Source organism: Stenotrophomonas sp. YJH_SMC_53 (assembly GCF_059369995.1).
The window spans coordinates 280393-498650 of the sequence record NZ_JCAFTF010000002.1; the positions used below are offsets into that span (position 1 = coordinate 280393).

Here is a 218258-nt window from a genome sequence, read left to right on the forward strand (position 1 = left end):
GCCGCGAGCATATTGAAGGGTCGGGCCTGGTGTATGCCCTGTACGCGCCGGCCAACCTGGCCTCGCCACGGCGCGCGGAAATGCGCATGCGCGAATTCCTGATGAGCTCGGGCTACACCTTCACGATGGGCACGCTGGGCGGCTGAGCTGCGCGCGGGCCGCGATTGCTCAACGCTGCGCGGCCTTCAACGCCTCGATGATCTGCGCGCCGGAGAAGCCACAATGGCCTTCGCCAACGCGCGGCAGCACCTGTGGCAGCGGACGGGCGCCGGCCCGTGCGGCCGTCTGCGGATACACCGTCTGCATGCGCGGCACGATCGTCGGGTCGTTGTTGTTGAACTGGATCACCAGCGGTCGCCTCAACGCACCGCTCAATGCCAGCTCCCTGCCGACAGCGGCCTGCGCGGCAGGCACGGCATCGACACGTTGTACGCCGGCATTGAACGCCATGTCGTCACCGAAGCCGCTGTAAGCCACCCCTCTGTTGCCCACCGGCATGCCGCCACTGCGCGTGGCCAGTTCGTGCAGGACCAGTGCATGCAGGCTGATCGTGCCGGCCAGTGCATCAGCGGACACCTGCAGCCGCTGTGCCAGCAACGCGGCATGCGACGGGCTGCGTTGCAGCGCATTGGAGATGCCTTGGTACAGTTCGCCCTGTGGCAGCGCAGCCGCTTCGCGTGAGACCAGTCCCGCAGCCGGCAGGCCTTCGGCCTTGGCAAAGAAGTAATCGAAAGCGACCAGCGTGGTCAGCAGATTACTCGCGATCTGTTCGCCACTGAGATTGGCGCCGCATAGCGACACACCACCGGCGTAGTGTTGCGGGAACCGCTCGAGGCTGGCGAGGGTCACGGCGCCGCCCATCGAAAATCCCAGCATCCAGACATGGCGCACATGCTTGAGTTCAGCCACTACATGCCGGCGCAGGCGTTCCATGTCGGTAATCGCATCGGCCACCGCCCAGCCCTGGCTGGCATAGGCGCTCTGCGCGACGGCGTAGCCTGCAGCCAGCAGTGGCGCGGTGCCGTCATTGGCAGCCATTGGCGTAGCACGTGGCATGCCTACCGGCTCGTATCCATGCGCCAGCATCACCAGGTCACCGTTCCAGTCAGCCGGCACATCCAGTCGCCACGGGGCGCCCTGCAGTTCGCCACTGAACGTGCGCGGTGATGCAGCGGGTGCGGCCATCACCTGTGTCGCGGGGAATAGCAGGGCGAGGGTGACGTTGAGGGCACATCGTAGCCATCGACACATCACGGGCATTCCATCCGGGAATCGCGTCAGCTTAGACGCCGCCAGCAGCCTGCGCGCGCTGCACTGCCGCAGGAAGGGCGGGCTGGGGGCGCCCGCTCCCCGAGTCGATCACGTCCGCTACGGGAGGATTCCGATACGATGTGTCGCCTTGATCTCTTTCTACTTTACCCAGGGTCCCGTTATGGTCGACCGGCTCGCCATTCTGCTTGACCGCTTTGCGGTCACTGCCTCGGTGTTCCATGCCGGCGCGCTGTGCGGCATCAACTCGCTGGCGGGCGAGGATGACGCCGGGCAGCTGCACCTGGTGCGACGTGGCCCGCTTCAGGTCAGCCATGGCCAGCAGACCGTCCAGGTCGAGGTGCCGAGCCTGCTGCTGTACCCACGGCCGATGCCGCATCGGTTCAGCACCGATCCGCAGCACGGCGCCGACATGGCCTGCGCCAATCTGCATTTCGAGGGCGGGCGGCTCAACCCGATCAGCGCGGCGTTGCCCGATTTCATCTGCCTGCCGCTGGCCGATCTGTACGGCGGCAACACAGCGCTGGAGCTGCTGTTCGAAGAAGCCTTCGAGCAGCGCTGCGGGCGTGCGGCGATGGTCAACCGGCTGTTCGAGGTGGTGATGATCCAGGTGCTGCGGCAGCTGATGGAAGGGGGGGAGATGCGTGGTGGCCTGTTTGCCGGGCTGGGGCATCCGCGGCTGCGGCTGGCGCTGGTGGCGATGCATGAAGCGCCCGCACAGTCCTGGACCCTGGAAGACCTGGCCGAGGTGGCCGGCATGTCACGCAGCGTATTTGCTGCCAGTTTCCGTGAGGCGATGGGCACCACCCCGGGCCAGTACCTGCAGGGCTGGCGGGTGGGCCTGGCGCAGCAGGCACTGCGTCAGGGGCGCCCGTTGAAGCGGATCGCTGATGACGTTGGCTATGGTAGCGAAGCCGCGCTGTCGCGCGCATTCAAGGCACATACCGGGCAGTCGCCGCGGGAGTGGCGCGGACAGGCCCGCGCCGGCGCGGGCTGAGCCTCAGCCCAGCACCAGCCGGGCCAGTTTCATGCCACCGAACAGGCCAACCAGGCCCAGTGCCACCGAACCGCCGGCGTACAACGCTGCCAGGCCATGCTGGCCGCGCTGCAGCAGCAGACCGATTTCCAGCGCGTAGGTGGAGAACGTGGTGTAGCCGCCGAGGACGCCGGTGGCCAGCAGAAGGCGCAGCTGCGGCGACGCGCCATTGCGCAGGGCGAAGGCTTCGACCAGCGCGCCCATCAGCATTGCACCGCTGATGTTGATCAGGAAGGTCGACCACGGCCACGGGCTGCCGACCGCTACCCGCGTACCGATCAGGTTGCAGGCATGGCGAAGGCAGGCGCCGAGCCCGCCGCCGACGAAGACCAGCAGATAATTGTTCAATGCGTGCATCACATGCCTCGGTTGCGGGTTCGCTGATTCGATGGCGAACGCCGACGACAGGCACGGCCCGCCATCGACGAACGCCGGTTCGTCCTGGCAGGAGCCATCAGCCCTTTCAGGCGGTTATCGGGGGAGCCCCATCCCCATCCGCGACCATGCTACCAGTGGTAGTGCATTCACGTCATCGAGGTCGTCAGCACCCGGATGACCTTGCTGCGGCTGAAGCCGTCCATCAGCAGTTCGAAGGCCAGCAGGTCCAGGGCCGCGTGGCGGCGGTGGTCGATCTCCAGCCCTTTCTCCTCCACCAGGTGGCTGACCAGTTCATAGGCGTCCTGCCAGACATCCAGGTGGGCCTGGCTGGGGATATAGGTATTGCCCCGCTCACCGACGCCAAGCCCGCTCACGCCGTACAGCAGTTCACGCGCGTCCAGTTTGGCCGCATCGGCGATGCGGAACAGCTGTTCGGCCTTCACATGGGCGGGGCTGACATGGTCGTTGAGCCAGTTGCTGATGGTTGCCGTCGTCGAATCGGCGGCGCGGGCCAGATCGGCCGGGCGAGGGTGCCCGGCTTTCTTCATGGCAATGGCGAGTCGTTGGCCGAGAGTATTCATCTATGCAAGCCAGCTTAACGCGTGGATCGCAAAGTTCCCTTGTTCCAAGAATAAGTCTGGTTAACAGAAGGACCGACCGTGACCGAATTCTGGAGCAAGGGGCAGGTACGCGCCCGGCTGGGTTTCCGGACCGATGCCGAACTGGCGCGCTTTTTTGGCATAAGCCGATCTGCCGTGTCGCAATGGCCCAAGAACTTCCCGATTCCTGCGCTACGCCAATACATCCTGCATCAGCGCTATCCCAACCTGTTCCCCGCGACTGAGGATGCGCAGGGCGAGTAAGCCTCAACTGCGCCGCCTTTTGTCGCATATAGCACCCTAAGCGGCATTTGCTAAGTATGCTTAGCAACATTGGAAACTTCGATGAAACGGGGCTGGCCCATCAATGGCGCCTACCAGGGCGGAACCGGGGGAATCGGGGCAGTGTGTCGGGTCCGACCCATCCGGGCACCCCGTCTCCCCGTATGTGGTTTCGTGAACGATTAATAATTTCGATCACGAAAGTCGCGGTATGTAATTGACCTGTCGTGAAATCTATGACTAATTGGATCAACCGGACGTGAAGCCCGGGAGTCTTTCAGTAGCTCGCAAGTGAGTCGGTAGACCGTCAACGATGCAGAACAAGTCCAACGGAGGTCGTATGGAATACGGCATGCATGGCTTGGCTGAACGGGTACGCCGCGAACTGGAAGCCAGTTATCACAAACACGGATGCGGTCCGGCGTTCTGGGATACCTACCAGCAGGTGCTGGACCGCCTGGTCCCGCAGGGGACCGAGCGTACCGAAGTCACCAATGAAATGGCGCTGATCATCGAGCAGCTGGGCATCGTGCGACGTGCGCAGCTGGTGCCGCCGCACGCCAACGGGCCGCGTTGATCCGTTGATTCAAAGCAGGCGCCAGGCGCCGCAGGCCAACAGCGCCAGCAGTATCGACAGCAGTGCCAGGGTCCGCGGTCGCCACCATTGCCGCGGTTGCCCGGCCATGGCCTGCGGACTGCAGTAGCGCACCAGCCCCGGGCCGAAACCGGCCTGGTGCTGCTGCCGCGAGCAGGCCTCCAGGCAGGCGCCGCAGGCCAGGCAATCGGCCTGAGGTCCCTGGCGGATATCCAGTTGCATCGGGCAGGCGCTGACACAGGCAGCGCAATCGGTGCAGTCGCCCAGGCGGTCGGCGCTGAAGGTGGGCATCGGTCCGGCCAGCAGCGGATGTGCAGCGCGGAACACGTAGTCCTGTGCGGTGGTCGGGTCGAGCAGGCCACGGCCGCGTCCGAGCACGCCCCCCAGCCCCGACGGACGCATGCCGCGCGGTTCGCCGCGGCGCGCGTCGTACAACATGCGGGGTGTATGCGGATCGGTCAGCAGCGGCTGCAGGCGCGCGAAAGGGCACAGCGAACGGCACACCTGCTCGCGCAGGAAGCCGGCATTGCCCCAGGTGGCGGCGGCATAGAACAGCACCCAGAACGTTTCCCAGCCGCTCCAACCGGCATGCGGCGCGGCGACCACCAGTTCTTCGATCGGGCTGAACAGACCGACGAACGTGATGCCGGTCCACAGCGACAGCAGCCCCCATGCCACCTGGGTGGCAGGGCGCACGGCGGGCGCTGGCAAGGCCCGGGCCATGGCGCGCGCAATCCAGTCGAAGGCGCGGCGCCATAGCGTCTGTGGGCAGGCGTGGCCGCACCAGATGCGGCCGGCGAGGTGGGTGAGCAGCGCGAGGCCCACCGCCAGCACCGCCAGCAACCCTATCAGCACGCCAACATCGCCGGGCCACAATGTCCAGCCAAACAGGTCAAAGCGCCGTGCGTTGATGTCCAGCAGCAGGGCCTGCCGCCCATTCCAGCGCAGCCATGGCAGGGCATAGAACATGGCCAGCAAGAGCATGCTGAGCGCGGCGCGCCAATGCCAGCGGCGTGGGATTCCGGTGCAGGCCGTACTCATCCCAGCGGCAGCTCGTCGTCGTCGTCGCTTGGCATCGGTCGCTGCAGGTACCAGGTGACCGCGCTGGACAGTGCGGTCACCGACCAGAACATGAAGAATCCTGCCGTATAGCCCAGTTCGCGGCTGATCGCCGTACCCGGAAAGCTGATCGCCTGCAGACGCAGCGGGTCGACAAAGGCGAAGAACACCACGCTGGCCAGGCCTGCAGCGATGAAGCTGGGCCAGAGGATGGCGCCCCAGTGCTGGATCAGCTGCTGGCGGCGGCTGGGAGAGGGTCTGTTCATGCTGTCCCGGGTCGGAATGAGGGCGGCGCGTATACTCCGCCGAGGCTGGCGCAGCATCCGCAGGGCATGCTTCCTGCAGGAATGCCAGACTAGGTGCAGCGGACTGCGCCGACATTGATCTGGATCAACGGCGGTGCCGGCCGGCTACGGCACACTGCCGGCAAGCTTTGGGTGCCCCGATGAACGCAATACCGCCGCCTGTCCTGCCCGTCTCCTCGCCCGGGTTGTGCACTGAGCAGGAAGTGACCCGCCTGGTCCACGACTTCTATGCACGCGTGCGCGAGGAAGAGCGGTTGGGGCCTGTGTTCGAAGCACACGTCCACGACTGGCCGGAACATCTGGCGCAGCTGGTCGATTTCTGGTCGGCAATGCTGCGCGGCACGCGCCGCTTCAAGGGCTCGCCGATGTCCAAGCACATGGCCATCGAGCTGGACAAGGACCTGTTCGACCGCTGGCTGGTGCTGTTCCGGATCACCAGCGCCGAGTGCGGCAACCCGCCCATGCAGGCGCTGGCCAACGACGTGGCCGCGCGCATCGGTGACACCTTCTGGAAGCGCTACCAGATGCTGCGCTGGCCGCAGGTCGGCCTGCCGGTGCTGGAAATCCCCACCCGCGATTGATCTGGGTCAAGGCGGTGGCGTCCGCCCGGCGCGATGCTGGCGGCATGGACACGTTCTCACCCGCCGCCGGCGGTCTTGCCTGGACCTTCGACCCCGACCTGCTGCGCCGGCATGACCGGCCGGGGCCGCGCTACACCTCGTATCCGACCGCGCCTCACTTCCACGATGGCTTCGATGCGCCGGCACTGCGCCAGGCAATCGCCGACAGCAACCAGCTGGCCCGCGCGCTGTCGCTGTACGTGCATGTACCGTTCTGCTCCAGTCCCTGCTTCTACTGCGGCTGCAACCGGGTGATCACCCGCGACCGCGGCCGTGGCCACAGCTACGTCGCGCGCGTGCTGGCCGAGGCCGACCTGCTGGCGCCGCAGTTCGAGGACGGCCGTGAGGTCATCCAGCTGCACCTGGGCGGGGGCACGCCGAATTTCCTCGAGGCCGAGGCGATGACCACGCTGGTGGAAGGGCTGCGCCGGCGCTTCGATTTCAGCGATTCACCGCAGCGCGATTTCTCGATCGAACTCGATCCGCGCTTCATCGATACCCGCGATGTCGCCATGCTGGCGCGGCTGGGCTTCAACCGCGCCAGCCTGGGCGTGCAGGATTTCGACCCACAGGTACAGGAAGCGATCAACCGCGTGCAGGGCGTGCAGCAGACGCTGGACATCCTGCAGGCCTGCCGCGACAGCGGCATGCGTTCGGTCAACGTCGACCTGATCTATGGGCTGCCGGGACAGAGCCTGGAAGGATTTGGCCGCACCCTGGAACGGGTGCTGGCATTGCGCCCGGATCGCCTGGCGGTGTACGGCTACGCACACCTGCCGCATCTGTTCCGCGCACAGAAGCAGATCGACGAACGCCGCTTGCCTTCGCCGGAAGACAAGCTGGCGCTGCTGGGCCTGGCGGTGGAGAGGCTCTCCACTGCGGGCTACCAGTACATCGGCATGGATCACTTCGCACTGCCGGAAGAAGATCTGTCACGCGCGCAGCGCGCCGGCCAGCTGCATCGCAATTTCATGGGCTATACCACCCACGCCGATACCGATCTGCTCGGCCTGGGCGTGAGTGCGATCAGCCACATCGGTGCCACCTACAGCCAGAATCCGCGCGACCTGCCGTCATGGGAGGATGCCGTGGACCAGGGGCAGTTGCCGGTGTGGCGCGGCGTGGCGCTCAGTGCCGACGACCAGCTGCGCGCAGAACTGATCCAGCAGCTGATGTGCCAGGGCGAAGTGGACGGTGCGGTGCTGGGCCAGCGCCATGGCGTGGATTTCGAGCAGTACTTCGCCGAAGACCTGCGTTCGGTGCAGCGGCTGCAGGAGGACGGTCTGGCCGAGTACCGTGACGGTGTAGTGCGCGCCAGCGAGCCTGGACGGCCGTTGCTGCGACTGCTGGCGATGTGCTTCGACCCGTACCTGCGTGCGGCCTGCGAGCAGCCGCGCTACTCGCGTGCAATCTGACGTTCGTCGTGAAAAGTGCGATGGTGCCCGGAGCCGGAATCGAACCGGCATGGGGTTGCCCCCGGCGGATTTTAAGTCCGATGCGTCTACCAGTTTCGCCATCCGGGCCTGCAGCGCGGCGCCGATTGTAGCCCAGCTGCGGGATCCCGACCCGATTGCAGTGGAGCGGCGGTGTGCTTAACTGTCGCTCCCATTCATGTCATAGTCCAAAGCATCGTTCCCAGGGGGGAGCCACCCGATGTCGCTGCACGCGATTGCCTATGCCAGCGAGGCCCGCGCCGACCTGCAGACAACCGATCTTGACCGCCTGCTGGCCGATGCCACCGCATTCAACCGAGTAGCCGGTGTCACGGGTGTGCTGATGTTCGATGGCAGCCGTTTCCTGCAGTACCTGGAAGGCCCGGAGGATGGCATCGATTCGGTGTACCAGCGCATCGCCAATGCGCGCAGCCATGGACAACTGAAGGTGCTGTGCCGCGCGCCGGTGGCGCAGCGGGCATTCCCGCGCTGGTCGATGGGGACCCGGCGCATTGAGGCAGAACTGCTGGTACAGATCGTCGACGCCTCATGGCCGGGCTTCGTGCTTGGCTGCGGTGGCTTCGAGCGCCTGCTGCAGGCCTGGACCGGCGCCGATGGTGAACTGGAGCCGGCCGCGGTCGCACTGGGCTCCTGACCCCACCTTGGCGGCCGGGCACCCGGGCCGTTAGGCTGTAGCCTTTCTGGCATGGATCTTCCCGGAGTGGCAAAGCGAATGAGTAGGTCGGCCATGCCCATGGCAGTACGCATGCGATTTCAGCCGTTGCATGGGATGCGGCGTTGAGCGCGCCGCTTGCGGCAGCAGCGTCGCCGCGCTTCGCGGTGATCGGGCTGGGCTACGTGGGCCTGCCGCTGGCGGTGGCCTTCGGCCGGCACTGGCCCACGCTGGGCTTCGACATCGATGCTGATCGCATCGCCGAGCTCCGCGACGGCCAGGACCATACGCTGGAAATGGAGGCCGATGAGCTGGCCAGTGCACAGCAGTTGCAGTACGGCAGCGATCCGGCATTGCTCGATGCCTGCAATGTCTACATCGTTACCGTGCCGACCCCGATCGACGCCTATGAGCAGCCCGATCTGGAGCCGCTGCGTTCGGCAACGCGGCTGATCGCCAGCCACCTGCGTGCGGGTGACCTGGTGATCTACGAATCCACGGTGTACCCCGGCACCACCGAAGAGGTCTGCGTGCCGTTGCTGGAGCAGCTTTCCGGGCTGCGCTTCAACGAAGACTTCTACTGTGGTTACAGCCCGGAGCGGGTCAGCCCCGGCGACCGCCAGCGGCGCCTGGCCGATATCCGCAAGATCACCTCGGGGTCGACACCGGAAGTGGCTGCGGTGATTGATGGCCTGTACCAGCGCATCATCGCCGCCGGCACCTTCCCGGCGCCGTCGATGCGTGTGGCCGAAGCGGCCAAGGTGGTGGAGAACATCCAGCGTGACGTCAACATCGCGCTGGTCAATGAGCTGGCGCTGATCTTCGACCGGCTCGGCATCGACACCCAGGATGTGCTCGACGCCGCCGGCAGCAAGTGGAACTTCCTGCCATTCCGCCCGGGCCTGGTCGGCGGCCACTGCATCGGCGTGGACCCGTACTACCTGCTGCACAAGTCCGAGAGCGTGGGCTACCACCCGGACCTGATCCACACCGCGCGGCAGGTCAACAACCGCGTCGGTGAGCATGTGGCGTCGCGTGTGCTGGCAATGCTGGCCGAACGTGGCCGCGTACCTGCGCAGTCGCGTATCCTGGTGCTGGGCGTGACCTTCAAGGAGGATTGCCCGGACCTGCGCAACAGCCGCGCGCTGGAACTGGCGCAGCGCCTGCGTGATGCCGGCGCACAGGTGGAGGTCAGCGACCCGTGGGTCGGCCCGGCGGCATTGGCCGACGCGGGCGTGCACTGGCTGGCCGAGCCGGTGGCGGGGAGTTACGACGCCGTCGTCCTGGCAGTGGCCCATGCCAGATTCAAAGCCATGGATGACGCCGCAATCCAGGCGCTGCTGGCACCGGGCGGCATCGTCTACGACGTGAAATCGGCCTGGCCGCGCAATGTGGTTGACGGTCGCCTGTAAACGCCGGTGACGGCCGGCGCGGTAGACTCGCAGGCAGTTGCAACCAAGGAACGCCATGCACCGGTATATCGTCTACCTGCTCGCCATCCTGATGTTTCCCATCTGCCTGTGGTTGGCCACGATCTGGCCGGCCTGGTACTGGGGCGTCGGCCTGACTGCCGCGATGGTGGCGCTGGGGACCTGGGATCTGCTGCAGAAGCGCAGCACGCTGCGCCGCAACTATCCGGTGATGGCGCATTTCCGCTATGGCCTGGAATCAATCGGCCCGGAAATCCGCCAGTACTTCGTGCAGAGCGACCTGGAGGACGTGCCGTTCTCGCGCCAGCAGCGTGCGCTGATCTACCAGCGCGCAAAGAACGAAATGGACACGGTGCCCTTCGGTACCCTGCGCAGTACCTATGCGGTGGATTACGAGTGGATCAACCATTCGCTGGCTCCCACCTCCATTGCCAAGCATGATTTCCGCGTGCTGATTGGGCCGAACTGCGCCAAGCCTTATTCGGCCAGCGTGTTCAACATCTCGGCGATGAGCTTCGGTTCGCTCTCGGCCAACGCGATCCGCGCATTGAACGAAGGTGCGCGGCGCGGCGGCTTCTACCACGACACCGGCGAAGGTTCGATTTCGCCCTACCACCGCGAGATGGGCGGCGATCTGGTCTGGGAAATCGGCTCGGGCTACTTCGGCTGCCGTGACGAGAAGGGTGGTTTCAGCGAAGAGCGCTTCGTCGCCAACGCTACCCATGACCAGGTCAAGATGATCGAGATCAAGCTGTCGCAGGGTGCCAAGCCGGGCCACGGCGGCGTGCTGCCGGCACCAAAGGTGACCGCCGAAATATCGGTGACCCGTGGTGTTCCGATGGGGGTGGACTGTGTATCGCCGTCGCGTCACTCGGCATTCTCGACGCCGGTCGAACTGTTGCAGTTCGTGGCCCGGCTGCGCGAGTTGTCCGGTGGCAAGCCGGTCGGTTTCAAGCTGGCCATCGGCCACCCCTGGGAATGGTTCGGCATCGCCAAGGCGATGCAGGAAACCGGGCTGCTGCCGGACTTCATCGTGGTCGATGGCGCCGAGGGAGGCACCGGCGCGGCACCGGCTGAATTCGTCGACCATGTCGGCGTGCCGATGCATGAAGCACTGCTGCTGGTGCACAACACCCTGGTCGGCCTGGACCTGCGCGAGCGCATCCGCATCGGTGCCGCTGGCAAGATCACCAGTGCGTTCGACATCGCGCGCACCGTCGCGCTGGGTGCCGACTGGTGCAATGCCGGCCGAGGCTTCATGTTCGCGCTGGGCTGCATCCAGTCGTTGAGCTGCCACACCGACAAGTGCCCGACCGGCATCGCGACCCAGGACCCCGCGCGCTGGAAGCATCTGGATGCACCGGACAAGGCCACCCGTGTGTACAGCTATCACGAGCACACGCTGCATGCCTTGAAGGAACTGTTGTGCGCGGCGGGCCTGAACGATCCGGCCGAGCTGGGGCCGGAGCACATCCTGCGTCGCGTGTCGCCGGTGGAAATCCGTTCGCTGGCGTCGCTTTACCGTTACCTGGAACCGGGCGAGCTGCTGCACACGGTGCCCGACCATGCGGTGTTCCATGCATTCTGGGCCGATGCGCGCAGCGACTCGTTCCAGCCGCCGCCGAAGATCCAGGCTCTGCGCGCCAGCAAGTCGCGGTAGCGTGATGTTGTAGAGCCGAGCCCATGCTCGGCTGTTCTTCGTTCCGACCTCGCGATGACTGATTGAAAAGCAGTCAAGTATGGCTTGACTCTACAGAAAGGCAGCCGAGCATGGGCTCGGCGCTACAAGGAGGCGCCATGCAGTTCAGGACCGGTAGCATCGACGATGTCGCCACGCTGTGGGCGCTGCGCACGCGCTGTGTGCGCGAAACCTGCAGCAGCCATTACCCTCCCGAGGTCATTGCACCGTGGTCGGCCTCGCCGCCACCGTCGCAGTACGCGCGGCTGTTGTCGCAGGGCGGATGCGTGGTGGCCGAGGACGGGCAGGGTGGCCTGCTCGGCTTCGGCGTCTTTGATGTCGATGCCAATGAAGTCGACGCGTTGTTTGTCAATCCCGATCGTGGCGGCGAGGGGATCGGCCAGGCGCTGATGCAGCGCCTGTTGGCAATGGCCGATCGTGAGCGCGAGGTGGTGCTGTCGGCGTCGCTCAATGCCGTGCCGTTCTATCAACGGCAGGGCTTTGTCAGCGTGCGTGAGGAAGCCTATGCGCATCCCAGCGGTGTGGCGTTGGCCTCGGTGAGCATGCGCAGGCCGTGGTGATGTGGCTTCGAGCATGGGCTCGACGCTACCCCGCAGGCGTCACCGCTCCGCCAACCAACCGATCACGCCCTCGGCGGCACGCCGGCCACTGGCGTAGCACGCGGTCAGCAGGTAGCCGCCGGTGGGGGCTTCCCAGTCCAGCATTTCACCGGCGCAGAACACGCCGGGAACGGCCCGCAGCATCAGGCCGTCATCCAGCGCATCCAGGCGCACGCCACCGGCGGTGCTGATCACCTCGGCCATCGGCCTTGGGCGCAGCAGGCGCAGCGGCAGGCGCTTGAGCGTGGCAGCCACAGCCGCCAGGTCGTTGCCGGCCTCCCTGCCAAGAATCTCGAACACGAGTGCGGCCTTCACCGCATCCAGACCTGCCTGGCGGCGCAGGTGCTCGCCGAAGCTTCGGCCCTTGCGGGGGCGTGACAGGTCGGCCAGCAGGCGCGCCTCGTCGCGACCGGGCACCAGGTCCAGCCACAGCATTGCGTGGCCATCGCGGTTGATGGTCTCGCGCAGGTCGGCGGCCAACGCGTAGACCAGACTGCCTTCAATGCCATATTCGCTGGCCACGCACTCGCCCTGCAGCGACCGCGGTTGTCCAGCCAGGTCGATCCAGTGCGCGATCACCGGCTTCAATGGTGCGCCGGCATTGCGCTGGGCAAAGAACGGCGTCCAGTCCACGTCGAAGCCACAGTTGGCTGACTGCAGCGGCGCGATGTCCACGCCACGCGCCTGCAGTGGCACGACCCAGGCGCCATCACTGCCCAGCTGCGGCCAGCTGCCCCCACCCATCGCCAGCACGGTGGCATTGGCGCGGACATCGACTTCGCCCGCATCGGTGGCAAAGCGCAGGGCGCCGTCGTCGCTCCAGCCGATCCAACGGTGGTTGGCGTGCAGGCGCACGCCCTGCTCCTTCAACCGGCGCACCCAGCCGCGCAGCAGCGGCGCCGCCTTGCGGTCGACAGGGAACACGCGGCCGGAGCTGCCCACATAGGTTTCCACGCCCAGGCCGTTGGCCCAGTCACGCAGTGCCTGTGCGTCGAAGCCGTCCAGCCAGCTGCCGACCACAGCGGCCTGCTCGCGGTAGCGGCTGTCGAACAACGGCCGCGGATCGGAATGGGTGAGGTTGAGGCCGCCCTTGCCGGCGATCAGGAACTTGCGGCCAGGCGACCCCTTGGCCTCGTACAGGTCGACCTCCAGCCCAGCGGCACGCAGGCGTTCGGCGGCGAACAGGCCCGCCGGGCCGCCGCCAATGACGACCACCCGATGGGGCATGGCGGCATTACGGTTTGACATCGAGCAGCTCGACGTCGAACACCAGCGACGAGCCCGCCGGAATCGGGCCGACCTTGCGGTCCCCGTAACCGTAGTCCGGCGGAATCATCAGCGTACGCTTGCCACCGACCTTCATGCCGGCCACGCCCTCATCCCAGCCGCGGATGACCTGGCCGGCGCCGAGCGCGAAGGTGAACGGCTCGCCGTGCTTGAAGGAGCTGTCAAAGGTCTTGCCGTGCTTGGTTTCGGTACGGTTGTCGTAGATCCAGCCGGTGTAGTGCACCGTGACCTTGTTGCCGGCGATGGCTTCGGCGCCGGTGCCGGGTACGGTATCGATCCGCTGGAAGGTGGTCAGCGTGCCGCCGGGCGGCGGGCCGGAGGGTTCGGTCGAGCAGCCAGCGGCGGCGAGGGACAGCAGCAGGGGAAGCAGCAGGCGGCGCATCGGGCGTCTCCAGAAGGGCGCGGGGCGAGGGCGGCAAGGGTAGCGCATCGGCGCCGGGTATCATGGGGTCATGGCAAAACTCCTGCTCAATCTGCGCAATGTCGGTGACGACGAATATGCCGATGTCTGCACGCTGCTCGACCAGCACGGCATCGCCTGGTATCGCACTGAACCCAGTCCGTGGGGCATTTCCAACGGTGGCCTGTGGCTGCGCGACGACGATGATCATCCGCGTGCGAAGGTGTTGATGGCGGAGTACCAGGCGGCGCGCGGCGTGCGCGTGCGGGCTGAACGCGAGCAGGCATTGCGCGAGGGGACGGCGGAGACATTCGGCAGCCTGTTCCGGCGCCGGCCGGCCTATGTGGTGCTGGTGCTGCTGGCGATGGCCGGTGCGGCGGCACTGGTGTTGCTGCCGTTCGTGCTGTTGCGGGGGTAAGGGGGTGCGGCCGGGTTGCACCCGGCACCCGCAGAGGCAACGGCAATGTCAAAAGCTGGTTTCCGTGGGATGGCGCGGCGGTGTGGGCAGGCGGGACACGCCGTAGACCCCGCTTCGCGGTCCGGCCCAGCCGCTGGCGGCTGGGCGTTCGGGCGCCTGCGAAGCAGTGCTTCGCAAGCAAAGCGCCTCACCCCTGGGGGCTCGATGGCGCCTTGCTCGTGTGCGCTGTCCTGCGCACACGGCAAGACCGGGGTTGGGCGTCCTGCCCAACCCGCCCGAGGCATGCCTCGGGCCCATGGCGCCAACGGTCCCGCCTGCCCACACCGCCCCGCCTCTGACAGGTTCTGGGTACCTGCCGGGGTCGGATCCCTCTGCCGCGCAGAGGGCTCTGACCCCTGAATCTGTCTGTGCGGGCGGGAGGCGCTAAAATGGCGGGATGATCGCCAATACCGCTGCCTATCATTTCGCCGTCATCGACGCCCCCCAGGCCCTGTGCGACCAGCTGCTGGCCCGTGCCGAGACGGCGGAGCTGCGCGGCACGATCCTGGTGGCGGGCGAGGGACTGAACCTGTTCCTGGCGGGGGCGCCGGAGGCGGTTGAGGGCTTCTATGCAGCATTGCATGCCGATGCGCGTTTCGCCGACATGCGGGTCAAGACCAGCCTGAGCAAGCATCAGCCGTTCGCGCGGCTGAAGGCCAAGGTGAAGGACGAGATCATCAGCTTCCGCCGCGATGACGGCCAGCCGCTGGACTATCCGCGCGCACCGTCGGTCGATCCTGCCACCGTGCAGCGCTGGCTGCGGCAGGGCCATGACGATGCCGGCAAGCCGGTGGTGATGCTCGATACGCGAAATCTGCAGGAAGTGGAGTACGGCACCTTCAAGGATGCGCTGGTGTTGCCCATCCGCAAGTTCACCGACCTGCCCGAGGCGCTGGCGCCGCATCGCGATGCGCTGCGGGACAGCACCGTGGTCAGTTTCTGCACTGGCGGCATCCGCTGCGAGAAGGCCGCGCTGTGGATGGTCAATGACGGCATGGACAATGTGCTGCAGCTCGATGGCGGCATCCTCGGCTACTTCGAGGAGGTGGGCGGCGAAGGCTACGAAGGCCGCTGCTTCGTGTTCGATGAGCGCGTGGCGCTGGATGCCGAGCTGAAGCCGATGGTCGACCAGCCGCTGCCCGAGCCGCGCCCCAGCGCGTTCTGACCGCGCTTGTGTAGAGCCGGGCCCATGCTCGGCTGCTGTTGGTCGACGAAAGGCAGCCGAGCATGGGCTCGGCTCTACACGATCCGGTGGGCGCTGAACCTGCCCTGCGGGAATCAGCATCCCGCCACCGTCACTGGCCGCTGCGCCCGGCCGCCCCCATGCAAAGGTGATCCTGTGACGGAAAAACGCCTGATGATCCCGTTGTCGATCCTTGACCTGGCCCCGGTCTGCGAGGGTAGTGACACCACTGCCGCCTTCGCCAACATGCTGGAACTGGCCCAGCACGCCGATGCGCTGGGCTACCGCCGCTACTGGCTGGCCGAACACCACAACATGCCCGGCATCGCCAGTGCCGCCACCGCCGTGCTGATCGGCCATGTTGCCGGTGGCACCCAACGCATCCGGGTCGGCGCGGGCGGCATCATGCTGCCCAATCATGCCCCGCTGCAGGTGGCCGAGCAGTTCGGAACGCTGGCCTCGCTGTATCCGGACCGCATCGACCTTGGCCTGGGCCGTGCGCCGGGCACCGATCAGCCGACCGCACGTGCACTGCGCCGCTATTTCGACAGCGCCGACCAGTTCCCGCAGGACGTGCGCGAGCTGCTGCATTATTTCGAGCCGGTGCAGCCCGGCCAGGCCGTGCAGGCCGTTCCCGGTGGTGGGCTGAGGGTGCCGACCTGGATCCTGGGATCCAGCCTGTTCGGTGCGCGCATGGCGGCCTCGATGGGCCTGCCGTATGCATTCGCCTCGCACTTCGCGCCCGACGCGATGGACGAAGCGCTGGCGGTGTACCGCCGCGAATTCCGTGCCTCGGCCACATTGAAGCAGCCGCACGCGATGCTGGCGCTGAACGTTGTCGCCAGCGACAGCGAAGCCGAGTCGCGTCGCCTGTTCACCAGCCAGCAGCAGAGTTTCGTCAACCTGCGCCGCGGCCGGCCGGGCAAGATCCCGCCGCCGATCGACGATATTGAAGCCTTCTGGGAGCCGCACGAAAAGCTGGGCGTGGAACGGGCCCTGGCCTGCACCGTGCTGGGCGATCCGCAGCAGGTGGCCGAGGGTATCGCCGCTTTCGTTGAGCGGCACAAGCCTGACGAGCTGATGCTTACTGCCAACCTGCATGACCATCGTGCGCGCCTGCGTTCCTTCGAGCTGGCGATGAATGCCTGGCATGGCCGCCACGCGGGCTGAACAACCGCGTCACGGCCCGTTGCGGCCGATCCGCGTCTGATGGGGGCTCCCCACTTCTGGAGTCCCCACCATGGCCGAGACCCGCGCCGAACACATTGCCCAGCTGGCTGAACTGATCAAGGACGTGGAGGTGGCGATGTTCACCACCACCGGCGTCGACGGGCGACTCTACAGCCGGCCGTTGGCCACCCAGCAGGTCGCCTTCGACGGTGACCTGTGGTTCGTGATCACCGCCGACAGCCCGAAGGTGGCCGAGATCGCGCTCGACCCGCGCGTCAATGTGGCCTATGCCTCGCCATCGAAGAACACCTATGTGTCTGTGGCGGGGCGGGCGCGGGTTGTCGATGATCGCGCGAAGATCGAAGAGCTGTGGTCGCCGGCGATGAAGCTGTTCTTCCCCGCCGGCAAGGAAGACCCCAACCTTCGCCTGATCCACGTGCGCGCCGATAGCGCCGAATACTGGGATGGCCCGGGCACCTTGCTGGGCAAGGCGTTGAGCTTCGTGCTGTCGGCGGTGCAGGACGATCCGGCACCGCTGGCGGACAACGGATTCGTCGACCTTCGGTGATTGCTGCATCCATGCGTGGCGTGGATCTACCGGATGCGGGGAGTGCCAGCCGCTGGCCGGCAACCCTGGAAACGTGGCAGCCGGCCCGCGGCCGGCTCTACCGGATGCCACTTCAGAACCAGCGCTGGAACAGCTCCACTGTATAGCCCACCAGCTGCCCGGAACTGAAGCCGAAGAACGCGATCGCCACCAGCGCTGCGATCCAGTTGAACAGCATCAATGCACCATCGCGCTCCAGCAGTGCCAGCGAGAACAGCAGCAGCTGGAAGCCGAACAGGAAGTTGGTGAACGGAATCGGCAACGACAGCAGGATGCCCAGCAGTACCAGCAGCAGGCCGCTGAAGGCGTGCGCGGGCAGCGGTGTCAGCAACTGCGGCAGGCGAGGCTTCAGCATCCTGTCCAGCCGCCGCAACGGGCGATCGATACGGTCCAGGAAGCGGTGCATGGTGCCGCGCTTCGGCCCGCGTCGGGCAATGAAACCGGGCAGCCAGGGCCGGTGCAGGCAACACAGCATCTGCAGGCCGATCAGGACCACCAGTGGGCCGCTGACCGCCCCCCCCATGCCCGGGATCGGGATGAACGAGGGCAGGATCGCCACGAACAGGAACACGCCGAACGCGCTCTGCTGCAGGTTGCTGAGGATCTGGCCGAGCGGCATGTGCTCGGCGGGATCGCCGGAGGCGAACATCTCCAGCAGGGTGCGGATGCCCTCGTTGCGGTAGGCCGCGCGCTGAGCGCCCTGGCCCTGGCCAGCCTCAGGCGGTGAGCTCATCGGCCTGCTCGTCGGACAACGTGCGCAGCAGCAGCTTGTCCACCCGCGCACCGTCCAGGTCGACCACCTCGAAGCGCCAGCCGGCCCAGTCGAAGTACTCGCCTGCGTGCGGGATGCGGCCGAAATAATGGATGCACATGCCGGCCAGGGTGTAGTAATCGCCGTCCTCGGCATCGGGCAGCTCGTTGCTGCCGATCAGCTCGCGCAGGTCTTCGATCGGCAGTGAGCCATCCACGAGCAGCGAACCGTCCTCGCGGGTCACCACCAGCGCATCCTCGTCGGCATTTTCTACGGCCTGCAGGCGGCCGACCACGGCGCCCATCAGGTCGCTGATGGTCACCAGGCCCTGGATCTCGCCGTACTCGTCCACCACCAGCGCCATCGACTGCTGTTCCTCGCGGAAGATCTCCAGCAGCTTCATCGCGTGGGTCGATTCGGAGACGTACAGCGGTTCGCGCAGGGTCTGGAACAGCGCGTTGTCGCCGCGCGCCATGCGCGTGGCCAGCGATTTCAGCTCCAGCACGCCGACCACGTCCATGTCGTTGTCGCGGTACACCGGGTAACGGGAGAACTCGTGCTCGGCCATGATGTCCAGATTGCGCTCCAGCCCGGCCTGGGTGTCGAGCCAGGCGATGCGGTTGCGCGGCGTCATCAGGCTGTCGGCGGTGCGGTCGCCCAGGCGCATGACCCGGTTCATCATGTCGCGCTCGTGGGCGTCGATCACGCCGGCCTCGTGGCTCTCGGCCACCAGCATCCGGATCTCCTCTTCAGTCACCTGCGCGGCCTCGTCCTTGCCCAGGCCCAGCACCTTCAGCACCAGCTGGGTGGTCTTGGACAGGAGCCAGACGAAGGGCAGGGCGAGCCTGGCCAGCCAGCTCATCGGCATCGCGACCAGGCCGGCAATGGCCTCGGAACGTGTCAGGGCCAGGCGCTTGGGCACCAGTTCGCCGAAGATCAGCGTGATGAAGGTGATCAGCGAGACCGCCAGAGCGGTGCCTACTTCGCGCGCGTACGCAAAGCCGGGCATCAGGCCCTGCAGCCAGCCGGCGATCGCGTCGCCGATCGCATCGCCACCGAGGTAGCCGGTCAGTACGCCGATCACGGTGATGCCGATCTGCACGGTGGACAGGAAACTCTCCGGCTTCTCCGAAAGCTCCAGCGCCTTGGCGGCGCGCTTGGAGGTGGCGGCCATCTGCTTCAGGCGGCTCTTGCGCGAGGTCATGACCGACATCTCGGACATGGCGAAGAAGCCGTTCAGCAGAACCAGCGCGAAGACAATCAGGATCATTTCAAACACGGGCGTCGTCCCCGGTTGGTGGCAGGGAGGGCGGGTGCTTGCGATGGCGGCAGGCGCTCAGGAACGGGGTCCGGCGCGGCGCAGGGGGATAAGGGTCGTCGTCCATAAGGTGCGCCCGAAGGCGCGCTGGCATCTTAGCAAAGGGGCGTGGCAGGGTGGCAACCGCCTGTTCAGGTTGGGGGTCCCAGAGCCAGGAAAGGGCGCGGGGATACCCGTGATGGTCATCTAGCCGTCATAATTCGCTCTGGTGCCGTCCTTCCCGCGACGGCTGACAGGTTTCTCAATGTTCTCTCTGCAGACCATTTTCGGTTCCGGCAAACAGTTCTACACCCTGCTCGATGAGGCTGCTGTCGCGGCTTCCGATGCCGCCAAGGCGCTGCATTCCATGCTGCGCGAGGCCGACCGCCAGCCCGCGCTGGACGCCTTCAAGCTGGCCCGCCTGCGCGAACGCGCGGCCTCGGACAAGATCAGCCAGGCGCTGGTCGACAGCTTCATGACCCCGATCGAGCGCGAAGACATCGAAGCGCTGGGTTCGGCCCTGTACAAGATTCCGAAGCAGATCGAGAAGTTCGCCGATCGCTATTCGCTGGCCACGACCCACCTGGAGCACATCGACTTCGCGCCGCGCGCGGCGATGCTGGAACAGGCCGCCGGCGTGGTGGTGGAGATGGTGGCCGACCTGCGCCACATGAACCTGGACCGGATGACCGCGCTGAACGAGAAGCTGCGCTCGCTGGAGAACGAGGCCGACCGCCTGATGCTCGAGCTGTACCGCGACATCTACTCCGGTCGCCTGGACAACCTGCAGATGTTCCTGCTGAAGGAATTCTTCGAGATCCTGGAAAAGGCCATCGACCGTTGCCGCGAGGCCGGCGTGGTGGCGTACCAGATCGTGTTGAAGAACAGCTGACGGACGCCGCCGCATGTTGACCCTTGTCCTGGTGGTGATCCTGGCCGCGCTCGTCTTCGAGTTCATCAACGGCTTCCACGATACTGCCAACTCCATTGCCACCGTAGTGGCGACCAAGGTGCTCTCGCCCGGCTGGGCGGTGATGCTGGCCGCCTTCATGAACCTCATCGGTGCGCTGACCGGTACGGCGGTGGCGCTGACCATCGCCTCGGGCCTGCTCAACACCAACGTGGTCGAGGTCACTCCGCAGGTGATCCTGTGCGCCCTGCTGGGCGGCATCATCTGGAACCTGATCACCTGGTGGAAGGGCCTGCCGTCCTCGTCCTCGCACGCCCTGATCGGTGGCCTCTGCGGTGCCGGTCTGGCCGCGGCCCACAACAACTGGGACGCGCTGATCTGGTCGGAGCGCCTGGGCAGCTGGGCGCAGAACAAGGGCCTGCTGTGGAAGGTGTTCGTGCCGATGATCACCTCGCCGATCGCCGGATTCCTGCTCGGCATCGTGGTGATGGTGCTGCTGTGGGCGCTGATCGCCGGCCTGGCCAAGGTCGGTGGCGCCATCGGCCGCCTGGCCCGTCCGCGCATCGTCAATGCCTTCTTCGGCAAGGCGCAGATCGCCTCGGCGGCCTACATGGGCTTCGCCCACGGCCACAACGACGCGCAGAAGACCATGGGCATCATCGCGATGACCCTGATTGGTGCCGAAGCCACCGGCGCACTGAACGATCTGCCGTCCTGGCTGGCGTTCATGCACCCGGACGCGCACGCCGGTGACGGCATCGCCATGTGGATCGTACTGACCTGTGCAGTGGTGATGGCTGCCGGTACCGCCTCGGGTGGCTGGAAGATCATCAAGACCCTGGGCCACAAGATGGTCAAGCTGCACCCGATCCACGGCTTCGCCGCGGAGACCAGCTCGGCCACCATCCTGACCCTGGCGGCCCACTTCGGCATGCCGGTCTCGACCACGCACAGCATCTCCACCGCGATCATGGGCGTGGGCTTCGCCAAGAACCCGCGTTCGCTGAAGTTCGGCGTGATCGAGCGCATTGTCTGGGCCTGGATCCTGACCATCCCGGCCGCCGGCGGCTGTGCGTACCTGATCCTGAAGCTGTTCGAGCTGTTTGGCTGGACCTGATCGCCACGCCAAGGTGCACACGAAAAAGCCCGCCGATATCCGGTGGGCTTTTTCATGGGCAAAGAATTTTTCCGCACACAACGTGTCGACCAAGGTCGACACCTACCAGAGCAGAAACAGGGATCCGATCCCGTGCCGACCAACGGTCGGCACCCACCAGCAGCAGCGGGAAACTGTCGAAGGCGGGGTGGGTCCGGTTGCGGGGGTGTGAGCGGCATGGATGCCGCGACCAAGCCCCATGGACGGGTTTACGGCGTCCCCCGCAACCGGACCCGCTCCGCCAACCCACGGAATGCCCGCTTTTGCAGTTGCAGTGGCCGTGGCAGTCAGCGGGTGCCGGGCCGCAGGCCCGGCCGAACCCCTCAATTGCGTTGGAACAGCGCCTGCACATCCCTGCGGAACGCCGCCTGGCTGTCGGCCCGGCTGTAGAACATGTGCCCGCCCGGATAACTGCGCACCTGCACCCGGTCCGGATTGCTGCCCATCGTCGGCATCTGGTCCACGGTCAGGATCGAACCCATGAACGGACACGACAGGTCGTTCCAGCCATGCACGATCAGCACCTGCAGGTGCGGGTCGATCGCCACGGCCTGGCGCAGCTGGGTCACCGCGCCATCGCGCAGCTCGCCATTGCGGTCCCACAGCCGGTTCACGTCGTAGTTCAGCGCCTGGTACCGCGCATCCACCTTCCAGCCGACCACGCGCGTCACGAAGTCGACCATCGCCGTGGTGGTCGGCGCGATGATGCTGTCCAGCAGCGGATCGTTGGCGCGCTGCTCCGGATCGTTCGGGAATGGATCGAACGCGGTTACGTTGGAATCGTAGCGGCTGCCCAGCGTGCCCTTGTCGCGGAACACTTCACGCAGGTAGGCCTGGGTTTCCAGCCGACCACCGGCACGGCGCACGAACTGCGGGTCCAGCCCGGTCAGTTCGGTCACCCGGCGCAGCATTGCCTCGGTCGCCTGCGGATCGCTGCGGCCCTTCATCAACGCGGTGGCGTAGTCGCCACGGGTGTATTCCACTACTTCGCGCATCGCTGCATCGGTCAGCTTGCCCTGGCGCTCCAGGTGCGCGGCGGCGATCGACGGCAGGGTCTGCATCCACGCCATCGGCGAGACATCGGCGTTGTCTTCCAGGGTCGGGCTCAGGTATGGCGAGACCAGTACCAGGCCGTTCATCGCAACACCCAGCCGGGTCTGCAGGTAGTGGGTGATGCGTGGGCCGCGGTAGCCGCCGTAGCTCTCGCCGGTCAGGTACTTGCGCGACGACATGCGCTGGTTGCGCAGCAGCCAGTCGTAGATCGAGCGTGACAGGTATTCGATGTCGGCGCTGGGGTTGTACAGCGCCTTCTTGGCTTCGTCGTCGCCGATGCGCGCGCGGCTGAAGCCGGTGCCGACCGGATCGATGAACACCAGATCGGTGAAGTCCAGCCAGGTACCGGGGTTGTCGTGCAGCGTCGCCGGCGCCGACGCGCTGTCACCCTCGGAGCCGAAGGTCACCACCTTGGGCCCGATCGCGCCCATGTTGAGGTAGACCGACGATGCCCCGGGGCCGCCATTGAGCGCGAAGGTCACCGGCCGGTCCTTGCCCGGCATCGTGTAGGCGGTGAACACCACGTCGGCGATCACCTTGCCCTTGGCATCGCGTACCGGCAGGGTGCCGACGGTGGCGGTGTAGTCCAGGGTGCGGCCGGCCAGGCGCATGCTCTGGCGGGCCGAGGCGTCTGCGGGCAACGCAGGTGCCTCGGTCTTGTCGTCCTTCGGATCGGGCTTGGCGTCGGCATCAGGCGCGGCCAGCACGCTGGCTGGGGCGATGAGCAGGCCGACGCAGAGCGCGGCAGTGTGCAACAGGGACTTCATGGCACTGGGTGGGCAGCGGAAGGGGATTGCGATGCTAGGCCGGTGGCGGCCCATGTCGTATGTGTCCAAAGGCATGGCCGTGCGTTGAGCCCGCTACTGGCCAGATTGGGTCAAGCGGGCAGGGTGGCTGCCGCGTCGTCATCGGCCAGCAGGCCGTAGACGGCCGAGTCGGCCAGTTCCCCCTGGATGCGCCAGCGCTGGCGCAGCACTCCCTCGCGGCGGAAGCCCAGGCGTTCGAGCACGTGCGCGGAGGGTGCGTTGCGCGGGTCGATCTCGGCTTCCACGCGATGCAGGTGGAGGGTGCCGAACAGGTAGGCCAGTACCTGCTGCAGGGCCTCGTGCATGTAGCCCTGGCCCTGGCGATCCGGTGCCAGCAGGTAGCCGATCTCGGCGCGGGCTGCAGTGCGGTCCACTGCAAACACCACGCAGATGCCCAGCAGTGGACCTTCCAGCGATTCGCGCACGGCCAGCTTCAGCTGGGTACCGATGGCATGGGCGGCGAGATCATCGTCGATCTGTTCGCGCGCCTCGGCCTGTCGCGTCCAGGCCGGATGATTCCACCAGCGCATCACGTCGGGATTGGACTGCAGCGCGAACAGCGCGGCGGCGTCGTCACGGCGGATCGGGCTCAGGACCAGCCGTGCGCTGTGCAGCGGCAGGTCGGGGAACAGCAGCGAGTGGCTGGCCAATACGGTGGTCCGCACGGATGGACGCGCATTATGGCGCCGCCGGGTTTGCCGATGGGGGCGGAATCTCTGTAGAGCCGAGCCGATGCTCGGCTCTACAGGAGGGCTGCGGGAGTCAGACTTCCAGGGAGGCGAGATCGCCCTTCGACTCCAGCCAGCCCTTGCGGTCGGACGCGCGCTTCTTGGCCAGCAACATGTCCATCAGCGAGCGGGTCTGCTCGCCATCGTCCACGGTCAGCTGTACCAGGCGGCGCGTATCCGGGTGGATGGTCGACTCGCGCAGCTGCGGCGGGTTCATCTCGCCCAGGCCCTTGAAGCGGGTGACGTTGATGGCGCCCTTGATCTTCTCGCGCTCGATCTTGTCCAGCATCGAGCGCTTTTCTTCCTCATCGAGGGCATAGAACACCTGCTTGCCCACATCGATGCGGAACAGCGGCGGCATCGCCACGAACACATGGCCGGCATCGACCAGTGCCGGGAAGTGCTTCAGGAACAGCGCGGTCAGCAGCGTTGCGATGTGCAGGCCGTCGGAGTCCGCGTCGGCCAGGATGATCACCTTGCCGTAGCGCAGGCCGCTGATGTCGTCCTTGCCGGGGTCGCAGCCGATGGCGATGGCCAGGTTGTGTACTTCCTCCGAGGCCAGCACGCTGTTGGACGAGACTTCCCAGGTGTTCAGGATCTTGCCACGCAGCGGCATGATCGCCTGGAAATCCTTGTCGCGGGCCTGCTTGGCGCTGCCGCCTGCCGAGTCACCTTCCACCAGGAACAGCTCGGTGCGCGACAGGTCCTGGCTGATGCAGTCTGCCAACTTGCCGGGCAGGGCCGGGCCCTGGGTGATCTTCTTGCGGACGACCAGCTTCTCGGTCTTCAGGCGCGCGCTGGCACGCTCGATGGCGATCTGCGCGATCTTCTCGCCCAGTTCCACGTTCTGGTTCAGCAGCAGGCTGAACGCATCATGGGCGGCACCTTCGACGAAACCGGCGGCCTGGCGCGAGGACAGGCGCTCCTTCGTCTGGCCGCTGAACTGTGGGTCGGTCATCTTCAGCGACAGCACGAACGACACGCGATCCCACACGTCTTCCGGGGCCAGCTTGACGCCACGCGGCAGCAGGTTGCGGAAGTCGCAGAACTCGCGCAGCGCTTCGGTCAGGCCGGTGCGCAGGCCGTTGACATGGGTGCCGTGCTGCGCGGTGGGAATCAGGTTGACGTAGCTTTCCTGCACCAGCTCGCCTTCCGGCAGCCAGGCCACGGCCCAGTCAACTACCTCGGTGTCCTTCTTCAGGTTGCCGACGAACAGGTCGGCCGGCAGCGATTCGCGCTCGCCCAGCTCCAGCTTCAGGTAATCGCGCAGGCCGTCTTCGTAGTACCAGGTATCGACTTCACCGGTGGCTTCATCGGTCAGCTTCACGGTCAGGCCCGGGCACAGCACGGCCTTGGCGCGCAGCAGGTGCTTGAGCGCGCGCACCGCGAACTTCGGCGTATCGAAGTACTTCGGGTCCGGCCAGAAGCGCACGCGGGTACCGGTGTTCTTCTTGCCGACGCTGCCGACCACTTCCAGCGGCGTGGCACGGTCGCCGTTGCGGAAGGTGATGCGGTGTTCGGCGCCGTCGCGCTTGATGTGCACTTCCACCAGGGTCGACAGCGCATTGACGACGCTGACGCCGACGCCGTGCAGGCCGCCGGAGAAGGTGTAGTTGTTGTTGCTGAACTTGCCGCCCGCGTGCAGGCGCGTGAGGATCAGCTCGACACCCGGGATCTTCTCCTCCGGATGAATGTCCACTGGCATGCCGCGGCCGTCATCGCTGACCTCCACGCTGCCATCCTTGTACAGGGTGATCTCGATCGAACGGGCGTGACCGGCGAGGGCTTCGTCCACCGAGTTGTCGATCACTTCCTGCGCCAGGTGGTTCGGGCGCGCGGTGTCGGTATACATGCCGGGACGGCGCTTGACCGGGTCAAGGCCGGACAGGACTTCAATATCGGCGGCGTTATAGCGGGCGTTCATCTGTCTTCGAAAGCTTGGAGCGACGGGCAAGTGTGGGGTCTGGCACGGGAATTTGCACGCCTGCGGTTCAGTCTCGGCGGCGCAGAGGAGGTAAAATAGCCCTCGCTGGAATCTGAACGCCGGCGGCCCCGTTGGGTCTGAACGTCCAAGCCATACCGCGAGGAGGACCTCATGAAGAAGTTGCTGACCATTGCGATCCTGGCCGCTGCCGCCGTTGCAGTGCCGCTGGTGGTGGCGCAGAACGCCGGCCAGCCGGCCCCGCAGCAGGGTGACCAGGCCGACAAGGCGCAGGCCGAGGCCGATGCCAAGGCCAAGCGTCGGGCCCAGGCCAATGCCGAAATGAAGGCGCAGGGCCAGCCGGCCCCGCAGCAGGAAGAGGAAGAGGAAGCGCGCAAGAAGCGCTGATCCCGCAACCTGCCAGGCGCCCTTGCGACAAGGGTTGCGCACCGAAACGCCCCGCCCAGCGGGGCGTTTTTTGTTGGATCGGCCGCACAAGCCCCTTGGGTTGGCGGCCATCAATCTGTAAACTATGGCTTTCCGGGAGTAAGTGCGTGTCCACCCTTTGCGAATGGGCTGGAGCGGCCAAGCGTGGCTTCCAGCATGGCGGGTCGCAGGTGACGGTCGATTTGACCGGCACGGCCGCCCCGACCTCGCACGATGGTTCCCGTCCGGCGCCTGCCGCCGCACGGATCCGCACCTCCCTCGCTGCCACAGCGAACCGGAAAACCCCCTCTGAGCACCATGCCCGCCCTCCGGGTGCGCGTGGTGCTGCCGTTTTCCATTTCCAGACAGGATGCTTGCAGCCATGACTCCCTTGATTTTCGTAACCGGCGGCGTGGTGTCCTCGCTCGGCAAAGGCATTGCCGCCGCGTCGCTGGCCGCCATTCTCGAAGCCCGTGGCCTGAAGGTCACGATGATGAAGCTCGACCCGTACATCAACGTCGACCCGGGCACCATGAGTCCGTTCCAGCACGGTGAGGTCTATGTCACCGACGACGGCGCGGAGACCGACCTCGACCTGGGCCACTACGAGCGCTTCGTGCGCACCCGCCTCAGCCGCAAGAACTCGGTCACCACCGGCCGCATCTACGAGAACGTGATCCGCAAGGAGCGCCGCGGCGACTACCTGGGCGCGACCGTGCAGGTCATTCCGCACATCACCGACGAGATCCGTCGCTGCATCGACGAAGCCACCGAAGGCTATGACGTGGCACTGGTCGAGATCGGCGGCACCGTTGGCGACATCGAGTCGCTGCCGTTCCTGGAGGCGATCCGCCAGGTGCGCACCGAACGTGGCCCGGAGAAGGCGCTGTTCATGCACCTCACCCTGGTGCCGTACATCGGCGCCGCCGGCGAGCTGAAGACCAAGCCGACCCAGCACTCGGTGAAGGAACTGCGCTCGATCGGCATCCAGCCGGACGTCCTGCTGTGCCGCTCCGAGCAGGCGGTGCCGGATTCGGAGCGCCGCAAGATCGCCCAGTTCACCAACGTTTCCGAGCGTGCGGTGATCAGCGTGCCGGACGTGGACGTGCTGTACCGCATCCCGTCTGGCCTGCATGCACAGGGCCTGGACGAAATCGTGGTGAACCAGCTGAAGCTGGCCGACAAGGCCGGTCCGGTCGACCTGTCGATGTGGGAAGACGCGGTCGATGCGACCCTGCACCCGCTGGACGAAGTGACCATCGCCGTGGTCGGCAAGTACGTCGATCACCAGGATGCCTACAAGTCGGTCGGCGAAGCACTGAAGCACGGTGGCCTGCGCCAGCGCACCAAGGTCAACCTGAAGTGGCTGGAAGCACAGGACCTGGAAGGCACCGACATGGCTGCACTGGCCGATGTCGACGGCATCCTGGTGCCGGGTGGCTTCGGTGACCGTGGTTTCGAAGGCAAGGTGCTGACCTCGAAGTTCGCCCGCGAGCAGCAGGTGCCGTACTTCGGCATCTGCTACGGCATGCAGGCGGCCGTGGTCGACTACGCGCGCAACGTGGTCGGCCTGGAAGGTGCCAACAGCACCGAGAACGACCGCCAGTCGCCGAACCCGGTGATCGGCCTGATCACCGAATGGCGCACCGCCAGCGGCGATGTCGAGAAGCGTGACGACAAGAGCGACCTCGGCGGCACCATGCGCCTGGGCCTGCAGGAACAACGCCTGAAGCCGGGCACGCTGGCCCGCGAGCTGTACGGCAAGGACGTGGTCGCCGAGCGCCACCGCCACCGCTACGAGTTCAACAACCGTTACCGCACCCAGCTGGAAGATGCGGGCCTGGTGATCGCCGGCAAGTCGATGGACGACACCCTGGTGGAAGTGGTCGAGCTGCCACGCGATGCCCACCCGTGGTTCCTGGCCTGCCAGGCGCACCCGGAATTCCTGTCCACGCCGCGTGACGGACACCCGCTGTTCATTGGTTTCATCCGTGCCGCGCGCGAGCGCAAGGCCGGCGGCAAGCTGCTTTCCGAAGCGCGCGCCTGACTTGTGAATGGGGGCTTCGGCCCCCATCCTGCATGCTTCAACCCCCAGCGCACCGCCCCGTCCGGTGCTGCGGACAACAAGGAAACGCCATGAAACTGTGTGGATTCGAGGTCGGGCTGGACCAGCCCCTGTTCCTGATCGCCGGCCCCTGCGTGATCGAGTCGATGCAGCTGCAGCTCGATACCGCCGGCAAGCTGAAGGAGATCACCGACAAGCTCGGCGTCAACTTCATCTTCAAGTCCAGCTTCGACAAGGCCAACCGCACTTCGGGTACCGCATTCCGCGGCCCGGGCATGGAAGAGGGCCTGAAGGTGCTGGCCGAAGTGAAGAAGCAGATCGGCGTGCCGGTGCTGACCGACGTCCACGAATACACCCCGATGGACGAAGTGGCCTCGGTGGTGGACGTGCTGCAGACCCCGGCGTTCCTGGTCCGCCAGACCGACTTCATCCGCAAGGTGTGCTCGGCCGGCAAGCCGGTCAACATCAAGAAGGGCCAGTTCCTGGCGCCGTGGGACATGAAGCCGGTCGTGGAGAAGGCCAAGGCCACCGGCAACGAGCAGATCATGGTCTGCGAGCGCGGTGCCAGCTTCGGCTACAACAACCTGGTCAGCGACATGCGTTCGCTGGCGGTGATGCGCGAGACCGGTTGCCCGGTGGTGTTCGACGCCACCCACTCGGTGCAGTTGCCGGGCGGGCAGGGCACCAGCTCAGGCGGCCAGCGCGAGCACGTGCCGGTGCTGGCCCGTGCCGCGGTGGCGGTGGGCATCTCCGGCCTGTTCGCCGAAACCCATCCGGATCCGTCAAAGGCGCTGTCCGATGGTCCCAACGCGTGGCCGCTGGACCAGATGGAGGCCCTGCTCGAGACCCTGATGGAACTCGACGCGGTGACCAAGAAGCACGGCTTTTCGCGCTTCGCGTGAGTCGTGACCCGTGGGTGGCGCTGGAAACCCAGCGCCGCCGCCGGCACTGGAGACAGTGGCCGTGGGGCCTGATCGCGCTGGGGCTGTCCGCGGTGTTCACCGTGGGCTTGTTCTGCCTGGTGCTGATCGGCGCCGCGTCAGTGCGCCCACCGGGTGATGGCGGCAGCGCGCTCGATCTTCGGGCGTATTTCATTGCGCTTGTGGTCGGAGAGCTGCTGGCCAGCGCAGGGTGCGTCGCTTCGGCTGTGCTGGCCTGGCGATTGAACCGTGGCAAGGTACCGGCAGGGCTGGCGATCATCCTGCTTTCTCTGTGGATCGGCACCCTGTCCTACGGATGGCTTTGATGAATACGACCCCATCGGCGCGCGGCTGGCCCTGGGGCCTGATCGCGCTGGCGCTGTCCGTGTTGACCTGGATGGCCCTGGTGGTGGGCGTGCTGGCCTTCACCGCCGGCTTCCGGCCGCCCGGGGACGGAAACAATGGCGTGCAGGCCACGCAGTGGTGGATGCTGGGCGCGCTGGTCACGATGGTGCTGTGCTTTCTCGGCAGCCCGGTGGCGATGGTGTTGGCCTGGCGACGGCGGCGTGGCCCCATCCTTGCGGCGATTGCCGGTGCATTGCTGGTGATGCTGGTCTCGCTGGTCCTTATCGTGATCGGGTCGAGCTGGGGCTGATGCAGGCCACGCCATTTGGCAAGTGGCGGGCAGCCGGGGATAATCACGCGGCATTCGTTTTGTCGCCCCCTCTCCAGACAGGTAACCGGCCCGACCATGAGTACGATCCGCAGCATCCACGCCCGTGAAATCCTCGACAGCCGTGGCAATCCCACGCTGGAAGCCGAAGTCATCCTGGAGGACGGTTCGTTCGGTCGCGCCGCGGTTCCCTCAGGCGCCTCGACCGGCACCAAGGAAGCGGTCGAGCTGCGTGACGGCGACAAGACCCGTTACCTGGGCAAGGGCGTGCGCAAGGCCGTTGACAACGTCAACACCACGATTGCCGCCGCGCTGAAGGGGTTTGAAGCCACCGACCAGGCCGGCCTCGACCGTCGCCTGATCGATCTGGACGGCACCGAGAACAAGGGTCGGCTGGGCGCCAACGCACTGCTGGGTGTTTCGATGGCCGCCGCGCACGCCGCCGCCGCATCCAGCAAGCAGGCGCTGTGGCAGTACCTGGCTGCCCGGACCGGCGTGACCCCGTCGCTGCCGGTGCCGATGATGAACATCATCAACGGCGGCGCGCATGCCGACAACAACGTCGACTTCCAGGAGTTCATGGTGCTGCCGGTCGGCTTCACCTCGTTCTCCGAAGCATTGCGCGCCGGTACCGAAATCTTCCATTCGCTGAAGTCGGTGCTGAAGGGCCACGGCCTGAGCACGGCGGTGGGCGACGAAGGCGGCTTCGCGCCGGACTTCCGCAGCAACGTCGAAGCGCTGGACACCATCCTCGAAGCGATCGGCAAGGCCGGCTACACCGCCGGTGAAGACGTGCTGCTGGGCCTGGACGTGGCTTCCAGCGAATTCTTCGAGAACGGCAAGTACAATCTGGTCGGCGAGAACAAGCGCCTGACTTCCGAGCAGTTCGTCGACTTCCTCGCCGACTGGGCCGCGCAGTACCCGATCATCACGATCGAAGACGGCCTGGCCGAGAACGACTGGGCGGGTTGGAAGCTGCTGACCGACCGCATCGGCAAGAAGGTGCAGCTGGTCGGTGACGACCTGTTCGTGACCAACCCGAAGATCTTCCAGGAAGGCATCGACTCGGGCACCGCCAACGCGATCCTGATCAAGGTCAACCAGATCGGCACGCTCAGCGAAACCCTGGAAGCGATCGCCATGGCCGACCGCGCCGGCTATGCGGCCGTGGTCTCGCACCGGTCGGGCGAAACCGAAGACACCACCATCGCCGACATCGCCGTGGCCACCACCGCCACCCAGATCAAGACCGGCTCGCTGTGCCGCAGCGATCGCGTGGCCAAGTACAACCAGCTGCTGCGCATCGAGGAAGCCCTCGGCGCCGGCGCGCGTTACGCCGGTCGTGACGCGTTCGTTTCGCTGAAGCGCTGAGCCGATGCGCGACTGGCGCTGGATGCTGCTGGTGCTGGCCCTGTTGCTGGGCTGGCTGCAGTACCGCTTCTGGTTCGGTCCGGGCAATTCGGGTGAAGTGATGATGCTCGAAGCCCAGGTCGCCAACCAGGAACGGGACAATGAGGGTCTGCAGCAGCGCAACGACGCGCTGGCCGCCGAAGTGAAGGACCTCAAGGAAGGCCAGTCCGCCATCGAGGAACGCGCGCGCAGCGAGCTGGGCATGATCAAGCCCGGTGAGAAGTTCTACCGCGTGGTCGAGGATGCGCCGGTCCGTCCGGCGCAGCCCGCTGCAGGCGTCACTGTCCAGGCCGGCGATCACCCGGCGGACGTGCCATGAGCGCGGCGATCTGGGTGGTGGTTCCGGCTGCCGGCCGTGGCGCCCGCTTTGGTGCGCCGCTGCCCAAGCAGTACCTGCAGGCGGGCGGGCAGATCCTGCTCGCTCATACCCTGGACGCGCTGCTGGCGCATCCGGCCGTGGCCGGCGCAATGGTGGTGATCGGCCAGGACGACGGCGACTGGCCGGGCTGGAGCGAATGGGCCGGCAAACCGGTGCTGACCTGCATCGGCGGCGCGACCCGTGCCGCCTCGGTGCTGGCTGGGCTGCAGGCGTTGCCGGACTCGGTGCGCGCTGATGAATTCGTGCTGGTCCACGACGCCGCGCGCCCCAACCTGTCGCTGGCCGATCTTGGCCGCCTGCTTGAAGTCGGGCGTGCCGATCCGGTCGGGGCGATCCTGGCCGCACCGGTGCGCGACACCCTCAAGCGTGCGGGCGACGACGGTGGCATCGATGGCACTGAACCGCGCGAGCGGCTGTGGCGTGCACTGACACCACAGCTGTTCCGCCGCCACCAGCTCAGCCGCGCGCTGTCCGACGCCGCCGCTGCCGGTGTTGAAGTCACCGACGAGGCCATGGCCATGGAGCGCCAGGGCCAGCGCCCGCTGCTGGTGGAAGGCAGCGAGGACAACTTCAAGGTCACCACCCCGGCCGATCTGGACCGGTTCGAATTCGTACTTTCCCGCCGCGCCGGCTGACTGCCCGCGCGGCCCTGCTGCAAGGGCTGCATCCATGAGCACCGCACCGTTCCCGCCCGTCCGCATCGGCCAGGGCTACGACGTCCATGCCTTCGGTGAAGGCGATCACATCATGCTCGGCGGAGTGAACGTACCGCACAGCTGCGGCGTGCTGGCGCACAGCGACGGCGACGTGATCCTGCACGCCCTGTGCGATGCCATGCTCGGTGCGCTGGCGCTGGGCGATATCGGCCAGCATTTCCCGCCGAGCGATGATCGCTGGAAGGGCGCCGACAGCAGCGATTTCGTGCGCCATTGCGACAGCCTGCTGCGCGAGCGTGGCTGGCGCGTTGGCAACACCGACATCACCGTGATCTGCGAGCGGCCGAAGGTTGGCCCGCATGCGCTGGCCATGCGTGAGCGCATTGGTGGGTTGCTGCAGCTGCCGCTGGACGCGGTCAGCGTCAAGGCGACCACCTCGGAGAAGCTGGGCTTCACCGGCCGCGGCGAAGGCATCGCCGCGCAGGCGGTCGTGTTGCTGGTGGCGGCATGATCCCGCTGCCGTTGGCGTTTGGTGCGCCGCTGTTGACGGCGCGCATCCGCACCACGCCGGACGATTTCCAGGTGGATGAACTGCCGGCCTTCGAGGCCACCGGTGAAGGCGAGCACCTGTTGCTGCACATCCGCAAGCGCGGCGCCAACACCGTGCATGTGGCCAAGCGGCTGGCCAAGTGGGCGGGCCTGCCGGAAATGGCGGTGAGCTACGCCGGCATGAAGGATCGGCATGCGGTCACCACCCAGCGTTTCAGCGTGCACCTGCCCAAGCGCGTCGCGCCGGATCTGGCCGAGCTGGCCAGTGATGAGATCGAAGTGCTCGAAGCGACCTGGCACAACCGCAAGCTGCAGCGTGGTGCACTGGCCGGCAACCGCTTCAGGCTGGTGCTGCGCGAGGTGCAGGGCGATGCTGCGGCGATCAGCGAGCGCCTGCAGCAGATCGCCGGGCGCGGCCTGCCGAACTGGTTTGGCGAGCAGCGCTTCGGCCGCGACGGCGGCAACGTGCCTGCCGCATTGGCGATGTTCGGTGGCCGCCGCATGCGCAAGGACCAGCGTTCGCTGTTGCTGTCGGCTGCCCGCTCGGCGCTGTTCAATCGTGTGCTCGCCGCGCGCGTGGAGCTGGGCAACTGGGATCAACCGCTGGACGGTGAAGTGTGGATGCTCGATGGCAGCCGCAGCGTGTTCGGCCCCGAACCCTACACCGACGTGCTGGCCGAGCGCCTGGCCCGTTTCGACATCCATCCCAGCGCGCCGCTGTGGGGCGAAGGCGAGCTGCGCAGCGCCGACGCTGCACGTGAGCTGGAGCTGGCCGCGCTGGACGACGAGGAATCGAAGGCGCTGCGCGCTGGCCTGGAAGACGCACGGCTGAAGCAGGAGCGCCGCGCGCTGCGCCTGCGCCCGGCGTTGCTGCAGCATCAGTGGTTGGCCAGTGATGTACTGGAACTCTCGTTCGCGTTGCCGCCGGGCTGCTACGCCACCGCCGTGCTGCACGAACTCGGCCCCGTCGAAGACGCCGCGCAGGCCTGACAGAAAAAGGGGACGGAGGGAATTAAGTCGTTTGTGGCACAAACGACTTAATTCCCTCCGTCCCCTTTTTGTCAACGCCGCGCCAGCAACACCAGCACCGCGCCGGTGCCGCCTTGCCCGGTCGGCGCCGAATGAAACGCCAGCACGTCGTTGCGCAGCCGCAGCAGGCGATCAACCAGGTTCTTCAGCACCGGTGCACCGCCATCGGACTGCAGGCCCTTGCCGTGGATGATGCGCACGCAGCCATACTCGTGTGCATGCGCTTCCAGCAGGAACTGGCGCAGCAGGGTTTCCGCCTGCGCGGCGGTGGCGCCGTGCAGGTCGAGCTCATCCTGTACCGAATACTGGCCGCGCTTGAGACGCTGGAACAGGCGCGGTGGCAGGTTGTCGCGGCGGTAGCTGGCCACGTCGCCCGCTTCCAGCGGCGTACTGTCGCGCAGCAGCCGCGCAAACTCGCCCGCAGCTTCGGCCTCGTCGCGTTCGGCCATGCGTGCGCGCGGCTTGGGCCGGGGCGCAGCAGGCGCCGGTTCGGCATCCTTGCGCAGCGGCGTCACTTCACCGATGGCCGCACGGAACAGCGCGGCCGGATCTTCGTCTTCAGGGTGCGACATGCGCACAGGGTAAACCGCCGGCGCGGGTCTGCCTATGACGGTTCGATGTCGGCCGTGACCGCCGGCAGGGTAGGACCGGCGGCTCGCATGCGGCACAATAGACGATGCCCTTGCAGGGTCGACGGCTTCCGCAGGGGAGTACGACGGTCCCGCCCACACTGCACGGTGACGGAATCGAATTCTTGGAAAATCAAGCGGTTAAATCGAAGATGCGAATCCTGGTCAGTAATGACGATGGTGTCGACGCCGCAGGCATCCGGATGCTTGCTTCGGTCCTGCGCGAGGCCGGACACGAAGTCACGGTGGTCGCGCCCGACCGCGATCGCTCCGGTGCCAGCAACTCGCTGACCCTGGACCTGCCGATCCGGCTCAAGCGCATCGACCATTACACCGTCTCGGTGGCTGGCACGCCGACCGACTGCGTGCACCTGGCGCTGACCGGCCTGCTTGAATTCGAGCCGGACATCGTCGTGTCAGGCATCAACAACGCCGCCAACCTCGGCGACGACGTGATCTATTCCGGCACCGTCTCGGCGGCGATGGAAGGCCGCTTCCTCGGCCTGCCGGCGGTGGCGGTCTCGCTGGTTACCCGCAACCACGATCCGAAGCACTTCGACACCGCCGCGCGCGCCGCAGTGGAGATCGTGGCCCGGCTCAAGGCCGATCCGCTGCCGGCCGACACCATCCTCAACGTCAACGTGCCGGATCTGCCCTGGAGCGAGGTCAAGGGCTTCGAGGTCACCCGCCTCGGCAACCGCCATCGTGCCGAAGGCTGCATCGCGCAGAAGGATCCGCGCGGCAACGAGGTGTACTGGATCGGCCCGGCCGGGCGCGAGCAGGACTCCGGCCCGGGCACCGACTTCCACGCGGTGCGCACCGGCCACATCTCGATCACCCCGATCCAGGTGGACCTGACCCGCTACCAGGCGCTGGAGAAAGTGGCCAGCTGGGTGGGTGGCCTCAGCGCCGCGCTGGACCGGCCGGCATGAGTCCACGCCTGCGACTGCAGCCGGAAGCTGTCGGCATCGGCATGACCTCGCAGCGCGTGCGTGACCGTCTGGTCGATCGCCTGCGCGAAGCTGGCATCGTCGACGAGTCCACCTTGAACGCAATCCGGGTTGTGCCGCGCCATCTGTTCATCGATGAAGCACTGGCCTCGCGTGCCTATGAGGACACCGCGCTGCCGATCGGCCATGGCCAGACCATCTCGCAGCCCTGGGTGGTCGCCCGGATGACCGAGGCGGTGCTCCAGGTCGCGCCGAAGCGCGTGCTGGAAGTCGGCACCGGCTCGGGCTACCAGGCCGCCATCCTGGGCGCGCTGGGCCTGGAGGTCTACACCGTGGAGCGTATCGGTGACCTGTTGCGGCAGGCACGCAAGCGCTTCCGCGCACTGGGCATGAACATCCGCACCAAGCATGACGACGGTCGCGCCGGATGGGCCGAGCACGGTCCGTTCGATGCCATCGTGGTCACCGCCGCCGCGCCTGCACTGGTCGATGAACTGGTCGGGCAGCTGGCTGAAGGGGGGCGCCTGGTGGCGCCGGTGGGTGGCCCGGGCGGACAGTCGCTGGTGCAGCTGGACCGCAAGCCCGATGGCAGCATCGAACAACGCGTGCTGGCGCCGGTCACGTTCGTGCCGCTGCTGTCTGGCATGCTCGACTAATCCACGGAGCAGGGTTGCATGAAGATTTTCGGGCCGCTGTACGAGCGGGCGATGAAGTGGGCGGCGCACGAACGCGCGCCGACCTACCTGACGGTACTGAGTTTCTTTGAAGCGATCATCTTCCCGGTGATGCCGGAAGTGATGCTGGCACCGATGTGCGTGGCCCAGCCCAGGCGTGGCTGGTGGTTCGCCACCCTCAGCCTGGCGGGCTCGATGGTCGGCGCGCTGGTTGGTTACGCGCTGGGTCATTACGCTTTCGAGGCGATCAAGCCGGTGTTCGAGGCGATGGGCATGCTTCCGGCGATCGAGCAGGGCATCACCACCGTGCAGGCGAAGATGGCCGAATCGCCGTGGGCGGTGTTCACCTTCCTGGTGCTGGGCGGCTTCATGCCGATCCCGATGAAGGTCTTCACGTGGGCATCGGGTATCGTCGGCGTACCGATGCCGCAGTACCTGTTGAGCATGTTGATCGGTCGTGGCAAGCGCGTGTTCGTGCTGGCCGCGGTCATCCGTATCGGTGGTGCGCGTGCCGAAGCGGCGCTGCGTCGCTGGATTGAACCGCTGGGCTGGATCGCCACCGTGCTGGTGGTGGTGCTGATCGCCTGGCTTGTATGGAGGTCGAAGTTCGCATGAATCCTGATCGTCTGAGCAAGGGAGTGCGCATCGGCGCGCTGGCGTTGCTGGTTTCCACACTGGCCGCCTGCGGTACCGCCACCGTGGTCCGCCCGGGCGGCGGCAACGCTGGCGGCGTGACCACGCCGAAGACCTCGGTACCCAAGCCCGGGCAGACCGTGGTGGTGCGCAAGGGCGACACCATCTATGCGCTGGCCCGCATCCATGACATCACCCCGGCCGACCTGATTGCCTGGAATCGTCTGGACAACCCGTCGACCATCTACCCCGGCCAGGTGATCCGCCTGTATCCGCAGGGGGCCACCAGCGGCCGTGCGCCGACCACGGTGGTCACCCCGCCGCGTTCGGCTGGCAGCAGTGGCGGCAGCACCGCGCCGGCCCCGGCGCCGGTCGGGCCGGTGAAGAGCAACATCGCCTGGCGCTGGCCAGCCGATGGCGCGATCGTCGGCCGCTACGTGGCCGGTGACGCGACCAAGCAGGGCGTCGACATCGCCGGTACCAGCGGCCAGCCGGTCAAGGCAACCGCCAACGGCGTGGTGGTGTACTCCGGTGCCGGCCTGGTCGGCTACGGCGAACTGATCATCATCAAGCACAGCGACCAGTGGCTGTCCGCCTATGGTCACAACCGCAAGCGCCTGGTCAATGAAGGGCAGAGCGTGAAGGCTGGCGAGCAGATCGCCGAAATGGGCCGCACCGGTGCGAACCGCGACATGGTCCACTTCGAGATTCGCTACAACGGCAAGCCGGTCGATCCGCAGCAGTACCTGCCGGCACGTTGACGCGGTTGGAACAGGGAGTGCCGGGCCATGCCTGGCGTTCCTGACCTGTAGAGCCGTGCTCGACTCAGCGACTGCGGAGCGGTCGTTTGCGATCCTGTGTGCCGCAGGCTCACCTTCACGGCGGACCGGATACCCGGCATTCTTGAGCGGTCCCAGTCGACCCGGTACCCCATGCTGCGTCCTGCTTCCGTTCTCGCCTTGCTGATCGTCGCACCGCTGGTCACCGCGGCCAGCGATCCGCGCGACGTGGTCACCCGTCTTTACGCCGTAGTCCAGGCGCCGGCTTCAGATGAAGCAGCCATCCCGCCGTTGCTGGGCGATGCCCTGCGCTCGGCGGTCGATGCGCAGCATGCTTACGAGCGGGCCTGTACCGCGCTGGCCGCGCACGACGAGAAGCCGCACATGCTCGACCAGAGCCTGTATCTGCTGGCGCCGGACCGACCGGACACGGTCGCGGTGGGAATGCCCGAATCGAGGGGTGACGCGACCTGGATCCGCGTCGACATGGCAGTGGGCGACTATCGATGGACCGACCGGGTCCTGCTGCAGCGGCAGGACCGGGACTGGAAGGTCATGGATATCCGCTGGGGGCAGGGCGGCCACCTGATCGGACGGCTCCAGGAGTTCTCGGCATTCCGCTGCGCGCCTTCAGGCCGCTAGGGGCCGGAGGCACCGGTGACTCGAGAACTCAGCCTTCCAGAATGAAAGCAGCCGCGACCTTGCGGCCTTCGCCTGCCAGGATGTTGAAGGTGCGTGCGGCGGCTGGATTGTTCATCACTTCCAGGCCGATGCCGCGTGACAGGCAGGCGGCCATCACCACCGCCGATGGGAACACCTGGCGGTCACCGGTACCCAGCACGATCAGCGCCGGGTTCAGCGCCAGGATCGGCTCCAGGTCCGCCAGCTGCAACGCAGCGGCGCTCGCCACCGGCCAATGCGCGACCAGCTGGTCCGGGGTCAGGAAGAAGCTCCCGTCCAGCACCTGGTCATTGACCTTGGCCGAGCGGCCATTGGCGGCGCGCAGGCTGTAGGCGTAGTCGGGCGGTTCGTGGTTCAGCTGCATGACGGTAGGGCGATCAGCCGCGCGGCAGCACGATCTGGCGCTGTTCCCTGCTCGGGCGGTACAGCACGGCGACGTGGCCGATGCGCTGCACCAGAGCGCTCTCGGTGGCTTCGACGATCTCGCCGATCATCACGTCACGGGCGTCGCGATCCTCGGCAGCGACCTTCACCTTGACCAGTTCGTGGCGCTCCAGCACTTCGTTCAGCTCAGCGATGAAGGCCGGGGTCACACCCTTGCCGCCGGTCTGCAGCAGGGCCTTCAGGTCGTGGGCTTGGCCGCGCAGGAAACGGGTCTGGGAAGCGGTCAGGGCGATGGACATGCAGGAAAACACGGTTGAATGGGGCGATCAGGGTATCATGAGGACCCCATCAGCCCCTATTTTCAATGGCTACCCGCAGCAAAAGCAGCCAGCGCTGGCTCAAGGAACACTTCTCCGACCCCTTCGTGAAGAAGGCGCAGGCCGAAGGCATGCGCTCGCGCGCCGCCTACAAGCTCGAAGAGCTGCTTGAACGTGACCGGCTGCTGAAGCCGCACATGGTGGTGGTCGACCTCGGCGCGGCGCCGGGTGGCTGGTCTCAGCAGGTTAGGAGACAGATCGGCGACACCGGCCGCGTGCTGGCCCTGGACATCCTGGACATGCCGCCGCTGGCCGGCGTGGAGTTCCTTCATGGTGACTTCAGGGAAGAAGCCGTCCTATCGCAGTTTGAAGCCATGCTCGGGGATCAGCCGGTAGACCTTGTGCTGTCGGACATGGCCCCCAATAAGAGTGGTGTGGGCGCGGTCGACCAGCCGCGGATGATGCACCTGGCGGAGCTGGCCCTGGATTTTGCCGACAACCACCTGAAGACCGGTGGGGCATTCCTGATCAAGCTGTTCCAGGGCGAGGGCTTTGACGACTACGTGCGCGACATGCGCCGCCGGTACGACAAGGTCTCCATCCGCAAGCCGGAAGCCTCGCGCAAGCGCTCTCCCGAGGTGTACGCCTTGGGTCAGGGAAAACGCGCCCACATGAAGTAAGCTCGCAATGTACGCAAGTTCGACCCCCACGCAACGCCAGCACTGAGAGGAACACCGGAGCCAATGAGGATGAACGACTTGACCAAGAACCTCCTGCTATGGGTGGTCGTCGCCGTCGTGCTGATGGTGGTCTTCCAGAGCTTCTCGCCGAAGTCCTCCGGAGCCGGCGCGCAGGGGGCGTCGTACTCGCAGTTCCTGGACCAGGTGGACAGCGGCAACGTGCAGAAGGTCGCCTTTGGCGGCGACATGCGCGGCGGCACCAGCCAGCTGACCTACACCACCCGCGGCGGGCAGACATCCACCATCACCGCACCGTTCGATCGCGACCTGATCAACGTGCTGCGCACCAAGAACGTGGAGATCGTGCAGGAGGAGCCGTCCAGCGGCATCTCCCTCGGTGCGATCCTGATGAATTTCCTCCCGGTCATCCTGATCATCGGCTTCTGGTTGTTCATCATGCGCCAGATGCAGGGCGGTGGCGGCGGTGCCAAGGGCGCGATGTCCTTCGGCAAGTCGCGCGCCAAGCTGCAGGGCGAGGACCAGATCAAGGTCACCTTCGCCGACGTCGCCGGCTGCGACGAGGCCAAGGAAGAAGTGGGTGAGCTGGTCGACTTCCTGCGCGACCCGTCCAAGTTCACCAAGCTGGGTGGCAAGATTCCGCGCGGCGTGCTGATGGTGGGCCCGCCGGGTACCGGCAAGACGCTGCTGGCCAAGGCCATCGCCGGCGAAGCCAAGGTGCCGTTCTTCTCGATCTCCGGTTCGGACTTCGTGGAAATGTTCGTCGGCGTCGGCGCCAGTCGCGTGCGCGACATGTTCGAGCAGGCCAAGAAGCATGCCCCGTGCATCATCTTCATCGACGAAATCGACGCCGTCGGTCGTCACCGTGGCGCCGGCCTGGGCGGTGGCCATGACGAGCGCGAGCAGACCCTGAACCAGCTGCTGGTCGAAATGGACGGTTTCGAGGGCGGTGAAGGCGTGATCGTGATCGCCGCCACCAACCGTCCGGACGTGCTGGACCCGGCGCTGCTGCGCCCGGGTCGCTTCGACCGCCAGGTCGTGGTTGGCCTGCCGGACGTGAAGGGTCGCGAGCACATCCTGAAGGTCCACATGCGCAAGCTGCCACTCGCCGACGATGTCGAGCCGATGGTGATCGCGCGGGGTACCCCGGGCTTCTCCGGTGCTGATCTGGCCAACCTGTGCAACGAGGCGGCCCTGTTCGCCGCGCGTGGCAACGAGAAGGAAGTCCGCATGGACCACTTCGACCGTGCCCGCGACAAGATCCTGATGGGTGCCGAGCGCCGCTCGATGGCCATGAGCGAAGAAGAGAAGACCCTGACCGCCTACCACGAAGCCGGCCACGCCATTGTCGGCCGCCTGGTGCCCGAGCACGACCCGGTCTACAAGGTCACGATCATCCCGCGCGGCCGTGCGCTGGGCGTGACCATGTACCTGCCGGAGGGCGACAAGTATTCGATGAACCGCGTGGCGATCAAGTCGCAGCTGTGCTCGCTGTACGGTGGTCGTGTGGCCGAGGAGCTGATCTTCGGTGCCGACAAGGTCACCACGGGCGCTTCCAACGACATCGAACGCGCCACCAAGATGGCCCGCAACATGGTCACCAAGTGGGGCCTGTCCGACCAGCTCGGCCCGATCGCCTATGGCGAAGAGGATGACGAGGTGTTCCTGGGCCGTTCGGTCACCCAGCACAAGAGCGTGTCCAACGACACCGCGCGTCGCATCGATGAGGAGGTGCGCAAGATCCTCGACGAAGCCTACGCGCGCACTACCGAGCTGATGACGGCCAACCTGGACAAGTTGCACGCGATGTCCCAGCTGCTGCTGCAGTACGAGACGATCGACGCGCCGCAGATCGACGCCATCATGGAAGGCCGCGATCCGCCGCCGCCGGCCGGCTGGAACAAGTCGAACAAGGATGGTGGCAACGACAAGGGCGGCGACGCCCGCCCGCTGCCGCCGATCGCGGGCCCGGCCGAATCGCACTGACGGCCCGCTGCGCGTGACACCAGACGAGGCCGGGGCAACCCGGCTTCGTCGTTTCTGGGCTACCGGCCCATTCCGAAGAACCGAACTGACGCTGGAGCCCGCATGTCTGCCCCGAAGCCCGAACCGATTTCCCACACCGCCGAAATGGTCATCGCCACCGTGGTCGGCGTGGGTGTGGGCCTCGGAGCCGACAATCTGCTGTTGGGCTGCGTGGTGGGTATCGCGGTCGGCATCGTGCTGAGCATCGCCAGGACCCTGTACGTGGACCGCAAGCGTCGCCGCCGTTGAGGGTGTCGGCAGGGCTGCGCCCTGCACCCGTGGTAGTGCCGGCCGCTGGCCGGCAACCTCAAAAGCAAAAGCAAAAGCGGGCTTTCCGTGGGATGGCGGGGCGGTGTCGGAGTGCGGGGACGCTGCAAGTACGTCCCTGTAAGCTTGGCAGCCGCATCCATGCGGCTGACACCCCGCCCTCCGACACCGCCCCACCTCTGACAGATTTCTGCTGCTGTTGGTAGGTGTCGACCTTGGTCGACACGGTAGATCCACGCCATGCGTGGATGCATTTCGACTCCAATTCGAAATATTCGATTCCGACGGAGATTCATCTACGCATGGCGTGGATCTACCGGGCCCCATCCAACCGTCACCGGGAATCTGTCGGAGGTGGGGCGGTGTGGGGCTGCAGGACCGTTGGCGCCATGGATGGCGCCATCGAGCCCCCAAGGATGGGTTTACGGCGTGTCCTGCAGCCCCCCACCGTCCCGCCAGACCATCAGCAATCCAGAGCCGCATTGGCTTTGGCCGTTGCCTCTGCGGGTGCAGGGCGCCGCCCTGCCGAACTAAACTACCCGCCGTTGTTCCAGCAGGATTACCGATGTTCGATACCTCGCCCCAGCTCGATTGCGCCGGCCGCATCCTGCGCCTCGACCGTGCCCAGGTCATGGGCATCGTCAACGTCACCCCGGACTCGTTTTCCGATGGCGGCGCGCACGACACCACCGAGGCCGCAATCGCTCATGGCCTGAAGCTGGTCGAGGAGGGCGCGGACCTTCTCGATATCGGCGGCGAATCGACCCGCCCGGGCGCCACGCCGGTATCGGTCGAGGAGGAGCTGGGCCGGGTGATTCCGGTGATCGAGCAGCTGGCGGCCCGGACCCATGTGCCGATCAGCATCGACACCTTCAAGCCGGAAGTGATGCGCGCGGCCGTGGCCGCTGGCGCCGGCATGATCAACGACATCTTCGGCCTGCGTCAGGAGGGTGCGCTCGAGGCCGCTGCGGAAACCGGCGTGCCGGTGGTGCTGATGCACATGCAGGGCGAACCGGGCCACATGCAGGCCGATCCGCACTACGACGATGTGGTCGGCGAGGTGCACGGCTTCCTGGTGCAGCGCCTGTTCGCTGCCGAGATGGCAGGCATCGCGAGGAAGAACCTGCTGATCGACCTCGGTTTCGGCTTCGGCAAGACCACCGGCCACAACATGACCCTGCTGGCGCGTTCGGAGCGCTTTCTGGAACTGGGCGTGCCGATGCTGGCCGGCCTGTCGCGCAAGCGCAGTCTCGGTGAACTGACAGGTCGCGATACGCCGTCCGAGCGGGTAGCGGCCTCGGTGGCCGCGCACCTGATCGCGGTCCAGCGTGGCGCGCGCATCGTACGCGTGCATGACGTGGCGGCCACAGTTGATGCGCTGAAGATCTGGCAGGCGGTGCAAGCCGTACCGACGCCGCGCGCCGACGCTGCGCCGACGATCCGCTGGCCGGAAGAAGACTGATGGGTATCGATCGGCGGCCACTGGCGATCGCCGTGATGGGGCCGACCGCCAGTGGCAAGACCGCCACTGCGATCGCCCTGGCACGGCAGCTGGATGGCGAAATCGTCAGCGTCGACTCGGCACTGGTGTACCGCCACCTGGACATCGGTTCGGCCAAGCCCGATGCGACGGAGCGCGCGCAGGCGCCGCACCATCTGCTGGACCTGCGTGACCCCTGGCAGACCTACTCGGCGGCCGAGTTCGCCGCCGATGCCGGGCGGGTCGTGGCCGACATCGTGGCGCGTGGCAGGACGCCGATCCTGGCCGGTGGCACTGGCCTGTACTTCCGGGCGCTGCTGCAGGGCCTGTCGCCGATGCCGGAGGCCGACCCGGCAATGCGCGAAGCGCTCAGCGCCGAGGCGGCCGAGCGTGGCTGGGTGGCACTGCACGCCGAGCTGGCCAAGGTCGACGCGGCCGCCGCCGCACGCATCCATGCGACCGATCCGCAACGCATCCAGCGGGCGCTGGAGGTCTATCGCCTGACCGGTATCCCCATTACTGAATGGCAGCGCCGGCCGGGCGTAGCGCCATTGCCGGTGCGCACCCTCAAGCTGATTCTCGCTCCACGCGACCGTGCGGTTCTGCACCAGCGCATCGAGGCGCGCTTCGACGCCATGCTGGGGCAGGGGTTTCTCGACGAGGTGCGGGCATTGCGCGCGATGCCGGAAATGGCAGCCGTGGAGGCGCCGTTGGACCTGCCGGCAGTGCGTGCGGTCGGCTATCGGCAGGCCTGGGAGTACCTGGACGGGGAGGGTGATGCCGTCCGTTTCCGTGACAAGGCGATCTTCGCCACCCGGCAACTGGCCAAGCGCCAGCTGACCTGGCTGCGCGGCGAGCTTGATGCGCGCTGGTTCGACCCCCATGTTGATGGGGAGCGCCTGGCCAGCGCGGTGTCGACCTTCGTCGCACGCTGAATCCCCGCCAGCCGTGTAACATCATCGGTCGGCGGGCGGCTCGGGGGCCGCGGCAACCGTCGGCAACCCAATAAGAACAATAATCAGGAGTGTGCAATGTCCAAGGGGCAATCGCTGCAGGATCCTTTCTTGAACGCACTGCGGCGCGAACGCGTGCCGGTTTCGGTGTACCTGGTGAACGGCATCAAGCTGCAGGGCACGATCGAGTCGTTCGACCAGTTCGTGGTCCTGCTGCGCAACACGGTCAGTCAGATGGTCTACAAGCACGCCATTTCCACCGTCGTTCCGGCACGCAACGTGAAGGTCGGTCCGGGCGGTGGTTACGTGCAGTCGGGTGAAGGCGGTCAGGCAGGTGATGAAGCAGACGAGTAATACCGGAGCGGTGAATGTTTGACCGCTCGAAAAAGGGTGAACACGCCCTGTTGATCCAGCCCCATTTCGGCAAGCTGGAAGACGATGTGCTCGAAGAATTCGGTGATCTGGCCCGCTCGGCCGGGGCCAGCATCGCCGCGACGATCACTGCGCGCCTGGACCGTCCGAATCCGTCGACCCTGATCGGCAGCGGCAAGCTGGACGAGATCAAGGCTGCGGCCGACGCCAGCGGGGCCGACCTGATCCTGGTCAATCATGCATTGAGCCCGGGCCAGGAACGCAACCTGGAACGTTTCCTCGAGCGCCGGGTGATCGACCGCACCGGCCTGATCCTGGACATCTTCGCCCAGCGTGCGCACAGCCACGAAGGCAAGCTGCAGGTCGAACTGGCACAGCTGCGCCACCTGGCTACGCGGCTGGTGCGCGGCTGGACCCATCTGGAGCGCCAGCGCGGCGGTTCGATCGGCCTGCGCGGACCGGGTGAAACCCAGCTGGAAACTGACCGCCGTCTGCTGCAGAAGCGGGTGGAGCAGCTGCAGAAGCGCCTGGAAAAGGTCGAAGTGCAGCGCACCCAGATGCGCCGTGCGCGTGTGCGCAGCGAGCTGCCGCGCGTGGCCCTGGTGGGCTACACCAACGCCGGCAAGTCGACCCTGTTCAACGCCATGACCGGCGCTGAGGCCTATGCTGCCGACCAGCTGTTCGCAACGCTGGATCCGACCGTGCGCCGCATCGCGGTGCCGGGCGGCAACGTGGTGCTGGCCGACACCGTTGGCTTCGTCCGCGACCTGCCGCATGACCTGGTCGCTGCGTTCCGCTCGACCCTGTCCGAGGCGCGCGAGGCCGATTTCCTGCTGCACGTGGTCGATGCTGCCGACCCGCACCGCGAGGAGCGCATCGCCCAGGTGGACGAAGTGCTGACCGCAGTCGGTGCCGGCGATCTGCCGCAGCTGCTGGTGTTCAACAAGATCGACCGCATTGACGGCGCCGACGTGCGCCACGACGGCCAGGACGGTATCCCGGACGAATCGCGTCGCGAGCGGGTGTGGATTTCTGCGCGTGACGGTCAGGGCTTGGAGCTGCTGCAGGCGGTGCTGGGCAAGCGCCTGGGCCTGCAGCATGTCACCGGCGAACTGCGCCTGCCGCCGGATGCCGGCCGCCTGCGCGCGCGCCTGCACCAGCTGGAAGTGATCCGCAGCGAGCAGGCTGATGAGGAAGGCTGGCTGCTGCATGTCGACTTGCCGATTGCCGAAGCCGAGAAGCTGGCCGCCAGTGCCGACGGCGCACCGATCCGGGCGCTGCTGCCGGAGAAACTGCCGGAGTGGTGAGGTAGCACCTGGCAGGGCCGGCGAGTGCCGGCCGCCGGCCGGCAGCGCAACCGTCCCGGATGGGCGCGACATCTGCCTGTCATCTGCGGTACAACGTGCAGGTTCTTCACCCCACCGTCATGCCGATGTCCATCCCCACCGACGCTGAACTCAATATCCAGTCCGCCGCGCTTGGGCAGCGCCTCGAGCAGGCCTCGCTGCAGCTGGTGACCGCTGAAAGCTGCAGTGGTGGCTGGATTGCAAAGTGCATGACCGACATCGCAGGGTCGTCGGCATTCTTCGACTGCGGCATGGTGGTCTACAGCTACGAAGCCAAGCAGCGCCTGCTCGGCGTGCGCGCACAGACGCTGGAGCAGTTTGGCGCAGTCAGCCGCGAAACCGTGCTGGAAATGGTTTCCGGTGCGCTGGTCAACTCGGGGGCCGGCATCGCGGTGGCAGTGACCGGCATCGCCGGTCCCGGCGGCGGCAGCCCTGGCAAGCCGGTCGGCAGCGTCTGGATCGGCTGGAAGCGGCGCGGCGGCTACGCCCGCGCCGAGCTGTTCCAGTTCGAGGGCGACCGCGAAGCCATCCGCCGGCAAACCGTGGCGGCGGCATTGCGCGGCATCGACGCCCAGCTGTGACATGCTGCTCCGGTAATCGTCCGGAGCACGCATGATGTGGGAAACGTTGGGCACGGTCCGTGACCTGGGCCGACTGCAGGAAATTGCGGTTGTCCTGATCCGCTATGGTTTCGGTGACGTGGTGCGGCGCATCGGCCTGGCCACCACGCTGGAGCGCGCTGGGCGCCTGCTGCACTGGAACGAGGATCGCCAGGAACTGCTGCGGATGACCGCGCCGGTGCGCGTACGCAGCGCGATGCAGGATCTCGGCCCGACCTTCGTCAAGCTCGGTCAGGTGCTGGCGACGCGCGTCGACCTGCTGCCGCCGGAATGGATCGCTGAACTGTCCGAGCTGCAGAACGCGGTACCCGCGCTGCCGTATGCCGATATCCGCGAGCAGCTGGAGGCCGACCTGGGCGGCTCGCCTGCAGACGTGTTCGCCTTCCTCGATGAAATCCCGATGGCCGCCGCCTCGCTGGCGCAGGCCCATCGCGCGCGCCTGCATGACGGCCGCGAGGTGGTGCTGAAGGTACGACGCCCGGGTATCCGCGACGTGGTCGAGGCCGACCTGCGGTTGCTGGCGCGTCTGGCCGAGATCGTCGAGGCGCGGCTGCCGGACCTGCGCCGCTATCGTCCGGCCGAGGTCGTGCAGCAGTTCACCGTGTCGCTGCGACGCGAGCTGGATTTCGCCGCCGAATGCCGCAACGCCGAACGCATCGCACGCAACTTCAACGGCCGTGACGACATCCTGATCCCCAGCGTGCACTGGCAGTGGACCTGTGAAAGCCTGAATGTGCAGGACTTCGTCGACGGCATTCCCGGGCGTGACCTGGCCGGCGTCGATGCGGCGGGCCTGGACCGGCGCGAACTGGCTCGGCGCGGTGCCGGCATCGTGCTCAAGATGGTGCTGGAGGACGGCTGCTTCCACGCCGACCCGCACCCCGGCAACATCTTCTACCTGCGTGACGGCCGCATCGGCGTGATTGACTTCGGCATGGTCGGCGCGTTGTCCGAAGTGCGCCGCTTCCAGGTCGCGCAGCTGCTGCACGGGCTGGTCGAGCAGGACCCGCAGAGCGTGGCCGATGTGCTGCTGGACTGGGCCGGCGGCGTGGAAGTGGACGAGAACCGCCTGCAGCACGACATCAGCCAGTTCGTCGACCAGTATCGCGGCGTGCCGCTGAAGGACCTGCGCATCGGCCTGATGCTGGGCGATATCACCCAGCTGCTGCGCAGCTACAGCCTGACCCTGCCGGCCGATCTGGCGCTGATGATCAAGGCCTTCCTGACCCTGGAAGGCATGGGGCGCCAGCTGGACCCGGATTTCGACATGGCCAGTGCCGCGCGCCCGTTCCTGGAACGGGTGGTGCTGCAGCGCTATGCGCCCAAGGCGCTGCTCAAGCGTGGCCGACGCAGCCTGCTGGGCCTGGTCGACTTCGCCGGGGAACTGCCGCGCGACCTGCGCAAGCTGGTCCAGGCGGCACGCCGCGGCCGCCTCCAGCTGAAGGTGGAAACCACTGCGCTGCAGGGCTTTGGCGAACAGGTGAATCGGGCAGCGAACCGGCTGGTGATGGGTATCGTCACCGCCGCGCTGATCATCGGGTCCTCGATCGTGATGCACAGCGTTGGCGGGGTCTCCAGTCGCTGGCTGCTGGCACTGGGCGTGTGCGGTTTCATCGGCGCCGGCTTCTGCGGCGTGTGGATCCTGTTCTCCATATGGAGGAGCGGCAAGCACACATAGTGTGCTTGCCGCAGCGGTTCCCCATCGGAACCGTGGAATCGCTGCGCGATTCCTGTAGGGCCGACCGCTGGTCGGCTGCCCTTGCTTTTGCCTTTGCCGCCCGGCCATTGGCCCAACTGCCGAGCATGGCTCGGCACTACAGATCCCCATCACCTGTTTGTCGTACCCGGCACTTGCAGTTGTGTGCGTTAGTAGTAATACTACTAACCATGGACCTGACCGACACCCAGCAGGCGATCCTGCAGTTGATCGCCGAGCGTATCGAGAGCGAAGGCGCACCGCCGTCGCAGACTGAAATCGCACGCGCGTTCGGCTTCAAGGGCGTGCGTGCGGCCCAGTACCACCTGGAAGCTCTGGAGCAGGCCGGTGCGATCCGTCGCATCCCGGGCCAGGCTCGCGGCATCCGCCTGGTGCAGGCACCGCCGGTCGAAAAGCTGGCCGAGCCGGGCCTTCCGGACAGCGTGCTGCGCTTGCCGGTGCTGGGCCGGGTCGCTGCCGGCCTGCCGATCGGTGCCGACATCGGCTCCGACGATTTCGTGGTGCTGGACCGGGTGTTCTTCTCGCCGGCGCCGGACTACCTGCTGAAAGTGCAGGGCGACTCGATGATCGATGAGGGCATCTTCGACGGTGACCTGATCGGCGTGCACCGCACCCGCGACGCCCGTTCCGGGCAGATCGTGGTGGCCCGCATCGATGACGAGATCACCGTCAAGCTGCTGAAGATCGCCAAGGACCGCATCCGCCTGCTGCCGCGCAATCCCGATTACAAGCCGATCGAGGTGCTGCCGGACCAGGATTTTGCGATCGAAGGCCTCTATTGCGGCCTGCTTCGGCCCAATCGTTGACCCGCTCCATGGTGCATTACCCCGCGGTCTTTTGTGGCGATTCTCTGGTTCCACTGAGGTTGGTACGGATGTCCGATAATTCTTTTCAGAGCGCCGGGCAGAATCTCAGCCTGTGCGATACGTCCGACTTAAAGTGAACCCATGGCAAAGAAGACCCCCAAAGACAGCACCCCCAACGACATGACCTCTGCAAGGACCAATACGATGGACGAGAACAAGAAGCGCGCCTTGGCTGCTGCTCTGGGCCAGATCGAGAAGCAGTTCGGCAAGGGCTCGGTGATGCGCATGGGCGACCGCGTGGTCGAGCCCGTCGAAGCCATCCCGACCGGTTCGCTGATGCTCGACATCGCACTGGGCATTGGCGGTCTGCCGAAGGGCCGTGTCGTTGAGATCTACGGGCCGGAATCCTCGGGCAAGACCACCCTGACTCTGCAGGCCATCGCCGAATGCCAGAAGATGGGCGGTACCGCGGCCTTCATCGATGCCGAGCACGCGCTTGACCCGATCTACGCCGCGAAGCTGGGCGTGAACGTGGACGACCTGCTGTTGTCGCAGCCGGACACCGGTGAGCAGGCGCTGGAAATCGCCGACATGCTGGTCCGTTCGGGCTCGGTTGACATCCTGGTGGTCGACTCGGTCGCCGCGCTGACCCCGAAGGCCGAAATCGAAGGCGAAATGGGTGACCAGCTGCCGGGTCTGCAGGCCCGCCTGATGAGCCAGGCGCTGCGCAAGCTGACCGGCAACATCAAGCGTTCGAACACCCTGGTGATCTTCATCAACCAGCTGCGCATGAAGATCGGCGTGATGATGCCGGGCCAGAGCCCGGAAACCACCACCGGCGGCAACGCGCTGAAGTTCTACGCCTCGGTCCGCCTGGACATCCGCCGTATCGGTGCGATCAAGAAGGGCGATGAGATCATCGGCAACCAGACCAAGATCAAGGTCGTCAAGAACAAGCTGGCGCCTCCGTTCAAGCAGGTCATCACCGAGATCCTGTACGGCGAAGGCATCAGCCGCGAGGGCGAACTGATCGACATGGGCGTGGATGCCAAGCTGGTCGAGAAGGCCGGCGCCTGGTACAGCTACGGTGAAGAGCGCATTGGCCAGGGCAAGGACAATGCCCGCGGCTACCTGCGCGACAACCCGACCGTCGCCGCCAAGCTCGAGGCCGAACTGCGTGAGAAATTCCAGCCGGCCGAAGCGGCCCGCGAGGAAGGCGACGACGAAGGCGACGACGAGTAAGGCTTGCTGTGGGGCAGGGCGGCGCCGTCAGTGACGTCGCCCTGTCCCACAGGTTCGAATCGCCCAGGGATGGGCAGGGCGCCAAGGACGGCGCCACCCTTGGAGCATCGATGTCCGACGCCGAAGACATTCCTACCGGCCGCAAGCGCCGGCAGCGTGAGCAGACTCCCGTACAACGGGCGCTGGGCCTGCTGGTCCGCCGCGAGCACTCGCGCAAGGAACTCACCCGCAAGCTGACCGCCCGTGGCGTCGAAGACGAAGCCGCGCAGGCCGCTGTCGCCAAGCTGACCGAAGCGGGCTGGCAGGACGACACCCGTTTTGCTGAGAACCTGGTGCGGATGCGCGCCAATACGGGTTATGGCCCGATCCATGTCCGCGCCGAGCTGGGCACCCATGGCCTGGACAGTGCCGCGATTGCCGCGGCGATGGACAGTTACGATGGCGACTGGCAGGAAAATGCCCGTGATCTGGTCCGCCGGCGCTTTGGCGAGGCCGGTCCGCAGGACCTGACGCAGCGGCGCAAGGCCGCCGATCTGCTGGCCCGACGGGGTTTCGACGGCGACAGCATCCGCCGTGCGACCCGCTACGACCCGGATGACTGAGACTGGCGGCGCCGGGCCTGATACCCTTTAGGTTTTCGGCGCTCCCTCGCGACCCTGGCCAACACGGCCGGTGGTCCGGGTCCGCCGGCCCGCAGACTGCCAGCCCCCAATGAACGCATCCGCCAAATTCACGACATCCCAGATCCGCAGCGACTTCCTTGAATTCTTCAAGGCCAAAGGCCACACCATCGTGCCCTCGGCGCCGCTGGTGCCGGGCAATGATCCGACCCTGCTGTTCACCAACTCCGGCATGGTGCAGTTCAAGGACGTGTTCCTTGGTGCGGAGAAGCGTAGCTACGTGCGCGCGGCCGACGTGCAGCGCTGCCTGCGCGCGGGCGGCAAGCACAACGATCTCGACCAGGTCGGCTACACCGCACGCCACCACACCTTCTTCGAAATGCTGGGCAACTGGTCGTTCGGCGACTACTTCAAGAAGGACGCGATCGCCTGGGCCTGGGAACTGCTGACCCAGGTCTGGAAGCTGCCGGCCGAACGCCTGTTGGTCACCGTCTACCAGACCGATGACGAAGCCTACGAGCTGTGGCGCGACATGGTCGGCGTACCGGAAGAGCGCATCGTGCGCATCGGCGACAACAAGGGCGCACCGTTTGCCTCGGACAACTTCTGGCAGATGGCCGACACCGGCCCGTGCGGCCCGTGCACCGAGATCTTCTACGACCACGGTGACCATATCGCCGGTGGCCCCCCGGGTTCCCCGGATGAAGACGGCGACCGCTTCATCGAAATCTGGAACCTGGTGTTCATGCAGTTCGACCGCCAGCCCGACGGCACCCTGGTGCCACTGCCGGCGCCGTGCGTGGATACCGGCATGGGCCTGGAGCGCCTGGCGGCGATCCTGCAGCACGTGCACACCAACTATGAGATCGACCTGTTCCAGGCACTGATCCGCAAGGCCTCCGAGCTGACCGGCACCGCCGACCTGGAGAACAAGTCGCTGCGCGTGATTGCCGACCACATCCGCGCCTGCTCGTTCCTGATCGTCGACGGCGTGCTGCCGTCCAACGAAGGCCGGGGTTACGTGCTGCGCCGTATCATCCGCCGCGCCCTGCGCCACGGCTGGATGCTGGGCGTGCGCCAGCCGTTCTTCAGCAAGCTCGTGCCGACACTGGTCGAGCAGATGGGCGAGGCCTATCCGGAACTGCCGGCTGCGGTGGACACTGTCACCCGTGCGCTGCAGGCCGAGGAAGAGCGTTTCGCCGAAACCCTCGATGCCGGCATGAAGATCTTCGAAGACGTGGCCGGCAAGGCCAGCAATGGCGTGATCCCGGGCGTTGACGCCTTCCGCCTGTATGACACCTATGGCTTCCCGCTCGACCTGACCCAGGACATCGCCCGCGAGCGCGACCTGACCGTCGACATCGCCGGCTTCGATGCCGCGATGGAGCAGCAGCGCGAGACCGCGCGCGCGGCCGGCAAGTTCGGTGGCGGCGTGACCCTGCCAGCCGAGCTGGTGGCGACCCTCAGCCCGACCCAGTTCCTGGGCTATGACCGCCTGCAGGCCGACGGCCTGAGCGTGCTGGCCCTGCTCAAGGACGGTCGTCCGGTGCAGTCGGCCGATGCGGGTGACGCAGTCATCGTCATCACCAACCAGACCCCGTTCTACGCCGAGTCCGGCGGCCAGGTCGGCGACACCGGCGTGCTGACCGGCAACGGCGTGCGCCTGGTGGTGGAAGACACCCAGAAGTTCGCCGGCCAGTTCCATGGCCATGTCGGCACCCTGTCCGAAGGCGGCCTGAAGGTCGGCGACGTGCTGTCCGGCCAGGTCGATGGCGAGCGCCGTGGCGCCACCATCCTCAACCACTCGGCCACCCACCTGCTGCACGCCGCGCTGCGCGAAGTGCTGGGCACTCACGTGCAGCAGAAGGGCTCGCTGGTCGCGCCGGACCGCCTGCGCTTCGACTTCTCGCACTTCCAGCCGATCAGTGCCGACGAACTGGCGGTGATCGAGCGCAAGGTCAACCAGCAGGTGCGCGCCAACAACGCCGCCGAAGTGCACACCATGGGCATGCAGGAAGCGCTGGACTTCGGCGCGATGGCCTTGTTCGGCGAGAAGTACGGCGAGCACGTGCGCGTGCTGAAGATGGGTGACTACTCCACCGAGCTGTGTGGTGGTACCCACGTCAACCGTACCGGCGACATCGGCCTGTTCAAGATCACCTCCGAGGGTGGCGTCTCCGCGGGCGTGCGCCGCATCGAGGCCGTCACCGGCCAGGGCGCGCTGGACTACGTGGACGCCGAAGAGGCCCGCCTGGCCGAGGCCGCTGAGCTGCTCGGTGGCAGTGCTGCCGACGTGGTCGAGAAGATCCGTGCCCTCGGCCAGCGCCAGAAGCAGCTGGAGCGCGAACTGGAAGGCGTGAAGGCCAAGGTTGCTGCGGGTGCCACGGCCGACCTGTCCGGCCAGGCCGTCGAGGTTGCTGGCGTGAAGGTGCTGGCCGCCCGCCTGGAGGGCTTCGACGCCAAGGCCTTGCGTGACGCCATGGACCGCCTCAAGCAGCAGCTGGGCGACGCGGTGATCGTGCTGGCCGGCGCCCAGGACGGCAAGGCCGCCCTGGTCGCAGGCGTGAACGGCAGCGCAATGGGCAAGGTCAAGGCCGGGGAACTGTTGTCCCATATCGCCGGTCAGATCGGGGGCAAGGGCGGCGGACGCCCGGACCTCGCCCAGGGTGGTGGCGAGGACGGGCCCGCCCTTGCCACTGCGCTGGCTGCAGTCGTCGAATGGGTCAGCCCCCGCCTGTGATGAACCTGGCCGTCCCCCTCCTTGTAGGAGCGGGACGGCTGACGGTACCATTGCGAATCTTTTCCCTTTGTCGTGGTAGCGCTTCTTGACGGAGCGTCAAGCCGGTGGGGGATACCCTTCCACACGGTTCCATGGAGACTTACAAAAATGTTGATCCTGACTCGCCGCGTCGGCGAAACCCTGATGATCGGAGACTCGGTGAGCGTCACCGTGCTTGGCGTCAAGGGTAACCAGGTGCGTATCGGCATCACCGCGCCGAAGGACGTCGCTGTCCATCGCGAAGAGATCTATCAGCGCATCCAGCGTGGTGATGAAGCCGGTGGCACCGGTAGCGAAAATTCTGCCGAATAACGCTTTACCTTCGCACTCGATTAACGTTATGATTCACGCCCCGCTGAGGTGCAACGCACCAGACGCGGAGAAAACCCCGGAGTGATGCCCGAGTGGCCGAAGGGGCTCCCCTGCTAAGGGAGTATAGGGTCAAAAGCTCTATCGAGGGTTCGAATCCCTCTCACTCCGCCAGATACAAAGAAGCGCCTGCAGATCATCGATCTGCAGGCGTTTTTCTTTGCACGGATGCAGGGTCCCGGCGTGCCATCCAGCGATCATTGATCGCTGGATGGTGGCCGAATCAGGCTCTCCTCAGAGCTTTAGCGTCACACCCACCTGGAAGCCCCGCCCCGGCAGTGGCGCGATGTATTTCAGTGGCGAGTTGTGTGGACGCGCTTCCTCATTGAGCAGGTTGCTGCCGTTGACGAACACTTCCATGCCGGCGATGTAGCTGCTGCGCACCGGCAGTTCGCGGCTGACCTGCAGGTCAACCAGGTTGAACGCATCCAGCGGGATCTCCTCGCTGACGTTGCGGCCGAGGTACTCCTGCGTGTCGTAGTAGGTGCTCGACAGCTGCGCCTTCCAGCCTTCGCGCTGCCATTGCAGGTTGGCGCCGTAGCGGTTGGTCGGCATGTTCGGCAGGTACTCGCCATCGTTGTGGGCGCGCAGCGGATCGGGGTGGTCGGCCTTGTTCTTCACCAGATCGGCGAAGGCAGAGATGTTCAACGTGCCATAGCGGCCCAGGTCAAGTGCCTGCGATGCGTCGATCTCGAAACCCTTCACCGTGGTGTCGGTCTGCTTCCAGTACTTGAGCGGCAGACGGTTGGCGGTCTGCAGGCCGGAATGGCCGAGGTAGAGATAGTTCTCGTACTTCATCCGGTAAGCAGTGGCCGACAGTTCGAAGCCGCCGATGTGGAACAGGCCGGTCAGCTCCAGGTTCTTCGCGCGCTCCGGCTTGAGGTTCTGGTTGCCTTCTTCCTGGGTCATCACCGAGTAGTGTGCGTTGCTGGCATACAGCTCGTTGATCTCCGGTGCGCGCTGCGAAGATGCGTAGCGCACCTTGGCGGCGAACAGAGGACCGAGCTCGACACGGGAGCCCACGCTGTAGCTGTTGAGCCGGTAGGAACGGTCCTGCAGCTTGGTATTGGCGGCGTTGCGTGCGGTCCTGAAGCGGCTGGGCTGCAGCTCGTGGTCGACGCGCTCGTGGCGCACACCTGCATCGAAGGTGGCCCAGCCGACGTCCAGTGCCTCTTTCAGGAACACCGCGTTGCTGCGGGTGTCGACGTCGGGCAGGTAGCGCAGTGAACCGCCGCCGGTGACCTGCCGCGACTGGTGGCTGAAGCCGAGCAGGCCGCTGAGCGGCCCGAGCCGCAGGTGACTGAGCAGCAGTTCGACCTGGCTGCTTTTGAAGTCGTAGTCATTGGCCCGGGTGCTGCCCAGGTGCTCGCCCGAAGTGTTGTCCAGCCTGGAAACTCGCAGCTCCGCGCGTTCGAACCACGGCAGCGGATCGCGCAGCAGGGCTTCCAGCGCGTAGCGTTCCTGCTTGATCACCACGCCCACCGGCAGGCCATCGGCATCGTTGGAGCCGAACGACAGATTCTGCATCGAGAAGCCCGGCACGCCGTACTCGCTGTCTTTGGCATCGATGCTGACACCCACGTAGCCACGGTCGAAAAACAGCGTCGACCCGAAGGCCACCTGCGAGTTGCGTGCGTAGCTGTTGCCCAGCCGGTGATGGTAGTCGGGCGTGACATCGTTGTTGATCTGCTTCTGCACGTACGACGGTGTGCCGGGCACGTAGGCCGGGTTGACCGGATTGATGTAGGTGCGGCGCTGCCAGACCGAGGTCGGGTTGTTGGTGTAGAACGAAAAGTCACCATCGGCCCAGTCCGGGTTCTCGGTCATGAACTGGTCGATGTACGGCTGCGAGGCCTTGTTGTAGATCTGCTGGACGCGCGCCTCTTTCTGGCAGCTGTCGGCCAGCGCCGAGTTGACGCCGCCGGTAGGCGGGAACAGGCGGGTGTTGCAGACGTCGGATTTGCTGTTGCCCGGGATGTCGTAGTGCGAGATGCGCTGGCGCGAGACCTGCAGGTTGGTCGAGAGGCTGCGCTGGTTGTTGAAGTTCATGCGGAAGCCCTGAGCGTCGGCGGCATTGAAGCCCTTGCGCAGGATCAGTTCCATCGACTGCTCCTTGTCTCCCATGCGGCGCGGGACCAGGCCCGAATCGATCTCCACGCTGCCGCCGATCGCATTGCCGCCATAGCGCACGGCGTCCGAGGACTTGTTGACGGTGACGCTGCGCACGAACAGTGGATCGAACGGAATGTTGATGTCGCCGCTGATCGCGTTCATGCCGAGGATGGACTGGCCATCCTGCAGGATCTGCACGCGGTTGCCGCTGAGGCTGCGGATGACGGGGGCGCCCGCGTTCGGCCCGAAGGCGCTGCTCTGCACGCCGGAGACATGTTCGAGCACGCTTCCGAGGGTACGGTTCTGCGCCTGTGGATTATCGACGGTGACCCGGCTGTCGATGCGCGAGAGCGGGGAGGCCTGTACCTGGAGGGTGGGAAGGGTAGGCGCGTCCGCAGCGTGGGCGGTGTGGACGGCGAACAGGGTGGCGGCAGCAAGCAGGTGGCGACGCATGGCAGGACTCGTAAAATAGAAGTGAAATGTTATAACGTAAGTATTTGTATCGACAAGGACGTGATGAGGCCTTGCCGCCAGACCTGAATCGCGGGAGGCGCGAACGAGGTTGCCGCGCGTTCAGCGCCCTGCCTTGTGCGGGGCCCCGATGCTGTGCACGATCCGAAGCGCTGCGCCCCACGACGCGTCACGCAGCACCTTCTTCACTGGAACGGAGCAACGTATGAAGCTGTTGTCCGCTGTGTTGTTGTGTGCGTGTTCGCTGCCGGCCGGGTCGGCGCTGGCCGTGGAAGCGTCCCCGTCGCCGCTGCTGGGGCGCTGGTCGCTGGACACCGCGACCTCGGCACTACCCGAGGCGCAGCGTCCGAAGCAGGTGGTGCTGGAGTTCAAGGACGCCGGCGGTGGCCGCTGGAGCTCACACGTGGATATCGTCCTGCACGACGGCAAGACCATGAAGTCCGACGGCACGTTGGCGCTGGATGGCACGCCGGGTGCCCTGTCCGGCACCTACGGCGCGGACAAGGCAAACCTGAAACTGCCGGCCCCGAATACGCTGGTGATGCAGTTGGTGGATCACGGGACGCCCGCCTCCACCCGCATCTACACCGTGGCGGATGACCGGGCGACGATGACCGAGACCAAGGCGTTCTACGGCCACGACGGCACGCCGATCCTGCAGACCAATCTGTTCAAGCGCATGCCGTAGCGATGCTGCGTTCACCAGGCTCGCACAACGGGCGTGGTGAACGCAGCCGCCTTACACCGCGGACGGATCGTGCTTGCCAGTGTCGATGCCGTACTTGTCGATCGCGTCCTGTATCCAGCACGCAGCACCATCACCATCGCGTTCCAGCGGATCATTGCGTTCAGGCGGCGCTCGATGGCCAGGTCACCGGGATAGGGCGGCTGGCGTTCGGGCGGGATGGTATTGACGTAGGCCGTCCATGCGCGGGTATGCAGGTCGCCGTGCTGTTGCGCGTCCAGATCGCTCAGCTGGTTGATCAGGTAGTGCGCGCGTGGCCGGCCACCGGCCTGCATCACCGCCTCCAGCGATTCACACCACTCCCGCGCTTCCAGCGGGTCGGTATCGAAGGGGATCAGGGCTTGGTTCATGACTGTCTCCAGAGGGCGCCGTTTGGACGTCTGCCTGAGCGACAACACCATCAGGGCGCACAGCACTGGAGCGGGGTCGCAACGGCAATGCCGTGACGCGAAGGGCGACCGTGGCGGCCACCGAGAAGACAAGCGTAGGCCTGGCCCCGCGGCTTCGATAGGCGGGCCCGGCTTGGGTCTCTGGCAAGCAAGGGTTGGTGCCGGGCGCCGCATCATGCGCGGATGCACTGCGTACCGCCGCTGATCAGGCCGGGTACAGTCCAGGCAGGAACATCGGGATGACCGCCACGCCGGCGCACAGCAGGCACCAGGCGACGATGGGCAGCCAGCGCGCCAGACGCTGGGCCGGTTCTGGTACGCGACCGCCGCCGATCCACAGCAGCAGCGTGAGCACGCCCAGTGCATAGGCGAGGGCGACGATCACCGGATGCACATGGATGACCCGGCTGGGCGGCCACATCTGCTGCTGGTAGGCGGTGGTGTGGGCGACCAGCAGCAGGAACAGCAGGCTGCTGAAGGTGTGGATGGCGGTGCGTGCGTTCATTGCTGGGCACTCCTTGTGCCGGCTGCCGGGACATTGCAGGGGCGGCATTCTAGCGGCTGCCTGCCGGTCGTTGAAACGCCACTGTCATCGATGGCGGTCACCCTGCTGGGCTTTCCAGCCTCGGGGTGGTTGGCCGGCCGTGAACAGCGTGAGGATCTGGGAGAAGAGCTACGAACTGCGGCGCCGGCTGCTGCGTGGCTTCTTCCTGCGTCGCGGTTCGGCCAGCGAAGATGCCGAAGACCTGGCGCAGGAGGTCTATCTGCGGCTGCTGCGCAGCACCGGCGAGGATGCCGACGCGGTCCAGAACCCGGAAGCCTACCTGTTCACCGTGGCGGCCAACCTGGCGCGCGAGCACGCCCGCGTGCGGTCGTCGCTGCCGCCGCTGGAAGACATCGATCTGCTGGCCGAAGTGCTGAAAAGCGAAGAAGACATCGAGCGCGAATTCGAGCGTGCGCAGCGCTGGAACGATATCCGCAGCACCATCGCGCGGTTGCCGGCGACCACGCGCCGGGTGATGGAGCTGCACTACCGCGACGGGCTGGACTGCCCGGGAATCAGCCAGCAGCTGCAGGTGTCGGTGCACATGGTGCGCAAGCATATCGGCAAGGGGCTGGAGGCCTGCAGGAAGGCGCTGGGCGCCAGGGAGCTCACATGAATCGGTATCCATCACGCAGGCCTGACGACGAGGTCGCACGTGAGGCGGCGCACTGGTTCCTGTGCAATCGCGAGGGGGTGCTGGACAAGGCCGGGCGTGTCGCGTTCCTGGACTGGATGAAGCGCTCGCCCGAGCATGTTCGCGCCTACATGCGCGCGCTCGCGTTGCACCGGCAGGTGGGCGAGGCGCTGCAATCGCCGTTGGCTGATGAGGCGCTGGTGCCACCGCGGCAGGTCGCCGCCAAGGTGGTGCCGCTGTTCGGTCGTGCGCACGCGCCGCCCCGCGCCGCGCTGCGTCGCGGTCGCGTGCGCTGGTGGACGGTCTCTGCCGCGGCCTGTGTTGCCCTGATCGGCGTGGGCCTGGTTTCGCAGGTGATGCCCACCGAGCAGCTTTACAGTGCCGGACAGGGTGAGCTTCGCGACCTGGTGCTGCCCGACCAGACCCAGGTGCGGCTCAACGCGGACAGCCGACTGCGGGTACGCATGGGCTGGTTCAGCCGAAAGGTGGAGCTGCTGCAGGGGGAGGCCACGTTCGACATCGCCCGCGACCGTCGTCCGTTCGAGGTGGAAGTGAACGGCCTGGAGATCCGGGATATCGGCACGGTGTTCGATGTATCGCGACGGCTGCAGAGCACACGCATCGGCGTCGTCTCCGGCGAGGTCGAGGTCTGGAGCCAGGGCGCGGGTGCCCACCGCCTGGCCCAGCTGGAGCAGGGCCGGGTGGTGCAGGTCGATGCGCGAAGCCATGCCGTCGAGTCAGTGGACATGCCGCTGTCGATGCTGCTGGACTGGCAACAGCGCAAAGTGTCCTTCCTCGATGAGCGGCTCGATGAGGTGGCAGCTGCCTTCAACCGGCACAACCAGGTGCAGGTGCGCGTGCTGGACGAAGGCGCGGCATCGGCACGGTTGTCCGGCAGCCTCGATGCGCATCGCATCGGTGCGCTGCAGGCCTTCCTCGAACGCGACCCACGCTTCGTGGTGAGGCGCGAAGGCGACACAGTGCGGGTCGGCAGTCGCTGAGGCCCGCGCGGTGGTGGGCTGTCAGAAAAAATTCATCGAATCCGCGTTCTCCACTTCGGTGGATGCGGGCTCTTACTTGGAAGAAGCCGCTGCCGAGCCACGCAGCGGCGCCTGCTGCCTTCTCTCTTCCAAGGACCCGTGATGCGCAACACGCTCTACCTGTCGATCATCCTCGCCCTGTCTCCCTGCAGCGTGCCAATGGCGGCCGCGGCCGCGGCCGCTGCCGATGGCCTTGAAGCCCGCGTGTCGGCGCCGATCGCGGCGCAACCGCTGGCCCGTGCACTTGAGCAGTTGTCGCGCAGTTCCGGCGTGCAGTTCCTGTACTCGGGTAGCGGTGAAGCGCACATGGCCGGGGCTGTGCCACGTGGCGCCACCGTCAAGCAGGCGTTGGACGCACTGCTGGCGGGTACCGGCCTGGGCTACACCGTGGTGGATGGCAATGTCATCGCCATCGATCCGGCACCCGCACGCAACGCGCCGAAGCCAGCCGCGCCGATGCCGCGCGAGGCCGGAGCGGTGGTGGCGCCGACCCTGGACACGGTGAAGGTGATTGCCGCGCACGAGGTGATCGACCAGAAGAAGTCGTCGCCGGTGATCAAGGATTCGGTGGTCTACGACGAGATGGACAGCTACGGCGACGAGACCCTGGCCGAGAGCCTGATGGCCGCTCCAGGCCTGAGTGCGGTGGAGGATGCTGGTGAGCCACGTTACGTGACGGTACGCGGCGTGCAGGCCAACCTCAACTACACCACCATCGATGGCATCGCGATTGCCAGCGTGGGTGGCAGTGGCTCCGGGGAGCGCATGAACAACCTGCAGCTGATTCCCAGCGACATCGGCACCCGTACCGACATCTACAAGAGCTTCAGCGCGGAGCAGGCACCGGATGCGATCGGCGGTGTGATCGACATCATCAGCCGCAGTGCTTTCGACCGGTCGGGCAGGTACGTGTTTGCCGACGTGGCAGGCATCTATTCCACAGCCGAGACCAACGTCGAGCGCAGCGCTGGCGGCAACCACGAGACCCTGGGCCATTTCGGCAAGAGCGCCAAGATGGTGTTCTCCGACCAGTTCGGCGCCGACCAGGAGTTCGGCATCGTTGCGGTGGCACGCTATGAGCAGCGTTCACGCAACAGCGTCAAGCGCTGGGTGGAGTCGAACTACTACTACAACGACGCTGGAAAATACCTCACCGACGGCACCACCGGTCCGGACGAGGCCAAGGGCTGGAACGGCCTGCGTGCGCCTGGCAACTTCAGCACCGGCACCTATACCAACTTCATCACCAACTTCGGTGGCTCCGCCAAGCTTGAGTGGAAGCCCTCGGATGATCCGTTCTACGCATCGCTGTTGCTGTACTCGTACCGGTTCTACGAGAACTCGACGATGAACAAGACGGATCTGTATGGAAACGCCAAGTTTCCGATCCGCAACCAGACCGAGGACAGCGGCACCACGCAGATCAACAGCATTTACATCAAGAACCGACACGACCGCTGGGACCGCAGCAACCGTGGCGCCATCGCCAGCTTCAACTGGGACATCGGCGACCGTTCGCGCCTGACCCTGCGCGGTGGCCACACCGAAGAGACCTTCCATAACAGCCAGGTCTACTGGGGAGTGCGCGCCTACCCGAGCAATCTGTTCGTTGACTACGAAAACGACAGCCACGGTTTCCCCAATGCGGTGGCGGTTTCCGATTCCAGCCTGCTGACCAGCTCCGCGTTCAAGCTCAATCCGGCGCAGGCCTATGTCTCTCCGCGCGATGCCAAGGAGAGCATCGACAACCTGCGCGCGGACTTCAGCTACAACATCGACGCCGATGCGCGTGGCTTCGGCCTGGCCACCGGTGCCGAGTACCGCCACCTGAAGATCTGGCAGGACATCGACTTCGACTACTTCAAGAGCAGCGCCACGCTCAACGACTACCTGTATCCGGGTTCGACACTGCTGGGCAGCGTGCCCGGCTTCCCGCTGATCGACAACCGCAAGTGGACCGAGGAACTGCTGCCGAAACTGGGCAGCAACAATGCGGCGTATCCGAATGCCAACTTCACCAGCGACTACAAGTACGTGGAGGACATCACCAATGCCTATGTATCCGCGCACTACGCCTGGGACCGGCTGCTGCTGATCGGCGGCCTGCGCTACGACCACACCCGCTTCGATGCCTACAGCCCGTTCAGCGATGATGGCGGCGCTACCTATACCTCTGCGTTCCGCAACACGAGCGGTGGCTACAACAACCTGCTGCCCTCGTTGAACGCAACCTTCAAGCTCACCGAGGACCAGCGCCTGCGCTTCTCCGCCAGCCGCACGCTGGGCCGGCCGACGCCGAGCAACATCGCCCAGGCCACCAGCACCAGCTGTGGCGACGACGAGGAGGGCAGGGGCTTCTGCACCATCAAGCAGGGCAATGCCGATCTGCAGCCGCGCCGTTCCACCAACATCGACCTTGCATGGGACCTGTACTTCAACGGCAACAACGGCCTGGTCTCGGTGGCGTTGTTCGACAAGGTGATCAAGGACGACATCTACACCCTGACCACCTTCGAGAACGTGGGTGATACCCGCTACCGGGTCACCCAGCCGATGAACACCGACGAGTCGAAGCTTCGTGGCGTCGAGTTCGCGGTGGCCAATCGCAATCTGCAGTGGGGCCGCCAGCGCTTCGACATGTACTTCAATGCAACCCGGCTGGAAGGCCAGACCAACTACCGCATCAGCGACGGCACCGAGCGTCGCCTGGATCGCCTGCTGTACCAGCCGGACTGGTCGCTCAATGGTTCGGTGATCTGGCGCATGCCATGGAGGAGCGCCCAACTGCGCCTGTCCGGAACCTACCGCAGCCGGATGCTGGTCGACTTCGGCGACACCGAATGGCTGGATTCGTACTACGACCCATACCTGACGTTCAACATGGCTTTCAGCCACAAGGTCGGCAAGCACGTGACGCTGAAGTACGAGGCCAAGAACCTGTTCAACACCCAGCCAACCTACAGCACCGGTCCGAACGGGCGTTTCCGAACCGAGATCGACGACTACGGCCGCTTCTTCTACTTCCACATCATCTACAACTGAGGGCACAGCCGTGGATACGATCAATCGCAGGCGATTCCTGGCGCTGGCCGGCCTGTCCGCTGCCGGTGCCTGGATGGGCACGGCACATGCGCTGGCCGCGCGGGCCGATGCCACCGCGCTGAACCCGCGCAACCTGCTGGCCAAGCCGCGCTTTGCCAGCACACCTTTCACCCTGGGCGTGGCCTCGGGGGATCCCTCGGCCGATGGCATGGTGCTGTGGACGCGCCTGGCGACCGAGCCGCTGGTGTTCGGCAGTGGCATGCCGGCCCGGCCGATGCTGGTCGATTGGCAGCTGGCCGCGGACGAAGGCATGCGCAAGGTAGTGCGCCAGGGTTCGGCGATGGCGCATCCCGAACTCGGTCACGCCGTGCACGTGGAGCTGGACGGGTTGGCGCCCGGAAGGCCCTACTGGTACCGCTTCACCGTGGGTGGCCATGCCAGTGCGGTCGGTTGCACCCGCACGCTGCCGGCAGCCACGGCAGCGGTGGATCGCGTGCGCTTTGCGGTGGCAGGTTGCCAGCACTACGAAGAAGGCCACTACACCGCGTGGCGGCGCATCGCCGAGGAACCGCTCGACTTCGTCTTCCACTACGGCGATTACATCTACGAAGGCGAAAGCCAGCCGGGCCTGCGGAAGATGAACGGCCAGCCGTTCACCAACCTGCGCAACCACGTCGGCCCGCAGATCTATACGCTGGATGATTACCGCCGCCGCTACGCCCAGTACAAGAGCGATGCCGACCTGCAGGCCGCTCATGCATCGGCTCCCTGGTTCGTCACCTTTGACGACCATGAAGTGGACAACAACTGGGCCGGCGCCGAAGACCAGGACGATACGCCCAGCGAAGTGTTCCTGCTGCGGCGCGCGCAGGCGTTCCAGGCCTACTACGAGAACATGCCGCTGCGCCGTTCGGCGTTCCCGCGCGACGGCCACATGCAGATGTACCGGCGCGCACGCTACGGCACGCTGATGGACCTGCACCTGCTCGACACCCGCCAGTACCGCAGCAAGCAGGTGAACATGACGCTGCGCGAGGAGGTGGAATCGCCGGAGCGCAGCATTGTGGGGGCGAAGCAGGAGCGCTGGCTGTTCGATGGCCTGTCCGATGCCGCGCCGCGCTGGCATACCATCGCCCACCAAGTGGCGCTGGGCAACTACATGCGCGAGAAGGACGGGGTAGTGCAGTCGTCCGATGACCAGTGGTCGGGCTACCTGGACAGCCGCCGGCGCCTGCTCGAGCACATCCAGAAGGTGGGCTTCGGCAACGTGGTGACCGCCTGTGGCGACGCGCATCGCCACTATGCCAGCGATCTGGTGCAGGACCACCGTGACTCGGGCGTGATCTCCAGCGAGTTCCTCGCCACGTCGATCACCTCCGGGGCCGATGGCCAGGGCGTGGACGCGTATGCCAGGAACCAGCTTGCACACAGCCCCTATCTGAAGGCGACCATCGACAAGCGTGGCTATGTGCTGTGTGATGTCACCCGTGATGCGTGGATCGGCGACATGAAGACGCTGGATACTGTGATGCAGCCGAATGGCGTGCTGCAGAGCTGGAAACGCTATGCGGTGGAGCACGGCCGGCCGGGGCTGCAGGAGGCCTGAATCTGCCGATCTGCCGCGTAGAGCCGAGCCCATGCTCGGCTGCTTTGTCGGGGCAATGCGACCAGGGCGAGAAGCAGCCGAGCGTGGGCTCGGCTCTACAGAGGGCTCCTCAATCGTGCTCGAACCGCAAGGGCTCGCTGCCCATTGCCGGATCACTGGTGCCGGGGCGCCCATCCTCGGCGCGGCCGGCCAGTCGCAGTGCACTGTCGCCCGCACCGATGCGCAGGTCGTACCACCCTGCGGTGGGCGCCGCGTCCCATGCCACCGTGGCCTCAGCATGCGCCGGCAGCGCCAGCGCCTGCTCAGGCATGTGCCCGGCATAGGCACCGGCCTGCACCCGCACATTCTGCGCGCTGTTGTGCAGATTGCGCAGGTGCAGCCGCAGCTGGCCGTCCGCGCGATCGATTGAAGCCTGCACGGCAGGAGCCTTGAACGCACCCTGGAAGTGGCGGTGGAAGCCGTTCGGACCAAGCAGCCAAAGGTCATAGCGGCCCTGGGCGTCCAACGGCCAGCGCTCGCGCAGCGGCGTACCTGGCAGCAGCGTGTAGCGGCGTGGTACCGCATCCAGCCGCAGCCGATCGTAGACATGCAGCACTGCCGCCGCGCCTTCGCAGGACAACGTCAGGTCCACGCCCGCAGCGTCGACCGCAGCGATCGATGCCTGCGGTCGATAGGGTAGGGCGCGCGCGGGACGTACACCGCTTTCCTGTTTCGCTGGCTTCAGCCCCTCCGGCAGCGTGGGCACGGTGCGCCCCGGCAAGGCAGCGGCGCGTGCGGCAACCGCACTCACGTCGGGCAGGCCGCGGACGAACGGGCGGGTATCGCGCTGGGCAAAGTCGAACGCATTGCTGAGGTCGCCGCAGACCGCGCGGCGCCACGGCGAGATGTCCGGTGCGGCCACGCCAAAGCGGCGCTCGATCAGCCGTATGACCGAGGTGTGGTCGTACACCTGCGAATCGACCCAGCCACCGCGACTCCACGGTGAGATCACGTACAGCGGCACGCGCGGTCCCAGACCGTACGGGCGCCCGCGCAGTTCGGCGAGATCGTACTTCTCGTCACCCGGTGCCGGGTGGCGGTGGTACTCGCCTTCGGTGCTGACCGAGGACACACCCGCCCAGCCACCGTCCACCGGCGAAGGCGGGGCAGGTGGCGGCATGTGGTCGAAGAAGCCATCGTTCTCGTCGAACATCAGCAGCAGGGCAGTGCGGCTCCATACCTGCGGATCGGCGGTCAGCGCATCCAGTACGCGCGCGGTATAGCCCGCGCCCTGGGCGGGACTGGAAGGACCAGGATGCTCGCTGCCTGCCGCGTCGGCGATGATGAAGCTGACCTGCGGCAGGCGCCCGTCAATGACGTCCTGGCGCAGCTGCGCCAGGCCGCGCGTGCTGACCCCGCGCGCGCGAAGCTGCGGGTCATGCCCCGGCGCCGCGCGGTGGGCCTGGCGGAAGGCCTCGAAGCCCGCCAGCGGGTTGTCGGTGAAGTTGTCGGCCATGTCCTGGTAGATCTGCCAGGACACGCCGGCCCTCTGCAGGCGCTCGACATAGCTGGTCCAGCGGTACGACGCCGGGTACCCGCCCTGTTCGGGAAAGTTGTCGTGCGAATTGGCGATCACCGGGCCGCCGGCACGCGCATGCCCATCGTTGTGGCCGGTCCACAGGAACACCCGGTTCGGGTTGGTGCCGGCCTGCATTGCGCAGTGGTAGGCATCGCAGATCGTGAAGGCATCGGCCAGGGCGAACTGGAACGGCAGGTCGCTGCGCTGGAAGTAGCCCATCGAGTGGTTCTGCTTGGCCTTCGGCCATTGCCCCATGCGACCTTGGTCCCAGGCGCGCTGCGCATCGGGCCAGGTATGCGGCGTGCCTTCCACGCGCATGTAGCCGAAGTGCGCGGCGGTATCCAGCGGGAACGGCGCGATCGCGCGCTCGCCGCTGGCATCGGGCTGCAGCCACAGGCTGCGGACGCGGCCACCTGCTTGCAGCGCGGCGGCCGGGGCGACGAACCGATCACCGAAGCCACGTACGCCCGGCAGCGTGCCGAAGTAGTGGTCGAACGAGCGGTTCTCCTGCATGAACACCACGATGTGCTGCAGGTCTTCCAGGCTGCGCGTCTGCGCGGCGGGGGCGATCGCGGCGGCCCGGGCGATGCTGGGCAGCAGTGGAGAGAGGCCGGCGGCAACGCCGGCCTGCAACAACCGGCGTCGGCCGATATCGGTCACAGGCTCACTCACAGGTCTACGCGGAAAGAGATGCCGACGGTGCGCGGAGCGCCGATGAAGGCGTTGTCGCGCCCGTCCACCCCTGCAAGATACCGTTTATTGGTGAGGTTGCTCACCACCAGGTTGGCGCCCATGCCCTTCAGGCGCGGCGACAGGCCCTGCAGGTCGAAGCCGATGTTGGCGTTGAGCACGGTCGCCGACGGCAGCTTGTTGACGTTGGCGGCGTCGAGATAGCGCGTGCCCAGGTAACGGCCGGACAGGCCGAAGTTCCAGTTCTCACCCTGCCAGTCCGCCGACAGGACGAGGGTCTGTTCGGGCTGGCCGATCACCTTGGCGCCATCGACGATGCCCAGCTGGGTATCGCGCGCGGCATCGCCGCTGCCGAGGTACTTGGAGCGGTTGTAGGTATAGGCGGCGTTGAGGCGCCAGCCGTTGTCCCAGCCGTAGCCGAACGCGGCTTCCAGCCCGTTGCTCTCCACGCCGCCGAAGTTCTCGTAGACGCCGTCGGTCTCGCCGAGATAGTCGATGCCGCTGACGAAACCTGCCGGCAGGTAGACGATGCGATTGTCGAACTTGATGTTGTACAGGGTCACCGAGGCGGTCAGCGGCCAGCGGCTGATGCGCATGCCCACTTCAATGTTGTCGGCGGTCTCCGGCTCGACGTTGCGGAAGCGCTGCGGGTCGGTCTCGCCGAGCACGCCGGAAGGAATCGCGGCGAAGTTCTGCGAGAAGCCGGCGAACAGCTCCATGCCTTCCACGCCCGGTGCCCAGGTCAAGCCGGTGGACAGCAGCGGGTCGGACCTGGAATCGGATTTGACGTGTTCGCTGGCACCGATCACGCGGCGGCGCGACTGGTCGACGAAGAACTGCTTCACGCCCAGGCGTGCGCTGAACGGCCCGAATCGCGCCACGTCCTCGACGTAGTACATCTGCTCGTCAACCTTGTACTTGTCCTCGAACTGTACCCAGTACGGCTGGTGGTCGAAGGCGATGTCCTGGCCGACGTTGAGCAGGCGATGCCAGTCGCGGCGCGCCGAACGGTCCAGCTTCTCCACCCACAGACCGCCACGGATCGTGTTGTCGACCGTGCCGAAGGTCTGCCGCCACTCGACGTCGGCGGTCACGCCCATGCGGTCGTTGTCGTAGTGCGTGTGGCGATACGACTGCGCGCCCAGCACGTTGCCGGCGTAGCAGTTCGGATCGTATTCGGCGGTGAAGCCCAGCCGCGGCGTGCAGTTGGCCAGGCGCTGCGCGGCGCTGCCGTCGGGATTGACGAAGAAGATCTGGCCACGGTTGCTGCCGCCGTACACGGTTTTTCCACCGATGTACTCCGACTCGGGGCGGCCCGCACCGTCATCGCTGACCTGCGCCAGATAGGGAGGCAGCCAGTCGCCACGACCTTGCATGCGGTGCCCGTAGGCGGCCACCGAGGCCTTGAAGCCGTTGCCACCGTCGAAGGCCGCGCGCAGGTAGCCGAAGGTGTTCTCGCGCAACGCACGCGAGCCGGAACGGTAGTTCTGGTCCAGGTAGGGAATGCCGGTGAGGGTACCGACCAGGTTGTCGCGATCCGGATTGGTCGCGAAGCCCTTCGGTGAGACGCTGGTGTATTCCGGCTCGTCGGCATCGTTGTAGGACAGGTAGCCGGTCAGGGTCCAGCGATCCAGTTCGGTGATGAACTTGCCGGCGATGTGGTCGTTGCTGGTCTTGCCGCTGCCATCGATCCAGTCATGCACGCGCGCCGACGAGGCACTGACCCAGGCGCGGGTGTGGCCGCCGAGCAGGCCGGTGTCGTAGCGCACGTAGTACTTGCGCGCATCGTTGTCACCGGCGCCGACCACGAAGCGCAGGCGGCTGTCCTGCAGCGGGTCGCTGGTAAGGAAGTTGAGCGTGCCGCCCAGGGCCTCGTTCGAGCGCGAGGAGATATCGGCAGTGCCCTGGCTGACTTCCACCGTTTCCAGGTCGAGGGTGTCGATGTAGCGGTTGGCCAGCGAGCCGCCGCCGTAACCCGAACCGCCGTTGGGGAGGCCGTCGATGGTAGTGCCGATCTGCTGTGTGTCGCGGTTGGTGACAAAGCCACGCATGCTGATCTGCGTGCCCCACACCGATGAGCCGGTGGCATCGGCTTCGCTGACCACCACGCCGGGCACCTCGTTGAGTGCATCGTTGACGCTGCTCATCACGGTCTGCCGGTTCAGCGTTTCCGCGCGCACCGATGTCTTGGCGTAGCTGGTGGCCTGCCCGATCACCTGCACCTGATCGAGGGTGCGGGCATCGCTGCTGCGCGCTTCGGCCGCCTCGCCCTGCGGTGCTTCGGCCAGGGCGTCCAGTGCGGGGGCGATCAGCAGGGCCAGCAGCGAGACACGGGGAAAACGCGCAATCGTTCGCATCGAAACCGGACCTTCAGAGGGAGGAAACCCCGGAGTGTCGGCAGCGCCAATGACATCGGCATGACGTGGCAGCGCAGGAACGATGGCACTGTGGGGGCGGTCACGGCCTTCGGGTATGCTCGGCGCTTCAATGGACCTGAGGTGGTGGCGATGCAGAAGCGATCGAAGATCTGGCTGGGCGGGGCAGCCCTGGTGTTGCTGGCAGGATGCAACCGGGCGCCCTCGAATGGAGAGGTGGCACCGCCCGCGCCAGCCACGGCGGATGAGACCGCAGCAGCGGCCGCCGCCCCGGCCGGTTCAACAGCCGCCGCCGATGGCGCCGCGCTCACCGACCGTGAGGGCAAGGCTGTGCCGCTGGTGCCCTTCGACCCAGCCAGCGTGCCGCTGAGCGACGCCGCGCTGGGCGAACTACCGTTCTTCAGCCTGCCGCAGGGCTATGCGCCGCAGAACGCACCACACCCGCGGGCATGGGCCCGCTTCCCGTTCCGCATGGGCGAGGGGGTGCATTGGGTGGAAGGCCCGAGCTGGTCGGCGCGCATCGTGGCCGACAGCAACAACGCTCCGGACAAGACATTCTCCGCAATGGAAGTGCAGCGCAACTTCGATGGCGTGATCACCGCTGCCGGTGGCCGCAAGGTGTTCGAAGGCGAGCTGCTGCGCGACATCTACTACGGCCCGCAGCTGGAAGGCGAGATTGGTGGGGGCTTCATCGACGCAGTGAACGGTGAACAGGACGCGCCCACCACGGTCTATGTGCTGCGCCAGGCCGACCGCACCGTGTGGGTGCAACTGGCGGTGGACAGCAATGGCGCCGGCCTGGTGGTCGTGGATGAAGTGCCGTTCAAGGCCACCGCGCAGTGGTCGGACAGCTTCCCGCATCTGTCCTTGCCCGCCGGTTATCGTGACCGCAACAAGGCCGAGCAACGTGATTTCGATGCCTTCCCGTTCTGGACCGGTGATCGGTTCGAACAGGTTGAGGGCCGCACCTTCGCGGCTGATTTCGACAAGGGTGAGCGCGAGTACTCGATGCACGAAGTGCGCCGCAACCTTGAGGCGATGATGGCCCAGGCCAACGGCACCAGGGTATTCGAGGGACGCATCCCGCATGAGGCGGCCGAGAGCGTGCCGAAGCAGGTGCAGTCGTCCTACGGCAACGCGGCCAGCTACAGCTGGGACAACCATGACACCGTGGTCTACCGCGTCGATCTGGCAGACGGCCGCCAGGTCTGGGTACACGCCCGCCTGGAATACCTCAGTGCCGGCTGGGTGGTGGCCGAACGCACGGGCTTCACCCAGACCGCGGCGCTGTTGCCGGCCGATGCGCTGAAGAAGAAGCTGGACAGCGACGGCCGCGTGGCGATCCAGGTCAACTTCGCCACGGACAAGGCGCAGATCCTGCCGGCCTCCGAACCGCAGCTGGCGCAGGTGCTCGAGCTGCTGCGGGCTGATCCGGCGTTGAAGCTGTCGATCGAAGGCCACACCGACAACAGTGGTGCCGCAGCACGTAACCGCAGCCTGTCGGAGGATCGCGCGGCCTCGGTGGTGGCCGCGCTTACCGCAAAGGGCATCGCCGCCGACCGCCTGCAGGCGGCCGGATTCGGCGCCGACAGGCCGGTGACTGACAACGGCAGCGAAGAAGGCAAGGCACGCAACCGGCGGGTCGAGCTGCTCAAGCGCTGACCCACGGGGTGCTCAGTACCGCGCGTCCTTGGGTTTCGGGTCGCGCGGCCAGTCCTTGCTCTTGTTGGCGAAGTCCGGCCGCGGCTGGTTGATGAAGTAGCTGGCGATGTCCACCGCATCCTGGTCGGGCATCACCTGCTGCCCCAGTGGGGGCTCGCGGGTCACCGCCGGCGGCATGTTGTGCTTGACGAAGCCGGCGGCCTTGTACAGGCGCGCCATGCCGGCGCCGATGTTGAAACTGTGGTCGCCCCACAGCGGCGGGAAGGCGATGTCACCGCTGGCGTCGCGCCGTCCTTCGCCGTTGTCGCCATGGCACGCGGCGCACTGCACGGCGTACAGTGCCTGGCCACGGATCGGGTCCGGGGCCAGCGTGCTGTCGATGGGCCCCTCACTGGGGGCGGACACCTTTGCACCCTCTGGCACAGGACTGCTCAACCACGCCATGTAATCGAGCATCGCGCGCATCTGCGGCGAGTCCTTCGGCAGAGGCTTGCCGTTCATCGAACGCTGCAGGCATCCGTTGATGCGCTCGGTCAGCCCGATCACCTTGCCCGGGCGCGGCATGTAACGCGGATAGGCGCCGCCGCCTGTGTTGAAGTAGTGATTGCCGAAAGGCCGCTTGCCTTCGGCCATGTGGCACGAATTGCAGTTCAGATCGTTGCCGACATTGTCCGGCAGCAGCCGTGCAGTCTCGTTGAGGAGGCGGCGGCCGAGCATCACCGATTCGGCATTGCCGAGACCGGCGATCTCCTCGGCACTCGGCGCATGGTAGTGGCCGACCACTTTGCCCTGCGCATCGAGGATATCGATCGTGCTGGCCACGGCGGCATCCAGGTCCGGGTACAGATGACGGTAGGCCAGGGTACCGGCGCCGGTCAGCACCATTAGGGTGATCGCACTGCCGATCAGCAGGCGCAGACGCGTGCGCGAACGCTTCATTGTGCGGCCTCCTGCGGAACGTAGTGCACCGGCTTGTCGCGCACCACCCGACGCATGCGCGCCACGTCGACCTCGCTCACTGCGCTGGCCTGATTGCCCCAGCTGCTGCGGATGAAGGTCAGGATCTGTGCCAGCTGCGCGTTCGGCAGCTGCTCGAAGCCTGGCATGCTGAAGGCCATGCGGTCGTGCCGGGTATGTGGTGTGCGGCCGCCGATCAGGGTCACCTGCACCAGCGAGCTGGGGTCATCGGCGAACACGATCGAGTTGCCCGCCAGCGCCGGATAGACGCGGGCCATGCCGCGGCCGTCGGCGCGGTGGCAGGCCTGGCAGTGCTCGGCATAGGCCAGCGAACCGGCCACACGATAGTCGCCGCTGCGCAGTGCGGCGGTGGTGGTGTCGGTACCGGGGGACCACTGCGAACTGCGGCCCTCACGCGCCGGCAGCTGTTTCAGGTAGCGGGCCATGGCCAGCAGGTCGGCGTCGGACAGGTACTGCGTGCTGTGCTCGACCACGTCGGCCATGCCACCGAAGGCCGCCGATCGATCAGTGCGCCCGGTGCGCAGGAAGTCCACGATCTCACCCTCGCGCCAGCTGGCCAGACCGGTCGATTCGCTGCGCAGGTTCTTCGCGTACCAGCCTTCCAGCACCGAACCGGACAGGAACTGGCGGCTGCCATCATCGGCCATCGCCTTTTCCTGGAACGCCAGCCCGCGTGGCGTGTGGCAGGCACCGCAATGCGCCAGGCCTTCCACCAGTTCGGCACCACGCTGCTGGCCGGCGTCCAGCGACGGATCCGGGCTGAAGCTGCGTGGGCGTGCGAACAGCAGTTGCCACCATGCCAGAGGCCAGCGCATGTTGGCGGGCCATGGAATCGTGCTGTCGGCGTTGTCCTGCTTCACCGGCTGCACCGAGCCCATGAAATAGGCGTACAGCGCCTTGATCTCGGCGTCGCGGGCAATCACGTACGAGGCGTACGGCATTGCCGGATACAACGGCTGGCCATCGTGACGGATGCCGCGACGTACCGCGCGTTCAAAGTCGGCGTAGTCGTAGGCGCCGATGCCGGTTTCCGGATCGGGGGTGATGTTGGTCGAGTAGATCGTCCCCATCGGCGTCTGCATGCCGAGGCCACCGGCGAACGGCTTGCCGCCCGGCGCGGTGTGGCAGGCCGCACAGTCGGCGGCGCGCGACAGGTACTGCCCCTGTGCGATCAGCGCCGGGTCGTGGATGTCGACCTGCGCGGCCTGCCGAGGTGCGAACCAGTAGGGCGTGCTGCGGGCGATGCCATAGGCGGCGGCCAGCGTGGCGGCCAGGGCAATGGCGAGCTTGAACGAGGTGCGCATGGGGGCACTGTGGGCAAGCATGCCGGCGTATTCATTGATCCGGATCAATGCCGAGGTCGATCGCGCCATTGTGACAACCTGAATCGATCCCGCATTGTCATCAAGCCGTCATCCACGCGCGATAGATGGCCTACGCCCGCGTCGTTAACCTGCCACGCTGTCGCATCCTTTCCCGATTGCCCATGAAGCGCCTGCTGCTGTTGCTGCTGGCGTGCGCCGGCCTGTGGCTGGCTGCATGCTCATCCTCGATCAACGCCTCGTCTACCTCGCTTGCCGACCGGCTGATCGCGCCAGGCGGCGTGTCGACCCTGCTCGATCGCCCGCGCATCGCCGCGGCCATTGCCGGGCTGCCCAACCGCCATGGCTTCGCAGCGGGTCGCGATGGCGTGCCGATCTTCTGGCGCGTGTTCGACCCCGGCGACTACGGCGCGCGGTACCACTACCTTCCGCAGCGTCATGAGAACGGCCAGCCTCTTGATACCGGCCTGAGTCTGGCCGTGCCACAGCCGTTCCGCGCGCAGGCGCCACGCGGCACCGTGGTGCTGCTGCATGGGTGGATGATGAATGGTGATTCGATGCTGCCATGGTCGCTGCAGCTGGCCGAGTCCGGCTACCGCGTGGTCACGCTCGATCTGCGCAACCATGGCCAGTCCGGTGCAGGTCCGTCCGGCTATGGCACCTATGAATCGGATGACGTCGTCGATGTCATCGGCGAGCTGCGCGCGCGCGGCGAAGTGACCGGCCCGCTGTACCTGTTCGGTGTGTCCTATGGTGCGGCCACGGCGGTGTTCACCGCCGACAAGCTGGGTGACCAGGTGGCCGGCGTGGTGGCGATGGAATCGTTCGCCAATGCCGGTGCGGCGATCCGCACGATGATCCCGCACCTGATGGGACTGCAGCCGGAGGGCCTGAAGGCGCAGGCGGTGGCGTCGTACGCACGCTGGCGCTATGGGGGCCAGGACATCAACCAGGTGATCGCCGCCGCCAGCCGCCGTATCGATGTCGATCTCGACCGTGTCGACGTCGCGCGTGCGCTGGCCGATACCCGCGCCTGCGTGCTGCTGCTGCACGGTCAGGGTGACCAGCACATTCCGGTCAGCCAGGGCCGGCAGCTTGCGCAGGCCAACCCGCGCGCGCACTACATCGAAATGCGTGGAGAGGACCACATCACCCTGCCGCTGCGGCTGGACCTGCTGGCCGGCGTGGTGGATGACTGGATGGCGCGCGACGAGCACCACCCGCAGAGCGCGTGCCCAGCCCCACAGCTGCCGGCCCAGGCCGAATGGCTGGCACACGGCTGAAAAAAGGGGACGGAGGGGATTAAGTCGTTTGCAGCACACTCGGGGCAGATGCGACTTAATCCCCTCCGTCCCCTTTTTCTGTCAGGTCACGCGCCGTGCCAGTGAGCGGGCGGAGGCGGCTACGCCCAGCAGCAGTAGGGCGACGCACAGGAAGGCAAAGCCGAGGCTGGTGGCATGTGCCACTGCGCCGATCGCCGCCGGACCAGCGAGGATGCCGGCGTAACCCAATGTGGTCACGGCAGTGATGGCGATGCTCTCCGGCATCACCCGCTGCTGGCCTGCCATCGAGAACAGCGCCGGCACGATGTTGGCGCAGCCCAGCCCGACCAGCACGTAGCCGGCCAGCGCCACCGGAAACGAGGGCACAAGCGTGGCCAGGGTGAAGCCTGCCGCGGCCGTGATACCGCCGAAGACCAGGGTGCGGGTGCGGCCGAGGTGCTCGACGATGCCGTCACCGAACAGGCGCATTGCCGTCATCGCCAGGGTGAACAACGCAAAGCCGGCCCCGGCCTGGTCACGCGGCACCTGCCGCACTTCGGCCAGGAACACGGCGCTCCAGTCCAGCATCGAGCCCTCGGCGAGGAACACCACGAAGGCCAGGACGCCGATGAACAGCACCACGCCATGCGGCAGTGCCAGCAAGGGGCCTTCGTGCAGGATCCGTTGCGGACGCCAATGCGGCGCCGACAGCATCGCAATCAGCAGCAGTGCCACCACCGAAACCAGCGCGGCCAGCCACAGCGGCGTGCCGAGGATCAGCAGCCCGGTCATGCAGCCAGCACCGACGAATCCACCGATGCTGTAGAAGGCGTGGAAGCCGGACATCATCGCGCGCCCGGCATCGCGCTCGACCGCCACCGCCTGCATGTTCATCGCACAATCCAGTGCACCGACGCCGGCACCGAACACAAACAGTGCCGCGCCCAGCGACACCGGCGAGGGTGCCAGCACCAGCAAGGGCAGGGCGCACAGCATCATCGCGCAGGTGATCACCATCACCCGGCGGCAACCCAATCGCCCGGTCAGTGCACCTGCCAGTGGCATCGCCAGCAACGAACCCAGCCCAAGACACAGCAGCACGGCGCCGAGGCTGGCGTCGGACAGCCCGGCCTTGGCCTTGGCGTAAGGCACCATCGGCGCCCACGCGGCGGTGGCGAATCCAGGAATGAAGAAGGCGGCACGGGTGGCGTGCTGCTGGGCACGCGGAGATGAAGGCGTCATGCGAGGGCGGGTCCGGATAAACGCTGCCATGAAAGCGTTTCCAGTCGCATCGAGCAAGAGGCATTCGGGTCACCGAAGGCCGAATACGATTGCGGGCCGTCCATCAGGCGCCGCGGGCCCGGCGATGCCTTTCCGCACCGCCGGGCCACGTCTTCAGGACAGGGCGTGTTTACAGCGGCAGATCGAACACCAGCACTTCGGCATCGTTGCCGTTTTCCAGGGTCAGCTGGGCTTCGTCGCTGACCTGCAGCGCGTCACCGGCTTCGAGGGTGATGCCGTTGACCTGCAGCTGCCCACGTGCCACCTGCACATAGGCGCCACGGCCGTTGCCGAGCGCATGGTGCAGCTTCTGGCCGCCATCGAGGATGGTGGCGAAGATGCGGGCATCCTGATGGATGCGCAGCGAACCGTCGGCACCGTCGGGGGAGGCAATCAGGCGCAGCTGGCCGCGCTTGGTCTCCGGTGCGAAGTGGGTTTCCTCGTAGGACGGAGTGATGTTCTCGGTATCCGGGAAGATCCAGATCTGCAGGAAATGCACGGTCTCGTCGGCCGAATGGTTGAACTCGCTGTGGGTGACGCCGCTGCCGGCGCTCATGCGCTGCACGTCGCCGTAGCGCAGCACCGAACCGGTGCCCATCGAGTCCTTGTGTTCCAGCGCACCGCCCAGCACGTAGGAGATGATCTCCATGTTGCTGTGGCCGTGGGTGCCGAAGCCCTGGCCGCCGATCACCTTGTCTTCGTTGATCACCCGCAGCGGGCCGAAGCTGACGTAACGGGGGTCGTAGTAGTTGGCGAAGGAGAAGGTATGGCGCGAGGACAGCCAGCCATGCTCGGCCAGGCCACGGGTAGCGCTTTTGCGGATCTGCAGCATGATGGAATCTCCTTGTTCGATGGTTTCGATGGGGCGGGGTGGTCGGTGACCGCTGTGTTTTCCCGTTGGAGAGAAGTATCCGCTTGCGTCCGGGGTTTGAAAAACGGATAGTTTTGAAAGCCATCATCGAAAAATTCGAATGCTCAAGCTCAGCCTCGATGCCCTGCAGATCCTGGATGCCATCGACCGCCGTGGCTCCTTTGCCGGCGCCGGCAAGGCCCTGCACAAGGTGCCCTCGACGATTTCCTATACCGTGGCCAAGCTGGAGGAGGATCTGGGTGTGCAGCTGTTCGACCGGGTCGGCCCACGTGCAGAGCTGACCGAGGCCGGGCGCGCGCTGCTGGACGAAGGCCGGCATCTGCTGCGCGCGGCCCGCGAGCTGGAGCTGCGGGTGCGCCGGGTGGCGTCGGGTTGGGAGACCGAACTGACCCTGGCGGTGGATTCGGTGTTCCCGACCTGGCTGCTTGGGCCGGATATCGCCGCATTCCGTGAGGCCGAGGCACCGACCCGGTTGCGGTTGATCGGCGAGGCCCTGTCCGGCACCTGGGAGGCCCTGCTCGACCGCCGTGCGGACCTGTTGGTCGGCGCGCCGGGCGAAGGGCCCAGTGGTGGCGGCTATGTGGTCGAGCCGCTGGGCACGGTGGAGTTCGTGTTCGCGGTGGCACCTGATCATCCGTTGGCCGCGGTGCCCGGCGTACTCGGTCGCGAACAGCTGGCCGAGCACTGTGCGATCGCCGTTTCCGATTCGGCGCGCAGGCTGCTGCCGCGCACGGTGGGCCTGTTGATGGGGCAGGAGATGCTGACGGTGCCGGACATGGCCAGCAAATTGAAGCTGCAGAGCGAAGGCGTGGGCTTCGGCTTCCTGCCCGAGCCATGCGCGCGTGCTGCGGTGGCGCGTGGCCAGCTGATGATCCGCGAGGTGGAGGAACACAAGCCGGAAGAGACCTTCTGGCTGGCCTGGCGCACCGGCGAGGATGGCGCGGCACTGCGCTGGTGGCGCGAGCGCCTGCGCAGGCCGGAGCTGCTGTCGCAGTGGTGGCAGGCAATGGCAAGGGGGTAGGCGTACGGCAGGGCTGCGCCCTGCACCCGCTACGATCCAGAGCAACAGCAACAGCAACAGCAGAAGCTGGTTTGCTGAGGGATGGCGGGGTGGGTCCGGTTGCGGGGGGCGCTGCAAGTACGTCCATGTAAGCTCGGTCGCCGCATCCATGCGGCTCACGCCCCCGCAACCGGACCCACCCCGCCTTCGACAGATTTCCGCGATCTGTCGGAACGGCATGGACCGCTGTTGGTAGGTGTCGATCTTGGTCGACACAGTAGATCCACGCCATGCGTGGATGCTTTTCGAGCTCGATTCGAAATATTCGATTCCGATGAAGATTCATCCACGCATGACGTCGATCCATCAGATCGCGAGAATCTGTCAGGGGTGGGGCGGTGTCGGAGTGCGGGGTGTCAGCCGCATGGATGCGGCTGCCAAGCCTACATGGACGTACTTGCGGCGTCCCCGCACTCCGACACCGCCCCGCCAACCCACAGAATGCCAGCTTTTGCTGTTGCCGTTGCCTTGGCTTGAAGCTTCTGCAGGTGCAGGGCGCAGCCCTGCCGAAAAACACGCATAAAAAAACAGCAGGCCGAGGCCTGCTGTTTCGGTGTAATGGTGCGCCCGGAGAGATTCGAACTCCCGACCGCCTGGTTCGTAGCCAGGTACTCTATCCAACTGAGCTACGGGCGCCAATTACATAAACTTGTTGTGTCGACTGTGTATGGTGCGCCCGGAGAGATTCGAACTCCCGACCGCCTGGTTCGTAGCCAGGTACTCTATCCAACTGAGCTACGGGCGCGCGGTACACAATCAACTTACTGCCTAATTTTACTGCATTTTCAGCGGCGGATGCTGAAAACCTGTCGAGTGGTGCGCCCGGAGAGATTCGAACTCCCGACCGCCTGGTTCGTAGCCAGGTACTCTATCCAACTGAGCTACGGGCGCCCTGCGACAGGAGCGGAATTATGCGGATGTCGGCGCACACCGTCAACAGTTTTGTGAAAATTTTCATCCAACTGAATGAAAAAGCTGTCCGCCACGGCATCCGGTGCCTTCAGCCAGGCGAAGTGATCGGCGCGCGTGCCCAGTTCCTGCGCGGACAGCACGCGCAGCTTCGCGTCCACATTCGGCAGCTTTGCCAGCAACGCCTGCATCGACCCGGTCGGGGCCAACCAGTCGTGTTCCATCAGCACGGCCTGGGCGCTGCCGTGCACGCGCGCCATCTGTGCGTCGAGGTCTTCACCCATGCCGGCGGCGGCGTAGTGGTTGTTCAGGCCGACGCGCGCCCAGTCGGCGATCAGTCCGCGTGCTTCGGTGCCACCGAAGCCGAGACGACGGCCATGCAGCACGCCCTGGCGCTGCGCGATCCACGGCAGGAAACGGTAAACCAGTGGCAGCAGCCAGCCGCGCGGTGGCGGGAATCCACGCCAGAACGGTGAGCCGCTGGCCGCCAACCACAAGTGGTGGAAATGCAGAGGGTTGCGGCCGGCATGCACGCAGGCCAGCTGCCCGCCCAGGCTGTGGCCACCGATGATCCAGGGCAGGGGGCCTGCTTCCTCGTCGGCGGCCGCCATGACCGCTTGGCTGGCCGGCAGATCCTGCTCGAGTACCTCCCGATAGCCCCAGTCGTGCGCGCGCGACGGGCGTAGTGAGCTGCTGCCGTTGCCGCGCCACTCATGCAGGTAGACCGCAACGCCCTTCGCTGCCAGCGCCTGTGCCAGCGGCAGGTAGTGGCGCGCGGCCACACCCAGCGCTGGCAGCCACAACAAGCGGGCGATGGCCTGTGCGGGCATGCAGGCCATCACTTCGTAGCGATGCCCGTCGTTGCACTGCACTGGAAGGAGGGCCGGCGTCAGGTTCATGCGTGCGGTGCAGCGCCGAAGTGGTCGAGCACCAGCACCTCGCTGCGGCCGGGGGCATAGCCCTGCTGCAGGCCGCGCGCAACGTAGTCGATGCCGGCTTCGCAGGCGTTGGCCAGGCTCAGGCCGTTGCACAGCTGCGCGGCGATGGCCGAGGCCAGCGTGCAGCCAGTGCCGTGCGCATCCAGCGGCAGGCGGGCGTGGATGAATTCTTCGCTGCTCACGCCGTCGAAGTAGCGGTCGATCACGCGGTTGCCTTCCTGCAGGTGGCCACCTTTCAGCAGCACCGCACCGGCGCCCAGGTCGAGCAGGGCGGAGGCTACCTGTTCGGCGTCATCGCCGTTCCCGATCTTCCATCCGGCCAGCAGCTCCGCTTCCGGCGTGTTCGGGGTGATCAGCGTGGCCAGCGGGATCAGCCGCTCACGCATTGCCTGCAGAGCGTTGTCTTCCAGCAGGCGCGCGCCGCTGGTGGCGACCATCACGGGGTCCAGCACTACGTGTGGCGGGCGATGGCGCTCCAACGCATCGGCGACGGCATTGATCACCTCGGTGTTGGCCAGCATGCCCAGCTTCACCGCATGGATGTCGAAGTCATCGAAGCAGGCATCCAGTTGTGCACGCAGGAAATCGATCGGCGGCACGTGCACGGCGATGACGCCACGGGTGTTCTGTGCGGTCAGTGCGGCGATCGCGGAGAGTCCGTGCACGCGATGTGCTGCAAAGGCCTTCAGGTCGGCCTGGATGCCTGCGCCACCGCCGGAGTCGGAGCCGGCGATGGTGAGGGCAGATACGGGAGTGGTCGGGCTCATCCAGCGATTGTGCCGTGGTCCGGCAGGGGAAGGTAGATCCACGCCATGCGTGGATGCCTTTGATCCGTCAGGCGGGGTCAGATCCCTTTTCCGCAGGAAAAGGGATCTGACCCCCAGAGTGCGGCCCTCAATGCCGCCAGCGCGCCCACTGCTGGTACACCACATAACCCAGGCCGGTCAGGCCGGTGAGCAGGGCGGGAGCAAGCAGGGCGTCGTACTGCCAGCGCGCGAACAGCCAGGCGCCGATCACGCCGCCGGCAAGGAAGCCACTGATGATCAGGCCGCTGAGGGTCAGTCGTCGCACCTGCAACGGCAGCCCGCGCAGCAGGTGGCCCAGGCCGATGCCGAGATCGGTGAACATCCCGCTGAGATGGGTGGTGCGCACCACCGCGCCGCTGAAGGTGGTAGCCATTGCATTCTGCAGGCCGCAGGCCATGGCGGCGGCCAGTGCACCCCAGATCTGGTGCTCTTCAAACAGCGGAATGGCCACCAGCAAAAGAGCCGATTCCAGCGCCAGTGCCACGCCGTAGCGCCGGCCCAGCTGCAGCGTGCTGTCCTGGATCAGCAGGCCGCTGAGCATCGCGCCCAGCGAGAACGCGATCAGCAGGCCCCACAGGTGGCCGACCGCGCGCCAGTCACCCTGGGCCAGTGCCATGCCGAGCTGGCTGGTACTGCCGGTCATGTGGCTGACCGCCTGGTGCTCGAAACCGAGGAAGCCGACCACGTTGACCATGCCGGCCACGCACGAGAGTGCGACCGCGCCGATCCAGACCCAGGTGGGCAGGCGTATTCCCATCGGCGAGGCCCCTCAGGGCCCGCCGAAGCCGCCGTTGAACTGCAGCTCGCTGAAGGTGTTGCTGGCCGGGTCGAACACGGCGCCCCAGAACTGTGCGCCGCCATCGCAGACGCGGATCGCTTCACGGGCCGGATTGACGCCGCTGTCGTCGGGCAGGTGGAAGGCGTTGATGTAGATCAGCCGCTTGCCGGCGCTTTCGATGCCGACGTACTGGCGGTCGAAGTCCAGCACCTTCGGGACCTGCGCTTCCAGCGACGACAGCTTCGCCTCCAGCTGGTCGACCTGCTGCCGGCTGGGCGCCCAGTAACCCGACACCCGCCCGGCCTCGCGGCCGGGGCTGGGGCGCGAGCAGGTGTCGAGCACCTGCGCGGCGATGATCGGGCGGGTGACCACCCAGGACTGGCCGGTGCGCTCGGCGGTGGGCACGCTGGCCGGGCCGCGCGTGGTCGTACAGGCACCGAGCACGGCGGCGAGGGTGATCGCAGCCGTGGGCAGCAACAGGCGCGTGCAGCGGTTCACAACACCTCCGAAGCGTAATCGGCCAGGCGCGAACGCTCGCCACGGCGCAGGGTGATGTGCGCACTATGCGGCCAGTTCTTGAAGCGGTCCACCGCGTAGGTCAGGCCCGAAGTGGTCTCGGTCAGGTACGGGGTGTCGATCTGCTCGACGTTGCCCAGGCAGACGATCTTGGTGCCGGGGCCAGCGCGGGTGATCAGCGTCTTCATCTGCTTGGGGGTGAGGTTCTGCGCCTCGTCCAGGATCAGGTAGCGTGACAGGAAGGTGCGGCCGCGCATGAAGTTCATCGAGCGGATCTTGATGCGGCTGGCCAGCAGGTCGTTGGTGGCCTGGCGGCCCCAGGTGCCGCCTTCCTGGTTGTGCGTGAGCACTTCCAGGTTGTCGGTCAATGCGCCCATCCACGGCGTCATCTTCTCTTCCTCGGTACCGGGCAGGAAGCCGATGTCCTCGCCCACGCTGACCGTGGCGCGGGTCATGATGATCTCGCGGTAGCGCTGCTGGTCCATCGTCTGCGCCAGGCCGGCGGCCAGTGCCAGCAGGGTCTTGCCGGTGCCGGCGGTGCCCAGCAGCGTGACAAAGTCGATCTCCGGGTCCATCAGTGCGTTGAGGGCGAAGTTCTGCTCGCGGTTGCGTGCGCTGATGCCCCACACGGCGTGGCTGCCGTGGCGGAAATCATCGACCAGCGACAGCACCACCTTGCCATCGCCGACGACGCGGCTGACGCGCAGCTCGACTTCATCCTCGCCTGGCAGGTAGACGTACTGGTTCGGATACCACTCCTCGCCGTCCTGTGCCTGGATTTCGTAATGCGAGCGGCCCTTGTCGCTCCAGCTGCGCAGGTCGTCGCCGTGGCGTTTCCAGAAGTCTTCCGGCAGCTCGGTAGCGCCGGTGTAGAGCAGGCTGAAATCGTCCAGCGCGCGGTCGTTCTCGTAGTCCTCGGACACGATACCGGCGATGGCGGCCTTGATCCGCAGGTTGATGTCCTTGGAGACGAACACCACCGGCAGGTCGGGGGTTTCTTCCTTCAGGGCCAGGATCGCGCCGAGGATGGCGTTGTCCGGGATCACCTTGCCGAAGCTCTTGCCAGCATCGAAATGACTGGTCTGGAAGCGCAGCTTGCCGGCGCTCTGCTTGCCGCGCAGCTGCAGGCCATTGGGCCGCTGCAGCGGAATGCCGTCGGCCAGGTTGTCCAGCCCGGAGGCCTGCACCAGCTCGTTGAGGAAGCGGCTCACCTGGCGGGCGTTGCGGCTCGCCTCGGAGGTGCCCTTCTTGCCGTTGTCCAGCTCTTCGATCACCTGCATGGGCAGGTAGACGTCGTGCTCCTCGAATTTGAACAGCGCGGTGGGATCGTGCATCAGCACGTTGGTATCCAGCACGTAGATGCGCTTGCCTCGGGTCATCGTCGATTCCTGGTTACGGACAGGGAAAAACCACCACGGCCTGCTGCAGGGCAGGGTGATGGCAGACACAGTAGGCAGTGGGACTCACTTGGACTGGGAGGCCTTCAGTTCGGCGAGAACGGCATCGGCATGGCCGGCGACCTTGACCTTGCGCCAGGACTGCACGATGCGGCTGTCGGGGGAAATCAGGAAAGTGCTGCGTTCGATGCCGCGTACCTGCTTGCCGTACATGTTCTTCATCCTGATCACGTCGAAGGCGGTGCACAGCGCTTCGTCGCCGTCGCTGACCAGCGGGAAATTGAAGCCCTGCCTGGCACAGAAGTTGTCGTGCGACTTCACCGAGTCGCGCGAGACGCCCAGCACGACGGCGCCGGCTTTCCTGAACTCCGGCAGCAGCGCGTTGAAGTCGATGCCTTCGGTGGTGCAACCCGGGGTGCTGTCCTTGGGATAGAAATACAGCACCAGCCATTGGCCTGCGTAGTCGCCGAGGGTGGCCTGGTCGCCGCCGGACAGTGCCAGTGGCAGGGAGAGGGTGGTGCTGTCCAGGGTGTCGCCGTTGTTCATGAGGTCCTTCTGTCGAGCCTGGGTTCTTTCTACGACAATTGCATGAAACGCCACGCGCCCGTGAGAGGCGCGCGAAGAATCCGCACTTCCGATCAGAATTTCATCGGGTCCATGATCGCGTCCAGGTTCAGGTGGTCGCAGAACTCGAGGAAATCGTCGCGCAGCGCGGCGATGTGCATGTTGGCCGGCACGCCGATGGTGACCTGTGCGCTGAACATCTCCGCACCGGTCTGCATGGCGCGGTAGCGCGTGCTCTGCAGGTTCTCGATGGTGATGCCCTGGCGGTCGAAGAAATCGGCCAGCTGGAACAGGATGCCCGGCTTGTCGGCGGCGATCACTTCGACAATGTACGGCAGCAGGTTGGACTGCGCCTGCTTGGCGGCGGTGCGGTACCAGACCAGCTTCAGGCCTTCCTCGCGCTCCAGCCGGGTCAGCATCGCCTCGAGCTTGGCCACCGAGTCCCAGGAGCCGGTGGCCAGGGCGGTAACCGAGACATCGCGGCCGACCGTGGCCAGGCGTGCATCCACCAGATTGCAGCCGCTGTCGGCGATGCGGCGGGTGACGGACAGCAGGGGGGACTCCGGATGCGTCGTATAGGCGTTGATCAGGAGGTGGTTTTCGCTCGGCGCGGGGCGCGGGGTGGTGTCGGTCAAGGCGATTCCGGGTAATGCATGCGTTAGTCTGAATGCCCGCCAGAGGCGGGGATCCACCGGTGTCCAGCATACTTGCCCGTGCTTTCGCGCCGCAAGTAACATTCAAGTCGCCCCCGGCCTTTCGTGGCGGGCGTTTTCCCTTCCCAGCCAAGAGCAGCACGTCCTTGTCCCTTTCCGGCCTCATCACCGCGCTGGCGACCCCGTTCCGGGCCGACGGCGCCCTCGATCCCGACGGTTGGCAGCGCCTGCTGCACCTGCAACTGGAAGGTGGCGTCCATGGCGTTGTCGTAGCCGGCTCTACCGGCGAAGCGGCAACGCTCACCGACGCCGAGTACGACCTGCTGCTGGCCAGCGCGGTCGAGCGCATCGGCGGCCGCATTCCGGTCCTGGCCGGTACCGGCCTTTCGGGCACTGCCAAGACCATCGAACAGACCCGTCGTGCCGCCGCCCTCGGCGCCAGCCACGCGCTGGTGGTCACGCCGCCGTACGTGCGCCCCACCCAGGCCGGTCTGATCGCGCACTACCGTGCGGTGGCCGACCAGGGCGGGCTGCCGGTCGTGCTGTACAACGTGCCCGGCCGTACCGGTTGCGACATGCAGCCTGAGACCGTGGCCGAGCTGGCCAGCCACCCCAACATCGTCGGCATCAAGGAGGCGGTGGGTGACACCGGCCGGGTGCAGGCGCTGCTCGCCCTGCGCAGCCCACAGTTCGCCGTGCTCAGCGGTGACGACGGTACGGCCGCGCGTTCGATCCAGGCCGGTATCGACGGCCTCATCTCAGTGGGTTCCAACGTGCTTCCCGGTGCCTACCGCCGGATGTGCGAGCTGGCCGCCGCACACGACCACGAAGCCACCGCGTCGTGGGATGCGCGCCTGCATCCCTTCCATGATTTCTGCGGCGTCGAACCGAACCCGATCCCGGTCAAGGCGCTGCTGCGCCGCATCGGCATCGGTCACGACCTGCGCCTGCCACTGCTGCCGTTGTCGGCAGCGCATCATCCGGCTGCCGACCATCTTGCCGGCGACATCGCCGCCCTCGAAGCCCTTTCCAGCCACTGACCTTCCGTCTTGGTCTGACCCAGGAGATTCACATGCGTCAATCCGTTTCCACCGTCCGCGTGCTGTCCTATGCCCTGCTTGCCGTGGCGGTCGCTGCCGGCACCACCGGCTGCTTCAAGCGCGGCGCCAAGGGCGACTACGCCCTGGCCCCGGAAATGCGTCCGCTGGAAGTGCCGCCGGACCTGAACCTGCCCAATGCCACCACCGACAACAAGGTGCCGACGTTGGCCTCGGCCACCAAGCCGGCGGCGCCGGTTGCTGCGGCTCCAGCAGCCGGCAGCACCGGTTTCACCATTGCCGGTGGCAAGGATGAAGCCTTCGCCAAGGTCGGTACCGCACTGGAAGGCGTGGAGGGCGTGACCATTGCCAGCCGCGCGCAGTTGCTGGGTTCGTACGACGTGGCCTACGAGGGCAGCAACTTCCTGGTCCGCGTAGTGGCCGTCGATGCCGGCGCCTACATCTCCGCGGTTGACCCGCGTGGCCTGCCGGCCACCGCCGAAGCGCCGGTGAAGCTGATCGCCGCGCTGAAGGCGAAGCTCGCCCAGTAAGGGCTGGTCGGATGGCTGCGGGCCTTGGTCCGCACCCGCTCTGGTAGCGGCCGACCTTGGTCGGCGCTTTTGTGCCAACCAAGGTTGGCACCTACCAGGTTGCGCGGTTGGCACCTGCCGGAGCGCACGGTTGGGGTCTGCCGAAGAACAGAAAAGGGCGCCCATGGGCGCCCTTTTCGTTACCGCCGTGGGCGCTTCTCAGCGCTCCAGCAGCTTCAGCTTGTCCGGCTTGCCATCCCATTCGCCGGCGTCGGCGGGCGGGTCCTTGCGCACGGTCAGCACCGGCCATTCCTTCGCCAGCTCGGCGTTGAGGGCAACGAAGCCTTCCTGTCCGGCAGGAACATCGTCCTCCGGGAAGATCGCATTGACCGGGCACTCCGGCTCGCAAAGGGTGCAGTCGATGCACTCATCCGGGTCGATCACCAGGAAGTTCGGGCCTTCGTGGAAGCAATCCACGGGGCACACTTCCACGCAATCGGTGTGTTTGCACTTGATGCAGTTTTCGGTGACGACAAAGGGCATGGGCTTGGGGGTGGATCGATTCCTGAACCTGCCAATTCTAGAACAGGTTGGCCCCCGGTGTCGGCGCGGGGCGGAGAACGGGCGTCTGGCAGGCGCGACCGTGGGAGTCATTGGCGGCACGGCGGGGGCTGTGCGACGCTGCGGGGCACTCGGTCGCCCACCGTGGCCGGACTCCCTTCCCAGCAGGATCGTCCATGTCCCAAACCCAGCCCAGCACCGCGCCCCATGGCGGTGAGAACACTGCATTCATCGTCCTGATCAGCTGCGTGGCCACCCTTGGTGGATTCCTGTTCGGTTTCGACAGTGGTGTCATCAATGGCACGGTCGATGGCCTCCGCCAGGCCTTCAACTCCAGTGAGGCGGCGCTCGGTTTCGAAGTCGCCTCGATGCTGCTGGGCTGCGCGATCGGCGCCTTCCTGGCCGGGTGGCTGGGTGATCGCCTGGGGCGCCGCGGTGTCCTGATCGTGTCAGCGCTGATGTTCCTTGTCTCGGCGCTCGGTGCCGGCGCGGCCCACGCGTCCTGGCTGTTCATCGCCGCCCGCGTGCTGGGCGGTTTCGCGGTGGGCGCGGCCAGCGTGATGTCACCGGCCTACATCGCCGAAGTCGCCTCGGCGCGTTACCGCGGCCGGCTGGCCACGGTGCAGCAGATGGCGATCATCTGCGGCTTGTTTGCGGCCTTCCTCAGCAATTACCTGCTGGCGCGTGCCGCCGGCGCCTCGACCGAGCCCCTGTGGCTGGGCCATGAGGCCTGGCGCTGGATGTTCTGGATGCAGGTGCTGCCCTCGGGGCTGTTCCTCCTGTTGTTGCTGGTGATCCCGGAAAGCCCCCGTTTCCTGGTCTTGAAGGGGCGCCAGGGGCAGGCGAGGGCGGTGCTGGCGCGGCTGTACGGCGAGGCCGCGGCCACGGCCAAGCAGGCCGAGATCGAGGCGAGCCTGGCCCAGGACCAGCACAAGCCGCGCTTCGGCGACCTGCGCAACAAGGCCACCGGCAAGCTGCGCCCGATCCTCTGGGTGGGTATCGGCCTGGCCATGTTCCAGCAGCTGGTCGGCATCAACGTGGTGTTCTACTACGGCGCGGTGCTGTGGCAGGCGGTGGGTTTCTCGGAAAGCGACGCGCTGCTGATCAACGTGTTGTCCGGCGCGCTGAGCATCGGTGCCTGCCTGCTGACGGTACTGCTGATCGACCGCATCGGGCGCAGGCCGCTGCTGTGGATCGGTTCGGTCGGCATGTCGGTGGCGCTGGTGCTGATGGTGGTGGCGTTTGCCAGCGGCAGCCTCGTCGATGGGCGCCTGCAGCTGTCCGATGGCATGGGGCGGCTGGCGCTGGTGGCAGCCAACGTCTACGTGGTGTTCTTCAACATGTCCTGGGGCCCGGTGATGTGGGTGATGCTGGGCGAGATGTTCCCCAACCAGATCCGCGGCCCGGCGCTGGCGGTGGCGGGTGCGGCGCAATGGACCTCGAACTTCGCGATCACCGTGACGTTCCCGATGCTGCTGGCCGGCATCGGCCTGGCCGGCGCCTATGGCATCTACGCCGTCGCGGCGATCCTCTCGATCTACTTCGTGGTCCGCTACGTGCGCGAGACCAAGGGCAAGGAGCTGGAGCAGATGGAAGGCTGACGGCGACTGGCTTCGGTTGCATTCCGTTGGCGCCTGCCTGTCCAGAGTGTGAGGGGGCAGGCCGCCCTCTCCAGGACACGCAAAAGCCCATCCATGGTGCTCGATGGCGCCATCCATGGCGCCAACGGTCCTGGAGAGGGCGGCCCGCCCCCTCCTGACAGTTTCATGGTGCGTGCGGATGCGGCGAAGTGCTGGTCGGTTGTTGCCGCAGCTCGCGGGAAACCGTCCAGAGTCGGTGGGGTCACCCAGGGCAGGACCGTTGGCGCCAAGGATGGCGCCATCGAGCCCCCATGGATGGGTTCACGGCGTGTCCTGCCCTGGGTGACCCCACCGGCTCAAGCCGATTGCAGGCAGGCGCCAAAGCGACCAAGCCGATCGATGCCATTGCAAACCCCGGAAAACAGAAAAGCCCGCACAAGGCGGGCTTTTTCGGTTCCTGCTGCGGCGACTGGCGCTCCCTAGGGGACTCGAACCCCTGTTTTAGCCTTGAGAGGGCCACGTCCTAACCACTAGACGAAGGGAGCGTAACTGTGTCGCTGCCGAGGCAGGAGCGCTAGTATATGCACCTCGATGCCATTGGGCAATCCCGAAACTTCAACCGGAAGCGCCAACATCATTTCCCCTGCTACATCACCGTTCAGCCTGCGCGTCATCCCGCGCGACCAGCACACGATCTCCCGCAAGGACATCAGCCCGAACGCCCTGCGCGTGCTTTATCGCCTGCGCGATGCCGGCTTCGGCGCCTACCTTGTCGGCGGCGCGGTGCGCGACCTGCTGGTCAATGGCCAACCCAAGGATTTCGACGTGGCCACCGATGCCACGCCCGAACAGGTCAAGCAGCTGTTCCGCAACTGCCGCCTGATCGGTCGTCGGTTCCGCCTCGCCCACGTTGTGTTCGGCCGCGAAATCATCGAAGTCGCCACCTTCCGTGCCAACAGCGATGACGGCAGCGGCGACCGCGAGATGGAAAACGGCATGCTCGTGCGCGACAACGTGTACGGCACCATCGAAGACGACGCGGTCCGCCGAGACTTCACCTGCAACGCCCTGTACTACGCCATCGAGGACTTCTCGGTGCGCGACTACACCGGCGGCTTCGAAGACGTCCAGGCGCGCCTGATGAAACTGATCGGCGATCCCGAGCAGCGTTATCGGGAAGACCCGGTGCGCATGCTGCGTGCGGTGCGCCTGGCGGCCAAGCTCGGCTTCCAGATCGAAGAGGGTACCGCCGCGCCCATCCCGCACCTGGCCGGCCTGCTCAACGAAGCCGCGCCGGCGCGCCTGTTCGAGGAAGTGCTCAAGCTGTTCCTGTCCGGGCACGGCGTGGCCAGCTTCGAAGGCCTTGAGCGTTACGGCCTGCTCGACGTGCTGTTCCCGGAGAGCGCCAGGGCGCTGAAATCCAACCGCACCGGCGCGCTGCGCCGCATGCTGGTCGAGGGCCTGGCCAACACCGATGCTCGCGTGGCCAACGACGAGCCGGTCTCGCCGGCGTTCCTGTTCGCATTGCTGCTGTGGCCGGCGTTCTGCCGCGCACAGGCGACCCTGCTCAAGCAGGGAGTGGCACCGGAAGAGGCGCAGCGCCGCGCCGCCGACCGGGTCACCGTGCAGCAGCTCAGCACCATCGCGCTGCCGCGCCGCTTCTCGCTGCCGATGCAGGAGATCTGGCTGCTGCAGTCGCGCTTCAGCTCGCGCCAGCGCAAGCGCGTATTCCGTACCCTGACCCACCCGCGCTTCCGCGCCGCGTTCGATTTCCTCAGCCTGCGCCAGGTCGCTTCGTCCGAGCATGCAGTGGATGTCGAGTTCTGGCGCGAAGCACAGGCGCAGTCCGGTCGCGAGCTGGAGTCGTCGCTGGATGCGATGCACAGTGAAGACGGCGATGACGAGAGCGGGGCACCGCGCAAGCGCCGCCGTCGCCGTCGACGTCCCGGTGCTGCTGCGGCGGGCGAGTAAGCGATGACCCTCGCCTGGATCGGCCTCGGCGCCAACCTTGGCGACGCGGCCGCGACCGTGGGCGCGGCGATTGCCGCGCTGGACGGCCTGCCGGGAACGCGCCTGCGACAGGCCTCGCGGCTCTATGCAACCCCGGCCTGGGGCAATGAAGACCAGCCGCCGTTCGTCAATGCCGTGGCTGCGGTCGAAACCACCTTGGCGGCCGATGAGTTGCTGCAGGCCATGCTGGCGCTGGAGCGGGGATTTGGCCGCGTGCGCGATCCGGCGGTGCACTGGGGGCCGCGCGCGCTGGACCTCGACCTTCTTCTTTACGGCACGCAGGTGATCGACCTGCCCGGCCTGCAGGTACCTCATCCCTACCTGCACGAGCGTGCCTTCGTGTTGGTGCCACTGGCCGAAATCGCGCCTGATCTGGCCATTCCCGGTCATGGCAGCGTGCGGGATGCAGTGGTGCGGGTGGATGCCTGCGGGATTGCGCCGATAGGGTGATAATGACCGGGTTATCTCCCCCGGTTATCAGCACATGAGCACCCACGCAGACAGCAAGCCCTGGACCGTTCCCGCCCTGGCCGAGGCCAAGCGCAATGGCCAGAAGCTGGTCATGTTGACCGCCTACGACGCCGGCTTCGCCCGCACCTTCGATGCCAACGGCGTCGATCTGATCCTGATCGGCGATTCGCTGGGCATGGTCGTGCAGGGTCATGATTCGACCCTGCCGGTGACCGTGGCCGACATGGTCTACCACACCCGCGCCGTGGCCCGCGTGCTGCAGCGTGCGCTGCTGGTGGCCGACCTGCCGTTCGGTGCCGATGCCACCCCGGAACGCGCGCTGGATGCCTCGCTGCAGCTGCTGCAGGCCGGTGCCGAGATGGTCAAGATCGAAGGTGCCGGCTTCAAGGTCGACATCATCCGCTACCTGGTCGAGCGCGAGATTCCGGTCTGCGCGCACCTGGGCCTGACCCCGCAATCGGTGCTGCGCCTGGGCGGCTTCAAGATCCAGGGCCGCGGCGATGCTGCGCGCCAGCTGGTGGAGGATGCCAGGGCCGTGGCCGCCGCAGGCGCCAGCATCATGGTGCTTGAATGCGTGCCGACCCCCGTCGCCGCCGAAGTGACCGCTGCGGTGGATGTGCCGACCATCGGTATCGGTGCTGGCCCGCAGTGCGATGGCCAGGTGCTGGTGCTGCACGATTTCCTCGGCCTGGACAGTGGCCATCGCCGTCCCAAGTTCGTCAAGGATTTCCTTGCCGAAGGCGGCTCGGTGGCCGGTGCCACCCGCGCGTTTGCCGACGCCGTGCGCGACGGCAGCTTCCCCGACGAACAGCACGCCTACGCCCAATGATCCAGACCTTCAACGAGCTCGGCGCGCTGCGCGGGCAGATCGCCCAGTGGAAGCGCGAGGGCCTGCGCGTGGCGCTGGTGCCGACCATGGGCAACCTGCATGGGGGCCACCATTCGCTGGTGGCCCTGGCCCGCCAGTATGCCGACAAGGTGGTGGCGAGCATCTTCGTCAACCCGACCCAGTTCGGGCCGAACGAGGACTTCAGCCGCTACCCGCGCACGCCCGAGGCCGACGTTGCCGGGCTGGAGCAGGCTGGCTGCGATGCGGTGTGGCTGCCCAGCGTCGAGGCGATGTACCCGCTGGGCGTGGACAAGACCACGCGCGTGCACGCGCCGGGCGTGAGTGAAGTGCTGGAAGGTGCCAGCCGCCCGGGGCACTTCGATGGCGTCTGCACGGTGGTGGCGCGCCTGTTCCTGCAGGTGCAGCCGGAGGTGGCCGTGTTCGGTCGCAAGGACTACCAGCAGCTTGCCGTGATCAGGCAGATGGTGGCCGAGCTGTCGTTCCCGATCCAGATTGTTGGTGCGGAGATCGTGCGCGACGAGGATGGCCTGGCCAAGAGCTCGCGCAACCAGTACCTGAGCGCCGAACAGCGTCCGGTCGCGACCACCATCCACCGGACCCTGCTGGGCATGCGCGAAGGCTACGTGGCCGGGCAGGCACGTGATCGCATCGAGGCCGAGGCCACTGCCGCATTGCAGGCGGCCGGTTTCCAGGTTGACTACGCGGTGCTGCGCACTCCGGAGCTGGCCGAGCCGACCTTCGACGGCGGCGGCCGGGTGGCGCTGATCGCCGCACGGCTGGGTACCACCCGGCTGATCGACAACCTGGAGTTCTGAGTTCCGGCGGCGCCGCGCGATGCATGGGGTCAGATCCCTTTCCCAGGGGAAAAGGGATCCGCCCCTGGTTTCACCGCCTACCTGAACAGGTTGCCGGCCGTAATGCCCGGCGCTGTGCGGGTGCTAGAATCCGCTCTTTCCTTTGCTGTTGCAGCGCCCCCATGCACCTGTCCCTGCTCAAGACCAAGATCCACCGCGCCACCGTCACCCATTCCGAGCTGAACTACGAAGGCTCGATCGCCATCGATGACAACCTGCTGGCTGCCACTGGCATCCGCGAGTTCGAACAGGTGCACATCTGGGACGTGACCAACGGTGCGCGCTTCTCGACCTATGCCATCCGCGCCGAAGCCGGCAGCGGCGTTGTCTCGCTCAACGGTGGCGCCGCGCGCCACGTGCAGGTCGGTGACATCATCATCATCGCCGCGTTCGCCAGCATGACCGAGCAGGAAGCTGACAGCTTCAAGCCGAAGCTGGTGTACGTTGATGGCAACAACCAGATCACCCACACCAACGACACGATCCCGACCCAGGCCGCATGACAACGAACAACGGATTCGACTCGCTGCACTCCCACGCCCAGCGCCTGAAGGGCGCAAGCATTCCCGGTCTGCTCGCCGCCGAACCCGGCCGCGTGCAGGACCTGGCGCTGCGGGTCGGTCCGTTGTACGTCAACTTCGCCCGTCAGAAATACGATGCCGCGGCGCTGCAGGCGTTGCTGGCGCTGGCTGCTGACCGTGATGTCGGTGGCGCCATCACCCGCCTGTTCCGCGGCGAGCAGGTCAATCTGACCGAAGGCCGCGCCGCGCTGCATACCGCGCTGCGTGGCGACGTGGTCGATGCGCCGGTGGCGGCCGAGGCCTATGCCACCGCGCGTGGCATCCGCCAGCGCATGGGCGTGCTGGTGCGCGCGCTGGAAGACAGCGGCGTGACCGATGTGGTCAGTGTCGGCATCGGGGGTTCCGACCTTGGCCCGCGCCTGGTCGCCGATGCGCTGCGCCCGGTCAGCGGTGCGCGTCTGCGCGTGCATTTCGTGTCGAACGTGGACGGCGCCGCCATGCAGCGCACGCTGGCCACGCTGGATCCGGCGAAGACCGCCGGCATCCTCATCTCCAAGACCTTCGGCACGCAGGAAACCCTGCTCAACGGCCAGATCCTGCACGACTGGCTGGGTGGCAGCGAGCGCCTGTATGCGGTCAGCGCCAATCCGGAGCGCGCCGCCAAGGCCTTCGCGATCGCCGCCGATCGCGTGCTGCCGATGTGGGACTGGGTCGGTGGCCGTTATTCGCTGTGGTCGGCGGTCGGTTTCCCGATTGCGCTGGCAATCGGCTTCGAACGTTTTGAACAGTTGCTGGAAGGCGCGGCGCAGATGGATGCGCATGCGCTGGATGCACCGCTGGAGCGCAACCTGCCGGTGCTGCATGGCCTCACCGACATCTGGAACCGCAACCTGCTGGGCCATGCCACGCACGCGGTGATGACCTACGACCAGCGCCTGGCGCTGCTGCCGGCTTACCTTCAGCAGCTGGTGATGGAAAGCCTGGGCAAGCGCGTGCAGCGCGACGGCCAGCCGGTCACCGTCGACACCGTGCCGGTGTGGTGGGGTGGGGCGGGCACCGATGTGCAGCACAGCTTCTTCCAGGCGTTGCACCAGGGCACCAGCGTCGTTCCGGCCGACTTCATCGGCTGTGTGCACAACGATGATCCCTATACGATCAATCACCAGGCCTTGCTGGCCAACCTGCTGGCGCAGACCGAAGCACTGGCCAATGGCCAGGGCAGCGAAGATCCGCACCGCGACTACCCGGGGGGCCGGCCGAGCACGCTGATCCTGCTCGACGCGCTGACCCCGCAGGCGCTGGGTGCACTGATTGCCATGTACGAGCACGCTGTGTACGTGCAGTCGGTGATCTGGAACATCAACGCCTTCGACCAGTTCGGTGTCGAACTGGGCAAGCAGCTGGCCAGTGGCCTGCTGCCGGCGCTGCAGGGCGAGGATGTGGCGGTTGCCGACCCGATGACCCGCGAGATCCTGGCGCAGCTGAAGGGCTGATGCCCTGGTAGTGCCGGCCGCTGGCCGGCATTCCGGTGACGTGCCCAGCGTTCATGAGGTTGCCGGCCAGCGGCCGGCACTACCGGCGCATGGCGTGGCGTCTCACCGGCTCGGATCGCGCTCCGGGCTGGGCCGCTTGGCCAGCTTGCGCTGCAGTGAGCGCCGGTGCATGCCGAGCAGGCGTGCGGCCGCTGACACGTTGCCGCCGGTCTCGTGCATCGCCTGCTGGATGTGTTCCCATTGCAGGCGGCTGATCGGCGTCATCGCATCGGGCACTTCCATTTCGCCATCGTCGGCCGGGCCGTCGTCCTCCTCACCGAGGGCGCGCAGGATCATCGGCACCGTGGCCGGCTTCGGCAGGTAATCATCCGCGCCCAGCTTGATCGCCTCCACTGCGGTGGCGATGCTGGCATAGCCGGTCACCAGCAGGATGCGCATGTCCGCGCGCAGTGCGCGCAGCGGCTGGATCAGCGCCAGGCCGGAATCGCTGCCCAGCTTCAGGTCGATCAGCGCGAACGCCGGCGGATGCTGGCGGGCCAGTGCCAGGGCACTGGCGGCATCCTGTGCGGTCTGTGTTTCCAGGCCCTTGCGGGCCAGGCTGCGCTGCAGGGTGCGCAGGTACAGCTCGTCGTCGTCGACCAGCAGACCAAGGGTTGAGGCGCTCATGGGGTTTCCTCGCGTGGGGCCAGCGGCAGGCGGAAGCCGACGCGGCTGCCGGCCCCCTGGGCCGGGCGCATCCACATCTCGCCGTCGAGGCGTTCGATGGTGGCATGGGACAGGGCCAGGCCGACGCCCATGCCCTCGCTCTTGCTGCTGCCGAACAGCTTGCCCGGCAGCACGGCGGCACGGGCGTCGAAACCATGGCCGTAGTCGCGTACTTCGCCGATCAGGTCGTCGCCCTCGATGCGCAGGTCCAGGTCCACGCGCGGCCGGCCGGCCTTCTCGCCGGCATCGGCGGCATTGTTGAGCAGGACCATCAGCAGGTGGCCTACGCCCGGGTCGAGTGGCAGCCGCAGCGGCGCATCGTCGTTGCGATGCAGGTCGATGGTCGGTCGCACCAGGCGCCATTGCTCCAGCACCTGCTGGGCGCTGGAGTGGCTGCGACCCGGTGCATCGGCCGAAGCCGGGGCGGCCAGTGCCAGCACGCGCTCACGGCACTGCACCAGCAGCTCGCGCAGGGTTTCCATGTCCTCGCGCACTTCCGGCTCTTCGCTGCGCTCGGCGACGTCATCGGCGAGCAGGGTCATGGTCGCCAGCGGTGTGTTCAGCTCATGTGCCACCGAGGCGGCATGGGTGGCCAGGGCGACGATGCCCTCGTTGCGGGCGAAGCGCTCACGCAGCGCCGACAGTTCCAGTTCGCGCTCCCGCAGGGCCAGTGCCAGGCGGGTGGAGAAGGCCAGCACCACTGTGGCGGAAATCAGGAAGTTGGCGACCACGCCCCAGCGATTGAGGTCCTGAGCGCGGAAGTAGCCGTCCGGCAGCGCCTGCCCGAAGATGCCGCTGGCGGCGTAGCCGAGCAGGCAGGCCAGCGCGACCGCCAGTGCCCAGCGCAGGGGCAGGGCGAACGCGGCCAGCGCGATCAGGATCAGGAACAGTGAACTGAACGGGTTGGCCATGCCGCCGCTCCAGCCCACCATCCAGGTCAGGATGATCACGTCCACCAGGATATGGCCGAATGCGGTCAGCGGCGCAGTGTCGGCCGCTTCCGGGCGCAGCTGGGTGTAGACGTTGAACAGGGCCAGCACCGCCACGCCGGCCCACAACGGCAGCTGCGGCAACGGCAGGCCCAGCACCCAGGTCGCGACCAGGATGGTGGCGGCCTGGCCGCCTACGGCAAGCCAGCGCAGGCTGCACAGGGTACGGAGAAACGGGGCGTCGGGACCGGTCATTCACGCTCATCGTATGCGTTCATGCGTGTACATGCCTGCGACAATCGGCCGCAGCCGTGCCGCAGGCTGAATGCGAGTCACCCCGAATGCGGGAGTGGGCGGTAGAATGCGCCCATGCACGACGCCGTCACCCGCCCGACTCCCCCCTCCGATGCCACCGCCTGGCCCCGTCGCCAGACCCATGCCGTCCAGATCGGCGGGGTCACCGTAGGCGGCGGCAAGCCGGTGGTGGTGCAGTCGATGACCAACACCGATACGTCCGACGTGGCCTCCAGCGTGAAGCAGGTGGCCGAGTTGTGGCGTGCCGGCTCGGAGATGGTGCGGTTGACCGTCAACACCGTGGAAGCCGCTGCGGCCATTCCGCGCATCGTCGACAAGCTGGCGATGATGGGTATCGATGTACCGCTGATCGGTGACTTCCACTACAACGGCCACCAGCTGCTCACCGCCGAACCGGCATGTGCGGAAGCGTTGGCCAAGTACCGCATCAACCCGGGCAATGTCGGCTTCGGCAAGAAGAAGGACCTGCAGTTCGCCCAGTTGATCGAGTTCGCGATCCGCTACAACAAGCCGGTGCGCATCGGTGCCAACTGGGGCTCGCTGGACCAGGCCCTGGCGGCCAGGCTGATGGACGAGAACAACCTGCGCGAGCAGCCCTGGGACGCCGGCCGCGTGCTGCGTGAGGCGCTGATCCGTTCGGCGCTGGATTCGGCCGAGCAGGCCGTGGAACTGGGCCTGCCGCGCGATCGGATCGTGCTGTCGGCCAAGGTCAGTGGCGTGCAGGAACTGATCGCGGTGTACCGCGACCTGGCGCAGCGCTCGGACTTCGCCCTGCACCTGGGCCTGACCGAAGCCGGTATCGGCAGCAAGGGCATCGTCGCCTCGTCGGCAGCGCTGAGCGTGCTGCTGCAGGAAGGCATCGGTGACACCATCCGCATCTCGCTGACCCCGGAACCGGGCCAGTCGCGCACGCAGGAAGTGATCGTCGCCCAGGAACTGCTGCAGACCACCGGCCAGCGCGCCTTCACGCCGCTGGTCACGGCCTGCCCGGGCTGCGGCCGCACCACCTCCGAGTTCTTCCAGGAACTGGCCAAAGTGGTGCAGAACCACGTGCGCGAGAAGATGCCGCTGTGGAAGATCCACCACCCGGGTGCGGAGAACATGACCCTGGCGGTGATGGGCTGCATCGTCAACGGGCCGGGTGAGTCGCGCCATGCCAACATCGGCATCTCCTTGCCGGGCACGGGCGAGACGCCGGCAGCACCGGTATTCGTCGATGGCGAGAAGAAGGTGACCCTGCGTGGCGACAACATCGCCCAGGAGTTCGTCGCCCTGATCGACGATTACGTCGAACACAAATATGTCCGAAGCGCCGGATAAGCCTGCGATCCTCGCCGCTCCGGAGTCGGCCTCCGGTTTCCGCCACTGGATGGCGCGCAACGCCTGGCGCCTGGTCCTGCTGTTCGGTGGCGTACTGCTGCCGTTGGCGGGCTTCGTCGCCCTGGCTGACGAAGTGCACGAATTTGAATCGTTCCATTTCGATGCGCCGCTGCTGTGGCAGATGCATGGCCTGCATTCGCCATGGCTGGACCGCTTCTTCGTGCTCATCTCGAAACTGGGCTACGAGTGGTTCCTGATCCCTGCTGACGTGCTGATCATCGGTGCGCTGCTGGGCTACCGGCGCTGGCGCGAGGCGACCTTCGTCGCGGTCAGTTTCGTGGGATCGGCGTTGCTGAACACGGGCAGCAAGCACTTCTTCCAGCGCCAGCGCCCCAGCCTGTGGGAGTCGATTGCGCCGGAATCGACGTTCAGCTTCCCCAGCGGGCACGCCATGGGCTCGATGACCCTTGCCGCGACCCTGGTGCTGCTGGCCTGGAATACCCGTTGGCGCTGGCCGGTACTGCTGCTGGCGCCCCCGTTCAGCCTGCTGGTGAGCGTCTCACGGGTCTATCTGGGCGTGCATTATCCCTCGGACATCCTGGCCGGATGGTGTGCCGCGCTGGTTTGGGTGGTAGGGTGCTATCTGGTCATGTTCAGTCGCCGGCATCCTTGGCGACGTCGGGATTCGCCGCCAGCGACGGCCAGCGAAGCATCATCACAGGGGGGTGACGTGGATGACCCTTCCGAGGCGTCTACGTAATAGATCAGTTGTTTCGTTGCAGCAGGTTCTGCAAGACAGGGGGCAAGCACAACGCGCGTTACTGTGATGCGCAAGGCAGAACGCCTGGATCGCGTCCCGAACGCGCTTGCAGGGGTATCGGCGCCCTGCCTAGCTTGACCTGCAATGGCCGCATTCGAAGAGGTACGTGAATGACGATTCGAGTCTACCTGGTGGATGACCATGCGCTGGTCCGCACCGGGATGAAGATGATCCTGTCGGGGGAGACCGACATCGAGGTGGTGGGCGAAGCCGAGACGGGGGAAGACGCACTGCGCGACGTCCGCCAACTGTTGCCGGACGTGGTGCTGTGCGACCTGCACCTGCCCGGTGTGAGTGGCATGGAAGTGACCGAGCGCATCGTCCGCAGCCACCGCAACACCCGCGTGGTGATCGTATCGGTGCTGGAAGACGGGCCGCTGCCGAAGCGCTTGCTGGAGGCGGGGGCCGCGGGCTACATCGGCAAGGGCTGCGATGCACAGGAGCTGCTGCGCGCGGTGCGCGATGTGGCCATGGGCCGTCGCTACCTGGGCACCAGCATCGCGCAGAACCTGGCACTGTCGACGGTGGAGGGCAATGGATCGCCGTTCGACAGCCTGTCGCCGCGCGAACTGGAAGTAGCCTTGCTGCTGACCCAGGGCCTGCGCCAGGAAGACATCGCGCGGCGCCTGAGCCTGAGTGCGAAGACGGTGAACACGCACAAGGCGCGGTTGTTCGAGAAGATGGGGATCCACGACAACATCGCGCTGGCGCGCATGGCCAGCCAGTATGGGCTGGTGGATCCGGCGCGGCCGTTGTAAGGGTTTCGGCCAACGGCTGAGCCCCTCGCGGTGGTGGTGCGGTTGGATTTCTGGGGTTGGCCCTGCGGAGGGACCGCGCAGGGGACGCCGTGAATCCATCCTTGGGACTCGGGCGCGCCGTCCATGGCGCGTACGCCCCTGCGCAATCCCTCCGCAGGGCCACCGACAGTTTCCGTGCGCCGCCACCGCGGAATGAAGATTGAAGAGCAGGAGCGGGTCGCGCGCTGTGCGCGCTCGCAGCCTGGCGTCGGATCCCTTTCCCGGCGGGAAAGGGATCTGACCCCGATCTACATGTCAGTGGCCGCGCACGCGCTTGATGATCTTCGCGGCGTCGGCGGCGCTGGCGCGCACCTTGTCCCATTCGCCGTCGACAATCCAGTTGCCCGGCACCATCCACGAACCACCGATGCAGACCACGTTCTTCTGCTCGAGGTACTCGGCGGCGGTGTTCTCGGTGATGCCGCCGGTCGGGCACAGCTTGAGGTCGGCAACCGGGCCGGCCAGTCCCTTGATCATCGCCAGCCCGCCCACGGCTGTGGCCGGGAACAGCTTGCACACGCGGAAACCGCGGGCGTAGAGCGACAGCAGCTCGGTCGGCGTCGCCGCACCCGGCACCACCGGCAGCGGCGCAGCGGCAAGTGCATCAGCCAGCGCCGGCGGCGTCCCCGGGGTCACCAGGAAGTCAGCACCCGCATCGATCGACTGCTGCATCTGCTCCACGGTCAGCACCGTACCGGCACCCACCACCACGTCCGGCAGCTCGCGCTTGAGCATTGCCAGCGCTTCCATCGCCACCGGCGTGCGCAGCGTCAGCTCGATCGCCGGCAGACCACCTTCCAGCAGCGCCGCACTGACCGCTCGCGCCTGGTCCAGCGTATGAATCGTCACCACCGGCAGGATGCCCGCCGCGTGCAACAGCTCCGCCGCCTTCACCTGATGTTGTTCGATACCCATAGCTCTGCTTCTGCCTTTGCTTTCGAATTTGATTTTCAATGATCACTTCGCGGCATTGATGCGCCGGAGAGTGGGATGCGGCGGAGGGCAGGCCGTCGCCAGGACCGTCCGCGCCATGGATGGCGCGACCGAGCCTACAGGGACGTATTTACGGCGTGTCCTGGCGACGGCCTGCCCTCCGCCGCCACCCGCAAACTGACCGCCGCGGCAAACCCACAACGCTCTTCAACCTTCAGGCGTCCTTCGCCTCATGCGGCGCCGCCGCCGCTGCGGCATCGTGCCCCAGCTCATACTCCGCGTCGTACTCCCACGGCCCGCCATCGGCCGCCGCCGGCCCGCACGAAATCGAAATCGCGCCCTGGTCGGCCGGGCCCACCACGCGACGGTTGATCGCGAACAGGTTGCGGCCCAGGTCATGCGCGGCCGGCGCGGTGTTCGGCGCCAGCGGACGTGCTGCCCATTCCGCCGCGTCCACCAGCACTTCCAGCGTGCCGGCCTCGCCGTCGAGGCGGATCATGTCGCCCTCGCGGACCTTGGCCAGCGGGCCACCACGCGCCGCTTCCGGCGTCACATGGATGGCCGCCGGGATCTTGCCCGACGCACCGGACAGGCGGCCGTCGGTGACCAGCGCCACGCGCCGGCCCTGGTTCTGCAGCAGGCCCAGCAGCGGTGCCAGCGAATGCAGTTCGGGCATGCCGTTGGCACGCGGGCCCTGGTAGCGCACCACCGCCACGAAGTCCTGCGGCAGCAGGCCACCGGCGTGCAGCTTGGTCAATACCTGCGGTGCATCGACCACCACCGCAGGTGCTTCGATCGTCCGGTACTGCGGTTTCACCGCCGACAGCTTGATCAGCGACTTGCCGAGGTTGCCACGCAGCAGGCGCAGGCCGCCCTGGTGCTCGAACGGATTGTCGACGCCACGAACCACTTCGTCATCGGCGCTGTGTTCCAGGCCCGGCAGGTAGACCAGCCGGCCGTCACGCAGTTGCGGCTCGCGCGCATAGTCGGACATGCCGCCACGCGCGACGCTGACCAGATCGCCGTGCATCAGGCCCGCCTTGATCAGCTCGCCGAACACGAAGGCCGGGCCGCCAGCGGCCGCGAAACGGTTCACGTCGGCCTCGCCGTTCGGGTAGACACGGGCCAGCAGCGGAATCAGCTGCGACAGTTCGTCGAAGTCGTCCCAGGTCAGCACGATGCCGGCCGCACGCGCCACCGCGATCCAGTGGATGGTGTGGTTGGTCGAACCGCCAGTGGCCATCAGCGCGATGACCGCGTTGATGATCGCGCGCTCGTCGATGATCCGGCCCAGCGGGCGGAAGTCGTCGCCCAGTGCGGTGATGTCCAGCGCGCGTTCGGTTGCCTCGCGGGTCAGGGCGTCGCGCAGCGGCGTGCCCGGATTGACGAACGATGCGCCCGGCAACTGCACGCCCATGGCTTCCAGCAGCACCTGGTTGGAGTTGGCCGTGCCGTAGAAGGTGCAGGTGCCCGCACCGTGGTACGACGCGGACTCGGCTTCCAGCAGCTCTTCGCGGGTGGCCTCACCGGCGGCGTAGCGCTCGCGCACTTCGGCCTTCTGCTTGTTCGGGATGCCCGGGGTCATCGGGCCGGCCGGTACGAACACCGCCGGCAGATGGCCGAAGGCCAGCGCACCGATCAGCAGGCCCGGCACGATCTTGTCGCACACGCCGAGGTAGACGGTGGTATCGAACATGTCATGGCTGAGGCCGATGGCCGTGGCCTGGGCAATGACATCGCGCGAGAACAGCGACAGCTCCATGCCACCACGGCCCTGGGTGACACCGTCGCACATCGCAGGGACGCCGCCGGCGACCTGTGCGGTGGCGCCCAGCTCGCGGGCGATGTCGCGGATCTGTTCGGGATAGGTCTCGAACGGCTGGTGGGCCGACAGCATGTCGTTGTAGGCGGTGATGATGCCCAGGTTCGGCGTCACGCCGCCGCGCAGGCGGCTCTTGTCGGTGCCGCCGCAGGCGGCGAACCCGTGGGCGAGGTTGCCGCAACTCAGGCGGCTGCGGAACGGGCCCTCACGCAGGGAGGCATCGATCGCGGCCAGATAGGCGGCGCGCGAGGCGGCGCTGCGGCGGATGACGCGCTCAGTGATGGCTTGCAGTTGAGGATGGAGGCTCATTGGCTACCGGCGTTCATGGTGGCGAGAGGCAAGCGGCGGCACGGCGCCGCCGCCGACATCAATCAGCCCAGTGGACGCGCAGGCGCGCGCCTTCCAGGTTGATCGCATTGAGGATCGGGTACTGCTGGGCGTCGTTGCTGTCCAGCGCCTGGCGCAGTACCTGCAGCTTCTGCTTGCCACGCAGCAGCAGCAGGCGCTGGCGGCACTGGCGCAGGCCGTGCGGGGTCAGCGTGATGCGCAGCGGCCACTGGTTCGCGCCTGGGCAGCCGGTGGCATCCAGCGCGGCATAGGGCAGGGTGCTTTCCAGTGCGCGTGCGAGGTCTTTCGAGCCCGGGAACAGCGAGGCGGTGTGCCCGTCGTTGCCCATGCCCAGCGCTACCAGGCTCGGCGGCTGGCTGTGCTGCGCCTGCAGGTTGGCGGTGTACACGCATTCGGGCAGTGGCTTGCCGATCCGTACCAGCGGATCGAAGTGGGCGCCCTCGGTGCGCTTGAGCAGGTGCTCGCGCACCAGCCAGGCGTTGCTGTCGCGATCCTGCGGCGACAGCCAGCGCTCGTCGGCCAGGCTCACTTCAACACGGTCCCAGTGCACGTCCAGCTCGGCCAGTGCCTGGTAGACCGGGGCCGGCGTGGTGCCGCCGGACAACAGGATGCGGGCGCGGCCCACTTCATTGATGTCGTGGTTGAGGGTGCGTGCCATCTCAGCGGCCACCGCTTCGATCCAGCCGTCGGCGTCGCCGTGCTGGATGAACTCGATGCGGTCGTCGTGGAAGCTGGGGTTCATGCGGCAACTCCTGGTGCGTCACGTTCGGCGTCGGTGGCATAGGCAGCGGCGCCCAGCAGTCCGGCGTGGGGATGCATCACCGCCAACGAGGGCACGCGCGCCATGATCGAGGAGAAGCGGCCCTTGTGTTCGAAGCGCTGGCGGAAACCGGAGTGCTGCAGCGAATCGAGCATCTTCGGGGTCAGGCCTCCGGTCAGGAACACGCCATCCCAGGCGCCCTGGGTGAGCACCAGGTCACCGGCGATGGCGCCGAACACGGCGCAGAACACGTCCACGGTGCGCATTGCCTGCGGATCACCGTGAAGGGCACGGGCGGTCACGTCCACCGGCTGCAGCTGGCCCGGGTCGATACCGGCCATCTCGCACACGGCGCGGTGGATGTTGACCAGGCCGGGGCCACAGATCAGGCGCTCGTTGGAGACGCGGCCGAACTGTTCGGACAGGATCTCGAGGATGCGGATCTCTTCCGGAGTTCCCGGCGGGAAACTGACATGGCCGCCTTCGGTTTCCAGCGGATAGCAGCGGCCGTGGCGCATGATCAGGCCGCCCACGCCGAGGCCGGTACCCGGCCCGATCACTGCGTAGTTGCGCGGCTGGCCCGGCTTGCCCGGAACCCAGGCGGCACCGCCGACCTGGACCACGTCCTCGGGTTGCAGCAGTGAGATCGCCATCGCCTGTGCGGCAAAGTCGTTGATCAGGTGCAGTTCGTCGAAACCGAGCATCGCTGCGGTGCGGTTGCGCGAGATCACCCACGGATGGTTGGTGATGCGCGCTTCATCGCCATCAACGCGACCGGCCACTGCGAACACGCCGCGGCTTGCGCTGGCGCCGATCTGTTCCAGATGGTGGCGCGCGGCATCACCCAGCGAAGGGAACTCCGCCACCGCGTATTCGCGGATGCTGTCCTTCCGCAGCGGCGCGTCCTGCGAGGTGTCGGCCAGGGCGAATCGGGCGTTGGTGCCGCCGATGTCGGCCACCAGCACCGGCTGCGAGCTGGCGCTCATGCCGACGCTCCGCTGTCCGGTGCGTCCACGCCCTGCGGCAGGAACTCGCCGGCATTGCTTGGGCCCCATTGGCCGGCGGGGTAGGGCTCCAGCGGCAGCTTGGCGTCCTTCCACGCGTCGGCGACGCTGTCGATCCAGGCCCACGCTGCACGCACTTCGTCGTCGCGCACGAACAGCGTGTGATTGCCATTGAAGGCATCCAGGAACAGGCGCTCGTAAGCGATGCGGCGATGCAGGCCGGTTGGCACTGACAGTTCCAGTTCCAGCGGATGCAGTTCCAGCGCGCCCCATTCCGGGCCGGCCAGGCTGCTCATCAGGCCCAGTTCGATGTTTTCCTGCGGCTGCAGCTGGAACACCAGGCGGTTCGGTGCGGCCTGCGCGCGCTGCGGGCGCTCGAACAGCCAATGGGTGACCGGCTTCAGCGTGACCACCACGCGGGTGGTGCGCTCGGGCAGGCGCTTGCCGGTGACCAGATGGAACGGCACGCCGCTCCAGCGCCAGTTGTCGATATGCGCGGTGACACCGGCGAAGGTTTCCACGTCGCTGCCTTCCGGCGGCTGGTAAGCCTGCGCCGGCTGGCCGTTGATGGTGCCGGCGGTGTAGCGGCCGCGGATGCTGTCACGCGCGGCGTGCTTCGCGTCGAGCGGGCGAAGGGCGCGCAGCACCTTGACCTTCTCGTCGCGGATGCGGTCGGCTTCCAGCGACGCCGGCGGCTCCATCGCCACCATGCACAGCAGCTGCAGGATGTGGCTCTGCACCATGTCGCGCAGCGCGCCGGAGCGGGCGTAGTAGGCGTCACGGCCGTCCACGCCTTCGCTCTCGGCCACCAGGATGTGCACCGATTCGATGTAGTTGCGGTTCCACACCGCTTCCAGCAGCGTATTGCCGAAGCGCAGCGCGATCAGGTTCTGCACTGCCGCCTTGCCCAGGTAGTGGTCGAGGCGGAACACGCGGTCCTCGTCGATCCACTGGCCGATGGTGCTGATGATTTCCTCGGCGCTCTCGCTGTCGCTGCCGATCGGCTTCTCCAGCATCAGGCGTGCCGGCGCGGCGAGGGCGCCGCCCTTGGCCAGGCCTTCGCAGGTGGAAATGTACAGGCCCGGCGGAATGGCGAGGTAGCTGACGCACTTGCGGTGCACCAGGTCGGAGACCGCAGCGGCAACCGAGTCGACGTCGCGCAGGTCCACCGAACGGTAGTCGATGCGGCGCAGCAGGGCAGCGATGTCGTCCTGCGTGGCCATCGGCATGGCCTGCTGCAGGCGCGGCCGCAGGATGTCATGGAAGGCTTCGGTGTCATGCCCGGACAGGGCCAGTGCGCGGATGCGGAAGTCCTCCGGCAGCAGGCCGTCGCCAAGCAGGCGAAGCAGCGAAGGGAACAGGTAGCGCTGGGCCAGATCACCTGTGGCACCGAACAGGAAGAGGGTGTCGTGCATCGCTCGAGTTTCAGATCCGGGTGACATCGTTGTCAATCGCTTCATGGCTGGGTTCGGGGGACATCCGCGCAACTGCCTGTCCGAGGTTCGTCAGGGGCGATCTCCGGGGTTGCGGAAGACCGTTCCATTCGAAACCACTACCTCGGCGGAACCTTCGTTCAACCGCCGACGCAGATCGGTGCGCACCGATCATCGGATAGTGCCACGTGAAAACGTTTACATGGCAGAATGGGCAACTGTATTCGATTGCAGTGCTCGCCGTCATGCGGCAGGCGCGCAATCATCACTGCCATCGGGAGGGCCGAGGCAGTCCCAAAAGACAGCCCGGCTTCGGGCGGACCGGATAGGTGATATGGCAAAAGTGCAGTTGCAGGGTGTGCGCAAGGTCTATGACAACGGCCAGGTCGCGGTGAAGGACGCCACCTTCGAGGTCGCCGATGGCGAGCTGATGGTGCTGGTCGGTCCGTCCGGCTGTGGCAAGTCGACCCTGTTGCGGATGGTGGCGGGCCTGGAAGAGATCAGCGGTGGCACGCTGACCATTGGTGATCGCGTGGTCAACGACGTGGCGCCGAAGGATCGCGACATCGCCATGGTGTTCCAGAGCTACGCGTTGTATCCGCACATGACCGTGGCCGAGAACCTGGCCTTCGGCCTGAAGCTGCGCGGGCATGACAAGGCAACCATCGACAAGCGCATCGCCGAAGCCGCGCAGACGCTGGGCCTGACCGAGATGATGGACAAGCTGCCCAAGGCGATGTCCGGTGGCCAGCGTCAGCGCGTGGCACTGGGCCGGGCGCTGGTGCGCGAGCCGGCGGTGTTCCTGCTCGACGAGCCGCTGTCCAACCTCGACGCCAAGCTGCGCCACAGCGTGCGCACCGAGATCGCGCAGTTGCACCGCAAGCTGGGCACCACCATGATCTACGTGACGCACGACCAGGTTGAAGCGATGACCCTGGGCCAGCGCATCGTGGTGCTGAAGGACGGCATCATCCAGCAGATCGATACGCCGATGGCGCTCTACGACCGCCCGGCCAACCTGTTCGTGGCCGGTTTCCTCGGCAGCCCGGCGATGAACGTGCTGCGCGGCACGCTGCAGGGCGATGCCGGCGGCGTGAGCGTGGTCGACGGCGAATGGCGTGCCCCCCTGGGCCAGGCGACGATCGATCCGGCATGGCTGCAGAAGCCGATCGCGGTGGGCGTGCGCCCGGAGCACCTGCAGCCGGCGGCTGCCGATGATGCGCATGCATTCACCGCGCGCATCGAAGGCATCGAACCGGTCGGCAACGAGATCTTCGTCAACATGAGCAGTGGCCAGCACGCGCTGACCATGCGCGTGGCACCACAGTCGCTGCCAGCAGTGGGCGAGCAGATCCGCGTGGCGATTCACCCGCAGGGCCTGCATTTCTTCAACCCGGAAACCGGCGAGCGGCTCTGATTCTGTAGAGCCGAGCCCATGCTCGGCTACTTCGTTGCAGTGCGGACCAACGGTCCGCACCCACCGGGTCGGTCAGTAGATCCACGCCATGCGTGGATGAGGGCGCGTCAGATTCAGCGGGCCAGGCCATCCAGCAGCGGTACGCGCTGCGCAATGGCATCACCCACCTGCAGCTCGGCGTCGCCAGCCTCCAGCGGCAGCACCGCCAGCGCCAGGTCACCGGCTACGCTGGCGATCGTGCCCAGCGTCGCGCCGTCCTGCAGCACGCCATCGCCGGCCTGTGCCGGTGCCGCAGTATGCAGCAGCTGCACCGCGCGCTTGGCCTTGCCGAGGAAGTGGGTGCGGGCGACGATTTCCTGGCCCGGGTAGCAGCCTTTCTTCACGCTGTAGCCATTCAGGCGGTCCAGGCCCAGCTGCTGCGGGGTCCACACTTCGCGCTGGCTTTCGTCCAAGCGCGGCAATCCGTAGCGCAGGTCGGCCTGGCGCCAGGCGAGGGCGAAGGCGGCCTCATCGGTTTCGCTGCCGGATGCAACGGCAGCCGCCGCCCCGATGCGCAGGGTGCGCGGCAGGGCGTCGCTGCCCAGGTCCAGCTCCCAGCCGTCACCTGCAGCGAGCGCGATCGCGGCGCCGCTGGCAGCCTCGGGCGCAGTGAACGCACCGGCCACGGCCAGATCGCTGCGCACCTGTACCTGCACCTTGCGACGGAACACGAAGCGCTGCAGTTGCGACGCAATCGCATCGGCATCGCCGTCGGCCAGCACCAGCATCACGTGATCGTCGGCCAGCCGGAGCAGCTGGAACACTGCCAGGGTGCGGCCCTTGGCAGTCAGCCAGGCGCTCCACTGCCAGTGCAGCAGGGGCAGGGCGGTGACATCGCTGCTGAACTGGGCGTGGGCGAAGGCGGCCGCATCCGGGCCCTGCAGGCTCAGCAGCTGGTGGCCGGGCAGGCGCGGATATCCGACGAAAGCAGGGGGCAGGTTGTCAGGCACGTGAACGAGGTCTAAAATTTGTGCGTTGCGAGACCGAACATGATAGGCCAAACAACCCCCACTCCCGACGACGAATCTGAAGCCCCGCTGGTCCCCGCGGCACCCGTGCCAGTGGAACAGGAAAAAGCAGAGGAATTCGGCGGCCGCGGCGGACTTGATCCGGTGCGGTATGGCGATTGGGAGAAAAACGGACGCTGCATCGATTTCTGATCAGCATTGAGCCAACGCGGCCGCGTGCCGCCCAGCCGAGACAACGAGCCCAGCGAATGGCGACCAGACAACGCCCACTTTCCCCGCACCTTCAGGTGTATCGCTGGCAGATTCAGATGGCCACCTCGATCCTGCATCGAGCCACTGGCATCTTTCTGTCTGTTGGTGCCCTCATCATCGCTGCCGGCCTGCTGGCCCTGATGATGGGGCCCGAGTCCTGGAACTGCTTCACCGGCCATGCCGGGGCCTGGTATGGCCGCGTGTTCCTGTTCGCGTGGACATGGTCGTTCGCCTATCACCTGTGCAATGGCATCCGCCATGTAGTGCAGGACTTCGCCATCGGCTTCAGCATCCCTGCCTTCATCCGCAGCAGCTGGCTGTCGGTCATCGGCAGCCTGGTGATCACCCTGCTGGTGTGGGCCTATGTGATGTTCGGAGGTGCCGCGTGAGCAAGTTCCGTACCCCGCTGAAGAACGTGCGCGGCCTGGGCTCGGCCAAGACCGGCACCGAGCATTTCGTGCACCAGCGCCTGACCGCCGCCGCGCTGGTGGTGCTGGGCATCTGGTTCCTGGTCTTCGTACTGGGCCTGCTGGGCTCGGATTACGCGACCGCCGCCGCCGCCGTGGCCAAGCCGTGGAATGCAGTGCCGCTGATCGGCCTGCTGATCGCCATGTTCTGGCACGCGCAGCTCGGCATGCAGGTCGTGCTGGAAGACTACATCCACGAATCGCTGCTGGCCCTGGTGCTGCAGACCGCGGTGAAGTTCGTCGCCGTGCTCGGCATGATCGTCAGTGTGTTTGCGGTGGGCCGCATCGCCCTCGGCGTTGCCTGAGCCCAGGCACCTACACAGGAATCCAGATTAGATGTCCGCTTACAAGATCACCGAACACAAGTACGACATGGTCGTGGTCGGCGCCGGCGGTGCCGGCCTGCGCGCCACGTTCGGCCTGGCCGCCAAGGGCCTGCAGACCGTGTGCCTGACCAAGGTCTTCCCGACCCGTTCGCACACCGTCGCCGCCCAGGGCGGTATTTCGGCCGCACTCGGCAACATGGGCGAGGACGACTGGCGCTACCACTTCTTCGACACCATCAAGGGTTCGGACTGGCTGGGTGACCAGGACGCCATCGAGTACATGTGCCGTGAGGCCATCCCGGCCATCATCGAACTCGAACACTACGGCGTGCCGTTCTCGCGCACCGCCGAAGGCAAGATCTACCAGCGTCCGTTCGGTGGCATGACCACCAAGTACGGCGAAGGCCCGGCGGCGCAGCGTACCTGCGCGGCGGCCGACCGTACCGGCCACGCGATGCTGCACACCCTGTACCAGCAGTCGCTGAAGCACGATGCGCGCTTCATGATCGAGTACTTCGCGCTCGACCTGATCTTCGACGACGAAGGCGCCTGCCGCGGCGTGCTGGCCCTGGACATGTCCGATGGCACGCTGCACCTGTTCCGCGCCCAGGGCGTGGTGCTGGCCACCGGCGGCTACGGCCGTGCCTACTTCAGCGCTACCTCGGCGCACACCTGCACCGGCGACGGTGGCGGCCTGGCCATGCGTGCCGGCATCGCCATGCAGGACATGGAGTTCGTGCAGTTCCACCCGACCGGCATCTACGGCGCCGGCTGCCTGATCACCGAGGGTGTCCGCGGTGAAGGCGGCATCCTGCGCAACAGCAGCGGCGAGCGCTTCATGGAGCGCTATGCACCGCACTACAAGGACCTTGCCTCGCGCGACGTGGTCAGCCGTTCGATGACCATCGAGATCCGCGAAGGCCGCGGCGTCGGCGAGCACAAGGATCACATCCTGCTCGACCTGACCCACCTCGGCCCGGGCGTGATCGACGAGAAGCTGCCGGGCATCGCCGAGAGCGCCCGCATCTTCGCAGGCGTCGACGTGCACAAGCAGCCGATCCCGGTCATTCCGACCGTGCACTACAACATGGGCGGCATCCCGACCAACTACCACGGTGAAGTGGTGCAGAAGGTCGGCGGCAACGACAACGCCGTGGTGCCGGGGCTGTACGCCATCGGCGAAGCGGCCTGCGTGTCCGTGCACGGCGCCAACCGCCTGGGCTCGAACTCGCTGCTCGACCTGGTGGTGTTCGGCCGTGCGGTGGCCAACCGCTGCGCCGAGACCATCAAGCCGGGCGCCGCGCACAAGCCGCTGCCGGCCGATGCCTGCGACAAGGCGCTGGGCCTGCTGGACAAGCTGCGCCACGCCAACGGCGATACCCCGACCTCGGTCATCCGCGACCGCATGCAGCGCACCATGCAGGCCGACGCGGCCGTCTTCCGCACCAGCCAGACGCTGAAGGAAGGCTGCGAGAAGATGGACAAGATCTTCGACTCGTTCCAGGACGTGAAGGTCTCCGACCGTTCGCTGGTCTGGAACTCGGACCTGATCGAGACCTACGAGCTGAACAACCTGCTGCTCAACGCGGTGGCGACGATCAACTCGGCTGAACAGCGCAAGGAAAGCCGTGGTGCGCATGCGCACGAGGACTATCCGGACCGCGACGACGTCAACTGGCAGAAGCACACCCTGGTCAGCGTCGACGAGAAGGGCAAGTGCAGCTTCGACTACCGTCCGGTGCACATGTACACGTTGACCGACGACGTGTCCGTGGTGCCGCCGAAGCCGCGCGTGTACTGATCCGACCCCGCCTACCATGCAATCCGCGCCCACGGGCGCGGGCCGCCTGAGCCAACGAGAGCAGCCATGGCCGAGTTTTCACTCCCCAAGAATTCCAAGATCACGAAGGGCAAGCACTTCCCCGTCAAGAACGGCGGCAAGAATGTGCGCACCTTCAAGATCTACCGCTGGAGTCCGGACGACGACAGCAACCCGCGCACCGATACCTATGAAGTCGATCTGGACGCCTGTGGCCCGATGGTCCTGGACGCCCTGATCAAGATCAAGAACGAGATCGACCCGACCCTGACCTTCCGCCGCTCCTGCCGCGAAGGCATCTGTGGTTCGTGCGCGATGAACATCGACGGCACCAACACCCTGGCCTGCACCCGAGCCATCTCGGACTGCGGCAAGAAGGAAGTGCCGATCTACCCGCTGCCGCACATGAACGTGGTCAAGGATCTGGTTCCGGACCTGACCCACTTCTACGCGCAGTACGCCTCGATCAAGCCGTGGATCCGCACCCAGACCCCGGCACCGCCGGACCGTGAGCGCCTGCAGTCGCCGGAAGACCGCAAGAAGCTCGACGGCCTGTATGAGTGCATCCTGTGCGCCTGCTGCTCGACCAGCTGCCCGAGCTACTGGTGGAACGGCGAGCGTTACCTGGGCCCGGCGATCCTGCTGCAGGCCTATCGCTGGATCATCGACTCGCGCGATGAGGACACCGGCGCGCGCCTGGACGATCTGGAAGATCCGTTCAAGCTGTACCGCTGCCACACCATCATGAACTGTGCCCGGACCTGCCCAAAGGGCCTGAACCCGGCGCTGGCGATCGCCGAGATCAAGAAGCTGATGATGGAGCGCCGCGCCTGATACACGGCGCAGGGTAGATGCATGACCCCAGTAGAGCCACGCCATGCGTGGCTTTGCTGTATCTGGAGAAGCACGATGGAAGACGATGTCCTGCTGAAGAAGCTGCGCTGGCGCTGCCGCCGAGGCATGCGAGAACTGGACCAGCTGTTTGGCCGCTACCTGGACCACGAATGGCGCACTGCGCCGACCGAAGAGCGCGAGGTTTTCCTGTTCCTGCTCGACTGCGAGGACGATAAGTTGTGGCGCTGGTTCATGGGCTATGAGGCCTGCCCGCATGCGCACGCGATCCCCCTCATGCAGAAGATCCTCGCCCTCAAGCCTTGAGTGGCGCCCCTCGCGGCTGCAGGCCGCCGCCCAGGTCGCGGTGCTGCTGGCCGCCCCCTGGTTGCTGCGTGCCTCCGATCTGCCTGCGCGGCTGCTGATGCCCGCGCTGCTGCTGGCCTGGGGCGTCGGGTTGGCCGAACTGGCCTGGCGCCAGCGCCGGCCGCGCGTGCAGGTGCTTCTGCCTCCGCTTCCCGGGCCACTGCAGGTGGCCGGGCGGGACATCGATACGCCAAGGCTGGTGGTGCGTGGCCCATGGCTGTTGTTGCTGTGGCGTGAGGATCGGCGCCGCCGGCGCCTGCTGTTCTGGCCGGATGTGCTCGATTCCGGGCAGCGACGTGAACTGCGACTGGCCGTGGCCGCACGCAGCGTTTCCCGTCAGCCCCGGTCGATGGCACCATAAGCTGAATTGACCGGCGTGCCTGCATGTTCAAACCCATTCCCGTGGCCATTGGCCTGCGCTACCTGCGCGCCAAGCGCCGCAACGGCTTCATCTCCTTCATCTCGATGGCATCGATCCTGGGCATCGCGCTCGGCGTTACAGTGCTGATCACCACTCTGGCGGTGATGAGCGGTTTCCAGAAGGAGATCCGCAGTCGCCTGCTGCAGATGACCGCACACACCACCATCAGCCGCGACGGTGAACCGATGCCGGACTGGATGCGCGTGGTCGATGTCGCCCGCAAGGATCCGCGCGTGGCGGGTGCCGCGCCGTACATCGAGATCCAGTCGATGATCAGCGGCCCGCGCGTGCAGGGTGCGATCATCCAGGGCATCGATCCGGCCCTGGAGCCGAAAGTCTCGGTGATCGACAGGAAGGTCACCAAGGGCAGCTATGACAGCCTCAAGCCGGGCAGCTTCAACCTGCTGCTGGGCAAGGAGCTGGCGATCTGGCTGGGCGTGGACGTTGGCGACCAGGTGCTGGTGACTTTTGCCGAAGTGCAGGGTACGCCTGCCGGTGCAGTGCCACGGATGAAGCGCTTCACCGTCAGCGGCATCTTCGAGGCCGGGTACAACGAGGTCGATCGCGGCGTCGGCTTCGCCAACATGCAGGACCTTGAGCGCGTGCTGCGTAGCGACGGCGCCACCGGCGTGCGGCTGAAGCTGCGCGACATGGACCGTTCGCTGGAAGTGGGCGTGGACCTGGCGCAGAGCCTCGGTGGCGCCTATCGCGTGAGTGACTGGACGCAGCAGAACGCCAATCTCTACCACTCGCTGCGCATGGAGAAGGTGGTGATGGGCATCCTGCTGTCGCTGATCATCGCCATGGGGGCCTTCAACCTGGTGTCCTCGCAGGTGATGCTGGTGACCGACAAGCAGGCCGACATTGCCATCCTGCGCACCCTGGGCCTGACCCCGGGCGGGGTGATGCAGGTGTTCATGGTGCAGGGCTCGTTGATCGGCATCTTCGGCACGCTGGCCGGCCTGATCGGTGGCATCACCCTGACCCTCAACCTGGAACGCATCCTCGGCGCCATCGAGAGCGTGTTCAACGTCAAGCTGCTGCCGGAGGATGTGTACTACATCACCGGCCTGCCGACCGACATGCAGACCGGCGACGTGGTGGCGATCACCGTGGTCGCGCTGCTGATGAGCTTCCTGGCCACCCTGTATCCCGCCTGGCGGGCAGCACGCACCCAGCCGGCGGAGGCCCTGCGTTATGAATAAGGTCGTCAACCGCGGCGATGAAGTGATCCGCGCCGAAGCGCTGGGCAAGACCTATGCCGAAGGGCGCATGCAGACGCCGGTGTTCGATGGGCTGGACCTGACCGTGACTGCTGGCGAGACGGTGGCGATCATCGGTGCCTCCGGTGCCGGCAAGAGCACGCTGCTGCACCTGCTGGGCGGCCTGGACATTCCGACTGCCGGCGAAGTGTATGTGACCGGCCAGCGCATGTCGGCGCTGTCGGATACCGCGCGCGGTCTGCTGCGCAACCAGGCGCTGGGCTTCGTCTACCAGTTTCATCACCTGCTGCCGGAATTCACCGCGCTGGAAAACGTGATGATGCCGGTGCTGCTGGCCGGCACCGCCGTGGCCGAGGCGAGCAGCCGGGCGACCACGCTGCTGGAAGCGGTCGGCCTCGGCCATCGCCTGGACCACAAGCCGGGCGAGCTGTCCGGCGGCGAACGCCAACGTGCCGCAGTGGCGCGTGCGCTGGTCAACCATCCGGCCTGCGTGCTCGGCGACGAGCCGACCGGCAACCTGGATGACCGCACCGCCGGCACCGTGTTCGAGCTGATGCTGGAACTCAACCGCGCGCGCCATACCAGCCTGGTGCTGGTGACCCACGACCGCAGCCTGGCGCGGCGCCTGGACCGGGTGCTGGAGCTGCGCGAAGGGCGCCTGCACGCGCTGGCCCACGCCGACGTCTGAGCGCTGGGACCGCTTTGGTAAAGGCCGGCCTTGGTCGGCTGCTCCTGCAGGGCAAGCGCCAACCAGGGTTGGCGTCTACCGTGGTCCGGCCAATAGCCGCCGACCGGCGGCTGAATGGGGCGCGAGCCGTCGCGCCGGCGTTGCCAGTCCAGGCGCATGATGGCGACAGTTCCCCGAGGAGATCGCCATGAAGACCCCGATCCTGATGGCCGGACTCTGCCTGGCACTGGCCGCCTGTGCGACGACCGGCCGGCTCAGCAGTACCGAAAAACTGGATCTGTACCGTGCCCACGCCGGCGCGCCGCAGAACGACATGCAGTTCTTTGGCAGCCTCAATGGCTGGACCGAGCTGGGCGACAGTGCGCTGGCGGTGTGGACCCGTCCCAGCGAAGCCTATCTGCTGGAGCTGAATGGTCCCTGCCAGGACCTGCCGTATGCGACCGCCATCGGTCTGACCAGCAGCATGGGCCGTGTGTCGTCGCGCTTTGACAAAGTGCTGGTGCGCGACCCCACCGGCGGCCCGCGCCTGCCGTGCTTCATCAACAGCATCCGCAAGCTGGATGTGAAGGCGCTGCGCGCGTCCGAGCAGGAGCTGCGCCAGGCGCAGGTGCAGGAGCGCGAGGAAAACACCGCACCGGTGAAATGATCGAAAAAGGGGACGGAGGGGATTAAGTCGTTTGTGCCACAAACGACTTAATCTCCTCCGTCCCCTTTGGGGTTGTCAGGTTTCCGGGGTGAAGCCGGCCGGCTTTTCCGCGTCCTTCTCGAACAGGAACTTGACCAGTTCGCCTTCAAGGAACGCACGATGTTCCGGCGTGCGCGGCGACAGCCGGTTCTCGTTGATCAGCATGGTCTGGTGCGCCAGCCACGCGGCCCAGGCCTGCTTGCCGATGTTGTTGAAGATGCGCTGGCCCAGCTCACCGGGGTAGGGCACGAAGTCCAGGCCCTCGGCATCGCGTTGTTCGTACTGGCAGAAGACGGTTCGGGGCATGGCACTCACTCGTGGTTGCGGGATTTCTTGGGAGTTCGTTTCGGCGTCTTGATCGTGGCGCCGTCGAGCAGTTTGCGGATCGGTGCCGGCAGGCCCAATGCGGGTAGCTCGTCGTTGGCGACCCAGCGCAGCGTGGGTTCTTCCACACGCAGGCCGCGCACCTTCCGTGACAATACCTGCAGGTGCAGCCTGTAGTGGCTGAAGGTGTGCTGCAGCACCGGCAGTTCCTCTGCATCTTCCAGCGAGCCGTCGACATGTGCGTCGAACCAGTCCTGCAGGTCGCTGCCGGCCTCGGCCTGCGGCAGCGTCCACAGCTGCGCCCAGATGCCGGTGTCCGGCCGCTTCTGCAGCAGCACGCGTTGCTGGGCGTCGCGCAGCAGCAGGGCGACCGCTTCGCGTTCGGGCAGGGTCTTGCTGGGCTTGGGCGTGGGCAGTTCAGCGGTGCGGCCTTCGCGCCGCGCCACGCACGCGTCCTGCAGCGGGCAGATGACGCAGGCCGGCTTGGCCCGGCTGCATACCGTCGCGCCCAGATCCATCTGCGCCTGGGTGTAATCGGCCATGCGCCCGGCCGGCACCTGCGCGACGTGCGCCTGGGCAATCGCCCACAGTTGTTTCTCGATGGCCGGCAGGCCGGGAAAGCCGTCGATGCCGTGGTAGCGGCTGAGCACGCGCTTGACGTTGCCGTCGAGAATCGCGAACCGATCGTTCCATGCCTGGCTGAGGATCGCACCGGCGGTGCTGCGGCCGATGCCGGGCAGGGCATGCAATGCATCGAAATCGCGTGGCAGGTCGCGCTCGTGCAGTTCCACGCAGCGCTTTGCGGCGGCATGCAGGTTGCGTGCGCGGGCGTAGTAGCCGAGCCCGGCCCACTGCGCCATCACCGCATCATTGCTGGCGGCGGCGAGCTCGGGCAGGGTTGGGAAGTGCTGCAGGAACCGCTGGAAGTACGGGATGACCGTGGCCACCTGGGTCTGCTGCAGCATGATCTCCGACAACCAGACCCGATAGGGGCTGCGCGGGTGCTGCCAGGGCAGGTCATGGCGACCGTGGTCGTCGAACCAGTGCAGCAGGCGGGCGACGAAGTCGTCTTTCTTGGCAGTGTCGGCGCTGGCGTGCGGCTGGCGGGGCATCAGTGTTCCGGAAGGAGGCAGCCACCCATGGGGTGGCTCTACCAGATCGCAGTAGAGCCACGCCATGCGTGGCTGCACGGTGTATCAGGCGCCCAATGCTTCGGGCAGCAGGGCGTCGACGAAGGCTTCCGGGTCGAATACACGCAGGTCTTCCGGGCGCTCGCCAATGCCGGCGAAGCGGATCGGAATGCCGAACTCGCGGGCCAGTGCGAACACCACGCCGCCCTTGGCGGTGCCGTCCAGCTTGGTCACCACCAGGCCGGTCACTTTCACTGCGGCATTGAACTGGCGCAGCTGCGACAGCGCGTTCTGGCCGGTGGTGCCGTCGATCACCATCAGCACTTCGTGCGGGGCGGTGGGGTCGATCTTGCCGAGCACGCGGCGGATCTTGCCCAGCTCGTTCATCAGCCCGGACTGGGTGTGCAGGCGGCCGGCGGTATCGGCGATCAGCACCGAGGTGCCGCGGGCCTTGCCGGCCTGCAGCGCGTCGAATGCCACCGAAGCGGCATCGGCGTTCTGCCCCTGCGCAACCACGGCCACGCCGTTGCGCTCGCCCCAGGCCTGCAGCTGGGCCACGGCGGCGGCGCGGAAGGTATCGCCGGCAGCCAGCATCAGGCTGTGGCCGTCATCCTTGAAGCGCTTGGCCAGCTTGCCGATGGTGGTGGTCTTGCCGACGCCGTTGACGCCGACGGTGAGCACTACGAAGGGCTTGGCATTGCGGTCGATCACCAGCGGCTTGGCCACCGGCTGCAGGATCGCGATCAGCTCGGCGCGCAGCGCGGCCAGCAGCGCATTGGCGTCGGCGAACTCGCGCGACTTCATGCGCTTGCGCAGGCCCTCGACCAGATCGGTGGTGGCGCCCACGCCGACGTCGGCGGTGATCAGGGCGGTTTCCAGCTCGTCCAGCAGATCGTCGTCGAGCTTGGGGTTGCGCGAGAACAGGCCGCCGAAGCTGCGCGCGATGACGCTGTTGCGCAGGCGCTCGCGCCAGCCGGGCTTGCCGGCGGGCGCCGGAGGGGCATCCACCAGCGCAGGCAGGTCGGTGGCCGGGGCGGTGGGTTCCTCGACCGGAATGACCGGAGCCAGAGGAGCCAGCACAGCAGCCGCAGCGAGCGCTTCAGCCTGGACGTCCTCGGGCGCGGTGGCCGGCTGCGCAGCTGGCACTTGGGCGACCGGGGCCGATTCCGGTGCAGGCGCGGGTGCATTGGCTTCGACCACCGCGGCGGTGGGTGCGTCTTCGGCCGGGGCGGCCGACGGGAACGCCGCCGCCAGCTCTTCAGCCGAGTAGTGCTGGGTCTTGGACGCCTCCGTGGTGGGGGCATCCTGGGGCTTCTTGCGGCGGAAAAAACTGAGCATTGGCAAAAGGCGCTGAAATCAGAGGGATATGCTACCACTCGGGCCTGTCGGGCCGATGTGGACTCAAGGTCGCGGCCGGCCGGCCGTTAACCGGTCCGGAGGGTTGCGCGGAGCGGCCCGGAGACCGCCATGGACAACGTGATGGGAATCGCCCTCAGCGGGATGCGCGCGGCCCAGCAGGGCGTGCAGGTGGCCGCGCACAACGTGGCCAATCTGGCGACCCCCGATGCGCAGCGCCTGCAGTTGCAGCGTGGCGCCGCTGAGCAGGGTGGGGTGCAGGCCTCGGTGATTCCCGCCGGTGCCGATGCCACCGCGCCGCTGGGAGATCTGCTGGCGGCGAAAGCCGAGGTGGTGGCCTTCGCTGCCAATGCCACGGTGATCCGCCGCCAGGACCAGGTGCTGGGCGCGCTGCTGGATCGCGACGCCTGAGCAGCCCGCCTCGGTAGCTGCCAACCGCCGCCCCTGGCAGGTGCCAACCTTGGTTGGCACGCTTTTGGGGCGCCAACCAAGGTTGGCCTCTACCAAGGCACCGCTGGGCCATGCCCGGCGACCACCGCCTCGATCAGGCCGACAGCTCCAGCAGCAGCTTGTTCAGGCGCGCCACATAGGCACCCGGATCCTTCAGGCTGTCACCGGCGGCCAGCGCGGCCTGGTCGAACAGCACCCGGCCGAGGTCGTCGAAGCGCGCGCCATCGGCTTCGGCGTCGAGCTTGGCGATCAGCGGATGGCCCGGGTTGATCTCCAGCACCGGCTTGCTGTCCGGCACCTTCTGCCCGCTGGCTTCCAGGATCTGGCGCATCTGCAGGCCCAGGTCCTGCTCGCCGATGGCCAGCACCGCCGGCGAATCGGTCAGGCGGTGCGACACGCGCACCTCGGCCACTTCGTCACCCAGGACCGTCTTGAGCCGCTCGACCAGGCCCTGCTTGTCCTTTGCTGCCGCTTCCTGTGCCTGCTTGTCCGCATCGGTTTCCAGCGCGCCCAGGTCGAGATCGCCACGGGCGATGTCGACGAAGCCCTTGCCGTCGAAATCGGTCAGGTAGCCCATCAGCCACTCGTCGATGCGGTCGGTCAGCAGCAGCACTTCCACGCCCTTCTTGCGGAACACTTCCAGGTGCGGACTGTTGCGTACCTGGCTGTAGCTCTCGCCGGTGAGGTAGTAGATCTTGTCCTGGCCTTCGGTCATGCGGCCGATGTAATCGGCCAGCGACACGCTCTGCGCATCGCCGTCGCCGCGGGTGGAGGCGAAGCGCAGCAGGCCGGCCACCTTCTCGCGGTTGTTGTAGTCCTCGGCCGGGCCTTCCTTCAGCACTTGGCCGAATTCCTTCCAGAACGTGGCGTACTGCTCGGGCTTGTCGGTGGCCAGCTTCTCCAGCATGTCCAGCGAACGCTTGGTCAGCGCCGATTTCATCGAATCGATGACCGGGCCGGACTGCAGGATCTCGCGCGAGACGTTCAGCGACAGGTCGTTGGAATCGACCACACCCTTGATGAAGCGCAGGTACAGCGGCAGGAACTGCTCGGCCTGGTCCATCACGAACACGCGCTGCACGTACAGTTTCAGGCCCTTGGGCGCATCGCGGTGGTACAGGTCGAACGGCGCGCGGCCGGGCACGTACAGCAGCGAGGTGTACTCCAGCTTGCCCTCGACCTTGTTGTGGCTCCACGCCAGCGGGTCGCTATGGTCGTGCGCTACGTGCTTGTAGAACTCGGTGTACTCGGCGTCGCTGATCTCGGTGCGCGGGCGGGTCCACAGCGCGCTGGCGCGGTTGACGGTCTCCCACTCGACGGTGGCGCCTTCTTCGCCACCTTCCTTCGGCATCTGGATCGGCAGACCGATGTGGTCCGAGTACTTCTTGAGGATGCTGCGCAGGCGCCAGCCCTCGGCGAAGTCGTGCTCGCCGTCCTTCAGGTGCAGCACGATGCGGGTACCGCGCTCGGCCTTGTCGACCGTGGCCACTTCGAAATCGCCTTCGCCACGCGAGGTCCAGCGCACGCCTTCGGCCGCAGCCAGGCCGGCGCGGCGCGAGGTCACTTCCACTTCGTCGGCGACGATGAAAGCGCTGTAGAAGCCGACGCCGAACTGGCCGATCAGCTGCGAATCCTTCTTCTGGTCGCCGGACAGCTGCCGCAGGAAGTCGCCGGTGCCGGACTTGGCGATGGTGCCGAGGTGGGCGATGGCTTCGGCGCGGCTCATGCCAATGCCGTTGTCTTCGATGGTGATGGTGTGGGCGGCGGCGTCGAAGCTGACGCGCACGCGCAGCTCGCTGTCGCCTTCCAGCAGCGCCGGCTGGGTCAGGGCCTCGAAGCGTAGCTTGTCGGCGGCGTCGGCAGCGTTGGAGACCAGCTCGCGCAGGAAGATTTCCTTGTTGGAGTACAGCGAGTGGATCATCAGCTGCAGCAGTTGCTTGACTTCGGTCTGGAAGCCAAGGGTTTCGGTCTGGGTGGTCTCGGTCATCGATAGGGCTCCATGTGCAATGCCGCGCCAGCGCGTGCGGCCTCGCCAAGGGGTAGGGGTGATTGTCCCGAAATCAAGGGGTTGGTCGGCCGGGCTTGCAGCCCTGCACCTGCAGAGGCCGATGCAACAGCAACATCAACAGCAACAGCGGGCTATCCGTGGGATGGCGGGGCGGTGTGGGTTGGCAGGACACGCCGTGAACCCATCCATGGGGGCTCGATGGCGCCATCCATGGCGCCAACGGTCCTGCCAACCCACACCGCCCCGCCTCTGACAGGTTCACGCGGCTGTTGGTAGGTGTCGACCTTGGTCGACACATCTGTCAGATATCGATACATCCAATGGGGTCAGATCCGTTTTCCTGCGGAAAACGGATCTGACCCCGCCTGTATGTCGAGCATCGGATCGCGTCTGGGGTAGAGCCCCCTGAGTCAGGGGGCGGCCGCGAAGCGGCGGGGGTATGGAAGCTGGTAAGTGGGGCCCGCGTTTCGCGCAGCGAAGCGTGGGAGCGACAGCGCGCATGCGTTGGCGCGTCCCCGGGCGCCGCCCGGCCGAACTACAATCCCGCTCATGCTGAAATTCTCGAATACCTCCCGCCGGGGGCGCCGGTGAGCGGCCGTGGGGGCAACGACGGCCAGGTCCGCATCATCGGCGGTCGCTGGCGCAATACCCGCTTGCCGGTGCCGACCCTGCCGGGGCTTCGGCCCAGCAGCGACCGTGTGCGCGAGACCCTGTTCAACTGGCTGATGCCCAAGCTGGGCGGGGCCCGCGTCCTGGACCTGTTCGCAGGCAGCGGCGCATTGGGGCTGGAAGCCGTCTCGCGCGGTGCCGCCCACGCCACCCTGGTCGAGCGCGATGCGCAGCTGGGACGCAACCTGACCGCCGCCGTGGCCAAGCTGCAGGCCAGCGACCAGATCAGCGTCGTGCAGGCCGATGCCGTGCGCTGGCTGCAGGGTGCGCAGGCGCAGCAGGCCGATCTGGTGTTCATCGACCCGCCATTCGCCGATGGCCTGTGGCAGGACGTGCTGGCCCAGCTGCCGCGGCACCTGGCAGCCGATGCCTGGCTGTACCTGGAATCGCCGGCCGGCCACGTGCCGGTGCTGCCGCAGGGCTGGCTGCTGCACCGCGAGGGCGGCACCCGTGAGGTGCGCTTTGCCCTGTACCGCCGTGCCACTGCTACACTTTGACCTCATCTGAACATCTGCTACCGCCCATGACCGTGGCCAACCGCCGCATTGCCGTCTATCCCGGCACGTTCGACCCGATCACCAACGGTCACATCGACCTTGTGAGCCGGGCCGCGCCGCTGTTCGAAAAGGTCGTGGTCGGCGTGGCGCAGAGCCCGTCGAAGGGCCCGGCGCTGCCGCTGGAACAGCGCGTGCAGCTGGCGCGTGGCGCCCTGGCCCACCATGGCAATGTCGAAGTCATCGGCTTCGATACCCTGCTGGCCCATTTCGTACGTTCGGTCCAGGGCGGGGTGCTGCTGCGCGGCCTGCGCGCGGTGTCCGACTTCGAGTACGAGTTCCAGATGGCCAGCATGAACCGCCACCTGATCCCCGAGGTCGAGACCCTGTTCCTGACCCCGGCCGAGCAGCACAGCTTCATTTCGTCCTCGCTGGTCCGCGAGATCGCGCGCCTGGGCGGCGACGTGTCCGGTTTCGTGCCGGCCGCGGTGCTCGAAGCCCTGCGCAAGGTCCGCGAAGCGAAGGCGGCACAGTCGTAAGCCCGCCGTACCTGCACCCCATTACGTACAACACCACGCACCATTCCGGGAGGAAATCCATGAACACCACCATGCGCGCGATGCTGATCGCTTCGTTGGCCCTGGCCTTCACCGCCTGCAAGAAGGAAGAGGCCGCTCCGGTCGACGAGGCCAAGCAGGCCCTGGTCGCTCCGTCCAAGGACGACGATGCCGGCTGGAAGAAGTACCTGCAGGAAGTGGCGATCCAGAACATGGGCAACATCACCAACAGCCCGTTCCTGTATTACCTCTCCCCGGAATCGGACCCGGACTTCCAGGCCAAGTACGAGCGCCAGACCGAGAGCGCGACCCAGGCCGTGGCCCGTGGCGTGCAGCCGGGCAACATGCTGGCCTTTGGTTCGTCGGCCTCGGGCAAGATGGCTGACATGATCCAGGCCGTGTTCAAGGACGTGTCGCCGGATTCGATGAAGGGCGTGCGCGTCGTCTTCATCGGCCAGTCGGCCGACAACGCCCGCGTGCAGGCTGCGATCCAGCCGACCGGTGCCGAGTACATTTTCGTCGAAGCCAAGTAATACCGAGCCATGGCGGCCATGCTCCGGCATGGCCCGGGCGGCGTCCTGCAAGGGCGCCGCTGATGACCTGACCGGCCCGCGCGCCCGCGCTGGCCGGTCCTTTGTCCCAAGGCGCGGGCGAGGAGTATCGCCATGTCGCTGAAAATCAACGAGCTCTGCGTCAACTGCGACGTCTGCGAGCCGGCCTGCCCGAACCAGGCCATTGCGATGGGTGAAACCATCTACGTGATCGACCCTGCGCGCTGCACCGAATGCGTGGGTCATTTCGACGAGCCACAGTGCGTGGTCGTCTGCCCGGTCGAGTGCATCGACCCGGATCCGGAGATCGTGGAAACGGAAGACCAACTGCTGGCCAAGCTGCGCCAACTGCAGCACGATCACCCCGAACTCTATGCGGAGCCCCCATCCGAATGAAGACGCTGATCGTCCGCCCCCTGTTGCTGCTCGGCCTGCTGCTGAGTCCGATCGCCTGGGCCGACAGCCCGGCCCGTGCCGAGCGCCCCGACGGCGCAGCCATTGCCAGCGGCCACGCGCTGGCCACCCAGGCCGGCATCGACATTCTGGCGCAGGGCGGCAACGCCTTCGATGCTGCGGTGGCGGTGTCGTCCACGCTGGCGGTGGTCGAGCCGATCAGTTCCGGGCTGGGCGGTGGTGGCTTCTTCCTGCTGCACGACGCGGCCACCGGCAAGGACGTGATGCTGGACGCGCGCGAGACCGCACCGGCCGCCGCGACCCCGCAGGCCTTCCTCGACAAGCAGGGGAACCTGGACCGTGACCGCTCGGTCAACGGTGCGTGGTCGGCCGGTATTCCGGGCCTGCCTGCGGCGCTGGTCGAACTGTCGGCCAGGCACGGCAAGCTGCCGCTGTCTGCATCGCTGCAACCGGCCATCCGGATCGCACGCGAAGGCTTCCCGGTGTACGACCGCATGGCCAAGGGCTATGCGTCGCGCCGTGAAGTGATGGAGCGCTATCCCGGCACGCGTGAAGTCTATCTGCGCAACGGCAAGCCGATCGCCAGCGGTGACCTGTTCAAGCAGCCGGAGCTGGCGCAGACGCTGGAGCGCCTGGCCGCTGGAGGTTTCGACGGCTTCTACAAGGGCCAGACCGGAAAGCTGTTGCTGGCAGGCGTCAAGCAGGCCGGCGGCAGGTGGACCGCCGAAGAGCTGGCCGGCTATCGCGTGAAGCAGCGCGAGCCGATCGTGTTCAACTACAACGGCTGGAAGATCACCACCGCGCCGCCGCCGTCGTCCGGTGGCATCGCGCTGGCCAGCATGCTGCAGATCCTGGAAGGCTGGGACATCAGGAAGATGGATCCGGCGCACCGTACCCACCTGGTGGTGGAGTCGATGCGCCGCGCCTACCGCGACCGTACGTTCTTCCTCGGCGATCCGGACTTCGTGCAGATCCCGCAGAAGGTGCTGACCAGCAAGGACTACGCACAGGGCCTGCGCGCCACCATCCATCCGGAGAAGGCCACGCCCAGCGACCTGCTGTCGGGCAATCCGACGCCGCTGGAAGACGACGAGACCACGCACTTCTCGATCATCGACCGCGACGGCAACCGCGTCGGCGCCACCCAGACCGTCAACCTGCTGTACGGCTCGGGGCTCATTCCCAAGGGCACCGGCGTGCTGCTGAACAACGAGATGGACGATTTCGCGCTGAAGCCGGGTACGCCCAATGCCTTCGGCGTGATGGGCTACGAGGCCAATGCGCCGAAGCCGGGCAAGCGCATGCTCAGCTCGATGACGCCGACCTTCATGGAAAACAGCGACAAGGTGATCGTGCTGGGCACGCCTGGTGGCAGCCGCATCATCACCATGGTGCTGCTGGGCATCCTCGGCTACGACGCCGGCCTGGACGCGCAGCAGGTTGCCGCGCTGCCGCGCTACCACCACCAGTGGCTGCCGGATCTGATCGAAGCCGAGGACGATGCGTTCGACGCGGCGACGGTGAAGCAGCTGCAGGCGATGGGCCACAGGATCGACCTGCCGGGCAATGTCGCCGCCGGCGGTCGCGGTTCCAGCCACGTGTGGGGCAACCTGCAGACCGTGGAATGGGACCGCAAGGCGAACAAGCTGTTCGGCGGCAGCGACCCGCGCAATCCGGTGGGCAGTGCCCAGGTCGTGCCGGCCCACTGATGTGGCGGTGCCGGCCACTGGCCGGCGATCTGGCAGATCACCAGGACCCCGCCAACCGGCGGGGTTTCCTGTTTCCTTTCTAGCGATTATTTAACAGTCCGGCGCCGATAATCGACGCATGAAACTCTGGTCTATTCGTGGAAACTCGCAGCGCCTGGACGGCGGCGCGATGTTCGGCAACGCGCCGCGTGCGTTGTGGGAAAAATGGGCGGCTCCGGACGAGCTCAATCGCATCGAGCTGGCCTGCCGTGCGCTGCTTGCCAGTCCGCTGGAAGGCAAGACAGTACTGTTTGAAACCGGTATCGGTGCGTTCTTCGACCCGCGCATGCGCGAGCGTTATGGCGTGCAGGAAAGCCAGCACGTGCTGATCGATTCACTGCGCGAAGCGGGTTTCGAGCACGAGGACATCGACGTGGTGGTGCTCAGCCACCTGCACTTCGATCATGCCGGTGGCCTGCTTGCTGCATGGAGCGAAGGGCGTGAGCCCGAACTGCTGTTCCCCAACGCAACCTATGTGGTTGGTGCGCAGCATTGGCAGCGCGCCGTGCGGCCACACCCGCGCGATCGGGCCAGTTTCATTCCTGAGCTGCCCGGCCTGCTGCAGGCCAGTGGCCGCCTGGAAGTAGTGGAGGGGGAGTACTCGAAGGCGCTCGGCCGCAGCGTGCGCTTCAGCTACAGCGATGGGCATACGCCGGGGCTGATGCTGGCCGAGATCGTTGGCCACGCGCATGCCGGTGAAGATGCGCACGGTGGCGTGGTGTTCTGTGCCGACCTCATCCCAGGTCGTTCATGGGTGCACGTGCCGATCACCATGGGCTATGACCGCAATGCCGAATTGCTGATCGACGAGAAACGGCAGTTCCTTGAAGACAAGCTGGCGCGCAACGTGCGGCTGTTCTTCACCCATGACCCGCAGGTGGCGCTGGCGCAGCTGGGCCGTGATGACAAGGGACGTTTCGTGACCCTGCACGAACAGGGCGAGCTGAAGGCGCGCGCCCTGGGTTAATGGCAGAGCCGAGCGTGGGCTCGGCTCTACATCACGCGTCGTTACGACGCCTTCAGGCAGCTGCTCATGAAGGTCTTGCGCGCATCGCCGGCCAGCTTCTTCGCGCCTGCGTCAGCGTTGCATTTGCGCATGCGTTCCTGCTGCGTATTGACCGGCTTGGTTTCGGCGGCATGACCGCTGAGGCAGGAGCTCTGCGCGCTCTTGTAGGCATCCCCCTTCAAGCCCTTGTTCTTGGCCGAGCATTCGGCCATGCGCTGCTGCTGCGGGGTGGTGGCATTGGCAGTCAGGGGCAGGCCGACCAGCAGGACGGCGGCCAGCAGGAAAGAGGCTTTCATCGGGAGCTCCAAGCGGTGGCGGGTGCGCGGAGCATTCGCTTCCGACCGGTAAGGCCACGTGAAGAATCACGCGTCGGCCACATCCGCGTCCACGGGCGTTCACGTGACGCGGCGAAGCGGGCTGGCGAACGGTTGTCGGGTCAGAGCCCTCTCCTGCGGAGAGGGATCCGACCACGGTTCGCCGGATCAGCCGACGCGGGTGCCGAAGATGCGGTCACCCGCGTCGCCCAGTCCGGGCAGGATGTAGCCCTTGTCGTTGAGCTGGGCATCGATGGCCGCAGTGTAGATTTCCACGTCCGGATGCACGGCCTTCACTGCTTCGATGCCTTCGGGCGCGGCCACCAGGAAGATGCCCTTGATGCGACGGGCGCCGGCGCGCTTGAGCATGTCGATGGTGGCGATCAGCGTGCCGCCGGTGGCCAGCATCGGGTCGAGGATCAGTGCGTCGCGCTCTTCCAGGCGGCCGGTCAGGCGCTCGAAGTAGGGTACCGGCTGCAGGGTTTCTTCATCGCGCTGCAGGCCGACCACGCTGACACGGGCGGCCGGAATCAGCGACAGCACGCCGCTGAGCATGCCCAGGCCGGCACGCAGGATCGGCACCACGGTGATCTTGGCGCCGGCAATGCGCTGCACCGTCACCGGGCCGGCCCAGCCGGCCAGGGTGTGCGGCTCGGTATCCAGGTCGGCGGTGGCCTCGTAGGCCAGCAGCGTACCCAGCTCGTTGGCCAGTTCGCGGAAATCCTTGGTGCTGAGCGCAGCGTTGCGCATCAGGCCGATCTTGTGCTGCACCAGCGGGTGGCGCACTTCGACGATCTTCATGGTCGGGAAGGGGAATAGGGAGAGAGGCCGCCATTTTGCCGGATTGGCGGGGCGAAGCCCAAACCGGGCCCGGGGCCGCTGTACATGAAATGTGCAGAGGCATGTCACGGCCATGCAACCTTGCGGACATACCGTGCAGACCCATTCTTAACAGGAATGGGGATTCCCAGTGCATATCAAGACTCCGTTGGCCGTTGCCATCACCCTGACCCTGGCGATGGGGGCTGCCGCCCCGCTGCAGGCCGCCGGGCAGCAGGCGGTAGCCGCCACCGGCGCCGTGGCGGCCGACGCGGTCGACCTGGACCGTATCGAGGTGCGCGCCCAGCTCGAATCGCAGATCCGCGCGGTCGACCTCAAGCGCGGCAGCGACGCCATCGAAGACGCGGTGTCCTCCGATGCCCTGGGCCAGTACCCGGACAAGAACGTGGCCGAGTCGCTGCAGCGCCTGCCGGGCATCAGCGTGACCCGTGACCAGGGCGAGGGCCGTTTCGTGGTCATCCGTGGCCTGGACGCCAATCTCAACAGCGTCAGCGTGGATGGCATCGCCGTGGGCACGCCGGAGGACTCCAGCCGTGCCGCGCCGCTGGACGTGATCCCGTCCGATTCCACCGAACGCCTGCGCGTGGTGAAGTCGCCGACCCCGGACATGCCCGGTGATGCCATCGGCGGTGCCGTGCTGGTGGAATCGGCCTCGGCCTTCGACCGCGACGGTCGCAGCCTGCGTGGCAAGATCGAGGGCAGCCACCAGCAGCTGTCCGGGGAGACCAGCCCGAAGGCGGCCTTCAACTACAGCGAAGTGTTCAACGACACCTTCGGCGTGGCGCTGGGCGTGAACTACCAGAAGCGCCGGTTCGAGTCGGACAACACCGAAGTGGAGTACGACGGCGAGGACGATGCCGCCCCCGGTGACGTGACCGCGATCAACCTGCAGCACCGCAAGTACGAGATCGAGCGCAAGCGCATCGGCGCCAACCTCAACCTCGACTGGCGGCCGGACGAAGACAGCAGGTACTACCTGCGCACGCTGTACAGCCAGTTCGACGATGCGGAGACCCGCCAGCGCGTGATCTTCAACTTCGACGACGCGAAGATGGTCAAGACCGGCACCGACCAGTACCGCCTGGATGGCATGCCGAAGGACTCGATCGACAAGCGCATGCGCTACCGCACCAAGAAGGAAAACACCTTCGCGGCCAGCCTGGGCGGCGAGAACACGTTGACCAACGCCGTGGTTGATTACCGGATCGGCTACACCCGTACCGAAGAGCGCGTGAACGACGAGATGGAGGCGCGTTTCAAGCTCAACGGCAAGGCGTTCAACGGCAGCCTGGACCAGAGCAGCCGGCTGCCCAGCTACAGCTTCGACAACCCGCAGTGGCTGGACAACAGCAACTACGCGTTCGACCGCTTCGTGCTATCGCCCAAGCAGGTGAACGACAAGGAGCACAGCGCGCAGGTCAACGTGCGCTTCGACGGCGACAGCAGCAGCATCAAGTTCGGTCTGCTGGGCCGCTGGCGCGACCGCGACGTGAATGTGGATGAGCGCGAACTGCGCGTCGGCCCGAAGGTGGCGCTGGCGGGCTGGACCACCTCCTCGCCCGAACATCGCCACGGCAACTTCGGCGACGGCATGGATTCGGCGGCGATGCGTGCCTTCTGGGCGGCCAATGGCAGCCAGTACAGCGCCCGCCCGCAGGACGTCGGCGGCAATGCGATGACGTCGCTGGAAGAGGATTACGTGGCCAGCGAAGACATCTTCGCCAGCTACGCCATGGGTACCTGGGACGTGGGCGCGCTGCGCCTCATCGGCGGCGTGCGCGTGGAGAACACCCGCTTCAAGGCGACCGGCAACCAGGTGGACGTGGCCGCCAACGGCCGCAGCTTCACCGTCACCCCGCGCGTGGCCAACAGCAGCTACACCAACGTGCTGCCGGGCCTGCACCTGCGCTATGACGCGGCTGATGACTGGGTGCTGCGCGCCTCGGCCAACAAGACCGTATCGCGCCCGTCCTTCGGCGACGTCTCGCCGCGCGTGGGTTACAGCCGTGGTGACGAGGAAGTGCGCCTGGGTAACCCGGAACTGGATCCGTACGAGTCGAAGAACATCGACCTGTCGGTGGAGAAGTACATCGGCAGCAGCGGCATCGTTTCGCTGGGCCTGTTCCACAAGTCGATCGATGGCTACATCGTCGAAACCGTGCGCACCAATGATCCGGCCTACGGTGGATTCGATGTGACGCAGCCGATCAATGGTCGCAAGGCCACCGTGCGTGGTGCGGAGTTCAACTGGCAGCAGCAGCTGGCCTTCCTGCCGGACGGCCTGGATGGCCTGCTGGTCGGCGCCAGTGGCACCTGGCTGGATACGAAGTTCGATGCCGGCATCAAGGACCGTGCGGGCGAGGACTTCACGCTGCCGCGCGCTTCCAAGCATGTCTACAGCGCACACATCGGCTATGAAAAGTACGGTGTAAGCACGCGCCTGGCGGCCGTGTACCGCAGCGAGTACCTGGACAGCATCGGCAAGGGGCGCGCATTCGACATCTACGTGGCACCCAACACCCAGCTCGATTTCTCGCTTGACTACAAGTTCACCCCGCGCGTGAGCGTGTACTTCGAGGCGCAGAACCTGCTGGACAAGCCGTTGGAGCTGTACCAGGGCACCCGTTCGCGCACCCTGCAGCTGGAAGAGTACGGCCGCACCTATGCGCTGGGCCTGAAGGTGGCGCTGTGATGGGGCGTGGCGTCACTGTCCTGGCCGCCGCGCTGGCGGCTACGCTGGTCGCCGGCTGCACGCCGGCCACCGACAACGATCCGGTTGCGGGAGCGGCCTCGCCGGCCGCCAGTGGCGAGCGCAAGGTAGCCACCATCGCCGAAGCGTTCCTGTCACCGATGACCCCGGCCGACAACATCGACTCGCCGGCGGCCTGGCGCGCGCCGGACGGTGTACTGTGGCTGATCGCCACTGCCAAGGCCACCGACAAGCTGGTGGTCTACGACGGCAGCACCGGCCAGCACCTGCGTGACGTCGGCAGCAGCGGCACCGCACCGGGGCAGTTCGACCGCCCAAACGGCATCGCGGTGACCGACGACCTGCTGTGGATCGTGGAGCGCGACAATCACCGCGTGCAGGTACTGCGCCTGCCGGACTTCGCGCCGCTGGCGACGTTCGCGGCGGACGACCTGCGCAAGCCTTACGGGCTGTGGGTCGACCGCCGTGCCGATGGCTACAGCGTCTACGTCACCGACTCCTGGGACAACGGCGAGGATGCACAGGGGCGCGACATCCTGCCGCCGCTGGCCGAGCTGGACAAGCGCGTGCGCCAGTATCACGTGACCCGCAATGGTGAGAAGGTCGACGCGAAGCTGGTGGCCAGCATCGGCGATACCACCGAGACTGGTGCGCTGCGCGTGGTCGAGTCGATCTGGGGCGATCCCGAGAACGACCGCCTGCTGATCGCCGAAGAGGACGAGAGCTACGCCAGCGAGTTCAAGGTCTACACCCTCGCGGGCCGCTTCACCGGCACCACCTTCGGCCGCGACGTGTTCAAGGCACAGGCCGAAGGCGTGGCCCTGCGCACCTGCGGCAAGGATGGCTGGTGGATCACCACCGAACAGGGCAAGCAGCGCAGCGTGTTCCATCTGTTCGACCGGCACACGCTGAAGCCGGTCGGCGCGTTCCAGGGCAATACCGTGGCCAACACCGATGGCATCTGGATGATGCAGCAAGCCAGCACGCGCTTCCCGCACGGTGCGCTGTATGCCGTGCATGACGACCAGGGCGTGGTGGCGTTCGACTGGGAGAGCATCGCCAAGCAACTGGCGTTGCCGCTGGAGTGTGGCGCATGAGCCGGCAGCGCGTGATGCGCACGCTGGCCCTGGGTCTGCTGCTGGCGCTGCCGTCGCTGTCGTTCGCGGCGGCTGAACCGAATACCCAGGTGCAGGCAGGTAGCCGCCACTACGCAGCGACGACGGTGCCGGACCGCATCGTCGCCTCGCCGGCGGTCGATCCCAGCCATGGGTTCGCAGTGGCCTGGCGCACCGATGGCAGCGTGCAGGCGCCGCTGCTGGAGATCGCAATGGCCGCAGATTCGCCGGCCATCGAAGGCATCCGCCAGGTTCGTGCGACGACCCGCGCGCTGCAGACCGAGAACGGCCTGTCGCACCACCATCGTGCAGATATCGATGGCCTGCAGCCGGATACCCAGTACGTCTACCGTGTGCAGGGAAACGGCAGTTGGAGTGCATGGAACCAGCTGCGCACGCTGGCTGCCGCCGACCAGCCGCTGACCCTGCTTTACTTCGGCGATACCCAGAACAAGAACGTCAGCCATGTCAGTCGCGTGGTGCGTGCCGCGCAGAAGGCCGCACCGCAGGCACGCATGAGCCTGTTTGCCGGCGACCTGGTCAGCGGCGGCGACAACATGGATGACAGCGAGTGGGGCGAATGGTTTGCCGCCGTCGGCTGGTTGGCGCAGGAAACGATGGTGGCGCCGGCCATAGGCAATCACGAGTACTTCGAGGAATTCGAGGACACCCCGCAGGAGCGCCGCGTGCTGGGCCGCCACTGGCCGGTCACGTTCGCGTTGCCGGGCAATGGTGCCGGCGCTGCGCAGCAGAGCAGCTACTGGTTCGATGCGCAGGGCGTGCGCGTGGCCGTGGTAGACGGCACATCGGCACTCGACCTCGGCACCGCAACGGCACAGGCACAATGGCTGGACAAGGTGCTGACCGGCAATCCGCAGCCGTGGACCATCGTGTTGCTGCACCAGCCGTTCTACTCGCCGCGCGAAGGGCGCGAGAACGCCGCGTTGCGTGACGAGCTGTTGCCGGTGGTACGCCGCCACAACGTCGATCTGGTGCTGCAGGGCCACGACCACACCTATGGCCGCCGTGGCGAAGGGCAGGCCGCAACGCCGCAGTACGTGGTGACTGTAGCCGGACCGAAACAGTACCGCGTGTCCGATGAAGCGCGCAGGACGATGAACCCAGTGGCCGAAGACACCCAGTTGTTCCAGGTGTTGAACATCGACCCGCAGCGCCTGCGTTATGAAGCGCGCACCGTGACCGGCCGTCTCTACGATGCCTTCGAACTGCGCCGCGATGCCAAGGGGGGGAAACAGCGCATGGAGCTGACCGAAGGCCGCATCACGCAGCGTAACTGCCCGCGTGCGCAGACTGCCAAGGGCCGCGCCGATCGCTGCTGGGAATGAGGAGATCCAGATGAAAACCGTACGCCGTCTTGTCCCCATGGCTGCCATCGGCGGGGCCCTGCTCCTGCTCGCGACAGCGGTGACCGCTGCCGATACCGTGCTGCATCCCTTCCTGGTGGCCCAACCAAGGGAAGCCCCGCAGGAAGTGAATCTGGCGGTGGAGATTCCGGCCGGCAGCTTCACCAAGTACGAGATCAAGGAAGACGGCCTGGTGCATGTGGACCGCTTCCAGTCGATGCCGGTCGCCTATCCGGCCAACTACGGTTCGATGCCGCGCACGTTGGCTGGCGACAACGATCCGCTGGACGCGCTGGTGCTGACCCGTGAACCCCTGCATCCGGGCGTGATCGTGCGCTTCCGGCCGATTGGCTACCTGAAGATGATCGACGGCGGCGAGCACGACGAGAAGATCATCGGCGTGCCGACCGACAAGGTTGACCCGACCTACGCCAACATCCGCGACCTGGCCGATCTGCCGGAGATCGAAAGACAGCGCATCGAAGCGTTCTTCCGGGTCTACAAGGACCTGCCGGCCGGGCGCAACCCGGTGCAGCTCGACGGCTGGGGCAACGCCGCCGAGGCGCGGGCGCTGATCAGCGAAGCGATGCAGCGCTTCGAAAGGTAGATCCGCGCCATGCGTGGATTCAGTCCAGCAACGTCTCGATGAACGATTCGGCCTGCAGGCGGTCGCCCAGTACCCGGGCCACCGCCTGTACGGCTGCGTCCTGGTGTTCAGGGCGGATGCCGCCATCGTCATCGTCGTTGTAAAGGTCATCGCCGGCATCGAGGTACACCGTGCCTGCTGCAGCCAGAGCTGCCATCAGGGTCGGCACGTCGGCAGCCATTTCGTCGGCATCCAGCAGGCCGGCACCGTGATGGCTGAACAGCACACGGCCGTCGTCCAGATCGAGGATGAACGGATCAGCGCTGCGATCGGCAATCACCAGCCAGTTCGAGGGCCAGTCGTTGATCCGTTCGCCGCTGATGCCATGCCATCGATAGCCGGCCTGATGGCTCCACAGGCGTTGCAGCGGCGGTATCCAGACATCAAGGCCGGGAACGGTGATGCCGGCGGTGCCTACCCGGGCATTGATCACTTCGCCCAGCGGCCCGACCTGCGCGTAGAAGCGTGCCAGTACCGGGGGCAGCGGGAACGGGCCCTGCCAGTCGCTCTCGTGCTGGGCATGCAGCAGCCCGAAGCGGGCGAATGAGGCGTGAAGATCATCCATGTCAGAGTCCATCGGGTAGCGGCCGTGCAGCCTAGCAGACGGCGTCTGCGCGCATCGCCTTCACCACCGCTGGCTATCATGTGCGCCTTCCACAACGAAGGCATTACCTGTGTCGGTAGCGTTGGTATGGTTCCGCCGTGATCTGCGGCTGCAGGACAATCCGGCCCTGCAGGCCGCGCTGGATGCCGGTCACCATGTGGTGCCGGTCTACATCCACGCGCCGCATGAAGAGGGGGAGTGGACGCCGGGTGCCGCCTCCGATGCGTGGCGCCACCGTTCACTGGGTGCCTTGGATGCCGACCTGCGCACGCGCGGCTCGTCGCTGGTGTTGCGCAGTGGTGACAGCCTCCCGGCCCTGCAGTTGCTGATCGAGCAGACCGGCGCCGAGGCGGTGTACTGGAACCGCAAGTACGAGCCGGCCACCCAGCCTCGCGACGCTACCATCAAGCGCACGCTGCGCGAGCAGGGCGTCGACGCGCAGAGCTGCAATGGCAGCCTGTTGTTCGAGCCCTGGGACATCGCCACCCAGCAGGGACAGCCGTACAAGGTGTTCACACCGTACTGGCGCAATGTGCTCAGTCATTGGCGCCTGCCGGCACTGCAGGCCACACCGGAGGCACTGACGCCGCACGCGGTCGACAGCCTCGCACTTGATGATCTCCAGCTTGCACCGACGCTGGATTGGGATACCGGCTTCTGGGAGTACTGGCAGCCGGGTGAAGCCGGTGCGCTGGAGGCGCTGTCGGTGTTCGAGGACGGCGCCTTGCGCGGTTACCGCGAGCAGCGAGACCTGCCCGACCGCGTGGGCACCTCGCGGATGTCGCCGCACCTGCATTTCGGTGAGATCGCACCGTGGCGCATCGCGCATGCGCTGGAAAGACTGCGCAGTGCCGGCACCGATGCCGACATCGACGGCTATCTGCGGCAACTGGGCTGGCGTGATTTCGCCTACCACCTGTTGCATCACTTTCCGAAGACGCCCACGGACAACCTCAATCCGCGTTTCGACCGCTTCCCCTGGGCGGCACCGACTGCAGCGCAACTGCACGACTGGCAGCGCGGCAACACCGGCGTGCCGATCGTTGATGCCGGACTGCGCGAGCTGTGGCGCACCGGCTACATGCATAACCGGGTGCGGATGATCGTGGCCAGCTACCTGTGCAAGCACCTTCGCGCGCACTGGCTGCATGGCGCGCGCTGGTTCTGGGACACCCTCGTCGATGCCGACCTGGCCAACAACACGATGGGCTGGCAATGGGTGGCCGGGACCGGCGCCGATGCAGCGCCGTACTTCCGGGTGTTCAACCCGGTCACCCAGGCCGAGAAGTTCGATCCGCAGGCCCGCTACATCAGCCGCTGGGTGCCTGAGCTGGCGGCACTGCCGGTGAAGGCGCGGTTCGCGCCGTGGCAGCATCCCCTGCTCCTGGCAGCACACGCGCCTGACTATCCACGCACGCCGATGGTGGACCTGGCTGAGGGCCGCGACGCTGCGCTGGCGGCATACCGCCAGTCGGGGGCGGGGTAAAGGGTGACCCGAGCGATCCGGTCAGTTAGCTGAACGCGGCCCTGTCGGCGCACCGGATCATCATCCCGACATCGCATTCGGCTGTTTATCCTCTCTGCGCCCGCAAGCCGCCGGCCGACCGGAAACCAAGGAGAACCTCATGATCCGCAACACCACCCGCAACGTCGCACTGGCCCTGATGAGTGCGGCCGTCCTGTCGGCCTGCGCCACCGGCGGCTCCTATGTGCAGAGTGACCAGTACGGCAACCCGACCGAACAGCAGAACCGGACCGGCCGCAACGCGCTGATCGGTACGGCCATCGGCGTGGCGGCCGGCCTGCTGACCGGCGACAGTGCTACCGAGCGGCGCCAGCACGCGCTGATCGGTGCCGGTATCGGCGCACTCAGCGGTGCCGCCGTCGGCCAGTACCAGGATCGCCAGGAACGTGCACTGCGCGAGCGCACCGCCAACACCGGCATCGATGTGCAGCGCCAGGGCGACAACATCATGCTGAACCTGCCGGACGGCATCACCTTCGACTTCGGCAAGGCGACCCTGAAGCCGCAGTTCTATGGCTCGCTCAACGGCGTGGCCGGTACGCTGCGTGAGTACAACCAGACCATGATCGAGGTGGTTGGCCACACCGACAGCATCGGCAGCGACGCGGTCAACAATCGCCTGTCGAAGGAACGCGCCGACTCCGTCGCGCAGTACCTGATCGGCCAGGGCGTGCAGAGCGTGCGTATCGAAACGCTGGGCGCCGGCAAGGCGTACCCGATTGCCGACAACAGCACCGATGCCGGCCGCGCCAAGAACCGCCGCGTCGAGATTCGCGTGATTCCGCTCAAGCAGTAACGCGCAGCGTTACTGCTTGAGCCGGTCCGGCCATCGGCCGGAACGAAAATGCCGCCCTTGCAGGCGGCATTTTTGTGGGTGCCGAGCGTTGCTCGGCACACCGATTGCGTATGTAGAGCCGGTCATGCCGCCGAAGCCGCCACCTTCTCCAGTATCCGCTTGCCACTGCTTTCCAGCGCGGCATCTTCCTGTGCCTTCTGCTGCTGTGCCAGCTTCGCGCCGGGGCACTGCGCCAGCATGTAGTTGGCATCGAAGTTGAGCTTCTCGACCAGGAAGTCGACAAACGCACGCACCTTCGGCGAGACCAGGCGGCCGCCGGCGAACACGGCATTGAAGTCCACTTCCGGGCCGGTCCAGCCGGCCAGCACGCGGCGCACCATGCCCGATTCGACGAACGGCTTGGCCATCACATCACCGGTCAGCAGCAGGCCTTCGCCACAGACCAATGCACCATTCAACGCAGACATGTCGTTGGCGGTCATCAGCGGGGTGACCGGGAAATCGCGCAGCTCGCCGCCGTTCTCGCCCAGCTGCCAGGTGAAGCGCGGCGAATTGCCGGTGTGGTACGGCTTGCGCATTGCCAGGATGCGATGGAACTGCAGCTCTTCCGGATGCAGCGGTTCGCCATAGCGCTCAATGTAGGCCGGACTGGCGAACACCTGCGTGCGCAGGCTGCCCAGCTTGCGCGCGACCAGATTGGAATCGGGCAGGGCACCCACGCGCAGCGCCAGGTCCGCTTCACCGGCGATCAGGTCCAGCTTCTCGTTACCCATGTGCATGTCCAGGCGGATCTCTGGATACTGCGCATGGAACTGGCCCAGCAGCGGCGCAATCCAGGTGATGCCGATCGAGTAGGGCACAGTGAAGCGCAGCCAGCCGCGCGGGCCGGACTGCAGCTGGCTCACCGCGCTTTCGGCCTCTTCAAGCTCGCGTGCGATGCGCTGGCAATGCTCGTGGTAGATCGAGCCGGCTTCGGTCAGGCCGAGGCGGCGGGTGGTCCGGTGCAGCAGCCGCGCGCCCAGGCGCGTTTCCAGCTCCTGCACTTTGCGGCTGACCGTGGTCTTGGGCAGGCCGAGCGATTTGGCAGCGGCAATGAAGCTGCCTTGCTCGACCACTTTGACGAAGATCAGCGTCTCGTTGAGATCGTGGGACATGGTCGGGGATCCTGGACGTCGGGGATGGGACAATCGTGACAGAACGATTGGACCGGGAGCGGGATGATTATTCCCCTTAATCAGGACTAATCAAGTAAAGGTTTGAGGTCTATCGTGGCGCCATTCGTTAATTGGAGCCCGTCCGCCATGAGCCTGCGCAACATTCTTGCCCGACTCCGGAACGCCGGCCAGAACACCCTGGACCTGGCGATGACCGTCGAAGCCCGTCCGAGTTCCTTGGTACACAAGGATTTTCGTGAGTTTACCGCGCCCATGCGTCAGCAGCGTGGCGGTGCCCTCCGCCTGGTCCCGCACAAGGGCGACCGCCTGCGTCGAATTGGGACTATCCCGGATTTGGGAGGAAATGTCCCGTGAATGGGATACTGACGCCCGAAGTCCTGGTCCTTGGCGGTACCGGTGCCGTCGGCCAGGGCGTGGTCGGCGCGTTGCTGGAAGCCGGCAGCCCGGTGCTGGTGGTTGGCCGCGATCCGGGCCGGCTGGCCGCGCTGCATGAGCAGTTCGCTGATGAGCCCGGATTGGAGACGCTGCTGGGCTCGCTCAGCGACGACGGCTCGGCACGCGCGTTGGCCGAGCGCATCGCGCAGCGCCCGCGTCCGCTGGCGGCGGTGATCGCGGCAATGGGTGGCCCCTACCGTCGCGGCCGGGTGATCGACCGCAACGGCGATGAGCTGCTGGGCGCGATGCAGGCCGACCTGATGCCGCACGTGCACGCCGTGCGCCACCTGCTGCCGCTGTTGCAGGACAACGTGCATGCGCGCCGCTACGTGATGATCGGCAGCCCGGCCAACGCCAAGCCCTGGGCGGGCTACGGCGAGACCTCGATCACCACCGCCGCACTGCGCATGTACGCGCAGGTGGTGCACCAGGAAGCGCAGGCGCTGGGCGTGCGCGCGCAGATGCTGGAAGTCTGCAGCCCGGTGTGTACCCCGGCCAACGCGGCCAATGCCTGCATCGAGTGGCCCAGCTCGCTGCTGGTCGGTCGTCGTGTGGTCTCCCTGCTTGATGGGTGCCGCGACAACCGCGCCATCGTCCGCTGCGACAGCAGCGATGCCGAATTGCCGCGTGGCCTGCTGCACCTGGAAGTTCCTCCGCTTTGGCGCGACACCGCAGGCATCGCTTGACCTCGACCATGGTTGAGGTCGCAGTATTCGCCGCCGATTTTTGCAACACGTTCCCATATAGCTGTACCACCCCTCCGTACGGATGCATGCCATGACTTCCCCCAATACCACCCCACATCGTTTCGGACATCGCATTGCGATGGCCGGCGTGTCGATCCTCGCCGCGGCCGTGCTTGCAGCCTGCAGCGGCGGCCATGCCGAAGAAGCCGGTGCACCGCCGCCGCCGCAGGTCAGCGCCGCGCCGGTACTGGTCAAGCAGGTCAGCCAGTGGGACGAGTTCAGTGGCCGCGTCGAAGCGGTGCAGAGCGTTGAACTGCGTCCGCGCGTGTCCGGTTACATCGACAAGGTCAACTACGTCGAAGGCCAGGAAGTGAAGAAGGGCGAAGTGCTCTTCACCATCGACGCGCGCAGTTACCAGGCCGAGTACGATCGGGCGGCCGCCGAACTGGCCCGCGCCCGTACCCAGGCCACGCTGGCCCGCAGCGAGTCCGAGCGTGCCAAGCGGCTGTCCGAGCAGCAGGCGATCTCCACCGAGACCGCCGAGCAGCGCCGTGCGGCTGCCGACCAGTCCGGCGCCGCCGTGCAGGCCGCGCAGGCAGCATTGGATGCAGCCCGCCTCAATCTTGAGTTCACCAAGGTACGGGCACCGATCGACGGCCGTGCCGGCCGCGCGATGGTCACCGCCGGCAACCTGGTCACCGCCGGCGACAGCGCCAGCGTGCTGACCACGCTGGTCTCGCTGGACACGGTGTTCGTCTACTTCGATGCTGACGAAAGCACCTTCCTGCGCTACGCCCAGATGGCACGCAAGGGCGAGCGCCCGAGCGAGCGTGACAGCGCGCTGCCGGTGAAGGTCGGCCTGTCCGGTGAAGAAGGCTACCCGCACACGGGCAAGGTCGACTTCCTCGACAACCAGGTGGCCCGCAGTACCGGGACCATCCGCGTCCGTGCGCTGCTGGACAACGCCGATCGCCAGTTCACGCCGGGCCTGTTCGCCCGCGTGCAGCTGCTTGGCAGCGGCCAGTTCCAGGCGCTGCTGATCGACGACAAGGCCGTGCTGACCGACCAGGACCGCAAGTACGTCTACGTGGTCGACAAGGATGGCAAGGCCCAGCGCCGCGACATCCAGCTTGGCCGCACCGCTGAAGGCCTGCGTATCGTCGAGCACGGCCTGGCGGCAGGAGACAAGGTGATCATCGACGGCGTGCAGAAGGTCTTCATGCCGGGCATGCCGGTGCAGGCCAAGGCCGTGGCAATGCAGCCGCAGGCCGTGCCGGCACCCGGCCGCGATGCCACCGCCGCACTGAACCACTGATCCGCCGTCTCCTGATCCGCGTCCCCGCTTAGCTGCCGGCGCCAGCGGCAGCCTTCCCTGCCTTCGTCGTATCGGCGAGGGGCAGGGTGGCTGTTGCCCGCCGAATGCCTTTCCCAGGAATTCCTCCATGGACTTTTCCCGTTTCTTCATCGACAGGCCGATCTTCGCGGCGGTGCTGTCGATCGTGATCTTCGCCGCAGGCCTGATCACGATTCCAATCCTGCCGATCAGCGAGTACCCCGAAGTGGTGCCGCCGTCGGTGGTCGTGCGCACGGTCTATCCGGGCGCCAACCCCAAGGTCATTGCCGAGACCGTCGCCACGCCGCTTGAAGAGGCGATCAACGGCGTCGAAGGCATGATGTACCTGAAGTCGGTGGCTGGCTCGGACGGCGTGCTGCAGATGACCGTCACCTTCCGCCCGGGCACCGACCCGGACGCGGCGGCGGTGAAGGTGCAGAACCGCGTGGCGCAGGCGCAGGCGCGCCTGCCCGAGGACGTGCGCCGGCAGGGCGTGACCACGCAGAAGCAGTCGCCAACCTTCCTGATGGTGGTGCACCTGACCTCGCCGCAAGGCAAGTACGACAGCCTGTACCTGCGCAACTACGCGCGCCTGCACGTCAAGGATGCGCTGGCGCGTATTCCGGGCGTGGGTGACGCGCAGATCTTCGGTGGCGGCGACTACGCCATGCGTGCCTGGCTGGATCCGGACAAGGTGGCCTCGCGCGGCCTGACCGCCAGCGACGTGGTGCGTGCCATGCGCGAGCAGAACGTGCAGGTTTCGGCCGGCCAGCTCGGCGCCGAACCGCTGCCGGATAGCAAGTTCCTGACCCTGATCAATGCCCAGGGCCGGCTGAAGACCGAAAAGGAATTCGGCGACATCGTGCTCAAGAGCGGCACCGATGGCGAGATCGTGCGCCTGTCCGACGTGGCCCGCCTGGAACTGGGTGCGGGCGACTACACCCTGCGCTCGCAGCTGGACGGCAAGAACGCGGTGGGTATCGGTATCTTCCAGTCGCCGGGTGCCAACGCGCTGGAAATCCGCGATCAGGTCATCTCGACGATGGACGAGATGCAGAAGACCATGCCGGCCGATGTGAAGTACGAAGCGGTGTATGACACCACCATCTTCGTGCGCGACTCGATCAAGGCCGTGGTCTCCACGCTGCTGGAAGCGATCGCCCTGGTGGTGCTGGTCGTGATCCTGTTCCTGCAGACCTGGCGTGCGTCGATCATTCCGTTGATCGCGGTGCCGGTGTCGGTGGTGGGTACGTTCGCCGCGCTGTACCTGCTGGGCTTCTCGATCAATACGCTGAGCCTGTTCGGCCTGGTGCTGGCGATCGGCATCGTGGTCGACGACGCGATCGTGGTGGTGGAGAACGTCGAGCGCAACATCGAGGAAGGCCTGTCGCCCACTGCGGCGGCACACCAGGCCATGCGCGAGGTGTCCGGCCCGATCGTGGCGATCGCGCTGGTGCTGTGTGCCGTGTTCGTGCCGATGGCCTTCCTGTCCGGTGTCACCGGCCAGTTCTACAAGCAGTTCGCGGTCACCATCGCCATTTCCACGGTGATCTCGGCAATCAACTCGCTGACCCTGTCGCCGGCCCTGGCCGCGCGCCTGCTGAAGGCTCATGGCGCTCCGAAGGACGGCCCGAGCCGCCTGATCGACCGCCTGTTCGGCTGGGTGTTCCGTCCGTTCAACCGCTTCTTCAAGTCCAGCTCGGAGAAATACGAGCGTGGCGTGGCCCGCATCCTCGGCCGCCGCGGTGCGGTGTTCGTGGTCTACGCGATCCTGCTGGTCGGTACCGGCGTGATCTTCAAGCTGGTGCCGCCGGGCTTCATTCCGACCCAGGACAAGCTGTATCTGATCGCCGGTGTGAAGCTGCCGGAAGGTTCGTCGATCGCCCGCACCGATGAAATGCTGCGCAAGGTCGCCAAGATCGCCCAGGAAACCGATGGCGTCGCTCACACCATCTCGTTCCCCGGTCTGAACGCGCTGCAGTTCACCAATACGCCGAACACCGGTGTGGCGTTCATCCCGCTCAAGCCGTTCGCCGAGCGCCATGGCCGCACCGCGGCGCAGATCAATGCCGAGATCAACCAGAAGATTGCCGGCCTGCAGGAAGGCTTCGCGTTCGCGATGATGCCGCCGCCGATCCTCGGCCTGGGCAATGGCAACGGCTACCAGATGTTCATCGAGGACCGTGGCAACCTGGGTTACGGCGCGCTGCAGAATGCGGTGCAGGCCATGCAGGGCACCGTCGCGCAGACCCCGGGCATGGCCTTCCCGATTTCCAGCTACCAGGCCAACGTGCCGCAGCTCGATGCCGAGGTGGACCGCGTCAAGGCCAAGGCACAGGGCGTGCAGCTCACCGAGCTGTTCGACACCTTGCAGACCTACCTGGGTTCGGCCTACGTCAACGACTTCAACCAGTTCGGCCGCACCTGGCAGGTGATCGCCCAGGCCGATGGTCCGTACCGCGAGACGGTCGAGGACATCGGCAAGCTGCGTACCCGCAACGACCGCGGCGAGATGGTGCCGATCGGTTCGATGGTCACCATCAAGCAGACCTTCGGCCCGGACCCGGTGCTGCGCTTCAATGGCTATCCGGCAGCGGACCTGGCCGGTGAAGCCGACCCGCGCCTGTTGTCCTCGGCCGAGGCGATGACCAAGCTGACCGAGATCGCCGCCAAGGTACTGCCGGTGGGCATGACCACCGAATGGACCGACCTGAGCTACCAGCAGGCAACCCAGGGCAAGGCCGCCTTCATCGTGTTCCCGGTGGCGATCATGCTGGCCTTCCTGGTGCTGGCCGCGCTGTACGAGAGCTGGTCGCTGCCGCTGGCGGTGATCCTGATCGTGCCGATGACCCTGCTGTCCGCGCTGTTCGGCGTGTGGCTGACCGGTGGTGACAACAACGTGTTCGTGCAGGTCGGCCTGGTGGTGCTGATGGGCCTGGCGTGCAAGAACGCGATCCTGATCGTCGAGTTCGCCAGAGAGCTGGAGATGGGCGGCAAGGGTATCGTTGAAGCCGCGCTGGAAGCCTGCCGCCTGCGCCTGCGCCCGATCGTGATGACCTCCATCGCCTTCATCGCCGGCACGGTGCCGCTGGTGCTGTCTCACGGTGCAGGCGCCGAAGTGCGCTCGGTGACCGGCATCACCGTGTTTGCTGGCATGCTGGGTGTGACGCTGTTCGGCCTGTTCCTCACCCCCGTGTTCTACGTGGCCCTGCGCAAGTTCGTCACCCGCAACGGTGGTGGCCAGCTGGTGCAGCACGGCGAACCAACCATCCATCACTGACAGGGAATGTTGCCGACACTGGCCGCCCGGTCGGTGTCGGCTTTCCCCCTCATCAAGGCATGACTCCATGAATTCCCATCAGAACAAGATCGCACTGGTTACCGGCGCCACCCGCGGCATCGGCGCCGAAACCGTACGCCAGCTGGCCAGCAACGGCGTGCATACGCTGCTGGCCGGGCGCAAGCGTGAGGCCGCCGTGGAGCAGGCGCTGAAGCTGCAGGCCGAGGGCCTGCCGGTGGAAGCACTGCAGCTGGACGTCACCGACAGCGCCAGCATTGCCGAGGCCGTGCAGCAGGTGCGCGAGCGCCACGGCCGCCTCGACATCCTGGTCAACAATGCGGGCGTGTTGCTGGAAAATCCGGCGCAGCGGCCGTCTGAGCAGTCGTTGGACACCTGGCGCCGCACCTTCGAGACCAACGTCTACGCACTGGTCGCGGTGACCCAGGCCTTCCTGCCCCTGCTGCAGCAGGCCAAGGCTGGCCGCATCGTCAATGTCTCGAGCATCCTCGGTTCGCAGACCCTGCATGCCGATCCGGCGTCGGGCATCTACGACATGAAGGTTCCGGCCTACAACGCCTCCAAGGCCGCTGTGAACAGCTGGACCCTGGCTCTGGCGCACGAACTGCGCAGCACGCCGATCAAGGTCAACACCGTGCATCCGGGCTACGTGAAGACCGACATGAACGGTGGCCACGGCGAAATCGAAATCGCCGAAGGCGCGCGCTCCAGCGTGCAGATGGCGCTGATCGGCCATGAAGGCCCGAACGGCAGCTTCACCTACCTGGGCGAGGTGCTGCCATGGTGATCCGCACGTTGGCGATGGCCGTCTCCAGCCTGGTGCTGGCGGGCTGTGTCAGCGTCGGCCCGAATTACAAGGCCCCGGTGCAGGAACCGATGGTCCTGCAGGGTGCACAGCAGCCGGTGTTCAGTACCGCTTCGCCGGTCGCCAGCTGGTGGGCGCAGTTCGATGATCCGGTGCTGGAACAGCTGGTGCACGGCGCACTGTCGGACAACCTGGACCTTCGTGTGGCCGTGGCCCGCGTCAGCCAGGCCCGCGCGGTGTTCGTGGAAAGCCGCCTCGACCAGGCTCCGCACGTCACCGCTGGCGGCAGCTACGACCGCCGCAAGCAACCCGATCCGCAGCTGGGTGGGCAGCGGGTGTTCAGTGAAAGCTACCAGCTCGGCTTCGACGCCGGCTGGGAGCTGGATCTGTTCGGCCGCAAGCGCCGTGCTGCTGAAGCCGCACGCGCCGACCTCGGTGCCGAGCAGGCCAACCTGGCCGATGCGCAGGTCCTGATCGCCGCTGAAGTGGCACGCAACTACTTCGAGCTGCGTGGTACGCAGAAGCGCATCGCGGTGGCCCAGCACACGCTGGAAAACCTGCGCGATACGCAGAAGCTGACCGAGGCGCGCTGGCAGCTGGGCGCAGGCAGCGAGCTGGATGTGCAGAGCAGCCGTGCCCGCCTGAAGGCGATCGAGGCGGACATCCCGTTGCTGGAAGTGGCCGAGGCGCAGTCGCGCAACCGGCTGGCCGTGCTGCTCGGCCAGCGCCCGGAAGTGCTGACTGACATGCTCGCGCCGCACGACGTACCGGCCTTCGCCAAGGCACTGCCGCTGGGCGATACCCGCGAACTGCTGCGCCAGCGTGCCGACGTGCGCGTGGCCGAGCGGCGCCTGGCGGCTGCGACCGCACGCGTGGGCGTGGCCACGGCGGACCTGTTCCCGCGGTTGTCGCTGTCCGGCTTCGTCGGGTTCCTCGGTGGCGATGCCAGCGGCCTGGTCAATGGCAACAACAAGGCCTGGTCGCTGACCCCATCGCTGAGCTGGGCGGCATTCGACTTCGGCACCGTGCGTGCACGCCTGCGTGCCAGCAAGGCTGAAGCCGAAGGCGTGGCCGCGCAGTATGAGCAGGCGGTACTGCTGGCCCTGGAAGACACCGAGAACGCACTGACCCGCTATTCCAAGCAGCAGGCACGGTTGGCGATCGTGGTCGAGCAGGCGCAGGCGGCACGGCGTGCCGAATCGCTGGCGCAGATCCGCTATCGCGAGGGCTCGGAGGACTTCCTGACACTGCTGGATGCGCAGCGCACGCAGCTGGCAGCCGATGATGCATTGGCGGCGGCCGAGTCCGAGGTCAATGTCAGCGTGGTGGGCGTGTACAAGGCGCTCGGAGGCTGGGGGCAATCACCGCAGCAACCGAGCGTGGCGCAGGTGCAGTGATTCCGGGGGGACGGAGGCCGTGGCGTCCGTCCCCTTGCTCTTTCAGGGCCACTGATTGGCCGGCACCTCGCGCTCGCGCATGCGCACGATGCAGAAGCGATGGCCGGTCGGTGCTTCCATTACCCACCAGCGCTTGACGAAGCCTATCCGTCGCGCGCCGAGCTTCTCCAGGCGGTCGGCCTCGGCATCGATGTCGTCGCTCTCGATGTCCAGATGCACCCGTGACGGGTGGTTGACCCGCTGGACTTCAACGTCCAGGCCCGCCGGTGCGCCCAGCAGGTCAGCATACTCGGCGCCCCCTTCGGCACGCGCCGCCTGTGCCTGCAGACCGAGCGCGGCGGCCCAGAAACGGGCGCCTTCGTCGGCGGGAAGGTCCTGGCAGTCGATGATGAATCCTGCCAGCCGGCTCTGGTGTGCCATGTGCTGCTCCGCAGTTCGAGGGGTACGCGGCAGGGTAGCGCGGTGCATTCCGCGTACGTCTTCACCTTCGTGACGTTTCTGACTCTGCCGGATTGCGGGCTCGCCGTGTAACTAGTGGGTCAGGCACTCGGGAGGACAGGCAATGGCGGACGGAAGGCGGGATACCCAACGGATGTTGTTCGGCGATCCGGGTCCACCGGGTGCGGGGCTGTCGGTGGCGGTCGTGGTGCTGCTGGTGCTGGCGACGATGGCCGCCGCGGTCGGTTTCCTGCGCCTGCAGGATTCGATGCTGGGGCTGGGCCTGATCGGCGTCGCCGTGTTCCTGGCGATAGGGGCCCGCATCTGCCAGGCGCGCGATCAGCATCAGGCCCTGTATCGCCTGCTGTCGCGGCAGCCGCCGCTGTAGCTGCGGCTGCCGTGCGGGGTCAGTGCTTCGGCCAGTCCAGTTCGACCACCAGCGGGAAATGATCCGATGGCAGCACGCCATCGATGCGGCGGTCATCGGTCAGGAAGCTGCGCGCGTGGAAACCGCGCACCAGCACCCAGTCCAGCTGCGCGGTGGCCTTGCCAGTGAAATCGTGGAAGGTCAGTCGCGGGCCCTGCGGTGTCTTCACCTGGGTACGGGTGTCGTGCAGTACGCGGGTGAATGCCTTGTAGGTGTCGCCGCCGGGTTCGCTGTTGAAGTCACCGGTCAGCACCACCGGCAGGTCGGCCGCCAGGCCGGCCACGCGCCTGCCGATCAGCTCGGCACCCTTCACCCGGCGTGGTTCGTCCTCGTCGCGGTAGGGCAGGTGGGTATCCATGAAATAGAAGCGGCGGCCGTCATCGATGCGGCGGAACAGCGCCCAGGTGACCATGCGTGGATACAGGTTGCCCCAGGTGATGCTGCCGGGCACATCGGGCGTATCAGACAGCCAGAAGTTGCCTGATTCCTCGATCGCCAGCACCTTGCTGTCGTAGAACACGCCCATGTGCTCGTCGCCGCTGCCGCCGCGGCGGCCCTCGCCGAACCAGCGGTATCCGGGCAGGTGCTGGGCAAGGTAATCGGCCTGCTCCTGCACCAGCTCCTGGGTACCGATCACCGCTGGGTGCGCGTCGAGGATGACCTTCACCATCGCATCGCGACGGTCGGGCCAGCGCTTGCCGGGTTCGGTATCGGCCGGGGTGCGCACATTGAACGACATCACCTTCAACGGCGCAGGGGCTGCGGCCCAGGCGCTGGTCAGAGGCAGGGCAAGCGCCAGCAGCGCAGACAGCGCGGGGCGACGGAAACGCGACAACATCGTGGAATCCCTCCATTCCATGAAAACGGTTTCACAGAGCATGCCACGAATGCGAGGGCAGCGTTATGCAGGGATGGGTGGCTCGCGGATGCCGGGCGGGCGATGAACGCCCCGCCCGGTGGACCGCGCACCGGCGATCACGGGTCGTAGCTCATCCCGTCGCCTGCCTTCTGCAATCGCGCAGATGCACAGGGCGTATGCCGCACGCTGATCAGGCAGCAGGAAGTGCGTCCATCCTGATCAGTCTTCAATCTCGCCACGGCGGCCTGCCGCGCGCACTGCCTGCGCGGTGGTGGCCACGCCAAGCCGTTGCCGCGCTCGCCGCAGGTGGTTCTCAACGGTGCGCGCAGACAGCCCCAGCGTGGCCGCTATCTCTGCCTGGCGCCGTCCAGCGGCGACCCAGCGCAGCACCTCGCGTTCGCGTGCGCTCAGCGCGCCCGCGCGGATGTCGGCCGGCGCTTCGGCAAGCCGCCGCGCCGCGCGGAAGACTGACGTGCCGACCATTTCAAGCAGCAGGCGCGCGCCGGCGGACGCATCAATCGAGGTGCCGGCGAAACTGACCGCACCCTCCAGACCGGTCGGGCCGAACACCGGCACCTGCAACCCATGCAGGCCATCGCCGCGAGGCTGCTTCACCACCTGGTAGCGCTCGCCACGCACGCCGTGGCGCTTGCTCCAGAAGAACGGCGCATTGCTGTCCAGCACATGGCGGTTGACCGGACAGGCGTGCAGGTAGCGGGCGAGTCCGCTATCGCTGCCGTCGCCGAACCAGTCACCTTCAATCCAGTACACACGCTGTGCGTCGCGCTCCAGCCCGGTTCCGGTGGCAAACACCAACAGGCGGTCGTAGCCCAATGGTGAGGCGGCGGCGCGCAGCACGCCGCCCACCGCCGGCAATGACCGCGCCTGTTCCAGTTCCAGCAGCGCGGGCACCAGCGCAGGCATTGGCTCAGCGCCCCGCCAGCGCATCGAGCAGCGTACGCGCGGCCAGCTTGCCCAACGCGTTGCCGGCCAGCGGACTGTCGCCGGTCAGCAGCAGGCGATCCTGCAGCACGCTGCCATCGATGCCCTCATTGACGATCTGCACCCCCTGCTGGGCCAGCCGTTCACCGAAGAACCAACGCAGCTGCCCGGGCATGTAGCCGATCCCCGGTGTCTGCCGGTCCATTGCGTCGGGGAAGGCACAGATGCGGTAGCCACGGAACAGCGAGGCACCGTCGGCTTCGTCGACGCCCGCCGCCAGCAGCGCCGCCGGGCCATGGCAGAGGGTGATGATGTGGCGCTGCTCGGCCATGGCCCATTGCAGCGCGGCCTTCACCGCCGCGCTCTCCGGCAGGCCGATCAACGCGCCGTGCCCACCGGGAATGAAGACGGCGGCGTAGTCCGAATCGGCGCCCAGGCCGGCCACCACCTGGTCCAGCTGCAACGGCTGGCGGAAGCGTTCCTGGTAGCGTTCGTACAGGGCGCCGATCTCGCTGTCCTCGTGTGGGAAGGCCCACCACTCGAACTTGACGGCGTTGCCGGACAGCGTCGCCACGTCGATGTCGAAGCCGGCCTTGTCCAGGTGGTACATCGGCAGCAGGGTTTCCACCGGATGATTACCGGTGGAGAACAGGTGGCCATTGGCGGTCGGCAGATAGCGCTCGTCGGCGGCGATCATCAGCACCTTCCAGCGGCCATCGCGGCGCGCATCCGGATAGTCGGCGCCGGACAGGTCGCTCTTGGGCGAGGTGAACTGCGACAGCGAATACGGCGACGGGAAGAAGGCATCGCGCTCGGCCGGATCGGGGCTGGGCTGGCGGCTGGGCTCTTGCGTGTTCATGCAGACCTCCGTTGGGGGAAAGTGAGCCCAGCATAGGAGGCTGCGTGCGCAGGCGCGATGAGGGATTCCCCTCAATCGGCCGCAACCCGGATGCTGCAGCGCGCCACCCGGCCGGTTGGACAGTGGGATTATGTCGTGTTATCTAGCCAGTGCCGGGATAATCCCGGCATAACCACACAGCAAGCAAAGGAATGAAAATGAAAAGATTCGCCCGAGCATTGCGCGTCACTCTGAATATTCATCCGAACGAAAAGAGCAGCGTGTGGAATACCTGGCCGCTGTGGGTCGAATTCTGATCCTGCCAGCCAAACCCGCGATTGAGCGGTAGCAAGACGAAGGGACTCGTCTTTCGAGTCCCTTCCTGCCGGAGACGCACTGCATGCAAGGGATGTCGAATGAAGGCAGCGCCATTGCTGCCGAGCGCCTGGCTGCGCGCGTGGAGCGCGAAGGGCCCGTGCTGAAGCTGGAAACCGGCGGTGTTGGGGTGTTCTGCCCGGAACTGGCTGGCAAGGTCGACAAGGAAAATTCCGAGCAGCTGTACGTGGTCGAGTCGCTGGCCGACCTGTTCCGCCGTCACGAGCGCGTGCGCTGGACCGAAGTGCGCAGCCTGATCGCCACCCGTAGTGCTGAGCTCACCGGAGCACAGACCCTGGAGGCGCTGCAGTCGCGCATGAGGCAAGCTCTGGATGGGGTGTGCGGGCATGCGCTGGATGCCACGCCGGCGGTGTGGAAAGTGATGGCCCATCCCTTGATCCCGCTGGTGATCGACGGGCTCGATGCCCGCGGCACCGCAGCCATCGAACGCGCCCTGCATCTGCGCTACACCACCCAGGTCGAGCAGGTCATCCATCGGCGCCACCTGCTGCGCAACTTCCTCATCGGCCGTGCCGAATCACGGGCGATTGCCGCCGAACTCAAGCACCGTGTCCGCAGCGGAAGTTCGGCGCTGGATTACGCGCAGTCATTGCTGAGCCTGCGAGAGCGCATCGGCCTGGACAAGGTCACCTACCTGGTCACCGTGCAGCTGATCGCCATTTCCGGCGTGCCCGGCATGATGGCCGCCTGCCTGCTGCTGGCGATGCAGATGCATCCACACTGGCGCCAGCGCATCGAGGAGGAATTCGCGCCGCTCTCGGAGGCGGAGATCCACGCGCTGCCGATGGCCAGGATTCCCTGCACGATGCGCTTCCTGAAGGAAGTGATGCGGCTGTACTCCACGCCCTTCAACAACCGTCGGGTGGCTGCCTGCGATCTGCAGGTGGAAGGGCAGGCCATCGCCGAAGGTACGGTCTTCGAGCTGAGCTCGTTCATCCAGCACCGCTCGGCGAAGTACTGGGATGACCCGCTGCAGTTCGATCCCGATCGCTGGTTGCCCGAACGGCGCAAGCGTACCGCCGGCATCTATGTGCCTTATGGCTTCCCCACGCGTTCCTGCGTGGGATCGGCGGTCGGCAATGCACAGCTGGTATTGCTGTGCGCGCTGCTGGCACGCGAGTTCCGCTTCACCCCCAGCGCCGACTATCGGCCCGAGGTGCGCATGGAGGGCTTTGCGATTCCGGCGGCGCTGCATGGCACGTTCTCGCGGCGTACGGCCGGTGCCTGATCTGTCGGGACGGCGGCTTACTTTCCCGTTCGCCCGTGTGCCTGCATGTCCTCATGCAGGATCCGCCGCAGCTCGACGATGGCCGGCGTAGCTTCCTGCACGCTGTGTCCGGACACGATCACCTTCTCCGAATCCGCGTGCGGCAGGTGCGAACTCCAGTAGGGCACCAGCCCGTCATCGGTCTTCTCAAGTGGGCCATCGGCCTTGGCGCGGGCGATGATCGAGTGGTAGTGCACCTTCGGTGACATCGGCAGGTCAGCCACGGCGCGGACGAACGGGTCGTCCTTGTCCAGGTTCTGGATGCTGTTCATCTGGTAACCGTGCTTGCCGTCAATGCGGTCGATCTGGCCGTCGTTGGCGATGGTGGCGACGTCTTCCAGCACGGTCAGTGGCAACCGCACCAGCCGGCCGATCCACCGGCCGAGGCGGGTGCCCGCCACGTCGGTACCGCGATGCGGCGTGGCGATGAACACCACGCGGGACACTTCCGGTTCTGGCAGGAAGGTCAGCACCGGTGCGCCTTCGGTGCGCAGCAGTTCGCGCTGGGCGGGCGTCATCTGCGCGGTGGCCAGCAGGGTGTCGACCAGGTGGTCGCCGGAGGAGGAGATCATCAACCGTGCGATCACTCCCCCCATGCTGTGCCCCACCAGCACCATGTCATGCGAGGCCTGCGCCTTGCCGCTGGGGTCAAAGTGCTTGAACACTTCAGCCAGCGTGTGGCGCATCGCATCGTGGCTCATCGCGATGGGCATGTTGGTCGGGTAATAGAACTGCCAGACCTGGAACTCCCGGCGGATCTCGTCGTCGCGCAACAGTTCATTGGCCACGTTGACCCAGGCTTCCGGACTGCTGGCCAGGCCATGGATCATCAGCAGCACGCGGCGGTTCGGGTCGTAGGGCTGCATCATGTACAGATGCGGCGTGTCGATGCCGCCCTTGCCACCGAACAGCGTGCGCAACGACTGTCGGCTGAAGTTGGAGCGGGCCAGCCACAGCGCATAGCCGGCAGTGAAGTTGGCCGCCAGTGGCACCTGCTGGCCGTGCAGGGTCACTTCCGAAACCTGGTAGGGATCGTGGATCTCCAGCTCCGGCTCGTCATCGTGCAGCACCTCCCACAGGTTTTTCCCCGAGAAGCGCAGCAGCACCGTCATCGATGGCGAGGGCATCTCGCTCCAGCTCTGCGTGGCCGAAGTGCTGGCCTGCGTTGCCTGCGCCGCTGCCCGAGGCGTGGTGGCCGTGCTGCCGGCCGGGTCGTCCATCACCGCCACCAGCTCGGCACCGAAGCCATCGCGGCGATGCACGCTGCGCAGCGTACCGGTGAACGACAGCGAGGCGGCGGGTACCAGCTCGCTGGGGGTACGCTGGTCCAGCGCCGATGCTCCGTCTGAAGGGGCCAGCACGAAGGTCCAGCGGCCCAGCTGGAAATGGCTGGCCTGGCCGTGCACGCGGCCGGTGGCATACGCGTTGTACAGCTGCACCGAGGCTTCCTGCACCGCCAGGTTGTAGTAGTCGCGCACCTGGGTCTGGCGGTCTTCGAAACCACGCTGGTTGGCGGTGCGCTCGGTGAAGAACAGATAGGCATAGGCCTGGCGCGCGACCTGCATCCACGCATCGAGGCGTGGCTGGAAGTCGGCATCCAGCTCGGTGACTGCGGTCTTGGCGCGGCCGGATGCCGAGTACTCGCGCTTTGGCGCCGGCAGGGTCATCGCATACTGCAGCCACAACTCGGCCAGGCTGGAGCGCTTGTCTTCCTCGCGCACCACGATGCTGCTTTCCATGGCCTCGATGCAGGGCAGGCCGGGCTTGGCACAGACGCCCTCATCGAGCCCGGCCACGCGCAGGGTCTCAATGGTCGCCGCGCTGAGCTTGCCGGAGGTCAGGATGTCACCGCGCTTGAGCGCGATGTACTGGCCGGGCGTGACCGAGGCAACCTGCACCGACGGCCCGAACTGGCGCAGCGTCGCGCAGCCGCCCAGGGTGAGCAGCACGGTGAAGATGAGGGTCGTGCGGCCGATGAAGCCCAAGCCCGTGGTAGCCATGCGATCCTCCTGCGCGGTGGCGCCACTCTAGCGGCCGGCCTGTCAAAGCGGAATCTACCGGCTGGGTCGGGCTTGGCGGCGAGTGCGGTTGGTAGATTCGGGCAGTTCCGTGCGCCGGCTGCAGGTTCCTAGCCCATCAGTGGCTGATCTGGCACTTCACCGCCGCCGAATAGCCCTCGTAGTCGTCGCCTGCGATCACGTGCAGGGTGTGGTGCTTGTCGATGCGCTTCACGTACGAAGGTTCCTCGGTATTGGCATGCTCGTTGACCTCGGTCACCGACCAAGCCCTGGCCAGGCGCTTGGGATCGACGCCGTTCAAGTACACGAACAGGCTCTTCTCGCCCTCGGCCACGTTTACATCGGCACTGTTGACCGTGCCGCCAAACAGCGCGACCGGCTTGTCCTCCGGCTCGAAGGTGCCGCCCGGCTTCTTGGCCAGGCCGGCCGCCTGCAGGGCATCGATGGCGTCGGCCGCACTGAAATCCGAGCCCGCCTTGCAGGCCAGCAGCGCTTCCAGCGTGGCGGTGCCGGGCGGCGCGATGGCCGGGGCTGCGGCGTGCGTGGCTGGGGCGGCGGCGAGCGCGGTGAGGAACAGGGCGAGCGTGGTTGTGGCGATTTTCATTGCAGATCCTTCTGGCGGTCGCGGATGGAGGGACTGTTGTGTTGGCGGTGTCATCCCGATTATGCGCCACACGTCCTGCGCGACGTGCAGGCACAAAAAAGCCGGAACCCCAGTTGACGGGAGATCCGGCTTCTTGCGGCCTCGACAGGCCATACAGATGGTGGAGGTGGGCGGAATTGAACCGCCGTCCGAAGGCACTCCATCCCCAGCACTACATGCTTAGCTCACCGTTGGATCTCGTCCCCGAACAGCACGGTGCGCAAAGCGCATCCGGGAACCAGCCTGTTGTGTTCTAGTGCCGGACTGACAGGCAGCCGTCCAGCGCGATTCCATGATAGTGACTCTACACCGCGAGCATGGACACAAGCGGTTTCGAGGCTTAGGCCTTAAGCGGCCAGAGCGTAGTTGTCGTCGTTGGCAACTAGAGTTTTGCAGCTGGATTTACGAGGAAAGCTACCCCCTCGGCATGCGCCAGGCGACTTCACAACCCCCGTCGAAACCAATGCACCCCCGGTTTCTTCAAGTATTGCAAGGCTTTCAGGCCCTTGGTTGACCAAATGTTGACCAAGAACCCGCCTAACGATGCGAATGTTACGGCAATCTTCCTGAACAGTCACGCGATCAGCCGCCACTGGTCGGCGGACCGTCGCCTAGCTCAGGATGGTGGTTCAGATAGGCGACCACGTTGTCATCAAAGAACTGGCCGCGGTAGTAGCTATGCGGATCATTCAGGGCGACCAGTTCGGCTAGGTGCCTCCGGGTGGAGACGCGATTGATGATGAATTGCCGATCAATCATGAGCATCTTGTCGTGGGGCTCGGCTGACACATCGATCACCCGACCTGGGGGAGCTTCGGGCAGAGGGGTGTCACAAGGCGTCTTGTCGCTGTTGATCTCCATCAAACGATCAAAATGCGCAGCGGTCGCGTCGGTGCTGAGGATGTACTCCCCCCCTTCCATCACCCCCATGAATTCAAAAGTGCCCAGTGGCTCAGCGTGCTGAATCATGGAGATATGGCCTTCCTCGTGGAGCCGTCCACGGACCAAGCCCCCACTGCGAGCGTCCACGATCCAACCGGCCAAAAAGGCGGTGGTGAACTCTTCAGGAGTGCGGATGAACAGCAAATCGTCGGCCGCCACCGGCGGGCGCGCGGCAGGTTCGGTCCCGGTGCCTGTCTGATCGTCGTCCATTCCCACGCTCCAGTCGTTCAGGCACTTCAGCATAGCCCACTAGATGGCAGACTTCGGCACCCACACTGCAGCGGCCTGGGCGCCGGCACCAGGGACCGTCGATGGGGGCCAGCGGCCGTACTTTGGGGCGCCCGTCGTCCCATCCCGATGCCCCTCCCGCGTCACCCGCATAGCGTTCTCGCCCTCGCTAAGCGCCTGGGGGGCGAAGGTGTGGCGCATCTAATACAGATGCCGCAGCGGTCGATCAGTGCACTTCGCTGGAGGGTCATCGAAGCGCTAGCACACACACACTTTGCACCAAACTCCAAATGTGTGACGAGCGTCACTAGTTAATTCAAGGTGAATACGCGGCTTCCGTTCAGGCATGCGCGTCCGAATGGGGTTTTCGTTCATAAATATGCATTTGAAAAATAAGTGGTTTTTGAACTTACCAACAGATTTCAGCCTTTCTGAATGTTTTCCACAGAGTTGTCCGTTGAAGCGCTTGTGCACTTGTGCTAGCGGCATCCGGGAGACTAAGATTTCCCTAGATCCAGAGGCTGTGGTGGCCGAACTGATCTGGCGGCCGGTCAAAGTGATCGGCCCTTTTTTGTCTCGAAGACTAAGGATAGTGAGACGAGGTTACGCATATGAAGAGAGACAATTTGCCCGTGCTACGTCATCGAAAGTCTGAGGATGGCCGACATGCAGTCGACGCCTCGCTACGCGTGCTCATCCTCCCGTCTGAGGACGGTGGGTACGTTGCTCAGGGCTTGGAGATCGACTACTTGAGTACAGGCCGCACTGTTGACGAAGTTCGTCAGAACTTTGCCGATGGCCTTCTTCGAACCATCGAAGCCTACTTGAGGCGTAATAGGCCGCTGACGGCTCTCTTTGCGAAGGGCAAAACGCCGCCAGAGGCGTGGAACCTTTGGCTTCAAAGTGACAACCACGATGTGCTGACCTGCGGGACTGTTGTTGAGCTCGACATCCCTCAGGACACTGGATTCTTTACATCACTCGCTTTCCGCGAGGCTGAGGTGGCTCACGCTGCATGAGGATTCGTAAAGGGCCATGGGACGGCGCTCAACCCAGGACACATGTGTTAGATGTGTTGAGAACGCATGGGGTTGAGGTGATTGCGCAAGGAAACGACTGGTACGAACTGGTCGATGCTGATGGCGATCCTGAGGTGCTGCTGATCACGAACCCGGTATTTCCAGACATGGTGGTGAAGATCTGGGAGCGCTACGGTTCCATTCACGAGTTTGAGATCACGGACCTAGTGCGAAGGCATTGAGGAAGCCCCGCGTTTCAGCGGGGCACTCTGCGCCGTTTTCTCAACGTATGGACTATGCGGGCTACCTGATGCCCGTATGCATAAGCTCGGGCTTCCAGACAGCCGCGGCCTTCGCGCCCGCATCGGGGACCATCGACGGGATCCAACGCCCGTACTTCTTCGCCGTGATTGTCCAGTCCCGGTGGCCCATCTGACGGGCCACCCACATCACGTTCTCGCCAGCACTCAGCGCTTGTGAGGCGAAGGTGTGGCGCATCTGATACGGGTACCGGTACCGGATGCCAGCCTTGCGCAGCGCGCGCTGCCATTCGCCCGCGCGGATGCTCTGATCTGATCCCCACCGTGCGTTCGTCCTGGGATCGTGGAAGACGAACTCGCCGGCGGTGGCGGTATGGGCGCGCTGGGCCTTCAGGGCATCGATCGCCGGCTGCAGCAGCTGCACTTCGCGCACGCCGGACTCGGTCTTAGGGGCCTTCATCTTGCCCATGACCCATGCCCGCCGAATCTTGACCGTGCCCTTGCGCCAGTCGATGTCCGACCAGCAGAGTCCGATCATTTCTGAGGTGCGCAGGCCCGTGGCGAAGTTGAACTGGCAGTAGTTGCGGACCTGGTCCTCGCGGCAGGCGGCCAAGATCGCCTGGACTTCCTCCGGTGTGAAGGGATCGACCTCTTCCCGCGCGTTGGCCTTGGCACGCCGCTTCACCCTGAAGCCGTCCAGGGGGTTGCTCGGGATCAAGTCATCGGCAACGGCCTCATCGAGGGCACCGCGGAGCGGGCCCAAGACGTTGTTGATGCGCTTGGCAGAGGTCGACTGGTCGAATGTGGCCACCAGTTCCTTTAGCGCGATACGGTCGAAGTCACGCAGCGCGATCGTCCCGCATCGCGGCACCAGGATGTTGTCGACGATGCGGCGGTACCCAATCAGGCTGCTGTGCTCGAGCTCAGGCTCCTTCTGTGCCAGCCACCGTGTCAGCACCTGCTCCAAGGTTTCCAGGGTCGCCGGCTTCGCCGCCACCTGCACCGCGCGCTTGCTGCCGGGGAAGTGGGTGGCATAGTCGAACGTGCCCTTCTCGATCTCGACCTTGATCTGCCCCAGCAGGTTCTCGCAGTACCGAAGGTTCCGTGCGGTCGGAGGAAGTTTGATCCGCTCACGGCACCGCTTGCCCCGGTAGTAGAAGTCTATTGCGATGCTGCTCTGTGTAGCTGGCCTGACGCCGCCTTGCCGTGCATTACCCACTCTTCGTACCCCTCCAGGTCGATCAGGTTTCTTCCATCTGGCGCCTTGAAGAACACGGCGCCCTCCAGCCAATCGCCTCGCTTGATCTTCGAGTTGATGGCATCGACCGTGTAGCCGGTCAGTGCCTCGAACTGCTTGAGCGTGACGAATCGTACCGGCCGCAGGTTCGCGGGGGATCCGGTCCTCGACAATCCTCGTGACGAGGGTCCGTGGTTACTCATGGGGCACCACCACCTGCAGGCTCCAGAGGACCGATGGGCGCTCGTCAGGGCCATAGAAGGGCGCGCGCTGCACACGGCCGGTCTTGGCCAGATGGTGCAGGTAGCTACTGACCCGGTTTGAAGGCAGGTGCAGCTCGGCGGCCAGCTCGCCCGCCAGGCAGGGCCCCTCCTGCAGAAGCTCCAGGATCCGGATGGACGTGCCGTTGGCGGCGCCTGCGCGGGCTGTGGTGTCATGCACGGCTAGCACCTTCTGCCAGCAGCGAAGTGCCAGAATGGCCTTCAGGTGAAAGGGAGGGGGCGCAATGGGTATGGTCGATGGGTTGAGCCAGTGCTGGTGGCTTAGCAGCACGTGCGAAGTCAACTGGGACGCATGGGCGGCCGTTGGAACGTTTCTGGCTGCCTTCATTGCATTGCGTATCGCTCTTGCGGAGCAGGCGCGGCGTAGGGAGGAGGCGCTGGATCGTGCGCTCGGACTGTCTACTCTCTTGGTTCCTGAAATCGAGAGCTGGCACGTCAGCATTCGTGGCCTTGTGAACCATGTGAGGCTTGGTCATGCGCAGGCAGTACTGGAGAGTTTCGAGCCGGAAGGAGGGGATGTACTTAGGGTCCCTCCTATGCTGCGCAAACACTTGCATCGCATTCATGAGCTGAATGCACCCGCTCGAAATCTGAGCAAGGCAGTGGCGTGCGCAATGTCCGCAAGGCAAATGGAGTCGAAGGTTCGAGCGGCTCTGCGGGCAGACGCAACCGACAGAGGAGAGGTTCTGAATTCTTTCCTGCATCACCTGGAAACTGCGGAAGTTGCGCTCCTGGAAGCCTCGAACGAGATGAACAAACGCATCTTTGCGCCGCCGGCTACGCATTCTTGGTGGTGGAGACTGATGCTCGGCTAGTCGTATTTCGTCTCTCAAGGCCGATCGGGTCATGACGGGGTGAAAGAGACTTGCGCATTCAAGCATGGGCGGCCTCCGCCAGCGGTGCTGGCGCTGCAATGCCTGTCGGTGCAGCCGCGCAGGCAGCATCGTCGTAGGCACGGACCGCGTGGGCGATCGCATACAGGCGCCAGATGAAGTGGAACGTGTACTGCTGCAGGGACGATGCGTATTCCCAGGCATCAGTGATCCGGAAGTCGCTGTAGTCGGGGTCATGGGGCTCGAAGTCCGACATGGCGCTGATCGCGTTGCTCAGGGCGTCGTGGTCTTCCGAGTCGTTCAGAACTTCGCGCTCGAGCTCCTGCCACAGCCTGGCCACCCATTCCGGCATCGACGAGTCTGGATCCGCCAGGTCGTCTGGGTCCACGCGTTCCTCGACGTATTCATTGAACAGGCGCGTCACCAGGTCACGAAACAGGCGCGCACTGAATTCCTGCTTCGCGCCGTCGTTGGCCACGCACTTCTCGGCCCAGTAGCCATCGTTCACGAACAGGCCGCCGGCCTTTTCGTGCTCCGCCGGATTGGCGCGGAAGAACTCGAACATGTCATGCAGGCGGCTGAAGACTGCGGTGCCCATGTCGCCGGAGATCGTCAGGTGCCCGGGCCAGGTGACGATGTCAAAGCCGTAGCAATAGGTTCCCGGGCGACGGAACTGCAGGTGCCGGTGCACGCCATCGTCGACCACGATCCGGAGCTCGTGGCTGGCCGTATCGGCGAGGAAGCGGGGGAGGACGTCACTGCGGTTCATAGGTATCTCCGGACTGTGCGGACGAGGCCTGGGCGGCCTTCAAGGCGGTTTGCCAAGCGGGTACCGGGTTGTCGTCGGCGCCGAGCAGCTGCAACAGGCCGGGCCGGTGGCCCGCGGCGATGCGGCCGCCGGCCTGCAGCACCTGGAGCACCTCCGATTTTTTTGTGAGCGGGTCTTGGCGAGGCAGATGGCGGACGTTGATGACCTTGCCGTCCACGATCTCTGCGACGGAGGTGAGGTCAGGGCCCGTGGCCATGTCACAGCCGATTGTCGGTATGGGTCGCTTGGCGGTCATCGTCACCGCCTCTGGCTCGCCGGCAGCGTGGGCAGCTGCTGGGGCTCGGCAACCGCCGCCGTCAGGTTCCCGGTTTCGTGCGCCAACCGGATTGCGTCGAGCTCGACCTTCACCGCGCCGATGTAGGTGGTGGCCACAATGGTCGAGGCCTTGGCGCGCTCGATGACCTGGCCCATCTGTTCGGCACTCAAATCGTCGTCGCCCAGGCGTTCGAGCATGGCGACCAGGTGATCGCGGACGTCACTGACCTTGTTCTTCATCTTCTTGCTCCTTGGTTCGCCTCCTGACCCGGCGGGTGATTCGCGCCTTCAGTTGGACAAGTTCTTTCAGTTCCGGCGGGTACCGGTTGTGGTAGCTGTTGCGCCGCATGTTCTCGGCGAGGGTCACGGTCTCGAGGCGATCAGCAGTGATCTCGGCGGCGTCCAGCGTCTTCAGGCCTGGCCGGAACACCACGATGTGTCCCTCGGGAACCGGGCCATTTGCTGCCTCCCAGACCATCACGTGCACCGGGCGCCAGCGTCGGGTCGGGAAGATGGCCGGATCGTCGGTGACCTTCCGCATCAGCACCTTCCGTTTCGGATCGACCTTCTCGGTCCCGATCGGCACGTAATTGCTCGCCTCGCTGGCCGGCCGCCCCTTCTTGAACTGGGTTTCTCGCATTCGGCCTGCGTACCAGCCAGGTCGGCGCAGTCCCTTGTTGGGCGGCACGTAGCCAGGCTTGAAGCGCGCTGCGATCGACCCGGGTTCCTGCGTCCCGTTCCAGAGCGACGCCAGTGGCTGGGTGTGGAAATCGTCTGCCTTCTGCAGGCCAAGCGCCGATGCCCGTCGATACACCGCGGTCGTTGGCCTTTTCAGCACATGGGCGATCAGGAAGGCGGGGAACCGCGGCCAGTTCAGCCGCAGCGTTTCGTCCTCGTCGGCACTCCAGGGCCGACGCGCGTTGGGGTGTGACTTCCGCGTCATGGCTCATGGATTCCATTCCGAGCGCTTCGGTGCGTGGATCTGCTGCCGCGCGCGCTGGCGGACCGCTTCCTTCCGGAAATACTCGCGGTGCTCGACCTTCTGACCGCGGATGCGGAAGCCCCAGCTGTAGGCGCGCGGCGGCAGCGTCAGCACCAGCGTCCAGGTGCCTTCAGCCTGCAGGTCCTCGGCCAGGGCAATGCGATGCCAGCCCTCGGCACGACGGAACAGCAGCTGGCCAGCGCCGTACCAGGTCGACGAGTACGGTTCCTCAGCGATCGCCGACGGCACCGCGTCCGGCACCGCCGGCAGCGGCCCGTCGAAGGGTCGGTGCTCGAAGTACCCGCCGCGCAGAATCAGGCTGAAGAATGACCAGGGGTGATCATGGAAGATGCCGCCGTGATCGCTGCTGCGGATGTGGTGCAGGCGCAGGGCCAACCAAGGCCGCGGCTGGCCACGGTCATCGACGCCGGCGCGGCCGAGGCGCAGCAGCCAGAAGCGATCCATGTACGGCGTGCCGTCGGCGTTGGTCAGGTGGAAGTAGGGTGTGCGGGCGCCGCGCTGGATCAGAGCGGTCGCAACGCGATCCAGTACGCGGCGGCCCATGGTGCGCGGCGCCGCGTGCAGATCCACGTAGCTGCCGCAGCGGCCGCAGGACTCCATATCCGGCCAGTCGCGCGCGCAGCCGAACAGGGCGCAGAGGAAGGCGCGCACGCGGCTCACAGCTGCTCGTCCCTATACGTCGCGACCAAGCCGTCGGCAGCGGTCAAGGTGCCGGCCTCGATCTGGCGCAGGCGGCGAGCACGTTCGGCCCGGCCACCGCCGGCCGGTGCCCAGGTGGTGCGATGGCGGGCCGGCATGCGACGGACAGGGACGGCGCGCGCGGCGCGCGTCGGCTGCGCCAGTAGGCCAATCATCAGGGCTGCGAGGGAAGAGCGGCCAGTGCTGAGACGTTGCGGATTCATGGGGACCTCATGCGTAGGTGGTGAGGCGGAAGTGCTCGCGGACCAGGTCGTAGAGCCGGCCGACTTCGCCGATCTGCAGGGCGAAGCGGGCATCGAACTCGGCGCGCCGGCCGTCTTCATCCCCGTGCTGCAGCTGCTCCACGGCGCCGTCCAGGAAGCGGAGCTTTCGGACGATCAGGTCGTCACCGAGGACGAAGGAGAGGTGGTCGTCCAGCACCAGGGCGAGCTTGGTGACCTGCTTGCCTGTCTCCAGGTGCAGGTCGACCTCGTCGCAGCGCAGTTCGTGGTGCTGGCAGCGAACGATTGCACCGCCCTCGACCGGATCGCGGAGCTCGCATTCCTCGCCCAGGCTGAGGCCGTCGGGCAGGGGCTCACCGGCAGCCCAACCGGTCAGGATCGCCCGCGGCGAGACCTCGGCGTTCAGGGGCAGGGCGGGGAAGCTGCCGACCACGTCACGCAGCTGGCTCATGGCGGCCTCGCCGGTCTTGCGGCTGCTGGTGTCGACGAAGACCACGCCGCGCTGGTGGTCCAGGTAGAGATCCGTGCGGGTGGGGCGGATGAAGGCCCGCGGCAGCAGCTCGTGCAGCAGGTCGTCCTTGATGCGCTTCCGCTCACGGCCGCCGGGGCGGCGCCCGTCGCGTTCCTCGATCTCCAGCAGCTTGAGCTCGAGCAGGTTGCTAACCACCGCTGGCGGCAGGATCTTTTCTTCGGCGCCGATGGCCATCCACATGCAGCGGCCGATCTCGTGCGAGAGCAGTTCCTTCTCTTCGCGGCCGAACGGCGAAATGAAACCGGCGGAGCTCATTTCCAGCGGGCCCACGGGCTTCAGGGCGCGCGCCTTCAGGCCGTCCTGCCAGTCGAACATCTGCAGCTGCGGGTAGGTGAACATCGTGAGGTTGCGGAAGAACATCAGGTGTCTCCGGTCTGTTCAGAAGTGACGCTGCTGCCTTCGGGCAGCTCGGAAAGGCCCAGGGTGTAGAGCGCGTCGTCGATCGCGGCTTGCTCGGCTTCTGCGATGACGCTGTGCGGTCCAGCCACGCCCGGGATGTGGACGTGGAAGAGCCTCATGGTCGGCAGGCCTCGGCGATGCGCTGGAACTTGCGGGCCCAGGTGGCCAGATCTGGCTTCATCCCCGCGCTCCAGGCGATCTGGAAGATCGTTCCGAAGCGGATCCGCAGCGCGCGCCACTGGTCCGGCGGAGCAACCGCGATCGCGCGCTGGTAACGCTGGACGCGAGCTGCGGGGGTGATCGCCGGCGGCATGCGGTCCAGGTCGTGCTGCACGATGGCGTCGAGGCCGTGGCCGAGCAGGTGCAGGTCAGCCGTCATGACATGGCCCTCCCGTGCACCACCCAGAACAGGTCGGCCAGCGCCGGCGGCACCGGGGACATGGCGCGCACTTCGTTAAAGGCGGCTTCGATGATCTGCTCGAAGGTGCGGCCATCTGGCGCGCGCGCTGTCTCGCCTTCAACCTTCAGGAGGCCGGCGAGGTAGTCCCTGCTGATAGGACTCAGGTTCTCGATCAGGTCGTCGAGGTCGATCTCCGCGTCGACGGTCACGGTCACCAGGTTCATGGCAGCACCGCCCGGGATCCGAACCCTACCGCCAGGCCCAGCAGGAAGCCGGCCGTGCCACTGATGGCCAGCACCCGCCGGAACAGCACTGCGGTGGCCTCTGCGACGATGTCTTCCGCGTTCATGCGGCCTCCGATTCAGTGATGTGCTGGTCGACCCACGCGCGCATGCGCGTCCATCGCTGCTCAGGCGTTTCGTTGTCCCATCGCCACTCGCCGTCGTTCTCATGAACGATCTCTGCTGCCATTGCTTCGGCGATGCCGAACGCCTTGCTCACTGCCGCGCGGTCGTCGGGGTCTAGGCCGGTCATATCCAGGCCACGCTTGGAACCGATCACCCCAAGCGCGCAGTGGCAGCCGGTGTTGTCCTGCAGCTGTTCGGCGATCAGTCGCTTTTCTGGCATCGCGTCGAGTGCTTCTCGCAGCTCCACCAGGAACTGCTGACCCCGCCTGCCCCGAAGTGCGGAAGCAACCGCGCCGCGCCAGCAAATGAGCGGCCAGGTGTCGCAGTCGTCGGTGTATCCGCTGCGGCTCATGCGGCACCGCCTTTGCCGCGCGCGAGGGCGCGTTGGCAGCGAGGGCAGGTCACAGGATGCGATTCGCAGGCGGTCCAGCCCACGGATCGGCGGCCTGGTGCTGCTCCGCACAGCGCCTTGCCGGTGGCTTCGACATATCCGCCATGGCGCCGCACCTGCGCGGAAGGGATCGCGTGCAGGTTGGTGCCCTGTCCCCGCTCGAGGCCGTTTGCACAGCGGCCGGCCAGCTTCGCCGCCAGCACCTCAGCAGCGGCGTTCATGCGACACCGCCTTTGACTCGGAAAAGGGCAACCGCGCGTCGCGCCCAGGCTTCGCGCGCCGCTTCGAACGATTCGTGATCGCTTGGCGAGTTGAGCCACCGATCGCGCGCCTGGTCGTAGTCCTCGTCGGCCGCCACCAACGCATCAATGGCAGCTCCCGCTTCCTGCAGCGCGTCGGCGTAGCGGCGGGTATCAGCGCCGTCGTCAGCGGCTCCGTGGAGCGCGCTCACCGCGTGCCGGATCGCAGCGATCTTGCACGGGGCGTTCATGCGGCACCCCCTTGCGGCATCACGAAGCGGTAGCCGCGCAGGCGGATGGTCTCGATGGCGTGCTTGTGCCCAGCGGCAGCGAGCTTGCGGCGCAGGCGTGACACCAGCACCTGCAGGACGTTGGACTCGCGCGACGGCGGCTTGCTGTCCGGGTACATCGCGGCGTGCAGCGCGTCGACGTCCACCAGGCGATCAGGCGCCCCGACCAGGACCTGCATCACCACGGCTTCGGTGCGGCTGAGCTTGATCGACGTACCCGCGATCAGCAGGCGCTGGCGCACCACGACCGCCATGGTGCCTTCGGCGCCCGCGCCGGCGGCCGTGGCGCAGCTGCTGCAGAGGTCGAGGCCGGCCCAGGAGCAACCGCCGGGGCAGGCCTGCAGCTCGGTGCAGCCGCAGACGCGGCAGCGACGTTCGGTGGCGGCCATCAGTGCACCTCCACGAATGCCAGGTCATAGATGACGCACCGCGCCCGGGCCACCACGGGGGAGGTGGCTTGTTCCGTCGACAGGGGGACGACGGTATTGGCCCGGGCGCAGGCGTCGGGGGAAACGGAATAGGAGCCGCTGACAACGGCGTCGACCGCGTCGAGCGCGAGCTGCCAGCGGTAGGGGGAGAAGTCCTTGGCCAGCGCGGCGGAGACGCCGGCGGCGCAGTCCGGCACGCGGCCGGCGTCGTTGAAGCCGTTGAGCACCGCCTGCGCGATGGTGGTGCGCAGGCCCCAGTCGTTCTCGTTGGCCAGGGTGTAGACCTCCAGCGCCGCGCAGATGCGCGGGCTGGTGATCACCAGCGCGGCTGGTGCCCGGACGGTCTGGCCGGGTTCGTCTGTGGAAGGGGACGATGGGGAGAAGAGGGCGCCAATGCCGGTGGCTCCGAGAGCCACCAGTGCCAGGTACAGCGACGAAGACAGTGCAGACATGTGCTCAATCATCCGTGCTTGGGATGGTGAGCAAAATATTGCGCAAAACTTAACGTGTCAAGCAAAAGTTTGCTACGAAGATAGTTTAAGGACTATCTGGCCCGACTGACGGCCGGCGCAACGCAAGAGGGCGTAAAGGATCCAGCCAGTGTTGAGGGCTTCGGGAGTGAAGCCTGCAACGTGCTCCAATGCATCAAATGGCAAGGGCCAGGCAAGCGCTCTATCGCGTGCCTCGCGCGCCAGCGCTGCCTCCCAAGTGCTCAGGTCTGCATAGCGAATGACATCGACCGTTGGAACGGAGAACGCAGGCGCTTGGCCCCGATCCACGGTGAACTGAGCGAAATCGTCAGTACCAATCCACCATTCGCGCCGATCATAGATCTCTGAGCCGTGCTGGCGCCGCGCGCGCCGAAAAGCTTCCTCGATACCGGCGCGCATTGCTTCAGTTGTGCGGTCGCCCGCGAAGAGAAACTGGGTCAGGCTCTCGACGAGCTCACCGGCCTCCACATCGGTTGTGGGGCTGAATGCCAACTCAGCCGGCCTTTGCCGTAAGGTCACCCGCTGGGAGACCTGCGTACCGAACCTCAGCGTTTGCCACACGCTCAATGTTGGTGCGGCCCTGCTCCGGGACCGCGATGTAGTCCTGGATGACTTGGTTGAGCCGCTGGCCGGTCAGGACCTCAAGAGGGACATCCTGGATGAACAACATCCATGCCGGAACGCCGAAAGCCGCCGCCAAGCCGTCGACGGTGCGGACAGTAGGGGAGGTCTCGTGGGTCTTTCCATAGGTGACGACGTTGCCAACGTTGCGCTGGGAGAGCCCGGCGCGCTTGGCCACCTTCGCCTGAGTTTCGCCGCCTGCCTCCATGAGCCGGCGAACGTTGTCGGCGAGGATCAGGTTCGAATCAATGTTCATGTAAGCAGAATATTGATCGGCCTCGGCAAAGTACTGCTTTTCACCTGAGCAAACTTTTGCTATATGTAGACGCATGGACGCCGATACCCTCTTGCATCAAACCGTGGTGCGCCTGCGTGCGCATGGAGGGAAGTACGCCGAGATCGCCCGGCAGAACCCGGACATCGGCTATTCGTGGCTGACGAAGCTGGCGCACGGGCAGATCACGAACCCGACGATCGCCAGCCTGCAGCAGCTGATCGAGGCGCTGAACGCCTTCGAAGGCCTGGAGCGGGACGGCCTGACCGAAGTGGTGGCGCAGGCAGATCCGGTTATGGATCCGGTTATGGAACTGCGCGCCGAACCAAGCGGCGACGTGGACGCCGGCCGCATCGTCCCGCTGGAGACAGCCTGATGGCCCTTCGACACCTCAGCAATCCTCGCGAAGGGGAGGACCAAGGCCACGGGCGTGAGCTCCGCGCGCTGCGCCTACGGGTTCGGGAGCTTGAAGCCCAACTCGCAGCTCGTCAGCAGTTCGAGACCAAACGGTTCGATGACGCGATGCAGAGGGTTCAAGCGAGCGTCAACCTGCTGGACGAACAGGCCGGCCAGTTGATCAGTTCGCGGCGGGCTCTAGCCGAATATCAGGGAAAACTGAGCGCGCAGCCAGCCCAAAATGCTCGAGAAAGGCTGGGTCGGAAATCTTCTCCGAAAACGCCTCATAAGCGATCTGCAAGGATGCTTCGACGTATTGCCTCGTGGCTTCGTCGGCTCTGGCGAGGAGGCCGTTGATGATGGTCTGGTTCACTACGTCCGAACCCATTGCCGTGTACTCCTTCGCAAGCATTTCTGCGAAGGAGCTGGTGCTGGCCTCGCCCAGCTGGTTCAGCCTGCTCGCCATGTCTACGATTTGGCTCTGCTGCTCAACGATTTGCTTGCTCTGCTCAACGAGAGCAGCTTCCAAGGCGGCAAGTCGGGCGGTGGAATCTTGGTCCATGGTGATCTCCGTGGTTGGAGTGGTTGGGTGGTACCACCAAGCCTACCCGGAGATCGCCGCCCTTTCGCGAGGTAGGCATGGCTGTTGAACGTCGCCACTCCCAGTCGCGAAGCGCTACCGGGCTCCCGGCAGATACCGCCACCGTTGTAGTGGCCGCGCTGCAGCGCATTGCCGCGCTGGAGCGCCAAGTGCGCGCACTGCAACGGGAGCTGATTCAGCACGTAGCTGACTCAAGTCCAAAGCCTGGTGCTAGAGGGGTTCGTCACCAAGCTGATCGGGATTTTTCGGGTCGGTCTTCGGAGCGCGCCTCTGCAGGACTGCCTCTCCACTCAACGGACCCGGGGAAGCCGCCTTGTTTTGCAGTTGAAGTTCCCTGTCGTTCTCCGCGGCGACAGCCTGCTGCTCAATTCTCAGCAGACGCGCCAGCACGCGGTCGTAAAGGGAGCTCAACCCTGCGTCGACGCTTTTTGCTCTCACTGTTTCGATGGCGCCGCGCACGGAAGCCAGCAGAGCCGATGATTCGTGATGACTGCCAATGAGTAAATCCACAAGAAGGTTGCTCGCCGTCAACTCATCTTCTAGGGCTTCAAGCCGCTGGTCGTACGAGGCAAAGCGCTTCTCGAGCTCGTCCTGTGTCATGTCCTTCTCCTTGGTGGTTGACGGCACTGATTCTGCCATTCGTTCATAAATTTGTCCGCGCCTAACTTGAGCTCGCTCGCGCGGATCCTCCCACACTCGAGGACTCCCATGCCCTGGATCGATGAAACCTGGCTGCAGGACGCACTGGCGGCCCTGAAGGCCACGTGCGATGTCGATGCACACACCCGCAACGCGATGATTCAGTTCCTGCTGGACAACGGCTTCTGGGACCAGGAGAAGCTGAAGGACTGGACCAGCGCCGTTGCCAAGTTCAACAGCTGCCTCAACCCGAACAAGGCCGAGTTCTTCAAGATCGGCGAGTTGTGGGCGCTGATGCGCCGCTTCGGCCGGCACCAGCTCTTCCTGGCCATGGCCGCGGATCTTGGCTATGAGGTCCGCCCGATCCCCACCGAGCACCGCCGGCAGGAGCTGATGCAGCAGCTGCTCGACGCCCAGGCGCAGTGTGCAGCCGCCTCCGAGCGCGTCGCGAGCCAGTTGGAACGTCTCAACACGCCCGCGCCGGAGCCGCGCTCAGGTGCCGTCCATGGACAGGCTCGCGCACAGTTCAGCAGCCCCAACGAATGGAGCGCGCTTGGCCGGGCAAACGCCGTCGTCATGGTGGGCTGCCCGTAACGGGGATAGGCCTGCGTAATGAGCAACGAAATCACGAAGCTCTGCTGGCCACTGCAGATGCCACCGCCCGCGAAGGCGGTGCTGATGGCGATCGCGTGGCACGCAGACGACTTCGGCACGGCTTTCCCGGGCTTCACGACGCTGATCGAGAAGACCTGCCTGAGCAAGACAGCACTGCTCAGCGCGATCGCATGGCTGGAAGACAACCAGGTGCTGACCATTCGGCGCGGCGGCAGCGACGCCGGCGGCACGAAGTACAGCAACCGGTACAGCCTCAACCTCAGCCGACTGGATAAGAACGCGTTCGCGTCGAAGCCGCGGCGTGCATCCAAACCGGTGCGCCAGACGGACCGGTCCGAGAGCGCCGAAGGAATTGACCAGTCCGCAACGCACACCGGTCCGGATGCCGAACCGGTCCGCGACACGGACGGGTCGGAAAAGACTGAAGGTGCCGACCGGCTCGCGGGAAACACCGGTACGCAAGAACGACCGGTGCGTCTCGCGGACTCGACCGGTACGTCTGGCGGACCTGACCGGTCCGTCTCGCGTACTCAACCGGTCCGCGAGACGGACCCTAAAGGTCATGAAAGATCAGTAAAGGTCATTGAATCGTCAAACGCGCAGGCGCGCGACGACGCGGTGGTGCCACAGCTCAGCGCCGACGAGGTCAATCGCGAGCTGATGGGCATCCCCCGATTGCCGCCGGGTCTGGACCCGCAAGTCCTGGCCCGGTTCGTGCGACACCGCCGCGTGCTGGGGAAACCGATGACGATCAGCAGCTGGTTGGAGCTGCAGCCGCGATTCCGCCAGCTCACGGCCGACGGCCACGACCTCAACCGCTCCCTGCGCCAGACGATGGCTGCAGGCCTGGCACTGCCCGTAACACCGAAACCCGAGGGGACCGACCATGCCAACAATTCAGGCTCTGCTGCCGAACGAGTCCGACGTCGAGCAGAAGAGGACGAGCTCCGTGACGCCGCTGCAGAGGCAGACGCAGCCGCCGGCGCAGCAGGCGCCCTTGACGGCCCGGGCTACGCGGACGCTGTGGGTGCGCATGGCTGAGATCTACGGCTACCGCTGGACCAGCGCCTACGGCGAAGATCCCAGCGGCGGCGCTGCCGCGACCTGGGCGAAAGGGCTTGCCGGGCTCACCGGTGAGCAGCTGGCTGCGGGCCTGGGCTCGAGCATCGCCTCGGCTGATCCGTGGCCACCGACGCTGCCCGAATTCCGCCTGCGCTGCCTGGGCGTGCCCAGCTTCGCCGCCGTTCGCAACGACACCGGCCGCCGGGATGGCTTCACGCGGCTGGTGTGGCAGTACCTGGACGGCCACCGCTACCGCACCTCGAGCGCGGACAAGAGCGATCGCCTGTTGCGCGAAGCCTACGACCAGGCCCGCGAATACGTGATGCGCGGCGGTAGGCTGCCGGAAGAGCCTGTGGCGGCGCTCGGCCAGGCCGCGGCGCCTCCGCCGGTACCGGCCAGCCCCGAAGCGCTGCGTCGTGCAGAGCGCGAGATCGCGGAGATCTTCGGCCAGGGATCTGCAGAGCCCGGCAACGACGACCAGGCCCCAGCGACCGGCAAGATGGCAGCGGCAGGGCTGGACCGATGATCGACCAGGATCGACTGCGCAGCTATCACCGTCAGCAGGTGCTGTACGCCCTGCAGCAGGCCAGCGAGCCGATGACGGCCTCCGAAGTGCACGAGGGCATGACTACCCTGGCGCTGGCCATGGGCCACCCCAGGGAATGCGCCGCGATCACCCCAGCTGCTGTGGCCGGGATTCTGCGCGGCATGCTCGGCGAGCAGCTGGTCACCCAGGGTCACGACAGGGCCAATCGCCGTTACGGGCGTGCCGAACCGACCTGGTCGATCGCAGCTGGCCAGGCGCGGGTAGTGCAGCCGCCGGCTCCCGGCAGGAGCGTGGCCGCGTTGGCTGCCGCGTCACCGATGGCGGGGCAGGGCACCCAGCTCCGCCAGATCACCATTGATCAGCGCCTGGCATTCCTGCAGGCCGAGTGCGCCGCACTGCTGGCTGATGTGACAAAGGAACACGCGGCATTCGAGCTCCGGGTTCGGAACCAGCTTGAGGCGTTCGAAGCGCGCGCTGCACGCCTGCTCGGCCTGCCGCAGGACGGTGGCCAATGAGCAATCGCGGGCTCCGCTACAACCGCATCGAGGACATGCCGCAGGGCATGCAGCACCTGGTGCACAAGGCTGGCCAGGTCGCGCCCAAGAGGGGGCCGGCCCAGCACCAGGAGGCCGCACTGGCGGAGAAGCGGCCGAAGTACGGCAACGTGATCACCACGGTGGACGGGATCCGCTTCGATTCCAAGCGTGAGGCGCGCTACTACGAGCAGCTGAAGCTGCGGCAGCAGGCCGGGGAGGTGCACTTCTGGCTGCGGCAGGTACCGATGCACCTACCTGGCGGCACCAAGTACGTCCTGGACTTCCTGGTGTTTCTGCGCGACGGGAGCGTCGACTTCGTGGACGTGAAAGGACGGGAAACGAAGGAGTTCCGCATCAAGAAGCGCGAAGTGGAGCACCACTATCCGATCAAGGTGCTGCTGGCATGAGCGGCTGGAGATCAAGCGGCAGCACAGCGGGCGGCCGGGTCGACCTCAGCGCGGTGGCCACCACCGACCTGCTGCGGGAGATCGAGCGCCGGTGTTCGGTTGGTGGATCGCCCAAGGTTGATCGGCCGGGGAAGGAGCGGCCGTTCGCGACGAAGGCGCTATGGGCCCAGGACAAGGTCAACCAGGCACGTGCCCGCCTCGCGGAGCTCCGCGCGCTGCCAGAACCAGCCTGCGAGGCTGAGCGCGCCGCTCGTTCTGCTCAGGACTCTCAACTGGTCGCCGATGTCGTCAAGTTCGACGGCATGGCCAAGGCATTCGCGAGGAAGGGTCAATGAAACCTGCAGAGCTCAAGGCGCGGTTCCCGACGGAGGCTGCGCTGTGCACGTGCCTGATCGACTGCCTGACCGCGGCCGGCGGCTGGGAGATATACCCCGAGACGGCCGGCTTCGACATCCTCGCTGTCTGGAGGGCTACCGGGCACCAGCTAGGCATTGAGGCGAAGATGCAGCTCAACGCCAAGGTGGCCGATCAGATCCTGCCGGCGCACTGGAGCAACAGCGACCAGCGGGGCCCCGACTTCAGGGCGGTGCTGGTGCCCTGCACGACGGAATCGAACTACGGCATTGCACGGATGCTCGATGCGCTGGGTGTGCAGGTCCTGGTGCCGGACAGCTGTACCAGCCGATGGAACCCACAGCCGGGCGAGGGAATCCAGCGCGAAGTGCATCGGCATGGCCTGCATCAGGCCGCCCCATGGGACCGCGCATCCGGCGATCTCCGCGAATGGGGACCCACAGCATGGTTCGACTGGAAGCCCACCAAGCGCTGTGCATTGCCTGAGTTTGTGCCGAAGGTGGCCGCAGGCGTGCCGGCGCCGCTGCAGTTGACGCCCTGGAAGGTGGGCGCGCTGAGAGTGCTGGCCGATCTCGAGCTCGATGGATTCACGACGGCGAAAGGTGTACGGGCCCATGGCGTGGATCCGCGCCGCTTCTGTGCAACCGATGGATGGCTGAAGCAACTGGGCGACGGGAAATGGGCCCGCGGAGCTCTCCCTGCTTTTGAGGACCAGCACCCCGAGGCCTATGCCCAGGTGCTGGCCCAGGCGCGCGCCGCGCGCGCTGCAGCGGCGGCAACGAACACCCAGGAACAGGCGTCATGAACGAAAATGCAGTCGGTACCAACGCGCTCGCAGCCGCGCGCGAGCTGGAGGTGGCGTTCCTCAAGGGCAAGAAGATCCCCTGCTGTGCCAACTGCAACGGCAAGGCGAGGGTGTGCTGGCCTGGCCGCGAGTCGCAGCTCGTACAGTTCCAGTGCCGGCACTGCGGGCCGCGGGGAGCCATCTTCGACAGCAGCGCGCCAGTCCAGTGTGGCCGCTGTGGTACCGCCCCGCCTGGCCTATTCCCGCGTGGCGCACAGATCCAGTGCTGCAGCTGCGGGGCATCCTCAGCCGTGTTTGTTGGCCAGGATCCCGCCGGTGCTCTGGCGGCTGCGCTGGATGCCTGGTGCCGCCACGCACCAGTGCTTCCGTCGGCGGCCGACGACAGTGCAGGGCAGCGGCGCCGTGGCGCAGCCCCGGATGGCTTCGACGACGAGGGCAAGGGTGACGTCCTGGAGCTGCTATCGCGCCTGCTGGTCGGCGGGAGCTACCGCATGCCCGTTGAAGGGCGCAGCACCTTGGCACCGCTAGGCAGCAGCGACATTGCCGGCGCGGTCGGCTACATGCGTAATCCGCTGGAGAAGCACACCGCGCTTGCCGTAGCGACCAGGATGGGCCCCGCCGCGATTGCACGGCTTTCCCTCGCTGCCTACCGTCAGGTGGCCAAGGACATGCGTGCAATGCGGCCGCGGCCTCTGGATCTCGGCAAGCCCGCCGATCGCTGGCGCCTTCGCCTGGTGATCTATGACGCGGCGCACGAGCTGGTGTGGCCGGAGCGGCGCCAGCCGTTCGCAGGCCTGGCCAAGTCAGCCAAGATGCGCAAGGGCAACTACATCAAGGCCCACAAGTGCGCCAGCGCCGTCCTTCAGGAGGCGCTGCACGGAGGCAGGCAGGGTTTTCAGCGCGCATTGTGGTAGGCGATCTGCGGAGGCGCCTCACTCCTGCAGAGTCAGCTCCACAGCGCATGTTTCATGCAGCTTCAGCAGGTCCTTGCCTAAAGCGTCATTGAGTTGGCGGAACCGAATGACCAACGATTGGCGAAGATCTCCATCCATCGTGTCTTCCAGAAGCTGGGGCGCGATGATCGCGAGTTGAGCCGTAACCTGACCGATGGCGTTGGCTTCCTGATATGCCGGATCTGAGAAGAGGTATCTGAACTTTCGCGCCCCGCGTTGAATTCTAAGAGTTCGCTCATGGGTCACCTTGTCGCTGAGAATTTCAATGACGGCATCCTCGACTTCCGCCAAGGCCCCCATGCGCTTGTCAAACAAGTCGGCTTTCAACTTCTTCTTCGCAGTAGCAGCCTGCTGCCGTGCGGTAAACCACTGTCGGAGCGCTACATAGCCGACCGCAGCAGCCAGAGCCAATTGACCCATCGCTGTGAACAGACGCAGCTCCAAGTCTGTCATTCCCCAGACGGTCTCAATCATTGCGACACCCTCCCTGTATTGGCCGGGATTATCACATTTGTTAAGGTTTGTTAGGGACAAATCGCGTCCCGTGATAGATGGAGAAGCAGAGTGGCAAAGGATGCATTGGTACAACAGGTTCTCGCGCGCGCGCAGGAATTGGCTGTGGCGTACGGAAAAGGGCGTCAGGTGGTTCAGGACTATTCGGTGCGTATGGCTGACACCGATGAGTCATTCACGCCAAGTACTGTCAAGGCCGTCGCAGACTCAGCGATCTCCGCGTTCGACGGCGCAAAGGATGCCTACAACTGGCTCAACGCAAGGCTGGGTGAGATCAAGGATTCGTGCGGCGCGCTGCCCCGGGACGAAGCACTGTTTCTCCTGAACGTCTTTCACGCAATGCACGCCAACGCTTCAGCGCTGCAGCATTACGCCTCTGCCGCGGAGATGGTGGAAGCGAACCTAAGTGTCGGACATGCGACACGCGCTGTTACGGACTATCGCGAAGGGCTTAGGAACACCATAGGTGAGCTGATTAGGTGCCTCGCCGGGCAGCCCGACTACGGCTTAGCTCTTAACGGCATTGCGAACTGGGCCGTGGACAACCTGAAGGCGTCGATGCCCGTAATTCACGCTGCAACTATGAACGGTGGGCATTCATCTAGCTGACCTCAGTTGTTCCTCATGAGGAAGATTTCTTCCTCATGAGGAACCGCAGTTGCCTCGGGAACCGAAAGTAGGTTTGAATTCCTACAGTGGGCGTTCTTATGGGCGCCTCAATTCAAAGGCCGTTGATTGACCAGGACGTGGGAGTCCGCTGGTCGATCAGCGGCCTTCTTGTTTGCGGGGTAGAGCAGTCCGGCAGCTCGCGTGGCTCATAACCACGAGGTCGGTGGTTCGAATCCACCTCCCGCTACCAAATGGCCGGTAGTCATGGCCACCACTCAAGCCAGCACATAGGCCGTCGTGAGACGCGCCGCTGGTGTCCGCGCGACCTTGCAACCGCGGTAGTGGTGGGCCATGCCGGCCTCCTTTCATTGGGGGAACCGCGGTGGGCATCAAAGAGCAGATCACAACGGACCTGGCGGTCGCAGGTTCGAAGATCGGAGCGGTTGTGAGCGTCACCGCTGCGACCTACTCGCCGGGTTACACCCTCAGCGACTGGGCCTTGATTGGCACGATCGTCTTCACCACCGTCCAGACGTTCACCGTCATGGTGAAGAACTGGGGTGACTGGTCAGCCTGGTGGACCGCGCGCATGGGCACCGCCAAGCGATTCTGGGCGTGGATCCGTCGCCGTGGCTGACACCAAGCTCAGCACCAAGCAGCGCGTCGGCTTCGCTGCCGCACCGCTGGCGCTGATCGGCGCGCTGGTCGCCGCCCTGGGCACGAACGATTCGGCCCACGAAGGGCGCCGCTACGTGCCCTACTACGACTCTGCCGGCATCCTGACTGTCTGCGCCGGCATCACGGGCCCAGCGGTGATGAAGGGCAAGCGCTACACCGATGACGAGTGCACCAGGCTGGAGACCGCCTACGTCCGCACCATGCTCGGCCACATGGGGCAGTGCGTCCGCGGTGAGTTCGAATTCCACGAGATCAAGGCCTGGGGCCACTTCGCCTACAACGTTGGCAACAACGCGTTCTGCAGCAGCACCGCGGCCAAGCGCCTGAACGCCGGCGAGCGCACCGCCGCCTGCCATGAAATCTGGAAGTGGCGCTTCGTCACGATCGCCGGCGCCAAGCGCGACTGCGCGCTTCCGCAGTGGCGTTCGAAATGCGGCGGCATGATCGACCGCCGGCAGTGGGAAATGGCCACCTGTCAGGGCCGCCTGCAGTGATCACCTCGTCGGCCGTCTCTGCCTGGTGGGCAGCCTGGAAGTGGGTTGCCATCCTGGCCGGCCTGTTGAGCCTGTCGCTCTGGCTCAACGTCAGGCAGTGCGGCGATCGCCGTGAGGCTGCAGCTGCAGCCCGGGCCGCCACCCTCGAAGACACGCTCGAGGTGACGGCCGGAATCGCCCGCCAGGCCCAGTCCGACAGTGGGCAGCTGCTGGAGCGCCTGGAGGCGATCGCCGCGCGCGGTGAGCGGACCCGAACCGTCTATCGAGCAGCAGCTGCCGCGCAGCCGCTTCCAGCCAACTGCGCCCCGGGTCAGGCCCGGGTCGACGCCATCAACCAGGCCCTCGGGCCTACCAGCAGGACCGCGAAGTGACCGAGAAACCATCGATCGGGCGGATCGTCCACTACACCCTGAGCGATACCGACGCGCTCCGCATCAATGCGCGCCGTACCGATGGCCCGGCCATCCAGGAACGCCTGCTCGACAACACCTGGCCGCTGGGCGCGCAGGCGCACGTCGGCAACAGGGCCTCCGCCGGCGACGTGCAGCCCGCCCTGGTCGTGGCGGTCCAGCCGAACGGTCAGGTCAACGCGCAGGTGTTCCTGGATGGCAACGACGTGCTGTGGGTCACCAGCCGCGACGCTGCCAGCGAGGAATCCGGGAGCCACCCGGGTCGCTGGCACTGGCCGCAGCGCTGACACCATGCAGCTGCGCCACGCTCTCCCGATCGCGGCACTGGTGCTGCTGGCCGGCTGCACGCAGCACCTGCAGCGTGTGCCAGCCCAGTGCGACGCGATGTGCTTCCGCCCATGCGTCGACGCCGGCGAAGACACCGGCGTGCGGGTGACCGCAGATCCTGGTGCTGCGGACGCCTGGGACAACATCGGCGGGGACGTGGTGGGCCAGCTGGCCGACAAGCTCCGCGCCTGCGACGTCCGACGTAGGGCCTGCGAACAGTGCCTGCGCCGGCTCGACGCCAAGAACGTAATCCAGCTTTGAGCGCCCTCCCGGCGCCATAGGAGAGCAGCATGTTGAACCAGCAAGCCGGCGCAACCCCGCTGGCGGAGCCGCAGACCCCGATCGAATCCGCCACGAATGACTTGACCCGGGCGCAGCAGGATCTGCACATCGCTGTCGAGCAGCTTGCGCGGCGTCTTGCGCCAGTGCTGGCAGAGGCGAAGCCCGACTCGGCGGCATCCACCGGACGTGCCGTCGGCGCGTCCCCATTGCTCGAAGACCTGTTCCAGAGGCGAGACGCAGCTGCGCAGACCCTCGCCGTCGTAAACGCACTGCACGCCCAGCTGACCCTGTGAGCCGGACACCCGCCAGCTTCAGCCTCACGGTCGTGCGTGGCGCGACGTGGGAGGACGACTTCACCTACACCAACCCGGATGGGAGCCCGTTCGACCTGACCGGCTACCAGGCGCGGATGCAGGTGCGGACGCTGGCGGGCCAGTTCGGGCTGACCCAGGCCGACACCCTGGTGCTGGAGCTCAGCACTGCGGCCGGCTCGCTCGTCATCGCGGAGCCAGAGAACGGCGTGGTCGCGATCACGGTGCCGGCGGCAGCCACCGAAGTGCTGAACCCGGCGAATGCGCGCAAGGTGAAGCACTGCTACAGCCTGGAGCTGTTCAAGCCCGCAGGCGCGGATCCTGAGTACGTGATCCCGCTCGTGGCCGGCAAGGTCACTGTCCAGGGCGAGACGACACGCTGATGCCTGTGATCCGAGCCAGCGAGGGCGCGGCGCGCGTGATAGTGGTCGAGCGCCGCGGCGCCGTCGCCATCCGCGATTCCCGCACGCCGATTCTCGCCACGGCCCGGCCGACGGCTGTCGAGGCGATCCAGGCAGATACGCGGACGGTTGAGGTTGCAGCGCGCGGCGCGCAGGGCCCGGCCGGTCCGGCCGGCCGAGACGGCACCTCGCCAGAAGCGACGTACCCGGTCGGACAGCCGATCCATGGTCACCGCGTCGTTCGCCTGGACAGCGGCAAGGCCTATCACCCGGACACGGCGGTGCTGGAACACGCGCAGGCCTGCATCGGCATCGCTCTGCAGTCGGCCAACAGTGGCGTGGTCGCGGTGCGACTGGCCGGCACGATCGAGGAAGCCAGCTGGACCTGGCACGACGGCGCAGTGTGGTGCGGCGCCGACGGCGCGCTGACCCAGGACCCAGGCACAGCCGGGTGGCTGTTGTGCGTTGGCCGAGCGCTCAACGCCACCACCCTGATGATCGACTTCGACTCACCCATTGCGCGGATCTGAACCCATGGCCGACAAGACCCTGCAGCTCAAGAACAACATCACCACCGAGGTCGAAGGCGTCACCGCGTCAGCTGGTGCTGCCGATGCCGGCAAGATCGCGGCCCTGGGCCCGGATGGCCGCTTCGACGACTCGCTGTTGCCGGCTGGCATTGGCGCCGACACCAAGATCTACCCGGCCAGCGAGGTACTGGCCGCCGGCGACTACGTGAACATCTGGGACGACGCCGGCACTGCCAAGGTGCGCAAGGCCGATGCCAGCGCTGCGAACGCAGGCAAGCGCGCCCATGGTTTCGTGCGCGCCGGCGTCGGCACCATCGGCAGCGACGCGACCGTGTACTTCGAAGGGCCGAACAGCTCGCTTTCCGGTCTGTCGCCCGGGGCGACCTACGTGCTGAGCCACACCACGCCTGGTGGCGTTGTGCCGCTGGCATCGGGCACCACCGCCGCCGGCCACATCCTGCAGATCCTGGGCGTGGCCACCGACGTGGGCGAGATCAACGCCGAGATCGGCAATCCGGTGGTACGAGCCTGATATGGCAGCGCGCCGTCCGCTTGTCCTCGATGCGAGCAATCGCACCAGGGAGCTGCCCACCGGTGACATCTTGATCGGTGTTCCGCTGCAGCTCGCGGTCGGGCTCCGGGCTGGCGGGGTGTTCAACGTCGCCCTGACCTCGACCTACGCGATGACGATCGGCCTGCGCGCAGGTGGCACCTTCGACGTACAGGCGACCACCTGATGGCCACCCGCACCCCGCTGATCCTCAACCAGGCCACGGCCCGCGTCGAAGAGTTGGCGTCCGGCGACGCAATCCCCGGCTCCATGATCGAAGGGCTCCTGGGGAAGAATCTGCTGATCAACGGTGACATGGGTATTTCCCAGCGCGGGACGCTGGCGAACCGCCCTGACGGCGAGGGTTACACCATTGATCGGTGGTCGTTCGCTTCTCTCGGCACCGGCACGTCGAACTGGGGTGTGGGCACCTTCACCGTCTCTGACTCGTCGCCGATCTTGCCGGTGCCAAGCCCACCCCGGTACTGGCTTGGGCTGAACATCGCCGCTGGTACCAATACGGCTTGGCTGCGGCAGAAGATCGAAAAAGTCGCCGTGTATCACAACGGTAAAGCCACGCTGTCTTTCTGGATGCGCTCGGGTGTCGCCGGCAAGAAAGTTGGCGTCCGCATCATCCAGGACTTCGGCGGCGGCACCGGCGCGTCTGCAGCTGTATTTATCGAAGGCACAGTTTTCACCCTCACCACTTCGTTTCAGAAGTACACCTGCACGTTCGACGTGCCATCTATTGAAGGCAAGACACTCGGCTCTGCGCCTTCTGGCAATGACTGTTTGCAGGTGCTTTTTGATTTCGCGGCTCCAACTGGATATGGCGGTCAATTGGTAGGGCAAGCCGGTCTTTTTGAGGTGGCGATGGTCCAGTTTGAGCGCGGCGCGGTAGCCACCGAATTTGATCGGCGCCCCGACGCTGTCGAGCTGGCCCTGTGCCAGCGCTACTACGAAAAGAGTTACAACCTCGCTATTTCGCCAGGTACTGTTACGCGGATCGGGGGCCACACTTCGGGGCTGCTTACCGGCTACCTCCTTCATTACCCGACTGTCCGCTTCAGCCAAAGGAAGCGTACAGTCCCAGCTATCACCGTTTACAACACCTCCGATGGCACTGCGGGGCAGCTGGCAGAAAACGGAGGCGACGGCGTACACCGTGTAAACCATCCAGCACTGGTTGATTATGTAGGTTCGATGTCGTTTGAGGTAATCGTGCAAAACGGTACAGCTGGGGTCGGTAACATTGCACGATTCCAATGGACAGCAGACGCGGAGATTTAGCGTGTACCAGCTGACCAAAGACCCCGATATTCTGCTTTGCATCGAAACCGGCGCTTTTATCCCGCGCGACCATTACCTGTGGCCGACCAAGTGGCTGGAATCGAACACGCCGCTGCCGGTATCGCCGCCCTACGAGCTGCATTCACCCGAGCACTACCGCGCCATCCGCGCGGCTGCATGGGACTGGATGGCGGCAGAGGTGCATGAGCGCGGATACGACAGCATCGAGACCTGCGTCGGCTACTACAACAGCGGCGTGGATCGGTACCGCTTGGAGGCGCGCGCCATGGTGGCGTGGCGGGATGCCGTGAATCAGGCGCTGGAGGACCTGGTCAAGGTCCCGCCAGCCGGCGTCGAGACGTGGGAGCAGGTTCAGGTGCTGCTGCCGCAACCCTCCCAGTTCAACTGGCCGTCAAAAGTCGAACTCCCGCTCGGGGTAGGTGACGGCCCCGCAGTGCAACTTTGATCCAATCTGAGAGGAACCCAGCCAGTGGCCGGAAAGATTGACCCGGCGACGGGGCTGCAGGACCAGCAACGGCGGTTCGCGGACGAGTACCTGGTTGATTTCAATGGCACCGCGGCCTACATGCGCGCGGGCTACAAGGCCACCGGTGCCGCGGCCAGCGCCGCCGCGGCGAGGCTCCTGGCCAACCCCAAGGTGCAGGCCTACCTGGCCAGCAGGAAGGAAGAGCTGCTGCTGTCGCAGCGGGTCGATCAGGAAGCGGTGCTTGCCCGGCTGGCCTTCATGGCGCTGGGTGACATCCGCACCCTGTTCGATCAGCACGGCAACCTGAAGCCGATGAGCGAGCTCACGGCGGAAGAGGCCAGCCTGGTCCAGGGTGTGGAGGTGTTCGAAGAGTGGGAGGGGCGGGGCGACGAACGGCGCGCCGTCGGCCTGACCAAGAAGATCAAGCTGGTCAGCCGCCTCGATGCGGTCAAGACCTTGGGTACGCACTTCGGCATGTTCGCAAAGAAGGTCGAGCACACCGGCAAGAACGGTGGTCCGATCGAGAGCCAGACGCGGATCCTGGGCGACGTGATGGACCTCATCGACGGGTCCGACACCGGCCCCGGGCCGGCGACCTCGCGGAGCAAGTAAGCCGTGGAGGAACTGAGCGACCAGGACGCCAGCCGAATCATCGAGAAGCTGGGTGATCGGTGGTGGCGGCTGAACAACCTGTACTACATCACCGACAAGTTCGGTCGACGGGTGCAGTTCAAGCTGAATGAGGTGCAGGCCGATCTCGACGACAACTTGCACACGTTGAACCTGGCGCTGAAGTCGCGCCAGCACGGCATCACGACTTGGGCCTGCATCCGCGCCCTGGACATGGCGCTGTTCAAGAAGAACACCAAGGCCGGCGTGGTTGCCCACACCGCCGGCGACGCCGCGAAGTTCTTCCGCAGCAAGGTGCTGTACGCCTACGACAACTTGCCGGACTGGCTGAAGAAGATCCGGCCGGCAGTCCGGCGCGACATGCGTGACGGCGTCCTGGAGCTGGCCAATGGCTCCAGCATTGAGGTCTCGGTGTCCCACCGCGGCGGCACGCTGACGTTCCTGCATATCTCCGAGTACGGCCCGATGTGCGCCATGTACCCGGAGCGGGCAGGGGAGGTGGCCTCCGGCGCGCTGAATGCGATCGCCTCCGGCAACATCGTGGTGATCGAGTCGACCGCCTATGGCGCCGCCGGCGACTTCTACGAGCGCTGCCAGACGGCGATCGAGCTGGACCGGCAGATCCGCGCCGGCACCGCCAAGCTGACGGCGATGGATTACCGCTTCCACTTCTATCCGTGGTTCCGGGATCCGATCAACGAGCTCGACCCGGACGGCGTCACCCTGACCGCCGAGGACGAGGCCTACTTCGCCAAGATCGAGGCGGAGATGAAATACACGCTGCGGCCCGAGCAGAAGGCCTGGTACGTCAAGAAGGCGGCCGAGCAGCGCGACAAGATGAAGCGCGAGCACCCCAGCACGCCGGAAGAAGCCTTCCAGGCGAGCACCGAAGGTGCGTACTACGGCAAGGAAATGGCCGCCGTCGACAGCAGCGGACGGATCACCGACCTTCCGATCAACCCGCAGGTGCCCATCCACACCTTCTGGGACATCGGCCGCAGCGACGCGACGAGCATCTGGTTCATGCAGGAGAACGGCCCCTGGCTGGACTTCGTCGACTTCTACGAGAACTCCGGCTTCGGCGTGGCGCACTACGCCAAGGTGCTGAAGGAGCGCGGCTACCTGTACGGCAAGCACTACTGGCCGCACGACGGTGCCAATGAGGACTGGTCCGCCAACGAGAACAGGGTGCAGGTGGCCGGCAAGCTGGGGATCAAGCCGATTGTTGTGGTGCCCCGGATCAACGACATCACCGAGGGCATCGACATGGTGCGCAACATGCTGCCGCGCTGCCGGTTCGACAGGGTCCGGTGCGGCCCACCCAAGGCAGGCGAGGGCCGCGGAGGGCTGGAAGCCCTGCGCCGCTACACCAAGGTCTGGAACGAAAAGACCGAAACCTACTCCGACCTCCCATTCCACAACTGGGCCAGTAACCCTGCCGACGCGTTCCGGCAGGCAGCCCAAGGCTACGTCAGCAGCAGCGGCCGCCGTGTTGGTGAGTCGCGCGGCATGGCCAACGACAACTGGAGAACCGCATGAACGTTTCCCCGCGCGAGCGGAACAAACCCACCTCGGTCGAGCTGGTCGACCTGCTGTCGCTGCTGGTGGCTGCAGCAGATGAAGGGCAACTGGTAAGCGTCGCATTCATGTTGCGATCGCCGGAGGGCGACACGATGGTCGACTACCGCGGCAGCCACGAGCTGAGCGAGCTCACTGCTCGCACTGTCTTGCAGCGCATTGCCCAGGACGTTGCCGGCACCCATCCGGCGATCGCCGCCCAGATCGCCTCCGACCTCGCCAGGAAGGCGAACTGACGTGGAAGAGCGTGACGTCGAGCAGTTGGCCATCCATCTGCAGCAGGCCCGCGCCTACGCGCGGTACCTGCCAGGAGGCGAGAACCACGGCAGCCTGGTCGAGGACCACGTCCTGTCACCGGACCAGGCCGCCGCGGCGGTAGTGGAAGAGCTGGACGCAGCCCTGGAGCTGCTGGGAGCAGAAGCATGAGCGCCGAGGTCGAGCTCGCCCCTGATGGCTTCGTATGGTGTGGCAAGAAGGGGGACCTCACCCTCTACCTGACCCACATCGTGCGCGATGGCGACGACGACGCGGCCCTGTATATCCGGAACGAAAACCGCCGCGTCGAGGGTATGAACCCCGTGACCGGGATGATCGCCTATGGCAGCCCGGCCTACCTGGTGCCGTTCCGCGACTTCTGGATCTTCCGCCCGGAGGACAGGGATCGGGGCCGGCACCACCACATCGGCGACATGGTCGCTCGCCTGCAGAACGCCTCGGTTGCCCTCTACGGCCTGGACGTCCCCGCCTACCGGCACCGCATCCACGACGCCATCCTTGAATTCTGCGATGACGTGAAGAACTTGCGGCCGCCGGCGGAGCAGACCCGGGAGCAGTGGCTCGCCGAGATGGCCCGGATGGGGATCCAGATCAAGATCAACGGGCAGAAGGTGAACTGATGCAGACGATCGAGAACTTGCGGAGCGAGCCGGCCTACGACCCCGGCGCCGCCGACGTGGCCACCGCAGCGCCTCCAGATGTTGAGGGCCACCCGCTGGACAGCCTGGAGAACCGGCGCCTCCACGCGAAGCTGCTGGACTACTGGTACACCGCCCTCGATGCGTTCTACGACAACCGCATCGAGCAGATGCTGGACTACGACTTCTACGACCACATCCAGTGGTCGGACGAAGACCGCGCTGTCCTGGCTGCCCGGCACCAGGCGCCGCTGACCTACAACAAGATCAAGATGGCCATCGACTGGGTCATCGGCACGGAGCGACGCACCCGCATCGATGGCGTGGTGCACCCCCGCGCGGAGGACGATGTCGACATTGCTGCGGTGAAGTCGGAGCTGATGAAGTACCTCAGCGACACCAACCGGGTGCCGTGGGCGCGCAGCCAGGCCTTCAAGGACGCAGCGATCGCCGGATGCGGCTGGACCGAGGAATCGATCCGGACCGATCGAGCGGACGAGCCGGTGATGGTGGGCCACATTCCGTGGCGGCAGATGCGGCGGGATCCGGTCAGCCGCGCATTGGACCTGAGCGACTGCCGCTTTCTGCTGCGGGAGAAGTTCGCCGACCTGGACTATTCCGAAGCGATGTTCCCCGATCGCATCGAGCTGGTGAACCGGGCGGCTCAGGACCACTACGACGGCGACAACGGTGCCTTCGACGAAGAGCTGGACCTGCCCCAGGTCTTCCGCCGCTACGACAGCCGCGGCCATACCGTGACCGGCCGTCGCATCACCGGCCGGGCCTCCCTGGATAGCCGGTGTCGGCTTCGGGTCCGTCTGATCGAGTGCTGGTTCAAACGCCCAGTCGCGCACAAGCGGCTGTGGGGTGGCGAATTCCGGGGCGATCGCTTCGACCCGAACAACCCCGACCACCAGGCGGCGCTGGCAGCAATGAAGGGCCAGGCCTCGCCGGTCTACTCGCTCTCCGACGCCGTGGTCGAGGAAATGTGGTGCGCGATCTTCACCGAGGGCGGCCTGCTGCAGCTCAAACGCAGCCCATTCCGGCATGGTCGGTTCCCCTACACCCCGTACTGGTGCTACCGCCGCAACCGCGACGGGATGGAATACGGCCTGGTCCGCGGCGTGCGCGACTCGCAGGAAGATCTGAACAAGCGCATGAGCAAGCTGCTCTGGGCGCTGAGCACCAATCAGCTGTTCTACGAGGAAGGCGCCATCGATGAGGATCGCGTTGACGAAGCGAAGCGCGAGATCGCCAAGCCCAATGGCGCGATCCCGCTGAAGAATGGTGGCCTGAACAAGATCAAAGTCGAGCGCAACCTCGATGTGGCCGAGGCTCAGATCAAGCTGCTGGAGCTGGACGCGGCGCACATCCATGACGGCTCCGGTGTGAACCGCGAGCTCCTGGGCCGCGAGACCAACGCGGCCAGCGGCCGGGCGATCCTGGCCAAGCAGCAGGAAGGCGCCGTGAGCACCGCGGAGCTGTTCGACAACTACCGCCTGGGCATCCAGCTCAGCGGTGAAAAACAGTTATCGCTCACTGAGCAGTTCATGACCGAGGAACGGCAGTTCCGCATCGTAGGCGAGCGCAAGGGGCTGGACTGGCGCGTGATCAACCAGCTCCGTCTGGACACGCTCAACAACGTCTGGGTGGTCGACAACGACATCAGCCGCAACCAGGCCGATTTCATCGTCGACCAGCAGGACTTCCGCGAGTCGATGCGCCAGGCCTTCGCCGAGCAGTTCTTCGACATGCTGGGCAAGCTGCCTCCGGAGATGTCTATCCAGTTGCTCGACCTGGCCTTTGACATGATCGACATGCCGGGCAAGGACGAGGTGGTGCAGCGCATCCGCAAGATCACCGGCCAGTCGGACAATGACCAGGACGTCGACAGCCCCGAGGCGCAGGCGCGTCAGCAGCAGGAAGCCCAGGACCGCGAGGTCGCCCTGCGCGAGCGCATGGCCAAGGTCGGACTGGACGAGGCCAAGCGCGAAGAGATCATGGCCAAGGCCAAGGCTTTGCAGATCAAGACCAAGGGCGACGCCCTCAACGTCGCCGAGCTGATCGAGATCCTGCTCCCCCTCGCTCCGGCGGCTGACCGCCTCCTGAGCACCCAACAGACCCCCGAGGAAACCGCTCATGCAGCAGCCTGACAACGCGGGCCAGCAGTCGCTGGCCGCGAACGAACTGGAAATGACCGAGGGCGAGCGTGCGGCGCTGGCCAGCGCTGACGGTGCGACCGCTGGCGACGCCGCCGCAGCACCCGGCACCCCCGACGCGGCGGCAGCCGCCACCGCGACCGCCACGCCGGCCGGCGATGGATCAGCTGCACCAGCAGCAGCCGCTCCAGCCGACGGTTCGGCGCAGCCCGATGCAGCGGCAGCTGCTGCCGCTGCAGCTGCTGCGGAAGGGGCGACCCCTGCTGCGCCGGCAGCGTCTGAGCCGCCGCCGGCCACCCCCTTCGTGCCGACCTACGCAGCGGACGAACGCGACTATGGCAAGGAAATCAGCGAGATCAATGGCAAGCTCCAGGCGTTGAAGGAGAAGTACAAGGCCGGCGACGTCGAGGATGAGGTGTATGAGCAGCAGTACGAGGATCTGCGCGACGAGCGCAGCCGCGTCGAGCGTGCCCAGGACATCGCCACCCTGCAGCAGCAGCTCAGCCAGCAGAACGCAGACCAGTCCTGGGCCTATCTGCAGCGCCAGTTCCTCTCCCGGCCGGAAAATGCCGCGATCGCCGCAAGCCCGATCCGCTTCGCTGCGTGGGAGCAGGCGATGCAGTCGGTGGTGAATGACGCCGCGGCTTCCGGCCGGCAGCTGACCGACTGGGACATCCTGGCCGGCGCGCGCGACCTGCTGGTGACCGAGGGCCTGCTGCAGGCATCCGCCGCCGCGACCGCGCCGCCCGTAGCGCAGGCGCCGGCGAAGCCGGATCGCAGCGCGCCGCTGGGAGACGTGCCAGCCACGCTGAGCACAGTGCCGGCGGCGGCGGATCCCACCTCCCGCTCGACCGCCGATGCGGCCGCTGGAATGGACAACATCGAGGACATCGAGTCATTCCTGGCAGGCAAGTCGGAGAGTGAACGCGATCGCATCCTGCGCGACGTGCCGGGCTCCTTCGTGGCGGACAACTGAGCCTCATGCCCAAGCTGCACACCACCCTGGAGCCCGGCGACGTGGTCCTGATCCCGTCGGGCTCAGGCGCATCGATCACCTTCACCGAGAAGAGCGGAAAGCGCTCGCGGGTGATCATCGAATCCAACACCCCGGTGACCATCACGCGAGCCGGTGAGCAGCAACCTACTGGCGGCGCGCTGCAGCGCGTGGCGCGCCGGCCAACGCCCACAACGGGCTGAACATCCTCAAACACCTGCGCAGCAGTGCGGGTCAACGACAGAGGCGCAGAAGTGCCGTGATCTCCCTGGAGAAGCAACATGGCACAGACGATCGTGGGTCTGAACGACCCCAAGGCCCGGAAGCTGTGGTCTGCGGACCTCATGGTTTCGGTATCCAAACAGTCCTACTGGACGCGCAAGATGATGGGCAAGGGGTCGGAGACCTCGATGCCGGTCATGCTGCAGACCGACCTGGAACAGGAAGCCGGCGACACCATCAGCTACGACCTGTCCGTGCAGCTGTCCGGTGGCGTCATCGAAGGCGACCAGAAAGCCGAGGGCAAGGGCGAGAAGCTCGACTTCTTCACCGACAAGGTCTTCATCGACCAGGCGCGTAAGCCGGTCAGCTGCGGTGGCCGTATGAGCCGCAAGCGCACCGTCCACGACCTGCGCAAGGTCGGCCGCAATCGCCTGACGGAGTTCTGGGCGCGCTTCTACGACGAGCTCTTCTTCATGTACGGCTCGGGCGCCCGCGGCATCAACGAGGACTACAACGTCCCGCTGAACTACGCCGGCCGCGCAGGCAACCCGTTCGAGACGCCGGACAGCTCGCACATCCTGTTCGGCGACGGCGCCAGCAAGGCATCGCTGACCTCGGCCGGCAAGATGAGCCGAGTCCTGATCGAGCGCGCCAACACCAAGGCCGCTTCGCAGGGCGGCGGTTCGACCCAGGTGGCGGAGATCCAGCCGATCACCATTGCCGGTGGCGAGCACTTCGTCACCGTCATGCACCCGTTCCAGGCGCATGACCTGAAGACCTCCACGGATCCGGGCAACTGGTTGGACATCCAGAAGGCGGCTGCAGCTGCTGAAGGTGCCAGCAACCCGATCTTCAAGGACAACCTGGGCATGATCGGCAACACGATCCTGCACAAGCACAAGTCCGTGGTGCGCTTCGGGGACTACGGCGCCGGCGGCAACGTTGCAGCGGCTCGCGCGCTGTACCTGGGCCGCCAGGCCCTTGTGTTGGCCTTCGGTTCGCCCGGCAACGGTCTGCGCTTCGACTGGTCCGAGGTTCCGCTCGACCACGGCAACGACATCGAGATCTGCGCCGGCGCCATCTTCGGCATCAAGAAGACGCGCTTCAACGGCAAGGACTTCGGCACGATCGCCCTGGATACCGCCGCGGCTGATCCGAACCCGCAGTAAGCCTCACACCAAGAGCCCCGGCATGCCGGGGCTCTTGCGTCCAGAACCTACATTCTTCGCAGGAGAAATCCATGTCCACGAAACTCGCAATTGGCCGCAACAGCGGCGCATCGTCGCCGGCCGCCGGCCTGCTGGTGGTCAACGACTACAGCTGGCCGGTTGAGGCCGGTGCGGATGGCGATCTGGTGTTGATCGGTGAGCTGCCGGCCAACCACAAGCTGCACAGCCAGGGCTCGGGCCTGTTCGCCAAGCTGGACGCCGGCGGCAAGCTGGCCGCGCAGAACGTCACCGTCTTCATCCCCGACGCGCTCGACGGCGCCTCTGCGGCCGGCAATACCGTCATTGCGCCGACCGCAGTGGTCGCCGATACCGCGGCCTTCATCCCGATGTCCCTGCACCTGATCGCAGAGGCCGTGGGCTCCAAGCCGGTGAACCGCCCGGTGTACGTGAAGCTCAATACCGCCCCCGGTGCCCAGCAGGGCGAGCTGATCCTGCGCCTGGCTGCATTCCCGGCCTGAGCCCCCAACCGTAGCGGGGCTGCGGCTGCAGCCCCGCCTACCAGGAGCATCCCATGCTGATTGCATGCAAGTTCAAGCGCCCGAATGCGCCCGTTGAGCTGGACGGCAACGTGTACTTCTTCGTGCCGATCGATCCCGCCAATGCCGATTCGGAGCACGTCGCCGACGTCGACAACTCCGACCACATCCAGCGGCTGCTGGGCATCCCGGAGGCCTACTACATCGCCCGGGCCCAGAGCCTGCAGACCACCAGCAAGCCGGTACCGCCTGTCGACCTGGCCGCAGGCCAACTGCCGCCAACGGCGCCGGTTGTGAGCAACACCGGTGACGATGCTGGCGGCGATGGCGCAGGGGGCAGCACCACCACGAGCACCGACACCGGCAGCAGCGAGCCGCCGGTGGGCGCGAACGTCGCAGCTACGCTGCCGCCGGAGATCGTCGAAGCGGCTGCGCAACTGAACGGACTGAGCTGGCAGAAGCTGAAGGCCGAGCTGGCCAAGGGCGGCATCGCCAAGGTCGTGATCAAGGCCGCTCTCGACCTGGAGCTGTCCAAGCCGGAGCCTGACCAGCGCGGCACCACCCTGAAGGTGCTGAGCCAGGCGCTCGAGGAGGCCTGACGTGGAGGCGCGCACCCTCAGCCAGTTGATCGAGGAATGCCGGGAAGAGCTCGACGACGACGTGGCTCCCTACCTGTGGAGTGACGCCGCGCTGACCCGCCACCTCAACGAAGCTGTGGAAGAGGCGTGCATTCGGGCGCGGCTGCTCGTGGAGAGCGGCCGCCCTGATATTTGCCACATCACCCTGGAGCCGGGCCGGGCCGACTACCCGCTTCATCCAACCGTGTACGTGATCCGGCGCGCGGTGCTGGCCAGCAACCTGTCCGACCCGCTCTGCAGGACCACCACCGCCGCTCTGGACGGTTGGCACTGCCACTGGCGTACCGAGGCAGGGCGTCCGGAGTACCTGGTGCGCGATCGGCATGCCCGCGAGGTGTCCGTCAGCCCGGTGCCGGCGGAGGCCGACGTGCTGCAGCTCACCCTCTGGCGCGTGCCGGAGGCTGCCGAGGCGATGGAAGCCAGTGAGGACGAGCCGGTGATCGATGCCATCCACCACCGGAAGCTCGTGCACTGGGCCTGCTGGCGGGCCCTGAACAAGCGCGATTCGGAGCAGCGCAGTACCTCGGACGCCGACCGCCACCTTGCACTGTTCGAGGATTACTTCGGCGAGCGGCCCACAGCGCGCGCGCTGCAGCAGCTGTCGACCGATCCTGCCACCGGCACCCAACCCATGTGGTTCTGACATGTCCGTTCGCGATGAAGATCTCCGCGCAGCGGGCCCGTGGCCCCTGGGCATCAACAACGTGGCCGGAGAAGGGGCGCTGCCGACCGATGAGAACGGGATCCCGCGCGCGCTGCGTGAGGCGGACAACGTCGACCTGGACGCTGCTGGTCGGCCCCAACGCCGGCGCGGGCATCAGCGTTTCCGGCCTGGCGCGCTGACCCATTCGCTGTGGAGCCATGAGCACCTGCAGTATGGGCTCTTCGTCGATGGCGGTCAGTTGCATGCCCTGCATGAAGATGAGCGCGTGGAAGCGCTGGGCATCGACGTTGGTCTGGATCCGCTGAGCTATGCGCTGATCGGCGATCGCGTCTTCTTCAGCAACAGCACCGCCAGCGGCGTCCTCGACATTGATCTGCAGGCGCAGGCCTGGTCTCCGGAACACCCCGCGGGTCAGCCGCTGCTGACTCGGTCATCTGACAGCGCCCTAGCGGCAGGCCGGTACCAGGTAGCAGTTACCTTCATTGATCGGCTGGGCCGGGAGTCGGGCAGCACCCTGGCCGCTGCGATCGACGTTGCCGAGGGCGACGGGTTCGAGATCAGTGACATCCCGCTGCCGGTGGCGCCGGACACGGTCTCGGTCGCGGTTTACGTCTCCGGGCCGAATGACCAGGTGATGCGGCAGTACGTCATCCTGCCCGCCGGCACCCGCTCGGCACCGGTGCTGGCGCCGGGCGAGGGGAGGGCGCTCACCACGCAGTTCCTGCGGCCGCTGCCACCGGGCCACATCGTGCGCGGTGCGCACGGCCGGCAGTTCGTAGCCAGTGGCCAAGAGGTGTTGTGGTCGGAGGCTCTGCGCTACGGCATATTCCGGCCAGCGACCAACCGCATGCGCTTCAACGCGCCGATCGATCTGATGGAACCCATTGGCGACGGGGCCGCGGATGGTGCAGGCCTCTACGTCGCCGCCGGCGCGCGCACCTACTGGTACGCCGGCGCGGACCCCAAGGATTTCACCCAGGCAGTCGCACGCGGTAGCGGCGCGGTGCCAGGATCGGCCATGGTCGTCAACGGTGACGTGATTGGACTGCAGTCCGCGGCACCGGTGCTGATCTGGCTCGCCCGCGACGGCTATTTCTGCATCGGGCTGCCGGGCGGCCAGGTGCAGGTGCTGAAGAAGGGCGAGGCGGTCGTCGATGACGCCGATCATGCCGCGCTGCTGCTGCGCCAGCAGGACGGACTGAGCCAGCTCGTCGCGGCGCTGCGGGCACCCAAGGGCCAGGCGCTGGCCGTCACCGACCGGGCAGTCGCCCACGTCATCCACCGAGACCCCTGAGCCATGGCTGTGTTGGCCAAGCCAGACGACGTGAAGCGTCGCCTGGAGATCTGCCGTGCCTGTCCGAACGCCGAGCGGCTCGGACGTCGCCTTTTTCTGCGCTGCAGCCTCTGCAGCTGTCCCCTGGCAAGCAAGACCCGATTCCAAGGGGCTTCCTGCCCCGCGGGCAAATGGTAACCACCGAAGGAGCAAACCGATGAAGATCATGAAGGCCCTGCAGAATCTGGGCACGGTGGGGCGCGACGCCATTCGCGCAATCCGCCAGCACAAGTATGAGCTGTCCGAGTCGGGCATCTACCTGCCAGGTGCGCGCGCGTCCATCGGCGGGACCTTCCGGCACGCCCACGCAGCAGCGGGAGGCGAGTTCGGGCCGTGGCAGGTCGACCCGAATCGACTGGTCAAGGAAGGTCTGAACTACTTCCTCAATGCCGCGCTCGGCGGGGCCAGCCAGCAGACAGCCTTCTACCTGGCGCCATTCGAGGGCAACGTGACGCCGGCGGCGGACTGGAAGGGCGCCACCTTCAAGGACGTGGCCACCGAGTTCACGGCGTATACCAATGCCAGCCGCCTGCCCTGGACCACGACACCTTCGACGGCTGAGGCGATTGGCAATAGCGCCGCCCTTGCCGCCGCGACGCTGGTCTACTCGGCAGGCGGGCCCTACAACCTCTACGGCATCGGCCTGCTGACGGGCTCGGCCAAGGGCGCTACGGCGAACATCCTGATCGCCGCCACCCGCTTCGCAACGCCGCGCACCAACCAGCTTGCCGGCGACAAGCTGGCGCTGGAATACGTGCTGTCGGCCAAGGACGAGGGCGACGTCACGTGATGAGCGGACCGCGGTATAGCGGGTGGACGCCGATCGTGGTCGTTGGCGATCGGGAGGTGGCGGCTCGGTACGTCCCGGAAGCAAGGAAGCTGCTGGGTTTCGTGCTCGAAGAGGCGAAACGGAATGGCCTCGGAATCGCGAACCTGCGTCGGGAGCTGCAAGACGGCACTGTCCTGCTGGCCGAGAAGATCGGTGAATTGCCGCGGGTGACGATCATCGCTCCAGGCCCGCCGCCGGAAGAAGAGCCGCCGGAGCCCCGGGGCGGCTTTATCCTCTGGCCGCGATGGGACGTGCCCACAGGCGATCCGGCGCAACGCGGCACGCAGGTGGATCCGACAGGCAACGATCCGACCGCGTGGCTGGAGTTCGCTGGCAGCCAGGTGGTGACTCGTTACTGGCGGCGATGGGACGTGGTCGACCAGATCCAGGGCGCTCGCTACGAAAGCTACAACCGGCCAGATCTGTATCCCGACGGGCTGTACTTCTTCGGGAACATCGATTGGAAGGACGGCGAGGACCTGGCCCTGTCGTTCTACGGTTTTTGCTCGAGGTACGTGCACGACGTAGCCTTGCTCGACATCGGCGCGCGCTGGGTGCTGCAGCAAGGCCAGGCGCTGTTCGATCGGATCTCTTACGGCGCGGAACTGCAACAGGATCCGCCCGAATACCTTTCGTGGCGCGTCAACTCGGCCTGCGTGCGCAAGACGTCGGCCGGCGTCCAAGAACTGCTGGTGGCATTCACGAACTACACCCAGGGCCAGCCCACCACCGCGCAGTCGGCCTTCGTTGCCTTCAGGTTGCATCGCAACGAGGGGACGCCTCAGAAGGGTGACTGGCTCATCGAGCCCGGCAGCCATCGTCTGCTGGGCATGACGCCCGGGCAAATCAACCCCGAGGGCAGCACATCAGGGAACACGTTCACCGACTCGGCCATGCCGTGGTTCTTCAACGGTGATGGCACGCGGGCAATCCGTACCGTCAGCAGCGAGCAGACCCTTGCTGCTGCGTTGATCAACACCATGACCCAGGAGGTGGAGATCTCCGACAGCGGCATCACGCATACCGCGGTCCAGGCTGATTATCTGCAGGGCAACTACGCAAGCAGCGGCGGCGACTTCGCATTGGTCGCACCCACGCGTGGCTTGGTTGCGTCCGACTTCGCCGGCATGGAGCGGAAAGACGCCTACCTGGCGCTGCGGCGGAGCGAGGGTCGGTTTGCTGTGGAGGCGAACAACTACCAGGGCATGGTGCGCGTGTCGGTGGTGCTGGAATTCGACGGCGGCGAGATCACCTTGATCGATCGGGACTTCGAGGTCGGCAATGACCGCCAGGACTATCACCTCTTGGCGTACATGGACGTGCGCCACAACCTATTCTCGGGATGGCGAATCCAGGGACTTAACGGCGCCCACACGATTCAGGCGTTCGCGTACATGGCGGGCCGGATGGTGTATGGCCAACTCGAGCCTGTTGCATGGGATCCGAGCTCCGGCACCGGAGCCCCCTTTCCGGCCCTGGACACCCGCGCCCCTGGCGCCGTCACAGATGGCCTCGTCTTCGGCAGCTACTGGGTCGGTGCCAGCGGATCCGGGTGGGGACCGCGCACGCCGAACCAGACCGGTGTGCTCTGGAACAAGCACCCCCGTGAGGGCCTGATCGCCTTCAGCGGTTCCTCGCTGCTGGTGCCGCTGATGATGGACCGCCAGGGCGTGAGGGACTTCCTCGGCTTCGACTGGGCAGGGGGCTGGAACTACAACAAGGGGCGCTACTGCGTCTCGATACCTGGCGCCTACAACGGCGCCCTGAACTACCTAACGGGTCATGACCTGGGGGCGTTGCTCGGCGTTACTGCCGGCGACAGGCGCTTCTACCCGCTGACCGTCCTACCCAAGCCCATCTAGGAGCTTTCATGGCCGTGAACACTTCCACGGGGTTCGAGGCATCGATCCTTGGTCCGTCGGCATTCGAGGGGATCTTCCGCGCCGGGTGCATCGAGATCCGCACCGGGCCCCAGCCGGAAACAGCAGACATGCCGGCCACCGGTGCGTTGCTGGCGAGAATCACCGTTGACGGCGGGATCTGGCAGCCCGGCGTATCGGCCAGTGGCCTGAGCTTCGTTCGCAACGGCCGCTACGTTTACAAGGATCCTGCCCAGCGCTGGGTGCTACGTGGGCTCGCCGCCGGCACCGCCGGCTGGTTCCGGCTGCTGGGCAATGCGCCCGATGCCGGCGCGATTTCCTTCGAATCCCCCCGTATCGATGGCGCGATTGGGCTGGACGACGACAGCCCGGGCGACTTCCAGATGCGCCTGCCCACCCTGGCCATGGCCACCGACACCAGCATCGAGATCGGTGAATGGTGGTTTGCGATCCCCCCGCTCTGACAAAGGAAAAAGCATCATGACGATCTCCATCCCCCTCGCGCAGGCCCTGCTTGCGCAGGTCAAGAATGCCCTCGACGGCGGCCACCTCTACGTGTTCGCTGGTCCCGTGCCCGCCACCGCCGACGATCCGCTCGACATGGTCGGAAGTCACACGCAGTTGGCGAAGCTCTCCGTTGCCGGCGGTGGCCTGACCTTCTCCGCGCCCGTTGGCAACGTATTGCCGAAGGCGCCGAGCGAAGAGTGGGAGGGCCTGATCGAGTTCGACGGGGCCAATGCCGGCGCGCCGAGCCTTTCCCCTTCGTTCTACCGCTTCTGCTCATCGGCAGACGATGGCCGCGGTTCCTCCACCGGCGTTCGTCTGCAGGGCACGGCGGGTGGCCCTGCCTCCAATGCTGCCGTGTTGTTCAGCAGTGACGTGATGACTGCCAACGGCAGCAACAGCACGGGCGTGAGCATCTTCAACGTGGTTGCCGACCAGGCGAGCTGACATGCTGTCGAAGCCGCCAGTCTCCAGGTACGTTCCGCCTCAGCCCGCGAAACCGGCAGTGCCTTACCGGGCGTCCTACACCGTGTGCGGTGCGTCGCCGGCGCAGGGCTACTGGCGGCAGGAGTGCAGCGAAGGCCGGATGCCGGCGCCGCGCAACGGCGCTGTGCAGTTGCCGAAGGGCGCCGTGATCCTCGGCTACGAAGAAGAGAACGGTGTCACCTACGTGCGATACCTGCTCTGCCGGAGCCTGTTCGTCCAGACCGCGCCGCCTGGACCGGTCACCTGCACCACCTACCCAGAGCAGAAGGCGGAGCCGGCGGTGCCGGCCGTACCGGCCCGCAGGGAGTACCTCTCGGTCTTCGAGTGGAATGCCGGCGCTGACAGTGCGGACGAGCTCGACGGTGATGTCGTGATGCGGCTGACGATGAGTCGCGCCGTGGGTGTGGTGGTCGGGCTCGCCATCCTGGACGAGGCGGAGCTGTCCGACCCTGCCAGGGTCCGACATGGGCTGTACTTCCACCAAAGCGAGGGAGGCCGGCCGCAGGCCTGTGTGCTGGAGCGGGGCCGCCGCGTGTCGCCGATCCGGTTCTACGACGCCCAGGACCTGTGGGAGCTCAGGCGCGTCGGTGGGACCGTGCACTACCTGCACAACGGGCAGCGCTTCTACACGTCGCAGCAAGCCAGCCACGGGCCCGTGGTCGTGGGCTGTGCAATCTACGCGACCGGAGATTTCATCGAATGACCATCGAGTTCCTGCCTCTGCAGCATGCGGAGTTCGAGGGGCGTGGCGAGGCCCGGCTGACACTGAGGACGGTGGGGCTTGGCCAAGCGCTCAATGCCGCCGGCAGCGCCGTGCTGCGCCTGGGCTCGTCTGGACGAGGCCAGATCTACTTCGGCGGCGGCGTCGACCCAGTCATTCCTGCCAACGGTGCTGTGGCGTTGAACCTGGGCACATCGGGGCAGGGCTATGACCGAGACATCGGCGGCGGTGCTGCGGCGGTCAGCGTGCGCGCTGCAGGCTTCCAGACGGCCCCCGGCCGTGGAGCGGGCGGCGCTCGCCTGGCGCTGTATGGCAGCGGTCGACAGGTCACCACGCCGCTTGCCTATGCAGGCCTGTCTGCCCGACCGCGGATGATCTCTGCGTTCGGCGGGCGCTGGTTTGCGTCGCCGCGTTCATCGCTGGCTATCGGTGAGACCCGAAGCAGCCTGCCAACGCATGTGCTGAACGAAGTTCTGTCGATCGACGAGACCCGGCGCAGCGCGCTGCTGGCCAGCTGCAGGACGGCGGACACGCTGAGCCTGGAGGACGCAGCGGCGGTGGTGTTCATGTTGCTGGTCGAAGAGGGGGTTGCCTTCAGCCCGGACATCCGCGCTGACTCGATCAGGCTGGAACGCGTCATCGACCGGCTGCTGATGCTGGGGATCGTCACATCCTACGCAGACGCGTTGAACGTCCTGGCCGGAGGCCTGTGGTTCGGCGCTCTGACCGAGGCGCTGCGCACAGAGACCGTCACCGATGGACTGCTGGGCTCTGACCTAGTGGCCAGCCTGCAGCGCGCGGCAGAGCGCGTGGTGGACGGCCTGCTGGCTGATGCCGCGGCATTTGAAGCTGGTACCGGCGTTGTGATGGTGGACGAGCAGCTGCTCGTCGGCGCCGCCGGCGGCGCGACGGCCGAGCTGGCCCAGCTGCTGAAGGACGGGCTGGGATTCGTGACTCGTCTGGCGCTGGACACCGGCGAATACGTCGCATGGGTCATGAACACCGAAAGCCGCGCGCTGAGCCGCTACACCCAGTACCCATTCAACAGCTTCGCCAACATCGGCGGTCGCTACTACGCGGCGGCTGCAGACGGCCTGCATCGGCTTGACGGCGATGACGACGACGGCACCCCGATTGCTGCGCGGCTGCGGCTGGGCCTTTCCGCGCTGGGCACGCGCCGCCTGAAGCGGCTGCCCGAGGCGTTCGTCGGCTACACCGCCACGGGCGCACTGCTGCTGCACGTGATCACGGTCAACGAGCAGAGCGGCCAGAAGGAAGCGGCCATCTACCGGATCCTGGAGCGACCGGCATCGAGCGAGCGAGAAACCCGCTGGAAGCTGGGGAAGGGGATCAAGGCCGTCGACTTCGACTTCGTGATCGAGAACGTGGACGGCGCCGACTTCGAGCTCGCAGCCATCGACTTCAGGCCGATCTATCTTGATCGCCGGACCAGGGGATGACCATGGCAGGACCTTGCTTCTGGCGCGAGCCATTCAACCTGGTGCAGGACTGCGGCGAAGACCCTCAGCCCAGTGACTGGATCCTCACCTTCAACAACGGGTTGGTCGAGGGCGAAGAGGCATCCGAGCTCCCCGGATTCGCCGTAGGTACCGACTTCCTGCTGAAGATCGAGGGCGACGTGGATGGGCGCACCCTCGAGATGCGCTATCGCATCGACAGCGACCGCTATGCGCCCTACTACATGGGTGAACAGACCAGCTACAACGGCCCCGATGGGGCTGCCGCCGTGGCGACACAAGGTGCAAATCGTTGGGACGTATCGGTCTACGTCCTGTGGAGCTGACCGGAGAAGCATGAATGGCAACTACCTGGTGTCCTGACCTGTCGGCTGATGCCGCGATCACGTTGGTTGGAAGCGCGCATGACAAGTTCATGGAGCTCGGCTCGACCACGTACAACATGGCCGTGTCCAACCTGCAGGGCCTCAACAGCGTTCGGCTGGATCCGATCGACTTCAACGTCGACTTCCGCTTTGCCGATCCGCAGGCCACGTTCCAGCGGCCGCGGCGCCCCGACCTGGATGAAGGGGCACTGGAATTCCGCGCCCCCGATGTGCCGCTGCCTAGCGCGCCCGGCTTCGTAGCCGCTCCGATCTCGATCAGCGAGGCGCCGGAGCTCGATGCTCAGCCGCCGACGCTCGCGTTCGGGGCGAAGCCGACCACGCCGAACGTGATCGAGCCGACGCTTCCTGTGGATCCGGCGCCGATTGTGCTGCCGGCGGAGCCGACCTACGTCTTGCCGCAGGTGCCGACGTTCGAGGCACTGAACCTGCCCGACGTGCCGAACATTGTCTTGCCGGAGTTTGAGGCGGAGAAGCCGACCTTCATCGAGCCGCCGTTCAACGATACCTGGCAGTTTGAGGCCGCGCCCTATGTCAGCACGCTGGTGGACACGCTCACCGCCACGCTGAAGCCGATGATCGTCGGTAGCCAGGCGCTGCCCAGGATCATCGAGGATGCGATCTTCCAGCGAGCCCGCAGCCGCATCGAGCTGGATACCCAGCGGAACGTGGACCAGGCGGTTTCGGAGTTCGCCGCCCGCGGCTTTGCCGAGCCCCAGGGCATGCTGGCCGGCAGGATCCTGGAGGTCCGGCAGACCGGACAGGGTGCCGTGGCCGAGGCCTCTCGTGACGCAGCGATCAAGCAGTTTGAGGAATCGCTGGCCAACCAGCGCATGGCCATTGCCCAGGGCGCGGCGCTGGAAGGCACGTTGGCGCAGCTGCACACCGATGAACAGAAGTTGATGCTGCAGGCGGCCACGTTCCAGCGCGAGACGGTCATTGCAGTGCTGAATGCCCGGATCTCGGTGTTCAATGCTCGCCTGCAGGCATATCAGACCGACGCCCAGGTGCTGCGCGATCGCATCCAGGCGGAGCTGGCCAAGGTCGAGGTATTCCGGGCCCAGATCGAGGGGGAACGGGCACGCGGTGAGATCAACGAGCAGCGGGTGCGCCTCTACGAGTCCCAGCTCCGCGGCGTGACCACCCTGGCGGACTTCTACCGCACCCGCGTCGAGGCGGTGAAGGTGCAGGCCGATATCAACCGCTTCGGAATCGACAAGTACCGCGCCCAGGTCGACGCCTACGAGGCGCGCTGGCGCGCCCACGTTGCCGAGTGGCAGGGCTACACGGCGAGCGTGGAGGGCGAGGGCAAACGGGCGGATCTGTACCGGACCCTGGTCGACGCCAACGCCAAGCGCGTCGACGCATGGGCGGCCAGCAACAACATGCAATTCGAGGCCGAGCGCCTGCGCATGGCTCAGCATGGGGTGGACCTGGACGTGTGGCGCGCCGGCATCATGCGTTGGGATGCAACCCTGAGCGGCGAGCGTGCGCGCCTGGCTGCCGTCGGCCAAGCATTCGACGCGAAGGCGCGGATCTACAGCGCCGACGCCGGCGTAGAGCAGACGGCATCGGCCGCGGCCGACCGCAGTTTCGAGCTCGGCCTGGCACGGGAGCGAGCCGACGTCGACGTCCAGCTGCAGCAGGCCCAAATGCGCATCCAGCAGATGCTCGGCTTGCTGTCCCAGTCGGCGGAGATCCAGCGTGCGAAAGCACAGATCTCCAGCCAGCTCGCCGCCAGCACGATGAGCGCCGTCAACTACGGGGCCAGTGTTTCCAGCGGCCGCAGCAAATCCAACTCCTGCTCGCAGAACTACAGCTTCCAGGGCGAGATCGCGGACGCGTGATCAGCCTCCACTTCAAAAGGGGAACCGCATGGCCATCAACGATCGAGACGAACTGAACCCCGCCGGCGTTGCGCCCGGGCAGCGCCGCATTGCCCCACGGCCGAGCCCTGGTACGGCATTTGGATCGGCGCTGCGCAGCGGTGTGGCCGGTACCGCCACCCTGGCACGGCAGGCCGCCGGCGCAGGTCTGCGTGCCGCCGGTACCGTCGCAGACGCGGTGACGGCGCCGGGTCGGGAAGCGGCAGGCTTCGTACGGGATGCAGGCCGGGCCGCGGCCGGTGCTGCACCGTCGCCGCGCCAGGGTCAGCCATTGAGGGCCCCCAGCGAGCTCAATCCGATCGGCGGCGCCGCCAGCGCGCTGAGCCGTCTGGCTCCGGTGAGGCTCGGCGGTGCGGCGAAGCCGAAGCCCACCTTTGCCGGTGTGAGCTCGAGCGTGGACTCGACTGCGGGGCTCGCCGGTTCGCGACTGGCCGGCCGGCCCGCGATCGGGGCGGACTTCACCGGTATCAGTTCGAGCGTGAATTCCACGGCGCCAGCGGCGGGCGCTGCAGGTGCTGCAGCTCCGCGGGCGGCCGCTGCTCCCGTTGCGGCTGCGCCGAGCACCTACACGACCCAGGATGGTCGCACTGCCACGTTGCCGGCCGGCATCACCCGGACGGTGGATGCCAAGGGCAACTCGGTGTTCACCGGGTCCGCCGCAACCATCGCGGCAAGCGGCGCTGCGACCGCTCCGGCCGGCGGCAGCCCGGCGTCTATGGCGTCGCCCGTTGCGGCTGCCGCTTCAGCGCCGACAGTGGTCGCGCCGCGGCCCACTCCGCAGGTGGCCCAGCGCGGCCGCCAGGGAGGGATCATCGAGAATCCCGCCGACACTACGGTGGACAAGCTCACCCGAGCCATGGGCAGTGCCAGCCTGAAAGGAAGCCCGAGCGGCCGTGCGGCGGTGGCGCAGGCAATCCTGGGCGAGGCCGGCGCGCGCCAGGCCGAGCGAGCCTCCGCGCTCCGCACACAGGATGAGGCGGACCTTGCCGCTGGCCAGGTCAACGCGGTCGCTGCGCAAGGCGACGCCAACCGCGCCCTGCAGGCCGGACAATTCAACGCCCAGATGCAGGACAACGCCGCCAATCGCCAGGCATCGCTGGAAACGGCCCGCATTGCGCGCAGGCCGGAGATCTCGGTTGCGGCGGACGGAAGCATGGGGGTTGTTGGTAGCGACGGCGGCTGGCGTCCCGTGACCGGCGCCGACGGACAGAGCGTGCGGGCCGCCCAGCCGCCGCGCCAGACCGGCGAGCTCACCGATGCCGACCGCCTGAAGTCCTACACCGATCGATTCAACGCGATTTCCGGGAACGTCACGATGGACGAAGCCGCGAAGACCGCGGCCTTGGCCCAGCTCGATGCAGATCCGCTGTACGCGGGGCTGCGCCCACAAGAAGCTCCGCCGGTTGCCGGAGCGCGGAAGGCTCCGGACGGGAACTGGTACGTGCAGAACAACGACGGAAGCTACTCGAAGGTGAATCTCTGATGGCAACGTTCGAGAAGGTCGATGGAAACCCCTTCGGCGCTGGACCAACCGCGGCGCCGGCACCGGCTCCCCGTCCCGCCCCCGCGGCCTCCGACAAGGTTGCGCGCCGGCCGACGCTGTCTCCGGTGCAGGGCGACCCGTTCCAGAAGGTTGCCAAGCGCCCAGAGCGGACATGGGGCGAGGCCATAAAGGACACCGGTCTCGGCATCGCCGCCGGCGCCGCCAACATCATCGGCGGCGCCGTGGAGCAGCGAAACTCGATGGAGCCGACTAACGTCGTGCGGCAGGGCCTGCGCTTCCTGGACAGGCTGGGTGTCAAAGGCGCATCCGAAACCGCTGCGCTGGTGCCAGGTACCCCATCGGAGATCTTCGGCGGGCGCCGTGCTGGATCTGATACAGCCGCCCTGTCCAAGGCAACGCAGGCGGCCACCGACTACCTGGGGGAGAGTCAGTCGGATGCGCTGAAGCAGGAGAAGCAGGGGCTGCAGGACACCAAGGGCTTCTTCTCCAGCGCTGGCAAGGTGCTGTCCTCGCCGCGACTGATCGGCAACTTCCTGGCAGAGCAGGTGCCCAACGTCGCCGCGATGGGCGCCGGCACGCGAGTTGCCGCTGCGCGCGCCGGCGAACGCGCCCTCGCGGGTGCGTTGGCCAAGGGCCTCGGTACCGAGGCCGCAGAAACTGCAGCCACGGCTGCTGGCCATCGCGCGGCGACTGCCGCTGCCACCGGCATGACGACGATCATGGAGACCGGATCTGCGGGGCAGCAGACCTACCAGCAGGCCATGGCGCAGCCGCAGTCGGTCTGGGATGCCAACCCGGAGTACAAGCGCATGGTCGCTGCCGGCGGCGATCCGCAGACGGTGAAGGAAACGATCGCGCGCGGCGCATCGATGGAGGCGCAGGCAATCACCGCTCCGATCGCGGCGATCGCCGGCCGCATTGCGGCACCCTTCGAAGCCGACGTGTTCACCCGGGGCCTGGCCCGTAAGCCCAAGGCAATGCTTGCCGGCGCCGCGCGCGAGACCGTGGAAGAGGGCATCCAGGAAGGCGGCTCCCAGCTTGCCGGCAACCTTGGCCAGCGGCAGATCGATCCGACCCAGGCTGCATGGGAGGGTGTTCCCGAAGCGGCCGGTACCGGCGCGGCGATCGGTGGCCTGCTTGGCGGCGGCATGGCCGCCGGTGGCGCGGTGGCCAGCCGCGGCGACAACCAGGCTGCGGTGGCTGCCGATGCGGAGCGGGAGCGCCTGGCGCGTCGGCCGACTCCGCCCCCCCCGTCACTGCCGCCGCCGCCGATTCCCCAGATGCTGGCGCTGCCGCCGCCGGAGGTGATGACTGCAGGACCCGATGGCACCATCACGCCCGGTAGTGTTCGCCCGGAGGTCATGGCAGAACCGGAAATGCGGTTCCCACAGGGGCGCGGCATGTCCGCGCCGTTTGACGGGCGCCGAGTCGCCGCGCGACCGCAGCCGACGGTCCCGTTCCCCGATGCGGCACCTGACTCGATCGCCGGCATCGCCAACCTGGTATCGCGTGCTCGTCGGTTGGCAGATCCAGCTGCGGCAGGAGGACCGGCAACTGCAAGCACGGAGGCCCCAGCTCGGCTGGTTCAACACGTGCAGCCCAGCCTGGCGACGCCGGAGGTCCCCGCGCCGGCATCGCCGCCGGCGCCGGCGGTGGCGCCGCCGTGGGTCGATGCGCAGACGGGCGAAACTCTGCGCGAGCCGACCCCGACGGACATCAAGCAGCTGCTGCACAACGGCCTGCAGTACCAGGTCGAGACCCACGGCGGAATCAACACGCCGACGCTGCTTCGCTCCATGCGCGATCAGTACGGACTGCCCAGTGCTCGCGTGCGTCCGCTGTTGGAAGAGGTCAAGGGCGAGCGACGTCGTGGCCTCACCGAGCCGCCGGCGGACGCCGGCACTCCAGCACCAGCAGCGGCGGAGGCAGCAAGCACTGCGCCGCAGCCGCAGAGGAATGCGGCGCCGCAGGCGGATCTGCAGCTGGACGCCACCGCAACCACCGACCGTTCCGCACCGGCGGCGCTGGCCAGCGAGCTGCAGCTCGCACTGGGGCAAGTGGAGGCGCAATCGGATACCGGTTCGTCTCGCGAACCGGTCGCAGAGCCGCGCGCCGTTGGCGCGACGGACGCGGCCACACTGGCCGAGATGGCTCCGGAGCAGCCCATTGCTGAGCCGACGCCAGGTCAGGACACCGCGTCCGCGCCCAGTGAGGCGCGGAAGGTGGCCACTGCGGCTGCTGAGGCTGCGACGAACCCGCAGAACGATCTGCCTGCGCCCACGGACGCGCAGAAGGAAGCCGGCAACTACAAGAAGGGTCATGTCCGCATCAACGGCCACGACATCAGTATCGAAAACCCCGCCGGCAGCCAGCGGGATCCGCGTTGGCCAGCGCTGAAGAACCACTACGGCTACTTCAAGGGCACCGTCGGCAAGGACAAGGACCACGTCGACGTCTTCATGACCGACCGCGCTGAGGATCCAGCGCTACCGGTGTACGTGGTCGACCAGGTGAACAAGGACGGATCCTTCGACGAGCACAAGGTGATCATGGGTACTGCTTCGGAGCAGGAAGCCCGGGACACGTACCTGGCCAACTACTCGAAGGGCTGGACCGGCCTGGGTGGCATCAAGGAAATGTCGCAGGAGCAGTTCAAGGCGTGGGTGCGCGACCCGAAGAAGACCACCCGCCGCGTCACCAGGAGCAAGCCGGCGGAGGCAGCCCCAGCGCCGCAGCCGGCTACGATCGTGGGTGAAGCGGGGCAGACCGGCGGTACCGCGGCCGAAACCGTAGGTGCGACGGCAGAAAGCGGCAGCGGGTTGGCCAAGGTCGGGATGCAACCTGCAGCAGCTGCAGCACCGGCCGCGAGCGAGCCAGGCCCGGCCTACACGCCCAAGGTTCGCATCAAGGCAGGGTCTCCGGAGTACGACCGCGGCGACGTCGGCACGCTCGGTGCTTACTTCAAGCCGGGGCGTATCGTGAACGCCTATGGCAACACCCGGGATCGGGTGATTGAATTCCGGCCGCCCGGGAAGGATCCGCGCTGGCAGGTGAAGGTGCAGATGGTGGACAAGGAAGGGAATGCTCTTCCGGATGAGGCGCCGCGCTGGCACAGCACCATTCCTAGCCCGCGCGATCTGATTTCCGTGCTCGGGAAGCCTGAGCGGAAGTCGAGAAGGGACGCGAAGGCGGCCAAGGTGGCCAAGGCCGCAGAGGCAAAGAAAGACGACAAGGCCAAGCCGGCGTCAAACCCTGAGGCTTCGAAGCCTGCGCCGAGTGATGCCGATCGAGAGAGCGTTAGCTCCCCGGTCGCGGACAGCCCGACAGGACAGTCCGATCCACTCTTCTCCCGTCGGGGCTGGGCGGCGGACTTCCCTGACGTTGTCACGGCGCATCGCCCAGGGCGTCTGAGCGCGCAGGCGGACTACGCCGCCGCCAAGGCCGGCGATGACACGGCCGCCCTGCGCGTTGCCCGCGACGTGATCACCCAGGAGTTTGTCGAGGACGTGCGTGCCGCGCTGCCGAAGGGCAGCAAGCCCCTGGTGGTCGCTGTGCAGTCCCAGGAGGCCACGGGCAACAACCGCATCCCGCGCATGGCCGCCGAGGTGCTGGCCCATCGGCTGAGTCTGCAGGTGTCCGAGGACATCGTCCAGGCCGCCAAGGTCAACCGCAGCGCCGGCGATGCCCTCCACCGGCTGGCCAACCAGCCGCCGTTCACCGGCAAGGTCGAGAAGGGCCGCGACTACGTCCTGATCGATGACACGCTGACCCAGGGCGGCACACTGGCCCAGCTGAAGACCCACATCGAGGACAACGGCGGCAAGGTCGTGCTGGCCACGGCTTTGACCGGCAAGGACTATTCGCGGAAAATCGCCCTCAACTCCCAGAGCCTGGCCGACGTCCGTGAACGTTTCGGATCAATCGAACCTTGGTGGCGCGACCAGTTCGGCTACGGCTTCGAAGGCCTCACCGAGTCCGAAGCGCGCACCATCCTCACCCTCGACAAGGGACGTCTCGATGCTGACGCCCTCCGAGATCGCATCGCTGCAGGCCGAGTACCGGGCCTCCGGGCAGTGGGCGAAGGAGCAGCTGGCCAAGGATCCGCAGCTGAAGCACCTGGGCCCGGCGGGCGGGTAAATCGATCCGCTGCTGCTGCCGCTGCCGGCGGCCTGGACTTCGACCGCGCGCTGCAGCTCAAAACCGACCTGACCCAGCACTGGGGCGAAAATGCTCCCAGCGTGGTCGTGGTGCGCTCCGCCGAGGACTTCCCGGCCACCGCCAAGGTCGATCCGGCGTATCGCCGCGCCGAGGGTATGTACGACGGTCGGCCTACGGTCTGGATCAATGCCGGCAACATTGCCACCGAGCAGCGATTCGCTCAGGTCCTGGCCCACGAGGCAATCGGGCACTACGGCGTCGAGTCGGTGGTGGGGGCCAAGGACTGGACCCAGATGGTTGACGCGATCGACAAGCTGGCTGCCGACGGAACCGGTACCGCTGCGATGAAGTCGGTGCTGGCGGATGTGACCAGGCGCTACGGCACTGTCGATCGCGAGACCTTCGCCAAGGAAGCGATCGCCGTCATGGCGGAACGGGGGATCCGCAACAGCTTCACCAGTCGCGTCGCCGCCGCGGTGCGCCGGTTCCTGCGCCGCGTCATGCCGTCGCTGAAGTGGTCCGAGGCAGAGGTTCGGGACCTGTTGAGCCAGGCGGACGGCTTCCTGCGCGCCGGCATGTCGGCGCAGGCGCAGCGGGAAATGGTGCGTTCCTACTCGTTTGCGCAGCCGCAGATCGATGGTCGTGGCGAAGCCTTCCTCGAGCAGAATGGCGGTCGATTTCTCCGCCGCGACGATCAGTGGTACCTCGCCGACGAGCGCGGCCGGCCGGCCGACTTCCTGACCCTTGGTGCCGCGCGCGCTGAGGCCGAACGCACCGGTGGCCAGGTCCTGGCCGATCCGGTTGAGAGTGGGCCGCGCACCTGGAGCGTGGTGCTGCCCAATGGCGCCGAGGTGACGCGGGCGGCGCGCGGCCGGCTCTTCAGCATGCCGCCGGCAGACGCGCTCGCGGACATTGATGCGATCCAGCAGGGCATCCAGGGCGAAGGTGTGCTGGCGCGCGCCCGGCAGAAGCTGGCAGACCTCAGCCTGAGCAAAGTGAAGGACGCGTTGCGGCCCACGTGGCTCGGCGCGCTGGCCACTCGCCACCTGACGGAGTTGGGGCGCGACTATTTCCCGACCATCGATCGCTATTCGGACTACCTGGCCGAAATGCAGGCCGATCGGAACAAGCTGCAGTCGGAGGCGGACACGATCGCCGAGGCGGCGCGCCAGTGGGCCAGCAAGAACAAGGCCGAAAGCCGGCGCCTGTTCGATCTCATGCACCAGGCCACGATGGACGGCGTTGACCCGTCCCGCGAGTATCAGCCCCTGCAGTTCCGCATGCCGGGCGAGAAGGGACTCCAGGAGGTCAATCGCAAGAACGTGCTGAACGCCATCAAGGTGAAGCAGCAGCAGATGCGGGAGCGCAGCGGCGACAGCAAGACAAACATCATGAACGAGGTCAAGGCGCTGAAGGCCATGCTGAAGGCAGAGCCGCGGCGTCGTTTGCAGTATGCCCCTTTGGTTGAACAGTGGTCCCAGCTGTCCCCAGAGGCGAAGTCGTTCTATCTTCAGTTTCGTGATGCTTATCGGTCGAGGTCCGACGCGGTGGAAGAGGCCTTGGTCCAGCGCATCGAGGACTTGAAAGGCAGCGACCTCGTCGGGGGGAAGATCCTCAACGACAGCAGCCGCCGAATGCTGGTGCACAAGATCCGCGAACAGTTCGAATCTGCGCGGCTGCAGGGTGTCTATTTCCCCCTGCAGCGCTTCGGTAGGTTCTTCGTCGCCGCCGAGAAGAACGGCACAAACACCTTCCTCATGTTCGAATCGCAGAACGAGCTTGACCGCGCGGCGAAGGACCTGCAGCGCAGGGGGTGGGCCGTTACTGCCCGGGGCATGAAGATGGAGGGCAAGGCGACAGATGCACCGAGCGGCACCTTCGTCGCGGACGTGATCGACCAGTTGCGGACGGCCCATGTGTCTGACGCAGTCCAGGATCAGGTGTACCAGCTGTATCTGCAGACCATGCCGGAACTGTCGATGCGTAAGCACCAGATCCACCGCAAGTCGGTACCCGGCTTCGACCCTGACGCCGTGCGCGCCTTTGCCTACAACATGCAGCACGGATCGCATCAGCTGGCCCGACTGCGATACGCCCACAAGCTGCAGGGCGTACTGACCGACCTGAAGGATGCGCAGAAGCAGATCCAGGCATCCCCCAGCGTCGACACGCGGAAGATCGTCGCCGGCGACGCGCTGCTGGAAGAGCTGAGCAAGCGGCACGAGTGGATCATGAACCCCACCGACTCGGCGCTCACCAACCTGATCTCGTCGTTCGGATTCACCTACTACCTGGGCGCCACGCCGGCAGCAGCGCTGGTGAACGTGACCCAGACTGCGCTGGTGAGCTACCCCTACTTGGCCGCACGACATGGCGGGGTCAAGGCCATGAACTATCTGCTGGCCGCCAGCCGCGACGCCGTGCGCACCGTGGGGAACATCCAGAAGACCCTGACCGACCCGGACGAGCTCCGCGCGTATCAGGCGCTGGAAGTTGCCGGCGCAATCGAGAAGACACAGGCCCACAACCTCGCCGGCATCGCCGAAGGCGGCATGACCGGCTACAACCCGGCCTGGAGCAAGGCCATGGAGATCATCGGCTGGGGCTTCCACAAGACGGAGGTGATCAACCGCGAGGCGACGGGCATGGCCGCCTACCGCCTGGCGCGCACGGATGGCAAGTCGTTCGACGAAGCGGTGAAGTTCGCCCGGGACGCCATCTTCGACACCCACTTCGACTACAGCAACGCCAACCGCGCCCGCTTCATGCAGAGCGGCACCGCCAAGGTGCTGCTGATGTTCCGGCAGTACAGCCTGAACATGACCTGGGCGCTCGGGCGAATGGTCTGGCAGGCCACCAAGGGGCAGGACCCGCAGGTGAGGCAGATTGCCCGGCGCAACTTAACCGGCCTGCTGGGCATGAGCGCGCTGTTCTCCGGCGCCATGGGGCTGCCGATGATGGGCATGATCATGGGCGCGTTGAACGGGATCCAGGCCACCTTCGGGGATGACGACGAACCTTGGGACGCAGAGACCGAGCTGCGGGCCTTCCTCACCGGCATGCTGGGGCAGAGCGGGGCAGATCTGCTGCTGCACGGCCCGGCCGACAAGCTGACCGGCGCGAACATTTCCGGCCGTGTCGGCCTGGACAGCCTGTGGATCCGCGACGCCGATCGGGAGCTCGACGGCCGGGGTATGTTCAACAACCTACTCGAGCAGGCCGCAGGGCCCATGGGCGGTGTCCTGAAGAACGTGCTGGTCGGCAAGCAGCAGGTCGACGAGGGCCACATCATGCGCGGCGTCGAAACCATGCTGCCCAAGGGGCTCAAGGACATGATCAAGGCTGGCCGCTACGCCACCCAGGGCGTGAACACCTTGCGCGGCGATCCGGTCGTCGAGGATCTGTCGCCCTGGGAGGTCCTGCTGCAGGCCAATGGCTTCGCTCCGGAGAAGGTGTCCCGCCAATACGAGACCACCCGCGCGCTGAAGAACTACGAGCAGCACATCCTCGACCGCCGCAAGTCGCTGGTGAACGCCTTCGCCATGGCCCTGCGCAACGGCGACGGCAGCGACCGCGCTTCGGTGCTGCGCAAGATCGGCGACTTCAATAAGGCCAATCCGGAGCTGGCCATCACCTCCAGCGGCCTGCAGCAGTCCATCAAGAACCGGGCCCGCTACAGCGCCAGGGCCGAGGCCGGCATCGTGCTCAACCCCAGGCTGGCCGCGCGGCTCAGCAAAGCCGTGACGGAGTGATTGTTGGAACGTAGTGGCCCAATCGGATCAGTCGGGATGAAAGCAATGTGAAGGCGCCGGCGCTGGTGCCGGCGTTACCGATACAGGGGTCAGTAACCGATGGACAAGAAGGACTCGCAGGTAGTGGCCATTGGAGAAGGAAAGCAGGAGAAGGGCCAGCCCACGGGCAGTGGTGCTGGTTTTCTTTCCCCTGCAACAGGCCTGGAGGTGGTGCCCAAGGCATCCAGGGGGCGGCACTCCCGCCGCCAGACGCTGGAGAAGGGCATGGAAGATGAGCGCCACAAGGCTCAGGTGGTCTCGATGGAGGCCTTCAAGGCAGGCCGGGTGGGGCAAATCCCCCCGGAAGTGCTGGACATGTATGATCAGCTGACCCGTGACCAGCACTCGCTGGTTCGGACCTCGATCGTCCTGCTGGCCGCCCTGCGGCGACGACTGGGCCTGCCGGACCTGTAAGGGTCCACGGGGTCGCCGCAGCGGCCCCTTTCGCGGCCCCAGGCGCTCACGGCGCCATAAGGCCGGCATGGTGTAATCGAGCCATGTGCTATTCCGCCCAGATCACCGCCGCTTATCAGAAGCTGGTCCGCATGACTGGCGCCACGATCTCCCTGCAGGAGTTCGCTGCTCTCTACGCCCATGACCCGGGGAAGAAGCGGCCGAAGACGCCGAAGGCGATGGATGATGCGTTCCGCGCCGGCGCGAGCCCGGCTGAGCTGGCCGTGTGGGCTGAGATCGAACAGTGGAACCGCGCCGAGACCGCCGTGCTGGAGCAGGAGCTGTTCGCGAACCGGAAGCGCCTGGCCGACGCGGAGCGCGCACTGCAGGTGAAGGAAACCAAGAAGGCCCGGGAAGACGTGCGGATCGCCGGCAACAAGATCGATCGCGCCCTGGGCAAACTGGGTGACCTCAAGCGCTCCGAGCCGAAGGGCCGTGACAGCCGGATCTTCCCCGGGGTCTACGCTCCGGTGATCATTTCAGAGGGCGGGAAGCTGGTCATCAAGCCCATGCGCTACCAGTGCCGCCTGGCCGGGAAGCCGGCGAACTACGACCACCGCTTCCCGGGCACCTACAACGCGCGCAGGGATAGCCTGGAGAAATTCTGGGCGCCGGCATTCGGCCACACCCACGGGCTTATGGTGGTGGAGACGTTCTACGAGAACGTGGAAGGTCCGGACGGCAACAACCAGGTGGTGCAGTTCACGCCGCGCACGGGCGAACCGATGCTGGTGGCCTGCCTGTGGTCGCACTGGACGGACCCCGCGGGGAAAGAGCCCGACCTGCTGTCCTTCGCCGCGATCACCGATGACCCCGAGCCGGAAGTCGCCGCGGCCGGCCATGATCGGACGATCATCAACATCAAGCCCGAGCACGTCGATGCCTGGCTCAATCCGGACCCGGCTGACCTGGCCGCGATGTATCGGATCTTCGACGACAAACGGCATCCCTTCTACGAGCACCAGCTCGCTGCATAAGAGGGGAGCGACAGCGGCGTGGCAATAGAGTGCTCACAATCGCAACTGCTGCGACCGCCATTCGTATCCTGCCGGCCATGCCGCTTCCCGACTCCTTCTACTGGACCACACGCTCTGCCAGCTGGCCAGGCGACCCGCTGACTGTGATCGCCTGCGAGGGGATCTGGGTCGTCTCCATGACCCAGCGTGTTGATGACGGGACCTGGGTGGCACACCTCGATCGACATAGGAATGGTCCTGGCGGACCGTCCCGGCGCTGCAGCAGCTACGACCAGGGCCGCGTCGGTGCCGAGCTCTGGGTCACGAGGCACCAAACTCGATTGCGGGAGGACGTGGCCAAGATCACCGCCTGGCGGGAGGCTGTGCGGGCAAACAGGCTGGCCAAGGCGGGCACCGATCCGCCGTTCGGGTGGATGGGATAGCGAGGCGCGGAGACCCTTCACTCTCGATCAGCGTTGAATGCAGCTCGGTTTCTTGGCAGGCACGGCTCTGCTAGAGTTCCTGAACGAAATGCAGGGAGCACTCATGTCCGGACGATGGCAGGGGATAGCATTTGCAGTCGCCGCAGTGGTGATTGCGTGCGGCACAGCATGGGCGGGCTATTGGATGGGCTTTGCCGGGCATCTACCGAGCGACGCCCTGTTGCGAGCAGATCGCCACGTGGCCGGCTTGCTGAAAGCAGCAGCGCTCTTCACCCCACTGTTCGTCCTCTACTTGACGTGGAGGAACTGGCTGACCGCTCGACACAAGATCAAGGTTGATTTGTTCGATCGACGTTGGGGTCTTTGGCGCGAAGTGGAGCGCATCTACTCCGAAACGATAGAGGGGCGTGATTTCACCAGGGCGCTGCAGCTCAGTGCCATTCACGCTTCTTGGCAGGCGCAGTACCTCTTCAGTGACGCTGCCGGAGAATACCTGCGCGACAGCTTCTTCGCGGATTTGAATGCTTGGTCGCTGGAAATGAATCGATCTGTTGCACCCGAACAAGAGGCTGATTGGTCGAAACGGGTGGACGAGCTGAACGACAGGCTGGGCAAACATCCATTTCGGTTTCACGAGGTGGTTGGCCAGCAGATGACAATTCGAGAGTAATGTCGAAAGGGCCGCGGTGAACGCCAAAACTTCGGGTTGGATGGCAGAAGACCCCTGGGGGAATTGAAGATGCTGGAAGCTCTCTTGCTAGCGAGCACCAAGACGACGCCGGCGATCATTGCAACGGCAAGTGCCGGCGCGGACTGGAAGTGGCTGGTACCGGTCGCCACGCTGATCCTGGGCTTCGGACTGAAATGGCTTCAAGACCACTTTACCGAGAAGGGACGCCGTCACCATGACAAAGTTCTTCGGAGAGAACAGCGCTTTGACCTCTTGCGCAGTCGAAGGATAGACGCCGAAAGAGCGAACTTGCTGGCCCTCCAGCCGCTCGTCTTGCAACTGATGCGTGCCGCGGTGGTCGGATACATGGAGGATCTGCGTTCCTACCAGGATCAGGGGCGGCGTCACTGGGGCAGAAGTCGCCTTTCTGCGGAGGCGGATGAATCACTTCGCCGGGCGAATGCAGATCTTGTACCACTTCGCGCGCGCATTCATACGACAGAGGTTTCGAGCAGGCTCAACACCCTGGTGGGCTTGTTGAGTGGCCTCGCAACGGTCAAGACGGAGGCTGAGGCGACGCAGATCTGGGCGACCGGTGGTTTGATGCACGATGAACTGCAGGAGCTGATCGGTAAGCAGATCAGGTTGCTCGAGGATGAGAACCAGCAGCTCGGTGATCCGCCAGCAGGTTGATCCTGGTGTTGGTCAACATCGAATGTTGACCAAGAAGTTGACCAAACGCTGCCAATCGATGCCCATTTCTGCCCATGTGGCAGGCATGAACAAAAGAGCCCATCAAGCTAAGGCATTGATGGGCATTCCATAATGCTGACACCTACCTCGTAGCTATGACGGCACCGTCAGGTGGGCGAAGCATCTTAGTTACTTGGCGTGCAGATTGTTATGAGCTGCAACGTTGGCGTATGGCCTCGCCGCGCGTCTGGCGAGGATCTGCTGGAGGAGGGATTTTGATGCCCCTTCGACGTTTACGATTCGCACCGCTTGTCGGAATGCAGGCTCACCTAGCTCAATAAGCAGTACACCCAGGAACTCGTCCGCAAATGAAGGCGTCAGCACAACACCTTCTAAATCAACGGTAACTGGGTGCGGCGGATGCAGTGCTGAACGCAAGAGATGCCGCGCCGCCATTCCGCTAGGGCGGGTTGTGGTGCTGGTACACACATCACGTACCCTGAACATGTCAGAAGAAATCTGGCTTGTCTTGTTCATCATCGTTCGCCGGCCATTGTTTGTAGACGTTGCCAAGATCCAAGGGCTTGCTGAGGTCCCACTCGAACACAATCAGTGTGCCGGGTAGAGCGTAATCAAAGTCTGAAATTTCAGACACCTTACCGTTATCGATGAAGAGAGCTTCATTGCAAGACTGAACCAGCAGCGTCGAATTGCGAGTCTGCATTGCCAAGTCCTTCGCAATTGCAAGTCCGTACCCGGCGTGCCCAACACCTAGCTTGCTGGAAACACCCAGCTCGCACGCTAGAGCGCAGGCATTCTCCCTCCTGAGTCGAGGCGTCAAATCACTGCTCTCCATCAAGCTCTTTCGAATTCCGATGCCACTGTCAGCGATAGCGATCTGGGCCCTAGCGTCTTTGTACCAAGTCTGCGCACATGCCAGCCCGTGAAGGCCGTCGTTAGCCCGAGCATGGTGGTAACAGTTGCCTAGCAACTCTGACAGCATCGTGAAAATATTGCTCTGCACTTCATTGCTAGCATTTTTTCCGTCATCCGTCAACATCTCCGCTAGGGCGGCTGCAGATGAGTCAACGGCTGGCAGCCCGGTAAGGGGCGTGATCTCGTGGTACCGGCTGCCTTTGCTGGACGGCAGGGGCTGGTCATTCGCAGGTTCAAGGCCAATCGCTTCCCGGAGCTTAAGCAGGGCTGCGTACTGCTCAATGTGCTCAGGAAGCCTGACAATCCTCGCCTGCTCTTCCTTTAGTAGCAGTGCCATGGTCACAAAGTGGAATGGCAACAAGAACTTGGGGGTCTGGCACTGGCGCTCATGTTTGAGCTCCTTGAGACGTTGATGCCACCCTCGAATGTCCCCTAGCTTCGTCTCGCGCGCCATGCAGCACCCTTCCGTCCATGAAAAAGAGCATAGGAGTCTACGTGATGGGTCAACAAATGTTAACGATGCGCTGCGGCGGGCACTGAATATCACGGTCAACATTGAATGTTGACCAGGAAGTTGACCAAATGCTGCCAATCGATGCCCATTTCTGCCCATATGGCAGTCATGAACGAAAAAAGCCCATCAAGCTAAAGCATTGATGGGCTTCGTTATTTCTGCTTCCTGGAAACCGTCGCAGATGGCGTCACGGGGACAATGCACCCCCGGTTTCTTCAAGTTCTGCAAGGTACAAGGCCTGTTTGGTGTTGCCACGGTCAGAGCCTGCCCAACAGTGGCAATGCTACGGCAAAACAGCTGAACAGTCACCTTGGCAATCCACAACAAGTTGTAGAGCCTCCGTCATAGCGGATTGGTAACGTCATGGGCACGAATTTGCGACACACTGGCGGCGACCATCCGGGCCAGGACAAACACGGAGACTGTGGGTGACCGAGGCAAGCCAACAACGCAGCCTGCGACAGCTGGTCGGACCCGTCGGGGCCGACTACCAGCGACGGGCATTGCCCCCTGGCTGGGTCTGGGCCGTGCTGGGCGCGCTGCTGGCGGCCACCTGCCTGACCGAACTGCCGGCCACGGCCGCGGCGGCACTGGTCGCCAGTGCGGTGGTGGTGCATTGGTCGCAGCGCGGTCGCATCCATTGGCTGGGCTGGCGTCTGCCGGGCATGGCCGTGTTGGCGGCCCTGCTGTGGGGGCCGGAAGTGCTGTCGCAGTGGTTCGAGCACGGGCTGGCCGTGGTCCTGATGTCGCTGGCCAGCCTCAGCATTGGCGTGCACGTGTGGCAGTCGCGGCAGATGGCCCGCCAGCTGCAGGGCGCGGCCGATGCGCTGGATGATGCCCAGCTGCTGGCGTTGCTCCCGGAAGATGCCGCACAGGTGGCCCAGCAGTGGCGGGCGGGGGAAGATCGCTATGCGCCGGAACTGGCGGTGGTGATGCACCTGGCGGTGATGCACGCGGCGCTGGCGCCGCGCATGCGAGGGCAGGGCGTGCTCGCGGGGTGACCCGCCTTTTGTAGGGCCGAGCCTGCGCTCGGCTGCTCTTCTTGCCGAAGCCGGGCATGGCTCGGCTCTACAGAAAACCAAGGCAGCCGAGCATGGCTCGGCTTTACAGGGTGATGCGCAGTCGCCTTACGCGTCGCGGTTGCCGCGACGCATCACGCGCTGCTTCTCGATCGCCCAGTCGCGGTCCTTGGCGGCATCGCGCTTGTCGTGGGTCTGCTTGCCCTTGGCCAGCGCGACTTCGAGCTTGATCTTGTTCTTGCTCCAGTACATCGCAGTGGGCACGATCGTGTAGCCATCGCGCTCGACCTTGCCGATCAGCTTGTCGATCTCGTTCCGGTGCAGCAGCAGCTTGCGCTCGCGCCGGTCATTGGCCACCACGTGGGTGGAGGCCTGGATCAACGGGGTGATCTGTGCACCGATCAGGTAGATTTCGCCGCGCTTCACATAGGCGTAGGCATCGATGATGTTGCCACGGCCTGCGCGGATCGACTTGACCTCCCAGCCCTGCAGGGCGAGGCCGGCCTCGAAGCGCTCTTCGATGTGGTATTCGTGGCGGGCACGCTTGTTCAACGCGATGGTTTTGTTGGCCGTCGCGCTCTTTGCTTTATCCTTGCCGCTGTTCTTGCTCATTTCCGTATTGTCTCCGATTCGGGCCCGCCCGGTCGATTGCCGAAACGTCCTGTATTCATGCCTACTATCCGCCGCAGCGCCCTGGTCGAACATTCGGCCGCGCGCATGTTCGACCTGGTCAACGACGTCCAGGCCTATCCGCGCCGTTTCCGCTGGTGCTCTGCTGCCCAGATCGTTGAGGAGGGCGAGGACCGCCTGGTGGCGCGACTGGACCTGGGCCTGGGCTCGTTCAGCACATGGTTCCAGACCGAGAACACCCTGCAGCGCCCGCACAGCATTGATATGCAGCTGCGCGATGGCCCGTTCAAGCAGCTGCACGGCCGCTGGGAATTCCATGCGCTGGCCGAGGATGCCTGCAAGGTCACCCTGACCCTGGAGTTCGAACCCAGCTCGCGCCTGCTCGGTCCGGCGCTGGCGATCGGCTTCCAGGGGCTGGCCGATCGCATGGTCAACGATTTCGTCCGCGTCGCCGACGAGGGCTGAGCGATGATCGAGGTCGAGGTGGTGCTGGCCTGGCCGCAGCGGGTGCTGTCGCGCCGCTTGCAGCTGGAAGAAGGTGCGACCGTGGCCGACGCCATTGCCGCCGCCGCGCTGGAAGGCAGTGCCGATTGCCCCGCCGTCGCCGTTCATGGTGTGCTGGCTCGCCAGCAGCAGGCACTGCTGGAAGGTGATCGCATCGAGTTGCTGCGCCCGTTGCTGGCCGACCCCAAGGACAACCGCCGGCGTCGCGCGCTCGGCGGTTGATTCCAGCAGCCGTACCTGCGGACGGGCAGGGGGCTCAGCGGCCCTTCTTCTTCTTGTCCTTCGGCAGGTTGCGGCCGAACTGGCGCACGGTCTGCTGGGCCAGGGCCTTGTCGTTGCCCGGGAAGTAATCGCCTTCCCAGCGGGTCACGGTGTCATTCTCGAAGAACACCACGAAGTTCTTCACTTCGGTACGACCCAGGCGGTTCACGCGCTGGCTGGAGGTGTAGTCCCAACGCTGGGCGTGGAACGGGTCGGGAATGGACGGGGTGCCCAGCAGCGCGGTGACCTGCTGCTTGCTCTGCCCGACCTGCAGCTTGGCCACGGCATCTTCCCGGATCAGGTTGCCCTGATAGATGGGTTGCTTGTAGATGATGCCGCACCCGGTGGTGGACAGGGCGACGGCGGCGACCAACAGGAGATTGCGCATCGGGACTGGCGGTTGGGGAAATCAAACCGATGATACACTCCCGGCGTGCCACCGCGACCCAATCCGAGGCAGCTGGCGCTAAATCGCCAATGAACGGAGACCTATGGAAACCCACGACCTGCGTAAAGTCGGCCTGAAGGTGACCCATCCGCGGATGCGGATCCTGGCGCTGCTCGAGCAGCGCAATGCCCAGCACCACATGACCGCCGAAGACATCTACCGCCAGCTGCTGGAGCACGGCGACGAGATCGGCCTGGCCACGGTGTACCGGGTGCTGACCCAGTTCGAGGCCGCCGGCCTCGTGCTCAAGCACAATTTCGAGGGCGGCCAGGCGGTCTACGAACTGGACCGTGGCGGCCACCATGACCACATGGTCGACGTGGACAGTGGCAAGATCATCGAGTTCGAAAGCCACGAGATCGAGGAGCTGCAGCGCAAGATCGCCGCAGACCATGGCTACGAGCTGGAAGAGCACTCGCTGGTGCTGTACGTGCGCAAGAAGCGCAAGTAATCCGTTCCGGCCAGCTGGATGCGACGAAACCCCGGGCCTGCCCGGGGTTTTTCGTTGATGGGGTCAGAGCCCTTTCCGTTCAGGTAAGGGATCCGACCCCTTGCGGCCCAGCAGGATCTCCAGGTCCACCGCCTCAGCCATGGCCCGGTTGCCGGCATCACCCGGGTGGAGGTGGTCGCCGGAGTCGTAGGCCACGGCCATCCGTGAGGGATCGGCCGGGTCGCGCAGCGCCGCGTCCAGGTCGATCACCGCGTCGAACGGGCTGTCCGTGCGCAGCCAGGCAGTGAGCTGGCGGCGCAGGGTGTCCTTGTCCGGTTGGTAGTAGTCGTCCAGCGGCGTGCCGGGCAGGGCGCCAGCGAACGGTGGCAAGGTAGCGCCCACGATCCGCACACCTCGGCGGCGGGCCTGTTCTGCCAGCGCGCGATACCCCGCCTGCAGCTCGCTCAGCGTGGGCCGGGCCTGGTTGCGGGCGAATGCGGTACCTGGCCAGCTGATGTCATTGATGCCGATCAGCACGATCACACTGGATACCGCAGGCTGGTCCAGCGCGTCGCGCCGGAAGCGGACCAGGGCGGATTCACCCATGCCGTCGCGCAGCAGCCGCCCCCCGGAAATGCCGGCGTTCACCACGGCTATGCCCCGCGCTGCCAGGCGCGCGGCCAGATGATCGGTCCAGCGCTGGTCCTGGTCGAGGCTGGCGGTGGCACCGTCGGTGATCGAATCCCCGATCACCACTACGCTGCGCGCGTCGGCGTCGGCTTCGACGTCAATTCCGGTCAGCAGCAGGCGGGCGGTGGTGCTGCTGGCTGCGCTCAGGGCCTGGGCCCGGCTCTGGTCGCCGGGGGCGATCCAGCTGGTCTGGCGGCCTTCCCAATGGAACGTCTGAACGGTTGCCGGCCCCGGCACAAAGACGCTGACCTGCAATGCCTGGCGGTCATCCGTGGCCAGCGGGAGCGGATCGCTCAGCTGTTCCTGTCCGGGCCCGATCAACACCCCGGGCTGGCCGCCGAAGCTGAGCGGTTGCGGGATGGCGCCCGCGCGTGCGGCCACGCTGGCCGCCCCGATCCGCAGCGGCCGGGTGCCGTAGGCATTGCTCAGCCGCACCCGCAGCCGCCGGCCGCCCAGGCTGACACGCACCGCCTGGCGGAAGGTCTGGTCCTGCAGCGTGGCCGGGACAAGGGTCGGGAACAGGAAATCCGCGTTCCAGACCGGCTGCGGGCTGGCCTGCCAGCTGGCGACCCAGTGCGGGGCGGATGCGGCACTGGCGGCGCCGGACACGGCGAGCAGGGCGGTGGTGGTGAGCTGGCTCAAGCGGTTCATCGGGCAGTCCCGAGTGGAGGGACCGCCATGGTGATTCCGTGCTTATCTGTGAACTAGACTGCGCACGGACAATCATCTGTGAACTGGATTCATCGCCATGGCGCGACCCGACATCAACCGATCCGGCGAACTGGAAGTGTTCGTGCGGGTGATCGAGACCGGTGGCTTTTCCGCTGCGGCCCGCACGCTGGACATGACGCCGTCGGCGGTGAGCAAGCTGGTGGCGCGGCTGGAGCAACGGCTGGGCACGCGCCTGCTGCAACGCTCCACCCGCCAGCTGCAGCTGACCCCGGAAGGCTGCGCGTTCTACGAGCGTGGCCTGCGCGTGCTGGCCGACCTGGACGAGGCCGAGCGTTGTGCCAGCGCCCATGCCGAGCCGCGCGGGCGGCTACGGGTCAACTCCAACGTGCCGTTTGGCCGCCATTTCCTGTTGCCGCTGCTGCCGGCGTTTCTTGAGCGTAACCCGCAGGTGGGCGTGGACCTGACCCTCAACGACGAGGTGATCGACCTGTTGGAGCAGCGCACCGATGTGGCAGTGCGGGCCGGGCCGCTGAAGAGCTCCAGTCTGGTGGCGCGACGGCTGGGCGCGACGCGGATGATGATCGTGGCTGCACCGGCCTACGCGCAGCGGCACGGGCTGCCACGCACTGCCGAGGAGCTGCAGTCGCACAACCGGCTGGACATCGGCCATGCCCGTGCGATGCAGGGGTGGCCGCTGCTGCAGGAGGGGCGCGAGCGGATGCTGCTGCCCAGTGGCAATGCCCGCGCCAGCAACGGCGATGCGCTGCGCCAGCTGGTGCTGGGCGGGCTGGGCATGGCGCGGCTGGCGGCATTCCAGGTGCAGGAGGACATTGCTGCCGGGCGCTTGCTGCCGGTGCTGGAAGAGGCCAATCCCGGTGACCTGGAAGAGGTGCACGCGGTGTTCCTCGGGCAGGGCGGTTACCTGCCGCTGCGGGTGCGCGCGTTCCTCGATTTCCTGGTGGAGAACGTCGACCTGACGCGGCCGTTGGGGTGATACGGGTAGTGCCGGGCGCTGGCCGGCAACCTCACGATCATCGTCCACCGGTGTTGGGTTGCCGGCCAGCGGCCGGCACTACCGTGCGGGTGGGTTGTAGATCCACGCCATGCGTGGATAACCGTGAACAGGCCTCAGGCCTGCAGCAGCTTGCGGGCGGCGGCGCGCGCTTCCTTGCTCACTTCCACGCCGCCGAGCATGCGCGCCAGCTCTTCCTCGCGCGCCTTGTTGTCCAGCTTTTCCACTGCGCTCTGGGTCATGCCTTCCACCGGGGCCTTGCTGACCCGGTAATGGGCGTGGCCCTTGGAGGCGACCTGCGGCAGGTGGGTCACGCACAGCACCTGGCGCTTCTCGCCGAGCGCGCGCAGCTTCTGGCCGACGATGTCAGCCACCGCGCCGCCGATGCCGGAGTCGACCTCGTCAAACACCATGGTCGGCACTGCATCCAGGTCCAGTGCGGCCACTTCAATGGCCAGCGAGATGCGTGACAGTTCACCGCCCGAGGCCACCTTGCGCAGGGCGCGCGGCGGCTGGCCGGCGTTGGCTGCCACCAGGAACTCGACGCGCTCGGCACCCTGCGGGTCGGGCTTGCCGCTGTCCTGTGGCTCCAGTTCGATCAGGAACTGGCCGCCGCCCATGCCGAGCTCGGCGATGATGCCGGTGGTGGTGGCCGACAGTTCGGCAGCAGCGCTGCGGCGGCTGGCGGTCAGCACTTCAGCCTGTACGCGCCAGGCGGCGGCGGCCTTGTCGATCTCGCCGGCCAGGCGCTGCAGGCGCTCGTCGGCGCCACGCAGCTGCTCCACTTCGGCATGCATGCGCTCGCGCTGCGCGCCCAGTTCGTCCATCGGCACGCGGTGCTTGCGGGCCAGGTCGTGCAGGCGGCCG

General features: G+C 66.1%; 238 protein-coding genes, 7 tRNA genes, 1 other RNA gene, 1 pseudogene and 1 riboswitch (2 of these 248 only partly in view). Of the genes and pseudogenes, 156 read left to right on the forward strand and 91 right to left on the reverse strand.

Annotated elements, in window-relative coordinates; translation table 11 throughout:
• Positions 1 to 146, forward strand: the 3' portion of a protein-coding gene (locus AC5P7X_RS03880; protein WP_005415995.1) for a hypothetical protein. 124 nt of this gene lie to the left of the window's left edge; only the last 146 of its 270 coding nucleotides appear in the window; the start codon falls outside the window, past its left edge; the stop codon is at positions 144 to 146.
• A 22-nt stretch (positions 147 to 168) separates the two neighbouring features.
• On the opposite strand, the gene AC5P7X_RS03885 is transcribed toward AC5P7X_RS03880, so the two are convergent.
• On the reverse strand, positions 169 to 1251 hold the full coding sequence (locus AC5P7X_RS03885; RefSeq protein ID WP_495214436.1) for an alpha/beta hydrolase family protein: 1083 nt from the start codon (positions 1249 to 1251) through the stop codon (positions 169 to 171).
• Between the two features lie 181 nt (positions 1252 to 1432).
• On the opposite strand from AC5P7X_RS03885, the gene AC5P7X_RS03890 reads away from it, so the two are divergent.
• Positions 1433 to 2266, forward strand: coding sequence for an AraC family transcriptional regulator (locus AC5P7X_RS03890; protein ID WP_495214438.1), 834 nt, complete (start codon positions 1433 to 1435; stop codon positions 2264 to 2266).
• Positions 2267 to 2269: 3 nt separating this feature from the next.
• Here AC5P7X_RS03890 and crcB read toward each other — a convergent pair whose 3' ends face one another.
• Positions 2270 to 2662, reverse strand: coding sequence for a fluoride efflux transporter CrcB (gene crcB, locus AC5P7X_RS03895; RefSeq protein WP_495214439.1), 393 nt, complete (start codon positions 2660 to 2662; stop codon positions 2270 to 2272).
• 81 nt (positions 2663 to 2743) lie between these two features.
• Positions 2744 to 2807, reverse strand: a riboswitch (Fluoride riboswitch).
• Between the two features lie 22 nt (positions 2808 to 2829).
• Complete coding sequence (locus AC5P7X_RS03900; protein ID WP_005415999.1) at positions 2830 to 3231, reverse strand: helix-turn-helix domain-containing protein; 402 nt, start codon at positions 3229 to 3231, stop codon at positions 2830 to 2832.
• Positions 3232 to 3342: 111 nt separating this feature from the next.
• Here AC5P7X_RS03900 and AC5P7X_RS03905 point away from each other — a divergent pair, with 111 nt between their 5' ends.
• Both AC5P7X_RS03905 and AC5P7X_RS03910 read left to right on the forward strand, forming a co-directional pair.
• Positions 3343 to 3546, forward strand: a complete 204-nt coding sequence (locus tag AC5P7X_RS03905) for a helix-turn-helix domain-containing protein (protein WP_346607596.1) — start codon at positions 3343 to 3345, stop codon at positions 3544 to 3546.
• A 358-nt stretch (positions 3547 to 3904) separates the two neighbouring features.
• Entirely contained in the window at positions 3905 to 4141 is a 237-nt protein-coding gene (locus AC5P7X_RS03910) for a hypothetical protein (RefSeq protein WP_005416001.1), read from the forward strand.
• A 9-nt stretch (positions 4142 to 4150) separates the two neighbouring features.
• Here the strand turns inward: AC5P7X_RS03910 and AC5P7X_RS03915 are convergent, their stop codons facing one another.
• Entirely contained in the window at positions 4151 to 5200 is a 1050-nt protein-coding gene (locus AC5P7X_RS03915) for a 4Fe-4S dicluster domain-containing protein (RefSeq protein ID WP_346607595.1), read from the reverse strand.
• Positions 5197 to 5484 carry a hypothetical protein gene (locus AC5P7X_RS03920; protein ID WP_014036651.1) on the reverse strand — a complete coding sequence of 96 codons (288 nt, stop codon included), beginning with the start codon at positions 5482 to 5484 and terminating at the stop codon, positions 5197 to 5199. The genes AC5P7X_RS03915 and AC5P7X_RS03920 overlap by 4 nt, the downstream gene beginning before the upstream one ends.
• A 179-nt stretch (positions 5485 to 5663) precedes the next feature.
• Here AC5P7X_RS03920 and AC5P7X_RS03925 point away from each other — a divergent pair, with 179 nt between their 5' ends.
• Both AC5P7X_RS03925 and hemN read left to right on the forward strand, forming a co-directional pair.
• A complete protein-coding gene (locus tag AC5P7X_RS03925; protein ID WP_053500369.1) occupies positions 5664 to 6104 on the forward strand; it encodes a group III truncated hemoglobin in 441 nt (146 codons plus the stop codon).
• 44 nt (positions 6105 to 6148) lie between these two features.
• Complete coding sequence (gene hemN / locus AC5P7X_RS03930; protein WP_053500383.1) at positions 6149 to 7558, forward strand: oxygen-independent coproporphyrinogen III oxidase; 1410 nt, start codon at positions 6149 to 6151, stop codon at positions 7556 to 7558.
• A gap of 21 nt (positions 7559 to 7579) precedes the next feature.
• Here the strand turns inward: hemN and AC5P7X_RS03935 are convergent.
• Positions 7580 to 7666, reverse strand: a tRNA-Leu gene (locus AC5P7X_RS03935).
• A gap of 130 nt (positions 7667 to 7796) precedes the next feature.
• Here AC5P7X_RS03935 and AC5P7X_RS03940 point away from each other — a divergent pair.
• The 4 genes from AC5P7X_RS03940 (at position 7797) to AC5P7X_RS03955 (ending at position 11938) form a co-directional block, all read left to right on the forward strand.
• On the forward strand, positions 7797 to 8231 hold the full coding sequence (locus AC5P7X_RS03940) for a BLUF domain-containing protein (protein WP_005416006.1): 435 nt from the start codon (positions 7797 to 7799) through the stop codon (positions 8229 to 8231).
• A gap of 143 nt (positions 8232 to 8374) precedes the next feature.
• Positions 8375 to 9661, forward strand: a complete 1287-nt coding sequence (locus AC5P7X_RS03945) for a nucleotide sugar dehydrogenase (RefSeq protein ID WP_053500381.1) — start codon at positions 8375 to 8377, stop codon at positions 9659 to 9661.
• Positions 9662 to 9716: 55 nt separating this feature from the next.
• Complete coding sequence (locus tag AC5P7X_RS03950; RefSeq protein ID WP_053500367.1) at positions 9717 to 11339, forward strand: FMN-binding glutamate synthase family protein; 1623 nt, start codon at positions 9717 to 9719, stop codon at positions 11337 to 11339.
• 137 nt (positions 11340 to 11476) lie between these two features.
• Positions 11477 to 11938 carry a GNAT family N-acetyltransferase gene (locus AC5P7X_RS03955; protein WP_053500365.1) on the forward strand — a complete coding sequence of 154 codons (462 nt, stop codon included), beginning with the start codon at positions 11477 to 11479 and terminating at the stop codon, positions 11936 to 11938.
• A 39-nt stretch (positions 11939 to 11977) separates the two neighbouring features.
• On the opposite strand, the gene AC5P7X_RS03960 is transcribed toward AC5P7X_RS03955, so the two are convergent.
• Together AC5P7X_RS03960 and AC5P7X_RS03965 are read right to left on the reverse strand one after the other, a co-directional pair.
• A complete protein-coding gene (locus AC5P7X_RS03960; protein WP_053500363.1) occupies positions 11978 to 13225 on the reverse strand; it encodes a TIGR03862 family flavoprotein in 1248 nt (415 codons plus the stop codon).
• Positions 13212 to 13646, reverse strand: coding sequence for an FKBP-type peptidyl-prolyl cis-trans isomerase (locus AC5P7X_RS03965; protein WP_206619770.1), 435 nt, complete (start codon positions 13644 to 13646; stop codon positions 13212 to 13214). The genes AC5P7X_RS03960 and AC5P7X_RS03965 overlap by 14 nt, the downstream gene beginning before the upstream one ends.
• A 70-nt stretch (positions 13647 to 13716) precedes the next feature.
• On the opposite strand from AC5P7X_RS03965, the gene AC5P7X_RS03970 reads away from it, so the two are divergent.
• From AC5P7X_RS03970 to AC5P7X_RS03985, 4 genes are all read left to right on the forward strand, one after another.
• The gene (locus tag AC5P7X_RS03970) at positions 13717 to 14082 is read left to right on the forward strand and encodes a DUF6164 family protein (RefSeq protein WP_053500359.1); all 366 of its coding nucleotides are present in this window, start codon (positions 13717 to 13719) and stop codon (positions 14080 to 14082) included.
• Positions 14083 to 14518: 436 nt separating this feature from the next.
• Complete coding sequence (locus AC5P7X_RS03975) at positions 14519 to 15286, forward strand: sulfurtransferase (protein ID WP_053501115.1); 768 nt, start codon at positions 14519 to 14521, stop codon at positions 15284 to 15286.
• Positions 15287 to 15478: 192 nt separating this feature from the next.
• Positions 15479 to 16474, forward strand: coding sequence for an LLM class flavin-dependent oxidoreductase (locus AC5P7X_RS03980; RefSeq protein WP_329841763.1), 996 nt, complete (start codon positions 15479 to 15481; stop codon positions 16472 to 16474).
• A gap of 70 nt (positions 16475 to 16544) precedes the next feature.
• A complete protein-coding gene (locus AC5P7X_RS03985; RefSeq protein ID WP_005416015.1) occupies positions 16545 to 17042 on the forward strand; it encodes a pyridoxamine 5'-phosphate oxidase family protein in 498 nt (165 codons plus the stop codon).
• 112 nt (positions 17043 to 17154) lie between these two features.
• On the opposite strand, the gene AC5P7X_RS03990 is transcribed toward AC5P7X_RS03985, so the two are convergent.
• Together AC5P7X_RS03990 and AC5P7X_RS03995 are read right to left on the reverse strand one after the other, a co-directional pair.
• Positions 17155 to 17814, reverse strand: a complete 660-nt coding sequence (locus tag AC5P7X_RS03990) for an exopolysaccharide biosynthesis protein (RefSeq protein WP_069137917.1) — start codon at positions 17812 to 17814, stop codon at positions 17155 to 17157.
• On the reverse strand, positions 17798 to 19102 hold the full coding sequence (locus AC5P7X_RS03995; protein WP_049410714.1) for a hemolysin family protein: 1305 nt from the start codon (positions 19100 to 19102) through the stop codon (positions 17798 to 17800). The genes AC5P7X_RS03990 and AC5P7X_RS03995 overlap by 17 nt, the downstream gene beginning before the upstream one ends.
• 292 nt (positions 19103 to 19394) lie before the next feature.
• Between AC5P7X_RS03995 and AC5P7X_RS04000 the strand changes: the two genes are divergently transcribed.
• Together AC5P7X_RS04000 and AC5P7X_RS04005 are read left to right on the forward strand one after the other, a co-directional pair.
• Positions 19395 to 20021, forward strand: a complete 627-nt coding sequence (locus AC5P7X_RS04000; RefSeq protein ID WP_004152833.1) for a DUF47 domain-containing protein — start codon at positions 19395 to 19397, stop codon at positions 20019 to 20021.
• 13 nt (positions 20022 to 20034) lie between these two features.
• Positions 20035 to 21156 carry an inorganic phosphate transporter gene (locus AC5P7X_RS04005; RefSeq protein ID WP_019658889.1) on the forward strand — a complete coding sequence of 374 codons (1122 nt, stop codon included), beginning with the start codon at positions 20035 to 20037 and terminating at the stop codon, positions 21154 to 21156.
• A gap of 362 nt (positions 21157 to 21518) precedes the next feature.
• On the opposite strand, the gene AC5P7X_RS04010 is transcribed toward AC5P7X_RS04005, so the two are convergent.
• From AC5P7X_RS04010 to parE, 3 genes are all read right to left on the reverse strand, one after another.
• On the reverse strand, positions 21519 to 23015 hold the full coding sequence (locus tag AC5P7X_RS04010) for a S10 family peptidase (RefSeq protein WP_329841766.1): 1497 nt from the start codon (positions 23013 to 23015) through the stop codon (positions 21519 to 21521).
• A gap of 110 nt (positions 23016 to 23125) precedes the next feature.
• Positions 23126 to 23704, reverse strand: a complete 579-nt coding sequence (locus AC5P7X_RS04015) for a GNAT family N-acetyltransferase (RefSeq protein WP_005416020.1) — start codon at positions 23702 to 23704, stop codon at positions 23126 to 23128.
• A 112-nt stretch (positions 23705 to 23816) separates the two neighbouring features.
• A complete protein-coding gene (parE, locus tag AC5P7X_RS04020; RefSeq protein ID WP_005416021.1) occupies positions 23817 to 25706 on the reverse strand; it encodes a DNA topoisomerase IV subunit B in 1890 nt (629 codons plus the stop codon).
• A gap of 171 nt (positions 25707 to 25877) precedes the next feature.
• Here parE and AC5P7X_RS04025 point away from each other — a divergent pair, with 171 nt between their 5' ends.
• From AC5P7X_RS04025 to truD, 10 genes are all read left to right on the forward strand, one after another.
• Complete coding sequence (locus tag AC5P7X_RS04025) at positions 25878 to 26111, forward strand: hypothetical protein (protein WP_005416022.1); 234 nt, start codon at positions 25878 to 25880, stop codon at positions 26109 to 26111.
• Between the two features lie 400 nt (positions 26112 to 26511).
• Positions 26512 to 28176 (forward strand): CTP synthase, encoded by a 1665-nt coding sequence (gene pyrG, locus AC5P7X_RS04030; RefSeq protein ID WP_005416023.1) that lies wholly within the window; start codon positions 26512 to 26514, stop codon positions 28174 to 28176.
• 89 nt (positions 28177 to 28265) lie between these two features.
• Positions 28266 to 29096 carry a 3-deoxy-8-phosphooctulonate synthase gene (gene kdsA, locus AC5P7X_RS04035; protein ID WP_010485995.1) on the forward strand — a complete coding sequence of 277 codons (831 nt, stop codon included), beginning with the start codon at positions 28266 to 28268 and terminating at the stop codon, positions 29094 to 29096.
• Entirely contained in the window at positions 29093 to 29440 is a 348-nt protein-coding gene (locus tag AC5P7X_RS04040) for a hypothetical protein (protein WP_329841769.1), read from the forward strand. Before kdsA ends, AC5P7X_RS04040 begins: the two co-directional genes overlap by 4 nt.
• Positions 29440 to 29769, forward strand: coding sequence for a hypothetical protein (locus AC5P7X_RS04045; RefSeq protein WP_053500063.1), 330 nt, complete (start codon positions 29440 to 29442; stop codon positions 29767 to 29769). The genes AC5P7X_RS04040 and AC5P7X_RS04045 overlap by 1 nt, the downstream gene beginning before the upstream one ends.
• Positions 29770 to 29865: 96 nt before the next feature.
• Positions 29866 to 31158, forward strand: a complete 1293-nt coding sequence (eno, locus tag AC5P7X_RS04050; RefSeq protein ID WP_053500065.1) for a phosphopyruvate hydratase — start codon at positions 29866 to 29868, stop codon at positions 31156 to 31158.
• A gap of 4 nt (positions 31159 to 31162) precedes the next feature.
• Positions 31163 to 31516 (forward strand): cell division protein FtsB, encoded by a 354-nt coding sequence (gene ftsB, locus AC5P7X_RS04055; RefSeq protein WP_005416028.1) that lies wholly within the window; start codon positions 31163 to 31165, stop codon positions 31514 to 31516.
• Complete coding sequence (ispD, locus tag AC5P7X_RS04060; RefSeq protein WP_005416029.1) at positions 31513 to 32211, forward strand: 2-C-methyl-D-erythritol 4-phosphate cytidylyltransferase; 699 nt, start codon at positions 31513 to 31515, stop codon at positions 32209 to 32211. Before ftsB ends, ispD begins: the two co-directional genes overlap by 4 nt.
• Positions 32212 to 32245: 34 nt before the next feature.
• Positions 32246 to 32743, forward strand: coding sequence for a 2-C-methyl-D-erythritol 2,4-cyclodiphosphate synthase (gene ispF, locus AC5P7X_RS04065; protein ID WP_005409005.1), 498 nt, complete (start codon positions 32246 to 32248; stop codon positions 32741 to 32743).
• Positions 32740 to 33771: a tRNA pseudouridine(13) synthase TruD gene (gene truD, locus AC5P7X_RS04070; protein WP_329841773.1), complete on the forward strand. Its 1032-nt coding sequence runs from the start codon at positions 32740 to 32742 to the stop codon at positions 33769 to 33771. The genes ispF and truD overlap by 4 nt, the downstream gene beginning before the upstream one ends.
• A 71-nt stretch (positions 33772 to 33842) precedes the next feature.
• Here the strand turns inward: truD and AC5P7X_RS04075 are convergent, their stop codons facing one another.
• On the reverse strand, positions 33843 to 34382 hold the full coding sequence (locus AC5P7X_RS04075; RefSeq protein WP_005409007.1) for a Smr/MutS family protein: 540 nt from the start codon (positions 34380 to 34382) through the stop codon (positions 33843 to 33845).
• Positions 34383 to 34591: 209 nt separating this feature from the next.
• Here AC5P7X_RS04075 and surE point away from each other — a divergent pair, with 209 nt between their 5' ends.
• The 5 genes from surE to AC5P7X_RS04100 all read left to right on the forward strand — a co-directional run bounded on the left by surE (position 34592) and on the right by AC5P7X_RS04100 (position 38117).
• Positions 34592 to 35371, forward strand: coding sequence for a 5'/3'-nucleotidase SurE (gene surE / locus AC5P7X_RS04080; protein ID WP_005416031.1), 780 nt, complete (start codon positions 34592 to 34594; stop codon positions 35369 to 35371).
• A complete protein-coding gene (locus AC5P7X_RS04085; RefSeq protein ID WP_005416032.1) occupies positions 35368 to 36045 on the forward strand; it encodes a protein-L-isoaspartate(D-aspartate) O-methyltransferase in 678 nt (225 codons plus the stop codon). Before surE ends, AC5P7X_RS04085 begins: the two co-directional genes overlap by 4 nt.
• Before the next feature lie 18 nt (positions 36046 to 36063).
• Entirely contained in the window at positions 36064 to 36678 is a 615-nt protein-coding gene (locus tag AC5P7X_RS04090; RefSeq protein ID WP_329841775.1) for a YqaA family protein, read from the forward strand.
• Positions 36675 to 37457: a peptidoglycan DD-metalloendopeptidase family protein gene (locus tag AC5P7X_RS04095; protein WP_005416034.1), complete on the forward strand. Its 783-nt coding sequence runs from the start codon at positions 36675 to 36677 to the stop codon at positions 37455 to 37457. The genes AC5P7X_RS04090 and AC5P7X_RS04095 overlap by 4 nt, the downstream gene beginning before the upstream one ends.
• 171 nt (positions 37458 to 37628) lie before the next feature.
• The gene (locus AC5P7X_RS04100; RefSeq protein ID WP_069137913.1) at positions 37629 to 38117 is read left to right on the forward strand and encodes a hypothetical protein; all 489 of its coding nucleotides are present in this window, start codon (positions 37629 to 37631) and stop codon (positions 38115 to 38117) included.
• Between the two features lie 28 nt (positions 38118 to 38145).
• Here AC5P7X_RS04100 and AC5P7X_RS04105 read toward each other — a convergent pair whose 3' ends face one another.
• Together AC5P7X_RS04105 and yhbY are read right to left on the reverse strand one after the other, a co-directional pair.
• Complete coding sequence (locus AC5P7X_RS04105) at positions 38146 to 38520, reverse strand: Mth938-like domain-containing protein (protein ID WP_329841776.1); 375 nt, start codon at positions 38518 to 38520, stop codon at positions 38146 to 38148.
• Positions 38521 to 38533: 13 nt separating this feature from the next.
• Entirely contained in the window at positions 38534 to 38839 is a 306-nt protein-coding gene (gene yhbY, locus AC5P7X_RS04110; protein ID WP_005416037.1) for a ribosome assembly RNA-binding protein YhbY, read from the reverse strand.
• 65 nt (positions 38840 to 38904) lie between these two features.
• On the opposite strand from yhbY, the gene rlmE reads away from it, so the two are divergent.
• The 15 genes from rlmE to AC5P7X_RS04185 all read left to right on the forward strand — a co-directional run bounded on the left by rlmE (position 38905) and on the right by AC5P7X_RS04185 (position 54265).
• The gene (gene rlmE / locus AC5P7X_RS04115; protein ID WP_005409014.1) at positions 38905 to 39537 is read left to right on the forward strand and encodes a 23S rRNA (uridine(2552)-2'-O)-methyltransferase RlmE; all 633 of its coding nucleotides are present in this window, start codon (positions 38905 to 38907) and stop codon (positions 39535 to 39537) included.
• A 69-nt stretch (positions 39538 to 39606) separates the two neighbouring features.
• Positions 39607 to 41541 (forward strand): ATP-dependent zinc metalloprotease FtsH, encoded by a 1935-nt coding sequence (gene ftsH / locus AC5P7X_RS04120; RefSeq protein ID WP_346607901.1) that lies wholly within the window; start codon positions 39607 to 39609, stop codon positions 41539 to 41541.
• A 102-nt stretch (positions 41542 to 41643) separates the two neighbouring features.
• Positions 41644 to 41829: a hypothetical protein gene (locus AC5P7X_RS04125; protein ID WP_005416039.1), complete on the forward strand. Its 186-nt coding sequence runs from the start codon at positions 41644 to 41646 to the stop codon at positions 41827 to 41829.
• 583 nt (positions 41830 to 42412) lie between these two features.
• Positions 42413 to 43309, forward strand: coding sequence for a dihydropteroate synthase (gene folP / locus AC5P7X_RS04130; protein ID WP_495204877.1), 897 nt, complete (start codon positions 42413 to 42415; stop codon positions 43307 to 43309).
• Positions 43309 to 44262 carry a tRNA (adenosine(37)-N6)-dimethylallyltransferase MiaA gene (miaA, locus tag AC5P7X_RS04135; RefSeq protein WP_346607903.1) on the forward strand — a complete coding sequence of 318 codons (954 nt, stop codon included), beginning with the start codon at positions 43309 to 43311 and terminating at the stop codon, positions 44260 to 44262. The genes folP and miaA overlap by 1 nt, the downstream gene beginning before the upstream one ends.
• A 96-nt stretch (positions 44263 to 44358) precedes the next feature.
• Positions 44359 to 44634 carry an RNA chaperone Hfq gene (gene hfq, locus AC5P7X_RS04140; RefSeq protein ID WP_004152891.1) on the forward strand — a complete coding sequence of 92 codons (276 nt, stop codon included), beginning with the start codon at positions 44359 to 44361 and terminating at the stop codon, positions 44632 to 44634.
• A gap of 14 nt (positions 44635 to 44648) precedes the next feature.
• Positions 44649 to 45959: a ribosome rescue GTPase HflX gene (gene hflX / locus AC5P7X_RS04145; protein ID WP_282254798.1), complete on the forward strand. Its 1311-nt coding sequence runs from the start codon at positions 44649 to 44651 to the stop codon at positions 45957 to 45959.
• 125 nt (positions 45960 to 46084) lie between these two features.
• Entirely contained in the window at positions 46085 to 46579 is a 495-nt protein-coding gene (locus tag AC5P7X_RS04150) for a CinA family protein (RefSeq protein WP_005416043.1), read from the forward strand.
• A 34-nt stretch (positions 46580 to 46613) separates the two neighbouring features.
• The gene (ubiB, locus tag AC5P7X_RS04155; protein WP_329841780.1) at positions 46614 to 48296 is read left to right on the forward strand and encodes a 2-polyprenylphenol 6-hydroxylase; all 1683 of its coding nucleotides are present in this window, start codon (positions 46614 to 46616) and stop codon (positions 48294 to 48296) included.
• Positions 48297 to 48505: 209 nt separating this feature from the next.
• Complete coding sequence (gene lexA, locus AC5P7X_RS04160; protein WP_005416045.1) at positions 48506 to 49141, forward strand: transcriptional repressor LexA; 636 nt, start codon at positions 48506 to 48508, stop codon at positions 49139 to 49141.
• A 204-nt stretch (positions 49142 to 49345) separates the two neighbouring features.
• Positions 49346 to 50383: a recombinase RecA gene (gene recA / locus AC5P7X_RS04165; RefSeq protein WP_005416046.1), complete on the forward strand. Its 1038-nt coding sequence runs from the start codon at positions 49346 to 49348 to the stop codon at positions 50381 to 50383.
• Positions 50384 to 50493: 110 nt separating this feature from the next.
• Complete coding sequence (recX, locus tag AC5P7X_RS04170; protein WP_053499104.1) at positions 50494 to 50985, forward strand: recombination regulator RecX; 492 nt, start codon at positions 50494 to 50496, stop codon at positions 50983 to 50985.
• Positions 50986 to 51094: 109 nt separating this feature from the next.
• Positions 51095 to 53743 carry an alanine--tRNA ligase gene (gene alaS / locus AC5P7X_RS04175; RefSeq protein ID WP_329841782.1) on the forward strand — a complete coding sequence of 883 codons (2649 nt, stop codon included), beginning with the start codon at positions 51095 to 51097 and terminating at the stop codon, positions 53741 to 53743.
• Positions 53744 to 53890: 147 nt separating this feature from the next.
• The gene (gene csrA, locus AC5P7X_RS04180) at positions 53891 to 54094 is read left to right on the forward strand and encodes a carbon storage regulator CsrA (RefSeq protein WP_004152909.1); all 204 of its coding nucleotides are present in this window, start codon (positions 53891 to 53893) and stop codon (positions 54092 to 54094) included.
• Between the two features lie 78 nt (positions 54095 to 54172).
• Positions 54173 to 54265, forward strand: a tRNA-Ser gene (locus AC5P7X_RS04185).
• Between the two features lie 120 nt (positions 54266 to 54385).
• On the opposite strand, the gene AC5P7X_RS04190 is transcribed toward AC5P7X_RS04185, so the two are convergent.
• Positions 54386 to 56716, reverse strand: coding sequence for a TonB-dependent receptor domain-containing protein (locus AC5P7X_RS04190; RefSeq protein WP_329841783.1), 2331 nt, complete (start codon positions 56714 to 56716; stop codon positions 54386 to 54388).
• A gap of 223 nt (positions 56717 to 56939) precedes the next feature.
• Between AC5P7X_RS04190 and AC5P7X_RS04195 the strand changes: the two genes are divergently transcribed.
• Positions 56940 to 57422 carry a hypothetical protein gene (locus AC5P7X_RS04195; RefSeq protein WP_005416092.1) on the forward strand — a complete coding sequence of 161 codons (483 nt, stop codon included), beginning with the start codon at positions 56940 to 56942 and terminating at the stop codon, positions 57420 to 57422.
• A 113-nt stretch (positions 57423 to 57535) separates the two neighbouring features.
• Here AC5P7X_RS04195 and aceE read toward each other — a convergent pair.
• Both aceE and AC5P7X_RS04205 read right to left on the reverse strand, forming a co-directional pair.
• Positions 57536 to 57829, reverse strand: a pseudogene (aceE, locus tag AC5P7X_RS04200) (pyruvate dehydrogenase (acetyl-transferring), homodimeric type); the annotation flags it as partial.
• A 244-nt stretch (positions 57830 to 58073) separates the two neighbouring features.
• Positions 58074 to 58373 (reverse strand): hypothetical protein, encoded by a 300-nt coding sequence (locus AC5P7X_RS04205; RefSeq protein ID WP_053499112.1) that lies wholly within the window; start codon positions 58371 to 58373, stop codon positions 58074 to 58076.
• 139 nt (positions 58374 to 58512) lie between these two features.
• Here AC5P7X_RS04205 and AC5P7X_RS04210 point away from each other — a divergent pair, with 139 nt between their 5' ends.
• The 4 genes from AC5P7X_RS04210 to AC5P7X_RS04225 all read left to right on the forward strand — a co-directional run bounded on the left by AC5P7X_RS04210 (position 58513) and on the right by AC5P7X_RS04225 (position 64734).
• Entirely contained in the window at positions 58513 to 59028 is a 516-nt protein-coding gene (locus AC5P7X_RS04210; RefSeq protein ID WP_329841784.1) for an RNA polymerase sigma factor, read from the forward strand.
• Positions 59025 to 60047 (forward strand): FecR family protein, encoded by a 1023-nt coding sequence (locus AC5P7X_RS04215; protein ID WP_329841785.1) that lies wholly within the window; start codon positions 59025 to 59027, stop codon positions 60045 to 60047. The genes AC5P7X_RS04210 and AC5P7X_RS04215 overlap by 4 nt, the downstream gene beginning before the upstream one ends.
• Positions 60048 to 60188: 141 nt before the next feature.
• Complete coding sequence (locus tag AC5P7X_RS04220) at positions 60189 to 63128, forward strand: TonB-dependent receptor (protein WP_329841787.1); 2940 nt, start codon at positions 60189 to 60191, stop codon at positions 63126 to 63128.
• A 10-nt stretch (positions 63129 to 63138) separates the two neighbouring features.
• Entirely contained in the window at positions 63139 to 64734 is a 1596-nt protein-coding gene (locus tag AC5P7X_RS04225; RefSeq protein ID WP_329841789.1) for an alkaline phosphatase D family protein, read from the forward strand.
• A gap of 109 nt (positions 64735 to 64843) precedes the next feature.
• On the opposite strand, the gene AC5P7X_RS04230 is transcribed toward AC5P7X_RS04225, so the two are convergent.
• On the reverse strand, positions 64844 to 66952 hold the full coding sequence (locus AC5P7X_RS04230) for a phosphocholine-specific phospholipase C (RefSeq protein ID WP_329841790.1): 2109 nt from the start codon (positions 66950 to 66952) through the stop codon (positions 64844 to 64846).
• Between the two features lie 8 nt (positions 66953 to 66960).
• Positions 66961 to 69339 (reverse strand): TonB-dependent receptor domain-containing protein, encoded by a 2379-nt coding sequence (locus tag AC5P7X_RS04235; RefSeq protein WP_188248749.1) that lies wholly within the window; start codon positions 69337 to 69339, stop codon positions 66961 to 66963.
• A 234-nt stretch (positions 69340 to 69573) separates the two neighbouring features.
• On the opposite strand from AC5P7X_RS04235, the gene AC5P7X_RS04240 reads away from it, so the two are divergent.
• The gene (locus AC5P7X_RS04240) at positions 69574 to 71019 is read left to right on the forward strand and encodes an OmpA family protein (RefSeq protein WP_495214442.1); all 1446 of its coding nucleotides are present in this window, start codon (positions 69574 to 69576) and stop codon (positions 71017 to 71019) included.
• 12 nt (positions 71020 to 71031) lie between these two features.
• On the opposite strand, the gene AC5P7X_RS04245 is transcribed toward AC5P7X_RS04240, so the two are convergent.
• Together AC5P7X_RS04245 and AC5P7X_RS04250 are read right to left on the reverse strand one after the other, a co-directional pair.
• Positions 71032 to 71958 carry a c-type cytochrome gene (locus AC5P7X_RS04245; RefSeq protein WP_171958205.1) on the reverse strand — a complete coding sequence of 309 codons (927 nt, stop codon included), beginning with the start codon at positions 71956 to 71958 and terminating at the stop codon, positions 71032 to 71034.
• On the reverse strand, positions 71955 to 73301 hold the full coding sequence (locus AC5P7X_RS04250) for a c-type cytochrome (RefSeq protein WP_134955202.1): 1347 nt from the start codon (positions 73299 to 73301) through the stop codon (positions 71955 to 71957). Before AC5P7X_RS04250 ends, AC5P7X_RS04245 begins: the two co-directional genes overlap by 4 nt.
• Positions 73302 to 73483: 182 nt before the next feature.
• On the opposite strand from AC5P7X_RS04250, the gene AC5P7X_RS04255 reads away from it, so the two are divergent.
• Positions 73484 to 74602, forward strand: coding sequence for an alpha/beta fold hydrolase (locus tag AC5P7X_RS04255; protein ID WP_329841793.1), 1119 nt, complete (start codon positions 73484 to 73486; stop codon positions 74600 to 74602).
• Between the two features lie 81 nt (positions 74603 to 74683).
• On the opposite strand, the gene AC5P7X_RS04260 is transcribed toward AC5P7X_RS04255, so the two are convergent.
• Together AC5P7X_RS04260 and AC5P7X_RS04265 are read right to left on the reverse strand one after the other, a co-directional pair.
• Entirely contained in the window at positions 74684 to 75823 is a 1140-nt protein-coding gene (locus AC5P7X_RS04260; RefSeq protein WP_253137469.1) for an MFS transporter, read from the reverse strand.
• A gap of 169 nt (positions 75824 to 75992) precedes the next feature.
• Entirely contained in the window at positions 75993 to 76694 is a 702-nt protein-coding gene (locus AC5P7X_RS04265) for a pirin family protein (RefSeq protein WP_005409043.1), read from the reverse strand.
• 139 nt (positions 76695 to 76833) lie between these two features.
• Here AC5P7X_RS04265 and AC5P7X_RS04270 point away from each other — a divergent pair, with 139 nt between their 5' ends.
• Positions 76834 to 77754 (forward strand): LysR family transcriptional regulator, encoded by a 921-nt coding sequence (locus tag AC5P7X_RS04270; protein ID WP_346607980.1) that lies wholly within the window; start codon positions 76834 to 76836, stop codon positions 77752 to 77754.
• A 598-nt stretch (positions 77755 to 78352) separates the two neighbouring features.
• Here the strand turns inward: AC5P7X_RS04270 and AC5P7X_RS04275 are convergent.
• The 10 genes from AC5P7X_RS04275 to AC5P7X_RS04320 form a co-directional block, all read right to left on the reverse strand.
• A tRNA-Arg gene (locus AC5P7X_RS04275) sits at positions 78353 to 78429 on the reverse strand.
• A 32-nt stretch (positions 78430 to 78461) separates the two neighbouring features.
• Positions 78462 to 78538, reverse strand: a tRNA-Arg gene (locus tag AC5P7X_RS04280).
• Positions 78539 to 78607: 69 nt separating this feature from the next.
• Positions 78608 to 78684 (reverse strand) — tRNA-Arg (locus AC5P7X_RS04285).
• Entirely contained in the window at positions 78675 to 79601 is a 927-nt protein-coding gene (locus AC5P7X_RS04290) for an alpha/beta hydrolase family protein (protein WP_053500057.1), read from the reverse strand. Before AC5P7X_RS04290 ends, AC5P7X_RS04285 begins: the two co-directional genes overlap by 10 nt.
• Entirely contained in the window at positions 79598 to 80407 is an 810-nt protein-coding gene (gene thiD / locus AC5P7X_RS04295) for a bifunctional hydroxymethylpyrimidine kinase/phosphomethylpyrimidine kinase (protein WP_053500055.1), read from the reverse strand. The genes AC5P7X_RS04290 and thiD overlap by 4 nt, the downstream gene beginning before the upstream one ends.
• A 127-nt stretch (positions 80408 to 80534) precedes the next feature.
• Positions 80535 to 81203: a YoaK family protein gene (locus tag AC5P7X_RS04300; RefSeq protein ID WP_053500054.1), complete on the reverse strand. Its 669-nt coding sequence runs from the start codon at positions 81201 to 81203 to the stop codon at positions 80535 to 80537.
• Positions 81204 to 81215: 12 nt separating this feature from the next.
• Positions 81216 to 81722 carry a hypothetical protein gene (locus AC5P7X_RS04305; RefSeq protein ID WP_005416111.1) on the reverse strand — a complete coding sequence of 169 codons (507 nt, stop codon included), beginning with the start codon at positions 81720 to 81722 and terminating at the stop codon, positions 81216 to 81218.
• Entirely contained in the window at positions 81719 to 83119 is a 1401-nt protein-coding gene (locus AC5P7X_RS04310) for a PhoH family protein (protein ID WP_005416112.1), read from the reverse strand. Before AC5P7X_RS04310 ends, AC5P7X_RS04305 begins: the two co-directional genes overlap by 4 nt.
• A gap of 84 nt (positions 83120 to 83203) precedes the next feature.
• Positions 83204 to 83683 carry a peroxiredoxin gene (locus AC5P7X_RS04315; protein ID WP_206619786.1) on the reverse strand — a complete coding sequence of 160 codons (480 nt, stop codon included), beginning with the start codon at positions 83681 to 83683 and terminating at the stop codon, positions 83204 to 83206.
• Positions 83684 to 83775: 92 nt separating this feature from the next.
• Positions 83776 to 84336, reverse strand: coding sequence for a glycine cleavage system transcriptional repressor (locus AC5P7X_RS04320; protein ID WP_005409051.1), 561 nt, complete (start codon positions 84334 to 84336; stop codon positions 83776 to 83778).
• A 164-nt stretch (positions 84337 to 84500) separates the two neighbouring features.
• On the opposite strand from AC5P7X_RS04320, the gene dapA reads away from it, so the two are divergent.
• Together dapA and AC5P7X_RS04330 are read left to right on the forward strand one after the other, a co-directional pair.
• Positions 84501 to 85394 carry a 4-hydroxy-tetrahydrodipicolinate synthase gene (dapA, locus tag AC5P7X_RS04325; protein ID WP_005416114.1) on the forward strand — a complete coding sequence of 298 codons (894 nt, stop codon included), beginning with the start codon at positions 84501 to 84503 and terminating at the stop codon, positions 85392 to 85394.
• Between the two features lie 32 nt (positions 85395 to 85426).
• Entirely contained in the window at positions 85427 to 85942 is a 516-nt protein-coding gene (locus tag AC5P7X_RS04330; protein ID WP_005416115.1) for a hypothetical protein, read from the forward strand.
• Positions 85943 to 86140: 198 nt separating this feature from the next.
• Here the strand turns inward: AC5P7X_RS04330 and fdxA are convergent, their stop codons facing one another.
• Positions 86141 to 86464, reverse strand: a complete 324-nt coding sequence (gene fdxA / locus AC5P7X_RS04335; RefSeq protein ID WP_005409054.1) for a ferredoxin FdxA — start codon at positions 86462 to 86464, stop codon at positions 86141 to 86143.
• 194 nt (positions 86465 to 86658) lie between these two features.
• Between fdxA and AC5P7X_RS04340 the strand changes: the two genes are divergently transcribed.
• On the forward strand, positions 86659 to 88083 hold the full coding sequence (locus AC5P7X_RS04340; protein ID WP_495214443.1) for a sugar porter family MFS transporter: 1425 nt from the start codon (positions 86659 to 86661) through the stop codon (positions 88081 to 88083).
• Positions 88084 to 88532: 449 nt separating this feature from the next.
• On the opposite strand, the gene AC5P7X_RS04345 is transcribed toward AC5P7X_RS04340, so the two are convergent.
• A tRNA-Glu gene (locus AC5P7X_RS04345) sits at positions 88533 to 88607 on the reverse strand.
• Between the two features lie 52 nt (positions 88608 to 88659).
• Here AC5P7X_RS04345 and pcnB point away from each other — a divergent pair.
• The 6 genes from pcnB (at position 88660) to pgi (ending at position 94261) form a co-directional block, all read left to right on the forward strand.
• On the forward strand, positions 88660 to 90033 hold the full coding sequence (gene pcnB, locus AC5P7X_RS04350) for a polynucleotide adenylyltransferase PcnB (RefSeq protein WP_095377484.1): 1374 nt from the start codon (positions 88660 to 88662) through the stop codon (positions 90031 to 90033).
• Between the two features lie 3 nt (positions 90034 to 90036).
• Positions 90037 to 90522, forward strand: coding sequence for a 2-amino-4-hydroxy-6-hydroxymethyldihydropteridine diphosphokinase (gene folK, locus AC5P7X_RS04355; protein ID WP_005416118.1), 486 nt, complete (start codon positions 90037 to 90039; stop codon positions 90520 to 90522).
• A gap of 34 nt (positions 90523 to 90556) precedes the next feature.
• On the forward strand, positions 90557 to 91372 hold the full coding sequence (gene panB / locus AC5P7X_RS04360; RefSeq protein ID WP_014646749.1) for a 3-methyl-2-oxobutanoate hydroxymethyltransferase: 816 nt from the start codon (positions 90557 to 90559) through the stop codon (positions 91370 to 91372).
• On the forward strand, positions 91369 to 92208 hold the full coding sequence (panC, locus tag AC5P7X_RS04365; protein ID WP_171958211.1) for a pantoate--beta-alanine ligase: 840 nt from the start codon (positions 91369 to 91371) through the stop codon (positions 92206 to 92208). The genes panB and panC overlap by 4 nt, the downstream gene beginning before the upstream one ends.
• 161 nt (positions 92209 to 92369) lie before the next feature.
• Positions 92370 to 92750, forward strand: a complete 381-nt coding sequence (gene panD, locus AC5P7X_RS04370) for an aspartate 1-decarboxylase (RefSeq protein ID WP_006432456.1) — start codon at positions 92370 to 92372, stop codon at positions 92748 to 92750.
• The gene (gene pgi, locus AC5P7X_RS04375) at positions 92747 to 94261 is read left to right on the forward strand and encodes a glucose-6-phosphate isomerase (protein WP_329843081.1); all 1515 of its coding nucleotides are present in this window, start codon (positions 92747 to 92749) and stop codon (positions 94259 to 94261) included. Before panD ends, pgi begins: the two co-directional genes overlap by 4 nt.
• Before the next feature lie 102 nt (positions 94262 to 94363).
• On the opposite strand, the gene AC5P7X_RS04380 is transcribed toward pgi, so the two are convergent.
• Together AC5P7X_RS04380 and AC5P7X_RS04385 are read right to left on the reverse strand one after the other, a co-directional pair.
• Positions 94364 to 94927: a response regulator transcription factor gene (locus AC5P7X_RS04380; RefSeq protein WP_005409063.1), complete on the reverse strand. Its 564-nt coding sequence runs from the start codon at positions 94925 to 94927 to the stop codon at positions 94364 to 94366.
• A complete protein-coding gene (locus AC5P7X_RS04385) occupies positions 94924 to 96150 on the reverse strand; it encodes an ATP-binding protein (RefSeq protein ID WP_049414674.1) in 1227 nt (408 codons plus the stop codon). Before AC5P7X_RS04385 ends, AC5P7X_RS04380 begins: the two co-directional genes overlap by 4 nt.
• 114 nt (positions 96151 to 96264) lie before the next feature.
• On the opposite strand from AC5P7X_RS04385, the gene ispG reads away from it, so the two are divergent.
• From ispG to AC5P7X_RS04400, 3 genes are all read left to right on the forward strand, one after another.
• Positions 96265 to 97530 carry a flavodoxin-dependent (E)-4-hydroxy-3-methylbut-2-enyl-diphosphate synthase gene (gene ispG / locus AC5P7X_RS04390; protein WP_049423521.1) on the forward strand — a complete coding sequence of 422 codons (1266 nt, stop codon included), beginning with the start codon at positions 96265 to 96267 and terminating at the stop codon, positions 97528 to 97530.
• Positions 97511 to 98290 carry a phosphatase PAP2 family protein gene (locus AC5P7X_RS04395; RefSeq protein ID WP_495214444.1) on the forward strand — a complete coding sequence of 260 codons (780 nt, stop codon included), beginning with the start codon at positions 97511 to 97513 and terminating at the stop codon, positions 98288 to 98290. The genes ispG and AC5P7X_RS04395 overlap by 20 nt, the downstream gene beginning before the upstream one ends.
• Positions 98291 to 98460: 170 nt before the next feature.
• A complete protein-coding gene (locus AC5P7X_RS04400) occupies positions 98461 to 99108 on the forward strand; it encodes a response regulator (RefSeq protein ID WP_005416124.1) in 648 nt (215 codons plus the stop codon).
• A 294-nt stretch (positions 99109 to 99402) separates the two neighbouring features.
• On the opposite strand, the gene eda is transcribed toward AC5P7X_RS04400, so the two are convergent.
• The 5 genes from eda to zwf form a co-directional block, all read right to left on the reverse strand.
• Positions 99403 to 100062, reverse strand: a complete 660-nt coding sequence (eda, locus tag AC5P7X_RS04405) for a bifunctional 4-hydroxy-2-oxoglutarate aldolase/2-dehydro-3-deoxy-phosphogluconate aldolase (RefSeq protein WP_329843083.1) — start codon at positions 100060 to 100062, stop codon at positions 99403 to 99405.
• A 232-nt stretch (positions 100063 to 100294) separates the two neighbouring features.
• Positions 100295 to 102211, reverse strand: a complete 1917-nt coding sequence (gene edd / locus AC5P7X_RS04410) for a phosphogluconate dehydratase (protein WP_495214445.1) — start codon at positions 102209 to 102211, stop codon at positions 100295 to 100297.
• A gap of 58 nt (positions 102212 to 102269) precedes the next feature.
• The gene (gene pgl, locus AC5P7X_RS04415) at positions 102270 to 102992 is read right to left on the reverse strand and encodes a 6-phosphogluconolactonase (protein ID WP_049413491.1); all 723 of its coding nucleotides are present in this window, start codon (positions 102990 to 102992) and stop codon (positions 102270 to 102272) included.
• A complete protein-coding gene (gene glk, locus AC5P7X_RS04420) occupies positions 102989 to 103996 on the reverse strand; it encodes a glucokinase (protein WP_005416128.1) in 1008 nt (335 codons plus the stop codon). Before glk ends, pgl begins: the two co-directional genes overlap by 4 nt.
• Positions 103993 to 105429, reverse strand: coding sequence for a glucose-6-phosphate dehydrogenase (gene zwf, locus AC5P7X_RS04425; protein WP_005416129.1), 1437 nt, complete (start codon positions 105427 to 105429; stop codon positions 103993 to 103995). Before zwf ends, glk begins: the two co-directional genes overlap by 4 nt.
• 352 nt (positions 105430 to 105781) lie before the next feature.
• On the opposite strand from zwf, the gene AC5P7X_RS04430 reads away from it, so the two are divergent.
• On the forward strand, positions 105782 to 106864 hold the full coding sequence (locus AC5P7X_RS04430) for an ABC transporter ATP-binding protein (protein WP_053500554.1): 1083 nt from the start codon (positions 105782 to 105784) through the stop codon (positions 106862 to 106864).
• A gap of 113 nt (positions 106865 to 106977) precedes the next feature.
• Here the strand turns inward: AC5P7X_RS04430 and ygfZ are convergent, their stop codons facing one another.
• Positions 106978 to 107853, reverse strand: a complete 876-nt coding sequence (gene ygfZ / locus AC5P7X_RS04435) for a CAF17-like 4Fe-4S cluster assembly/insertion protein YgfZ (protein WP_346607941.1) — start codon at positions 107851 to 107853, stop codon at positions 106978 to 106980.
• 39 nt (positions 107854 to 107892) lie between these two features.
• Here ygfZ and AC5P7X_RS04440 point away from each other — a divergent pair, with 39 nt between their 5' ends.
• The 10 genes from AC5P7X_RS04440 (at position 107893) to AC5P7X_RS04485 (ending at position 114910) form a co-directional block, all read left to right on the forward strand.
• Positions 107893 to 108063: a DUF1674 domain-containing protein gene (locus AC5P7X_RS04440; protein ID WP_005409075.1), complete on the forward strand. Its 171-nt coding sequence runs from the start codon at positions 107893 to 107895 to the stop codon at positions 108061 to 108063.
• Between the two features lie 56 nt (positions 108064 to 108119).
• Positions 108120 to 108512: a succinate dehydrogenase, cytochrome b556 subunit gene (gene sdhC, locus AC5P7X_RS04445; protein ID WP_005416132.1), complete on the forward strand. Its 393-nt coding sequence runs from the start codon at positions 108120 to 108122 to the stop codon at positions 108510 to 108512.
• Positions 108509 to 108895, forward strand: a complete 387-nt coding sequence (gene sdhD, locus AC5P7X_RS04450; RefSeq protein WP_005409077.1) for a succinate dehydrogenase, hydrophobic membrane anchor protein — start codon at positions 108509 to 108511, stop codon at positions 108893 to 108895. Before sdhC ends, sdhD begins: the two co-directional genes overlap by 4 nt.
• A 31-nt stretch (positions 108896 to 108926) precedes the next feature.
• Positions 108927 to 110717, forward strand: coding sequence for a succinate dehydrogenase flavoprotein subunit (gene sdhA / locus AC5P7X_RS04455; protein WP_495214447.1), 1791 nt, complete (start codon positions 108927 to 108929; stop codon positions 110715 to 110717).
• A gap of 66 nt (positions 110718 to 110783) precedes the next feature.
• Positions 110784 to 111569: a succinate dehydrogenase iron-sulfur subunit gene (locus AC5P7X_RS04460; protein ID WP_005409079.1), complete on the forward strand. Its 786-nt coding sequence runs from the start codon at positions 110784 to 110786 to the stop codon at positions 111567 to 111569.
• A 75-nt stretch (positions 111570 to 111644) separates the two neighbouring features.
• Complete coding sequence (locus tag AC5P7X_RS04465; RefSeq protein ID WP_005416134.1) at positions 111645 to 111893, forward strand: FAD assembly factor SdhE; 249 nt, start codon at positions 111645 to 111647, stop codon at positions 111891 to 111893.
• Positions 111844 to 112293 carry a hypothetical protein gene (locus AC5P7X_RS04470; RefSeq protein WP_495214449.1) on the forward strand — a complete coding sequence of 150 codons (450 nt, stop codon included), beginning with the start codon at positions 111844 to 111846 and terminating at the stop codon, positions 112291 to 112293. Before AC5P7X_RS04465 ends, AC5P7X_RS04470 begins: the two co-directional genes overlap by 50 nt.
• Positions 112294 to 112316: 23 nt before the next feature.
• Positions 112317 to 113558, forward strand: a complete 1242-nt coding sequence (locus AC5P7X_RS04475; RefSeq protein ID WP_495214450.1) for a lipoprotein-releasing ABC transporter permease subunit — start codon at positions 112317 to 112319, stop codon at positions 113556 to 113558.
• Complete coding sequence (gene lolD, locus AC5P7X_RS04480; RefSeq protein ID WP_032954095.1) at positions 113551 to 114264, forward strand: lipoprotein-releasing ABC transporter ATP-binding protein LolD; 714 nt, start codon at positions 113551 to 113553, stop codon at positions 114262 to 114264. The genes AC5P7X_RS04475 and lolD overlap by 8 nt, the downstream gene beginning before the upstream one ends.
• A gap of 187 nt (positions 114265 to 114451) precedes the next feature.
• On the forward strand, positions 114452 to 114910 hold the full coding sequence (locus tag AC5P7X_RS04485; RefSeq protein ID WP_235648012.1) for a DUF6491 family protein: 459 nt from the start codon (positions 114452 to 114454) through the stop codon (positions 114908 to 114910).
• Positions 114911 to 114985: 75 nt separating this feature from the next.
• Here AC5P7X_RS04485 and AC5P7X_RS04490 read toward each other — a convergent pair whose 3' ends face one another.
• The 3 genes from AC5P7X_RS04490 to ftsY all read right to left on the reverse strand — a co-directional run bounded on the left by AC5P7X_RS04490 (position 114986) and on the right by ftsY (position 117741).
• Entirely contained in the window at positions 114986 to 115255 is a 270-nt protein-coding gene (locus AC5P7X_RS04490) for an oxidative damage protection protein (RefSeq protein ID WP_005416139.1), read from the reverse strand.
• A gap of 5 nt (positions 115256 to 115260) precedes the next feature.
• A complete protein-coding gene (gene mutY / locus AC5P7X_RS04495) occupies positions 115261 to 116385 on the reverse strand; it encodes an A/G-specific adenine glycosylase (RefSeq protein ID WP_495214451.1) in 1125 nt (374 codons plus the stop codon).
• Positions 116386 to 116469: 84 nt separating this feature from the next.
• Positions 116470 to 117741, reverse strand: coding sequence for a signal recognition particle-docking protein FtsY (gene ftsY, locus AC5P7X_RS04500; protein ID WP_346607943.1), 1272 nt, complete (start codon positions 117739 to 117741; stop codon positions 116470 to 116472).
• A gap of 129 nt (positions 117742 to 117870) precedes the next feature.
• On the opposite strand from ftsY, the gene AC5P7X_RS04505 reads away from it, so the two are divergent.
• A complete protein-coding gene (locus tag AC5P7X_RS04505; protein ID WP_053501181.1) occupies positions 117871 to 118170 on the forward strand; it encodes a hypothetical protein in 300 nt (99 codons plus the stop codon).
• Between the two features lie 133 nt (positions 118171 to 118303).
• Here AC5P7X_RS04505 and htpG read toward each other — a convergent pair whose 3' ends face one another.
• Positions 118304 to 120196 carry a molecular chaperone HtpG gene (htpG, locus tag AC5P7X_RS04510; protein ID WP_053501183.1) on the reverse strand — a complete coding sequence of 631 codons (1893 nt, stop codon included), beginning with the start codon at positions 120194 to 120196 and terminating at the stop codon, positions 118304 to 118306.
• A gap of 578 nt (positions 120197 to 120774) precedes the next feature.
• On the opposite strand from htpG, the gene rsmD reads away from it, so the two are divergent.
• The 6 genes from rsmD (at position 120775) to AC5P7X_RS04540 (ending at position 125617) form a co-directional block, all read left to right on the forward strand.
• Complete coding sequence (gene rsmD, locus AC5P7X_RS04515) at positions 120775 to 121383, forward strand: 16S rRNA (guanine(966)-N(2))-methyltransferase RsmD (RefSeq protein ID WP_321573217.1); 609 nt, start codon at positions 120775 to 120777, stop codon at positions 121381 to 121383.
• Between the two features lie 26 nt (positions 121384 to 121409).
• Entirely contained in the window at positions 121410 to 121919 is a 510-nt protein-coding gene (gene coaD / locus AC5P7X_RS04520; RefSeq protein WP_005416145.1) for a pantetheine-phosphate adenylyltransferase, read from the forward strand.
• Positions 121920 to 121978: 59 nt separating this feature from the next.
• Positions 121979 to 122470: a hypothetical protein gene (locus AC5P7X_RS04525; RefSeq protein WP_004153167.1), complete on the forward strand. Its 492-nt coding sequence runs from the start codon at positions 121979 to 121981 to the stop codon at positions 122468 to 122470.
• 132 nt (positions 122471 to 122602) lie between these two features.
• Entirely contained in the window at positions 122603 to 122884 is a 282-nt protein-coding gene (locus AC5P7X_RS04530; protein WP_004153175.1) for a YfhL family 4Fe-4S dicluster ferredoxin, read from the forward strand.
• Positions 122881 to 124611 carry a gamma-glutamyltransferase gene (ggt, locus tag AC5P7X_RS04535; RefSeq protein ID WP_053499171.1) on the forward strand — a complete coding sequence of 577 codons (1731 nt, stop codon included), beginning with the start codon at positions 122881 to 122883 and terminating at the stop codon, positions 124609 to 124611. The genes AC5P7X_RS04530 and ggt overlap by 4 nt, the downstream gene beginning before the upstream one ends.
• Positions 124612 to 124729: 118 nt before the next feature.
• Positions 124730 to 125617: an MBL fold metallo-hydrolase gene (locus AC5P7X_RS04540; RefSeq protein ID WP_005416147.1), complete on the forward strand. Its 888-nt coding sequence runs from the start codon at positions 124730 to 124732 to the stop codon at positions 125615 to 125617.
• Between the two features lie 41 nt (positions 125618 to 125658).
• Here the strand turns inward: AC5P7X_RS04540 and AC5P7X_RS04545 are convergent, their stop codons facing one another.
• Entirely contained in the window at positions 125659 to 125952 is a 294-nt protein-coding gene (locus AC5P7X_RS04545; protein WP_495214452.1) for a PsiF family protein, read from the reverse strand.
• A 186-nt stretch (positions 125953 to 126138) separates the two neighbouring features.
• Positions 126139 to 126771: a uracil phosphoribosyltransferase gene (gene upp, locus AC5P7X_RS04550; protein ID WP_005416149.1), complete on the reverse strand. Its 633-nt coding sequence runs from the start codon at positions 126769 to 126771 to the stop codon at positions 126139 to 126141.
• A 217-nt stretch (positions 126772 to 126988) separates the two neighbouring features.
• Between upp and AC5P7X_RS04555 the strand changes: the two genes are divergently transcribed.
• Genes AC5P7X_RS04555 through AC5P7X_RS04570 form a run of 4 tightly spaced genes read left to right on the forward strand, consistent with a single transcriptional unit; the run spans position 126989 to position 132606 of the window.
• Positions 126989 to 129502 (forward strand): TonB-dependent receptor, encoded by a 2514-nt coding sequence (locus AC5P7X_RS04555; RefSeq protein WP_495214541.1) that lies wholly within the window; start codon positions 126989 to 126991, stop codon positions 129500 to 129502.
• Positions 129502 to 130617, forward strand: coding sequence for a phytase (locus AC5P7X_RS04560; RefSeq protein ID WP_495214453.1), 1116 nt, complete (start codon positions 129502 to 129504; stop codon positions 130615 to 130617). The genes AC5P7X_RS04555 and AC5P7X_RS04560 overlap by 1 nt, the downstream gene beginning before the upstream one ends.
• Positions 130618 to 130631: 14 nt before the next feature.
• Positions 130632 to 131981 (forward strand): purple acid phosphatase family protein, encoded by a 1350-nt coding sequence (locus tag AC5P7X_RS04565; RefSeq protein ID WP_253902079.1) that lies wholly within the window; start codon positions 130632 to 130634, stop codon positions 131979 to 131981.
• Positions 131982 to 131991: 10 nt separating this feature from the next.
• Positions 131992 to 132606 (forward strand): inorganic diphosphatase, encoded by a 615-nt coding sequence (locus tag AC5P7X_RS04570; protein WP_495214455.1) that lies wholly within the window; start codon positions 131992 to 131994, stop codon positions 132604 to 132606.
• Between the two features lie 19 nt (positions 132607 to 132625).
• Here AC5P7X_RS04570 and AC5P7X_RS04575 read toward each other — a convergent pair whose 3' ends face one another.
• Positions 132626 to 133210 carry an SMI1/KNR4 family protein gene (locus AC5P7X_RS04575; protein ID WP_053499158.1) on the reverse strand — a complete coding sequence of 195 codons (585 nt, stop codon included), beginning with the start codon at positions 133208 to 133210 and terminating at the stop codon, positions 132626 to 132628.
• A gap of 109 nt (positions 133211 to 133319) precedes the next feature.
• Between AC5P7X_RS04575 and AC5P7X_RS04580 the strand changes: the two genes are divergently transcribed.
• Together AC5P7X_RS04580 and AC5P7X_RS04585 are read left to right on the forward strand one after the other, a co-directional pair.
• On the forward strand, positions 133320 to 134735 hold the full coding sequence (locus AC5P7X_RS04580; protein ID WP_495214456.1) for a cryptochrome/photolyase family protein: 1416 nt from the start codon (positions 133320 to 133322) through the stop codon (positions 134733 to 134735).
• A 139-nt stretch (positions 134736 to 134874) separates the two neighbouring features.
• Positions 134875 to 135570 (forward strand): YiaD family glycine zipper/OmpA-like lipoprotein, encoded by a 696-nt coding sequence (locus tag AC5P7X_RS04585; RefSeq protein WP_005416156.1) that lies wholly within the window; start codon positions 134875 to 134877, stop codon positions 135568 to 135570.
• Between the two features lie 122 nt (positions 135571 to 135692).
• Here the strand turns inward: AC5P7X_RS04585 and AC5P7X_RS04590 are convergent, their stop codons facing one another.
• Positions 135693 to 136724: a LysR family transcriptional regulator gene (locus AC5P7X_RS04590; protein ID WP_005416157.1), complete on the reverse strand. Its 1032-nt coding sequence runs from the start codon at positions 136722 to 136724 to the stop codon at positions 135693 to 135695.
• Between the two features lie 147 nt (positions 136725 to 136871).
• Between AC5P7X_RS04590 and AC5P7X_RS04595 the strand changes: the two genes are divergently transcribed.
• From AC5P7X_RS04595 to AC5P7X_RS04620, 6 genes are all read left to right on the forward strand, one after another.
• Complete coding sequence (locus tag AC5P7X_RS04595) at positions 136872 to 137099, forward strand: hypothetical protein (RefSeq protein ID WP_206619797.1); 228 nt, start codon at positions 136872 to 136874, stop codon at positions 137097 to 137099.
• On the forward strand, positions 137096 to 137866 hold the full coding sequence (locus AC5P7X_RS04600; RefSeq protein WP_053499154.1) for an SDR family NAD(P)-dependent oxidoreductase: 771 nt from the start codon (positions 137096 to 137098) through the stop codon (positions 137864 to 137866). Before AC5P7X_RS04595 ends, AC5P7X_RS04600 begins: the two co-directional genes overlap by 4 nt.
• A 91-nt stretch (positions 137867 to 137957) precedes the next feature.
• Positions 137958 to 139181: an efflux RND transporter periplasmic adaptor subunit gene (locus AC5P7X_RS04605; RefSeq protein WP_069137872.1), complete on the forward strand. Its 1224-nt coding sequence runs from the start codon at positions 137958 to 137960 to the stop codon at positions 139179 to 139181.
• Positions 139182 to 139308: 127 nt separating this feature from the next.
• Entirely contained in the window at positions 139309 to 142479 is a 3171-nt protein-coding gene (locus AC5P7X_RS04610; RefSeq protein ID WP_495214457.1) for an efflux RND transporter permease subunit, read from the forward strand.
• A 67-nt stretch (positions 142480 to 142546) separates the two neighbouring features.
• A complete protein-coding gene (locus tag AC5P7X_RS04615) occupies positions 142547 to 143284 on the forward strand; it encodes an SDR family oxidoreductase (RefSeq protein ID WP_253136627.1) in 738 nt (245 codons plus the stop codon).
• Positions 143278 to 144699 carry an efflux transporter outer membrane subunit gene (locus AC5P7X_RS04620; RefSeq protein ID WP_495214458.1) on the forward strand — a complete coding sequence of 474 codons (1422 nt, stop codon included), beginning with the start codon at positions 143278 to 143280 and terminating at the stop codon, positions 144697 to 144699. Before AC5P7X_RS04615 ends, AC5P7X_RS04620 begins: the two co-directional genes overlap by 7 nt.
• Before the next feature lie 42 nt (positions 144700 to 144741).
• Here AC5P7X_RS04620 and AC5P7X_RS04625 read toward each other — a convergent pair whose 3' ends face one another.
• Positions 144742 to 145119, reverse strand: a complete 378-nt coding sequence (locus AC5P7X_RS04625) for a VOC family protein (protein WP_329843388.1) — start codon at positions 145117 to 145119, stop codon at positions 144742 to 144744.
• Between the two features lie 142 nt (positions 145120 to 145261).
• Here AC5P7X_RS04625 and AC5P7X_RS04630 point away from each other — a divergent pair, with 142 nt between their 5' ends.
• A complete protein-coding gene (locus tag AC5P7X_RS04630; protein ID WP_049414598.1) occupies positions 145262 to 145525 on the forward strand; it encodes a hypothetical protein in 264 nt (87 codons plus the stop codon).
• Positions 145526 to 145544: 19 nt separating this feature from the next.
• On the opposite strand, the gene AC5P7X_RS04635 is transcribed toward AC5P7X_RS04630, so the two are convergent.
• The 3 genes from AC5P7X_RS04635 to hchA all read right to left on the reverse strand — a co-directional run bounded on the left by AC5P7X_RS04635 (position 145545) and on the right by hchA (position 148224).
• Positions 145545 to 146402, reverse strand: coding sequence for an endonuclease/exonuclease/phosphatase family protein (locus AC5P7X_RS04635; protein WP_053499143.1), 858 nt, complete (start codon positions 146400 to 146402; stop codon positions 145545 to 145547).
• A 240-nt stretch (positions 146403 to 146642) separates the two neighbouring features.
• Positions 146643 to 147347, reverse strand: a complete 705-nt coding sequence (locus AC5P7X_RS04640) for a PA1136 family autoinducer-binding transcriptional regulator (RefSeq protein ID WP_495214459.1) — start codon at positions 147345 to 147347, stop codon at positions 146643 to 146645.
• A gap of 4 nt (positions 147348 to 147351) precedes the next feature.
• Complete coding sequence (gene hchA / locus AC5P7X_RS04645) at positions 147352 to 148224, reverse strand: glyoxalase III HchA (RefSeq protein WP_495214460.1); 873 nt, start codon at positions 148222 to 148224, stop codon at positions 147352 to 147354.
• A gap of 379 nt (positions 148225 to 148603) precedes the next feature.
• Between hchA and AC5P7X_RS04650 the strand changes: the two genes are divergently transcribed.
• Positions 148604 to 149827, forward strand: a complete 1224-nt coding sequence (locus AC5P7X_RS04650; RefSeq protein WP_495214461.1) for a cytochrome P450 — start codon at positions 148604 to 148606, stop codon at positions 149825 to 149827.
• Positions 149828 to 149844: 17 nt separating this feature from the next.
• Here AC5P7X_RS04650 and AC5P7X_RS04655 read toward each other — a convergent pair whose 3' ends face one another.
• The 4 genes from AC5P7X_RS04655 to AC5P7X_RS04670 all read right to left on the reverse strand — a co-directional run bounded on the left by AC5P7X_RS04655 (position 149845) and on the right by AC5P7X_RS04670 (position 153679).
• Positions 149845 to 151866, reverse strand: a complete 2022-nt coding sequence (locus tag AC5P7X_RS04655) for an esterase/lipase family protein (RefSeq protein ID WP_495214463.1) — start codon at positions 151864 to 151866, stop codon at positions 149845 to 149847.
• Positions 151867 to 152002: 136 nt separating this feature from the next.
• On the reverse strand, positions 152003 to 152488 hold the full coding sequence (locus AC5P7X_RS04660) for a hypothetical protein (protein ID WP_070489932.1): 486 nt from the start codon (positions 152486 to 152488) through the stop codon (positions 152003 to 152005).
• 158 nt (positions 152489 to 152646) lie between these two features.
• Positions 152647 to 153000: a transfer-messenger RNA gene (ssrA, locus tag AC5P7X_RS04665) on the reverse strand.
• Between the two features lie 109 nt (positions 153001 to 153109).
• The gene (locus tag AC5P7X_RS04670; protein ID WP_414609673.1) at positions 153110 to 153679 is read right to left on the reverse strand and encodes a hypothetical protein; all 570 of its coding nucleotides are present in this window, start codon (positions 153677 to 153679) and stop codon (positions 153110 to 153112) included.
• A gap of 752 nt (positions 153680 to 154431) precedes the next feature.
• Between AC5P7X_RS04670 and AC5P7X_RS04675 the strand changes: the two genes are divergently transcribed.
• Complete coding sequence (locus AC5P7X_RS04675) at positions 154432 to 154716, forward strand: hypothetical protein (RefSeq protein ID WP_279730598.1); 285 nt, start codon at positions 154432 to 154434, stop codon at positions 154714 to 154716.
• Entirely contained in the window at positions 154713 to 154958 is a 246-nt protein-coding gene (locus AC5P7X_RS04680) for a hypothetical protein (protein WP_164281563.1), read from the forward strand. The genes AC5P7X_RS04675 and AC5P7X_RS04680 overlap by 4 nt, the downstream gene beginning before the upstream one ends.
• A 61-nt stretch (positions 154959 to 155019) precedes the next feature.
• On the opposite strand, the gene AC5P7X_RS04685 is transcribed toward AC5P7X_RS04680, so the two are convergent.
• The 3 genes from AC5P7X_RS04685 to AC5P7X_RS04695 are packed head-to-tail and all read right to left on the reverse strand — an operon-like array spanning position 155020 to position 156654.
• Positions 155020 to 156195, reverse strand: a complete 1176-nt coding sequence (locus AC5P7X_RS04685; protein ID WP_495214466.1) for an Arm DNA-binding domain-containing protein — start codon at positions 156193 to 156195, stop codon at positions 155020 to 155022.
• Complete coding sequence (xisR, locus tag AC5P7X_RS04690; RefSeq protein ID WP_095377434.1) at positions 156138 to 156416, reverse strand: excisionase family protein; 279 nt, start codon at positions 156414 to 156416, stop codon at positions 156138 to 156140. The genes AC5P7X_RS04685 and xisR overlap by 58 nt, the downstream gene beginning before the upstream one ends.
• Positions 156409 to 156654, reverse strand: a complete 246-nt coding sequence (locus tag AC5P7X_RS04695; protein WP_414609676.1) for an ArsR family transcriptional regulator — start codon at positions 156652 to 156654, stop codon at positions 156409 to 156411. The genes xisR and AC5P7X_RS04695 overlap by 8 nt, the downstream gene beginning before the upstream one ends.
• Before the next feature lie 64 nt (positions 156655 to 156718).
• On the opposite strand from AC5P7X_RS04695, the gene AC5P7X_RS04700 reads away from it, so the two are divergent.
• Complete coding sequence (locus tag AC5P7X_RS04700) at positions 156719 to 157309, forward strand: hypothetical protein (RefSeq protein WP_414609677.1); 591 nt, start codon at positions 156719 to 156721, stop codon at positions 157307 to 157309.
• Between the two features lie 58 nt (positions 157310 to 157367).
• On the opposite strand, the gene AC5P7X_RS04705 is transcribed toward AC5P7X_RS04700, so the two are convergent.
• The 18 genes from AC5P7X_RS04705 to AC5P7X_RS04790 all read right to left on the reverse strand — a co-directional run bounded on the left by AC5P7X_RS04705 (position 157368) and on the right by AC5P7X_RS04790 (position 164788).
• Entirely contained in the window at positions 157368 to 158096 is a 729-nt protein-coding gene (locus AC5P7X_RS04705) for a hypothetical protein (RefSeq protein ID WP_414609678.1), read from the reverse strand.
• Positions 158083 to 158391: a hypothetical protein gene (locus AC5P7X_RS04710; RefSeq protein WP_414609679.1), complete on the reverse strand. Its 309-nt coding sequence runs from the start codon at positions 158389 to 158391 to the stop codon at positions 158083 to 158085. The genes AC5P7X_RS04705 and AC5P7X_RS04710 overlap by 14 nt, the downstream gene beginning before the upstream one ends.
• Positions 158392 to 158393: 2 nt before the next feature.
• Positions 158394 to 158651, reverse strand: a complete 258-nt coding sequence (locus tag AC5P7X_RS04715; RefSeq protein ID WP_065722933.1) for a hypothetical protein — start codon at positions 158649 to 158651, stop codon at positions 158394 to 158396.
• On the reverse strand, positions 158632 to 159354 hold the full coding sequence (locus AC5P7X_RS04720; protein ID WP_414609680.1) for an HNH endonuclease signature motif containing protein: 723 nt from the start codon (positions 159352 to 159354) through the stop codon (positions 158632 to 158634). The genes AC5P7X_RS04715 and AC5P7X_RS04720 overlap by 20 nt, the downstream gene beginning before the upstream one ends.
• 3 nt (positions 159355 to 159357) lie before the next feature.
• Positions 159358 to 160074, reverse strand: coding sequence for a hypothetical protein (locus AC5P7X_RS04725; protein WP_414609681.1), 717 nt, complete (start codon positions 160072 to 160074; stop codon positions 159358 to 159360).
• Complete coding sequence (locus AC5P7X_RS04730; protein ID WP_495214467.1) at positions 160071 to 160316, reverse strand: hypothetical protein; 246 nt, start codon at positions 160314 to 160316, stop codon at positions 160071 to 160073. Before AC5P7X_RS04730 ends, AC5P7X_RS04725 begins: the two co-directional genes overlap by 4 nt.
• Before the next feature lie 7 nt (positions 160317 to 160323).
• Complete coding sequence (locus AC5P7X_RS04735) at positions 160324 to 161226, reverse strand: recombination-associated protein RdgC (RefSeq protein ID WP_495214469.1); 903 nt, start codon at positions 161224 to 161226, stop codon at positions 160324 to 160326.
• Entirely contained in the window at positions 161226 to 161384 is a 159-nt protein-coding gene (locus AC5P7X_RS04740) for a hypothetical protein (protein WP_154344339.1), read from the reverse strand. The genes AC5P7X_RS04735 and AC5P7X_RS04740 overlap by 1 nt, the downstream gene beginning before the upstream one ends.
• On the reverse strand, positions 161381 to 161644 hold the full coding sequence (locus AC5P7X_RS04745) for a hypothetical protein (RefSeq protein ID WP_495214471.1): 264 nt from the start codon (positions 161642 to 161644) through the stop codon (positions 161381 to 161383). The genes AC5P7X_RS04740 and AC5P7X_RS04745 overlap by 4 nt, the downstream gene beginning before the upstream one ends.
• Entirely contained in the window at positions 161641 to 161889 is a 249-nt protein-coding gene (locus tag AC5P7X_RS04750) for a hypothetical protein (RefSeq protein ID WP_495214472.1), read from the reverse strand. The genes AC5P7X_RS04745 and AC5P7X_RS04750 overlap by 4 nt, the downstream gene beginning before the upstream one ends.
• On the reverse strand, positions 161886 to 162014 hold the full coding sequence (locus AC5P7X_RS04755) for a hypothetical protein (protein ID WP_495214473.1): 129 nt from the start codon (positions 162012 to 162014) through the stop codon (positions 161886 to 161888). The genes AC5P7X_RS04750 and AC5P7X_RS04755 overlap by 4 nt, the downstream gene beginning before the upstream one ends.
• On the reverse strand, positions 162011 to 162424 hold the full coding sequence (locus tag AC5P7X_RS04760) for a hypothetical protein (protein WP_495214475.1): 414 nt from the start codon (positions 162422 to 162424) through the stop codon (positions 162011 to 162013). The genes AC5P7X_RS04755 and AC5P7X_RS04760 overlap by 4 nt, the downstream gene beginning before the upstream one ends.
• Positions 162421 to 162684, reverse strand: a complete 264-nt coding sequence (locus AC5P7X_RS04765) for a hypothetical protein (RefSeq protein WP_336357306.1) — start codon at positions 162682 to 162684, stop codon at positions 162421 to 162423. Before AC5P7X_RS04765 ends, AC5P7X_RS04760 begins: the two co-directional genes overlap by 4 nt.
• Positions 162681 to 162953: a hypothetical protein gene (locus tag AC5P7X_RS04770; RefSeq protein WP_336357307.1), complete on the reverse strand. Its 273-nt coding sequence runs from the start codon at positions 162951 to 162953 to the stop codon at positions 162681 to 162683. Before AC5P7X_RS04770 ends, AC5P7X_RS04765 begins: the two co-directional genes overlap by 4 nt.
• Entirely contained in the window at positions 162950 to 163381 is a 432-nt protein-coding gene (locus AC5P7X_RS04775) for a helix-turn-helix domain-containing protein (RefSeq protein ID WP_495214476.1), read from the reverse strand. The genes AC5P7X_RS04770 and AC5P7X_RS04775 overlap by 4 nt, the downstream gene beginning before the upstream one ends.
• A complete protein-coding gene (locus AC5P7X_RS04780; RefSeq protein ID WP_414609687.1) occupies positions 163381 to 163872 on the reverse strand; it encodes a hypothetical protein in 492 nt (163 codons plus the stop codon). Before AC5P7X_RS04780 ends, AC5P7X_RS04775 begins: the two co-directional genes overlap by 1 nt.
• 72 nt (positions 163873 to 163944) lie before the next feature.
• Positions 163945 to 164403, reverse strand: a complete 459-nt coding sequence (locus AC5P7X_RS04785; RefSeq protein WP_495214478.1) for a hypothetical protein — start codon at positions 164401 to 164403, stop codon at positions 163945 to 163947.
• Between the two features lies 1 nt (position 164404).
• Positions 164405 to 164788: a helix-turn-helix domain-containing protein gene (locus tag AC5P7X_RS04790; protein WP_495214479.1), complete on the reverse strand. Its 384-nt coding sequence runs from the start codon at positions 164786 to 164788 to the stop codon at positions 164405 to 164407.
• Positions 164789 to 164861: 73 nt separating this feature from the next.
• Here AC5P7X_RS04790 and AC5P7X_RS04795 point away from each other — a divergent pair, with 73 nt between their 5' ends.
• Positions 164862 to 165182, forward strand: a complete 321-nt coding sequence (locus AC5P7X_RS04795) for a hypothetical protein (protein ID WP_495214481.1) — start codon at positions 164862 to 164864, stop codon at positions 165180 to 165182.
• A gap of 201 nt (positions 165183 to 165383) precedes the next feature.
• Here AC5P7X_RS04795 and AC5P7X_RS04800 read toward each other — a convergent pair whose 3' ends face one another.
• Positions 165384 to 165764 (reverse strand): hypothetical protein, encoded by a 381-nt coding sequence (locus AC5P7X_RS04800; RefSeq protein WP_495214482.1) that lies wholly within the window; start codon positions 165762 to 165764, stop codon positions 165384 to 165386.
• Positions 165765 to 166013: 249 nt separating this feature from the next.
• Positions 166014 to 166403 (reverse strand): hypothetical protein, encoded by a 390-nt coding sequence (locus AC5P7X_RS04805; protein WP_495214483.1) that lies wholly within the window; start codon positions 166401 to 166403, stop codon positions 166014 to 166016.
• Between the two features lie 108 nt (positions 166404 to 166511).
• Between AC5P7X_RS04805 and AC5P7X_RS04810 the strand changes: the two genes are divergently transcribed.
• From AC5P7X_RS04810 to AC5P7X_RS04845, 8 genes are all read left to right on the forward strand, one after another.
• Positions 166512 to 167036, forward strand: a complete 525-nt coding sequence (locus tag AC5P7X_RS04810; protein ID WP_495214484.1) for a phage regulatory CII family protein — start codon at positions 166512 to 166514, stop codon at positions 167034 to 167036.
• An 18-nt stretch (positions 167037 to 167054) separates the two neighbouring features.
• On the forward strand, positions 167055 to 168098 hold the full coding sequence (locus AC5P7X_RS04815) for a helix-turn-helix domain-containing protein (protein WP_495214485.1): 1044 nt from the start codon (positions 167055 to 167057) through the stop codon (positions 168096 to 168098).
• Entirely contained in the window at positions 168091 to 168645 is a 555-nt protein-coding gene (locus AC5P7X_RS04820) for a hypothetical protein (RefSeq protein WP_495214486.1), read from the forward strand. The genes AC5P7X_RS04815 and AC5P7X_RS04820 overlap by 8 nt, the downstream gene beginning before the upstream one ends.
• Positions 168642 to 169181, forward strand: coding sequence for a hypothetical protein (locus AC5P7X_RS04825; protein WP_495214488.1), 540 nt, complete (start codon positions 168642 to 168644; stop codon positions 169179 to 169181). The genes AC5P7X_RS04820 and AC5P7X_RS04825 overlap by 4 nt, the downstream gene beginning before the upstream one ends.
• Positions 169178 to 169609: a DUF1064 domain-containing protein gene (locus tag AC5P7X_RS04830; RefSeq protein ID WP_495214489.1), complete on the forward strand. Its 432-nt coding sequence runs from the start codon at positions 169178 to 169180 to the stop codon at positions 169607 to 169609. Before AC5P7X_RS04825 ends, AC5P7X_RS04830 begins: the two co-directional genes overlap by 4 nt.
• Positions 169606 to 169944, forward strand: a complete 339-nt coding sequence (locus AC5P7X_RS04835) for a hypothetical protein (RefSeq protein WP_495214491.1) — start codon at positions 169606 to 169608, stop codon at positions 169942 to 169944. The genes AC5P7X_RS04830 and AC5P7X_RS04835 overlap by 4 nt, the downstream gene beginning before the upstream one ends.
• Positions 169941 to 170768 carry a hypothetical protein gene (locus tag AC5P7X_RS04840; protein ID WP_495214492.1) on the forward strand — a complete coding sequence of 276 codons (828 nt, stop codon included), beginning with the start codon at positions 169941 to 169943 and terminating at the stop codon, positions 170766 to 170768. The genes AC5P7X_RS04835 and AC5P7X_RS04840 overlap by 4 nt, the downstream gene beginning before the upstream one ends.
• Positions 170769 to 171058: 290 nt before the next feature.
• Positions 171059 to 171682, forward strand: coding sequence for a hypothetical protein (locus AC5P7X_RS04845; RefSeq protein ID WP_495214493.1), 624 nt, complete (start codon positions 171059 to 171061; stop codon positions 171680 to 171682).
• Positions 171683 to 171700: 18 nt separating this feature from the next.
• On the opposite strand, the gene AC5P7X_RS04850 is transcribed toward AC5P7X_RS04845, so the two are convergent.
• Positions 171701 to 172195, reverse strand: coding sequence for a hypothetical protein (locus tag AC5P7X_RS04850; RefSeq protein WP_495214494.1), 495 nt, complete (start codon positions 172193 to 172195; stop codon positions 171701 to 171703).
• Positions 172196 to 172285: 90 nt separating this feature from the next.
• Here AC5P7X_RS04850 and AC5P7X_RS04855 point away from each other — a divergent pair, with 90 nt between their 5' ends.
• The 41 genes from AC5P7X_RS04855 (at position 172286) to AC5P7X_RS05055 (ending at position 210275) form a co-directional block, all read left to right on the forward strand.
• Positions 172286 to 172843: a hypothetical protein gene (locus AC5P7X_RS04855; protein WP_495214495.1), complete on the forward strand. Its 558-nt coding sequence runs from the start codon at positions 172286 to 172288 to the stop codon at positions 172841 to 172843.
• Positions 172844 to 173016: 173 nt separating this feature from the next.
• Positions 173017 to 173093 (forward strand) — tRNA-Met (locus AC5P7X_RS04860).
• Between the two features lie 195 nt (positions 173094 to 173288).
• Positions 173289 to 173480, forward strand: coding sequence for a hypothetical protein (locus AC5P7X_RS04865; protein WP_495214496.1), 192 nt, complete (start codon positions 173289 to 173291; stop codon positions 173478 to 173480).
• Positions 173473 to 174015, forward strand: a complete 543-nt coding sequence (locus AC5P7X_RS04870) for a lysozyme (RefSeq protein ID WP_495214498.1) — start codon at positions 173473 to 173475, stop codon at positions 174013 to 174015. The genes AC5P7X_RS04865 and AC5P7X_RS04870 overlap by 8 nt, the downstream gene beginning before the upstream one ends.
• Positions 174012 to 174386 (forward strand): hypothetical protein, encoded by a 375-nt coding sequence (locus AC5P7X_RS04875; RefSeq protein WP_495214499.1) that lies wholly within the window; start codon positions 174012 to 174014, stop codon positions 174384 to 174386. Before AC5P7X_RS04870 ends, AC5P7X_RS04875 begins: the two co-directional genes overlap by 4 nt.
• On the forward strand, positions 174383 to 174712 hold the full coding sequence (locus tag AC5P7X_RS04880; RefSeq protein ID WP_495214500.1) for a hypothetical protein: 330 nt from the start codon (positions 174383 to 174385) through the stop codon (positions 174710 to 174712). Before AC5P7X_RS04875 ends, AC5P7X_RS04880 begins: the two co-directional genes overlap by 4 nt.
• Before the next feature lie 4 nt (positions 174713 to 174716).
• Positions 174717 to 175013: a hypothetical protein gene (locus AC5P7X_RS04885; RefSeq protein WP_495214501.1), complete on the forward strand. Its 297-nt coding sequence runs from the start codon at positions 174717 to 174719 to the stop codon at positions 175011 to 175013.
• A gap of 29 nt (positions 175014 to 175042) precedes the next feature.
• Entirely contained in the window at positions 175043 to 175327 is a 285-nt protein-coding gene (locus AC5P7X_RS04890) for a hypothetical protein (RefSeq protein ID WP_495214503.1), read from the forward strand.
• On the forward strand, positions 175324 to 175728 hold the full coding sequence (locus AC5P7X_RS04895) for a hypothetical protein (RefSeq protein ID WP_049407760.1): 405 nt from the start codon (positions 175324 to 175326) through the stop codon (positions 175726 to 175728). Before AC5P7X_RS04890 ends, AC5P7X_RS04895 begins: the two co-directional genes overlap by 4 nt.
• Entirely contained in the window at positions 175728 to 176276 is a 549-nt protein-coding gene (locus tag AC5P7X_RS04900; RefSeq protein ID WP_495214504.1) for a hypothetical protein, read from the forward strand. Before AC5P7X_RS04895 ends, AC5P7X_RS04900 begins: the two co-directional genes overlap by 1 nt.
• A gap of 4 nt (positions 176277 to 176280) precedes the next feature.
• The gene (locus tag AC5P7X_RS04905; RefSeq protein WP_495214505.1) at positions 176281 to 176808 is read left to right on the forward strand and encodes a hypothetical protein; all 528 of its coding nucleotides are present in this window, start codon (positions 176281 to 176283) and stop codon (positions 176806 to 176808) included.
• Position 176809: 1 nt separating this feature from the next.
• Entirely contained in the window at positions 176810 to 177013 is a 204-nt protein-coding gene (locus tag AC5P7X_RS04910) for a hypothetical protein (RefSeq protein ID WP_495214506.1), read from the forward strand.
• Positions 177013 to 178116 carry a hypothetical protein gene (locus AC5P7X_RS04915; protein ID WP_495214507.1) on the forward strand — a complete coding sequence of 368 codons (1104 nt, stop codon included), beginning with the start codon at positions 177013 to 177015 and terminating at the stop codon, positions 178114 to 178116. Before AC5P7X_RS04910 ends, AC5P7X_RS04915 begins: the two co-directional genes overlap by 1 nt.
• 1 nt (position 178117) lies before the next feature.
• Positions 178118 to 178582, forward strand: a complete 465-nt coding sequence (locus tag AC5P7X_RS04920) for a hypothetical protein (RefSeq protein WP_495214508.1) — start codon at positions 178118 to 178120, stop codon at positions 178580 to 178582.
• Between the two features lie 24 nt (positions 178583 to 178606).
• Positions 178607 to 179215 (forward strand): terminase small subunit, encoded by a 609-nt coding sequence (locus AC5P7X_RS04925; RefSeq protein ID WP_046430098.1) that lies wholly within the window; start codon positions 178607 to 178609, stop codon positions 179213 to 179215.
• A gap of 111 nt (positions 179216 to 179326) precedes the next feature.
• Positions 179327 to 180772, forward strand: a complete 1446-nt coding sequence (locus AC5P7X_RS04930) for a DNA packaging protein (protein ID WP_495214509.1) — start codon at positions 179327 to 179329, stop codon at positions 180770 to 180772.
• Positions 180769 to 181047, forward strand: a complete 279-nt coding sequence (locus tag AC5P7X_RS04935; RefSeq protein WP_481442436.1) for a hypothetical protein — start codon at positions 180769 to 180771, stop codon at positions 181045 to 181047. Before AC5P7X_RS04930 ends, AC5P7X_RS04935 begins: the two co-directional genes overlap by 4 nt.
• A 1-nt stretch (position 181048) precedes the next feature.
• The gene (locus AC5P7X_RS04940) at positions 181049 to 181237 is read left to right on the forward strand and encodes a hypothetical protein (RefSeq protein WP_495214511.1); all 189 of its coding nucleotides are present in this window, start codon (positions 181049 to 181051) and stop codon (positions 181235 to 181237) included.
• Positions 181234 to 181707 (forward strand): hypothetical protein, encoded by a 474-nt coding sequence (locus tag AC5P7X_RS04945; protein WP_495214512.1) that lies wholly within the window; start codon positions 181234 to 181236, stop codon positions 181705 to 181707. Before AC5P7X_RS04940 ends, AC5P7X_RS04945 begins: the two co-directional genes overlap by 4 nt.
• Positions 181707 to 183878 carry a portal protein gene (locus tag AC5P7X_RS04950; protein WP_495214513.1) on the forward strand — a complete coding sequence of 724 codons (2172 nt, stop codon included), beginning with the start codon at positions 181707 to 181709 and terminating at the stop codon, positions 183876 to 183878. Before AC5P7X_RS04945 ends, AC5P7X_RS04950 begins: the two co-directional genes overlap by 1 nt.
• Positions 183865 to 184860, forward strand: coding sequence for a hypothetical protein (locus AC5P7X_RS04955; RefSeq protein ID WP_495214515.1), 996 nt, complete (start codon positions 183865 to 183867; stop codon positions 184858 to 184860). Before AC5P7X_RS04950 ends, AC5P7X_RS04955 begins: the two co-directional genes overlap by 14 nt.
• Positions 184861 to 184865: 5 nt before the next feature.
• A complete protein-coding gene (locus tag AC5P7X_RS04960) occupies positions 184866 to 185081 on the forward strand; it encodes a hypothetical protein (protein WP_005409207.1) in 216 nt (71 codons plus the stop codon).
• 78 nt (positions 185082 to 185159) lie between these two features.
• Positions 185160 to 186269 (forward strand): N4-gp56 family major capsid protein, encoded by a 1110-nt coding sequence (locus AC5P7X_RS04965; RefSeq protein WP_005409208.1) that lies wholly within the window; start codon positions 185160 to 185162, stop codon positions 186267 to 186269.
• 71 nt (positions 186270 to 186340) lie between these two features.
• Positions 186341 to 186787: a hypothetical protein gene (locus AC5P7X_RS04970; RefSeq protein ID WP_495214516.1), complete on the forward strand. Its 447-nt coding sequence runs from the start codon at positions 186341 to 186343 to the stop codon at positions 186785 to 186787.
• A gap of 53 nt (positions 186788 to 186840) precedes the next feature.
• Complete coding sequence (locus AC5P7X_RS04975; protein ID WP_495214517.1) at positions 186841 to 187404, forward strand: hypothetical protein; 564 nt, start codon at positions 186841 to 186843, stop codon at positions 187402 to 187404.
• A 1-nt stretch (position 187405) separates the two neighbouring features.
• Positions 187406 to 188086: a phage adaptor protein gene (locus AC5P7X_RS04980; protein ID WP_495214518.1), complete on the forward strand. Its 681-nt coding sequence runs from the start codon at positions 187406 to 187408 to the stop codon at positions 188084 to 188086.
• A 1-nt stretch (position 188087) separates the two neighbouring features.
• A complete protein-coding gene (locus AC5P7X_RS04985) occupies positions 188088 to 189401 on the forward strand; it encodes a hypothetical protein (protein ID WP_495214519.1) in 1314 nt (437 codons plus the stop codon).
• Between the two features lie 196 nt (positions 189402 to 189597).
• Complete coding sequence (locus tag AC5P7X_RS04990) at positions 189598 to 190230, forward strand: hypothetical protein (RefSeq protein ID WP_495214520.1); 633 nt, start codon at positions 189598 to 189600, stop codon at positions 190228 to 190230.
• Positions 190231 to 190265: 35 nt separating this feature from the next.
• Positions 190266 to 192131, forward strand: coding sequence for a hypothetical protein (locus AC5P7X_RS04995; RefSeq protein ID WP_495214521.1), 1866 nt, complete (start codon positions 190266 to 190268; stop codon positions 192129 to 192131).
• An 8-nt stretch (positions 192132 to 192139) separates the two neighbouring features.
• Positions 192140 to 192613, forward strand: a complete 474-nt coding sequence (locus AC5P7X_RS05000) for a hypothetical protein (protein ID WP_336357348.1) — start codon at positions 192140 to 192142, stop codon at positions 192611 to 192613.
• A 16-nt stretch (positions 192614 to 192629) separates the two neighbouring features.
• Positions 192630 to 193100 carry a hypothetical protein gene (locus tag AC5P7X_RS05005; protein WP_495214522.1) on the forward strand — a complete coding sequence of 157 codons (471 nt, stop codon included), beginning with the start codon at positions 192630 to 192632 and terminating at the stop codon, positions 193098 to 193100.
• A gap of 1 nt (position 193101) precedes the next feature.
• Positions 193102 to 193842 carry a hypothetical protein gene (locus tag AC5P7X_RS05010; RefSeq protein ID WP_495214524.1) on the forward strand — a complete coding sequence of 247 codons (741 nt, stop codon included), beginning with the start codon at positions 193102 to 193104 and terminating at the stop codon, positions 193840 to 193842.
• Positions 193839 to 195320 carry a hypothetical protein gene (locus tag AC5P7X_RS05015; protein WP_495214525.1) on the forward strand — a complete coding sequence of 494 codons (1482 nt, stop codon included), beginning with the start codon at positions 193839 to 193841 and terminating at the stop codon, positions 195318 to 195320. The genes AC5P7X_RS05010 and AC5P7X_RS05015 overlap by 4 nt, the downstream gene beginning before the upstream one ends.
• 2 nt (positions 195321 to 195322) lie before the next feature.
• Entirely contained in the window at positions 195323 to 195664 is a 342-nt protein-coding gene (locus AC5P7X_RS05020) for a hypothetical protein (protein WP_495214526.1), read from the forward strand.
• A 14-nt stretch (positions 195665 to 195678) separates the two neighbouring features.
• Positions 195679 to 197568, forward strand: a complete 1890-nt coding sequence (locus tag AC5P7X_RS05025; protein WP_495214527.1) for a hypothetical protein — start codon at positions 195679 to 195681, stop codon at positions 197566 to 197568.
• Between the two features lie 28 nt (positions 197569 to 197596).
• Positions 197597 to 199090 (forward strand): hypothetical protein, encoded by a 1494-nt coding sequence (locus tag AC5P7X_RS05030; RefSeq protein WP_495214528.1) that lies wholly within the window; start codon positions 197597 to 197599, stop codon positions 199088 to 199090.
• Positions 199090 to 207021 carry a PLxRFG domain-containing protein gene (locus tag AC5P7X_RS05035; protein WP_495214529.1) on the forward strand — a complete coding sequence of 2644 codons (7932 nt, stop codon included), beginning with the start codon at positions 199090 to 199092 and terminating at the stop codon, positions 207019 to 207021. The genes AC5P7X_RS05030 and AC5P7X_RS05035 overlap by 1 nt, the downstream gene beginning before the upstream one ends.
• Positions 207022 to 207120: 99 nt before the next feature.
• Positions 207121 to 207474, forward strand: a complete 354-nt coding sequence (locus AC5P7X_RS05040; RefSeq protein WP_495214531.1) for a hypothetical protein — start codon at positions 207121 to 207123, stop codon at positions 207472 to 207474.
• A gap of 83 nt (positions 207475 to 207557) precedes the next feature.
• Entirely contained in the window at positions 207558 to 208490 is a 933-nt protein-coding gene (locus AC5P7X_RS05045) for an SOS response-associated peptidase family protein (RefSeq protein WP_495214532.1), read from the forward strand.
• A gap of 459 nt (positions 208491 to 208949) precedes the next feature.
• Positions 208950 to 209582 carry a hypothetical protein gene (locus AC5P7X_RS05050; RefSeq protein WP_414609731.1) on the forward strand — a complete coding sequence of 211 codons (633 nt, stop codon included), beginning with the start codon at positions 208950 to 208952 and terminating at the stop codon, positions 209580 to 209582.
• A gap of 69 nt (positions 209583 to 209651) precedes the next feature.
• Complete coding sequence (locus AC5P7X_RS05055) at positions 209652 to 210275, forward strand: hypothetical protein (RefSeq protein WP_414609732.1); 624 nt, start codon at positions 209652 to 209654, stop codon at positions 210273 to 210275.
• Positions 210276 to 210464: 189 nt separating this feature from the next.
• Here the strand turns inward: AC5P7X_RS05055 and AC5P7X_RS05060 are convergent, their stop codons facing one another.
• Both AC5P7X_RS05060 and AC5P7X_RS05065 read right to left on the reverse strand, forming a co-directional pair.
• A complete protein-coding gene (locus tag AC5P7X_RS05060) occupies positions 210465 to 210812 on the reverse strand; it encodes an STAS-like domain-containing protein (protein WP_176425409.1) in 348 nt (115 codons plus the stop codon).
• Positions 210784 to 211665, reverse strand: coding sequence for a hypothetical protein (locus tag AC5P7X_RS05065; protein ID WP_414609733.1), 882 nt, complete (start codon positions 211663 to 211665; stop codon positions 210784 to 210786). The genes AC5P7X_RS05060 and AC5P7X_RS05065 overlap by 29 nt, the downstream gene beginning before the upstream one ends.
• A 488-nt stretch (positions 211666 to 212153) precedes the next feature.
• Here AC5P7X_RS05065 and AC5P7X_RS05070 point away from each other — a divergent pair, with 488 nt between their 5' ends.
• Positions 212154 to 212726 (forward strand): hypothetical protein, encoded by a 573-nt coding sequence (locus AC5P7X_RS05070; RefSeq protein WP_171958234.1) that lies wholly within the window; start codon positions 212154 to 212156, stop codon positions 212724 to 212726.
• 126 nt (positions 212727 to 212852) lie between these two features.
• On the opposite strand, the gene smpB is transcribed toward AC5P7X_RS05070, so the two are convergent.
• Entirely contained in the window at positions 212853 to 213356 is a 504-nt protein-coding gene (smpB, locus tag AC5P7X_RS05075) for an SsrA-binding protein SmpB (protein ID WP_005416174.1), read from the reverse strand.
• A gap of 57 nt (positions 213357 to 213413) precedes the next feature.
• On the opposite strand from smpB, the gene AC5P7X_RS05080 reads away from it, so the two are divergent.
• A complete protein-coding gene (locus AC5P7X_RS05080) occupies positions 213414 to 213839 on the forward strand; it encodes a type II toxin-antitoxin system RatA family toxin (protein WP_005416175.1) in 426 nt (141 codons plus the stop codon).
• A gap of 3 nt (positions 213840 to 213842) precedes the next feature.
• Positions 213843 to 214100 carry an RnfH family protein gene (locus tag AC5P7X_RS05085; RefSeq protein WP_495214533.1) on the forward strand — a complete coding sequence of 86 codons (258 nt, stop codon included), beginning with the start codon at positions 213843 to 213845 and terminating at the stop codon, positions 214098 to 214100.
• A gap of 34 nt (positions 214101 to 214134) precedes the next feature.
• On the opposite strand, the gene AC5P7X_RS05090 is transcribed toward AC5P7X_RS05085, so the two are convergent.
• Positions 214135 to 214527, reverse strand: a complete 393-nt coding sequence (locus AC5P7X_RS05090; protein ID WP_005409234.1) for an outer membrane protein assembly factor BamE — start codon at positions 214525 to 214527, stop codon at positions 214135 to 214137.
• Between the two features lie 103 nt (positions 214528 to 214630).
• On the opposite strand from AC5P7X_RS05090, the gene fur reads away from it, so the two are divergent.
• Positions 214631 to 215038 (forward strand): ferric iron uptake transcriptional regulator, encoded by a 408-nt coding sequence (gene fur, locus AC5P7X_RS05095; RefSeq protein ID WP_005409235.1) that lies wholly within the window; start codon positions 214631 to 214633, stop codon positions 215036 to 215038.
• Between the two features lie 63 nt (positions 215039 to 215101).
• On the opposite strand, the gene AC5P7X_RS05100 is transcribed toward fur, so the two are convergent.
• Positions 215102 to 216358, reverse strand: a complete 1257-nt coding sequence (locus AC5P7X_RS05100; protein ID WP_495214534.1) for an SGNH/GDSL hydrolase family protein — start codon at positions 216356 to 216358, stop codon at positions 215102 to 215104.
• Between the two features lie 97 nt (positions 216359 to 216455).
• On the opposite strand from AC5P7X_RS05100, the gene AC5P7X_RS05105 reads away from it, so the two are divergent.
• Complete coding sequence (locus tag AC5P7X_RS05105) at positions 216456 to 217373, forward strand: LysR family transcriptional regulator (protein ID WP_197598885.1); 918 nt, start codon at positions 216456 to 216458, stop codon at positions 217371 to 217373.
• A 134-nt stretch (positions 217374 to 217507) separates the two neighbouring features.
• On the opposite strand, the gene recN is transcribed toward AC5P7X_RS05105, so the two are convergent.
• Positions 217508 to 218258, reverse strand: partial view of a DNA repair protein RecN gene (gene recN / locus AC5P7X_RS05110; protein WP_065185193.1) — the final stretch only. The gene runs 911 nt beyond the window's last position; the window shows 751 of its 1662 coding nt (coding positions 912-1662); its start codon lies beyond the right edge, outside the window — the gene reads right to left on this strand; its stop codon occupies positions 217508 to 217510.

Coding starts and splice junctions, on each gene's coding strand:
- ftsH (WP_346607901.1), top strand. CDS start 39,607: ATGAACGACTTGACCAAGAACCTCCTGCTATGGGTGGTCGTCGCCGTC.
- AC5P7X_RS04205 (WP_053499112.1), bottom strand. CDS start 58,373: ATGAACGCACGCACCGCCATCCACACCTTCAGCAGCCTGCTGTTCCTG.
- AC5P7X_RS03970 (WP_053500359.1), top strand. CDS start 13,717: ATGGCAAAACTCCTGCTCAATCTGCGCAATGTCGGTGACGACGAATAT.
- AC5P7X_RS04700 (WP_414609677.1), top strand. CDS start 156,719: ATGGGTATGGTCGATGGGTTGAGCCAGTGCTGGTGGCTTAGCAGCACG.
- AC5P7X_RS04750 (WP_495214472.1), bottom strand. CDS start 161,889: ATGAACCTGGTGACCGTGACCGTCGACGCGGAGATCGACCTCGACGAC.
- AC5P7X_RS04330 (WP_005416115.1), top strand. CDS start 85,427: ATGCGTCAATCCGTTTCCACCGTCCGCGTGCTGTCCTATGCCCTGCTT.
- AC5P7X_RS04470 (WP_495214449.1), top strand. CDS start 111,844: ATGCGCACGCGATCCCCCTCATGCAGAAGATCCTCGCCCTCAAGCCTT.
- AC5P7X_RS04575 (WP_053499158.1), bottom strand. CDS start 133,210: ATGGATGATCTTCACGCCTCATTCGCCCGCTTCGGGCTGCTGCATGCC.
- AC5P7X_RS04885 (WP_495214501.1), top strand. CDS start 174,717: ATGCAGCTGCGCCACGCTCTCCCGATCGCGGCACTGGTGCTGCTGGCC.
- AC5P7X_RS04595 (WP_206619797.1), top strand. CDS start 136,872: ATGAGCCTGCGCAACATTCTTGCCCGACTCCGGAACGCCGGCCAGAAC.
- AC5P7X_RS04385 (WP_049414674.1), bottom strand. CDS start 96,150: ATGACCGGTCCCGACGCCCCGTTTCTCCGTACCCTGTGCAGCCTGCGC.
- AC5P7X_RS03955 (WP_053500365.1), top strand. CDS start 11,477: ATGCAGTTCAGGACCGGTAGCATCGACGATGTCGCCACGCTGTGGGCG.
- AC5P7X_RS04075 (WP_005409007.1), bottom strand. CDS start 34,382: ATGTCGCACCCTGAAGACGAAGATCCGGCCGCGCTGTTCCGTGCGGCC.
- AC5P7X_RS04565 (WP_253902079.1), top strand. CDS start 130,632: ATGCGCACGCTGGCCCTGGGTCTGCTGCTGGCGCTGCCGTCGCTGTCG.
- AC5P7X_RS03960 (WP_053500363.1), bottom strand. CDS start 13,225: ATGTCAAACCGTAATGCCGCCATGCCCCATCGGGTGGTCGTCATTGGC.
- AC5P7X_RS04830 (WP_495214489.1), top strand. CDS start 169,178: ATGAGCAATCGCGGGCTCCGCTACAACCGCATCGAGGACATGCCGCAG.
- AC5P7X_RS04475 (WP_495214450.1), top strand. CDS start 112,317: ATGTTCAAACCCATTCCCGTGGCCATTGGCCTGCGCTACCTGCGCGCC.
- ispD (WP_005416029.1), top strand. CDS start 31,513: ATGAGCGCGGCGATCTGGGTGGTGGTTCCGGCTGCCGGCCGTGGCGCC.
- AC5P7X_RS04650 (WP_495214461.1), top strand. CDS start 148,604: ATGCAAGGGATGTCGAATGAAGGCAGCGCCATTGCTGCCGAGCGCCTG.
- AC5P7X_RS04400 (WP_005416124.1), top strand. CDS start 98,461: ATGACGATTCGAGTCTACCTGGTGGATGACCATGCGCTGGTCCGCACC.
- AC5P7X_RS04255 (WP_329841793.1), top strand. CDS start 73,484: ATGAAGCGCCTGCTGCTGTTGCTGCTGGCGTGCGCCGGCCTGTGGCTG.
- AC5P7X_RS05000 (WP_336357348.1), top strand. CDS start 192,140: ATGGCCGTGAACACTTCCACGGGGTTCGAGGCATCGATCCTTGGTCCG.
- AC5P7X_RS05020 (WP_495214526.1), top strand. CDS start 195,323: ATGGCAGGACCTTGCTTCTGGCGCGAGCCATTCAACCTGGTGCAGGAC.
- zwf (WP_005416129.1), bottom strand. CDS start 105,429: ATGCACGACACCCTCTTCCTGTTCGGTGCCACAGGTGATCTGGCCCAG.
- AC5P7X_RS04705 (WP_414609678.1), bottom strand. CDS start 158,096: ATGAACCGCAGTGACGTCCTCCCCCGCTTCCTCGCCGATACGGCCAGC.
- AC5P7X_RS04780 (WP_414609687.1), bottom strand. CDS start 163,872: ATGTCTGCACTGTCTTCGTCGCTGTACCTGGCACTGGTGGCTCTCGGA.
- AC5P7X_RS04250 (WP_134955202.1), bottom strand. CDS start 73,301: ATGCGCACCTCGTTCAAGCTCGCCATTGCCCTGGCCGCCACGCTGGCC.
- AC5P7X_RS04720 (WP_414609680.1), bottom strand. CDS start 159,354: ATGACGCGGAAGTCACACCCCAACGCGCGTCGGCCCTGGAGTGCCGAC.
- crcB (WP_495214439.1), bottom strand. CDS start 2,662: ATGCACGCATTGAACAATTATCTGCTGGTCTTCGTCGGCGGCGGGCTC.
- AC5P7X_RS04440 (WP_005409075.1), top strand. CDS start 107,893: ATGATAGGCCAAACAACCCCCACTCCCGACGACGAATCTGAAGCCCCG.
- hchA (WP_495214460.1), bottom strand. CDS start 148,224: ATGAACACGCAAGAGCCCAGCCGCCAGCCCAGCCCCGATCCGGCCGAG.
- ubiB (WP_329841780.1), top strand. CDS start 46,614: ATGTGGGAAACGTTGGGCACGGTCCGTGACCTGGGCCGACTGCAGGAA.
- AC5P7X_RS04395 (WP_495214444.1), top strand. CDS start 97,511: ATGTCCGAAGCGCCGGATAAGCCTGCGATCCTCGCCGCTCCGGAGTCG.
- AC5P7X_RS05010 (WP_495214524.1), top strand. CDS start 193,102: ATGCTGTCGAAGCCGCCAGTCTCCAGGTACGTTCCGCCTCAGCCCGCG.
- hemN (WP_053500383.1), top strand. CDS start 6,149: ATGGACACGTTCTCACCCGCCGCCGGCGGTCTTGCCTGGACCTTCGAC.
- AC5P7X_RS04605 (WP_069137872.1), top strand. CDS start 137,958: ATGACTTCCCCCAATACCACCCCACATCGTTTCGGACATCGCATTGCG.
- AC5P7X_RS04505 (WP_053501181.1), top strand. CDS start 117,871: ATGGACAACGTGATGGGAATCGCCCTCAGCGGGATGCGCGCGGCCCAG.
- AC5P7X_RS05065 (WP_414609733.1), bottom strand. CDS start 211,665: ATGGCGCGCGAGACGAAGCTAGGGGACATTCGAGGGTGGCATCAACGT.
- pyrG (WP_005416023.1), top strand. CDS start 26,512: ATGACTCCCTTGATTTTCGTAACCGGCGGCGTGGTGTCCTCGCTCGGC.
- AC5P7X_RS04615 (WP_253136627.1), top strand. CDS start 142,547: ATGAATTCCCATCAGAACAAGATCGCACTGGTTACCGGCGCCACCCGC.
- AC5P7X_RS03900 (WP_005415999.1), bottom strand. CDS start 3,231: ATGAAGAAAGCCGGGCACCCTCGCCCGGCCGATCTGGCCCGCGCCGCC.
- AC5P7X_RS04570 (WP_495214455.1), top strand. CDS start 131,992: ATGAAAACCGTACGCCGTCTTGTCCCCATGGCTGCCATCGGCGGGGCC.
- AC5P7X_RS04000 (WP_004152833.1), top strand. CDS start 19,395: ATGTTCTCTCTGCAGACCATTTTCGGTTCCGGCAAACAGTTCTACACC.
- AC5P7X_RS04890 (WP_495214503.1), top strand. CDS start 175,043: ATGTTGAACCAGCAAGCCGGCGCAACCCCGCTGGCGGAGCCGCAGACC.
- AC5P7X_RS04195 (WP_005416092.1), top strand. CDS start 56,940: ATGAAGCTGTTGTCCGCTGTGTTGTTGTGTGCGTGTTCGCTGCCGGCC.
- coaD (WP_005416145.1), top strand. CDS start 121,410: ATGACCGTGGCCAACCGCCGCATTGCCGTCTATCCCGGCACGTTCGAC.
- AC5P7X_RS04235 (WP_188248749.1), bottom strand. CDS start 69,339: ATGCGAACGATTGCGCGTTTTCCCCGTGTCTCGCTGCTGGCCCTGCTG.
- AC5P7X_RS04025 (WP_005416022.1), top strand. CDS start 25,878: ATGAAGAAGTTGCTGACCATTGCGATCCTGGCCGCTGCCGCCGTTGCA.
- AC5P7X_RS04760 (WP_495214475.1), bottom strand. CDS start 162,424: ATGAGCCGCAGCGGATACACCGACGACTGCGACACCTGGCCGCTCATT.
- AC5P7X_RS04530 (WP_004153175.1), top strand. CDS start 122,603: ATGTCGCTGAAAATCAACGAGCTCTGCGTCAACTGCGACGTCTGCGAG.
- panD (WP_006432456.1), top strand. CDS start 92,370: ATGCACCTGTCCCTGCTCAAGACCAAGATCCACCGCGCCACCGTCACC.
- AC5P7X_RS04555 (WP_495214541.1), top strand. CDS start 126,989: ATGGGGGCTGCCGCCCCGCTGCAGGCCGCCGGGCAGCAGGCGGTAGCC.
- fdxA (WP_005409054.1), bottom strand. CDS start 86,464: ATGCCCTTTGTCGTCACCGAAAACTGCATCAAGTGCAAACACACCGAT.
- ftsB (WP_005416028.1), top strand. CDS start 31,163: ATGCGCGACTGGCGCTGGATGCTGCTGGTGCTGGCCCTGTTGCTGGGC.
- AC5P7X_RS03920 (WP_014036651.1), bottom strand. CDS start 5,484: ATGAACAGACCCTCTCCCAGCCGCCGCCAGCAGCTGATCCAGCACTGG.
- AC5P7X_RS03990 (WP_069137917.1), bottom strand. CDS start 17,814: ATGAGCTCACCGCCTGAGGCTGGCCAGGGCCAGGGCGCTCAGCGCGCG.
- AC5P7X_RS04945 (WP_495214512.1), top strand. CDS start 181,234: ATGAGCGCCGAGGTCGAGCTCGCCCCTGATGGCTTCGTATGGTGTGGC.
- sdhC (WP_005416132.1), top strand. CDS start 108,120: ATGGCGACCAGACAACGCCCACTTTCCCCGCACCTTCAGGTGTATCGC.
- AC5P7X_RS05015 (WP_495214525.1), top strand. CDS start 193,839: ATGACCATCGAGTTCCTGCCTCTGCAGCATGCGGAGTTCGAGGGGCGT.
- AC5P7X_RS04755 (WP_495214473.1), bottom strand. CDS start 162,014: ATGAACGCGGAAGACATCGTCGCAGAGGCCACCGCAGTGCTGTTCCGG.
- AC5P7X_RS04150 (WP_005416043.1), top strand. CDS start 46,085: ATGTCCATCCCCACCGACGCTGAACTCAATATCCAGTCCGCCGCGCTT.
- AC5P7X_RS04300 (WP_053500054.1), bottom strand. CDS start 81,203: ATGGGAATACGCCTGCCCACCTGGGTCTGGATCGGCGCGGTCGCACTC.
- AC5P7X_RS04635 (WP_053499143.1), bottom strand. CDS start 146,402: ATGTTGTCGCGTTTCCGTCGCCCCGCGCTGTCTGCGCTGCTGGCGCTT.
- AC5P7X_RS03885 (WP_495214436.1), bottom strand. CDS start 1,251: ATGTGTCGATGGCTACGATGTGCCCTCAACGTCACCCTCGCCCTGCTA.
- AC5P7X_RS04790 (WP_495214479.1), bottom strand. CDS start 164,788: ATGAACATTGATTCGAACCTGATCCTCGCCGACAACGTTCGCCGGCTC.
- folK (WP_005416118.1), top strand. CDS start 90,037: ATGACCCTCGCCTGGATCGGCCTCGGCGCCAACCTTGGCGACGCGGCC.
- AC5P7X_RS05030 (WP_495214528.1), top strand. CDS start 197,597: ATGGCCATCAACGATCGAGACGAACTGAACCCCGCCGGCGTTGCGCCC.
- recA (WP_005416046.1), top strand. CDS start 49,346: ATGGACGAGAACAAGAAGCGCGCCTTGGCTGCTGCTCTGGGCCAGATC.
- AC5P7X_RS04315 (WP_206619786.1), bottom strand. CDS start 83,683: ATGAACAACGGCGACACCCTGGACAGCACCACCCTCTCCCTGCCACTG.
- AC5P7X_RS04915 (WP_495214507.1), top strand. CDS start 177,013: ATGGCCACCCGCACCCCGCTGATCCTCAACCAGGCCACGGCCCGCGTC.
- AC5P7X_RS04825 (WP_495214488.1), top strand. CDS start 168,642: ATGATCGACCAGGATCGACTGCGCAGCTATCACCGTCAGCAGGTGCTG.
- AC5P7X_RS04680 (WP_164281563.1), top strand. CDS start 154,713: ATGAGGATTCGTAAAGGGCCATGGGACGGCGCTCAACCCAGGACACAT.
- AC5P7X_RS05055 (WP_414609732.1), top strand. CDS start 209,652: ATGCTGGAAGCTCTCTTGCTAGCGAGCACCAAGACGACGCCGGCGATC.
- AC5P7X_RS04660 (WP_070489932.1), bottom strand. CDS start 152,488: ATGAAAATCGCCACAACCACGCTCGCCCTGTTCCTCACCGCGCTCGCC.
- AC5P7X_RS03915 (WP_346607595.1), bottom strand. CDS start 5,200: ATGAGTACGGCCTGCACCGGAATCCCACGCCGCTGGCATTGGCGCGCC.
- parE (WP_005416021.1), bottom strand. CDS start 25,706: ATGAACGCCCGCTATAACGCCGCCGATATTGAAGTCCTGTCCGGCCTT.
- AC5P7X_RS04775 (WP_495214476.1), bottom strand. CDS start 163,381: ATGGCCGCCACCGAACGTCGCTGCCGCGTCTGCGGCTGCACCGAGCTG.
- AC5P7X_RS05025 (WP_495214527.1), top strand. CDS start 195,679: ATGGCAACTACCTGGTGTCCTGACCTGTCGGCTGATGCCGCGATCACG.
- AC5P7X_RS04465 (WP_005416134.1), top strand. CDS start 111,645: ATGGAAGACGATGTCCTGCTGAAGAAGCTGCGCTGGCGCTGCCGCCGA.
- AC5P7X_RS05045 (WP_495214532.1), top strand. CDS start 207,558: ATGTGCTATTCCGCCCAGATCACCGCCGCTTATCAGAAGCTGGTCCGC.
- AC5P7X_RS04740 (WP_154344339.1), bottom strand. CDS start 161,384: ATGAGGCTCTTCCACGTCCACATCCCGGGCGTGGCTGGACCGCACAGC.
- kdsA (WP_010485995.1), top strand. CDS start 28,266: ATGAAACTGTGTGGATTCGAGGTCGGGCTGGACCAGCCCCTGTTCCTG.
- lolD (WP_032954095.1), top strand. CDS start 113,551: ATGAATAAGGTCGTCAACCGCGGCGATGAAGTGATCCGCGCCGAAGCG.
- eda (WP_329843083.1), bottom strand. CDS start 100,062: ATGGGTATCGAACAACATCAGGTGAAGGCGGCGGAGCTGTTGCACGCG.
- AC5P7X_RS04815 (WP_495214485.1), top strand. CDS start 167,055: ATGAGCAACGAAATCACGAAGCTCTGCTGGCCACTGCAGATGCCACCG.
- lexA (WP_005416045.1), top strand. CDS start 48,506: ATGGACCTGACCGACACCCAGCAGGCGATCCTGCAGTTGATCGCCGAG.
- AC5P7X_RS05060 (WP_176425409.1), bottom strand. CDS start 210,812: ATGAACAAGACAAGCCAGATTTCTTCTGACATGTTCAGGGTACGTGAT.
- edd (WP_495214445.1), bottom strand. CDS start 102,211: ATGAGCCTCCATCCTCAACTGCAAGCCATCACTGAGCGCGTCATCCGC.
- AC5P7X_RS04265 (WP_005409043.1), bottom strand. CDS start 76,694: ATGCTGCAGATCCGCAAAAGCGCTACCCGTGGCCTGGCCGAGCATGGC.
- AC5P7X_RS03950 (WP_053500367.1), top strand. CDS start 9,717: ATGCACCGGTATATCGTCTACCTGCTCGCCATCCTGATGTTTCCCATC.
- AC5P7X_RS04560 (WP_495214453.1), top strand. CDS start 129,502: ATGGGGCGTGGCGTCACTGTCCTGGCCGCCGCGCTGGCGGCTACGCTG.
- AC5P7X_RS04430 (WP_053500554.1), top strand. CDS start 105,782: ATGGCAAAAGTGCAGTTGCAGGGTGTGCGCAAGGTCTATGACAACGGC.
- AC5P7X_RS04260 (WP_253137469.1), bottom strand. CDS start 75,823: ATGACGCCTTCATCTCCGCGTGCCCAGCAGCACGCCACCCGTGCCGCC.
- AC5P7X_RS04805 (WP_495214483.1), bottom strand. CDS start 166,403: ATGACACAGGACGAGCTCGAGAAGCGCTTTGCCTCGTACGACCAGCGG.
- pgi (WP_329843081.1), top strand. CDS start 92,747: ATGACAACGAACAACGGATTCGACTCGCTGCACTCCCACGCCCAGCGC.
- AC5P7X_RS04460 (WP_005409079.1), top strand. CDS start 110,784: ATGGCCGAGTTTTCACTCCCCAAGAATTCCAAGATCACGAAGGGCAAG.
- ispG (WP_049423521.1), top strand. CDS start 96,265: ATGCACGACGCCGTCACCCGCCCGACTCCCCCCTCCGATGCCACCGCC.
- xisR (WP_095377434.1), bottom strand. CDS start 156,416: ATGAGTAACCACGGACCCTCGTCACGAGGATTGTCGAGGACCGGATCC.
- panC (WP_171958211.1), top strand. CDS start 91,369: ATGATCCAGACCTTCAACGAGCTCGGCGCGCTGCGCGGGCAGATCGCC.
- AC5P7X_RS04380 (WP_005409063.1), bottom strand. CDS start 94,927: ATGAGCGCCTCAACCCTTGGTCTGCTGGTCGACGACGACGAGCTGTAC.
- AC5P7X_RS05005 (WP_495214522.1), top strand. CDS start 192,630: ATGACGATCTCCATCCCCCTCGCGCAGGCCCTGCTTGCGCAGGTCAAG.
- AC5P7X_RS04220 (WP_329841787.1), top strand. CDS start 60,189: ATGCGCAACACGCTCTACCTGTCGATCATCCTCGCCCTGTCTCCCTGC.
- AC5P7X_RS04340 (WP_495214443.1), top strand. CDS start 86,659: ATGTCCCAAACCCAGCCCAGCACCGCGCCCCATGGCGGTGAGAACACT.
- AC5P7X_RS04585 (WP_005416156.1), top strand. CDS start 134,875: ATGATCCGCAACACCACCCGCAACGTCGCACTGGCCCTGATGAGTGCG.
- hfq (WP_004152891.1), top strand. CDS start 44,359: ATGTCCAAGGGGCAATCGCTGCAGGATCCTTTCTTGAACGCACTGCGG.
- AC5P7X_RS05035 (WP_495214529.1), top strand. CDS start 199,090: ATGGCAACGTTCGAGAAGGTCGATGGAAACCCCTTCGGCGCTGGACCA.
- AC5P7X_RS04905 (WP_495214505.1), top strand. CDS start 176,281: ATGGCCGACAAGACCCTGCAGCTCAAGAACAACATCACCACCGAGGTC.
- csrA (WP_004152909.1), top strand. CDS start 53,891: ATGTTGATCCTGACTCGCCGCGTCGGCGAAACCCTGATGATCGGAGAC.
- folP (WP_495204877.1), top strand. CDS start 42,413: ATGTTCGATACCTCGCCCCAGCTCGATTGCGCCGGCCGCATCCTGCGC.
- AC5P7X_RS04270 (WP_346607980.1), top strand. CDS start 76,834: ATGCTCAAGCTCAGCCTCGATGCCCTGCAGATCCTGGATGCCATCGAC.
- AC5P7X_RS05090 (WP_005409234.1), bottom strand. CDS start 214,527: ATGCGCAATCTCCTGTTGGTCGCCGCCGTCGCCCTGTCCACCACCGGG.
- AC5P7X_RS05100 (WP_495214534.1), bottom strand. CDS start 216,358: ATGAACCGCTTGAGCCAGCTCACCACCACCGCCCTGCTCGCCGTGTCC.
- AC5P7X_RS04105 (WP_329841776.1), bottom strand. CDS start 38,520: ATGCAGCTGAACCACGAACCGCCCGACTACGCCTACAGCCTGCGCGCC.
- AC5P7X_RS04125 (WP_005416039.1), top strand. CDS start 41,644: ATGTCTGCCCCGAAGCCCGAACCGATTTCCCACACCGCCGAAATGGTC.
- AC5P7X_RS04245 (WP_171958205.1), bottom strand. CDS start 71,958: ATGAAGCGTTCGCGCACGCGTCTGCGCCTGCTGATCGGCAGTGCGATC.
- AC5P7X_RS04710 (WP_414609679.1), bottom strand. CDS start 158,391: ATGACCGCCAAGCGACCCATACCGACAATCGGCTGTGACATGGCCACG.
- AC5P7X_RS04795 (WP_495214481.1), top strand. CDS start 164,862: ATGGACGCCGATACCCTCTTGCATCAAACCGTGGTGCGCCTGCGTGCG.
- AC5P7X_RS04835 (WP_495214491.1), top strand. CDS start 169,606: ATGAGCGGCTGGAGATCAAGCGGCAGCACAGCGGGCGGCCGGGTCGAC.
- AC5P7X_RS04715 (WP_065722933.1), bottom strand. CDS start 158,651: ATGAAGAACAAGGTCAGTGACGTCCGCGATCACCTGGTCGCCATGCTC.
- AC5P7X_RS04610 (WP_495214457.1), top strand. CDS start 139,309: ATGGACTTTTCCCGTTTCTTCATCGACAGGCCGATCTTCGCGGCGGTG.
- AC5P7X_RS04540 (WP_005416147.1), top strand. CDS start 124,730: ATGAAACTCTGGTCTATTCGTGGAAACTCGCAGCGCCTGGACGGCGGC.
- AC5P7X_RS05050 (WP_414609731.1), top strand. CDS start 208,950: ATGCAGCTCGGTTTCTTGGCAGGCACGGCTCTGCTAGAGTTCCTGAAC.
- AC5P7X_RS04765 (WP_336357306.1), bottom strand. CDS start 162,684: ATGAACGCCGCTGCTGAGGTGCTGGCGGCGAAGCTGGCCGGCCGCTGT.
- AC5P7X_RS04640 (WP_495214459.1), bottom strand. CDS start 147,347: ATGCCTGCGCTGGTGCCCGCGCTGCTGGAACTGGAACAGGCGCGGTCA.
- AC5P7X_RS04770 (WP_336357307.1), bottom strand. CDS start 162,953: ATGAACGCCCCGTGCAAGATCGCTGCGATCCGGCACGCGGTGAGCGCG.
- AC5P7X_RS04525 (WP_004153167.1), top strand. CDS start 121,979: ATGAACACCACCATGCGCGCGATGCTGATCGCTTCGTTGGCCCTGGCC.
- AC5P7X_RS04985 (WP_495214519.1), top strand. CDS start 188,088: ATGTCCGTTCGCGATGAAGATCTCCGCGCAGCGGGCCCGTGGCCCCTG.
- AC5P7X_RS04935 (WP_481442436.1), top strand. CDS start 180,769: ATGAACGTTTCCCCGCGCGAGCGGAACAAACCCACCTCGGTCGAGCTG.
- AC5P7X_RS03980 (WP_329841763.1), top strand. CDS start 15,479: ATGATCCCGTTGTCGATCCTTGACCTGGCCCCGGTCTGCGAGGGTAGT.
- AC5P7X_RS03995 (WP_049410714.1), bottom strand. CDS start 19,102: ATGATCCTGATTGTCTTCGCGCTGGTTCTGCTGAACGGCTTCTTCGCC.
- thiD (WP_053500055.1), bottom strand. CDS start 80,407: ATGAGCCCGACCACTCCCGTATCTGCCCTCACCATCGCCGGCTCCGAC.
- pgl (WP_049413491.1), bottom strand. CDS start 102,992: ATGAACCCCAGCTTCCACGACGACCGCATCGAGTTCATCCAGCACGGC.
- AC5P7X_RS04820 (WP_495214486.1), top strand. CDS start 168,091: ATGGCTGAGATCTACGGCTACCGCTGGACCAGCGCCTACGGCGAAGAT.
- AC5P7X_RS04990 (WP_495214520.1), top strand. CDS start 189,598: ATGAAGATCATGAAGGCCCTGCAGAATCTGGGCACGGTGGGGCGCGAC.
- AC5P7X_RS05040 (WP_495214531.1), top strand. CDS start 207,121: ATGGACAAGAAGGACTCGCAGGTAGTGGCCATTGGAGAAGGAAAGCAG.
- AC5P7X_RS04290 (WP_053500057.1), bottom strand. CDS start 79,601: ATGAACCTGACGCCGGCCCTCCTTCCAGTGCAGTGCAACGACGGGCAT.
- AC5P7X_RS03890 (WP_495214438.1), top strand. CDS start 1,433: ATGGTCGACCGGCTCGCCATTCTGCTTGACCGCTTTGCGGTCACTGCC.
- AC5P7X_RS04045 (WP_053500063.1), top strand. CDS start 29,440: ATGAATACGACCCCATCGGCGCGCGGCTGGCCCTGGGGCCTGATCGCG.
- smpB (WP_005416174.1), bottom strand. CDS start 213,356: ATGAGCAAGAACAGCGGCAAGGATAAAGCAAAGAGCGCGACGGCCAAC.
- AC5P7X_RS04005 (WP_019658889.1), top strand. CDS start 20,035: ATGTTGACCCTTGTCCTGGTGGTGATCCTGGCCGCGCTCGTCTTCGAG.
- AC5P7X_RS04590 (WP_005416157.1), bottom strand. CDS start 136,724: ATGTCCCACGATCTCAACGAGACGCTGATCTTCGTCAAAGTGGTCGAG.
- fur (WP_005409235.1), top strand. CDS start 214,631: ATGGAAACCCACGACCTGCGTAAAGTCGGCCTGAAGGTGACCCATCCG.
- AC5P7X_RS04485 (WP_235648012.1), top strand. CDS start 114,452: ATGAAGACCCCGATCCTGATGGCCGGACTCTGCCTGGCACTGGCCGCC.
- AC5P7X_RS04090 (WP_329841775.1), top strand. CDS start 36,064: ATGAAGATTTTCGGGCCGCTGTACGAGCGGGCGATGAAGTGGGCGGCG.
- AC5P7X_RS04670 (WP_414609673.1), bottom strand. CDS start 153,679: ATGGACGACGATCAGACAGGCACCGGGACCGAACCTGCCGCGCGCCCG.
- AC5P7X_RS04655 (WP_495214463.1), bottom strand. CDS start 151,866: ATGGCTACCACGGGCTTGGGCTTCATCGGCCGCACGACCCTCATCTTC.
- recX (WP_053499104.1), top strand. CDS start 50,494: ATGTCCGACGCCGAAGACATTCCTACCGGCCGCAAGCGCCGGCAGCGT.
- AC5P7X_RS04975 (WP_495214517.1), top strand. CDS start 186,841: ATGCTGATTGCATGCAAGTTCAAGCGCCCGAATGCGCCCGTTGAGCTG.
- AC5P7X_RS03975 (WP_053501115.1), top strand. CDS start 14,519: ATGATCGCCAATACCGCTGCCTATCATTTCGCCGTCATCGACGCCCCC.
- AC5P7X_RS04955 (WP_495214515.1), top strand. CDS start 183,865: ATGCAGCAGCCTGACAACGCGGGCCAGCAGTCGCTGGCCGCGAACGAA.
- AC5P7X_RS04950 (WP_495214513.1), top strand. CDS start 181,707: ATGCAGACGATCGAGAACTTGCGGAGCGAGCCGGCCTACGACCCCGGC.
- AC5P7X_RS04100 (WP_069137913.1), top strand. CDS start 37,629: ATGCTGCGTCCTGCTTCCGTTCTCGCCTTGCTGATCGTCGCACCGCTG.
- AC5P7X_RS04900 (WP_495214504.1), top strand. CDS start 175,728: ATGCCTGTGATCCGAGCCAGCGAGGGCGCGGCGCGCGTGATAGTGGTC.
- htpG (WP_053501183.1), bottom strand. CDS start 120,196: ATGACCGAGACCACCCAGACCGAAACCCTTGGCTTCCAGACCGAAGTC.
- AC5P7X_RS04910 (WP_495214506.1), top strand. CDS start 176,810: ATGGCAGCGCGCCGTCCGCTTGTCCTCGATGCGAGCAATCGCACCAGG.
- alaS (WP_329841782.1), top strand. CDS start 51,095: ATGAACGCATCCGCCAAATTCACGACATCCCAGATCCGCAGCGACTTC.
- AC5P7X_RS04745 (WP_495214471.1), bottom strand. CDS start 161,644: ATGACGGCTGACCTGCACCTGCTCGGCCACGGCCTCGACGCCATCGTG.
- rlmE (WP_005409014.1), top strand. CDS start 38,905: ATGGCTACCCGCAGCAAAAGCAGCCAGCGCTGGCTCAAGGAACACTTC.
- AC5P7X_RS04085 (WP_005416032.1), top strand. CDS start 35,368: ATGAGTCCACGCCTGCGACTGCAGCCGGAAGCTGTCGGCATCGGCATG.
- AC5P7X_RS04960 (WP_005409207.1), top strand. CDS start 184,866: ATGCCCAAGCTGCACACCACCCTGGAGCCCGGCGACGTGGTCCTGATC.
- ftsY (WP_346607943.1), bottom strand. CDS start 117,741: ATGCTCAGTTTTTTCCGCCGCAAGAAGCCCCAGGATGCCCCCACCACG.
- sdhA (WP_495214447.1), top strand. CDS start 108,927: ATGTCCGCTTACAAGATCACCGAACACAAGTACGACATGGTCGTGGTC.
- AC5P7X_RS04840 (WP_495214492.1), top strand. CDS start 169,941: ATGAAACCTGCAGAGCTCAAGGCGCGGTTCCCGACGGAGGCTGCGCTG.
- AC5P7X_RS04095 (WP_005416034.1), top strand. CDS start 36,675: ATGAATCCTGATCGTCTGAGCAAGGGAGTGCGCATCGGCGCGCTGGCG.
- AC5P7X_RS05105 (WP_197598885.1), top strand. CDS start 216,456: ATGGCGCGACCCGACATCAACCGATCCGGCGAACTGGAAGTGTTCGTG.
- AC5P7X_RS04310 (WP_005416112.1), bottom strand. CDS start 83,119: ATGACCCGAGGCAAGCGCATCTACGTGCTGGATACCAACGTGCTGATG.
- ggt (WP_053499171.1), top strand. CDS start 122,881: ATGAAGACGCTGATCGTCCGCCCCCTGTTGCTGCTCGGCCTGCTGCTG.
- truD (WP_329841773.1), top strand. CDS start 32,740: ATGATCCCGCTGCCGTTGGCGTTTGGTGCGCCGCTGTTGACGGCGCGC.
- AC5P7X_RS04620 (WP_495214458.1), top strand. CDS start 143,278: ATGGTGATCCGCACGTTGGCGATGGCCGTCTCCAGCCTGGTGCTGGCG.
- AC5P7X_RS04630 (WP_049414598.1), top strand. CDS start 145,262: ATGGCGGACGGAAGGCGGGATACCCAACGGATGTTGTTCGGCGATCCG.
- AC5P7X_RS04730 (WP_495214467.1), bottom strand. CDS start 160,316: ATGAATCCGCAACGTCTCAGCACTGGCCGCTCTTCCCTCGCAGCCCTG.
- ispF (WP_005409005.1), top strand. CDS start 32,246: ATGAGCACCGCACCGTTCCCGCCCGTCCGCATCGGCCAGGGCTACGAC.
- hflX (WP_282254798.1), top strand. CDS start 44,649: ATGTTTGACCGCTCGAAAAAGGGTGAACACGCCCTGTTGATCCAGCCC.
- AC5P7X_RS05080 (WP_005416175.1), top strand. CDS start 213,414: ATGCCTACTATCCGCCGCAGCGCCCTGGTCGAACATTCGGCCGCGCGC.
- AC5P7X_RS04800 (WP_495214482.1), bottom strand. CDS start 165,764: ATGGACCAAGATTCCACCGCCCGACTTGCCGCCTTGGAAGCTGCTCTC.
- AC5P7X_RS04735 (WP_495214469.1), bottom strand. CDS start 161,226: ATGTTCTTCCGCAACCTCACGATGTTCACCTACCCGCAGCTGCAGATG.
- AC5P7X_RS03985 (WP_005416015.1), top strand. CDS start 16,545: ATGGCCGAGACCCGCGCCGAACACATTGCCCAGCTGGCTGAACTGATC.
- upp (WP_005416149.1), bottom strand. CDS start 126,771: ATGAAGATCGTCGAAGTGCGCCACCCGCTGGTGCAGCACAAGATCGGC.
- AC5P7X_RS04215 (WP_329841785.1), top strand. CDS start 59,025: ATGAATCGGTATCCATCACGCAGGCCTGACGACGAGGTCGCACGTGAG.
- AC5P7X_RS04625 (WP_329843388.1), bottom strand. CDS start 145,119: ATGGCACACCAGAGCCGGCTGGCAGGATTCATCATCGACTGCCAGGAC.
- mutY (WP_495214451.1), bottom strand. CDS start 116,385: ATGCCCCGCCAGCCGCACGCCAGCGCCGACACTGCCAAGAAAGACGAC.
- AC5P7X_RS03910 (WP_005416001.1), top strand. CDS start 3,905: ATGGAATACGGCATGCATGGCTTGGCTGAACGGGTACGCCGCGAACTG.
- AC5P7X_RS04010 (WP_329841766.1), bottom strand. CDS start 23,015: ATGAAGTCCCTGTTGCACACTGCCGCGCTCTGCGTCGGCCTGCTCATC.
- AC5P7X_RS03940 (WP_005416006.1), top strand. CDS start 7,797: ATGTCGCTGCACGCGATTGCCTATGCCAGCGAGGCCCGCGCCGACCTG.
- AC5P7X_RS04965 (WP_005409208.1), top strand. CDS start 185,160: ATGGCACAGACGATCGTGGGTCTGAACGACCCCAAGGCCCGGAAGCTG.
- eno (WP_053500065.1), top strand. CDS start 29,866: ATGAGTACGATCCGCAGCATCCACGCCCGTGAAATCCTCGACAGCCGT.
- AC5P7X_RS04850 (WP_495214494.1), bottom strand. CDS start 172,195: ATGATTGAGACCGTCTGGGGAATGACAGACTTGGAGCTGCGTCTGTTC.
- AC5P7X_RS04970 (WP_495214516.1), top strand. CDS start 186,341: ATGTCCACGAAACTCGCAATTGGCCGCAACAGCGGCGCATCGTCGCCG.
- yhbY (WP_005416037.1), bottom strand. CDS start 38,839: ATGTCCATCGCCCTGACCGCTTCCCAGACCCGTTTCCTGCGCGGCCAA.
- AC5P7X_RS03925 (WP_053500369.1), top strand. CDS start 5,664: ATGAACGCAATACCGCCGCCTGTCCTGCCCGTCTCCTCGCCCGGGTTG.
- panB (WP_014646749.1), top strand. CDS start 90,557: ATGAGCACCCACGCAGACAGCAAGCCCTGGACCGTTCCCGCCCTGGCC.
- surE (WP_005416031.1), top strand. CDS start 34,592: ATGCGAATCCTGGTCAGTAATGACGATGGTGTCGACGCCGCAGGCATC.
- AC5P7X_RS04810 (WP_495214484.1), top strand. CDS start 166,512: ATGCCCTGGATCGATGAAACCTGGCTGCAGGACGCACTGGCGGCCCTG.
- AC5P7X_RS03965 (WP_206619770.1), bottom strand. CDS start 13,646: ATGCGCCGCCTGCTGCTTCCCCTGCTGCTGTCCCTCGCCGCCGCTGGC.
- AC5P7X_RS04490 (WP_005416139.1), bottom strand. CDS start 115,255: ATGCCCCGAACCGTCTTCTGCCAGTACGAACAACGCGATGCCGAGGGC.
- glk (WP_005416128.1), bottom strand. CDS start 103,996: ATGAGCGCCAGCTCGCAGCCGGTGCTGGTGGCCGACATCGGCGGCACC.
- AC5P7X_RS05085 (WP_495214533.1), top strand. CDS start 213,843: ATGATCGAGGTCGAGGTGGTGCTGGCCTGGCCGCAGCGGGTGCTGTCG.
- AC5P7X_RS04545 (WP_495214452.1), bottom strand. CDS start 125,952: ATGAAAGCCTCTTTCCTGCTGGCCGCCGTCCTGCTGGTCGGCCTGCCC.
- miaA (WP_346607903.1), top strand. CDS start 43,309: ATGGGTATCGATCGGCGGCCACTGGCGATCGCCGTGATGGGGCCGACC.
- AC5P7X_RS04190 (WP_329841783.1), bottom strand. CDS start 56,716: ATGCGTCGCCACCTGCTTGCTGCCGCCACCCTGTTCGCCGTCCACACC.